The 230,686-nt window shown below is 70.9% G+C and carries 197 protein-coding genes, 2 tRNA genes and 6 pseudogenes (2 of these 205 cut by a window edge); 97 read left to right on the top strand and 108 right to left on the bottom strand.

Annotated elements, in window-relative coordinates:
* The 7 genes from B9W62_RS23040 to B9W62_RS23010 form a co-directional block, all read right to left on the bottom strand.
* Window positions 1–102, bottom strand: partial view of a transglycosylase family protein gene (locus B9W62_RS23040; RefSeq protein ID WP_087808948.1) — the 5' end (the start) only. 891 nt of this gene lie to the left of the window's left edge; 102 of the gene's 993 nt are visible here — the first part of the coding sequence; the start codon lies at window positions 100–102; its stop codon lies off the left edge, out of view.
* Window positions 103–245: 143 nt separating this feature from the next.
* Window positions 246–1,565 (bottom strand): cytochrome P450 family protein, encoded by a 1,320-nt coding sequence (locus tag B9W62_RS23035; RefSeq protein ID WP_087808947.1) that lies wholly within the window; start codon window positions 1,563–1,565, stop codon window positions 246–248.
* A complete protein-coding gene (locus B9W62_RS23030; RefSeq protein WP_087808946.1) occupies window positions 1,562–2,539 on the bottom strand; it encodes a nucleoside triphosphate pyrophosphohydrolase in 978 nt (325 codons plus the stop codon). Before B9W62_RS23030 ends, B9W62_RS23035 begins: the two co-directional genes overlap by 4 nt.
* Before the next feature lie 76 nt (window positions 2,540–2,615).
* On the bottom strand, window positions 2,616–3,269 hold the full coding sequence (locus B9W62_RS23025; protein ID WP_087808945.1) for a SurA N-terminal domain-containing protein: 654 nt from the start codon (window positions 3,267–3,269) through the stop codon (window positions 2,616–2,618).
* A 151-nt stretch (window positions 3,270–3,420) separates the two neighbouring features.
* Window positions 3,421–4,911, bottom strand: coding sequence for a serine/threonine protein kinase PkaE (gene pkaE / locus B9W62_RS23020; protein ID WP_373433743.1), 1,491 nt, complete (start codon window positions 4,909–4,911; stop codon window positions 3,421–3,423).
* Window positions 4,912–4,949: 38 nt separating this feature from the next.
* Window positions 4,950–5,567 (bottom strand): hypothetical protein, encoded by a 618-nt coding sequence (locus B9W62_RS23015; protein ID WP_087808943.1) that lies wholly within the window; start codon window positions 5,565–5,567, stop codon window positions 4,950–4,952.
* Window positions 5,568–5,683: 116 nt separating this feature from the next.
* Complete coding sequence (locus tag B9W62_RS23010) at window positions 5,684–7,750, bottom strand: N-6 DNA methylase (protein ID WP_087808942.1); 2,067 nt, start codon at window positions 7,748–7,750, stop codon at window positions 5,684–5,686.
* Between the two features lie 205 nt (window positions 7,751–7,955).
* Here B9W62_RS23010 and B9W62_RS23005 point away from each other — a divergent pair, with 205 nt between their 5' ends.
* Together B9W62_RS23005 and B9W62_RS23000 are read left to right on the top strand one after the other, a co-directional pair.
* Window positions 7,956–8,453 (top strand): hypothetical protein, encoded by a 498-nt coding sequence (locus B9W62_RS23005; protein WP_087808941.1) that lies wholly within the window; start codon window positions 7,956–7,958, stop codon window positions 8,451–8,453.
* A 49-nt stretch (window positions 8,454–8,502) separates the two neighbouring features.
* Window positions 8,503–9,411, top strand: coding sequence for a hypothetical protein (locus tag B9W62_RS23000; protein ID WP_087808940.1), 909 nt, complete (start codon window positions 8,503–8,505; stop codon window positions 9,409–9,411).
* A gap of 19 nt (window positions 9,412–9,430) precedes the next feature.
* On the opposite strand, the gene B9W62_RS22995 is transcribed toward B9W62_RS23000, so the two are convergent.
* Entirely contained in the window at window positions 9,431–9,856 is a 426-nt protein-coding gene (locus B9W62_RS22995) for a nuclear transport factor 2 family protein (RefSeq protein ID WP_087812047.1), read from the bottom strand.
* A gap of 101 nt (window positions 9,857–9,957) precedes the next feature.
* Between B9W62_RS22995 and B9W62_RS22990 the strand changes: the two genes are divergently transcribed.
* Window positions 9,958–10,524: a TetR/AcrR family transcriptional regulator gene (locus B9W62_RS22990; protein ID WP_087808939.1), complete on the top strand. Its 567-nt coding sequence runs from the start codon at window positions 9,958–9,960 to the stop codon at window positions 10,522–10,524.
* A gap of 5 nt (window positions 10,525–10,529) precedes the next feature.
* On the opposite strand, the gene B9W62_RS22985 is transcribed toward B9W62_RS22990, so the two are convergent.
* Window positions 10,530–11,303: an HNH endonuclease family protein gene (locus B9W62_RS22985; RefSeq protein WP_087808938.1), complete on the bottom strand. Its 774-nt coding sequence runs from the start codon at window positions 11,301–11,303 to the stop codon at window positions 10,530–10,532.
* Between the two features lie 146 nt (window positions 11,304–11,449).
* Between B9W62_RS22985 and B9W62_RS22980 the strand changes: the two genes are divergently transcribed.
* Window positions 11,450–11,647: an antitoxin gene (locus B9W62_RS22980; RefSeq protein ID WP_087808937.1), complete on the top strand. Its 198-nt coding sequence runs from the start codon at window positions 11,450–11,452 to the stop codon at window positions 11,645–11,647.
* 207 nt (window positions 11,648–11,854) lie between these two features.
* On the opposite strand, the gene mfd is transcribed toward B9W62_RS22980, so the two are convergent.
* From mfd to B9W62_RS22965, 3 genes are all read right to left on the bottom strand, one after another.
* Window positions 11,855–15,388, bottom strand: coding sequence for a transcription-repair coupling factor (mfd, locus tag B9W62_RS22975; RefSeq protein WP_087808936.1), 3,534 nt, complete (start codon window positions 15,386–15,388; stop codon window positions 11,855–11,857).
* A gap of 545 nt (window positions 15,389–15,933) precedes the next feature.
* Complete coding sequence (locus B9W62_RS22970) at window positions 15,934–18,501, bottom strand: ABC transporter permease (protein WP_087808935.1); 2,568 nt, start codon at window positions 18,499–18,501, stop codon at window positions 15,934–15,936.
* Window positions 18,498–19,286 (bottom strand): ABC transporter ATP-binding protein, encoded by a 789-nt coding sequence (locus tag B9W62_RS22965; RefSeq protein WP_087808934.1) that lies wholly within the window; start codon window positions 19,284–19,286, stop codon window positions 18,498–18,500. Before B9W62_RS22965 ends, B9W62_RS22970 begins: the two co-directional genes overlap by 4 nt.
* 570 nt (window positions 19,287–19,856) lie before the next feature.
* On the opposite strand from B9W62_RS22965, the gene B9W62_RS22960 reads away from it, so the two are divergent.
* Both B9W62_RS22960 and B9W62_RS22955 read left to right on the top strand, forming a co-directional pair.
* Window positions 19,857–20,291 (top strand): DUF485 domain-containing protein, encoded by a 435-nt coding sequence (locus tag B9W62_RS22960; RefSeq protein ID WP_087808933.1) that lies wholly within the window; start codon window positions 19,857–19,859, stop codon window positions 20,289–20,291.
* 26 nt (window positions 20,292–20,317) lie between these two features.
* A complete protein-coding gene (locus B9W62_RS22955) occupies window positions 20,318–21,898 on the top strand; it encodes a sodium/solute symporter (protein ID WP_087812046.1) in 1,581 nt (526 codons plus the stop codon).
* A gap of 31 nt (window positions 21,899–21,929) precedes the next feature.
* On the opposite strand, the gene B9W62_RS22950 is transcribed toward B9W62_RS22955, so the two are convergent.
* The 3 genes from B9W62_RS22950 to B9W62_RS22940 form a co-directional block, all read right to left on the bottom strand.
* A complete protein-coding gene (locus tag B9W62_RS22950; protein WP_087812045.1) occupies window positions 21,930–22,820 on the bottom strand; it encodes a coiled-coil domain-containing protein in 891 nt (296 codons plus the stop codon).
* 168 nt (window positions 22,821–22,988) lie between these two features.
* On the bottom strand, window positions 22,989–25,814 hold the full coding sequence (locus B9W62_RS22945; protein ID WP_087808932.1) for an SUKH-4 family immunity protein: 2,826 nt from the start codon (window positions 25,812–25,814) through the stop codon (window positions 22,989–22,991).
* 7 nt (window positions 25,815–25,821) lie between these two features.
* Window positions 25,822–26,814, bottom strand: coding sequence for an SMI1/KNR4 family protein (locus tag B9W62_RS22940; RefSeq protein ID WP_087808931.1), 993 nt, complete (start codon window positions 26,812–26,814; stop codon window positions 25,822–25,824).
* A gap of 293 nt (window positions 26,815–27,107) precedes the next feature.
* Between B9W62_RS22940 and B9W62_RS22935 the strand changes: the two genes are divergently transcribed.
* Window positions 27,108–27,638, top strand: a complete 531-nt coding sequence (locus B9W62_RS22935; protein WP_087808930.1) for a YwqJ-related putative deaminase — start codon at window positions 27,108–27,110, stop codon at window positions 27,636–27,638.
* A gap of 56 nt (window positions 27,639–27,694) precedes the next feature.
* Entirely contained in the window at window positions 27,695–28,192 is a 498-nt protein-coding gene (locus tag B9W62_RS22930; RefSeq protein WP_087808929.1) for an SUKH-3 domain-containing protein, read from the top strand.
* Between the two features lie 142 nt (window positions 28,193–28,334).
* Here B9W62_RS22930 and B9W62_RS22925 read toward each other — a convergent pair whose 3' ends face one another.
* A complete protein-coding gene (locus B9W62_RS22925; RefSeq protein WP_087808928.1) occupies window positions 28,335–29,651 on the bottom strand; it encodes a sensor histidine kinase in 1,317 nt (438 codons plus the stop codon).
* A gap of 99 nt (window positions 29,652–29,750) precedes the next feature.
* On the opposite strand from B9W62_RS22925, the pseudogene B9W62_RS40265 reads away from it, so the two are divergent.
* From B9W62_RS40265 to B9W62_RS22895, 6 genes and pseudogenes are all read left to right on the top strand, one after another.
* Window positions 29,751–29,963 (top strand): annotated as a pseudogene (locus B9W62_RS40265) (hypothetical protein); the annotation flags it as partial.
* Window positions 29,964–30,172: 209 nt separating this feature from the next.
* Window positions 30,173–31,621 carry a bifunctional UDP-N-acetylglucosamine diphosphorylase/glucosamine-1-phosphate N-acetyltransferase GlmU gene (gene glmU / locus B9W62_RS22915; protein ID WP_087808926.1) on the top strand — a complete coding sequence of 483 codons (1,449 nt, stop codon included), beginning with the start codon at window positions 30,173–30,175 and terminating at the stop codon, window positions 31,619–31,621.
* A gap of 131 nt (window positions 31,622–31,752) precedes the next feature.
* Window positions 31,753–32,727 carry a ribose-phosphate diphosphokinase gene (locus B9W62_RS22910; protein WP_003975691.1) on the top strand — a complete coding sequence of 325 codons (975 nt, stop codon included), beginning with the start codon at window positions 31,753–31,755 and terminating at the stop codon, window positions 32,725–32,727.
* A 212-nt stretch (window positions 32,728–32,939) separates the two neighbouring features.
* Window positions 32,940–33,536 carry a 50S ribosomal protein L25/general stress protein Ctc gene (locus tag B9W62_RS22905; protein WP_087808925.1) on the top strand — a complete coding sequence of 199 codons (597 nt, stop codon included), beginning with the start codon at window positions 32,940–32,942 and terminating at the stop codon, window positions 33,534–33,536.
* A gap of 105 nt (window positions 33,537–33,641) precedes the next feature.
* A complete protein-coding gene (pth, locus tag B9W62_RS22900) occupies window positions 33,642–34,244 on the top strand; it encodes an aminoacyl-tRNA hydrolase (RefSeq protein ID WP_003975689.1) in 603 nt (200 codons plus the stop codon).
* Window positions 34,245–34,296: 52 nt separating this feature from the next.
* Entirely contained in the window at window positions 34,297–34,824 is a 528-nt protein-coding gene (locus B9W62_RS22895) for a hypothetical protein (RefSeq protein ID WP_087808924.1), read from the top strand.
* Between the two features lie 213 nt (window positions 34,825–35,037).
* On the opposite strand, the gene ppc is transcribed toward B9W62_RS22895, so the two are convergent.
* Complete coding sequence (gene ppc / locus B9W62_RS22890) at window positions 35,038–37,773, bottom strand: phosphoenolpyruvate carboxylase (RefSeq protein WP_087808923.1); 2,736 nt, start codon at window positions 37,771–37,773, stop codon at window positions 35,038–35,040.
* Between the two features lie 304 nt (window positions 37,774–38,077).
* On the opposite strand from ppc, the gene B9W62_RS22885 reads away from it, so the two are divergent.
* The 3 genes from B9W62_RS22885 (at window position 38,078) to B9W62_RS22875 (ending at window position 41,018) form a co-directional block, all read left to right on the top strand.
* The gene (locus B9W62_RS22885; RefSeq protein ID WP_087808922.1) at window positions 38,078–39,088 is read left to right on the top strand and encodes an acyl-CoA desaturase; all 1,011 of its coding nucleotides are present in this window, start codon (window positions 38,078–38,080) and stop codon (window positions 39,086–39,088) included.
* Window positions 39,085–39,762, top strand: a complete 678-nt coding sequence (locus B9W62_RS22880; RefSeq protein ID WP_003975684.1) for a TetR/AcrR family transcriptional regulator — start codon at window positions 39,085–39,087, stop codon at window positions 39,760–39,762. Before B9W62_RS22885 ends, B9W62_RS22880 begins: the two co-directional genes overlap by 4 nt.
* A gap of 80 nt (window positions 39,763–39,842) precedes the next feature.
* The gene (locus B9W62_RS22875) at window positions 39,843–41,018 is read left to right on the top strand and encodes a CaiB/BaiF CoA transferase family protein (protein WP_087808921.1); all 1,176 of its coding nucleotides are present in this window, start codon (window positions 39,843–39,845) and stop codon (window positions 41,016–41,018) included.
* Between the two features lie 33 nt (window positions 41,019–41,051).
* Here B9W62_RS22875 and B9W62_RS22870 read toward each other — a convergent pair whose 3' ends face one another.
* Entirely contained in the window at window positions 41,052–41,429 is a 378-nt protein-coding gene (locus B9W62_RS22870; protein WP_087808920.1) for a VOC family protein, read from the bottom strand.
* Entirely contained in the window at window positions 41,426–42,283 is an 858-nt protein-coding gene (locus B9W62_RS22865) for a trans-aconitate 2-methyltransferase (protein ID WP_087808919.1), read from the bottom strand. Before B9W62_RS22865 ends, B9W62_RS22870 begins: the two co-directional genes overlap by 4 nt.
* 133 nt (window positions 42,284–42,416) lie before the next feature.
* On the opposite strand from B9W62_RS22865, the gene tamR reads away from it, so the two are divergent.
* Entirely contained in the window at window positions 42,417–42,914 is a 498-nt protein-coding gene (tamR, locus tag B9W62_RS22860) for a MarR family transcriptional regulator TamR (RefSeq protein WP_087808918.1), read from the top strand.
* Here the strand turns inward: tamR and B9W62_RS22855 are convergent.
* Window positions 42,873–43,640, bottom strand: a complete 768-nt coding sequence (locus B9W62_RS22855; RefSeq protein ID WP_179235615.1) for a response regulator transcription factor — start codon at window positions 43,638–43,640, stop codon at window positions 42,873–42,875. The two genes, tamR and B9W62_RS22855, sit on opposite strands and share 42 nt — an antisense overlap.
* A 311-nt stretch (window positions 43,641–43,951) precedes the next feature.
* Between B9W62_RS22855 and B9W62_RS22850 the strand changes: the two genes are divergently transcribed.
* Window positions 43,952–44,407, top strand: coding sequence for a GNAT family N-acetyltransferase (locus B9W62_RS22850; protein WP_087808916.1), 456 nt, complete (start codon window positions 43,952–43,954; stop codon window positions 44,405–44,407).
* A 5-nt stretch (window positions 44,408–44,412) separates the two neighbouring features.
* Here the strand turns inward: B9W62_RS22850 and galK are convergent, their stop codons facing one another.
* The 3 genes from galK to galT are packed head-to-tail and all read right to left on the bottom strand — an operon-like array spanning window position 44,413 to window position 47,635.
* A complete protein-coding gene (gene galK, locus B9W62_RS22845) occupies window positions 44,413–45,576 on the bottom strand; it encodes a galactokinase (protein WP_087808915.1) in 1,164 nt (387 codons plus the stop codon).
* Window positions 45,577–45,614: 38 nt separating this feature from the next.
* Window positions 45,615–46,577, bottom strand: a complete 963-nt coding sequence (galE, locus tag B9W62_RS22840; RefSeq protein ID WP_087808914.1) for a UDP-glucose 4-epimerase GalE — start codon at window positions 46,575–46,577, stop codon at window positions 45,615–45,617.
* On the bottom strand, window positions 46,574–47,635 hold the full coding sequence (gene galT, locus B9W62_RS22835; RefSeq protein WP_087808913.1) for a galactose-1-phosphate uridylyltransferase: 1,062 nt from the start codon (window positions 47,633–47,635) through the stop codon (window positions 46,574–46,576). Before galT ends, galE begins: the two co-directional genes overlap by 4 nt.
* 190 nt (window positions 47,636–47,825) lie before the next feature.
* Between galT and B9W62_RS22830 the strand changes: the two genes are divergently transcribed.
* Together B9W62_RS22830 and B9W62_RS22825 are read left to right on the top strand one after the other, a co-directional pair.
* Window positions 47,826–49,514 carry a sodium:solute symporter family protein gene (locus B9W62_RS22830; RefSeq protein ID WP_087808912.1) on the top strand — a complete coding sequence of 563 codons (1,689 nt, stop codon included), beginning with the start codon at window positions 47,826–47,828 and terminating at the stop codon, window positions 49,512–49,514.
* 21 nt (window positions 49,515–49,535) lie between these two features.
* Window positions 49,536–49,844, top strand: a complete 309-nt coding sequence (locus tag B9W62_RS22825) for a hypothetical protein (protein ID WP_087808911.1) — start codon at window positions 49,536–49,538, stop codon at window positions 49,842–49,844.
* A 434-nt stretch (window positions 49,845–50,278) separates the two neighbouring features.
* On the opposite strand, the gene B9W62_RS22820 is transcribed toward B9W62_RS22825, so the two are convergent.
* The 10 genes from B9W62_RS22820 to rsmI form a co-directional block, all read right to left on the bottom strand.
* Window positions 50,279–50,953, bottom strand: a complete 675-nt coding sequence (locus tag B9W62_RS22820; protein ID WP_087808910.1) for a helix-turn-helix transcriptional regulator — start codon at window positions 50,951–50,953, stop codon at window positions 50,279–50,281.
* 254 nt (window positions 50,954–51,207) lie between these two features.
* On the bottom strand, window positions 51,208–53,067 hold the full coding sequence (locus tag B9W62_RS22815; RefSeq protein WP_179235614.1) for an outer membrane protein assembly factor BamB family protein: 1,860 nt from the start codon (window positions 53,065–53,067) through the stop codon (window positions 51,208–51,210).
* A 106-nt stretch (window positions 53,068–53,173) separates the two neighbouring features.
* Window positions 53,174–54,958: an outer membrane protein assembly factor BamB family protein gene (locus B9W62_RS22810; protein ID WP_087808908.1), complete on the bottom strand. Its 1,785-nt coding sequence runs from the start codon at window positions 54,956–54,958 to the stop codon at window positions 53,174–53,176.
* A 260-nt stretch (window positions 54,959–55,218) separates the two neighbouring features.
* Window positions 55,219–57,033 carry an ABC-F family ATP-binding cassette domain-containing protein gene (locus B9W62_RS22805; RefSeq protein ID WP_087808907.1) on the bottom strand — a complete coding sequence of 605 codons (1,815 nt, stop codon included), beginning with the start codon at window positions 57,031–57,033 and terminating at the stop codon, window positions 55,219–55,221.
* A gap of 112 nt (window positions 57,034–57,145) precedes the next feature.
* Window positions 57,146–58,045 carry a 4-(cytidine 5'-diphospho)-2-C-methyl-D-erythritol kinase gene (locus tag B9W62_RS22800; RefSeq protein WP_087808906.1) on the bottom strand — a complete coding sequence of 300 codons (900 nt, stop codon included), beginning with the start codon at window positions 58,043–58,045 and terminating at the stop codon, window positions 57,146–57,148.
* 7 nt (window positions 58,046–58,052) lie between these two features.
* On the bottom strand, window positions 58,053–58,913 hold the full coding sequence (gene rsmA / locus B9W62_RS22795; protein ID WP_087808905.1) for a 16S rRNA (adenine(1518)-N(6)/adenine(1519)-N(6))-dimethyltransferase RsmA: 861 nt from the start codon (window positions 58,911–58,913) through the stop codon (window positions 58,053–58,055).
* A gap of 315 nt (window positions 58,914–59,228) precedes the next feature.
* Window positions 59,229–60,557, bottom strand: coding sequence for a ubiquitin-like domain-containing protein (locus B9W62_RS22790; protein ID WP_373433698.1), 1,329 nt, complete (start codon window positions 60,555–60,557; stop codon window positions 59,229–59,231).
* An 87-nt stretch (window positions 60,558–60,644) separates the two neighbouring features.
* The gene (locus B9W62_RS22785) at window positions 60,645–61,535 is read right to left on the bottom strand and encodes a TatD family hydrolase (protein WP_087808903.1); all 891 of its coding nucleotides are present in this window, start codon (window positions 61,533–61,535) and stop codon (window positions 60,645–60,647) included.
* Between the two features lie 41 nt (window positions 61,536–61,576).
* On the bottom strand, window positions 61,577–62,029 hold the full coding sequence (locus B9W62_RS22780) for a hypothetical protein (protein WP_087808902.1): 453 nt from the start codon (window positions 62,027–62,029) through the stop codon (window positions 61,577–61,579).
* Between the two features lie 220 nt (window positions 62,030–62,249).
* Complete coding sequence (gene rsmI, locus B9W62_RS22775; RefSeq protein ID WP_087808901.1) at window positions 62,250–63,110, bottom strand: 16S rRNA (cytidine(1402)-2'-O)-methyltransferase; 861 nt, start codon at window positions 63,108–63,110, stop codon at window positions 62,250–62,252.
* A gap of 119 nt (window positions 63,111–63,229) precedes the next feature.
* On the opposite strand from rsmI, the gene B9W62_RS22770 reads away from it, so the two are divergent.
* The 3 genes from B9W62_RS22770 to B9W62_RS22760 all read left to right on the top strand — a co-directional run bounded on the left by B9W62_RS22770 (window position 63,230) and on the right by B9W62_RS22760 (window position 68,646).
* Window positions 63,230–64,975 (top strand): dolichyl-phosphate-mannose--protein mannosyltransferase, encoded by a 1,746-nt coding sequence (locus tag B9W62_RS22770; protein ID WP_179235613.1) that lies wholly within the window; start codon window positions 63,230–63,232, stop codon window positions 64,973–64,975.
* 248 nt (window positions 64,976–65,223) lie between these two features.
* Window positions 65,224–66,849 (top strand): penicillin-binding transpeptidase domain-containing protein, encoded by a 1,626-nt coding sequence (locus B9W62_RS22765; protein WP_087808899.1) that lies wholly within the window; start codon window positions 65,224–65,226, stop codon window positions 66,847–66,849.
* 84 nt (window positions 66,850–66,933) lie between these two features.
* On the top strand, window positions 66,934–68,646 hold the full coding sequence (locus B9W62_RS22760; RefSeq protein ID WP_087808898.1) for a penicillin-binding transpeptidase domain-containing protein: 1,713 nt from the start codon (window positions 66,934–66,936) through the stop codon (window positions 68,644–68,646).
* A 25-nt stretch (window positions 68,647–68,671) separates the two neighbouring features.
* Here B9W62_RS22760 and B9W62_RS22755 read toward each other — a convergent pair whose 3' ends face one another.
* Window positions 68,672–69,052 carry an SsgA family sporulation/cell division regulator gene (locus B9W62_RS22755; protein ID WP_087808897.1) on the bottom strand — a complete coding sequence of 127 codons (381 nt, stop codon included), beginning with the start codon at window positions 69,050–69,052 and terminating at the stop codon, window positions 68,672–68,674.
* A gap of 177 nt (window positions 69,053–69,229) precedes the next feature.
* On the opposite strand from B9W62_RS22755, the gene B9W62_RS22750 reads away from it, so the two are divergent.
* The 4 genes from B9W62_RS22750 (at window position 69,230) to B9W62_RS22735 (ending at window position 73,157) form a co-directional block, all read left to right on the top strand.
* Window positions 69,230–70,294: an energy-coupling factor ABC transporter permease gene (locus tag B9W62_RS22750; protein WP_087808896.1), complete on the top strand. Its 1,065-nt coding sequence runs from the start codon at window positions 69,230–69,232 to the stop codon at window positions 70,292–70,294.
* A gap of 1 nt (window position 70,295) precedes the next feature.
* Window positions 70,296–71,057: a cobalt ECF transporter T component CbiQ gene (gene cbiQ / locus B9W62_RS22745; RefSeq protein WP_087808895.1), complete on the top strand. Its 762-nt coding sequence runs from the start codon at window positions 70,296–70,298 to the stop codon at window positions 71,055–71,057.
* On the top strand, window positions 71,045–71,872 hold the full coding sequence (locus tag B9W62_RS22740) for an energy-coupling factor ABC transporter ATP-binding protein (protein ID WP_256976556.1): 828 nt from the start codon (window positions 71,045–71,047) through the stop codon (window positions 71,870–71,872). Before cbiQ ends, B9W62_RS22740 begins: the two co-directional genes overlap by 13 nt.
* A gap of 88 nt (window positions 71,873–71,960) precedes the next feature.
* Window positions 71,961–73,157: a serine hydrolase domain-containing protein gene (locus tag B9W62_RS22735; RefSeq protein WP_087812043.1), complete on the top strand. Its 1,197-nt coding sequence runs from the start codon at window positions 71,961–71,963 to the stop codon at window positions 73,155–73,157.
* Window positions 73,158–73,192: 35 nt separating this feature from the next.
* Here B9W62_RS22735 and B9W62_RS22730 read toward each other — a convergent pair whose 3' ends face one another.
* The gene (locus tag B9W62_RS22730; RefSeq protein WP_087812042.1) at window positions 73,193–73,468 is read right to left on the bottom strand and encodes a DUF1876 domain-containing protein; all 276 of its coding nucleotides are present in this window, start codon (window positions 73,466–73,468) and stop codon (window positions 73,193–73,195) included.
* A gap of 65 nt (window positions 73,469–73,533) precedes the next feature.
* Window positions 73,534–73,656, bottom strand: a pseudogene (locus B9W62_RS39695) (EamA family transporter); the annotation flags it as partial.
* Window positions 73,657–73,682: 26 nt separating this feature from the next.
* On the opposite strand from B9W62_RS39695, the gene B9W62_RS22725 reads away from it, so the two are divergent.
* Window positions 73,683–75,131 carry a recombinase family protein gene (locus tag B9W62_RS22725; RefSeq protein ID WP_087808894.1) on the top strand — a complete coding sequence of 483 codons (1,449 nt, stop codon included), beginning with the start codon at window positions 73,683–73,685 and terminating at the stop codon, window positions 75,129–75,131.
* A gap of 977 nt (window positions 75,132–76,108) precedes the next feature.
* Here B9W62_RS22725 and B9W62_RS22720 read toward each other — a convergent pair.
* The 4 genes from B9W62_RS22720 to B9W62_RS22705 form a co-directional block, all read right to left on the bottom strand.
* Window positions 76,109–77,458, bottom strand: a complete 1,350-nt coding sequence (locus B9W62_RS22720) for a replication initiator (RefSeq protein WP_087808893.1) — start codon at window positions 77,456–77,458, stop codon at window positions 76,109–76,111.
* Window positions 77,459–77,760: 302 nt separating this feature from the next.
* Window positions 77,761–77,958 carry a hypothetical protein gene (locus tag B9W62_RS22715; RefSeq protein ID WP_087808892.1) on the bottom strand — a complete coding sequence of 66 codons (198 nt, stop codon included), beginning with the start codon at window positions 77,956–77,958 and terminating at the stop codon, window positions 77,761–77,763.
* Window positions 77,955–79,256, bottom strand: a complete 1,302-nt coding sequence (locus B9W62_RS22710) for an FtsK/SpoIIIE domain-containing protein (protein WP_087808891.1) — start codon at window positions 79,254–79,256, stop codon at window positions 77,955–77,957. Before B9W62_RS22710 ends, B9W62_RS22715 begins: the two co-directional genes overlap by 4 nt.
* Complete coding sequence (locus B9W62_RS22705) at window positions 79,256–79,606, bottom strand: SCO3933 family regulatory protein (RefSeq protein ID WP_087808890.1); 351 nt, start codon at window positions 79,604–79,606, stop codon at window positions 79,256–79,258. Before B9W62_RS22705 ends, B9W62_RS22710 begins: the two co-directional genes overlap by 1 nt.
* A gap of 165 nt (window positions 79,607–79,771) precedes the next feature.
* On the opposite strand from B9W62_RS22705, the gene B9W62_RS22700 reads away from it, so the two are divergent.
* Window positions 79,772–80,551, top strand: a complete 780-nt coding sequence (locus tag B9W62_RS22700) for a GntR family transcriptional regulator (protein WP_087808889.1) — start codon at window positions 79,772–79,774, stop codon at window positions 80,549–80,551.
* Between the two features lie 410 nt (window positions 80,552–80,961).
* Here the strand turns inward: B9W62_RS22700 and B9W62_RS22695 are convergent, their stop codons facing one another.
* Both B9W62_RS22695 and B9W62_RS22690 read right to left on the bottom strand, forming a co-directional pair.
* On the bottom strand, window positions 80,962–81,261 hold the full coding sequence (locus tag B9W62_RS22695; protein WP_087808888.1) for a hypothetical protein: 300 nt from the start codon (window positions 81,259–81,261) through the stop codon (window positions 80,962–80,964).
* Window positions 81,262–81,584: 323 nt separating this feature from the next.
* Window positions 81,585–82,151 carry an ATP-binding protein gene (locus tag B9W62_RS22690; RefSeq protein ID WP_087808887.1) on the bottom strand — a complete coding sequence of 189 codons (567 nt, stop codon included), beginning with the start codon at window positions 82,149–82,151 and terminating at the stop codon, window positions 81,585–81,587.
* Between the two features lie 210 nt (window positions 82,152–82,361).
* On the opposite strand from B9W62_RS22690, the gene B9W62_RS22685 reads away from it, so the two are divergent.
* Window positions 82,362–83,741 (top strand): NsdA family TPR-like regulatory protein, encoded by a 1,380-nt coding sequence (locus B9W62_RS22685; RefSeq protein WP_087812041.1) that lies wholly within the window; start codon window positions 82,362–82,364, stop codon window positions 83,739–83,741.
* 3 nt (window positions 83,742–83,744) lie between these two features.
* On the opposite strand, the gene B9W62_RS22680 is transcribed toward B9W62_RS22685, so the two are convergent.
* From B9W62_RS22680 to B9W62_RS22645, 9 genes are all read right to left on the bottom strand, one after another.
* A complete protein-coding gene (locus tag B9W62_RS22680; RefSeq protein ID WP_087808886.1) occupies window positions 83,745–84,659 on the bottom strand; it encodes an aminoglycoside phosphotransferase family protein in 915 nt (304 codons plus the stop codon).
* A 149-nt stretch (window positions 84,660–84,808) separates the two neighbouring features.
* On the bottom strand, window positions 84,809–85,663 hold the full coding sequence (locus B9W62_RS39995; RefSeq protein WP_143665473.1) for an HNH endonuclease signature motif containing protein: 855 nt from the start codon (window positions 85,661–85,663) through the stop codon (window positions 84,809–84,811).
* 21 nt (window positions 85,664–85,684) lie between these two features.
* Window positions 85,685–87,238, bottom strand: a complete 1,554-nt coding sequence (locus B9W62_RS22675; protein ID WP_087808885.1) for an AAA family ATPase — start codon at window positions 87,236–87,238, stop codon at window positions 85,685–85,687.
* Window positions 87,239–88,867: a restriction endonuclease subunit S gene (locus B9W62_RS22670; protein ID WP_087808884.1), complete on the bottom strand. Its 1,629-nt coding sequence runs from the start codon at window positions 88,865–88,867 to the stop codon at window positions 87,239–87,241.
* Window positions 88,864–90,264: a class I SAM-dependent DNA methyltransferase gene (locus B9W62_RS22665; RefSeq protein WP_087808883.1), complete on the bottom strand. Its 1,401-nt coding sequence runs from the start codon at window positions 90,262–90,264 to the stop codon at window positions 88,864–88,866. Before B9W62_RS22665 ends, B9W62_RS22670 begins: the two co-directional genes overlap by 4 nt.
* 348 nt (window positions 90,265–90,612) lie before the next feature.
* Window positions 90,613–91,356, bottom strand: coding sequence for a DMT family transporter (locus B9W62_RS22660; RefSeq protein ID WP_087808882.1), 744 nt, complete (start codon window positions 91,354–91,356; stop codon window positions 90,613–90,615).
* A complete protein-coding gene (locus B9W62_RS22655) occupies window positions 91,353–91,886 on the bottom strand; it encodes a YbaK/EbsC family protein (protein WP_087808881.1) in 534 nt (177 codons plus the stop codon). The genes B9W62_RS22660 and B9W62_RS22655 overlap by 4 nt, the downstream gene beginning before the upstream one ends.
* 157 nt (window positions 91,887–92,043) lie before the next feature.
* The gene (locus tag B9W62_RS22650; protein WP_087808880.1) at window positions 92,044–94,281 is read right to left on the bottom strand and encodes an MMPL family transporter; all 2,238 of its coding nucleotides are present in this window, start codon (window positions 94,279–94,281) and stop codon (window positions 92,044–92,046) included.
* Between the two features lie 131 nt (window positions 94,282–94,412).
* Complete coding sequence (locus tag B9W62_RS22645) at window positions 94,413–95,012, bottom strand: TetR/AcrR family transcriptional regulator (protein ID WP_087808879.1); 600 nt, start codon at window positions 95,010–95,012, stop codon at window positions 94,413–94,415.
* 167 nt (window positions 95,013–95,179) lie between these two features.
* On the opposite strand from B9W62_RS22645, the gene B9W62_RS22640 reads away from it, so the two are divergent.
* Complete coding sequence (locus tag B9W62_RS22640; protein ID WP_087808878.1) at window positions 95,180–98,851, top strand: S41 family peptidase; 3,672 nt, start codon at window positions 95,180–95,182, stop codon at window positions 98,849–98,851.
* 88 nt (window positions 98,852–98,939) lie between these two features.
* On the opposite strand, the gene B9W62_RS22635 is transcribed toward B9W62_RS22640, so the two are convergent.
* From B9W62_RS22635 to B9W62_RS22620, 4 genes are all read right to left on the bottom strand, one after another.
* A complete protein-coding gene (locus B9W62_RS22635) occupies window positions 98,940–99,167 on the bottom strand; it encodes a hypothetical protein (protein WP_087808877.1) in 228 nt (75 codons plus the stop codon).
* 88 nt (window positions 99,168–99,255) lie between these two features.
* Window positions 99,256–100,149, bottom strand: coding sequence for an SDR family oxidoreductase (locus tag B9W62_RS22630; protein ID WP_087808876.1), 894 nt, complete (start codon window positions 100,147–100,149; stop codon window positions 99,256–99,258).
* Window positions 100,146–101,090: an alpha/beta fold hydrolase gene (locus B9W62_RS22625; protein ID WP_087808875.1), complete on the bottom strand. Its 945-nt coding sequence runs from the start codon at window positions 101,088–101,090 to the stop codon at window positions 100,146–100,148. Before B9W62_RS22625 ends, B9W62_RS22630 begins: the two co-directional genes overlap by 4 nt.
* Window positions 101,087–102,634: a flavin-containing monooxygenase gene (locus tag B9W62_RS22620; RefSeq protein WP_087808874.1), complete on the bottom strand. Its 1,548-nt coding sequence runs from the start codon at window positions 102,632–102,634 to the stop codon at window positions 101,087–101,089. The genes B9W62_RS22625 and B9W62_RS22620 overlap by 4 nt, the downstream gene beginning before the upstream one ends.
* Before the next feature lie 171 nt (window positions 102,635–102,805).
* Between B9W62_RS22620 and B9W62_RS22615 the strand changes: the two genes are divergently transcribed.
* Window positions 102,806–103,453, top strand: a complete 648-nt coding sequence (locus B9W62_RS22615; protein ID WP_087808873.1) for a MerR family transcriptional regulator — start codon at window positions 102,806–102,808, stop codon at window positions 103,451–103,453.
* 60 nt (window positions 103,454–103,513) lie between these two features.
* Here B9W62_RS22615 and B9W62_RS22610 read toward each other — a convergent pair whose 3' ends face one another.
* Entirely contained in the window at window positions 103,514–104,317 is an 804-nt protein-coding gene (locus B9W62_RS22610; protein WP_256976555.1) for an exodeoxyribonuclease III, read from the bottom strand.
* A 67-nt stretch (window positions 104,318–104,384) separates the two neighbouring features.
* Between B9W62_RS22610 and B9W62_RS22605 the strand changes: the two genes are divergently transcribed.
* Complete coding sequence (locus B9W62_RS22605; RefSeq protein ID WP_087808871.1) at window positions 104,385–104,870, top strand: GNAT family N-acetyltransferase; 486 nt, start codon at window positions 104,385–104,387, stop codon at window positions 104,868–104,870.
* A gap of 54 nt (window positions 104,871–104,924) precedes the next feature.
* On the opposite strand, the gene B9W62_RS22600 is transcribed toward B9W62_RS22605, so the two are convergent.
* The 8 genes from B9W62_RS22600 to galU all read right to left on the bottom strand — a co-directional run bounded on the left by B9W62_RS22600 (window position 104,925) and on the right by galU (window position 112,524).
* Entirely contained in the window at window positions 104,925–106,694 is a 1,770-nt protein-coding gene (locus B9W62_RS22600) for a hypothetical protein (RefSeq protein ID WP_087808870.1), read from the bottom strand.
* Window positions 106,695–106,889: 195 nt separating this feature from the next.
* Window positions 106,890–106,963, bottom strand: a tRNA-Ala gene (locus B9W62_RS22595).
* A gap of 55 nt (window positions 106,964–107,018) precedes the next feature.
* Window positions 107,019–108,287: a divisome protein SepX/GlpR gene (gene glpR / locus B9W62_RS22590; protein ID WP_087808869.1), complete on the bottom strand. Its 1,269-nt coding sequence runs from the start codon at window positions 108,285–108,287 to the stop codon at window positions 107,019–107,021.
* A 173-nt stretch (window positions 108,288–108,460) separates the two neighbouring features.
* Entirely contained in the window at window positions 108,461–109,141 is a 681-nt protein-coding gene (locus B9W62_RS22585) for a GNAT family N-acetyltransferase (RefSeq protein ID WP_087808868.1), read from the bottom strand.
* Complete coding sequence (locus B9W62_RS22580) at window positions 109,138–109,674, bottom strand: MogA/MoaB family molybdenum cofactor biosynthesis protein (protein ID WP_087808867.1); 537 nt, start codon at window positions 109,672–109,674, stop codon at window positions 109,138–109,140. The genes B9W62_RS22585 and B9W62_RS22580 overlap by 4 nt, the downstream gene beginning before the upstream one ends.
* Window positions 109,671–110,183, bottom strand: a complete 513-nt coding sequence (gene moaC / locus B9W62_RS22575) for a cyclic pyranopterin monophosphate synthase MoaC (protein WP_059301249.1) — start codon at window positions 110,181–110,183, stop codon at window positions 109,671–109,673. The genes B9W62_RS22580 and moaC overlap by 4 nt, the downstream gene beginning before the upstream one ends.
* 86 nt (window positions 110,184–110,269) lie before the next feature.
* On the bottom strand, window positions 110,270–111,616 hold the full coding sequence (glp, locus tag B9W62_RS22570) for a molybdotransferase-like divisome protein Glp (RefSeq protein WP_373433697.1): 1,347 nt from the start codon (window positions 111,614–111,616) through the stop codon (window positions 110,270–110,272).
* A gap of 5 nt (window positions 111,617–111,621) precedes the next feature.
* Window positions 111,622–112,524: a UTP--glucose-1-phosphate uridylyltransferase GalU gene (galU, locus tag B9W62_RS22565; protein WP_059301250.1), complete on the bottom strand. Its 903-nt coding sequence runs from the start codon at window positions 112,522–112,524 to the stop codon at window positions 111,622–111,624.
* 93 nt (window positions 112,525–112,617) lie between these two features.
* On the opposite strand from galU, the gene B9W62_RS22560 reads away from it, so the two are divergent.
* A complete protein-coding gene (locus tag B9W62_RS22560) occupies window positions 112,618–113,232 on the top strand; it encodes a 5-formyltetrahydrofolate cyclo-ligase (protein WP_087808866.1) in 615 nt (204 codons plus the stop codon).
* 87 nt (window positions 113,233–113,319) lie between these two features.
* On the opposite strand, the gene B9W62_RS22555 is transcribed toward B9W62_RS22560, so the two are convergent.
* The gene (locus B9W62_RS22555) at window positions 113,320–116,157 is read right to left on the bottom strand and encodes a penicillin acylase family protein (protein ID WP_087808865.1); all 2,838 of its coding nucleotides are present in this window, start codon (window positions 116,155–116,157) and stop codon (window positions 113,320–113,322) included.
* 239 nt (window positions 116,158–116,396) lie between these two features.
* Here B9W62_RS22555 and B9W62_RS22550 point away from each other — a divergent pair, with 239 nt between their 5' ends.
* The 6 genes from B9W62_RS22550 to mscL all read left to right on the top strand — a co-directional run bounded on the left by B9W62_RS22550 (window position 116,397) and on the right by mscL (window position 122,355).
* A complete protein-coding gene (locus tag B9W62_RS22550; protein WP_373433742.1) occupies window positions 116,397–118,016 on the top strand; it encodes a potassium/proton antiporter in 1,620 nt (539 codons plus the stop codon).
* 293 nt (window positions 118,017–118,309) lie between these two features.
* Window positions 118,310–119,575, top strand: a complete 1,266-nt coding sequence (locus B9W62_RS22545; protein WP_087808864.1) for an MFS transporter — start codon at window positions 118,310–118,312, stop codon at window positions 119,573–119,575.
* A gap of 67 nt (window positions 119,576–119,642) precedes the next feature.
* Window positions 119,643–119,969: an FmdB family zinc ribbon protein gene (locus B9W62_RS22540; protein ID WP_087808863.1), complete on the top strand. Its 327-nt coding sequence runs from the start codon at window positions 119,643–119,645 to the stop codon at window positions 119,967–119,969.
* 103 nt (window positions 119,970–120,072) lie between these two features.
* Window positions 120,073–120,975, top strand: coding sequence for an S-methyl-5'-thioadenosine phosphorylase (locus B9W62_RS22535; RefSeq protein WP_256976553.1), 903 nt, complete (start codon window positions 120,073–120,075; stop codon window positions 120,973–120,975).
* A gap of 318 nt (window positions 120,976–121,293) precedes the next feature.
* Window positions 121,294–121,773, top strand: a complete 480-nt coding sequence (locus B9W62_RS22530) for a CpaB family protein (RefSeq protein WP_087808862.1) — start codon at window positions 121,294–121,296, stop codon at window positions 121,771–121,773.
* Between the two features lie 111 nt (window positions 121,774–121,884).
* Window positions 121,885–122,355, top strand: a complete 471-nt coding sequence (gene mscL / locus B9W62_RS22525) for a large conductance mechanosensitive channel protein MscL (protein ID WP_087808861.1) — start codon at window positions 121,885–121,887, stop codon at window positions 122,353–122,355.
* A 16-nt stretch (window positions 122,356–122,371) separates the two neighbouring features.
* Here the strand turns inward: mscL and B9W62_RS22520 are convergent, their stop codons facing one another.
* Window positions 122,372–122,548, bottom strand: a complete 177-nt coding sequence (locus B9W62_RS22520) for a hypothetical protein (RefSeq protein ID WP_087808860.1) — start codon at window positions 122,546–122,548, stop codon at window positions 122,372–122,374.
* 110 nt (window positions 122,549–122,658) lie between these two features.
* On the opposite strand from B9W62_RS22520, the gene B9W62_RS22515 reads away from it, so the two are divergent.
* From B9W62_RS22515 to B9W62_RS22500, 4 genes are all read left to right on the top strand, one after another.
* Window positions 122,659–123,891, top strand: a complete 1,233-nt coding sequence (locus tag B9W62_RS22515) for a low temperature requirement protein A (RefSeq protein WP_179236082.1) — start codon at window positions 122,659–122,661, stop codon at window positions 123,889–123,891.
* A gap of 202 nt (window positions 123,892–124,093) precedes the next feature.
* On the top strand, window positions 124,094–125,125 hold the full coding sequence (locus B9W62_RS22510) for a P1 family peptidase (RefSeq protein ID WP_087808858.1): 1,032 nt from the start codon (window positions 124,094–124,096) through the stop codon (window positions 125,123–125,125).
* Between the two features lie 136 nt (window positions 125,126–125,261).
* Entirely contained in the window at window positions 125,262–126,485 is a 1,224-nt protein-coding gene (locus tag B9W62_RS22505; RefSeq protein ID WP_087808857.1) for a L,D-transpeptidase, read from the top strand.
* Between the two features lie 168 nt (window positions 126,486–126,653).
* Window positions 126,654–127,409: a DUF6227 family protein gene (locus B9W62_RS22500; protein ID WP_179235612.1), complete on the top strand. Its 756-nt coding sequence runs from the start codon at window positions 126,654–126,656 to the stop codon at window positions 127,407–127,409.
* A gap of 32 nt (window positions 127,410–127,441) precedes the next feature.
* On the opposite strand, the gene B9W62_RS22495 is transcribed toward B9W62_RS22500, so the two are convergent.
* From B9W62_RS22495 to B9W62_RS22480, 4 genes are all read right to left on the bottom strand, one after another.
* Window positions 127,442–129,622: a PTS fructose transporter subunit IIABC gene (locus B9W62_RS22495; protein ID WP_087808855.1), complete on the bottom strand. Its 2,181-nt coding sequence runs from the start codon at window positions 129,620–129,622 to the stop codon at window positions 127,442–127,444.
* Window positions 129,623–129,866: 244 nt separating this feature from the next.
* The gene (pfkB, locus tag B9W62_RS22490) at window positions 129,867–130,814 is read right to left on the bottom strand and encodes a 1-phosphofructokinase (protein ID WP_087808854.1); all 948 of its coding nucleotides are present in this window, start codon (window positions 130,812–130,814) and stop codon (window positions 129,867–129,869) included.
* The gene (locus B9W62_RS22485; protein WP_087808853.1) at window positions 130,811–131,572 is read right to left on the bottom strand and encodes a DeoR/GlpR family DNA-binding transcription regulator; all 762 of its coding nucleotides are present in this window, start codon (window positions 131,570–131,572) and stop codon (window positions 130,811–130,813) included. Before B9W62_RS22485 ends, pfkB begins: the two co-directional genes overlap by 4 nt.
* Window positions 131,573–131,765: 193 nt before the next feature.
* Window positions 131,766–133,319, bottom strand: coding sequence for an MFS transporter (locus B9W62_RS22480; RefSeq protein WP_087808852.1), 1,554 nt, complete (start codon window positions 133,317–133,319; stop codon window positions 131,766–131,768).
* Between the two features lie 62 nt (window positions 133,320–133,381).
* Here B9W62_RS22480 and B9W62_RS22475 point away from each other — a divergent pair, with 62 nt between their 5' ends.
* Window positions 133,382–134,353 carry a helix-turn-helix transcriptional regulator gene (locus B9W62_RS22475; RefSeq protein ID WP_087812037.1) on the top strand — a complete coding sequence of 324 codons (972 nt, stop codon included), beginning with the start codon at window positions 133,382–133,384 and terminating at the stop codon, window positions 134,351–134,353.
* A 220-nt stretch (window positions 134,354–134,573) separates the two neighbouring features.
* Here the strand turns inward: B9W62_RS22475 and B9W62_RS22470 are convergent, their stop codons facing one another.
* Both B9W62_RS22470 and B9W62_RS22465 read right to left on the bottom strand, forming a co-directional pair.
* Complete coding sequence (locus tag B9W62_RS22470) at window positions 134,574–135,281, bottom strand: TetR/AcrR family transcriptional regulator (protein ID WP_087808851.1); 708 nt, start codon at window positions 135,279–135,281, stop codon at window positions 134,574–134,576.
* A gap of 449 nt (window positions 135,282–135,730) precedes the next feature.
* The gene (locus B9W62_RS22465; RefSeq protein WP_087808850.1) at window positions 135,731–136,729 is read right to left on the bottom strand and encodes a sigma-70 family RNA polymerase sigma factor; all 999 of its coding nucleotides are present in this window, start codon (window positions 136,727–136,729) and stop codon (window positions 135,731–135,733) included.
* Between the two features lie 212 nt (window positions 136,730–136,941).
* Between B9W62_RS22465 and B9W62_RS22460 the strand changes: the two genes are divergently transcribed.
* Window positions 136,942–137,460, top strand: coding sequence for a GNAT family N-acetyltransferase (locus B9W62_RS22460; protein WP_087808849.1), 519 nt, complete (start codon window positions 136,942–136,944; stop codon window positions 137,458–137,460).
* Window positions 137,461–137,491: 31 nt separating this feature from the next.
* Here B9W62_RS22460 and B9W62_RS22455 read toward each other — a convergent pair whose 3' ends face one another.
* Window positions 137,492–138,253 (bottom strand): dioxygenase family protein, encoded by a 762-nt coding sequence (locus B9W62_RS22455; protein ID WP_087812036.1) that lies wholly within the window; start codon window positions 138,251–138,253, stop codon window positions 137,492–137,494.
* A gap of 119 nt (window positions 138,254–138,372) precedes the next feature.
* On the opposite strand from B9W62_RS22455, the gene B9W62_RS22450 reads away from it, so the two are divergent.
* Window positions 138,373–138,864 carry a MarR family winged helix-turn-helix transcriptional regulator gene (locus B9W62_RS22450; protein ID WP_052839249.1) on the top strand — a complete coding sequence of 164 codons (492 nt, stop codon included), beginning with the start codon at window positions 138,373–138,375 and terminating at the stop codon, window positions 138,862–138,864.
* Between the two features lie 100 nt (window positions 138,865–138,964).
* Here the strand turns inward: B9W62_RS22450 and B9W62_RS22445 are convergent, their stop codons facing one another.
* On the bottom strand, window positions 138,965–140,509 hold the full coding sequence (locus B9W62_RS22445; RefSeq protein ID WP_087808848.1) for an MFS transporter: 1,545 nt from the start codon (window positions 140,507–140,509) through the stop codon (window positions 138,965–138,967).
* A 261-nt stretch (window positions 140,510–140,770) separates the two neighbouring features.
* Entirely contained in the window at window positions 140,771–141,424 is a 654-nt protein-coding gene (locus tag B9W62_RS22440) for a TetR/AcrR family transcriptional regulator (RefSeq protein ID WP_179235611.1), read from the bottom strand.
* 383 nt (window positions 141,425–141,807) lie between these two features.
* On the opposite strand from B9W62_RS22440, the gene B9W62_RS22435 reads away from it, so the two are divergent.
* The 4 genes from B9W62_RS22435 to B9W62_RS22420 all read left to right on the top strand — a co-directional run bounded on the left by B9W62_RS22435 (window position 141,808) and on the right by B9W62_RS22420 (window position 145,609).
* Entirely contained in the window at window positions 141,808–143,106 is a 1,299-nt protein-coding gene (locus tag B9W62_RS22435) for a M6 family metalloprotease domain-containing protein (protein ID WP_087808846.1), read from the top strand.
* A gap of 123 nt (window positions 143,107–143,229) precedes the next feature.
* Window positions 143,230–144,987, top strand: a complete 1,758-nt coding sequence (locus tag B9W62_RS22430) for an IclR family transcriptional regulator domain-containing protein (RefSeq protein WP_256976551.1) — start codon at window positions 143,230–143,232, stop codon at window positions 144,985–144,987.
* Window positions 144,988–145,075: 88 nt separating this feature from the next.
* Window positions 145,076–145,148, top strand: a tRNA-Arg gene (locus B9W62_RS22425).
* Between the two features lie 113 nt (window positions 145,149–145,261).
* Entirely contained in the window at window positions 145,262–145,609 is a 348-nt protein-coding gene (locus B9W62_RS22420) for a hypothetical protein (RefSeq protein WP_087808845.1), read from the top strand.
* A gap of 90 nt (window positions 145,610–145,699) precedes the next feature.
* Here the strand turns inward: B9W62_RS22420 and B9W62_RS22415 are convergent, their stop codons facing one another.
* Complete coding sequence (locus B9W62_RS22415) at window positions 145,700–146,938, bottom strand: tyrosine-type recombinase/integrase (protein ID WP_107424207.1); 1,239 nt, start codon at window positions 146,936–146,938, stop codon at window positions 145,700–145,702.
* Window positions 146,939–147,220: a helix-turn-helix domain-containing protein gene (locus B9W62_RS22410; protein WP_087808844.1), complete on the bottom strand. Its 282-nt coding sequence runs from the start codon at window positions 147,218–147,220 to the stop codon at window positions 146,939–146,941.
* Between the two features lie 386 nt (window positions 147,221–147,606).
* On the opposite strand from B9W62_RS22410, the gene B9W62_RS22405 reads away from it, so the two are divergent.
* The 5 genes from B9W62_RS22405 to B9W62_RS22385 all read left to right on the top strand — a co-directional run bounded on the left by B9W62_RS22405 (window position 147,607) and on the right by B9W62_RS22385 (window position 152,727).
* Window positions 147,607–147,843, top strand: coding sequence for a helix-turn-helix transcriptional regulator (locus B9W62_RS22405; protein WP_087808843.1), 237 nt, complete (start codon window positions 147,607–147,609; stop codon window positions 147,841–147,843).
* 146 nt (window positions 147,844–147,989) lie between these two features.
* Window positions 147,990–149,246, top strand: coding sequence for a DUF3631 domain-containing protein (locus B9W62_RS22400; protein WP_087808842.1), 1,257 nt, complete (start codon window positions 147,990–147,992; stop codon window positions 149,244–149,246).
* A 207-nt stretch (window positions 149,247–149,453) separates the two neighbouring features.
* On the top strand, window positions 149,454–150,260 hold the full coding sequence (locus tag B9W62_RS22395) for a DUF2637 domain-containing protein (protein ID WP_087812033.1): 807 nt from the start codon (window positions 149,454–149,456) through the stop codon (window positions 150,258–150,260).
* Window positions 150,261–150,373: 113 nt separating this feature from the next.
* Window positions 150,374–151,015: a plasmid mobilization relaxosome protein MobC gene (mobC, locus tag B9W62_RS22390; protein ID WP_087808841.1), complete on the top strand. Its 642-nt coding sequence runs from the start codon at window positions 150,374–150,376 to the stop codon at window positions 151,013–151,015.
* Complete coding sequence (locus tag B9W62_RS22385) at window positions 151,012–152,727, top strand: relaxase/mobilization nuclease domain-containing protein (protein WP_087808840.1); 1,716 nt, start codon at window positions 151,012–151,014, stop codon at window positions 152,725–152,727. The genes mobC and B9W62_RS22385 overlap by 4 nt, the downstream gene beginning before the upstream one ends.
* On the opposite strand, the gene B9W62_RS22380 is transcribed toward B9W62_RS22385, so the two are convergent.
* Window positions 152,728–153,273 carry a flavoprotein gene (locus tag B9W62_RS22380; RefSeq protein ID WP_087808839.1) on the bottom strand — a complete coding sequence of 182 codons (546 nt, stop codon included), beginning with the start codon at window positions 153,271–153,273 and terminating at the stop codon, window positions 152,728–152,730.
* On the bottom strand, window positions 153,270–154,541 hold the full coding sequence (locus B9W62_RS22375) for a helix-turn-helix domain-containing protein (RefSeq protein ID WP_179236080.1): 1,272 nt from the start codon (window positions 154,539–154,541) through the stop codon (window positions 153,270–153,272). Before B9W62_RS22375 ends, B9W62_RS22380 begins: the two co-directional genes overlap by 4 nt.
* Window positions 154,542–154,717: 176 nt before the next feature.
* Here B9W62_RS22375 and B9W62_RS22370 point away from each other — a divergent pair, with 176 nt between their 5' ends.
* The 7 genes from B9W62_RS22370 (at window position 154,718) to B9W62_RS22340 (ending at window position 161,031) form a co-directional block, all read left to right on the top strand.
* On the top strand, window positions 154,718–155,158 hold the full coding sequence (locus B9W62_RS22370) for an ATP-binding protein (protein ID WP_087808838.1): 441 nt from the start codon (window positions 154,718–154,720) through the stop codon (window positions 155,156–155,158).
* Complete coding sequence (locus tag B9W62_RS22365) at window positions 155,158–156,474, top strand: UDP-N-acetylglucosamine 1-carboxyvinyltransferase (protein ID WP_179235609.1); 1,317 nt, start codon at window positions 155,158–155,160, stop codon at window positions 156,472–156,474. Before B9W62_RS22370 ends, B9W62_RS22365 begins: the two co-directional genes overlap by 1 nt.
* Entirely contained in the window at window positions 156,471–157,709 is a 1,239-nt protein-coding gene (locus tag B9W62_RS22360) for a metallophosphoesterase (RefSeq protein WP_087808837.1), read from the top strand. The genes B9W62_RS22365 and B9W62_RS22360 overlap by 4 nt, the downstream gene beginning before the upstream one ends.
* The gene (gene dcd, locus B9W62_RS22355) at window positions 157,709–158,248 is read left to right on the top strand and encodes a dCTP deaminase (protein ID WP_087808836.1); all 540 of its coding nucleotides are present in this window, start codon (window positions 157,709–157,711) and stop codon (window positions 158,246–158,248) included. The genes B9W62_RS22360 and dcd overlap by 1 nt, the downstream gene beginning before the upstream one ends.
* Complete coding sequence (locus tag B9W62_RS22350) at window positions 158,245–158,781, top strand: dCTP deaminase (RefSeq protein WP_087808835.1); 537 nt, start codon at window positions 158,245–158,247, stop codon at window positions 158,779–158,781. The genes dcd and B9W62_RS22350 overlap by 4 nt, the downstream gene beginning before the upstream one ends.
* 23 nt (window positions 158,782–158,804) lie before the next feature.
* A complete protein-coding gene (locus B9W62_RS22345) occupies window positions 158,805–159,893 on the top strand; it encodes a glycosyltransferase family 4 protein (RefSeq protein WP_087808834.1) in 1,089 nt (362 codons plus the stop codon).
* A 94-nt stretch (window positions 159,894–159,987) separates the two neighbouring features.
* On the top strand, window positions 159,988–161,031 hold the full coding sequence (locus B9W62_RS22340; protein ID WP_087808833.1) for a serine hydrolase domain-containing protein: 1,044 nt from the start codon (window positions 159,988–159,990) through the stop codon (window positions 161,029–161,031).
* A gap of 34 nt (window positions 161,032–161,065) precedes the next feature.
* Here B9W62_RS22340 and B9W62_RS22335 read toward each other — a convergent pair whose 3' ends face one another.
* The 4 genes from B9W62_RS22335 to B9W62_RS22320 form a co-directional block, all read right to left on the bottom strand.
* Window positions 161,066–162,832, bottom strand: coding sequence for an ADP-ribosylglycohydrolase family protein (locus B9W62_RS22335; RefSeq protein ID WP_143665472.1), 1,767 nt, complete (start codon window positions 162,830–162,832; stop codon window positions 161,066–161,068).
* A gap of 4 nt (window positions 162,833–162,836) precedes the next feature.
* Window positions 162,837–163,535: a DarT ssDNA thymidine ADP-ribosyltransferase family protein gene (locus tag B9W62_RS22330; protein ID WP_087808831.1), complete on the bottom strand. Its 699-nt coding sequence runs from the start codon at window positions 163,533–163,535 to the stop codon at window positions 162,837–162,839.
* Entirely contained in the window at window positions 163,532–164,932 is a 1,401-nt protein-coding gene (locus tag B9W62_RS22325; protein WP_087808830.1) for a UvrD-helicase domain-containing protein, read from the bottom strand. The genes B9W62_RS22330 and B9W62_RS22325 overlap by 4 nt, the downstream gene beginning before the upstream one ends.
* Before the next feature lie 716 nt (window positions 164,933–165,648).
* Window positions 165,649–166,098, bottom strand: coding sequence for a DUF1931 family protein (locus B9W62_RS22320; RefSeq protein ID WP_087808829.1), 450 nt, complete (start codon window positions 166,096–166,098; stop codon window positions 165,649–165,651).
* A 376-nt stretch (window positions 166,099–166,474) separates the two neighbouring features.
* On the opposite strand from B9W62_RS22320, the gene B9W62_RS22315 reads away from it, so the two are divergent.
* Both B9W62_RS22315 and B9W62_RS22310 read left to right on the top strand, forming a co-directional pair.
* Window positions 166,475–167,593 carry a hypothetical protein gene (locus tag B9W62_RS22315; protein WP_087808828.1) on the top strand — a complete coding sequence of 373 codons (1,119 nt, stop codon included), beginning with the start codon at window positions 166,475–166,477 and terminating at the stop codon, window positions 167,591–167,593.
* 132 nt (window positions 167,594–167,725) lie between these two features.
* Complete coding sequence (locus tag B9W62_RS22310; protein ID WP_087808827.1) at window positions 167,726–169,900, top strand: FUSC family protein; 2,175 nt, start codon at window positions 167,726–167,728, stop codon at window positions 169,898–169,900.
* A gap of 35 nt (window positions 169,901–169,935) precedes the next feature.
* Here the strand turns inward: B9W62_RS22310 and B9W62_RS22305 are convergent, their stop codons facing one another.
* On the bottom strand, window positions 169,936–171,717 hold the full coding sequence (locus B9W62_RS22305; protein WP_087808826.1) for a PucR family transcriptional regulator: 1,782 nt from the start codon (window positions 171,715–171,717) through the stop codon (window positions 169,936–169,938).
* A gap of 320 nt (window positions 171,718–172,037) precedes the next feature.
* Here B9W62_RS22305 and dnaK point away from each other — a divergent pair, with 320 nt between their 5' ends.
* The 10 genes from dnaK to B9W62_RS22255 all read left to right on the top strand — a co-directional run bounded on the left by dnaK (window position 172,038) and on the right by B9W62_RS22255 (window position 182,090).
* On the top strand, window positions 172,038–173,933 hold the full coding sequence (gene dnaK, locus B9W62_RS22300; RefSeq protein WP_087808825.1) for a molecular chaperone DnaK: 1,896 nt from the start codon (window positions 172,038–172,040) through the stop codon (window positions 173,931–173,933).
* 8 nt (window positions 173,934–173,941) lie between these two features.
* Entirely contained in the window at window positions 173,942–174,550 is a 609-nt protein-coding gene (gene grpE, locus B9W62_RS22295) for a nucleotide exchange factor GrpE (protein ID WP_087808824.1), read from the top strand.
* Between the two features lie 6 nt (window positions 174,551–174,556).
* Entirely contained in the window at window positions 174,557–175,510 is a 954-nt protein-coding gene (locus B9W62_RS22290; RefSeq protein ID WP_087808823.1) for a DnaJ C-terminal domain-containing protein, read from the top strand.
* Window positions 175,507–175,914, top strand: coding sequence for a chaperone modulator CbpM (locus tag B9W62_RS22285; protein WP_087808822.1), 408 nt, complete (start codon window positions 175,507–175,509; stop codon window positions 175,912–175,914). The genes B9W62_RS22290 and B9W62_RS22285 overlap by 4 nt, the downstream gene beginning before the upstream one ends.
* Entirely contained in the window at window positions 175,905–178,547 is a 2,643-nt protein-coding gene (clpB, locus tag B9W62_RS22280) for an ATP-dependent chaperone ClpB (protein WP_087808821.1), read from the top strand. The genes B9W62_RS22285 and clpB overlap by 10 nt, the downstream gene beginning before the upstream one ends.
* Complete coding sequence (gene trxA / locus B9W62_RS22275; RefSeq protein WP_087808820.1) at window positions 178,544–179,014, top strand: thioredoxin; 471 nt, start codon at window positions 178,544–178,546, stop codon at window positions 179,012–179,014. Before clpB ends, trxA begins: the two co-directional genes overlap by 4 nt.
* Window positions 179,014–179,508: an Hsp20/alpha crystallin family protein gene (locus tag B9W62_RS22270; protein WP_087808819.1), complete on the top strand. Its 495-nt coding sequence runs from the start codon at window positions 179,014–179,016 to the stop codon at window positions 179,506–179,508. The genes trxA and B9W62_RS22270 overlap by 1 nt, the downstream gene beginning before the upstream one ends.
* Before the next feature lie 70 nt (window positions 179,509–179,578).
* Window positions 179,579–180,007 (top strand): DUF2267 domain-containing protein, encoded by a 429-nt coding sequence (locus B9W62_RS22265; RefSeq protein ID WP_087808818.1) that lies wholly within the window; start codon window positions 179,579–179,581, stop codon window positions 180,005–180,007.
* A gap of 65 nt (window positions 180,008–180,072) precedes the next feature.
* Entirely contained in the window at window positions 180,073–180,336 is a 264-nt protein-coding gene (locus tag B9W62_RS22260) for a UBP-type zinc finger domain-containing protein (RefSeq protein ID WP_087808817.1), read from the top strand.
* A complete protein-coding gene (locus B9W62_RS22255) occupies window positions 180,336–182,090 on the top strand; it encodes an FAD-dependent oxidoreductase (protein ID WP_087808816.1) in 1,755 nt (584 codons plus the stop codon). The genes B9W62_RS22260 and B9W62_RS22255 overlap by 1 nt, the downstream gene beginning before the upstream one ends.
* Before the next feature lie 189 nt (window positions 182,091–182,279).
* Here the strand turns inward: B9W62_RS22255 and B9W62_RS22250 are convergent, their stop codons facing one another.
* The 3 genes and pseudogenes from B9W62_RS22250 to B9W62_RS22240 all read right to left on the bottom strand — a co-directional run.
* Entirely contained in the window at window positions 182,280–183,455 is a 1,176-nt protein-coding gene (locus B9W62_RS22250; protein ID WP_087808815.1) for a glutathione-independent formaldehyde dehydrogenase, read from the bottom strand.
* A gap of 287 nt (window positions 183,456–183,742) precedes the next feature.
* Window positions 183,743–184,840 carry a hypothetical protein gene (locus B9W62_RS22245; protein ID WP_179235608.1) on the bottom strand — a complete coding sequence of 366 codons (1,098 nt, stop codon included), beginning with the start codon at window positions 184,838–184,840 and terminating at the stop codon, window positions 183,743–183,745.
* A gap of 367 nt (window positions 184,841–185,207) precedes the next feature.
* Window positions 185,208–185,516 (bottom strand): annotated as a pseudogene (locus B9W62_RS22240) (tyrosine-type recombinase/integrase); the annotation flags it as partial.
* A gap of 4 nt (window positions 185,517–185,520) precedes the next feature.
* On the opposite strand from B9W62_RS22240, the pseudogene B9W62_RS22235 reads away from it, so the two are divergent.
* Window positions 185,521–185,877: pseudogene (locus tag B9W62_RS22235) on the top strand (NUDIX hydrolase); the annotation flags it as partial.
* Window positions 185,878–186,252: 375 nt separating this feature from the next.
* Here the strand turns inward: B9W62_RS22235 and B9W62_RS22230 are convergent.
* The gene (locus tag B9W62_RS22230) at window positions 186,253–189,228 is read right to left on the bottom strand and encodes an NACHT domain-containing protein (protein ID WP_179235607.1); all 2,976 of its coding nucleotides are present in this window, start codon (window positions 189,226–189,228) and stop codon (window positions 186,253–186,255) included.
* Between the two features lie 63 nt (window positions 189,229–189,291).
* Between B9W62_RS22230 and B9W62_RS22225 the strand changes: the two genes are divergently transcribed.
* Window positions 189,292–189,504, top strand: coding sequence for a hypothetical protein (locus B9W62_RS22225; RefSeq protein ID WP_087808814.1), 213 nt, complete (start codon window positions 189,292–189,294; stop codon window positions 189,502–189,504).
* Between the two features lie 392 nt (window positions 189,505–189,896).
* Window positions 189,897–190,271, top strand: a complete 375-nt coding sequence (locus tag B9W62_RS22220) for a hypothetical protein (RefSeq protein ID WP_087808813.1) — start codon at window positions 189,897–189,899, stop codon at window positions 190,269–190,271.
* A 128-nt stretch (window positions 190,272–190,399) separates the two neighbouring features.
* Here B9W62_RS22220 and B9W62_RS22215 read toward each other — a convergent pair whose 3' ends face one another.
* From B9W62_RS22215 to B9W62_RS22205, 3 genes and pseudogenes are all read right to left on the bottom strand, one after another.
* The gene (locus tag B9W62_RS22215; RefSeq protein WP_256976545.1) at window positions 190,400–190,816 is read right to left on the bottom strand and encodes a DUF5958 family protein; all 417 of its coding nucleotides are present in this window, start codon (window positions 190,814–190,816) and stop codon (window positions 190,400–190,402) included.
* A gap of 483 nt (window positions 190,817–191,299) precedes the next feature.
* Window positions 191,300–191,599 carry a hypothetical protein gene (locus B9W62_RS22210; protein WP_087808811.1) on the bottom strand — a complete coding sequence of 100 codons (300 nt, stop codon included), beginning with the start codon at window positions 191,597–191,599 and terminating at the stop codon, window positions 191,300–191,302.
* Window positions 191,596–192,267, bottom strand: a pseudogene (locus B9W62_RS22205) (GntR family transcriptional regulator). The gene B9W62_RS22210 and the pseudogene B9W62_RS22205 overlap by 4 nt, the downstream one beginning before the upstream one ends.
* Window positions 192,268–192,452: 185 nt before the next feature.
* Between B9W62_RS22205 and B9W62_RS22195 the strand changes: the two are divergent.
* Window positions 192,453–193,208 carry a GntR family transcriptional regulator gene (locus tag B9W62_RS22195; protein ID WP_087808810.1) on the top strand — a complete coding sequence of 252 codons (756 nt, stop codon included), beginning with the start codon at window positions 192,453–192,455 and terminating at the stop codon, window positions 193,206–193,208.
* A gap of 6 nt (window positions 193,209–193,214) precedes the next feature.
* On the opposite strand, the gene B9W62_RS22190 is transcribed toward B9W62_RS22195, so the two are convergent.
* The 4 genes from B9W62_RS22190 to B9W62_RS22175 all read right to left on the bottom strand — a co-directional run bounded on the left by B9W62_RS22190 (window position 193,215) and on the right by B9W62_RS22175 (window position 197,334).
* The gene (locus B9W62_RS22190) at window positions 193,215–193,682 is read right to left on the bottom strand and encodes a DUF4240 domain-containing protein (protein WP_087808809.1); all 468 of its coding nucleotides are present in this window, start codon (window positions 193,680–193,682) and stop codon (window positions 193,215–193,217) included.
* A 947-nt stretch (window positions 193,683–194,629) separates the two neighbouring features.
* Window positions 194,630–194,917: a ScoMcrA-related endonuclease gene (locus tag B9W62_RS22185; protein ID WP_087808808.1), complete on the bottom strand. Its 288-nt coding sequence runs from the start codon at window positions 194,915–194,917 to the stop codon at window positions 194,630–194,632.
* 30 nt (window positions 194,918–194,947) lie between these two features.
* A complete protein-coding gene (locus B9W62_RS22180; RefSeq protein ID WP_087808807.1) occupies window positions 194,948–196,660 on the bottom strand; it encodes an oxidoreductase in 1,713 nt (570 codons plus the stop codon).
* A 107-nt stretch (window positions 196,661–196,767) separates the two neighbouring features.
* Window positions 196,768–197,334, bottom strand: a complete 567-nt coding sequence (locus tag B9W62_RS22175) for a hypothetical protein (RefSeq protein WP_087808806.1) — start codon at window positions 197,332–197,334, stop codon at window positions 196,768–196,770.
* 208 nt (window positions 197,335–197,542) lie between these two features.
* Here B9W62_RS22175 and B9W62_RS22170 point away from each other — a divergent pair, with 208 nt between their 5' ends.
* The 3 genes from B9W62_RS22170 (at window position 197,543) to B9W62_RS22160 (ending at window position 199,873) form a co-directional block, all read left to right on the top strand.
* The gene (locus B9W62_RS22170; RefSeq protein ID WP_087808805.1) at window positions 197,543–198,151 is read left to right on the top strand and encodes a TetR/AcrR family transcriptional regulator; all 609 of its coding nucleotides are present in this window, start codon (window positions 197,543–197,545) and stop codon (window positions 198,149–198,151) included.
* 154 nt (window positions 198,152–198,305) lie between these two features.
* The gene (locus tag B9W62_RS22165; RefSeq protein WP_087808804.1) at window positions 198,306–198,713 is read left to right on the top strand and encodes a YciI family protein; all 408 of its coding nucleotides are present in this window, start codon (window positions 198,306–198,308) and stop codon (window positions 198,711–198,713) included.
* A gap of 8 nt (window positions 198,714–198,721) precedes the next feature.
* On the top strand, window positions 198,722–199,873 hold the full coding sequence (locus B9W62_RS22160; protein ID WP_087808803.1) for an RNA polymerase sigma factor: 1,152 nt from the start codon (window positions 198,722–198,724) through the stop codon (window positions 199,871–199,873).
* Here the strand turns inward: B9W62_RS22160 and B9W62_RS22155 are convergent.
* Complete coding sequence (locus B9W62_RS22155) at window positions 199,845–201,419, bottom strand: MFS transporter (protein WP_087812028.1); 1,575 nt, start codon at window positions 201,417–201,419, stop codon at window positions 199,845–199,847. The two genes, B9W62_RS22160 and B9W62_RS22155, sit on opposite strands and share 29 nt — an antisense overlap.
* 292 nt (window positions 201,420–201,711) lie before the next feature.
* Window positions 201,712–202,377: a TetR/AcrR family transcriptional regulator gene (locus tag B9W62_RS22150; protein ID WP_179235606.1), complete on the bottom strand. Its 666-nt coding sequence runs from the start codon at window positions 202,375–202,377 to the stop codon at window positions 201,712–201,714.
* Window positions 202,378–202,446: 69 nt separating this feature from the next.
* Here B9W62_RS22150 and B9W62_RS22145 point away from each other — a divergent pair, with 69 nt between their 5' ends.
* Genes B9W62_RS22145 through B9W62_RS22135 form a run of 3 tightly spaced genes read left to right on the top strand, consistent with a single transcriptional unit; the run spans window position 202,447 to window position 204,766 of the window.
* On the top strand, window positions 202,447–203,346 hold the full coding sequence (locus B9W62_RS22145; RefSeq protein WP_087808802.1) for a Vgb family protein: 900 nt from the start codon (window positions 202,447–202,449) through the stop codon (window positions 203,344–203,346).
* Between the two features lie 53 nt (window positions 203,347–203,399).
* Entirely contained in the window at window positions 203,400–204,026 is a 627-nt protein-coding gene (locus B9W62_RS22140; RefSeq protein ID WP_373433696.1) for a CatB-related O-acetyltransferase, read from the top strand.
* 56 nt (window positions 204,027–204,082) lie between these two features.
* Complete coding sequence (locus B9W62_RS22135) at window positions 204,083–204,766, top strand: DUF5701 family protein (protein WP_087808801.1); 684 nt, start codon at window positions 204,083–204,085, stop codon at window positions 204,764–204,766.
* A 22-nt stretch (window positions 204,767–204,788) separates the two neighbouring features.
* On the opposite strand, the gene B9W62_RS22130 is transcribed toward B9W62_RS22135, so the two are convergent.
* Window positions 204,789–205,907 carry a PP2C family protein-serine/threonine phosphatase gene (locus B9W62_RS22130; protein WP_087808800.1) on the bottom strand — a complete coding sequence of 373 codons (1,119 nt, stop codon included), beginning with the start codon at window positions 205,905–205,907 and terminating at the stop codon, window positions 204,789–204,791.
* 234 nt (window positions 205,908–206,141) lie between these two features.
* The gene (locus tag B9W62_RS22125; RefSeq protein ID WP_087808799.1) at window positions 206,142–207,359 is read right to left on the bottom strand and encodes an MFS transporter; all 1,218 of its coding nucleotides are present in this window, start codon (window positions 207,357–207,359) and stop codon (window positions 206,142–206,144) included.
* A 78-nt stretch (window positions 207,360–207,437) separates the two neighbouring features.
* Between B9W62_RS22125 and B9W62_RS22120 the strand changes: the two genes are divergently transcribed.
* From B9W62_RS22120 to B9W62_RS22110, 3 genes are all read left to right on the top strand, one after another.
* The gene (locus B9W62_RS22120) at window positions 207,438–208,421 is read left to right on the top strand and encodes an ArsR/SmtB family transcription factor (RefSeq protein ID WP_087808798.1); all 984 of its coding nucleotides are present in this window, start codon (window positions 207,438–207,440) and stop codon (window positions 208,419–208,421) included.
* 10 nt (window positions 208,422–208,431) lie between these two features.
* Window positions 208,432–208,953: a glutathione peroxidase gene (locus B9W62_RS22115; RefSeq protein ID WP_087808797.1), complete on the top strand. Its 522-nt coding sequence runs from the start codon at window positions 208,432–208,434 to the stop codon at window positions 208,951–208,953.
* Window positions 208,954–209,026: 73 nt separating this feature from the next.
* A complete protein-coding gene (locus B9W62_RS22110) occupies window positions 209,027–209,911 on the top strand; it encodes a MerR family transcriptional regulator (RefSeq protein WP_087812025.1) in 885 nt (294 codons plus the stop codon).
* 88 nt (window positions 209,912–209,999) lie between these two features.
* On the opposite strand, the gene B9W62_RS22105 is transcribed toward B9W62_RS22110, so the two are convergent.
* From B9W62_RS22105 to B9W62_RS41230, 4 genes and pseudogenes are all read right to left on the bottom strand, one after another.
* Complete coding sequence (locus tag B9W62_RS22105) at window positions 210,000–210,191, bottom strand: DUF397 domain-containing protein (protein ID WP_087808796.1); 192 nt, start codon at window positions 210,189–210,191, stop codon at window positions 210,000–210,002.
* A 174-nt stretch (window positions 210,192–210,365) separates the two neighbouring features.
* The gene (locus B9W62_RS22100) at window positions 210,366–211,223 is read right to left on the bottom strand and encodes a helix-turn-helix domain-containing protein (protein WP_003974540.1); all 858 of its coding nucleotides are present in this window, start codon (window positions 211,221–211,223) and stop codon (window positions 210,366–210,368) included.
* A 337-nt stretch (window positions 211,224–211,560) separates the two neighbouring features.
* A complete protein-coding gene (locus tag B9W62_RS22095) occupies window positions 211,561–212,319 on the bottom strand; it encodes a GOLPH3/VPS74 family protein (protein WP_007388668.1) in 759 nt (252 codons plus the stop codon).
* 1,597 nt (window positions 212,320–213,916) lie between these two features.
* A pseudogene (locus tag B9W62_RS41230) lies at window positions 213,917–213,979 on the bottom strand (hypothetical protein); the annotation flags it as partial.
* Between the two features lie 137 nt (window positions 213,980–214,116).
* On the opposite strand from B9W62_RS41230, the gene B9W62_RS41225 reads away from it, so the two are divergent.
* From B9W62_RS41225 to B9W62_RS22080, 3 genes are all read left to right on the top strand, one after another.
* The gene (locus tag B9W62_RS41225; RefSeq protein WP_362092957.1) at window positions 214,117–215,256 is read left to right on the top strand and encodes a D-alanyl-D-alanine carboxypeptidase; all 1,140 of its coding nucleotides are present in this window, start codon (window positions 214,117–214,119) and stop codon (window positions 215,254–215,256) included.
* A 210-nt stretch (window positions 215,257–215,466) separates the two neighbouring features.
* Window positions 215,467–217,344 carry an MFS transporter gene (locus tag B9W62_RS22085; protein ID WP_087808794.1) on the top strand — a complete coding sequence of 626 codons (1,878 nt, stop codon included), beginning with the start codon at window positions 215,467–215,469 and terminating at the stop codon, window positions 217,342–217,344.
* A gap of 226 nt (window positions 217,345–217,570) precedes the next feature.
* Entirely contained in the window at window positions 217,571–219,154 is a 1,584-nt protein-coding gene (locus B9W62_RS22080) for a sodium:solute symporter family protein (protein ID WP_087808793.1), read from the top strand.
* 84 nt (window positions 219,155–219,238) lie between these two features.
* Here B9W62_RS22080 and B9W62_RS22075 read toward each other — a convergent pair whose 3' ends face one another.
* The 3 genes from B9W62_RS22075 to B9W62_RS22065 form a co-directional block, all read right to left on the bottom strand.
* Complete coding sequence (locus B9W62_RS22075; protein ID WP_087808792.1) at window positions 219,239–219,649, bottom strand: VOC family protein; 411 nt, start codon at window positions 219,647–219,649, stop codon at window positions 219,239–219,241.
* Between the two features lie 97 nt (window positions 219,650–219,746).
* Complete coding sequence (locus B9W62_RS22070) at window positions 219,747–220,862, bottom strand: ADP-ribosylglycohydrolase family protein (protein WP_087808791.1); 1,116 nt, start codon at window positions 220,860–220,862, stop codon at window positions 219,747–219,749.
* A 105-nt stretch (window positions 220,863–220,967) separates the two neighbouring features.
* A complete protein-coding gene (locus B9W62_RS22065) occupies window positions 220,968–221,864 on the bottom strand; it encodes a LysR family transcriptional regulator (RefSeq protein ID WP_087808790.1) in 897 nt (298 codons plus the stop codon).
* A 98-nt stretch (window positions 221,865–221,962) separates the two neighbouring features.
* Here B9W62_RS22065 and B9W62_RS22060 point away from each other — a divergent pair, with 98 nt between their 5' ends.
* On the top strand, window positions 221,963–222,313 hold the full coding sequence (locus tag B9W62_RS22060) for a DoxX family protein (protein WP_087808789.1): 351 nt from the start codon (window positions 221,963–221,965) through the stop codon (window positions 222,311–222,313).
* Between the two features lie 232 nt (window positions 222,314–222,545).
* Complete coding sequence (locus tag B9W62_RS22050; RefSeq protein WP_087808787.1) at window positions 222,546–223,055, top strand: DUF2165 domain-containing protein; 510 nt, start codon at window positions 222,546–222,548, stop codon at window positions 223,053–223,055.
* A gap of 28 nt (window positions 223,056–223,083) precedes the next feature.
* On the opposite strand, the gene B9W62_RS22045 is transcribed toward B9W62_RS22050, so the two are convergent.
* A complete protein-coding gene (locus B9W62_RS22045; RefSeq protein WP_179235605.1) occupies window positions 223,084–223,647 on the bottom strand; it encodes a hypothetical protein in 564 nt (187 codons plus the stop codon).
* Between the two features lie 79 nt (window positions 223,648–223,726).
* Window positions 223,727–226,330, bottom strand: coding sequence for a bifunctional FO biosynthesis protein CofGH (locus B9W62_RS22040; RefSeq protein ID WP_087808785.1), 2,604 nt, complete (start codon window positions 226,328–226,330; stop codon window positions 223,727–223,729).
* A gap of 199 nt (window positions 226,331–226,529) precedes the next feature.
* Between B9W62_RS22040 and B9W62_RS22035 the strand changes: the two genes are divergently transcribed.
* The 3 genes from B9W62_RS22035 to B9W62_RS22025 all read left to right on the top strand — a co-directional run.
* A complete protein-coding gene (locus tag B9W62_RS22035; RefSeq protein ID WP_087808784.1) occupies window positions 226,530–228,074 on the top strand; it encodes a CehA/McbA family metallohydrolase in 1,545 nt (514 codons plus the stop codon).
* A gap of 69 nt (window positions 228,075–228,143) precedes the next feature.
* Window positions 228,144–228,554, top strand: a complete 411-nt coding sequence (locus B9W62_RS22030) for a nitroreductase/quinone reductase family protein (protein ID WP_087808783.1) — start codon at window positions 228,144–228,146, stop codon at window positions 228,552–228,554.
* A 102-nt stretch (window positions 228,555–228,656) separates the two neighbouring features.
* A protein-coding gene (locus B9W62_RS22025; RefSeq protein WP_087808782.1) for an SARP-family global regulator AfsR crosses the window boundary here: on the top strand, window positions 228,657–230,686 show its 5' portion. It continues 943 nt past the right edge of the window; the window shows 2,030 of its 2,973 coding nt (coding positions 1–2,030); the start codon lies at window positions 228,657–228,659; its stop codon lies off the right edge, out of view.

The raw sequence follows: 230,686 nt of genomic DNA, 5'->3' as shown, positions 1-230,686 counted from the left end.
GCCGAGCAGCGGAATCGCGATGGCAGAGCCGGTCACTCCGGCGGCGACGACCAGAGCGGGTGCCTGGCGGGGGCGGCGGTGACGACCGTTCCCGGAGAGCATGCGACGACCTTTCACAAGACGACGGGGACCACGCGGCGGATGACGCTCGACACCACGTTGATCCGTGAACGTATAGGGAGATCATCACTTGTCACAAGTTCATGCCGCGCAGATCACGTGAAGATCACAGAGTTGAGCGCGTGTCACTTTTGCGTCGGCGACGGACCGTTGCCGGCCGATGACGCGGGCGGGGTGAACGAGACGGGCAAGGTGCGCAGACCTCGCATGATGAGGCCGCCGCGCCACCGGAGTTCGGCCGGGTCCGCGGCCAGGCGGAGGTCCGGCAGCCGGGTCAGCAGCGTGGCCAGCGCCGTCTGCCCCTCCAGCCGGGCGAGCGGGGCGCCGAGGCAGTAGTGGATGCCGTGGCCGTACCCGAGGTGCTGGCTGTCGCGGCGGGCGAGGTCCAGGGTGTCCGGGTCGGTGAACCGCTCCGGGTCCCGGTCGGCGGCGGCCAGCACGACGAGGACGGGGTCGCCCGCCGCGACGTCCTGTCCGCCGATGGTCAGCGGCCGGGTGGCGAAGCGCCAGGTGGCCAGCTCCACCGGGCCGTCGTAGCGCAGGAGTTCCTCGACGCCGGTCTCCAGCAGGCCGCGCTCCCCGGCGGCCAGGGAGGTCTGGAGCCGCTCCCGCTGCTCGGGGTGGGTGAGCAGGGCGTACGTGCCGTTGCCCACGAGGTTGACCGTGGTCTCGAACCCTGCGAAGAGCAGGATGAAGGCCATGGCCGCGGCCTCGTTCTCGGTGAGGTGCTCACCGTGGTCGGAGGCGCGGATCAGGCCGGAGATGAGGTCCTCGCCGGGGGCGGGCTCGGGTGGCAGCGCGGCCCGCTTGCGGTGGATGAGGTCGGCGAGGTAGCCGCGCATCTTCTTCACCGACCGGGCTACACCGCCCCGCGGGCCCCCTTGGTGACGGATCATCATGCCCGCCCAGTCCCGGAAGTCGTCCTGGTCCTCGCGGGGGACGCCGAGCAGGTCGCAGATGGCGTAGATGGGCAGCGGGAAGGCGAAATCGTGGATCAGGTCGGCGGAGCCGGTGTCCGCGAACCGGTCGATGAGACCGTCGGCCAGCTCCTGCACCCGGGGCGCGAACTCGGCCACGCGACGCGGGGTGAACGCCTTGCTGACCAGCCGCCGCAGCCGGGTGTGGTCGGGCGGGTCGATGTTCAGCAGATGGGTCATCAGCTCGGCCTTCCGCTCCCCCGGAATGCCGGTCTTGCCCTTGGCGTGCGCGGGCTCGTCGTGGTGGGCCGGGTTCTTGGAGAGCCGCGGGTCGGCGAGGGCCTGCTTGGCGTCGGCGTACCGGGTGACCAGCCAGGCCTCCACTCCGCTGGGCAGCCGGGTGCGGTGCACGGGGGCGTGTTCGCGCAGCCAGGCGTAGGCGGGGTAGGGGTCGCTGGCGAACTCCCAGGTGAACAGCTCGGGGGCGGGGCCGGAGGCAGGGCCGGGGACGGCTGGGCGGCCGGTCATCCCTCGACCGCCCGGATCGCGTCCCGGTAGGCGCGGGCCGCCGCTCTCAGGGCCGCCTCGGGGTCGGTGCCCTCGGCCTCGGCGCGGGCGGCGAGGGCGAGGAGTTCGTAGCCGATGTCCTTGCCGGCGGGCAGCGGGACGTCGAGGCCGGCGGTGCGGACGCGGGAGTGGAGCTTGGCGGCGAGGGCGAGGCCGGGCTGGCCGAGGGGGACGCCCTCGGTGACCGAGGTGCGCTGCTTCTCGGCGGCCTTGGTGCGCAGCCAGTGCTCCCGGACCTCCTCGGGGGTGTCGGCCGTCTCGTCGCCGAAGACGTGCGGGTGGCGGTGGACGAGCTTGTCGACGATGGTGCCGGCCACGTCGTCGACGGAGAACGGCGCGTCGGGGTCCTCCTCGGCGATGCGGGCGTGGAAGACGACCTGGAGCAGCACGTCGCCCAGCTCCTCCCGCAGCTCGTCGCGGTCGCCGTCCTCGATGGCCTCGACGAGCTCGTACGCCTCCTCGATGGCGTACTTGGCCAGGCCCTTGTGGGTGCGCTGCGAGGACCAGGGGCATTCGAGGCGGATGCGGTCCATGACCTGGACGAGGTCGAGGAGGCGGGCGCCCGGAAGGTCGTAGGAGGCGGGAAGCAGTTCGAGGTCGGGCATCGCGACGCGGCCGGAGCCGGCGAGGCGGGCCAGGCCGTCGGTGAGCGCGGGGTCGCCCTCGCCGGTCGCGACGACCACCGCGGTGCGGCCGCCGGCGCAGGCGTCCACCAGCTCCTCGGCGGTCGGGGCCGCCTCGTCGACCGGGACGCCCGCCTCGCGCAGGTACGGCAGCTGCGGGTGGGCTCCGTCGGCGCACAGGACGCGGTCGGCGGTGCGCAGGGCCTGCCAGGCGGGCCAGGACAGCAGGCCGGGGGCGACGCGGTGGCTGGTGGTGAGCAGGACGATGCGGCCCTGGTCGGGGGCGGTCGGACCGGCGGTGGTTGCGTTCACTCCCCGAACCTAACGCACCCGGCCGACGGCCCCCCGAGTTGTCCACAGGGGGCCGTATCGCCGCTGCTCAGGGGCGTTACGCCGGCTGCTGGGACCCCGCCGCGGTGATCTCCCGCACCCAGGGCGTCCGGGTGTCGACGCGGCTGCTCTTCTGGACGTCCCAGGTGCCGTAGCGCGGGTTGAGATCGACGTCGAGCTTCTTGGAGGCGTCGGACAGGGCCTGCCAGAACTCGGGCCTGCTGGTGTCGGTGCCGAGGCTCTGGGCGAGCTTCTGGGCCTCGATCTGCACGGAGAGGTTGTCGTCGAGGCGGTCGGGGGCGACGCCGTACTGCTGGAGCCAGACGGTCTCCAGCTGCTCGGGGCCGCCGGCCTGCCCCTCCAGCTCGCCGCGCATGTCCTGCACCTCCTTGCGGCTGACGGTCACACCGGCGTCCTGGGCAGCGCGGTGCAGGACCCGGTCGAGGACCATGCCGTGCAGGGTGTCGCGGGTGAGGGTGCCGGTGCGGGCGACGACCTGCTGGTACTGGGTGTCGTCCGGGACGGCGGCGCGCTGGGCCTCGCGCACCTCGTCGACGCGGTTCTCCAGCTGGGCGACGGTGATCCGCTGGTCGCCGACGACGGCCGCCGCGCCCGGATGCGCGTCGCTGCCGCAGGCGGTGAGCAGGGGTGCCGCTGCGGCGATCGCGGCGGTGAGGAGAAGCGCGGGGCGACGGCGGCTGCGGCGGTGCAAGGGAACCTCCCGTTTGGAGATTGTGCGACGGTGCACAAAGTCTTGCGATGATCGATGTTAGGCAGTGGCCCGGCTCTGGCCAACCCATTGGACCAACGATTCATCAGGACTTCGGGCACCGCCTCGGGCCCGGCCCGCGTGGCGGCGGTGGTCAGCCGTGCATCCGGCCCAGCCACTGGAGCGTGCGCCGGATGTCGGCGGCGAGCGGGTGGCCGGGACCGTGGACGCGCTCCACGTCGTGCAGCAGCCGGACCAGCGTGTCGTGGGCGGCGGCGCGGTCGCCGAGGGCGAGCAGCAGGTGGCCGATGCGGCGGCGCACGTCGTGGGCGAGGTCGGGGTCGCCGGCGACGTACTGGTTCTCGTAGTACGGCAGCAGCGCCCGGTACTCGGCGAGGGCGGCGGCCGGTTCGCCGAGCTGTTCCAGGCACTGGGCGGCGTCGTAGCGGTGGCGCAGGGACTGCGGGTCGGCCTGGCCGGCCTCGGCGGCGCGTTCGTCGGCGAGGCGGCGCAGTTCGGGCAGGGCGCGCCGGTACTGGCCGTCGTCCATGAGGGTCGCCGCGTACTGCTTGCGCAGGGTGCGCACGACCGGGGAGCGTTCGCCGTGCTGCTCGGCGGCGGCGGGCAGGATCCCGCCGAGGATGTCGACGGCCTGGGTGATGCGGCCCTCGCCGAGCAGGCGCTTGACGTCGTCGACGGCGCGTGCGACGTCCGGCTTCTCGGCCTCGGCGGCGGCCGGTACGGGCGCCGGCTGCGGCGCCGGGGTGCGGGCGCGGTCGGGCCAGGGGGCGTGCGGGCGCACGAAGGGCCGGGTGGGGTCCAGGGGGCCGCCGGTGGGCATGCCGCGGGCGGGCAGCAGCAGCGCGAGGTGCTCGTAGACCTCCTGCGCGGAGTCGGGGCGGTGCTGCGGGTCCTTGGCCAGCAGGCGCAGGACCAGGGCTTCGAGTGCCTCGGGGATCTCCGGGCGGATGCGGCGCACGGGCAGCGGGGGCTCGTACAGGTGCCGGTGCAGGACGCCGAGGGCCGTCGACCCGGCGAACGGCACGTCGCCGCTGAGCAGTTCGTGCAGGAGTACGCCGAGTGCGTAGAGGTCGGTGTACGGGCCGACGGCGCCGCCCATGGCCTGCTCGGGTGCCATGTAGGCGGGCGAGCCGATGGGGGTGCCGGTGTGGGTGAGGCGGGTGGTGTCGGCGTCCATGACGGAGGCGACGCCGAGGTCGAGGACGGTGACGGTGCCGTCCTGCTTGACCATGACGTTGCGCGGCTTGAGGTCGCGGTGGACGATCGGCACGGCGTGCACGGCGCTGAGTACGGCGCACAGTTGCGCGGCGACGGCGACGGACCACTGCCAGGGGTAGGGCTCGTGCTCGGCGAGGTGGTCGGAGAGGTCGGCGCCGTCGACGTACTGCATGACGAGGAACAGCTCCTCGCCCTCGCTGCCCGCGTCGTGCACCGTGACCAGGCCGGGGTGGTCGACCTGTGCGGTGATCCGGCACTCGCGCACGAACCGGCGGCGCAGTTCGTCGGCCTCCGCTCCGGCCACCTTGTCGGGGCGCAGCAGCTTCACCGCCACGCGCCGGTCCAGGCGCCGGTCGTAGGCCGTCCAGACCTGTCCCATGCCGCCCTGGCCGATGAGCGTGGACAGCTCGTACCGGCCGGCGACGACGCGTCCCGCCGACACGGTCACCGTCCGCCCTGGTGGCCGCCGTCGCGGCCGTCGTGGTTGCGCAGGTAGTCGCTGAGCTCGTCGAGTTCGGCGCGGACCTGGTCGATGCGGGCGGGCGCCGGGTGGTGCTGCGGCGGTGGGGCCTGGTACGGCGGGACCGGCGCCTGCACGGGCGCGGGAGCGGGTGCCGGGGCCGGGGAGGGGGCCGGGGTGTAGGGGTACGAGGGCTGCGGGTGTCCGTATCCGGCCGCCGGTGGCGGCGGCATCGGGACGAGGTGGCCGGGGTGGGGCGGCCGCCGGTGGTGGCGGATGTCCGCGTAGAGGAAGTACCCGGCGCAGGCGCAGGCGTTGACCAGCAGGATGATCATTCCGGTGGTGCCGGCCGGGGTGCTGAAGTCGTCGGTGTCGTCGGTGGCCAGGAAGCAGAAGCTGACCACCAGGGCGGCGGCGGTCGCGGCGAAGACCCACCAGTCGCGCGGCCGCCGGCTCACGACGGCCGCGTACAGCGTCGATATCCAGGCGAGGAACCCGATGCTCAGCAGGGCCAGGGCCACGAAGAAGACGCGCAGCAGGACCAGCACCGCGGTCCGGGGGCGGCGCGGCGGCGGTGGCGGCGCATAGCCGTGGCCGTGCATGACTTCTCCTGGGGACCTGACGAGACGGACGTGCGCCGGGCGACCGGTGCGGAGTCGAGCGTATAGGCCGACACGGACAACGGGCCCCGGGTTGTACCGAACCGTTGTCGTCCTGGTCACTCGGCCCGCGCGGGCGGCTCAGCCGGGGCGACCGTGCCGTCGGTGAGCCCGTCGTACATGCCGCGCACCAACTGCTCCCCCAGGCGGCCCGCGAGCCGCAGCGCGCGCTCGAACTCGTCGAGGGCGCGGAAGCGGTCGCCGTAGCCGCGCTGGGCGTCGAGGGGCAGCCGCGGCAGCTGGAGGCGCCGCACGTCGAGACGGGTGGCGGTGGAGGCGTGGCTGCTGGCCCGCCGGTGGTTGGCGGTGCCGCGCAGGAACCCGGCGAGGAACCAGGGGTCGAGGGCGGTGGGGTCCGGGCGCAGAAGCACGAGGTTGCGCCCCAGCGCGGCGCCCGCCGTGGCGTCGTCGATCACGCGCGCGACGGAGCCGCCGCCGAGGACGGGCACGACCACGTCACCGGGTTCGGTCAGGACGGGTTCCTCGTCGGCCTCCGGGAGGGTGCCGGAGGGGCCGGTGCCGGTGAGGACGTCGTGGTCGGTGAGCAGGGGTACGCGCGCGTGGCCGCCGTTCGTCCCGGTGCGCAGGGTGAGGGCGCCGCCGCGGGCGAGTTCGCCGACGGTGGTGAGCGGACGGCGGGGCGCGGCGCTCTTGGCGGAGGGGGGCTCGGGGGTCAGTTCCGCGGTCAGCCGCAGGGTGTCGTCCAGGCGTTCGCGCACCTCCGTGAGCCGTCCGGTGTCGCCGGTGGCGCCGGGGGGCGGCAGGTGGCGGGCGGGGGCCAGGTCGACGTCGTCGTCGAGGAGTTCGATGACGGGCAGACAGCGGGCCGGCCCCGGCCGTCCGTCGAGCCGTCCGGTGCGGTCGAAGTCGCTCCAGGCGTCGAGCACGGCCTCCCGCACGGACCGCCAGTCCGGTCCGCCGCGCCCCTCACCGGCGAACTGCCCGGTGTCCGCGAGCAGGAGCCCGGGCTGTGCGGGCGCCCGCTCGGGCCGGCGCAGCACCCACAGGTGCAGGGGCAGGTTGTACGGGGGTGCCGCGCCGGCCGGCAGAGCGATCACGGCGCGCAGTGCGCCCCGGCGCAGCAGGTCGGCGCGGACCCGGCGGCCGGAGCGGCGGGAGGCCGCGGCGGGCGGCATGAGGACGACGACGGTGCCGCCGTCCCTGACCCCGGCCAGAGCGTGCTGCACCCAGGCCAGTTCGGACTCGGTGCGGGCCGGGAAGCCGTACTCCCAGCGGGGGTCGTAGGCGAGTTCGTCGTGCCCCCAGTTGCGCTCGTTGAACGGCGGATGGCACAGCGCGGCGTCGGCGCGCAGGCCGGGGCGGGCGTCCGCGCGCAGGCTGTCTCCCGCGGCGATCCGCACGGCGGCGTCCGTGCTCAGGGCGAGCCGCAGCGCGGTGAGCGCGGCCAGTACGGGGTCGCTGTCCTGGCCGTACAGCTCCTGACCGGGCCGGGCGGTGCCGGCGGCGGTGGCCGCGCGGAGCAGGGTTCCGGTGCCGCAGGCGGGGTCGAGGACCGTGCGGGCGGGGCCCGCGAGTTCCGCCATCAGCTCGGCGAGGGGGTCCGGGGTGAGGGTGTACTGCCGCGGGTTGGCGTCGAGGTGCCGGCCGAGCAGGAACTCGTAGGCCTTGCGGGCGCCCGGTCCGGCGGCGAGTTCCGCGGCGCCGCGCAGGAGCGGTGCGGAGGGGAGCAGGCTGGGGCCGGCCGGGGTGGTGACGGCACGCTCGGGGCCGGGACCGAAGCGGGCGTCGAGTACCTGGTCGAGGGCGGCGGGCAGCAGATCGGCGAGGCGTTCGTCGGAGCCGGCGCTCGCCTCCAGCCAGAGGGTCGGGCGGTCGTGGACGAGCAGGAGGGCGCAGCCGGCGTGCACCAGGGCGGCGGCCGGTCCCTCGGGGTGGCCGGCGAGTTGCTGCCAGACGCGTTCACGTGGGGGGACCTCGGCGAGTTTTCCCTGGGCGCGCAGCCAGGCCTCGACGTCGGCGAGGGCGAAGGACGGGCTGGTCTCGGTGCCGCCGACCGGTCTGGGGAAGTCCGCGTGGCGGCGGCGCCAGTTGCTGACGGCGGCCCGGCCAACGCCGGCGAGCCGGGCGATCCCGGCGGCGGTCACCTCTGTCCCGTTGTCCTGCACGGTCGGGCCCCCTCGTCCTGGTGTGTGATGCCGATCCTACCGATGCGGCGAGGCCCAGCCCGATTCACATCGTGTACTGACCACTCCACGTGAACCGTGTTGACTCGGTTCACAAGCTCTGGTCTTATTGACGCATCGGACCGGCCGAGGCGACGGGCTTCGGTTCACGGTCGACCGATCTGTCTCTGGGGAGAGGACTGACGTCATGGGGATGAAGACCAAGATCGCGCTGGGTGCCGTGGTGGGGATCGCCGTCATCGGCGCGCTGTCGGCGAACGCGGGCGACGGGGACGGCGAGGCCAAGAGCGACAACCGGACCTCGGCGAGCGCGGGCGAGAAGGCGGGCGGCGAGAAGGCGGACGGCGCGAAGACGGACGGCGCGTCCGACGCGAAGCCCGCCGAGGACAAGGCCGAGGAAAAGGCGTCCCAGGCCGAGCAGTTCAAGGCGTTCGTGCAGAAGAACGGGACGCCCAAGGAGAAGGACGCCGTCTCCCACGTCACCAAGGTGCAGGGCGCCGACGAGCAGAACGACATCCTCGACGCCGCCGACGTCTACACCGACTTCACCGGCGGCATCATGGGCGAGGGCACGGCCCCGGCCAAGCTCATCGCCTCCGCGTTCGCCGACTGGAAGGACAGCGAGAACGGCCTCGTCACGATCTACGATGCCGACGGCGAACTGCTCGGCAACGGCCAGTTCTGAGCGCCGTACCGGGCGCACTCTTCACCAAGAATCCCTGGGGGGATCCACCATGCGCCGTCGCGCGCGCCGTACCGCACTCACCGCTCTCCTGCTCGCCGCGGGCGCCACCGCCTGCCTGACCGGCTGCCAGTCGGACCAGGGGGGCGACGGCGCGTCCGACGGGGCCGCCCGGTCCGCGGCGTCCGGCGGGTCGGCGACCGCGTCGCCTGCCGCCTCCGCGCCCGGCTCGACCGCGGCTCCGGCGGAGGCGTCCGCATCGGCGTCGGCATCGGCATCGGACGAGCCGTTCGCCGGGCTGACCGGCGAGGAGATCTCCGAGCAGGCCCGGATAGCCACCACCGGGGCACGCTCACTGCACTTGACCGGCAGTGTCCCGGACGAGGAGAGCGGCGGCTCCCTGAATCTCGACGTCGCCCTGGACCGGAAGGGCGGATGCACCGGGACGATGGGCGTGGACGGCCAGGGCGAGATCGAGTTGATCAGGACCGGCGACACCCTCTACGTCAAGTTCGACAAGCAGTTCCTGCGGACCCTGGACAAGGGCGAGCCGCAGGCCGGCAACGACGCTCTGGCGGCCCTGCTGGCCGGACGGTGGACGAGCATGCCCGCCGACGGACCGGACGCGAAGGCGATGACCGGTTTCTGCGACCTGGACATGCTGCTGGACGACGGCGGGGAAGGCGGTGACGACACAGGGGCAAAGCTGACCCGCGGCAAGGTCACCACCGTCGACGGCGCCCCGGCGATCACCCTGCACGAGACGACCGGCTCGCACCGCACCACGCTGTACGTCGCCACGGAGGGCAAGCCGTTCCTGCTGCGCGTGGTGAACGGGTCCGGGCAGGAGTCCTTCTCCCTCTCCCTCACCGGGTTCAACGAGCCGGTGCCCGCCAAGGCCCCCTCCGGTGAGGTCATCGACCTGGACGGCCTGGACGACCTGGACGGGATGGCCACCTGAGCCGCAGGAGCCGGGTCCTTCACCCCCGGGCCGCGGCGACCCCGAAGCCGTCCACGTAGTCGCGGGCCCGGGCGATCAGCCCGTCGCGCACGTGGAGCACGAGGAGGCCGGGGACGGTGAACCCGGTGCGCGCGGGAGGCACCGCCCCCACGACGACGTGCTCGGCGACGATCACTCCGGGACGGGCGGTCTCGTGGACCGCGACCTCCCTGACCTCCTCCACCCGGGCGGGGCTGGCGCCCCAGGCGGCGCGGTACCCGGACCGGACGGCCTCGCGCCCCTCGAAGTGCCCGGGGAAGCCGGGCGCGGTGAACGGAAACTCGTGCACCGCGTCCACGGCGTACAGATCGGCGAGGTCGTCCGCGGACTTGTCGAGCATGGCCCGGTAGTAGCGGGCCAGCACCTCGCGCGGGGTGCGAACAGCGGGCGCGTCCGAAGGCGCCATGATGACCACTCCACTCACTCAACAACTGTTGACCCAACCACCGTAGAGCCGCACACCGGTTCGGTCAACAAGTGTTGAGCGAACGGCGGTAGAGTGGACCAGTGCCCACGCCCCACCAGTCCCGCGCAGACCGCCGCCGAGCGACCGAGGCCCGCATCCTCAACGGCGCCCGGGAGCTGTTCGCCGAGCGGGGCTTCGACCGCACCACCATCCGCGCCGTGGCGACCTCGGCGGGCGTCGACCCGGCCCTGGTCATGCAGTACTTCGGCTCGAAGCGGGAGCTGTTCACCGCGGCCGTACGGGCGGCACCCGCGCCGCCGCCGGACGCGGGCCCCGACACACTCGTCGATCAGCTGCTGGCCACGCTCGGTCTCAAGCTCGGCGGCCTGCCCGAGGGGACGCTGGCGATGATGCGCTCCATGCTCACCGACCCGGCGGCGGCCGACCACGCCCGGGCGGCGCTCGGCCGGCAGATCGACGGCATCGGCGCCGCCCTGCCCGCGGACGCGGACCCGGAACTGCGCGCGGCGCTGGTCGTCAGCACCCTGCTGGGCGTCTCCGTCGGACACCAGCTGCTCGGTCTGTCACCCCTGCGGGAGGCCTCGGCCGACCGGATCGCGGCGCTGCTCCGCCCCGCCCTCGCGGCACTGACGACACCGGCGCCGTAGCCGCGTCAGCCCTGACACTGCTTCGACATCATCGCCCGGTCCGCCTCGGTCACCGCCAGCTCGTACTTGACGGCGACCTGGGCGAAGCGGACGGCGTACGCGCACCGGACCGACTTGGCGGGCGGCAGCCAGGTGGCCGGCCCGGAGTCGCGCTTGGCGGAGTTGGCACGGCCCTCGACGGGGAGGAGGTTGAGCGGGTCGTTGGCCAGCTGCTCGCGTTTGTTCTCCGGCCAGCGCGAGGAGCCCATCTGCCAGCTGTAGGACAGCGGCACGACGTGGTCGATCTGGACCTCGCTCGCCTTCTGCTTGCGCCAGTCGATGCTCGTCCCGGTGTACGGGTCGTCCAGTGTCATCGCGATGACCACGCAGTCCGAGCCGGACTTGAAGCGGACCTCCTGGCCGTCGCGTTTGAGCAGGTCGTTGCGGGTGTCGCAGCCGTTGCGGGCGAGCGGGACGCCGTCGGCGGTGTCCATCCAGGCGTAGCCGAACTCGTCGCGGTCGTAGCCCGTCTTCGGGCCGCGCCCCTTGGTCCGCAGACCGTCGATCAGCTTGCGGGCCGTCGCCCGCGGACCGTCGCCCGCGACCGGGGCGAGACCCGGTGCCGTGCCGTCCGGGTTGTCCAGCGGGCTGACGGCGTGGCCGGCGGCGGGGGCCTCGGCGCCGCCGCCCGAGGCGGGGGCGCCGCCGTCCGCCTCCAGACCTTCGCAGCCGGTCACCAGGGCCAGGGCGAGGGCCGCCCCCGCGGCCCATCCGGTACGGATCCTGTCGTGCCGCCTCATGCGCGCCCCTCCCCTTGCCGTTCGCGGCAACCACCGTAGCGAGGGAGCGGTCCTGACCATACGGTGCCTTAGGTGGGCGTTAGTGGGCACACGAGACATATCTGTCGTACGGTCGACAGTGAGTCACGTCTCGGAAGGAGCTCTGCATGGGCATCCTCGACAAGATGAAGAGCATGGCCGGCAAGGACAAGGACAAGTCAAGGAAGATGTCCGACGCCGCCGAACGCCAGGTCAACCAGAGGACCGGCGGCAAGTACGAGAAGCAGGTCGACGCCGCGCAGCAGCAGGCCGAGGGCAAGATGGGCTTCGGGCGCGAGCAGGGCGGCGGCCGGGAGCAGCAGTAGCCGCTCCCCGCAACCCGACACGTCGACGCCGTCCACGGAACTGTCCCCGTGGACGGCGTCGACGCGTTCGGACCGCGGGCGGCTGGACGGGCCACCGGCGGCGCGCCTGGGTGGCCGGGCCGCGGCTGAACAGGCCACCGGGGGCGCGCCTCCGCGGCCGGGCCGCGGCTGAACGGCCCCTTCGCGGCCGGGCCGGGGCTTCGGCTGCTACGACCCCAGGATCGAGGTGAGGAACTCGCCCACCCAGCCGAGCAGTTCCCGCCCGACCAGCGGCTTGCCGCCCACCTTCGCGGTCTTGGGGCGCGGTACCAGCACCTGGTGCGTGCCCGGCTTGATGACGCTGCCGGGGTAGAGCCGCTTGAGCCTCAGCTCCTGGGACTCGCGCAACTCCACCGGCGCGAACCGGATGTTGGTGCCCTGGAGCACGATCTCGCCGACGGCGCACGCCCGCGCGAGCATGCGCAGGCCCGCGACCAGCAGCAGGTTCTCCACCGGCTCGGGCAGCTTGCCGTACCGGTCGACGAGTTCCTCGCGTACGGCCCTGATGTCCTCCTCGCTGTTGGCGGAGGCGATGGACCGGTACGCCTGGAGGCGCAGCCGCTCGCCGGGGGCGTAGTCGTGCGGGACGTGCGCGTCGACGGGCAGCTCGATCTTGACCTCCAGCGGCGGCTCCTCCTCCACACCGCCCTCCAGGGAGGCCCGGTAGTCGGCGACGGCCTCGCCGACCATGCGTACGTACAGGTCGAAGCCGACGCCGGCGATGTGGCCGGACTGCTCGCCGCCGAGCAGGTTGCCCGCGCCGCGGATCTCCAGGTCCTTCATCGCCACGTACATGCCCGCGCCCATCTCGGTGTGCTGGGCGATGGTGGCGAGCCGCTCGTGCGCGGTCTCCGTCAGGGGCTTCTCAGGCGGGTACAGGAAGTAGGCGTAACCGCGCTCGCGGCCGCGCCCGACCCGGCCGCGCAGCTGGTGGAGCTGGCTGAGGCCGAAGTTGTCGCCGCGCTCGACGATGAGGGTGTTGGCGTTGGAGATGTCGATGCCGGACTCGACGATGGTCGTGGAGACCAGCACGTCGAACTTCTTCTCCCAGAAGTCGACGACGACCTGCTCCAGGGCCTGCTCCGACATCTGGCCGTGGGCGGTGGCGATGCGCGCCTCGGGGACAATCTCGCGGAGCTTGGCCGCCGCGCGGTCGATGGACTCGACGCGGTTGTGGATGTAGAAGACCTGGCCCTCGCGCAGCAGCTCGCGGCGGATGGCGGCGCCGATCTGCTTGTGCTCGTAGGGGCCGACGAAGGTCAGCACCGGGTGCCGCTCCTCCGGCGGGGTGGTGATCGTGGACATCTCGCGGATGCCGGTGACCGCCATCTCCAGGGTGCGCGGGATGGGGGTCGCGGACATGGTGAGCACGTCGACGTTGGCGCGCAGCTTCTTGAGCTGCTCCTTGTGCTCGACGCCGAAGCGCTGCTCCTCGTCGACGATGACCAGGCCGAGGTCCTTGAACTTCGTCTCGGAGGAGAACAGGCGGTGGGTGCCGATGACGATGTCCACCGAGCCCTCGCGCAGCCCCTCCAGGGTCGCCTTCGACTCGGTGTCGCTCTGGAAGCGGGACAGCGCCTTCACGCTCACCGGGAACTGGGCGTAGCGCTCGCTGAACGTCCCGAAGTGCTGCTGCACCAGCAGGGTGGTGGGGACCAGCACGGCGACCTGCTTGCCGTCCTGAACGGCCTTGAAGGCGGCGCGGACCGCGATCTCCGTCTTGCCGTAGCCGACGTCTCCGCAGATCAGGCGGTCCATCGGGACCGTCTTCTCCATGTCGTCCTTGACCTCGGCGATGGTGGTGAGCTGGTCCGGGGTCTCCGCGTAGGGGAAGGCGTCCTCCAGCTCGCGCTGCCAGGGGGTGTCCGCGCCGAACGCGTGGCCGGGCGCCGCCATCCGCGCGCTGTAGAGCTTGATCAGGTCGGCGGCGATCTCCTTGACCGCCTTCTTGGCGCGGGCCTTGGTCTTGGTCCAGTCGGCGCCGCCGAGGCGGTGCAGGGTGGGGGCCTCGCCGCCGACGTACTTGGTGATCTGCTCCAGCTGGTCGGTGGGGATGTACAGCCGGTCGCCGGGCTGGCCGCGCTTGGCGGGGGCGTACTCCACGACCAGGTACTCGCGGGTGGCGCCCTGGACGGTGCGCTGCACCATCTCGATGTAGCGGCCGACGCCGTGCTGCTCGTGGACGATGTAGTCGCCCGTCTCCAGGGTGAGCGGGTCGATGGTCTTGCGACGCCGGGCGGGCATCCGGGCGCCCTCGCGCCCGGCGGCCTTCTGGCCGGTCAGGTCGGTCTCGGTGAGCACGGCCAGCTTGAGGGCCGGGTCGACGAAGCCGTGCTCGACGGACCCGCAGGAGACGTGCACGACGGAGGGGCTGAGCGTGTCCAGGTCGTGGTCCAGGCGGGCCGCGATGCCCTCGCCGCCGAGGACCTCGACGGTGCGGGACGCGGGGCCGTGCGCCTCGGTGACGTAGACCGCGCGCCAGCCGTCGGCGAGCCAGCCCTTGGTGTCGGCCAGCGCCCTGGCGGTGTCGCCCCGGTAGGTCTCGGGGGCGTGCATGCCGAGCTTGAGGGTGTCGGCGTCGTCCAGCGCGTCGTCGGCGGCGAACGGCGACACCGACCACCACATCATGCCCAGCTCGCGGGCCCGCTCCCGGACGTCGGCGATGGACCACAGGGAGGCCGCGTCGACGTCGATCGGCGCCTCGCCGCCGCCCGCCGTGGCCGCCCAGGAGGCCTGGAGGAACTCCTGCGACGTCGCCACCAGGTCGGCGGCCCGGGTGCGCACCCGCTCCGGGTCGCAGACCAAGGACATCGAGCCCTGGGGCAGCACGTCCAGGAGCAGCTCCATGTCGTCCACGAGGACCGGGGCCAGGGACTCCATGCCCTCCACGGCGATGCCCTCGGCGATCTTCCCGAGCAGTTCGCCCAGCTCCGGGTGTTCCTCGGCGAGGGCGGCGGCCCGCTCGCGCACGTCCTGGGTCAGCAGCAGCTCGCGGCAGGGCGGGGCCCACAGGCCGTGTTCGGCGACCTCCAGGGAACGCTGGTCGGCGACCTTGAAGTACCGGATCTCCTCGACGTCGTCGCCCCAGAACTCGACCCGGAGCGGATGCTCCTCGGTCGGCGGGAAGACGTCCAGGATGCCGCCGCGCACGGCGAACTCGCCGCGCTTCTCGACCAGCTCGACCCGCGCGTACGCCGCTGCCGCGAGCGCTTGGACGACCTCCTCGAGGTCGGCGCTCTGCCCGCTGCGCAGGGCCACCGGCTCCAGGTCGCCGAGCCCCTTGACCTGCGGCTGGAGCACGGAGCGCACGGGGGCGACGACGACGGAGACCGGGCCGGTCTCGGGGTCGTCGGGCCGGGGGTGGGCCAGGCGCCGCAGGACGGCGAGGCGGCGGCCGACGGTGTCGCTGCGGGGGCTGAGCCGCTCGTGCGGGAGGGTCTCCCAGGACGGGTACTCCACGATGCCCTCGGGCGGCAGCAGGGAGCGCAGCGCCGCCGCCAGGTCCTCCGCCTCGCGTCCCGTCGCCGTCACCGCCAGCACCGGGCGGCCCGTCTCGCGGGCCAGGGCGGCGATCGCGAAGGGGCGGGCGGCGGGGGGGCCGACCAGGTCGACGTGCATGCGGTTGCCGTCTGCGGCCGCCGAGATCGCTTCCGCGAGGGCGGTGTCCTTGACGACGGCGTCGAGCAGACCGTGCAGGCTCATTGAAGGGGCGCTTCCGTCCTGGGGTGGGACAACACGAGTAACCCGACTCCGCAAGGGCCGGGGGTGTCCAGGTTACGTCGGTCTGCGCGGCGGCGTCGGAGCTGTGGATGACGCCGGGTAGGTGGTGGGCCGGCACCCCCGTTGCCGTACCAGGGGGCTCCGCCCCCTGGACCCCCGCCCCTGCGCCCACCCCACCACCCGACTCGGTCGGCTGAAAAGCGAACGCCTGGGGTGACGGACGACTCGGGGACGGAATCCGCGACCGCCCCGGCCTCAAACGTGAGAGACGGCTGGCTCGGGGGCGCAAGCCGTGACCGCCCCCGGCCCCAGGAGTGACGAACGACTCGGGGACGGAAACCCTGACCGCCCCGACCGCAAACCTGACGGACGACCCGGGGAGGGAAGGGAGCGGAGAACGCGGCGCTCTGGCCTCGGGTGCGAAAGGGCCCGGCGCCTTCGTCCCTCTGGGACGTCGGCGCCGGGTCCTCCCCCGCAACCCCCGTGTGCGGTGGCTCTCGGGCCCCTCGGGCCTCTCGGGTCGGGTGCTACTCCGTCGCGATGGCGTTCAGGACGTTCATGCGGCCTGCCCGGAAGGCCGGGACCAGGGCGGCGAACAGGCCCACGAAGGCCGAGCCGATGAAGACCCCGATGATCGTCGGCCAGGGAATGTCCAGGACGTTCAGACCCTCCAGGGCGAGCAGCCTCTGGGCCGTGGCGCCCCAGCCCATGCCCAGGCCGAGGCCGAGCAGGGCACCGAAGAGGGCGATGACGACGGACTCCATGCGGATCATGCGGCGCAGCTGGCGGCGGGAGAGGCCGATGGCCCGCATCAGGCCGATCTCCCGAGTCCGCTCGACCACCGACAGCGCCAGGGTGTTCACCACGCCGAGGACGGCGACGATGATCGCCAGGGCGAGCAGGCCGTACACCATGTTCAGCAGCTGGCCGATCTGGTCCTTCAGCTCCTGCTTGTAGTCGGTCTGGTCGGCCACCTGGTACTGCGGGTAGGCGTCCAGCGACTTCTTCAGCGCGGCGTAGGCCTGGTCGGACTGGCCGTCCTCCGCCTTGGCGAACATGATCATGTTCGGCGGGACATTCTCGGCCGGCAGGTACTTCCGCATCGTCTCGATGCTGATGTACCGGGCGCCCTGGTCGATGGCCACGTCGTCGCTGGTGATCGCGGCGACCTTCAGCTTCGCGGTCTCGCCGCCCTTGAAGGCGACGGAGAGGGTGTCGCCGACGTGCACACCGTGCTTGGCGGCGTAGTCCGAACCGACCGACATCGCGTCGGTGCCGTAGGCGGCGGAGAGCTTGCCCTCCGTCGTCGCGCGGCGCACGTCCTCGGCGTAGGTCGGGTCGGCGGCCGTGATGCCGTCGTCGTCCGTCTTGCCGTCGGGCGAGGTCAGCGTGGCGTCGAGCACCTTGTAGCGGGTGACGTGCTCCAGGCCGGGCGTGTCGGTCATGGCCTTCTCGGCCTGCGGCACGATCCGCTGGTTGCCCTGGACGATGAAGTCGGCGCCGACCGTCTTGTCCAGCTCGCTGGTGGCCGAGGCGACCATGGAGGAGCCGACGACGGACAGGCAGGCGACCAGCGCGAGGCCGATCATCAGGGCGGCGCCGGTGGCTCCGGTGCGGCGCGGGTTGCGCAGGGCGTTGCGCTCGGCCAGGCGGCCCACGGGGCCGAAGGCCCGCAGCAGCACCGCGCTGATCACCCGCACCACGAAGCCGGCCAGCAGCGGACCGATGACGACGAAGCCGATGAGGGAGAGCACGATGCCCGCGCCGAGCATCATCGAACCGTCGGTCGCCTTGTCGGCGGAGGCGGCCGTGAGCAGGGCGGCGACGCCGGCGCCGGTGAGCACCAGGCCGATCAGGCCGCGTATCCAGCCGGCCTTGGCGTCGGCCGGCGTACCGGCGTCGCGCAGGGCGGCCATCGGGGAGATCTTGCCGGCCCGGCGGGCGGGCAGGTAGGCGGCCAGGACGGTGACCACGACGCCGAGGATGAGGCCGGTCACCGGGGTCGCCGTCTTGATGGTCAGGTCGTCGGTGGACAGGTTCATGCCCGCCGCAGACATCAGCTTCATCAGGCCGATGGCGATGCCGACACCGGCCGCGACGCCGAGGACCGAGCCGACGACGCCGAGGAGGAGCGCTTCGACCAGCACCGAGCGGTTGACCTGCCGGCGGGAGGAGCCGATGGCCCGCATCAGGCCGATCTCGCGGGTGCGCTGGGCGACCAGCATGGAGAAGGTGTTGATGATCAGGAAGATGCCGACCAGGAACGCGATCCCGGCGAAGCCGAGCATGGCGTACTTGATGACGTTCATGAACTCGCCGACATCCTCGCGGCCCTCGTCGGACGCCTCCTTGGCCGTCTGGATCTTGAACGTGCCGTCGCCCAGCGCCTGGGAGACGTTCCCCTTGAGCTGCGCGTCGGTGACACCGGACGCGGCGGTGACGTTGAACTGGCTGAACCGGTCCGCGCCGCCGAGCAGTTCACGCTGGGCGGTGGGGGTGTCGAAGTAGACGACCGCGGCACCGGGGTTGGTCACGGTGAAGGAGGCGATACCGACGATCTTCGCCTTGAAGTCGCCGGTCTGCGCGATGGTGCGCAGCTCGTCGCCGATCTTCAGGTCGTGCTTGTCGGCGGTGTCGGAGTCGACCATCGCCTCGGTCGGGCCGCGCGGGGCGTGGCCCGAGGTGATCTCCATGGACCGCAGGTCGTTCTTGGTCCAGTTCCCGGCGATGGTCGGGGCGCCGCTGGTGGCCCCCACGTTGTCGTTGTCGGCGTTGACGACGGTCACGTTCATCGAGGCGACCGAGCCCTCGACGGACTCCACGCCGTCGACCGAGCGGATCTTCTCCAGTGTGGACGCCGGCAGCGACTCGGGCACCCCGCTCTGCGGGGTGTCCTCGGCCTTGGCGTCCTTCGGGGACACCGTCACGTCGGACGAGGTGGTGGCGAAGAGCTTGTCGAAGGTGGTGTTCATCGTGTCGGTGAACACCAGGGTGCCGCACACGAACGCCACCGACAGCAGCACCGCCACCGCCGAGAGCGCCATGCGGCCCTTGTGCGCGAAGAAGTTGCGCATCGAGGTCTTCACGACGGTCATGACGTGCGCCCCCGCGCGTCGAAGTCCTTCATGCGGTCGAGGACGGCTTCGGCGGTGGGCTGGTACATCTCGTCCACGATCCGGCCGTCGGCGAGGTACAGCACCCGGTCCGCGTAGCTGGCAGCCACCGGGTCGTGGGTGACCATCACGATGGTCTGGCCCAGTTCGGTGACCGAACGGCGCAGGAAGCCGAGCACTTCGGCACCCGCGCGCGAGTCCAGGTTCCCGGTCGGCTCGTCACCGAAGATGATCTCGGGGCGGGCGGCCAGGGCCCGCGCCACCGCGACCCGCTGCTGCTGGCCGCCGGAGAGCTGGGTGGGCCGGTGCTTGAGCCGCCCGGCGAGCCCCACGGTCTCCACGACGCGGTCCAGCCACGCGCGGTCGTACTTGCGGCCGGCGATGTCCATGGGCAGCGTGATGTTCTCGATCGCGTTGAGCGTCGGGAGCAGGTTGAACGCCTGGAAGATGAAGCCGATCCGGTCCCGGCGCAGCTGCGTGAGCTTCTTGTCCTTCAGGCCGGTGATCTCGGTCTCGTCCAGGTAGATGCTGCCGCTGGTCACCGTGTCGAGGCCGGCCAGGCAGTGCATCAGTGTGGACTTGCCGGACCCCGAGGGGCCCATGATCGCGGTGAACTGGCCGCGCGCGATGTCCACGTCCACGTGGTCGAGGGCGACCACCCGGGTCTCGCCCGATCCGTAGGCCTTCACGACCTGCCGCGCTCGCGCGGCAACGGCCGTACGCCCTCCAGTGCTCCCGTGCGTGGGAATACTTACGGCCGATGTCATGTCAAGTCTCCTATGTCGGTCATCGAGTGAGCCGCCGGTGCCCCGACCGTCGTGGTGTGGGTGCTGTCCTGCGGGTGCTGCCCTGCGGGTGCCGCGCTGCTGTCTCGAAGAGTCTGGCCGGAACCGGGGGTCGACCGCGCTGGTGTTCAGCGCAGTCTTCTACTGAGGAAAACCCCACCCCCGTGGCTCCGGTTCACCGCCCCCCAGCGGTGTAAAGCCAGACTAAGGACGCCACCCGGCCCGTCTCGTCCTCCGTCGGTACGAACCCTCCCCGACCCCTAGTACGGAGGTACCCCTAGGGGCAGTCCACCCTTCGGTGGAGCGGACCTCAGGGTCGGCCTCCACCCTCAGACGCATCGAGCGTCCGCCCTCACGCGGCGTCAGGAGCAAGCGACCACCCCAGCCACTTGGGCACGCGGGCACCCAGCCCCTTGGGCACGCGCACATACCGACCGACCAGTTCGGCCAAAACGCAGCGTGCCGCCTAACCCGCGAGTAACGTGCGTGGCTCCCCACCCCCCACCTCCTGCGGTCCGCCGCTCGGACCCAAGCCGCGCAAGGAGAACCGGGATGACCTACGACCCGTCCCCGTCGCACCGGCACCACCCACCACCACCGCCACCACCCTCGTACCCCCCGAGGTCCCACACCCACCGCGCGCCCCACCGCGCGCCCCACCGCGCGCCCCGCCGGGACCCGCTGGGGCACCACAGCGACCTGCGGATCCTGCGCGGCGCCTACCGCTGGCAGCGGCGCACCGCGACGCTCACCGCGCTCGGCTACTTCACGCTGTTCCTGGTCCTGTCCGCGTACGCGCCCGGGCTGATGACCGGCACCGCCGTCGCCGGACTGCCCACCGGGCTGCTGCTCGCGCTGGCCCAACTCCCCGTCACCTGGCTGGCGATCGCGCTGTACGAGTACACCGCCCGGCGCCGCGTCGATCCGCTCGCGGACCGCATCCGCCAGGAGGCCGCACTGGACGCCCGGCGGGAGGCGGGACGGTGACGGAGTTCAGCGGCAACGCCCAGACGATGTCCCTGGTCGGCTTCACCGCCGTCGCCACCGTCACGCTGCTGCTGTGCGTGATGACCGGCCCCGACCGGGACGACCTCGACGAGTTCTACACCGGGTACGGCTCCCTGTCCCCGATGCGCAACGGCCTCGCGATCGCCGGCGACTACATCTCGGCGGCCTCCGTGCTCGGCACGGGCGGTGTCATCGCCCTCTTCGGCCACGACGGCGTCGTGCTGGCGCTCAGCACCGCGCTGTCCCTGATGCTGCTGATGTTCCTGCTGGCCGAACCGCTGCGCAACGCGGGCCGGTTCACGATGGGCGACGCGCTCGCCCGCCGGATGCCGGGGCGCGCCGTCCGCGTGACGGCCTGCGCCGTGACCCTCGCGGCGCTGCTGCCGCTGATGCTGGTGCAGCTCGCGGGCACCGGCCAGCTGCTCGCGTTCGTCCTCGGCTTCTCCGGCGCGGCGCTGGAGACCGGCTGCATCATCGGCCTGGGCGTGCTGATGATCGGTTACGCGGCGATCGGCGGCATGAAGGGCACCGCCCTCATCCAGATCCTCAAGATCGTGATGCTGCTCGGCTCGGGCCTGGTGGTCGCCGCACTGATCCTGCACCGCTTCGACTGGGACCCGGGCGCGCTGTTCGACGCGGCGGCGGACAACAGCGGCGCGGGAGCGGCGTTCCTGAACTCCGGGCTCCAGTTCGCGGGCGGACCCCACCCGGACGCGGACATGATCTCCTCGCAGCTCACCGTCGTCCTCGGCGGCGCCTGCCTCCCGCACGTCACCATGCGCATGTACACCGCCTCCTCCGCCCGCCAGGTACGCCGCTCGATGTCCTGGGCGGTCTCCTCAGTGGCGCTGTTCGTGCTGGTCGTCACGGTGATCGGCTTCGGTGCGACGGCGCTGGTGGGGCGGTCGGTCATCGCCGGGATCGACCCGCAGGGCAACACCGCCTACCTGCTGGGGTCGCAGGCCGCCTTCGGCGCGCGGGTCTCCACCGCGGAAACGTTCCTCTTCACCACCGTCACCACGGCCGTCTTCCTCACCCTGCTCGCCTCCGTCGGCGGCATGATCCTCGCCTGCGCCAACTCCCTGGCCCACGACGTCTTCGCCACCCGCGTGCAGGAGATGTCACCGCGCCGCGAGATGACCCTGGCCCGCGTCTCCGCCCTGGCCGTCGGCGTCCCCGCGATCGCCCTGGCCACCCTCGTCCAGCACCGCAGCCTCCAGCCGCTGGTGACCCTGTCCTTCTGCCTGGGCGCCTCGGCCATCGCCCCCGCCCTGGTCTACGGCCTCTTCTGGCGCCGCTACACCCGCGCCGGACTGCTCTGCACCCTGATCGGGGGTTCGCTGGCCGTACTGCTGCTGATGCCGGGCACCAACCTCGTCTCCGGCTCCCCGGTCTCCGCCTTCCCCGAGGCCGACTTCAACTGGTTCCCGTTCACCACGACCGGCCTGGTCTCCATCCCGCTGGGCTTCGCCTGCGGCTGGCTCGGCACGATGCTCTCCGGCCGGCGCAAGGCGCAGGAGCAGCGCCGGCACTACGAGGCGGTGGAGGGCTGGATCCTGGCGGGGGCGGTCCGCAGAGGAGACTGACGGCGAGCCCCCGGCGCAAGGGTCCCCGGTGTCACTCCACCGCACGCCCCGTCAGCGAATGGAGGTTGCTGCGCACCGAGGCCATGTGGGCCTGGAGTTCGTCCCACCGCTCCCCGTGCTCGCGCAGCACCCGTTCCGTGTCGCGGGCGATCCGCTCCTGACGCACCCGGGCCTCGGCGACCACCTCGGCCGCCCGGGCCCGGGCCTCCTCCTGCCGCCGCCCGGCCGCCTCTCCGGCGTCCGCCAGCTCCTGTTCCGCGGCGCGCACCTCCTGCTCGGCACGGGCCACCGACTCCTCGTGACGGGCGTCCAGGGTCCGCGCCCGCTCCTCCTCGGCCCGCTCGGCGGCGGCCGCCCGCTCGGCCAGCTCCCGGCTCTGCTCGGCGAGCATTCCGGCGGTGCGCCTGCGCATCTCGCGCAGCGCGGAGAGTGCCTCGGCCCGCGCCGCCCGCACCTCGCGCCGCGCCCCGATCCGCGCCTCGTCGGCCTCCGCGCGCGCCGCGAGCAGCCGCTGCCGGGCCCGTTCGTCCGCCTCCGCGCGTACGGCGTCGGCATGCGCCTGCGCCGCGTCCCGCACTGCGGCCGCGTACGCCCTCGCGTCCTCCATCAAGCCGTCCGCCGCACTCCGCGCCCCCTCCCGCACCGCCTCGGCCTCCTCCTCGCCGAGCCGGAACAACTTCCGCGCGCGCTCCCCCAACGCCTGGTAGTCCTGCGCGGTGAGCTGTGCGACCACGTCCCGCAGGTCCTCCAGGTCCTCCTCCATCTCCCGGGCCAGCACGGTGAGCCGGGCGGCCCGCTCCCAGGCCGCGTCGCGGTCCTCGGACAGGGCCGCGACACGCTCCTCCACCTGCTCGGGACGGTAGCCGCGCTCGCGCCCGCGTACGGTCACGAAGCCGTGGGGAGACGCCGAGGCGCTGCTCATGCTCATCACACCCCTGTGGTGAACCTGCCGCACTAAATGGACTTAACCGACTTTATGGATCGGAAGTAAGCCCTCATAATGCGACACACCGCACACGAAGGGCGGGGACCGGCCGTCCCGCAGGTCGACCGGGCCCCGCCCGTCGGGTACGTCAGCGGCGCCGGCGCCTCACAGCAGCCCGTCCCACATCTGCTCCAGCAGCACCGACCACCAGCTCTCCGGCGACCCGAGCGCCGCCGGGTCCAGCGCGGCCAACTGCGCCTGGAAGTCCACCGTCCAGCGGCCCGCCTGCTCCTGGTTCAGACCGAACCTGAGCCGCCACATCCGGCCCAGCAGCGCCAGGCAGCGGGCGAACTCCGGCAGCCCCGAGTTCACGAACTGCGGCGGCACGGGCGCACCGCCCGGACCCGCCTCCACCGGAACCGCCACGATGGCCGCCGTCCCGTACTGCACACAGATCGCCCGGCCGAAGTCGCTGCCCACGACGAGGTACGACCCCGCGTCCGAGGCCGGCTGCACCCCGCGCTCGGCCGCCAGCTCCGCCAGCGTCGGCACCGGGCGCCCCGGCTGGGCCTGCGCCCAGAAGAACGGGCCCATGTCCATCGGCAGCCCCGCGGCCACCAGCGTGTGCGCCACGACCGGCGGCACCCCCTGCCGGGACACCGCCGCCTGCTCGAACCGGAAGACACCCGGACCGAACGCGCCGGCCAGCTCCTGCCCGACGGCCTCCGGCGGAACCGGCGGCGCCGGCTGCACCTGCGGCAGCGGAGCACGCACCGGCGCGGGCCGCGCGGGCCCGTCGGCCACCTGGTGCAGCTCGCCCTGGTGCGCCAGCAGTTGCCGCATGCCCTGCTGCCGGCTCGCGTGGTCCAGGCCGTACGGCGCGATCGAGGTGATCCGCGCCTGCGGCCACTGCTCCCGGATCATCCGCGCGCAGTACGCGCCCGGCAGCTCGCAGGACTCCAGCTCGGTGTGCAGCTCCAGCACCTGGTCCGGCGGCACGTTCATGGCACGCAGCTCGTGGAAGATCTGCCACTCCGGGTGCGGCGTCCCCGGCGCGGAACGCCGGATCAGCTGCTGCTCGGACCCGTCCTGGGCCCGGTAGCGCAGTACGGCCTGGTAGCCGGGGCCGACGGTCGGCAGACCGGCGGGCTGCGGCGGATAGCCGTACGCCGGCGGCGGACCGGGCACGGGCTGCCCGGGCGGCGGCGGTACGGCACCGGGCGGCGGCGGAGGCGCGCCGATGCCGCCGGGACCGCCCAGGGAGGGCGCGGCCAGCACGGTCTGCGCGTGGTGCACGGCACCGCCCGCACCGCCCGCGGACCCCTGCGGCCCCGGCGCACCGGGCGCGGCCGGAGGGGGCGGCGGCGTACCCGGCCCGGACGGCGCACCGGGCGCGCCGGGAGCCCCAGGAGCCCCCGGAGCCGCGGGCGCACCGGGAGGCCCGGGCGGACCGGGCGGGTTCGGCGGGCCGGGCGGACCGGGAGGCTGCGGGGCACCGCCGCCCGTCCGGCCCGGGTCGGCCAGCATCGTGGCGGCGTGGTGCATCCCGCCCGGCGGCGTCCCACCCGGCACACCGGGCGCGCCAGGCGCACCAGGCGCACTCGGCGGAGGCGGCGTACCCGGCGCGCCCGCACCGCCCGGAGGCGGCGGGGTGCCCGGAGCACTGGGCGGCGGCGGGGTCCCCGGACCACCGGGACCTCCCGGGCCCTCGGGACCCTCCGGGCCGAGGGACGACACCAGCTGCGTCGGCACGTAGCCACCGGCCGGGGCACCCGGCGCGGGAGTCCCCGGCGGCGGGGGCGTGCTCCCCGGACGCGCACCCGGCACACCCGGCGCGCTCGGCGGAGGCGGCGTGGACGCACCACCGCCACGGCGGGGCGGAGGCGTCGCCTTGCTGGTCGCGGCGTCGGCGATGTCCCCGGCGTTCGACGCGAGCGGCCCGGACGGCGCGGCGAACGCCCCCGAACCGGCGGACGGCCCGGCCACGGGCGGTACCGGAGCCGCGGGCGGGGCAGCGGGCGGTACCGGGGCCGAGGGCGGCGGCGTCCCCGCGCCCGCACCCGCGGGCGCACCCGGCATACCGGGCACACCAGGCGCACCGGACGCGTTCGGGTCGCCGATCGCCGGCGAGAGCGCCGTCGGCGGAAGCCGGCTGCCGCCCGACATCAGCGCCGTCTTGGCGTCCGGCGTCGTGGACGGCGGCGGCGTGTCGTCGTCGGTACCGCTCAGCGGCGGCGCGAACACGGTCTGGGGCAGCGGCACGGAACGGTCCTCACCGGCGTCCGCGTTGGTGTCCGTCCCCGCCCAGGGCGTCGCCCCGGCAGGCGCACCCGGCGCGCTCGGGACACCCGGCGCACTCGGCGCACCGGACGCACCGGACGCACCCGCGCCCGCACCGGAGCCACCGGCGCCCGTCCCGGAGCCATCGGCGCCCGCGGCCGGCCACGCGGCGCCGCTCCCGGCCCCGGACGAGCCACCCGCCGACGCGGCCGGGGACGCGGACGCCGGCGCCGCGGGCGCCGACGGCACCCCGGCCTGCGTCCCGGGCAGCGCGGTCCCCGCACCCCCGGCACCTCCGGTGTCACCGCCCCCCTCGTCGCCCCGCCGGCGATCCGGAATGCCGATCCGGTCCGCCGCCTCCTGCAACCACTCCGGCGGACTCAACAAGAACGACGTCTGGTTCAGGTCCACCCGCGCCGCGGGCGCCGGAGCCGCCGCCTCCGCCTCGTCGGGACGGCCGTACTCCTCCTCGTACCGGCGGATCACCTCGCCCACCGGGAGCGAGGGCCACAGCGTCGCCTCGCCACTGTCCCGGGCGATCACCAGCCGCTGCGCACCCCCGTCCGAACGCGGCCCGTCCACCCGGTCCTCGGCCCACACCACGAATCCGAGGTCGAACTCCCGCACCCGCACCTCCCGGTGCTGGTACGCCGGCAACTCGCCGTTGACCCACTCCTCCGCGCGCTCCTGCGCCTGCGCGAACGTCACCATCGCCAGCTCACTCCCCTACCGACGCCGACACGGGCACCGCACGCGCGAAACCGCCGTCCACCATCAGATTCGCCACCGTCTCCAGCTCCGGCGGAGAACCCGCCAAGCGCGACAGGAACGCGTCGAAATCCGCACCGCAGGGCAGCAGCAGCCGCTCCACCCGATCCGCCGGCGGCCACGACGGATCCACGTCCCGCACGTCGTCGTAGGCGCAGAACCACACCGAACCGATCCGCTCGCCCTTCACCTTCACCGCGAGCAGACCGCCCTGGACGAACGCGACGCCCAGATAGTCCTTCGTCAGGTGGTCCCGCAGACACTTGTTCACATAGACCAGGTCGTTGACCGCCGCCTCCTCACGCACCGTGAAGAACGGCTGGTCCACCAGCAGCCCCAGCTCCGCGTCGAGCGCCGTACCCACCGGCGCACACCCGCCCGCCGCCTTCAGGAACGACCGGTACGCACCCGGCAGCCGGTACCCGAGGTCCTCCTCGACCCCCTGCACCTGCTGCTCCGTGACCGCCACACCCGACTTCGGCAGACCGAAGTGCGCCGGACGCGTCTCCTGCAACGGCCGCGTACCGCGCTTGCCCTGGTCCACCACCGCCGTCGAGATCCCACCGTGGTGCCGCAGCAGCGCCTTCACCTCGACCGGCACCAGCTCCATCCGCCGCGAACCCGCCACGTGGTGCCACGTCCAGCCGTGCGGCGTCGCCACCGCCGGCACGGTGTCCCACAGCTCGTGCCCCGACGCCGACAGAGCCGCGTTCGCCGACACGTAGTCCGTCAGCCGCAACTCGTCGACCCCGAACCCCTCCGGCGGATCCGCGATCTCCGCGATCGCACGCGCGTACGGCGAGAAGTCGGGGTAACCACCCGCGTCCACCCGTACCCCTCTCGGGTGACGTGCCGCCCGCACCGGATCCGGGAAATGCACGACCTGCCCGGCATAGGCCGCGTTCGGCGGCGCGGCTGCTTGCCCGAGCCGACCTGTCGTCATGGCGGTTGCCCCCTGCGGCGTCTGTCTGCTGCCAGATCCGTCTGATCTGCCTGCACTGTCTGGATGCACCGCGTGCGAGCGCGGTGCCGACAGCCTATGCGGTACGGCAAGAGGGGTCACCGGCACCGGACCCCGCACCCGGCACCCGAGACCCCCACTTCCGTGACCAGCCGTCACCCTCCCGTGACCCACCGCCCATACCCGGGCGTGTCGCCCCGCCCCAGCTTCCGCAGCAGCCACCCGATTTGGCACTCTGTGACCTTCGGGGGGATGCTCAGGAGGGGAAGACGATCATGAGTGCGACACAGACGGGACCCGACACCGGGCGGTCCGGCGACCCCCGCCGCGGCGACCCCCGCATCGGCTGGAGCAGCACCGACGCCCAGCAGACCCCCATCCTCCGGCACCGCCGCGACGGCATACTCCCGACCGTCGCCGCCGCCCTCTCCGTACGCGGCACCACCCTCACCGGCACCGCCACACGCGCCGACACTCCCCCCGCCCTGCACCACCTCGTACAGGACTTCCTCGACACCCTCACCAGCGGCCAACGAGACCGCTACACCGGCCGCTGCGCCGAGACGATCCTCATCTCACGCCATCTGGCCACCGCCGACGCCGCCCGCAGCAAACGCGCCGCACGCAAACCCATGACCAACGGCGAAGCCCGCAAAGCGCTCAAACACGCCAAACTCACCACCCGCCGCATCCGCGAGGACGGCGACCCCCTCCACGGCGCCTTCGCCGCCCCGTGCCGCGCCTGCACCGCCCTCAGCGCCCACTTCGGCGTCCGCGTCGTCGACCCCGCGACGGAGAAGGACTGACCGAGCAGCTCGAACAGATCGAGCCGAACCAGCCGACCGACACGAACCAAGGGCCGATGCAAGCCGACCGCACCTCCACCACCCGCTTCCCCGTCCCCGTCGACGCCGCACTGCGCGACGCCGGCTGGCAACCCGGACGCTGGGACATCAAGCAGGCCGAGATCTGGGCCGACACCCTGCGCGACCACACCTCACCCGCAGGCCACCGCCACACCGTCTTCCCCGCCGCCGTCGAGGCCTGGGCCGAATTCGGCGGCCTCCACATCGCACCCACCGGACCCGGCCGCCAGCTCGCCCCCGCCACCCTCCACCTCGACCCGCTGCACGGCCTCCACATGGCCCGCACCCTCGGCGACCTCGGCCGCGCCCTCGACACCCACACCTGCCCGCTCGGCACCGAAACCGACAGCCAGGCCCTCATCGCCATCGACGCCGAAGGCCGCGTCTACGCCCTCGACCACACCGGCGACTGGTACCTCGGCCCCACCATCGACACCGCCCTCGCCACCCTTGTCGCCGGCACCCAGCCGGCCCGGCTCACCGTCACCGGCTGACGCGACGGGCACAACAGCGGCACGGCGCGACCACGGCAGCACGACGGCACGACGGCACGGCAGCACGACGGCAAGCGGAACGACGGCACAGCAGGACGGCGACCCCGCGGCACGGCGCGACCACGGCGGCCCAGCCGCACGGCTACGACGCCGGAATCACCGCCGACACCCGAAAACCCCCCGCGTCGGTCGGCCCCGACACGAACACCCCGCCCAGCGCGGCCACCCGCTCCTTCATCCCCACCAGCCCATTGCCCCCCGACGGCAACCGCGCCGACGACGCCGCCGAAGCCTCCGGCGGCGGATCGTTCTCCACCTGCATCGCGATCTCCGACACCCGGTGCGCCAGCCGCACATACGTCTTCGCGCCCGCCGCGTGCTTGTGCACGTTCGTCAACGCCTCCTGCACCACCCGGAACGCCGTCGACTCCACCTCCGCCGCATACAACCGCACCTCCCCCTCCACCGACAGATCCACGGCCATCCCGGCCGCCTCCGACTGCCCGATCAACTCGTCCAGCTCCGACAGGCACGGCCCGTCCGACGACTCCCCGTCCTCCGCCGCCCGCGAAGCCGCCGCCGCGGCAGCCACCCCGACCGCCGCCAACGGCACCGACGCCCGCTCCGCCCGCGCACCGTCCCCACCACTGCGCAGCACCCCGAGCATCTCCCGCAACTCCGTCAGCGCCTGCCGCCCCATGTCCCCCACCAGAGCCGCGTTCTTCACCGCCTTCTCCGGATCCTTCCGCGCCACCGCCTGCAACGCCGCCGCATGCACCACCATCAGACTCACCCGATGCGCCACCACGTCGTGCATCTCCCGCGCGATCCGGGTCCGCTCCTCACCGCGCGCCCACTCCGCACGCTCCTCCGCCCGCTCCGCGAGCAGCTGCAACTCACGCTCCAGGCTGTCCGCCCGCTCCCGCAGACTCTCCATCAGCCGACGCCGCTGCCCCACGTACAGGCCCAGCAGCAACGGCGGCGCGGTCATCCCCAAGGACGTCGCGATCGACGCGAACGGCAGGAACCAGTCCCCCAGCTCCAGACCGTCCCGCGCCATGTCCTGCCCCAGCCGCACGAACGTCACGACCAGCGTCCCCAGGAACGTCATCCCGGCCAGGGCCCCGATGATCCGCCGCGGCAACTCCGACGCCGCCAGCGTGTACAGACCGACGACCCCCATCAGGAAACCCATCTCGGCCGGCGTGACGGCGAGCGCCACCAGCACCACGGCGATCGGCCACTTCCGCCGCACCACCAGCACCGAGCCGGCCAGCAGCCCGAACACCACCCCCATCGCCAACGGAATCCCGGCGTCCCGCGCGAACGGAACCCCCTCCGCCCCGCACTCCAGCGCGGACACGACTCCGAGGCTCACATCGAGCACCGCGCCGCGCCGCCTGTCCCACCACCAAGGCCCACCCCGGGCCGGTACGTGGTCTTCCCCCGTCGTGGTCATGGCTCCAGCCTACGGGCGCCGACCGCCCCTTTTCCGGTGACTTTCGACAAACGATACGACGCGATATCCCTCGAACTGGTGAAGGGGGAACCGCCCCCAGCGGAGGCCCACTGGGCAGACGTCGTCCAAGCGGACCGCAACTCCTACGGGAAGACGGCTCTCAAGCGCCACAACCCCAAGACGGTGCGCGAGAACGCAGGAGACTCCTGCCGCGGATGCCTCGCGATCAAAGTCCTCAAGAGCGCCGACCTGTACCGTCGCATCGAAGGCTCTTGGTACGGCATAGTGTTGGGTGCCGACTCGGCGACTTAACCGAATGTCCGGTTCAGTCGAGTTTCATCCCCCATGGTGTAATCAGGCAGCACTGAGGGTTTTGGTCCCTTAAGTTCAGGTTCAAATCCTGATGGGGGAGCTCTTGTTCGGGCCCTGACATGACCGTCGGGGCCCGCACTCATGTCCCCCACAAACCGCCCCGGTATCCTGCGGATGTCCCCACCTCCTCAACAGCCGAAGGGCATCCCGTGAGCGCCATTCGCCCGGCAGCCGTCGTCGTTCTCGCAGCGGGTGAGGGCACCCGTATGAAGTCGGCCACACCCAAGGTCCTGCACGAGCTGTGCGGCCGGTCCCTCGTCGGGCACGTGCTCGCCGCCGCCGGTGAGCTGGACCCCGAGAACCTGGTCGCCGTCGTCGGGCACGCCCGCGAGAAGGTCACCGCGCACCTCGCCGAGGTCGCCCCCGACGTACGCACCGCCGTCCAGGAGCAGCAGAACGGCACCGGGCACGCCGTGCGGATGGGTCTGGAGGCGCTGGGCGGTGCCGTGGACGGGGTCGTCGTGGTCGTCTGCGGCGACACTCCCCTCCTCACCGGCGAGACGCTGAGGGCGCTCGCGGCCACGCACACCGCCGACGGGAACGCCGTGACGGTGCTGACGGCCGAGGTGCCGGACGCGACGGGGTACGGCCGGATCGTGCGGGACGGGGCCTCGGGTGCCGTCACGGCGATCGTGGAGCACAAGGACGCGTCGGAGTCGCAGCGGGCGATCCGGGAGATCAACTCGGGTGTGTTCGCCTTCGACGGGCAGTTGCTCGCGGACGCGCTGGGCAAGGTGCGTACGGACAACAGCCAGGGCGAGGAGTACCTGACGGACGTGCTCGGGATCCTGCGCGAGGCGGGGCACCGGGTGGGCGCGTCGGTGGCGGGTGACCACCGGGAGATCGCGGGGATCAACAACCGCGTGCAGCTCGCCGAGGCGCGCCGGATCCTGAACGACCGGCTGCTGACCGGGGCGATGCTGGCCGGTGTGACGGTGGTGGATCCGGCGACGACGTGGGTGGACGTGACGGTGACGTTCGAGCAGGACGTGGTCCTCCACCCGGGTACGCAGTTGCACGGTTCGACGCATCTGGCCGAGGGATGCGAGGTCGGGCCGAACACCCGGCTGACGGACACCCGGGTGGACGCGGGGGCGCGGGTGGACAACACGGTGGCCAACGGGGCGCATGTGGGCCCGCAGGCGTCCGTGGGTCCGTACGCGTATCTGCGGCCGGGTACCCGGCTCGGGCTGAAGTCGAAGATCGGTACGTTCGTCGAGGCGAAGAACTCGTCGATCGGTGAGGGGACGAAGGTCCCGCACCTCTCCTACATGGGTGACGCGACGGTCGGCGACTTCACGAACATCGGTGCGGCGAGCGTGTTCGTGAACTACGACGGTCAGGACAAGCACCACACGACGATCGGCTCGCACTGCCGTACGGGTTCGGACAACATGTTTGTGGCTCCCGTCACGGTCGGGGACGGTGCCTACACCGCCGCCGGCTCGGTGATCACGAAGGATGTGCCGCCCGGTTCGCTGGCCGTGGCCCGTGGCCAGCAGCGGAATATCGAGGGTTGGGTGGCCCGGAAGCGTCCGGGGAGCGCGGCGGCGAAGGCGGCCGAGGCGGTGTCCCGCGAGGCGGGCGGCGAAGACTGACCGGAAACCGGCGCGTCGAACACGGCGTACCGTGATAAGTGCACATCCGCACCCCACCAGCTGAGACGCCCCCGCGGCCAGTCGGGAGAGCGCCCATGAGCTCAGCTGCGAACCTCTGAGGAGAAAGTGCTGTGACCGGGATCAAGACGACCGGCGAGAAGAAGATGATGTTCTTCTCCGGCCGCGCACACCCCGAGCTTGCCGAGGAGGTCGCCCAGCAGCTGGGTGTCGGGGTCGTCCCGACGAAGGCCTTCGACTTCGCCAACGGTGAGATCTATGTGCGGTATCAGGAGTCGGCGCGTGGTGCGGACTGTTTCCTGATCCAGAGCCACACGGCTCCCATCAACAAGTGGGTCATGGAGCAGTTGATCATGATCGACGCGTTGAAGCGCGCGTCGGCCCGCTCCATCACCGTGATCGTGCCGTTCTACGGTTACGCGCGGCAGGACAAGAAGCACCGTGGACGTGAACCGATCTCGGCGCGTCTGATCGCGGACCTGATGAAGACCGCGGGTGCGGACCGGATTCTGGCCGTGGATCTGCACACGGACCAGATCCAGGGCTTCTTCGACGGTCCGGTGGACCACCTGTTCGCGCTGCCGCTGCTGGCGGACTACGTGGGTGCGAAGGTGGACCGTTCGAAGCTGACGGTGGTGTCGCCGGACGCGGGCCGGGTGCGGGTGGCGGACCGGTGGTGCGACCGGCTGGGCGCGCCGCTGGCGATCGTGCACAAGCGGCGTGACAAGGACGTGGCGAACCAGGTCACGGTGCACGAGGTCGTGGGTGACGTGAAGGGGCGTATCTGCGTCCTGGTGGACGACATGATCGACACGGGCGGCACGATCTGCGCGGCGGCGGACGCGTTGTTCGCGCACGGTGCGGAGGACGTCATCGTGACGGCGACGCACGGCGTGCTGTCGGGTCCGGCGGCGGACCGGCTGAAGAACTCGAAGGTGAGCGAGTTCGTGTTCACGAACACGCTGCCGTCGGCGAGTGAGCTGGAGCTGGACAAGATCACGGTGCTGTCGATCGCGCCGACGATCGCGCGTGCGGTGCGTGAGGTGTTCGAGGACGGTTCGGTGACAAGCCTGTTCGACGAGCAGTGAGCCTTGTGCAGTAACCGTTCTGCATGCGCCGGTGCCGCCTGTTGATCGTTTTGGGTACGGCCTTCCTCTCCGAGTAGACTGCTGAAGTTGCTCGGCGAGGGAGGCCGTACCCGTGTTCGCGGGTGTGGCGCTCCGTTATCGACGCGCTCTTCGTAGCAGGCCGTTCGTGGCCGGGTGACCACGTCCGTTCCTGATTTCCACGAGGAGTGATCATGTCCGAGGTGAAGCTCACCGCCGAGACGCGTACCGAGTTCGGCAAGGGTGCCGCGCGTCGTATCCGCCGTGACAACAAGGTTCCCGGTGTTCTGTACGGTCACGGTTCCGACCCGCTGCACCTGACCCTGCCGGGTCACGAGCTGCTGCTGGCGCTGCGTACGTCGAACGTGCTGATCGCGCTGGACATCGACGGCAAGACCAACGAGCTGGCGATCCCGAAGTCCGTGCAGCGTGACCCGATCAAGGGCTTCCTGGAGCACGTCGACCTTCAGCTGGTGAAGCGCGGCGAGACCGTGTCGGTCGAGATCCCGGTGCAGGCCGAGGGCGAGCTGGCCCCCGGCGGCTTCCTGCTGGAGTACGTCCTGGACGCGCTGCCGGTCGAGGCCGAGGCCACGCACATCCCGCAGCAGGTCACCGTGTCGGTGGCGGGTCTGGAGGCCGGTGCCTCGATCCACGCCAAGGACATCGCGCTGCCGTCCGGCGTGAAGCTGGACGTGGACGGCGACACCGTGGTGCTTCAGGTCCTGTCCGCGCAGGCGGAGGAGGCCCCGGCCGAGGGTGAGGGCGAGGGCGAGGCGGCCGCGGAGGCCTGATCCTCCCCGACGGTCATCGTGTGGTCGGCCGCTGTTCCCGTGCGGGGCAGCGGCCGACGCGTATGTGTGGACGGGTACGGACGGTACGAGGGACACGAAGGAGACATGGACGTGACGACGGACGCGGGCGCTCCGTGGCTGGTGGCGGGCCTCGGCAATCCGGGCCCCGAGTACGCCTCGAACCGGCACAACGTCGGTTTCATGGTGGCGGACCTGCTGGCGGAGCGGATCGGGGCGCGCTTCAAGCGGCACGGCAAGGCGCAGGCGCAGGTGGTCGAGGGGCGGATCGGTCCGCCGGGGCCGGCGAACCGGCGGGTGATCCTGGCGAAGCCGATGTCGTTCATGAACGTGTCGGGCGGTCCGGTGACGGCGCTGCGGGACTTCTACAAGGTTCCGGTCGGCAACATCGTGGCGGTGCACGACGAGTTGGACATCGACTACGGCGTGCTGCGGCTGAAGCTGGGCGGCGGGGACAACGGGCACAACGGCCTGAAGTCGATCACGAAGTCGCTGGGCGCGGACTACCACCGGGTGCGGTTCGGGATCGGGCGGCCGCCGGGGCGGATGCCGGTGGCGGATTTCGTGCTGCGGGACTTCTCGTCGACGGAGCGCAAGGAGCTGGACTACTTCGTCGACCGGGCGGCGGACGCGGTGGAGGCTCTGGTGATCGAGGGTCTGGAGCGGGCGCAGAGCGCGTACAACTCCTGACTTGTCCGTGGATGGCGCGCGGGTGAGTTGACCGGGTGCGTAGGTATGGCCAATGATCCCGGCCATGCCTGCCTCTGCCGCCGCCGCTCGTGCCCGTCAGGCCTCCTCCGCGTCCTCGGCGTCCGCCGTCCTGCTGCGGTTCGGACGGGTCGCGTCGATGGGTGCGGTCGCGGCGCTGATCCTGATCGCGGGGGTGTGGGCGTCGTGGGGTACGGCGCAGCACGTGCTGCTGACCAAGGGGCGGGAGCAGGGCACGGTCGAGGTGACGCGGTGCGGCGGGGGCTCGTGCAGTGGGCCGTACTCGCCGGTGTCGGCGGGGTCGCAGGCGCGGGAGCGGGTCGTGATCGAGGACTCGGTCGCGGTGGCCAAGGGGCGGACGTACAGCGTGGTGTTGAAGCCCGGCAGTGGCGAGGCGGTGCGGTCGGGGCCGGCCGGGGTGCTGTACGCGTGGGTTCCGCTGGGTGGGGCGTTGTTGCTGGCGTCGGTGGTGGTGGCCGGGGGGTTGCGGCGGACGCGGGTTGCTTGGGGGATGGCGGGGGTGGGGGTTGTGCTGCTGACGGCGGCGTTCTTCGCGGTGTGAGTTGTTTCCGTACGACGTGAGGGTGCCCCGGGCTCTGGACGAGCTCGGGGCACCGGTGTTTTCACGTGCGGGGTGTCGGGGTGGACGCGCAGGCAGGTCGCGCTGCCCGGCGCTGGCGGGGTGCTGCCCGCGCCCACCCGTGCCGCCCCAGCGGCACGACTGCCCGCAGGGGCAACGGGGGCGGCACGACTGCCCGCAGCTGCGGGCAGGGTGTCAGCCGGTGTTGCGGAGGCCTGCTGCTACGCCGTTGACCGTGAGGAGGAGGGCCCGGGCGAGCAGCGGGTCGACTTCCTCGCCCGCGGTTGCCGCCTCGCGCTGGCGGCCGAGGAGGGCGACCTGGAGGTAGGAGATGGGGTCGAGGTAGGCGTCGCGGATGGCGAAGGTCTGCTTGAGGACCGGGTCGGCGTCGAGGAGTTCCGTCTCTCCGGTGACGCGCAGGACCTCGCGGACCGTCAGCTCGTGCTCGGCCTTGATGGTGTCGAAGACGTGCTTCAGCTCGTCGGGGACGAGGGTGTCGACGTAGTGCTGGGCGATGCGCAGGTCGGTCTTGGCCAGCGTCATCTCCACGTTGGAGATGAAGTTGCGGAAGAAGTGCCACTGCTGGTGCATCTCGTCGAGGACGGTGTCCAGGCCGGCCTCGCGCAGGGCCTTGAGGCCGGAGCCGACGCCGTACCAGCCGGGGACGATCTGCCGGGACTGGGTCCAGCCGAACACCCACGGGATGGCGCGCAGTCCGTCGAGCGAGACGCCCGAGCCGGGGCGGCGGGAGGGCCGCGAGCCCAGGTGCAGGTCGGCGAGCTGGTCGACCGGGGTGGAGGCCAGGAAGTAGGTCGGCAGGTCGGGGTCCTCGACGAGGTGCCGGTAGGCGGTGTGGGCGGCGTCGGAGACGACGTCCATCGCGGCGTCCCAGCGGGCGAGGGCCTCGTCGGACTGGCGGGGCGCGGTGTGCAGGGCGGAGGCCTGGAGGGTGGCCGCGACGGTCAGCTCCAGGTTCTCCCGGGCGAGGGCCGGGATGAGGTACTTGTCGGAGATGACCTCGCCCTGCTCGGTGACCTTGATCTCGCCCTCCAGGGTGCCCCAGGGCTGGGCGAGGATGGCGTCGTGGGTGGGGCCGCCGCCGCGGCCGACGGTGCCGCCGCGGCCGTGGAAGAGGCGCAGCCGTACGCCGTAGCGGTGGGCGACGTCGCGCAGCCGGCGCTGGGCGCGGTGGATCTCCCACTGGCTGGTGGTGATGCCGCCGAACTTGGAGGAGTCGGAGTAGCCGAGCATGACCTCCTGGACGTCGCCGCGCAGGGCGACCAGCCGCCGGTAGGAGGGGTCGGCGAGCAGGTCCTCCAGGATGGTGTCGGCGGCCTTCAGCTCGTCGGTGGTCTCCAGGAGCGGCACGATGCCGATCTTGGCCCAGCCGGCGTGCAGGTCGATCAGTCCGGCCTCGCGGGCGAGTACGGCCGCGGCGAAGACGTCGTCGGCGCCCTGGCACATGGAGATGATGTAGGACTCGATGACCTCGGGGCCGAAGACCTCCAGGGCGCGGCGGACGGTCTGGAAGACGCCGAGGGTCTTCTCGCCGGGCGCGTCGACGGGCGCCGGGGTGGGGGCCAGGGGCCTGCGGGAGCGCAGCTCCTTGGCGAGGAGCTTGGTGCGGTACTCGCGGGGCATGTCGGCGTAGCGCCAGGACTCCTCGCCGAGCCGGTCGAAGAGCTGGCCGAGGGCGTGGTGGTGGGCGTCGGCGTGTTCGCGGACGTCCATGGTGGCGAGCTGGAGGCCGAAGGCGGCCAGGGTGCGGATGGTGCGGGCGAGGCGTCCGTCGGCGAAGAGGCCGCCGCGGTGCTCGCGCAGGGAGGTCTGGACGATGCGCAGGTCGTCGATGAGCTGGGCGGTGCCGAGGTAGTCGCGGCCGTCCTCGTGGGGGGTGCCCTTGGCGAGGCGCTGCTTGGTGTTCTCCAGCTTCTGCCGGATGCAGGTGGCCTTGAGCCGGTAGGGCTCCTCGGCGTTGAGGCGCTTGTAGCGGGGGCTGATCTCGGGGAGGCGTTCCAGGTCGGCCTGGAGGGAGGCGAGCAGTTCCTCGGTGGCGCCGGCGTAGCGGATGGAGTTGGAGAGGAAGCCGCGCAGCTCGTCGATCATCTCCAGGGCGTCGTTGATGCCGTGTTCGTGCTGGAGGATGAGGACGTCCCAGGTCACCTGGGGGGTGACGTTGGGGTTGCCGTCGCGGTCGCCGCCGATCCAGGTGCCGAAGGTGAGGGGGCGGGTGTCGTCGGGGAGCGTGACGCCGGCCCGCTCCAGCTCCGCCGTCAGGTCCTCCAGGACGTCGCCGACGGCGCCCAGGTGCAGCTCGTCGAGGTAGTAGATGGCGTTGCGGGCCTCGTCGGCGGGCTCGGGGCGGACGACGCGGAGTTCGTCGGTCTGCCAGACGAGGTCGATGTTCTCGGCGAGGCGGGTGTCGAGGCGGCGCCGGTCGGCCTCGTTGACCGGGGTGTCCAGGAGGGCGGCGATGCGGCGCAGCTTGTTGAGGACGGAGCGGCGGGCGGCCTCGGTGGGGTGCGCGGTGAACACGGGGCGCACGTTGAGGTTGCGGACCGTCTCGCGCAGGTGCTCGGGGTCGGCGTCCTTGAGCCGGTCGGCCGTACGGGCGAGCAGTCCGCCCTCGGCGGCGCGCTTGGCGCCCAGTTCGCGGCCGCGGTGGACCTGTTCGGTGACGTTGGCGAGGTGGAAGTAGGTGGAGAAGGCGCGGACGAGCTTGGCGGCGGTCTCCAGTTCCGTGCCGCGCAGCAGTTCGGCGGCGGCCTCGCCGTCCTCGCGGGTGAGTCGGCGTACCTTCTCGACGAGTTCCAGCAGCTCGGGGCCCTCCTGCCGGACGAGGGTCTCCCCGAGGAGATCACCCAGGCGGCGGATGTCGGCGCGCAGCTCGCTGCTGGTCGTCGTGGTGGTCTGGTCGTCGGCACTGCTCACAGGTGCGGCTCCTTGCAGTGTTGAAGCTCGTCTGGGAGGGAACCCGTACGGCCGTCTCGCGCGGCGGGCGCCGCTTACCGGGCCGGACGTCCGGGAAGTAATCAGAGCGGACCGCGCTGTCCGACCGACTCCCAGGATAGGTGTCGGCCCGGACGCGCAGGCTCTGGGGCTCTTGCCGCGCGGCCACGCACTGCCATACTTACGTCGCCGTAGGTTACGGAACCGTAGGAAAACCGTGCATGGTTCCGCGGCCCGGCACCGGCCACACCACACGACCCCACCCTCGACCCCCCAGGGGACGCGCATGACCACGAGTTCCGATGTGATCCCAGACGCTCCGCAGCCGGCCGACGCCGCCGCGGCTCCCTCCGCCACGCTGGGCGGTGAGCAGAAGCGGTCGATCGAGCAGATCACGCTGCTGCTGTTCATCACCCTTCCGTTCCTCGCGCTGGTGGCGGCGGTGCCACTGGCCTGGGGCTGGGGCGTGAGCTGGCTGGACCTGGGGCTGCTGGTCTTCTTCTACTTCCTGGGCTGCCACGGCATCACGATCGGCTTCCACCGCCACTTCACCCACGGTTCCTTCAAGGCGAAACGGCCGTTGAAGATCGCCTTGGCGATCGCGGGTTCGATGGCGGTCGAGGGGCCGCTGGTGCGCTGGGTGGCCGACCACCGCAAGCACCACAAGTTCTCCGACGACGAGGGCGACCCGCACTCGCCGTGGCGGTACGGCGAGACGGTGCCCGCCCTGATCAAGGGCCTGTGGTGGGCCCACATCGCCTGGATGTTCGACGAGGAGCAGACGCCGCAGGAGAAGTACGCACCGGACCTGATCAAGGACCCCGCGCTGCGGGCGGTCTCCCGGCAGTTCATCCTGTGGACCGTGGTGTCCCTGGCGCTGCCCGCGCTGATCGGCGGGCTGGTGACGATGTCCTGGTGGGGTGCGTTCACCGGGTTCTTCTGGGGTTCACTCGTGCGGGTGGCCCTGCTGCACCACGTGACGTGGTCGATCAACTCCATCTGCCACGCCGTGGGCAAGCGCCCCTTCAAGTCCCGCGACCGCTCGGGCAACGTGTGGTGGCTGGCGATCCTGTCCTGCGGCGAGTCCTGGCACAACCTGCACCACGCGGACCCGACCTCGGCGCGGCACGGGGTGATGCGCGGCCAGCTCGACTCGAGTGCCCGGCTGATCCGCTGGTTCGAGCAGCTCGGGTGGGCGTACGACGTGCGCTGGCCGTCACGCTCGCGTATCGATTCGCGCCGCAACACGGATCAGGACGGTGCCCGCCGCCGGAAGGAGACGGCGAAGGCGGCATGATTGACGCCGTGGCGACCGACTCCAGCAGCACCCCAAGCAACGAGAAGCCGCGGCGAGCGCGTCGCACCCGGATGACCGGTGCCGAGCGCCGCCAGCAGTTGCTGGAGATCGGCCGCACCCTCTTCGCGGCGAAGGGTTTCGAGGGCACCTCGGTGGAGGAGATCGCGGCGAAGGCCGGGGTGTCCAAGCCGGTGGTGTACGAGCACTTCGGCGGCAAGGAGGGCCTGTACGCGGTGGTCGTGGACCGCGAGATGCGGCGGCTGCTCGACATGGTGACCGGCTCCCTGACGGCGGGCCATCCGCGTGAGCTGTGCGAGCAGGCGGCCTTCGCGCTCCTGGACTACATCGAGGAGTACACGGACGGCTTCCGCATCCTGGTCCGCGACTCCCCCATCCCGCAGTCGACGGGCACCTTCGCCTCCCTCATCTCGGACATCGCCACCCAGGTGGAGGACATCCTGGGCCGCGAGTTCAAGAACCGCGGCTTCGACGCCAAGCTGGCCCCGCTGTACGCGCAGGCGCTGGTCGGCATGGTGGCGCTGACCGGTCAGTGGTGGCTGGACGTGCGCCGCCCGAAGAAGGCGGAGGTGGCGGCGCACCTGGTCAACCTGGCCTGGCACGGCCTGGACGGTCTGGAGCCCAAGCCGCGCTTGATAGGGCACCGCAAGAGCTAGGTCCGCGAGAGCAAGGTCCGCAAGAGCAAGGTCCGCAAGAGCCAGGTCCGCAAGAGCCAGGTCCGCGAGGGGCAGGACACATGCAGCCACTGCGCGGCGTCACCGTCGTCTCGCTGGAGCAGGCGATCGCCGCTCCCTACGCCAGCCGCCAGCTCGCCGACCTCGGCGCGCGGGTGATCAAGGTGGAGCGGCCGGGGACGGGGGACTTCGCCCGGGCGTACGACTCCCGGGTGCGGGGTCTGAGTTCGCACTTCGTGTGGGTCAACCGCAACAAGGAGTCCGTCACCCTGGACTTCAAGGACCCGCGGGGCCTGGAGCTGCTGCGCCGGCTGGTCGCGGACGCCGACGTCTTCCTGCAGAACCTGGCGCCGGGCGCTACGGCCCGCGCCGGACTGGGCGCGCGGGAGCTGCGGGCGGCGCATCCGGGGCTGATCGTGTGCGACGTCTCCGGCTACGGCGCGCCGGGCCCCTACGCCGACCGCAAGGCGTACGACCTGCTGGTGCAGTCCGAGGCGGGGCTGCTGTCGGTCACGGGCACGCCGGACGGCATGGCCAAGGCGGGGATCCCGGTGTCGGACATCGCCGCCGGGATGTACGCGTACAGCTCGATCCTGGCCGCGCTGCTCGAGCGGGGCCGTACGGGGCGGGGTGCGCACCTGGACGTGTCGATGCTGGAGGCCACCGTGGAGTGGCTGGGGTTTCCGCTGTACTACTCCTTCGACGGCGCGCCGCCGCCTCCCCGGGCGGGTGCCGCGCACGCGACGATCTATCCGTACGGCCCGTTCACGGCGGGCGACGGGAAGGTCGTGATGACGGCGGTGCAGAACGAGCGCGAGTGGCACGGCTTCTGTGCGGGCTTCCTGGGCCGTCCGGAGCTGGCCGGGCATCCGCACTACGTCACCAACGCGGACCGCGACGCGCACCGGGAGGAGCTGGGTGCGGTGATCTCGGCGCGGTTCGCGGAGCTGACCAGCGCCGAGGCGATCGCGCTGCTCGACGCGGTGCCGGTGGCCAACGCCCGGGTGAACACGCTCACCGACGTGTGGGACCACCCGCAGCTGGCCGCGCGCGGGCGCCTGCACGAGGTGCCCACCCCGGCCGGTCCCGTACCGGCGATGGCACCGCCGGGACCGACCGGTCGGGCGCCGCGCATGGAGGCGGTCCCGGCGCTGGGCGAGCACACCCGGGCGGTACTGGGCGGCCTCGGCCTGTCGGAGGGGGAGATCGACGCGCTCGCCGCGGACGGCGTGGTGTGAGCCCCGGCCGGGTGGTCACCGGTGCACGGGTGGTCACCGGTGGGCGGGTGGGTCCGGCTCCAGGAACTCCAGGCGGTTGCCGACCGGGTCGGCGCAGTGGAAGCGCCGGTGGCCGGGCAGGTCGTCGTTCCAGGTGACGGGCGTGCCGTGGGCCTCCAGACGGGCGGCGTACGCGTCGATCCCGGTGACCCGCAGCCCGGGGTGGGCCTTGCGGGCGGGCCGGAAGCCGGTCGTCTCGACGCCCAGGTGGAGCTGAACGGTGCCCGCCTGGAACCAGCAGCCGCCGCGGGCGGCGAGCACGGGCGGTTTGGGGATCTCGGTCATGCCGAGGACGCCGGCGTAGAAGGCGCGCAGCACGTCCTCGGCGCCGGGCGGCGCGGCGAGCTGCACATGGTCGAGGCCGGTGATCACCGGCCTGCCTCCCCTGCCGTACCGGCCGTCCCCGCCGTCCCCGCGGGCTTGTGGGCGACGGCGAAGACGCGGCGGAAGGGGAAGGGGGTGCCGTGCGCCTCGGCGGGGTAGGCGGCGCGCAGGACCGCCCGGTACTCCTCGACGAACGCGTCCCGTGCGGCCGGGTCGTCGTCGAGGGCGTCCAGTACGGGCCGCAGTCCCGTCCCCTTCACCCAGTCGAGGACGGCGTCGTCGCCGGACAGCAGGTGGACGTACGTCGTCTCCCACACGTCGGCGGTGCAGCCGGCGGCGGTCAGGCGGGCCAGGTAGCCCTGGGGGGTGAGGACGGCGTCGTCGTGGCGCAGGACGCCGGCGAGGCGGTCCCGCCAGCGCCGGGAGCCTGCCAGCTCGCGCATCAGGCGGTGGCTGGGGGCGTCGAAGTTGCCGGGCACCTGGAGGGCGAGGGTGCCGCCGGGGGCGAGGCGGTCGATCCAGTCGGGGAAGCGGTCGGCGTGGCCGGGGACCCACTGGAGGGTGGCGTTGCTGACGAGGAGGTCGAAGGGCTCGTCGGGGGTCCAGGTGCGGGCGTCGGCGGGGGCGAAGTCGAGGTGGCCGCCGCCGGGGGTCGGGCCGGCGTACTGCCGGGCCCGTTCGAGCATCGGGGGCGAGTGGTCGTAGCCGGTGACGTGGGCGGTGGGCCAGCGGTCGGTGAGCAGGACGGTGGCGTTGCCGGGTCCGCAGCCGAGGTCGGCGATGCGGGGCGCGTCCGCGGGGAGGTCCGGGATCCGGGCGAGGAGGTCGGTGAAGGGGCGGGCGCGGTGCCCGGCGTGGCGCAGGTACTGGGCGGGGTCCCAGGTGGGGGCGGTGGCGGGCATGGAGCCTCCAGAGGGTGTCCGTGCGGGACGAGTACCCAGCGTCACCCGAAAGTATCTCGACGTCAAGACAGTCAGCAGCGAGAGAGTCGACATCAAGAGACTTCACGTCGACACAACCACTACACTGATCGTCATGGAGGACGAGGTCGATCGGCTGGTCGCAGCGTGGCGCCGGGAGCGCCCGGACCTCGACGTGGAACCGCTCGAGGTGCTGAGCCGCGTCAGCAGGCTCGCCCGGCACCTGGACCGCGCACGCCGGCTGGCCTTCTCCGAACACCATCTCGAGCCGTGGGAGTTCGACGTACTGACGGCGCTGCGCCGCGCGGGCACGCCGTACCAGCTCTCACCGGGACAGCTCCTCACCCAGACCCTGGTCACCTCGGGCACGATGACCAACCGGATCGACCGGCTGGCCAAGAAGGGCCTGGTGGAGCGCCTGCCCGACCCCAGCGACCGGCGCGGCGTCCTGGTCCGGCTCACCGACGAGGGCCGGGACCGCGCCGACCAGTCGCTGGCGGGTCTGCTGGCCCAGGAGCGCGCGATCCTCGGTGAGCTGTCCCGCGCCCAGCGCACCGAACTGGCGGCCCTGCTACGCCAGCTGACCGCCCCGTTCGACAACATCCCCGGTTAGGTCGGCGGGCCCCACCCCGGCCCTGCGCGCCAGGGCGACGGCGGCCAGGGTGGAGTGGACGCCCAGCTTGCCCAGCACGTTCTGCATGTGGGTGCGCACCGTGTGCGGGGACAGGTACAGCCGCTCCGCGACCGCCTTGCGGCCGAGCCCGGCGACCATGCAGCGCAGCACCTCGCGCTCGCGCGGGGTGAGCGACTCCACCAGCAGTTCGCTCTCGGTGCGGTGCTTGCGGGCCGCGGTCAGCTCGCGCAGGACGCCGGTGAGCAGGGCGGGCGGCAGATGCGTCTCGTCGCGCAGGACGCCCCGGATGACGCTGAGCAGCCGGGACAGGGAGCAGTCCTTGGCCACCCACCCGGACGCCCCGGCCCCCAGGGCGAGGGCCGCCCGCCGGGGGTCGTCCTTCTCGGCGAGGACGACGATCCGTACGCCCGGCTGCCCCGACCGCACCCCGGTGACCAGGGAGATCCCGTCCACCAGCCCGTCCTCGTCGCCGCTTCGCACGGGCGCGGCGGGCCGGGTGCCGGGGACGTGGCCGCCCAGGTCGGCGTCGACGAGCAGCACGTCGAACCGCCGGCCCTCGGAGGCGGCCCGGTCCAGGCAGCGCAGTGCGGCCGGACCGCTGCCGGCCGCGGAGACGTCGACGTCGGGCTCGGCGGCCAGGGCGGCCGCGAGCGACTCGGCGAAGATGCGATGGTCGTCGACGACCAGGACTCGGATACGAACCACGAAACCCCCTCCCCCGAGCTCCGCCAGGAGCAGGGGATACCCATCGTCTGTCCGTCCTCGGATGACGGCACCGGCACGGGTACGACGCCCAGGGCCCCGCATCCAGCTGTGCTGTTGTGCTCGGTACGCCGGGACGGGTCGCCGCAGCCGCACGGCCGCCGCCGTCCGGTAACCGCTACCCCCGCCCCGGGTGTCGTACCCGGCTGTCTCGCCCCCTGAACGGCACCGGCCCCCACCGGTGCTGCTCATCAGAGTACGGACGGGCGCCGGGAGCGGAAGGCTATTTGCAGAACTGACTCGGCGGCACGTTTATGGTGAGCCGCATGTTTCGTCTTGTGACAGAAGTCGACAAGGAACGGCGCGATCTGCTGCGCACCCGCCTGCGGGAGACGAACACGGCGGCCTCCTCCGTCCTGCGCTCCCTGCGCGGAACCCCTCACGAACGCGAATTCCCGCTGCACGTCTGGGTCCTGGACGGGTCCGGCGGCCTGGCGGGCGGCCTGGTCGGCCACACCTGGGCGACCTGGCTGCACGTGACCTACCTGTGGGTGGACGGCGGCCACCGGGGCGCGGGCCTCGGCTCCGCCCTCCTCGACGAGGCGGAACGCACCGCCCGCGCCGAACGCGGCTGCGCCGCCGCCCGCGTGGAGACCTGGGACTTCCAGGCCCCGGGCTTCTACACCAAACGCGGCTACGACGTCATGTGCGTGATCCCCGACTATCCGCCGGGGCTCACGGAGTACACCCTGGTGAAGCGGCTCGGCTGACCGGCTCAGACCAGCCGCCGCGCCCCCGCCGAGGGCACCGCCTCGAACACCCGCGGCGCCCGGAAGCCCGCCGCCGCGAAGGCGTCCTCGACCGCCTTGGTGACGGCGTCCACGTCGCCGGCCTCCGCCAGGACGATCGCCGAGCCGCCGAAGCCGCCGCCGGTCATCCGGGCGCCGAGGGCGCCGGAGGCGAGGGCCGTCTCCACGACCAGGTCCAGCTCGGGGCAGGAGATGCGGAAGTCGTCGCGCAGCGAGGCGTGTCCCTCGACCAGGACGGGACCGATGGCGCGGGTGTCGCCGGACTCCAGCAGCGAGACCACCCGCTCGACCCGCTCGTCCTCGGTCACCACGTGCCGGACCAGGCGGCGCACCTCCTCCTCGTCGCCCAGCCGCTCCAGCGCCGCGTCGAGGTCGGCGTAGGGCACGTCGCGCAGCGCGTCGACGCCCAGCAGCGCGGCGCCCTTCTCGCAGCCGGCCCGGCGCTTGCCGTACTCGCCCTCGCTGTGGGAGTGCTTGACCCGGGTGTCGACGACCAGCAGGCGCATCCCCTCGGCGGCGAGGTCGAAGGGGATCTGGCGCTGGGAGAGGTCGCGGGTGTCGAGGAACAGGGCGTAACCCGCCTCGCAGCAGGCGGAGGCCGTCTGGTCCATGATGCCGACGGGGGCGCCGACGTAGACGTTCTCCGCGCGCTGGCACAGCCGGGCCAGCTGCCAGCCGCGCAGGCCGAGGTCGTACAGGTCGTTCAACGCCAGTGCCACGACGACCTCCAGGGCCGCCGAGGACGAGAGCCCCGCGCCCGCCGGGACCGTCGAGGCCAGGTGGACGTCGGCGCCGGTCAGCTCGTGGCCCGCCTCGCGCAGCGCCCAGACGACGCCCGAGGGGTACGCGGTCCAGGACTTGTCCGAGCCGGGGGCCAGATCGGCGACGCGCAGCTCGACCGGGCCGGCGTCGACGTCCGCCGAGTGCAGGCGCAGGACGCCGTCCTCGCGCCGGGACACCGCGGCGACGGCCTGGTGCGGCAGGGCGAAGGGCATCACGAAGCCGTCGTTGTAGTCGGTGTGTTCGCCGATGAGGTTCACCCGGCCCGGCGCCGCCCACACCCCCTCCGGGTCCGCCCCGTACAGCTCCCGGAACCGTTCGCCGACGGTCCCCGCGACAGCCTCGCCCATGCCCTGACCCCTCGCCCTTCCGGTAACTGCGGTAAGTACTAGCCCGCGCGCCGCTGCGCGAACTCCCACGCGTCCGACACGATCCCCGCGAGGTCCGCGCGGGACGGGTTCCAGCCCAGTTTCTCCCGGGCGGTCTCCGCCGACGCCACCAGGACCGCCGGGTCGCCGCCCCGGCGCGGGGCGACCACCTCGGGGATCGGATGGCCCGTCACCCGCCGCACGGTCTCCACGACCTCGCGGACGGAGAAGCCGTTGCCGTTGCCCAGGTTGCAGATGAGGTGCTCGCCGGGGGTGGCGGCCGCCACGGCCAGCAGGTGGGCCTCGGCCAGGTCGGCGACGTGGATGTAGTCGCGCACGCAGGTGCCGTCCGGCGTCGGATAGTCGTCGCCGAAGACGGAGATCGCCTCCCGCCGGCCCTGCGCCACCTGGAGGACCAGCGGAATCAGATGCGACTCGGGGTCGTGGCGCTCGCCGTACTCCCCGTACGCGCCCGCGACGTTGAAGTACCGCAGCGAGACCGCACCCAGCCCGTGGGCGGCCGCCTCACCGGTGATCATGTGGTCGACGGCCAGCTTCGAGGCGCCGTACGGGTTCGTGGGCTTCGTCGGCGCGGACTCGACGATCGGCACCTGCTCGGGCTCGCCGTACGTGGCGGCCGTGGACGAGAAGACCAGCCGCCGCACGCCCGCGCCCCGCATGGCCTCCAGCAGCGCCATGGTCCCGCCGACGTTGTTGTCCCAGTACTTCTCGGGCTTCACGACCGACTCGCCGACCTGCGAGAAGGCGGCGAAGTGCAGCACGCCGTCGAACGAGGCGTCCAGCCACTTGGCGGCGTCGCGGATGTCGCCCTCGACGAACGAGGCACCGGCCGGCACGCCCTCGCGGAAGCCGGTCGACAGATTGTCGAGCACGACGACCTCGTGCCCCGCCTCCACCAGATGCTGGGCGACGACGCTGCCGACGTACCCCGCACCACCTGTCACCAGGTACTTCCCGCTCATGAACTCGCTACCTCTCGCAGTCGCTCGGCCGCGCGCTCCGGGGGCACGTCGTTGATGAACACGTTCATGCCGGACTCGGAGCCCGCGAGGAACTTCAGCTTGCCGGACGTACGGCGAATGGTGAAAAGCTCCAGGTGCAGCGCGAAGTCGTCCCGCGTCACGCCCTCGAACTCCTCCAGCTGCCCGAACGGCGCCTGGTGCCAGGCCGCGATGTACGGCGTCGGAGGCTCCGTCTCACCGAAGATCCGGTCGAAGCGCCTCAACAGTTCCAGATAGACCTTGGGGAATTCTGTGCGCGCCGCCTCGTCCAGAGCGAGCAGATCGGGCACCCGCCGCTTCGGATACAGGTGCACCTCGTACGGCCAGTGCGCCGCGTACGGCACGAAGGCCACCCACTCTTCACTCTCCAGGACGACCCGCTCACCGGCCAGCTCCTCGTCCAGCACGGCGTCGAACAGGTTCTCCCCGCCCGTCGCGTCCTTGTGGGCGGCGAGTGAACGGAGCATCAGGGCGGTGCGGGGGGTGGTGAACGGGTAGGCGTAGATCTGCCCGTGCGGGTGACCCAGCGTCACCCCGATCTCGGCGCCCCGGTTCTCGAAGCAGAACACCTGTTCAACGGAGGGCAGATGGGACAGCTCGGAGGTGCGGTCCGTCCAGGCGTCCAGCACGAGCCGGGCCTGCTCCTCGCTCAGGTCGGCGAAGGAGGCGTCGTGGTCGGAAGTGAAGCAGACGACCTCGCAGCGCCCGGAGTCGCCGGCCAGCGAGGGGAACCGATTCTCGAAGACCACCACGTCGTAGGACGAGTCCGGGATCTCGCTCAGCCGCTCCCCGTCCGACGGGCACAGCGGGCACTGGTCGGCCGGCGGATGGTAGGTGCGCCCCTGGCGGTGCGAGGCGACGGCGACCGAGTCACCGAGCAGCGGATCGCGGCGCACCTCGGACGTGGTGACGGTCCGCTCCAGCGGACGGCGGTCCACGGCGTCGCGCACGGTGTCGTCGCGCAGGTCGTAGTAGACCAGCTCACGGCCGTCGGCCAGCCGGGTCGAGGTCTTCTTCACTGCCGCACTCCTCTGCACCCACCCATGACAGTCACCAGTCATCCAACACAATCAAACATAACACATCACAACCCACCAACCCTGGTGCCACATCACAATCAAACAAAGTTCATCACCAGAAGTGTTCAATTACTGAACGCGGAGGCGTAGGTTCCGCTCCGGATCAGTTCGCGAACGAAGCGAGTGCTCAATGCAGACCCCCACAAGCTCCACATACCTAGCCGCAGAGCTTCGACTCCCCACCAACTGGCTCGACTACACGATCCTCGGGATCTACTTCGTGGTCGTCCTGGGCATCGGCTTCGCCGCCCGCCGCTCGGTCAAGACCAGCCTGGACTTCTTCCTGTCCGGCCGTTCCCTGCCCGCCTGGGTCACCGGCCTGGCCTTCGTCGCGGCCAACCTGGGCGCCACCGAGATCCTCGGCATGGCCGCCAACAGCGCCCAGTACGGCGTCTACACGACCCACTGGTACTGGATCGGCGCCATCCCGGCGATGGTCTTCCTCGGCCTGGTGATGATGCCGTTCTACTACGGCTCGAAGGTCCGCTCGGTCCCGGAGTTCCTCCTCCTGCGCTTCGACAAGGCCTCCCACCTCCTCAGCTCGGCCCTGTTCGCCATCGCCGCCATCCTGATCGCCGGCGTGAACCTCTACGCCCTCGCGATCGTCGTCGAGGCACTGCTCGGCTGGCCGGAGTGGGTGGCCATCGTGGTGGCCGGCTTCTTCGTCCTGGCGTACATCACCCTGGGCGGCCTCTCCTCGGCCATCTACAACGAGGTCCTCCAGTTCTTCGTGATCCTGGCCGGCCTCATCCCGATCACCATCCTGGGCCTGAAGAAGGTCGGCGGCTGGGACGGCCTGTCCGACTCCCTCTCCAAGTCCCACGGCTCCGACTTCATGACGGCGTGGGGCGGCACGGGCATCGGCAGCGAGAACCCGCTGGGCGCCAACTGGCTGACCATCGTCCTGGGCCTCGGCTTCGTCCTCTCCTTCGGCTACTGGACGACGAACTTCGCCGAGGTGCAGCGCGCCCTGTCCGCGAAGAACCTCTCGGCGGCCCAGCGCACGCCCCTGATCGCGGCCTTCCCGAAGATCTTCATCGTCTTCGTGGTCATGATCCCGGGCCTGGTCGCCGCGGTCCTCGTCCCGAAGATCGGCACCCCCGGCTCGGACCTCCAGTACAACGACGCGATCCCGTACCTGATGCAGCAGCTGCTGCCCAACGGCGTCCTCGGCATCGCGGTGACCGGTCTGCTGGCCGCCTTCATGGCCGGCATGGCGGCCAACATCTCCTCCTTCAACACCGTCTTCACCACCGACATCTGGCAGAAGTACGTGGTGAAGGACCGGGAGGACGGCTACTACGTCCGCTTCGGCCGCCTGATCACGGTGATCGGCGTCCTGGCCTCCATCGGCACGGCGTTCCTGGCCTCGTCCTTCTCCAACATCATGAGCTACCTCCAGACGCTCTTCTCCTTCTTCAACGTGCCGATGTTCGTCGTCTTCATCATCGGCATGTTCTGGAAGCGGGCGTCCATGAAGTCCGGCTTCTGGGGCCTGATCGCGGGCACGACGGCCGCGATGGTGAACTACTTCGTCATCTACAAGCAGGGCATCATCGATATCCCCTCCGACCAGGGCGCCAACTTCGTCTCCGCGATCGCGGGCTTCGTCGCCGGTGCGGTGGTCATGGTCGCCGTGTCCCTGTTCACGAAGCCCAAGCCGGTCACCGAGTTGCAGGGCCTGGTCTACGGCACCACCTCCCCCGGTATGTCGGAGGCGCCCGCCAAGGGCGACGACGCGTGGTACCGCAAGCCGGCGCTGCTGGGCTGGGGGGCGGTCGTCCTGGCCGCCGCCTGCTACATCCCGTTCTCGTTCTGATCGCGGGAGGATTGAGAGAGCATGTCTGATTCCTACTCCGACAAGAACGTCCAGGACGAGGTCTCCGAGCTGGAGACCAAGTCCGTCACCGCCGCGCGGCTGTTCGACATCCGGCGGATCATCGGCGGGCTGTTCGTGATCTACGGCGTCATCGTGACGATCGCGGGATTCGCGGCGTCCGACGACGACATCGACAAGGCGCAGGGGGTGAACATCAACCTCTGGACCGGGATCGGGATGCTGGTCCTCGGGCTCTTCTTCCTGGTCTGGCTGAAGCTGCGGCCGACGGCACCGCCGACACCTCCGGTGGAGGAGGCCGGGAAGGAGTGACGGTCGGCCGGTGACGCCGGGCAGTGGTCCGGCGTCCCCCGCCCCCGGCGCGGATGTGGACGCGGGGGTGGGGAGCGCGGCCCGGCGCTGCGGGGTGCCGCCGCGCCCACCCGTGCCGCCTGGGGGTACCTCCCAGGCCGTTCAGGCACTGGGGGAGGCACGACTGCCCGCGGCGACGGGGCGACGGCCCGCAGCCGCGTACGGCGGGAAGGGGACGTGTCGGGGGGTGTTCGCCCGCAGCGGTTGGCGCGTCAACGCCGGAAAGATCTGTGGCCAACCGATTCCGCGCCGTTCCGAGGACGAACACCCCCCGGCGCGGCCCCGACCCCCACCCGAACGCACCGCGCTACGCGCACCCCCACCGAACCCGCACAGGCGCCGCAGGCATCACGCGCACCCCCACCACCCCCGCACAGGCGCCGCAGGCACCCCGCTCAGCCGCCGGAGGCACCCGCCCGGTCCAGCAACCCCGTCCGCGCCGCCAGCGCCGCCGCCTCCAGCCGCGACCCGACACCCAGCTTCATCAGCACCCGCTGGACATGCGTACGCGCCGTAGACGGAGCGATCCCCATCCCCGCCGCGATCAGCCGCGTGTCCTCGCCGTCCGCGACCCGCACCAGCACCTCCACCTCCCGAGGCGTGAGCATCTGGAGCAGCCGCTGCCCCTCGTCGTCGGGCTGCGCGGCGGGATTCAGCAGCTCACCGAAGGCCCCCTGCAACAACGCCGGCGCCACCGCCGCCTCCCCCGCCCGCGCCTTCATGATCGCCCGCTCGACGCCCTCTATGCGCTCGTCGTGCCGCACGTACCCCGACGCCCCCGCCGCGAACGCCGCCGCGATGCCGCGAGGGCTCGGCACCGGCCCCAGCACCAGCACCGCCACCTGCGGCCGCTCCCGCTTGATCCGCACCACCGGGTCGAAGATCCCCGGCTCGGCCGGCGCCGCCGTCCCCAGCAGGCACACCTCGGGCGCCCGGCTGATCACCAACTCCGCCGCCCCCGCGGCGGGCGCCGCCGCCGCCAGCACCCGGTGCCCCCGCAGCTTCAGCGCCGAGGCCAGCGCCTCGGCGAGCAATCGGTGATCGTCGACCACCATGAGCCGTACTCCCATGGAGCAACCCCCCAGTCACCCAGTCCCCGGCACCCAGTCCCGGCACCCATGCCCCCGGCATGCCCGGCATGCTCCCGGAAGCTACACGCTAGCCAGCGCTCGCGCTGCCCCTACCGGCGAGAACCGCCCCGGAGCGCCGGATTCCCGCGCAACGCGCCCCACAACACACCCAGCCCCGCCCCTGGAACAGGGACGGGGCCGGTACGGTCACCCGGGCGAGGGAGAGGGCGACGGCGAGGAAGAGGGCAACGGCGTCAGCCGCTGGTGCCGAACCCGATCGCCAGGTACTCCTTCTCGTCCGCGCTGGTCGGCTTGCTGGCGTACACCTGCGACATGTACAGGTGCCCCTGCGAGTAGAGCAGCTCGGAGTAGTCCGGCGACATGCTCGACTCCACGTCCCGCACCGCCTCCGTCGCCGGGTTCTCCAGCAGCACCGTCTGCTTGAACGTCGCGCCGTCGATGCTCACGACCTGGCCGCCCTTGTCGTACGGCGGGCGCTTGTAGGCGATCACGTTGCCGCCGTCCATGCGCAGCGGGGTGATCGTGTAGTCGTCGCCGGAGTCCGCGCGCTGGCCGGTCTGCTTGCCGGTGGCCAGGTCGAAGGCGACGACCTCGTTGGCCCGGCTGTACGACTCGCCGCCGCCCTCGTGCTCCTCGGTGGCGATGTAGAGCTTGCCGTTGCCGGCCGCGAGCCCGTTGCAGCTCTCGATCTTGGTGATGCTGTCGCAGCGGGCCGCGAACTGGTCGCCGGGCGCCGAGATGCGGGTGAGCAGCTTGCCGGTCTTGTTGTCGATGGAGAAGAAGTCCGAGATGCCGCTGCCGTCCCCGGCGGAGTCGCCGACGTCGGCGGCCACGACCAGCGGATCCGTCGACACGATGCCCGCGTACTCGATGCCCTTGGCCATCTTGTACTCGGTGATCACCTTCCCGCTCTTCGGGTCGATGGTCTGGATGTTCAGCTGGCGGGCGTCGTACGACCCGCACTTGCGCACCGCGACCAGCTTCTCGCCGCCGCCGTAGCCCGCGTCGTAGCAGGTGTCGGTGGTCTTCGGGGACCAGAGGACGTCGCCCTTGGCGAGGTCGAAGGCGACGCCGCCGTCGGTGCTGCCCGCGGCGACGGTGTCACCGCTGATCGTGACGTTGTCGAAGGAGATCGGCCCGTCACCGGCGGTCTTCGTCCAGACCTTCTTCCCGGCGTCCAGGTCGAGGACCGCGACCTGGGTGCACCCGTGCGAGGGCTCCGCCTTGGTCGGCATGGCGGGCTGGTGGACGATCACCGTCTTGTTGTCGTCGGTGACGTGCCGGGTGACGGCGCACACGGGGCCGGCCAGCTTGATCGTCCACTTCTTGCTGCCCTTGTCGGGGTCGTACCCGTTGACCTCGGCGATGCCGCTCTTGGCGTACACCTTGTCGGTGAGCCACGAGCCGGAGACGACGACGCTGTCGTCCTCCTTGCTCACCGCGGGCATGGGCACCTGGAAGAGCACCTTGGCGGCCGGGTCGGCGGGCGCCTTCTCCTGGGCGCCGGAGGTCTTGCCGCCGTCGCCGCCCTTCTGGTCCGTACCGCCGTCGCCGCCCGTGCCGCCGCTGGAGCCCGCGGTGTCGTCCTTGCCCCCGTCGTCGGAGGAACCGGCGTACCAGACCCCGCCGCCGATGATCAGCGCGATCGCGACGACGGCGGCCACGATGATCGCGACCTGCGCGTTGATCTTCCGTCCCCCGCCGGCGCCCGTGGCCTGCGGCTGCATGGGCATGGTGGCCGGCTGCTGGTATCCGTATCCGGGCTGGCCGGGCTGACCGTAGGCAGGCGTCGGCTGCCCATAAGGCCCGGGCTGGCCCGGCTGCCCCGGCTGCCCCGGCTGCCCCGGCTGCCCCGGCTGCTGACCGGGATAGCCGTACCCGGGCTGCGGCTGTCCCTGCGGCGGCGTCTGCGGATACCCGTACCCCGGCTGCTGCGGCGGCGGCCCCGCCGGCGGCGTGGGCGGAGCCGCGGGCGCCTGCGGCGGCGTCTGCGGATAGCCGTAGCCCGGCTGCTGCGGCGGCTGGTTCTGCGGCGGGCCGAAACCGCCCCCCTGCGGGGGCTGGTTGGGCGGCGGGGGCGGCGGCTGGGTCATGACGTGAGCACCTCGAAGAGCGGAGACGACGGGGACGGAACGGGCCGCAGACACGCGGCCGGGGAATCGGCCGGCGAAAAGGCCGGCGAGGGGGCCGGAGAAGAGGTCACTTGCCGTAGGCGAGCATCAACTTCTCCTTCGACTCGTCGTTCCCGGTCAGGCGGGTGCTGGCGATGTAGAACCGCCCGTCGACCCAGTCGATGTCCTTGGAGTAGAAGCTGTTCTCGATGTCCGCGACGCCCTGCGGGTTCTGCATCAGCTTCGCCGGCTTGTGGCTGCTGCCGCCGGTCGGGATGGACACGACCTGCCCGCCCGCGTCGTAGGACGGCTGGACGTACGCGATGAGCTGGTCGCCCTCGACCTTCATCGGCATCATCGACTCGTCCGCGGGGGACTTGGTGCGCCACTTCTCCTTGCCGGTGGCGAGGTTGATCGCGACGATCTCGTTGGCGCCGCTGGTCGCCTCGGTCGGCAGGTAGAGCGTGCCCCCGGCGACCGCCACGCCCGTGCAGCCCTGGAGGTCGCGCTCGAGGATGGCCCAGCCGCACTCGGGGGCGAAGTCCTCGTCGACGCCGACCTGTTCCTGGACCTTGCCGCCGGAGGTGAAGCTGGAGATGTTCCAGACCTTCTTGTCCTCGTTGGTGGCGTAGACGACCAGCGGGTCGACGGAGTAGGCGCGGGCGATCCGCCAGTTCTTCTCGTACTTGTAGGTCCACAGGACCTTGCCGGTCTTCGGGTCGAGGCCCTGGAGCTCGTCGTGCGCGTTGTTGCCGCCGGCGCCGCAGGAGGCGACCTGGACGAGCTTGTTCGCGCTGCCCGCGAACCCGGCGGGGAAGCAGGCGTCGCCGTACTTTTTCTTCTCGTACAGCTTCTTGCCGCTCCGCACGTCGTACGCGGTGCCGGACTGGGAGCGGCCGACCATCATGATGTCGCCGCTGAGCGAGAGTTCGAGGGAGAGCGTGGAGTCGAACAGGTCGCCGTCGGCGACCTCCTCGGACCAGCCCTTCTCGCCGGTGGCGAGGTCGATCTCCTGGAGCTTGTTGCACTTGGCGCGGTCGCTGGAGCCACTCATGTAGGCAACGACGATCTTGTCGGCGGCGGTCTTCTCCGGGGTGACCGAGCAGATCTTCTCCGGGAAGGCGATCGGGTCCCAGGCGGGCTTGCCGTCGCCGACGTTGTAGGCGAAGACCTGCTTGTACGCAGCCTTCACCGCGGCCTTGCCGGTGATCCACATGCCGTCGGCGTCCGCGCCGGAGCCGGGGGCGTCGGGCGCCTCCTTGTACCAGAGCACCTTGGACTCGCCGGCCTGGCGGCCCTCGTTGAGGTTCTCGGGGTCCTCGCCGCCGTCGCCGCTGCCGTCACCGGGGTTGACCGGAGCGCCGCCCTTGGAGCCGGAGGGCTTGGGGTCGTCGGTCTTGGCGACGACGGGCTTCTTGTCCTTCTCGTCGTCACCGCCGCTCGCGGTGACCGCCCACACGCTGCCGCCGATGACGAGCAGGGCCGCGACGGCCGCTCCGACGGCGAGGGCGGGCTTGCCCTTGAAGGGGTTGCGCGAGCCGGGGCCGCCGGGCGGCGGCGTACCGGGGACGCCGGGAGCGCCGGGGTACTGCTGCTGCGGGTAGCCGTAGCCGGGCTGCTGGCCGTAAGGTCCCGGCTGCTGCGGCTGGGCGTACGGGCCGGAGTTGTACGGTCCGGGCTGCTGACCGTAGGGCCCGGGCTGGCCCGGCTGGCCGGGCTGCTGCGGATAGCCGTAGCCCGGCTGCTGCGGCGGCGGACCGGGCGGCGGGCCCTGCGGGGGCGGCGGGGTCGGTGCCCCGAAGCCTCCCGGCGGTGGGTCCTGCGGTGCTCCGAAGCCACCCGGCTGCGGCGGCTGATTCGGCGGCTGGCTCATCAGCGCGTTCCCCCTTATTACTCACTGATTTTTAGCCACGCCCCGGGTCACGCGCTGGCCCCGGAGTCGTCTACGGCGATGGTTCCACTGGCCTCGGACCGCCCTGGGACAGTCCTCGGACGGCCTTTCTATCACCCGCCGCCAACCGGCCACCGGGCCGCGTCCGCCCCTGTTCCCAAGGGAGGACCGGCCCGTGATGCCTCTGTTACGCGCCTTCACGCGCCCTTTACATCGCCCGCGCGCCCGGCGCACGCGGTCGCTCAGGCGTCCTCGGCCAGTTCCAGCCAGCGCAGCTCCAGCTCGTCGCGCTGCCCCGTCAGCTCGCGCAACTCGGTGTCCAGCTCGGCCACCTTCGCGAAGTCCGTGGCGTTCTCGGCGATTTGGGCGTGCAGCTTGGTCTCCTTCTCGGAGACCTTGTCCAGCTGCCGCTCGATCTTCTGGAGCTCCTTCTTGGCGGCGCGCACGTCGGCGGCGCTCTTCTCGGGCACGGCGGCGGCGGGCCTGGCCGCCACGGCCGGGGCGCTCGACCCGGCGGCCTCCTCCATCCGCTGCCGTCGCTCCAGGTACTCGTCGATGCCGCGCGGCAGCATGCGCAGCGCGCCGTCGCCGAGCAGGGCGAAGACCCGGTCGGTGGTGCGCTCGACGAAGAACCGGTCGTGAGAGATGACGATCATGGAGCCGGGCCAGCCGTCGAGGACGTCCTCCAGCTGGGTCAGGGTCTCGATGTCGAGGTCGTTGGTGGGCTCGTCGAGGAAGAGGACGTTGGGCTCGTCCATGAGGAGGCGCAGCAGCTGGAGCCGCCGCCGCTCACCGCCGGACAGGTCCCCGACCGGCGTCCACTGCTTCTCCTTGCCGAAGCCGAAGGTCTCGCAGAGCTGCCCCGCGGTCATCTCCCGCCCCTTGCCGAGGTCGACGCGCTCCCGGACGCGCTGCACTGCCTCCAGCACCCGCCAGTCGGGGTCGAGTTCGGCGACCTCCTGCGACAGGTACGCCAGCTTGACGGTCCTGCCGACCCGCACCTGTCCGGCCGCGGGCTGCTGTTCGCCGTCGCTGCGGGCGGCGTCGGCGAGGGCGCGCAGCAGGGAGGTCTTGCCGGCGCCGTTGACGCCGACCAGGCCGATGCGGTCGCCGGGGCCGAGCTGCCAGGTGACGTGCTTGAGCAGCACCTTGGGGCCGGCCTGGACGGTGATGTCCTCCAGGTCGAACACGGTCTTGCCGAGCCGGGAGGAGGCGAACTTCATCAGCTCGCTGCTGTCCCGCGGCGGCGGCACGTCGGCGATCAGCTCGTTGGCGGCCTCGACGCGGAAGCGGGGCTTGGAGGTGCGGGCGGGCGCGCCGCGCCGCAGCCAGGCCAGCTCCTTGCGGACCAGGTTCTGCCGCTTGGTCTCCTCGGTGGCGGCGATGCGCTCGCGTTCGGCGCGGGCGAAGACGTAGTCGGAGTAGCCGCCCTCGTACTCGTAGACGTCGCCCTTCTGCACGTCCCACATGCGGGTGCAGACCTGGTCGAGGAACCACCGGTCGTGGGTGACGCAGACGAGGGCGGAGCGCCGCTCGCGCAGGTGCTGCGCGAGCCAGGCGATGCCCTCGACGTCGAGGTGGTTGGTGGGCTCGTCGAGGACGATCAGGTCCTGCTCCTCGATGAGCAGCTTGGCCAGCGCGATCCGGCGCCGCTCGCCGCCGGACAGCGGCCCGATGACGGTGTCGAGCCCCTGCGGGAAGCCCGGCATGTCGAGCCCGCCGAACAGCCCGGTCAGCACGTCGCGGATCTTGGCGCTGCCCGCCCACTCGTGGTCGGCCAGGTCGCCGATGACCTCGTGCCGGACGGTGGCGGCGGGGTCGAGGGAGTCGTGCTGGGTGAGCACGCCGAGCCGCAGTCCGCCGGAGTGGGTGACCCGCCCGGTGTCGGGTTCCTCCAGCCTGGCCAGCATCCGGATCATGGTCGTCTTGCCGTCGCCGTTGCGCCCGACGACGCCGATGCGGTCCCCCTCGGAGACGCCGAGGGACACGCCGTCGAGGAGTGCACGGGTGCCGTACACCTTGCTGACGTTCTCGACATTGACCAGATTGACGGCCATTTCTCTCCTGCCTGGGGGATCGCTCGACCCTCCAGGGTAGTCCGGCCGCCGCGCGCCTCGGTCCGGGACCGTGCCCCCTCGCCGCGGGCCTCGGTCCGGGACCGCGCGGGCCTCAGTCCAGGACCGTGGCCCCCGCCGCCGCGCCCACCGCCGTACGCACGTCGCGGCAGGTCCCCGAGGCCCGGAGCACGCCCGCGATGTCGGAGGCCGACTTCGCGTCGGTCGCGAGGAAGGCCGTCGTCGGGCCGGAGCCCGAGACCAGTGCCGCCAGGCCCCCGGCCGCCCGGCCCGCCGCGAGGGTGTCGCCCAGTTCCGGGTAGAGGGAGAGCGCCGCGGGCTGGAGGTCGTTGGTGACGGCGACCGCGAGCGCGGCGGCGTCGCCCTTCGCGAGGGCGTCGAGCACCGCCTGGTCGGCGACCGGTTCCGGAATGTCCCGGCCCTCCGCCAGCCGGTCGAACTCGCGGAAGACGGCCGGCGTCGGCAGTCCCCGCGCGGCGAGCGCGAACACCCAGTGGAAGTCGCCGCCCACCTCCAGCTCGGTCAGCTTCTCACCGCGCCCGGTGCCGAGTGCCGCCCCGCCGACCAGGCTGAACGGCACGTCGCTGCCCAGCTCGGCGCAGATGTCGAGCAGTTCCTCCCGGGAGGCGCCGGTGCCCCACAGGGCGTCGCAGGCGAGCAGCGCGCCCGCGCCGTCGGCGCTGCCGCCCGCCATGCCGCCGGCGACGGGGATGTCCTTGGCGATGTGGAGGTGGACGTCGGGTGCGCGGCCGTACCGCTCGGCGAGGGCGAGTGCCGCACGGGCGGCGAGGTTGGTGCGGTCGAGCGGGACCTGGTCGGCGTCCGGCCCCTCGCAGGTGACGCGGAGCCCGTCGGCGTCCGGGGTGGCGGTGATCTCGTCGTACAGGGAGACGGCGAGGAAGACGTTGGCCAGGTCGTGGAAGCCGTCGGGGCGGGCGGCGCCGACCGCGAGCTGGACGTTGACCTTGGCGGGGACGCGGACCGTCACGCTCACTTGCTCGTCACTCCTTGTGTTCGGCGATACGCGCGAACTCTTCCACGGTCAGGGCCTCTCCGCGCGCCTGCGGCGACACGCCCGCACCGACGAGTGCGGCCTCGGCGGCCGCGGCGGACCCCGCCCACCCGGCGAGCGCGGCCCGCAGGGTCTTGCGGCGCTGGGCGAACGCGGCGTCGACGACGGCGAAGACCTCGGCCTTGGACGCGGTGGTCTTCAGCGGCTCGCTGCGCCGGACGAGTGACACGAGCCCGCTGTCGACGTTGGGCGCGGGCCAGAAGACGTTGCGGCCGATGGACCCGGCCCGCTTGACCTCCGCGTACCAGTTCGCCTTCACGGACGGCACGCCGTAGACCTTCGAGCCGGGTCCGGCGGCCAGCCGGTCGGCGACCTCCTTCTGCACCATGACGAGGGTCCGCTCGATGGTCGGGAAGGTGTCGAGCATGTGGAGCAGGACGGGCACGGCGACGTTGTACGGAAGGTTCGCGACCAGGGCGGTCGGGGCGGGGCCCGGCAGCTCGGTGACGTGCATCGCGTCGGAGTGCACGAGCGCGAACCGGTCGGCGCGCTCCGGCATGCGGGCGGCGACGGTGGCGGGCAGGGCACCGGCGAGGACGTCGTCGATCTCGACGGCGGTGACCCGGTCGGCGGCCTCCAGCAGGGCCAGGGTGAGCGAGCCGAGACCCGGTCCCACCTCGACCACCACGTCGTCGGGGCGTACCTCGGCGGTGCGGACGATGCGGCGGACCGTGTTCGCGTCGATGACGAAGTTCTGGCCGCGCTGCTTGGTGGGGCGTACGCCGAGGGCGGCCGCGAGTTCACGGACGTCGGCGGGACCCAGGAGGGCGTCGGGGGTGGGGCTGCTCACCCCGCAAGGGTAGCCGGGGGCGTGACCGACCTCGGTCCGCGCGGCCGGGTCGGGCGGACCCGGCCTCGGTCCCCGCGGCCGGGGCGGGCGGACCCGGCCGCCGCGGCCGGGCGCCGGGGACTTGTTCGGCAGCCAGGCACGGGCCTCTGTCCCGCAGCCGGGGCCGGTGGACTCATTCCAGCAGTCGCCGGGGCCACATCCCCCGCAGCCGGGCGCCGGATGGTCTCGGTCCCGAAGCCGGGGACGGCGGTCCCGGTCGCCGCGCGGCCGGGGGCGGCGGTCTCGGTCGGTCCCTCGGCCGGGGGCCGGGCGGGCTCAGTCCCGTAGGCGGGCGCCGCAGTGCGGCCAGGCGCTGGTGCCGCTGCGTACGTACAGCTTCTGCGCGCGGTAGGTCTGCTCCGCGGCCGACGCGTCCTCGGGCCGGCCCTCGCCGCCGAGGTCGTGCCAGGTGGCGGAGTCGAACTGGTAGAGGCCGCCGTACGTCCCGGACGGGTCGACGGCGTCCGCGCGGCCGCCCGACTCGCAGGCGGCCAGGCCCTGCCAGTTCAGGTGGTCGGCGCCGTGGACGGAGGCCGGCCGGGGCCGGGTGCCGACCCGGACGATCCGCGGGCTGGGCTCGCGGACCACCTCCGTGCGCAGGCGGCGCGGTTTCTGCCGGACGCCGTTGACGGTGCGCAGCGCGTACGTGGTGCGGCGCAGTCCGGGCCGGCCCGCCTGCTGGACGACCTCGGCGCCCCGGAAGAGGGAGGCGTCCTCGGTCCGTCGCTCGTCGAAGGGGATCGGGTCCTCGCGGACCTCCTGGGACCCGGTGATCCGCAGCACGGTGACGGTCTGCCCGTCGCGCGGGAAGCCGTTCGCGGGGACGGAGGTGGTGTCCTCGCCGTGCAGGGAGACGCCGGCCTCCTCGACGACCTCCCGCACGGTCGCGGCGTTGGTGCGGACGGTGCGGGTCCGGCCGTCCGCCATCACGGTCACCACCCGCTCGGTGCGCACCACCAGGGCGAGTCCCTCGCGGCCGATGCGCCGGGAGGGCTCGGTGGACAGGTGGGCGCCCTGTGTCCGTACGCCGAGCTGCCGCAGCGCGCCCTGCACCGTCCGCGCCGTCGTCCACACCTGGCGCCGGTGGCCGTCGAGGGTCAGCAGCACGGGCCGTCCGTAACGGACGGTGACGTCCTCGCCGCTGGTCAGCGGGTCGCCGGGGGCGGGTTCGATCACGTCGTGGGCGCCCACCTGGACGCCTTCCTCGGCGAGCAGCTCGGTCACGTCGTCGGCGAAGGTGTGCAGCGTGCGCGGGGTGCCGTCGACGGTCAGCTCGACCGCCTTGTCCTTGGCGACGAAGGCGGTGGTGCCGCCCGCGAGGAACGCCACGACCAGGGCGCGCGGCAGCAGCCTGCGCAGGGAGGTATCCGCACGCCCCGCGCCCCGCGCCCGGCGCCGGCGCTCGGCCCGCCCGTCGTCCTGCCGGGGCACCACGGGCACGGTCGGTTCGTGGCCGGGCGGCGGCGCGGGCCGGTACGGGTCGTCGTACCCGCCCCCGTACCCGTACGGCAGGGTCGGCGCGCTGTGCACGTCGTACGGTGCGAGGTCGTCGTACGGTGCGACGTACTCGTACGCCTCTGCCGGCTCGAACTGCGTTCTGCTCACGCCCACACGCTCCAGGGGTCCCGATCGGGCCCCCAGAACCTAGCGGAGCGCCGGTCACTCTCCCAAGCGACGCGGCTACTCAGCGTGTCAGTAGCCGAAGGCGCGGGCCGTGTTCGCGGCGAGGGCGGTCGCCAGGGTGTCCTCGTCGACGCCCCGTACGTCCGCCATGGCACGCACCGTGACCGGCACCAGGTAGGGCGCGTTCGGCCGCCCCCGGTAGGGCGCCGGCGTCAGGAACGGCGCGTCGGTCTCCACCAGGAGCAGCTCGGGCGGGGCCACGGCGAGGGCGTCGCGCAGGTTCTGGGCGTTCTTGAAGGTGACGTTGCCGGCGAAGGACATGTAGTACCCGGCGCGGGCGCAGATCTCGGCCATCTCGGCGTCGCCGGAGTAGCAGTGGAAGACGGTGCGCTCGGGGGCGCCCTCCTCCTTGAGGACGCGCAGGACGTCGGTGTGGGCGTCGCGGTCGTGGATGACGAGGGTCTTGCCGTGCCGCTTGGCGATCTCGATGTGGGCGCGGAAGGACCGCTCCTGGGCTTCCTTGCCCTCGGGGCCGGTGCGGAAGTAGTCGAGGCCCGTCTCGCCGACGCCCTTGACCTGCGGGAGCGCCGCGAGCCGGTCGATCTCCGCGAGGGCGTCGTCGAGGGCCGCGTCACCGCCGGGCTGCCGTGCGCCCTGCCGGGACCAGCCGTCGGGGTCCCCGTGCACGATGCGGGGCGCCTCGTTCGGGTGCAGGGCGACGGTGGCGTGGACGGCGTCGTGCGCCGCCGCCGTCTCGGCCGCCCAGCGGGACCCCGCGAGGTCGCATCCGACCTGGACGACGGTGGTGACGCCGACCGACGCGGCCTTGGCGAGCGCCTCCTCGACCGTGCCGGACTGCATGTCGAGGTGGGTGTGCGAGTCGGCGACCGGCACCCGCAGGGGCTCGGGCAGCGGAGGCGCGGTGTGCTTGTCGGACCGTCCCGGGGCGTTCGAAGACATGCCCCGATCCTACGGAAGCGCCCGCGCGCCCGGAGTGCCGGTCAGGCGGCCCTGCGGTGGAGGTGGAGCGCGTGCAGCAGGTCGGCCAGGTGCCAGTGCCGGCGTTCGCCGGACAGTCCCGGCGCTCCCGGCCCCGGCGCCTCGGGCACGCCCGCTCCGGGCACCGGCGGCACCTCCAGGGGGCCCGCCGGGGGCACCCGGTGGATGCCGTGGGCGGTGCCGCGGGCGGAGGCGACCCGGCCCGGGCGCAGGATGCGTACGACGTGGCTGTCACAGGTCGCGCAGGTCGGCCGGGTCAGCGGGGAGGGCACGACGCGGCCGTCCGCGACGTAGAGCACGAACGCGTGGCCGTCGGTGTCCGTGTGGTGCTCGATCTCGAACGACTGTTCCCAGCCGTGCCCGCAGCGCATGCAGGCGAAGGAGTACGACTCGTGGACGACGGCGGTGGCACCGGCACGCACTCGGGTCCGCACGGTGCTCTCACTCATGCTCATCCCGGCTCCTTCGGTTCGTTCGGTTCCTTCCTCCAGTGGACTCCTCCACCAGCGGGAAAGCACCAGGCGCTGCCGAGTGTTTGAGCCGATTTGGGCTGCCCTTGGCAGGAGTGCCCGCCAGGTCAGGGGCGGGTCAAGGGCGGGGCGCTTCAGGTCAAGGGCGAGGCGGCCCGGGTCAAAGCCGGGGCGGCCCGGGTCAAGCCGAGCCCTTCCGTTCCCCTCAGCTCCCCGCGTTCTTCGCCGCGTTCTTCGCCGCCACCACCGCGTCGAACACCTCCCGCTTGGGCACGCCCACCTGGGCGGCCACCGCGGCGATCGCCTCCTTGCGCCGCTCCCCCGCCTCCTCGCGCACCCGCACCCGCCGCACCAGCTCCTCGGCGCCGACCTCCTCGGCCCCCTTCTCCGGTGCTCCCTCCACGACGACGGTGATCTCCCCCCGCACCCCTTCACCGGCCCACGCGGCCAGCTCACCGAGCCCCCCGCGCTTGACCTCCTCGTACGTCTTGGTCAGCTCCCGGCAGACGGCGGCCCGCCGGTCGGTGCCGAAGACCTCGGCCATGGCGGCGAGGGTGTCGTCGAGGCGGTGCGGGGCCTCGAAGTAGACCAGGGTCCGCCGCTCCCCGGCGACCTCGCGCAGCCGGGTCAGCCGCTCGCCGGCCTTGCGGGGCAGGAAGCCCTCGAAGCAGAACCGGTCGACCGGCAGCCCCGACAGAGCGAGCGCGGTCAGCACGGCGGACGGCCCGGGGACGGCGGTGACGCGCACCCCGCGCTCGACGGCCGCGGCGACCAGCCGGTACCCGGGGTCGGACACCGACGGCATCCCGGCGTCGGTGACCAGCAGCACCCGCGCCCCGCCGGCCAGCTCCTCCACCAGCTCGGGCGTACGGGCGGACTCGTTGCCCTCGAAGTACGACACGACACGCCCCGCGGGGGCGACGCCGAGCGCCTGGGTGAGCCGGCGCAGCCGCCGGGTGTCCTCGGCGGCGACGACGTCCGCGCCGGCCAGTTCCGCGGCGAGCCGGGGCGGGGCGTCCTGGACGTCGCCGATGGGAGTGCCCGCGAGTACAAGGGTTCCAGTCACGCCCCCATCCTCCCAGTCCTCCCGCAGTCCTCCCGGCCGGTCGTCCCGGAGGGGAACGTATCCGCGCCCGGGAGGGCCATGCACGGGACGTGCACAGCGCGGTTCCCTACGATGGCGCGGTGACCAGTACCGCGTCCTCCACGGACACCCTGCACGACCAGGCCCCGCACGACGAGCGGCCCACCTGGCAGCAGCGGCTGCGCCGCTTCGGCTACCCGGCGGGGCCCGCGGCCGGTGACGTCCGCGACCGGCTGGTGCCGCCGTACACGAGCCCGAGCCCGCGCCTGTGGGCGTTCCTGGGCCTGTCGAAGCCGCTCGCCGACCGGATGGTCCGCTGGTCGGCGTGGGGCGGGCCGCTGCTGGTGGCGCTGCTCGCGGGCGTGCTGCGGTTCTGGAACCTGGGCAGCCCGAAGGCGGTGATATTCGACGAGACGTACTACGCCAAGGACGCGTGGGCGCTGATCCACCGCGGCTTCGAGGTCAACTGGGACAAGAACGCCAACGACCTCATCCTGAACTCGGGCGGCGACGTCCCGATCCCCACCGACGCGGCGTACGTCGTCCACCCGCCGGTCGGCAAGTACGTCATCGGCCTCGGCGAACTGCTGTTCGGCTTCGACCCCTTCGGCTGGCGCTTCATGACGGCGCTGCTCGGCACCCTGTCGGTGCTGCTGCTGTGCCGGATCGGGCGCCGCCTGTTCCGCTCGACGTTCCTCGGCTGCCTGGCGGGCGCCCTGATGGCGCTGGACGGCCTGCACTTCGTGATGAGCCGCACCGCGCTGCTGGACGGCGTGCTGATGTTCTTCGTGCTGGCCGCCTTCGGCTGCCTGGTCGTCGACCGCGACAGGGCCCGTGCGAGACTCGCCGCCGCGCTCCCGGTGGACGAGGACGGCCGCGTCCGCCCCGACGCGCACGTCGCGGAGACCCTCGGCCTCGGCCGGCGCCCGTGGCGCCTGGCAGCGGGCCTGATGCTGGGCCTGGCGGCGGCCACCAAGTGGAACGGCCTCTACATCATGGCGGCCTTCTGCGTGATGGCCGTCCTGTGGGACGTCGGCTCCCGCCGCGTCGCGGGCGCCCACCACCCCTACCGCGCGGTGCTCCGCCGCGACCTGGGCTGGGCCTTCCTCTCCACGGTCCCGGTGGCCCTGGCCACGTACCTCCTCTCCTGGCTCGGCTGGATCCTCTCCCCCTCCGACGGCACCGGCGGCTACTACCGCGACTGGGCGACGAAGGACGGCGCGAACAGCTCCTGGTCGTGGCTCTTCCCCGACTGGTGGCGCAGCCTGTGGCACTACGAGACCCAGGTCCTCGAGTTCCACACCCACCTGACGTCGCCGCACACCTACCAGTCGAACCCCTGGAGCTGGATCGTCCTGGGCCGCCCGGTCTCCTACTTCTACGAGTCCCCGTCGGCGGGCTCGGACGGCTGCCCGGTCGACGCGGGCGAGAAGTGCGCCCGCGAGGTCCTGGCGCTCGGCACGCCCCTCCTGTGGTGGGTGGGCTGCTTCGCCCTGCTGTACGTCCTGTGGCGCTGGCTCTTCCGCCGCGACTGGCGCGCGGGCGCCATCGCCTGCGGCGTGGTCGCCGGTTACCTCCCCTGGTTCATGTACCAGGAGCGCACGATCTTCCTCTTCTACGCCGTCGTCTTCCTCCCCTTCCTCTGCCTCGCGGTGGCCATGCTCCTGGGTGCGATCATCGGCCGCCCCGGCTGCACCGACACCCGCAGAGTCGCGGGCGCGACGGGAGCGGGCGTCCTGGTCCTCCTCATCGCCTGGAACTTCATCTATTTCTGGCCCCTGTACACGGGCACGGCGATCCCGATGGAGGAGTGGAGAGCGCGGATGTGGCTCGATACGTGGGTCTAGCCGGGCAGACGCAGTACCGGGGGGCGCGGCGCCGGCCGCGCCCTCATGGTCGTCGTTGCGGGACGGGAGCCGAACCTGGCGCCCGTTCCAGTCCTCGGGACCGACGGCCGTCCCCCCGGGTCTCCTTTAGGCCACCAATCGGAAACACCCGTACCACCGTTCACCCCCTGCGCTTAGAGTGCACCTACAACTACTTCTGAACGCGTTCAAGAAGGCGGGCGGAAGATCTGACGGGGAGGGGACTGCCGATGGGCAGGGGGGTCAAGGTCGCCGTCATAGGCGGGGTGTTCGCCGTGATGGTGGGCGGTGCCGGGTACGGCGCCTACAACGTGGTGTCGGCGCTGGACGGGGACGGGGGCTCCGGGTCCTCGGAGGCCAAGAGCGGGCCGCCGGACGGGGACGAGGTCGCGGAGACCTCCGAGAAGTTCTTCACGGCCTGGGAGAAGGGCGACGTGACGACCGCCGCCTCGTACACCAACAACGCCTCGATCGCCGGGACACTGCTGACCGCCTACGGCGAGGACGCGCACATCGGCGGCGTCGAGATCACGCCGGGCACGGCGACCGGCACCTCCGTGCCGTTCACGGTGAAGGCGAAGGTGTCGTACGAGGGGACGACGAAGCCGCTCAGCTACAAGAGCACGCTGACCGTGGTGCGCGGGGAGACCAGCGGGCGGGCGCTGGTGGACTGGGAGCCGTCCGTCGTCCATCCCAGCCTGAAGGACGGGGACACGCTGGTCACCGAGGAGTCGGCGACCCCGCAGATCCAGGCCGTCGGGCGCAACGGCACCGTGCTGACGAAGGAGAAGTACCCCTCGCTCGGCCCCGTCCTCGCCACGCTGCGGGAGCGGTACGGCGCGAAGGCCGGCGGCACCCCCGGCGTCGAGCTGGCGGTGCGGCACTCGACCGCGGACGCGCCGGACACCCCGCTGCTGACGCTGACCGAGGGCAAGCCCGGCAAGCTCGAGACCACGCTCAGCGCGAGCGTCCAGGCGGCGGCCGAGAAGGCGGTGAAGCGGTACGGCGAGTCCTCCGTGGTCGCCGTGAAGCCCAGCACCGGGGAAGTGCTGGCCGTGGCGAACAACCGTCAGGACGGGTTCAACGCCGCGTTCCAGGGGCGGGTCGCCCCCGGTTCCACCATGAAGATCATCACCGCGGCCATGCTCATCGACAACGGCGTGACCTCGATGAACGGCCCGGCGCCCTGCCCCGACACGGCGACCTGGCAGAGTCAGACCTTCAAGAACCTGACCAACATGAAGCCCAACGAGAGCGCCACGCTCGCCAACACCTTCATGCGCTCCTGCAACACCGGTTTCATCAAGCTCGTCGACGAGAAGCCGCTCACCGACTCCTCGTTGACCGAGGAAGCCCAGGAGCGCTTCGGGCTCGGGCAGGACAACTGGCAGACCGGCATCGTCTCGTTCGACGGGAGCGTCCCCGCCTCCGGCGGGCCGGACCGCGCGGCCAACGCCATCGGGCAGGGCCAGGTCCAGCTGAACCCGCTGAACATGGCCTCCGTGACGGCGACCGCCATCACCGGTGAGTTCCGCCAGCCGTACCTGGTGCCGTTCGACCTGGACGACCGGGAGCCGGCCACCGCCAAGGGGCTGCCGCAGGGCACCGCCTCCCAGCTCAAGCAGATGATGCGGCTCACCGCCACCCAGGGCACCGCCGTCAACGCCATGTCCGGGCTCGGCGGCGACATCGGCGCCAAGACCGGGTCGGCGGAGGTCGACGGGCAGGCCGTCTCCAACAGCTGGTTCACCGGGTTCCGGAACGACATCGCGGCGGCGGCCATGACCGAGGAGGGCGGTCACGGCGGCGACGCGGCCGGGCCGATCGTCGCAGATGTGCTACGAGTCGGCGGCTGACGCCGACCGGCGGCCGTGATGCCCCTACTGTGGTCGCGGTCGTAAGCAGCATCCGGCACCGAACGCACCGAGGAACGGGACGCAGTGGGCAGCAGAAGGGGCGCCGCCACCGAGCGGCGCAGGACGAAACCCGCCGTGATCGGCAGTGTGGCCGCGGTGGTCGTGGCCGGTGCCGGATTCGGTGCCTACGCGGTGTACGGCGGGGGCGGGGCCGGCGACGACGACGCCCGGACCAAGTCCGCGGCGGCCGCGGAGAAGGTGAAGTCGGGCCCGCTGACGGCGAGTGAGGTCACCTCGGCCGCCCAGCGGTTCCTGACCGCCTGGCAGCAGGGCGACGTGGCCGCCGCGGCCGCCGCGACCGACGACGCCGAGGCCGCCAAGGGGCTGCTCACCGGCTACACCAAGGACGCCCGCATCAAGGACGCCACCTTCACCCCGGGCACCCCGGCCGGGGAGAAGGTCCCCTTCTCCGTCAAGGCCACCGTCGCCTACGAGAAGGCGGCCGAGCCGCTGGCGTACGACAGCGCGCTGACCGTCGTCCGCCGGGAGGGCGACGGCGAGCCCCGCGTCGACTGGCACGCGGCCGTCGTGCACCCGGAGTTGCGGGACGGGGACAAGCTGGTCACCGGGAAGGCCGGCGACCCGCCGGTCAAGGCGCTGGACCGGAACGGCGCGGAGATCACCGCCGCGAAGTACCCGTCCCTCGGCACCGTCCTGGACGGGCTGCGCGACAAGTACGGCAAGAAGTCCGGCGGCACCCCCGGCGTCGAACTGCGCGTGGTGCGCGGCGAGGCGGCCGGTGACGGCAAGGACGGCAAGGGGTCGAAGGAGTCCGGGGCCAGCGAAGTCGCCGACAAGACGCTGCTGGAACTGAGCAAGGGCACCCCCGGCACCCTGAAGACGACGCTCGACCCAGCCCTCCAGGCGGCCGCCGAGAAGCAGGTGGACGGCAAGAAGGGCGCGTCGGTGGTGCTGCTGCGCGCCTCCACCGGCGAGGTCCTCGCGGTCGCCAACGGCGGGCACGGCTTCAACACCGCCTTCCTCGGCTCGCTCGCCCCCGGCTCCACCATGAAGGTCATCACGGCCTCGATGCTGCTGGAGAAGGACCTGGCGTCGGTGAACGAGAAGCACCCGTGCCCCAAGTTCTTCAGCTACGGCGGGTGGAAGTTCCAGAACGACGACAAGTTCGAGATCAAGGACGGCACCTTCAAGGCGAGTTTCGCCCGCTCCTGCAACACCGCCTTCATCAGCCAGGCCCCCGAGCTGAAGGACGACGACCTGACCAGGCAGGCCAAGGAGGTCTTCGGCCTGTCCATGAACAACTGGTCGGTCGGTGTGTCCACCTTCGACGGCCGGGTGCCGGTGCAGAGCAAGGCCCAGATGGGCGCCTCGCTCATCGGCCAGGGCGGGGTGCGGATGAACCCGCTCAACATGGCGTCGGTGTCGGCGACCGTGAAGTCGGGCTCCTTCCACCAGCCGTACCTGGTCGCCCCGTCGGTCGACGGGCGGGCACTCGCCACGGCCTCGCGCACGATGTCGGGCGAGACGCTCGGCGCGCTGCGCGAGCTGATGGCCTACACGGCGGCCCACGGCACCGCCGCGGAGGCGATGGCCGGCGTGAGCGGTGACGTCGGCGCGAAGACCGGCTCGGCGGAGGTCGACGGCCAGGAGAAGCCCAACGGCTGGTTCACCGCGTACCGGGGCGATCTGGCGGCGGCGGGCGTCGTCCAGCAGGGCGGGCACGGCGGCGACACGGCGGGCCCGATCGTCGCGGCGCTGCTCAAGGCGGGCGGCTGACACCCGCCGTCTGCCGGGACACGGTTCAGTGGGCCACCGGCTGTGCGGTCTCCGCGTAGGTGCGGCGCAGGAAGCGGATGAGGGCCTTGTTCTCGAACTGGACCACCGAGCAGCCCTGCGGGGAGTGGAACTCGACCACGGCCTGCACCCGTCCGCACGGCCACACCCGCACCTCACCGCTCCCGGCGGGCGCGCGCAGGCCCTGCTCCAGCAGCGCGCGGGAGAAGGTCCACTCGCGGGCGCGGGACGCACGACCGCCCTTCCCGGGCAGGGCGACGCACACCTTCGAGGGGTCGAGCTGGGGGTCGTAGCGCAGGACGACGGGTATCGCTCCGCCGTCGTCCTCGTCGGGGAGGTCCCCGTCCGTCAGGATGTGGGCTCGTGCGTACTCTTCGACTACGGACATGGGGTCGCCCCTTACGCTCTGCCACCTTTGTTGAAGCTGTGGGTCCACCCCCACTCCAATGTCCCATATTTCCCGGCGCACGCCCTGTGAGCCGGATATCACATGTGAGATCGACCTTTACATCAGCCTTTACCTCGCTCTTGCGAACGAGTTGCAACTGGTCCTTATCATCGGACCGTGCATGTACCTGACGGATTCATCAACGCCCCGACCTCCGCCGTGACCGGAGTCGTCGCCGCCGGCGCCATCGCGGTCAGCCTGCGCGGCGCGCGCCGGGAACTGGACGAGCGGACGGCGCCGCTGGCCGGGCTGGTCGCGGCGTTCATCTTCGCCGTGCAGATGCTGAACTTCCCGGTCGCGGCCGGGACCAGCGGGCATCTGCTCGGCGGCGCGCTGGCCGCCATCCTGGTCGGGCCCTACACCGGGGTCTTGTGCGTGTCCGTCGTCCTGCTCATGCAGGGCATCCTCTTCGCCGACGGCGGTCTGACCGCGCTCGGCGTGAACATCACCGACATGGCGATCGTCACCACGGTCGTCGCGTACGCCCTGTTCCGGGGCCTGGTGAAGGTGCTGCCGCGCACCCGCCGCTCGGTCACCGCGGCCTCCTTCGTCGCCGCGCTCGTCTCCGTCCCGGCCGCCGCCCTCGCCTTCACGCTCCTGTACTGGATCGGCGGCACCACCGACGTCTCCATCGGCAAGGTCGCCACCGCGATGATCGGCGTGCACGTGCTGATCGGCATCGGCGAGGCCGCGATCACCGCGCTGACCGTCGGCGCCGTCATCGCCGTACGCCCGGACCTGGTGTACGGGGCGCGCGGGCTGCGGCAGCGGCTCAAGCTGCGGGTGAACGGCGAGCTGGTCGACGTCCCCGACGCCTCGGACGCGGAGCCCGCCCCCGTGCCCGTCGCCGCCCGTTCGCACCGCAAGGTGTGGATCACCGGTCTCGTCGCCTCCCTGGTCCTGGCCGGCTTCGTCAGCTTCTACGCCTCCGCCAACCCCGACGGCCTGGAGAAGGTCGCCTCCGACAAGGGCATCGACGAGAAGGCCGAGGACCACGCGGCCGCCGACTCCCCGCTCGCCGACTACGGGGTCAAGGACATCACCAACGCCCGCGTCTCGGGCGGCCTCGCGGGCGTGATCGGCGTCGGCGTCACCGTCGTCGCGGGCAGCGCCGTGTTCTGGGCGGTGCGCAGGCGCCGCAGCGCGGACACCTCCCCGACCACCACGGAAACGACCGTCTGACGTGGGCGCCGGACACGCCCACAAGCTCTACCGGCACGGGCACTCCCCCGTGCACGGCCTGCCGCCGCACACCAAGCTCGCCGCGGCCTTCGCCTTCGTGGTCGTCGTGGTGTCGACGCCGCGCGAGGCGATGTGGGCCTTCGGCCTGTACGCGCTGCTGCTCGCGGCGGTGGCCTACGCGGCCCGCATGCCGCCCGGCTTCCTGCTCAGGCGGCTGCTGATCGAGGTGCCGTTCGTCGCGTTCGCGGTGCTCATGCCGTTCGTGGCGGAGGGCGAGCGGGTCGACGTGCTCGGCCTGTCGCTGAGCGTCAACGGCCTGTGGGGCGCCTGGAACGTCCTGGCCAAGGGCACCCTGGGCGTCGCCGCCTCCGTACTCCTCGCCTCCACGACCGAGCTGCGGGAACTCCTCCTCGGCCTCCAGCGGCTGAAACTGCCCCCGCTGCTCGTGCAGATCGCCTCGTTCATGATCCGGTACGGCGACGTGATCGCGGACGAGATGCGGCGGATGCGCATCGCCCGCCAGTCGCGGGGCTTCGAGGCGAGCGGCGTACGGCACTGGGGCGTGCTCGCCAAGTCGGCGGGAGCGCTGTTCATCCGCTCCTACGAACGCGGCGAACGCGTCCACCTGGCCATGGTCAGCCGCGGGTACGCCGGTTCGATGCCGGTCATCGACGAGGTGACCGCGTCCCGGGCGCAGTGGTCGTACGCGCTGGCCCTCCCGTGTGCGGCGCTGGTCGTGTGTCTGCTGGGATGGACTCTGTGACCGACCCCGTGACCGGCCCTGCGGCCGACCCCGTGACAGGCCCCGCGGCCGACCCCCTGCCCGACGCGCCCGCCTCCCTCGACGTCTCCGGCCTCGCCTTCGCCTACCCCGACGGGCACCAGGCCCTGTTCGGCGTGGACTTCTCGGTCGCGCGCGGCGAACGCGTCGCGCTGCTCGGGCCGAACGGTGCGGGCAAGACCACCCTCGTCCTCCACCTCAACGGCATCCTCACCGGCGGCACCGGTACGGTCACGGTCGCCGGGCTGCCGGTGGACAAGCGGAACCTGGCCGAGATCCGGCGCCGGGTCGGCATCGTCTTCCAGGACCCCGACGACCAGCTCTTCATGCCGACCGTGCGCGAGGACGTGGCCTTCGGGCCTGCGGCCGCCGGGGTCAAGGGCGCCGAGCTGGAGGCGTGCGTGGACCGGGCGCTCGCGCTGGTGGGCATGGCGGAGTTCAAGGACCGGCCGCCGCACCACCTCTCGTTCGGCCAGCGGCGCCGGGTGGCGGTGGCGACGGTGCTCGCCATGGAGCCGGAGATCCTGGTCCTCGACGAGCCCTCGTCCAACCTCGACCCGGCCTCCCGGCGCGAACTCGCCGACATCCTGCGCTCTCTGGACGTCACGGTCCTGATGGTCACCCACGACCTGCCCTACGCCCTGGAGCTGTGCCCCCGCGCCCTGATCCTCAGCGACGGGGTGATCGCGGCGGACGGACCGACCGCGGACCTGCTGTCCGACGACGGCCTGATGCGCGCCCACCGCCTGGAACTGCCCTTCGGCTTCGATCCGCGGTCGGTGTCGGCGAGCGGGTGAGGAATCGCGGACGGTCGGTGGTGGTTGCACCCACTGTCACGGGCGAACGGAAGGGACACGGAAAGTGGATGGGGACGCGGGCGTGGACGTGAACGTGCACGGCACGGTGGCCGAGGGCTTCGAGCCGGTGCGGGACGCGTTCGCACGGAACTTCAGCGCGCTCGGTGAGCGGGGCGCCGCCGTCGCCGTCTACCGGGACGGGCGCAAGGTCGTCGACCTGTGGGGCGGCACCAGGGACGTCGACGGCACCACCGGCACCGAGCCGTGGCGCCGGGGCACCGCCCAGGTGGTCCGCTCGGCGACCAAGGGCGTCGCCGCCGCCGTACCGCTGCTGCTGCACCGGCGCGGGGAGCTGGACCTGGACGCGCCGGTGGGCGAGTACTGGCCGGAGTTCAAGGCGCACGGCAAGGAGCGGGTACGGGTCCGGCACGTGCTGAACCACCGGGCCGGACTGCCGGTCCTGGACCGCCCGCTGACCCCCGAGGACGCCCTGGACCCGCTGCGGGGGCCCGCCGCCGTCGCCGCGCAGGCGCCCGTGTGGGAACCCGGCACCGACCACGGCTACCACGCGCTGACCTACGGCTGGCTGCTGGACGAGCTGGTCCGCCGGGTGAGCGGCGGGCGGGGCGCCGGGCAGTGGATCGCGGACGAGATCGCCGGTCCGCTGGGCCTGGACCTGTGGGTGGGGCTGCCCCCGGCGGAGGAGGCGGCGGGCCGGGCCGGGCGCGTCGGGCGCCTCGACGAGCCGGAGCCGTCGAGTCCCGGCACCGGCCCGCGGCTGCGCCCCAAGCGCTCCGTCACCGAGGCCTACGACAACCCGGACTCCCTCACCCGCCGCGCCTTCGCCGCGATCACCCCGTTCCCCGACCAGAACGACCCGGTGTACCGCGCGGCCGCGCTCCCGGCCGCCAACGGCATCGCGACGGCCGACGGCCTGGCCCGCTTCTACGCGGCGCTGATCGGCGAGGTCGACGGCGTGACGCGCGGTGTGCGGCTGTTCGACCCGGCGACCATGGAGCTGGCCCGCGCCGAGGAGTCCGCCGGTCCGGACCGGGTCCTGGTCGTGGGCACGCGGTTCGGCCTCGGCTTCATGCTGCACGGCAGCGCGTCCCCGTTCCTGGGCCCCGGATCCTTCGGCCACCCGGGCCGCGGCGGCTCCCTGGGTTTCGCCGACCCGGAGGCGGGCATCGCCCTGGGCTACGTCACCAACGGCTTCCGCAAGACCGTGACGGCGGACCCGCGGGCGCAGGCGCTGGTACGGGCGGTGCGCGCGTCGCTCGGCTAGCGCCCGGCCCGGCCGACGGGCAGCCCGTCACGGGCTCAGACGTGGATGGGGTGCGAGGTCCGCCCGGACGCCGCGTCGATCTCGTCGTGCGCCTTGGTGAGCAGCTGCATCGCCAGCTCGTTCAACGCCCGGGCGCCCGCGACCTCCTCACCGACCCGTGGCTGCCGGGAGTCGACCCGGTGCCGGCTGGCGTGGCCGTGCGCGCGGACCTCGGTGCCGTCGGGGAGCCGCACCATCGCGACCGCCCGCGTGTGCTGGTCGTCCTCCACAAACTCCAGCTCGACATGCCATCCCACTGTGGTGTGCATCATGACGATCACCTCCGGAACACCTTCTTCCAGGGTGCGCCTGTCCGCGGCGGGGCGCACCACTGCGGTTATCCCGTGTGCAGCATCAGCCCGATCCCGACGACCAGGAGGCCCGCCGCCGCGATCCGGGGCGCGCCGAACCGCTCCTTGAAGAACAGGGCTCCTATCGCGGCGCCGACCAGGATGGATGTCATACCCGGCTCATACAGTGATTGACATGACCCGACCCAAGTTAGCGAGGGCCGCCATCACGCCGGGCGAGCCCGCAGCGATCTACTGCCGCATCTCCCACACCAGGGACGAGGACCAGACCGGCGTCGACCGGCAGGAACGGATCTGCCGGGACATCGCCGAACGCCTCCAGCTCCGCATCGAGCCCACACACGTCTACATCGACAACAATCGCTCGGCATGGCAGCGCGACCGGAAGCGCCCCGGTTGGGAAGCGATGCTGAGGGCGATGGAGGCCGGGGAGATCCGGCACGTCATCGTCTACCACCCCGACCGCCTCATGCGGCAGCCCAAGGACCTCGAAGAGCTGCTCTCCATCGCCGACGACAAGCGCGTCCTGCTCCACGGCGAGGCGAACCGCCGCGATCTCTCGGACCCCGATGACCGCTTCATCCTCCGCATCGAGGTCGCCCACGCATGCCGCTCCTCCGACGACTCGTCCCGCCGCCTCAAGGACGCCCTGAAGGACCACGCCCGCGAAGGCCGGCCACACGTGGGCAACCGACCCTACGGCTACACCCGCGACGGCCGCGCGATAGTCGAGGAAGAGGCAGAGATCGTCCGTGAGGTCTACCGCCGATACCTGGACGGAGAATCGCCGCTCGGCATAGCTCAGGATCTCGTAGCACGATGCATCCCCACGTCAAAGGGCAAAGCGTGGAACCCCGAGAACGTGCGGCATCTGTTGTCGTCCCACTTCGTGGCCGGACTGCGCTTCCACCTGGGCGAGGAAGTGGCCGTCGGGACGTGGCCCGCCATCATCGACCGCGGGCAGTGGGACGAGGTGCAGCGGCTCAGGGAGTACCGCGCCCAGCAGCACCAGGAGACGAAGAAGCGCCCGGTTCGCAACTACCTCCTGCGCGGAGTCGCCACGTGCACGTGCGGCGCCCGCATGGGCGGCACGAACAGCGGCAGGTACGCCTACTACCGGTGCACCCGCTCCGACAACACCGACCAGCAGAAGTGCAATCGCTCCATCTCGGCCGGTCCGCTCGAAGACTTCGTTCGCGATGTGGCAATCAGTGTCCTGACCAGGCTGGACACCTCCGGCTACGAGCCCGCCACGACCACGCGCCCCGAGGCAGACGTCATCGCTGACGAGAAGGACCGGGAGAAGCTGCGGGAGCTGAAGGAGCTGTGGCTCAACGACGACGACTTCACGACCGCCGACTTCCAGTCGATGCGCGCGCCGATCGTCAAGCGGATGAAGGATCGGCAGCGCAAGACCGTGAAGCGGCCCGTCGCGGTCTTGGAGGGCATCGCCGGCCCGGAGGCCGAGGCCAACTGGGCGAGGTTGGAAACGGCGGACGACTACGCACGCATGAACGCGATCTACCGCTTCCTGTTCGCCGCCGTATTCGTCCGTTCACCGACAAGAAGAGGCCGAGGGTTCGACACAGACAGGGTGGACATCAAGCCGAACCCGCTGGACTAGTGGCATTGCTCGGACGTCACCGCCATACAGCCATGACCTGCGAACAGGTCCATGACGTAGGGGCCGTTCACGGCTCTGTCAGCGCCGGATGTGGTGGTCGCTGACCCTCCGTTTATGCGATGGCGAAACGTCTCGGGCATCCCGAAGTGGCACTGACCAGCCACAACTTACGCCTAGACCTGAGAAGTTGATCCCGTTTGACGCTCAGGCTCTTAACCTCCCTGTATTGTCTGCATACTCCCTTCGAGGCACAGAGTCCGTTCCTTCCGGCCGGAGGCCCGGACATCGGCCTTCGGCGAGCGGGTGGAGCACTCCCCCGCACCCCGTAGAAGGGAAACCGGTCTTGAAGCGGATCAAGGGCGACCTGAAGAAGCTGAAGGGCCGGTGGCAGAAACACGTACGGTCGCACGTCTCCTCAGAACGTGTGTGCGCGAGCTGTGAGGTTGTCCTCGTGATCGCGTGGCTCTTCGAGCACTGTCCGTGGGTTTGACGCACGTAGACCCCAGTTGAGCATCTCTGCTTAACCAGGGCCTCGTGTCCACCGGGCCAGAGCCTCGCTCCTCGCTGTCCGTCGGCTGCAACCGGCGGGAGGGCGGGGCTTCTGGTCGTTCCCATCCACAAAAGTTCGTGGACGACGTTCGCAGACTACCGCGAAATTGAATCTGCGGTCTCACCAAAATAGTTTGCAGACCGCTTGCCGTGAAAGTGTCCGGCTGAGATTTGGTGAAAGTTGCCACCTATCAATCGCTCAGACCACACGCCGGTAGACCTTCCGAGGCGCCGCACACAGCGCCACGCATGCCGCTACCTCGCCAGAGCAGGTACGTAACGATCAAGGGGCCCTCGGCTTGCTGACTACCTCGGAGACGGACTCAGGAGCCGTGCGAGTCGCGCCGCGCTCTTGGGGCCTACGCGGGTGGGGAACTTGGCCGCCTGGCGTTCAACCGCCCGACGCCACTGCTCACTTTGGCGTCTCGTCACCGGGACACCTCACACACTTCGCGAGCGATCTCGCGGTTCGTGGCAGTGTCCTCTGCGACTCCGGCTGCGATGAGGGCGGCGCCGGGGGTGTGGCCAGAGCCGATGTAGCGCCAGTGCGCATCCGTGATGGCGTCGGGGGTGTCGGTGTGGCCGAGGTGGTGGGCGCGTTCGGCGCGTAGTGCGGCGTAGGTGGTGGAGTAGGCGCGGGATTTGGTGAGGATGTGGCCCCGGTAGCCGAGGGTGTGGGTCCAGGTGCGCAGGCGCAGGGGTGCGTATTCGGGGAGGCCGCCGAGGTTCCAGCAGGTGTGCATGAGGGTGCGGACGTGTCGGCTGACGGGGGCCGTGTCAATGTCGGCGCAGGTGGTGACTTTGTGGTCGGTGCCGGCGCCTGTCTCGTCGGTTCCTTTGGTCACGTACTTGGCGACGTAGGCGGCCACGGCGTCATCGTCGGGCCCGTCACCGTCGGCGTGCAGGACGCGCACGTCGGTCTGCGTGCCCCAGGCCAGTTCCAGTTCGCCGACGGCTGGGCTGTAGGGGGTGCGGACGGTCACGCGCTGGGCGGAGGCGTGCACGGCGCGGGTGAGCCGATCCGTTGTGCCCCAGGCCGGGGGATCGTCGGTGGGGCCGTCGGGGCCGTCGAGGCGGACCACGGCATGTACGTGGACGGCCGCCCGCTTCTGGTACTCGGCGATGCGCGCGAAGGACAGTCGGGCGTGGCGGGCGAAGCGGGATTGCACGATGCCCGCCGAGGAGGCGAGGCGCCGCCGGACGTCGATGACGAACCGGTCCCACAGCTTGGAGGCGTGCGCGTGCCACAGGACGTGAGCGGTGTAGTCGTAGCAGTCCGGGCAGAGGGGTTGTCCGACAGCGGGAGCGTCGGGGACGTGGACGGTGTGGCAGCCGAGGGGACGGCCGTGCTCGCAGGCGCCGCCGTCACGGCGAGGGCGGCATGTCGTGCCTGCGCGGTGGACGGGTCCGAAGGAGGGGGCGGTCAGGGTGACGAAGAGGCGCGGCCGCGTGCGCACGGTGGCGGGAACGTTCTTGCCGCCCGTGAGACCGGCGCGGACGAGGTGGAAGGTGTCGCCCGCGTGGAGCCGGGAGCAGGCGGGGCACACGGTTGACCGTCGGTTGCGGCAGCGGACCAGGAGGCGTTCGCCGGGTTCGTTGCGGGTGTCGTAGTGGTGGAGGATTTCGCCGGTTGTGCCGTCCAGGGTGGTGGTGTGGCCGGAGAGGTGGACGGGGTGGGCGCAGCCGCCGGTGGCGGTGATCTGTTGCAGCCAGCGAGGGAAGTCGGGGTCTTGGGCGATGTGGAGGGCGTCTCGGTCTGCTTCGGGGAGGTGACGCAGGCGCGCCGCGTGGTCGAGGGCGGCGCGCCGGTCAGCCGGGGTGGTGGGGTGCGGGGTGATGGTGGTGACCTTCCGGGGTGGGCCGCCGCAGCGGCACGGGTGATGGGTGGTGGCGCGTCATCCGTCATGGGGATCACTCCTGATCGGGTGCTGAGTCGTGGGGGTCGTTGGTCAGCGGATGGTTCCGCTGCCCCGGCAGACGCGACAGCGGCGCAGTCGTCCGGTCCAGGTCTTGCGGGCTCCGTCGCCCTTGCAGTGGGTGCACCTCACGCGGCGCATCGTCATGGAGGGGTCCTTGTCTCTCAGGTGTGGGAGAAGCCGCTGACGGCCCACGTGACGAAGCCGTGGACGGTGAACAGGACGGGGGTCTGTCCGAGGTAGAGGCCGAAGAGGCCGACGCAGACCGCTTCCCAGCCGCGTACGTCGCGGGAGCGGACGAGGAGGACGGTGATGATCCCGAAGACCACCGCGAACGTGAACGCCGTACCTTCGCTAATCACTTGCCGTCTCCATCCAGCGCCACCAGGGCGCGCTCTATCGCGGGCAGATCAGGGGTCATGCCGGAGTGCTTCCGGGCCGTCGCCACGGCCTCATCCGTCGGGGTGAGGTGAGAGCGGGCACGGGACCAGCCCCCATCCGGGCCGGTGCACACGGCCACCCCGCGTTCCTGAGCCGTGATCGCTTGCGCGACCGCTACGGCGTCCTTGTTGAGGTCGCCCAACGTCATCTCTGCCGTGCCGGGATCGTTGACGCGGTGGCAGATCCGGCCGCCGAGCTGGGCACGCAGGGCAGTGACGCCGGGGCCGAGGTCGGATCCGACACGTTGGCCGGCCACCACCAGGTGCAGACCGAGCGCGGCACCGAGCTGCGCCAGCCTCAGCAGGAGCGTGGAGCACTGCTCTGCTTCCGCCTTGCTCTGCCGGGTGCCGTCGGACAGGAACAGCTCCGCGATCTCGTCCACCAGGACCACGACCGGCACCGGGCGGAGCTTGTCCGGCAGCTCCCAGATCGAGCGCACTCCGGCGGTCCGGCAGGCGCTCATGCGGTCCTGCATGTCGACCACGAGGGCCGTCAGTACGGCGACCGCTTCGCGCCTCGATGTGGCGAGCGCGCTGAGCCGTGCGGCGAAGAGGCCGAGTTCCATGCCGCCCTTGCAGTCGATGCCGACCATGGCGACGGGTTGGGGGGCGAGCTGGGTGATGACCCGGGCGAGCAGGGTCGATTTGCCCGAGCGGGTGGCCCCGGCGATGAGCCAGTGCGGGACCAGGCGCAGGTTCATCACCCACGCCCCGCCCGTCTCCAGCGCACCGATGAGCGCGGAGAGCAGTTCCGCCGGGGCACTGGCTAACCCGGGCCTCAGGAGCGGGTCTGTCGCCGTGGCGGTCAGCAGCACCAGGCCGCGTTCCGGCGAGGTCACCCGCACGGCGTGAACCTTCCACGCGTGGACCAGGGCGTCAGCCGCCTGCATGTACGTGGCCGGAGTCTGGCCCGCGTGCAGCCGCACCACCACGCTCAGCCCCAAGCGGGTGGCACGCGGGAACGAGATCCGCGGAGCCACCGGCCGCACCGGGTCGCCCTTGACCAGCAGATGCCCGACCAGCGTCCGCGCGGGGAGGCGGGATACGGCGAGGTCGTTGAGCAGGGCGACCCGACGCCAGGTGAACACCACTCGCCAGGCCGCCGCCGGGTACCCAGTCAGGTACCAGTGCCAGGCCGGACGATGCCGGCGCACCAGGTCACCGACAACCAGCAGCCACGCCAGCACAGCGAGGACGAGGGCAAGAAGAATGGGTCCCATCAGGCGTCACCGCCCTTGCCGTGCGCCGTCGCGGTGGCGGGTACGGGGGTGATGGCGTCGGCGCGGAAGCTGATGCCGTGCCGGTCGCCCATCGCCCAGGCGAACGCGGTCAGGCCGGTGACCTTGATGATCTGGCCTTCCTGGATGCCCTTGGGCTCGCCGCTCACGGCGATCTCGATGACGGAGATCCGCCGCCGGTCCTGCCGCACGGTGACGGCGACGGTGTAGACCGGGTTGCCGTCCCGGTCCTTCTTCACCTCCTGTGTCTCGGGGTTGCTGAGCTTTGCTTCCGGCGCGATGGCGCAGCGCAGTACGCCGAGCCGCGTCGTGTCCACGGGAATGGACTGCATGTGGTGTGGCCTCCCTGGCCGTCGAGGACGCCCGACACATTCGGACGTCACTTGTCCTTACGAGTTATGACTATGAAGTTCTGTACGGCGAGAGCGCAATTACTTATGCTGACGAGTGATGTCGCGCGTGCGACGTGCTTACGACACCGAACCGGAGATGCCGAGATGACGGAGATCCAGCGCCCCGGAGCCCTCTACCAACAGGTGGCCGCCGCCATCCGTGAAGCGATCCTCTCGGGCGAGTTCGCCCCCGAGTCCCTGCTGCCGTCCGAAGCCCAGCTCATGGCCCGCTACCAGGTCTCCCGCCCCACCGTCCGCAACGCCATCGCTGCCCTGCGCGCAGAAGGGCTGATCGACGTCCGGCACGGCAAGGGCAGCTTCGTACGCTTCGACGGACATCCCGCCCTCAGCTTGGATCGCCGCATCAGCCATGCTCCGGCCGGCCAGTTCGTCATGCCCGGTGGCGACATTTGGGACGAGGCCGAGGAACCGAGCGCGTACCGCACCCGCACGACGAACGCGACTGGGCGACTCCTCGGTCTGGGCGAGGAAGAGGAACTGTTCGGCTGTGACCGTCTCCTGACAGACGCCGCCACGGGCACCCGGGCGATTCACCGGACGCTGATCCCCTTCGAGGTCGCCGAGAGCGTGCCGGCACTCGCCAAGGAGCCTGGCCAGCAGCCGGCAGCGGCATACGCCGCGCTTGCTAAGGCAGGGCACAAGTTGTGGTGGTCGGAGACGGTACGCGCCCGCATGCCAGTGCCCGACGAGCGCGCCACGCTCCAGCTCCTGGACGCGACCCCGATCTTGCACCTGTCCCGCATCACGCACGGCACCGACGACCGCCCGCTGATCCTCGAAGAACTCCGCATCGGAGCCGACCGCGCCGAAGCCGCCTACCGGATCACCGCCGACAAGCAACCCACCCGACGCCGCCAGACCTGACCGGCAACGATGATCGGTCGAAACCACCTTCACTTCCTCAAGGGCGCGCCTGCGGCGCGCCGGGGCGCCCGGACGCCCCGGCCGGGCGTGCGGCGTGACCGCCGGTCCCGTCCGGTCGGCCGACGCCCCACACCGCAGCCCGCCCAGGGAGTCCGGGGGACGACCGGCCGCCGGAAGCCGGGGCGTGGTGGGCTGGGGGTCGCCGGGCTCCGAGACTTTAGGCAGCCACCATGGGGCGAGCCTCGAAGAACAGGGGGCCCATCGGGCACAAACGCGGGCAGAACCAGTGCCTGCCCGATTCGCCGGGCGAGCGTAAGGCCCCCTGTTCACTCGCCCCATGGCAGCTCCCGCCCAAAGTCTCTCCACCGGACGACGTGCCCACCTGCACCGTTCACCCGCCACGGCGCCCATCACCGCGCACCGCCGTCGCGGTCAGCCAGCACCTCCAGGAGCACGGCGAGCCGATCCGCCGCCTCCGGCCAGCCCGCCAGGCGCACCACACCGCGCCCCGTCTCGTCCGCAGACGCCACAGCCCGCACCGCGGACAACTCGAAGCCCGCGCCCAAGAGCGCACGATTCAGCCGATCCGCAGACTCACGCGCCGACCGCCAGCCCTCGACGTAATCGACCCCACGCACCCACAGAGCCGACTCCACGTCCGTGATGTCGTCGAGGCCGTCACGAAGCCAATCCTCACCCGCGCCAGTCACTTGGCCACTCCCATCCGCTTAACCGACGGATCGTCAACTCTTTGTGGCCCGGGGCGTGTAGACAGCACAGCGACCCCGGTACCATCGGGCACCGGGGAACGCTGTGTCCCCTCCCGGACCACCCCGGTTGCTGCCAGGCGCGGGGGTGGTCCGGTCTCGGTATGAGGTTGTGAAGCGCGGTCCCTTGGCCGGGCGGGGAACCCGGTAGACAGTTCGCAAAGGACCGCGCCCCATGGGCCGGAGAGGTCAGACTCCGGCCGGTGTCCGGGCCGTCGCTCCGCTCCTGATCGCGAAGGAGTGTTCCGGAGGCGACGGCCCGGAGATCAACGAGGTGAGCCGGCGTCTACTCCTTGGGTCACATCCATGCGGCACCACACCGTTTTGCCGCCGCGTTCTCCCGGCGTCCACCAGACAGCGGACGCCAGCCGCTGAACGATCAGCAGCCCCCGGCCGCTGTCAGGCAGCACTGCCTCTGACAGCTCACCCATCAGCCCAGGCGAGAAGACATCTCCCACAGGGAGGAGCGGCGGCGTCGAGTCCTCGTCCGTGACTCCGATGAAGAGCCACTTCGGCCACAGCTTGAAGCTCATGTCCATACGACGGGACCCGCCAGGCTGAGCCAGAGCAGGTTCCGGCACCACGTGGTTCACCACGTTGCCGACCAGCTCCGAAACGATCAACCGAGCGTCGTCCACCATGGCATCCGCACCTGCGCCCCGCAGGAACACGGCCGTCATGTCTCGCGCCACGCGAGCCGAGTCGGCTGCCTCCGCAAAGAGGGTCACGGTCAGGAAGTGCCCGGCGGAGAGATCAGGCTTCGCGAACCAATGGGCGAACGCCTCGATCTCCGCACCCACGTGCTCGCGCTGCCGCGTTTTTCTCGCGTCCATGGCGTCCCCTTGTCAGCTTCGGCGGCCCCTTCCCGGACCACTTGCTACGTGAAAGCCAGTACACGGCGAACGGCGTCTGACCGGGAGTGTCCACCGGGGGGTTCAGATGAACACCGGCAAAGTTCGCGGGGGTTCGCCAATGAACCCCCCATCCCCTCACGTTGTGACACGATGACCACTCGCCGTCATTTCTCGGGTTGGCAGGGGAGCATGAGCCGAGAGCCGAACGCGCAACTGGTCGCCGTCATGAACGAAGCGCAGGTCTCCAACAAGGGCCTTGCGAAACGAATGAAGGACGCCGCAACACAACGCGGCGTGCCCCTGGGAACCACTCACGTCGCCGTCCAGCGTTGGCGCGACGGTGCAGGCATCCAGCCTCAGACGGCAGTGATCATGGCTGATGTCCTCAGTGCCAAGCTGAACCGTCGCGTCACGCCCGGCGATCTCGGATTCTTCGATCACGCGAAGCAACCCACCCCGGAATCTGTCGGTTACCCGAGCACTGTCCCCGACGCGCTGTCCATGCTCGACGGACTAGCCCAGGAACGCGCCGAAGACACATCGGACGATGGAGGTCTGATCATCGCCGACGCGGACCTGAGTTCCACCGTCCTGTCGTGGATGATCAGTAGGCCCGACGGCATCCAGGCCGACAGGCCGGCACACCAGAGAATCGGCATGCGCGACGTCCGAGCAATCCGAGACGCAGCGGACATGTTCATGCAGCTCGATTTCAAGTACGGAGGCGGCCACGGCCACCGCGCCTTACGCCACTACTTCCGGCACGAAGTCCTCCCCCTGCTCAGCGCGAGCTACAGCCAGAAGGTAGGCGCCGCACTCTACGGCGCAGCCGCCGAAGTGTCCCAGCTCCTCGCATGGACCGCGTACGACACCGGCAACCACCGACTCGCCCACCGCTACCTGACCTCCACTTTGCGCCTATCCCAGGTCATCGACGACCGCATGTTCGGCGCCCGCATCCTCGGCAACCTCAGCCACCAGGCCAACTACCTCGGCCACCACGCCCAGGCCATCCAACTTGCCCGAGCCGCCGTCGAGGGAGCCAAAGGCAGAGCCACCCCACGTGCCATGGCGAACTACGCCGCTATGGAAGCGCGGGCCCTGTCCAACGCAGGCGACCGAATCGCAGCCGGACGCGCCATGAACGAAGCGGAACGCCACTTCGAGCGCGCGGACACCGGAGAAGACCCGGCATGGCTGGGCTACTTCGACTCAGCGGAACTCATGGGCGAACTCTGCCACTGCTTCCGCGACCTCAGGATGCGCCGCGAAGCCGTCGAGCAGGCGCAACGGGCCGTAGACGGTACCGACCCGAAGTACGCCCGCACGCTCGGGTTCTGCCGCATGGTGCTCGCCCAAAGTCAGTTATTGAATGGCGAGTTGGAGGCCGCCGTCACCACCGCCAGCCTCGCAGTCGACGGCGGCGACTCCCTCCAGTCCACGCGGTTTCAGCGCTATGTGACCGACTTCCAGAGCGAGGTCAGTGTGCACGCGACGAACGCCGCTGTGGTCGCCTTCAGCGAGAAGGTACGCGATGCGCTCGACCGCTTGGAAGAGGACGACGAGTAGCGGTCACCAGGGCCGCCAGTCCCGCGGCGCATCCTCGTTCCGCAGAGCGGCGATGCGCCGGCAGTACTCGGCCGCGGTTTTCTCGTCCTCTTGGACGTTCTGCATGAGCCACGTTGTCATGCCGAACTCTTGAATCCTGCGCAGCGTCTCGTAACCCGGCCAGTCGTACAGGTCACGCCCGTACGCGGCCACGAAGTCGGCGTACTGCTCGTGGGTCTGCCAGCCAAGACTGTGGTGCTCCACAGCCGTAACCATGAGATCCCACTCAGGATGGTCGTAGCAGAACATCTCGAAGTCGATCAGGATCACGCGGCCCTGGTCGTCCACCATGAGGTTCTGCACATGGGCGTCCCCGTGCACCGGCCCCTTGGCTGACTCGAACCGCAGCTCAGCGTACTTGTCTCGCAGTTCACGCCAGCGCTTCCGCAAGAACACCTTGTCATCGTCGGGGATCACCGCCCGATCAAGCCTCAATGCCTGCTTGTCGAAGGGGTCGTACGACGGCAGTAGAAGCCCGCCCGGCACGGTCATGGAGTGCATCTCCCGCAGGACACCGCCCAACTCCCCATACGTAGCCTTGCGTTCTCCCTCAACGATCAGATGCCAGAACGTCACCGGATGGCCCTCAATCAAGAGGGGCTGTTCAAGATCCTCAACGATACGAGCAGCAGGAAACCCTTCCCTCCCGAACCACCGCGACACACCCACTTCCACGCGCGCTTTGGGCAAATACTCCTTCCCTCGCGCCACCCGCACGATGACTGGCGCCGAAGCCAGCCGGAACAACGCGTTCTCACCGAGACGGATCAGCTCTGCGCCTCTGTCATCGAGCCCCGCAGCCCGGCACGCGGCAACCATCACCCGCGTAGCCCTCGCCGACGTGAACCCCTCTTCCGATCGAGCTGCGTCACCCGCCATGCCCGTACCAGCTCCCCTAGTCGCGCGCGATCAACCGACGTGCGTATCAGGGTGACCAACCCATTCACGCCGGACACGACCTTGAAGGTACAGACAGGGGTGGCGCAAGGCGAACGAGCCCGACTCCCCCTACCCTCTGGGGATCCCGATCACGCTGCGGAGTCGTAGGAGAGGCTGGCAGAAATACTGCTGTGTCTGAGTCCACGGATTGCGCAATGGGCAACCGCCGAGTGTTCAGCGGTCCGATCTCGCATACGTGCTATAGCATTCATGGCCTCCCTAAAGGCCATTTTTGCAGAGTGATCTTTGGTCTTTTTCCAGCTGAGAAATGAGTCGTCAGCTTGGCCGCAAAGGTGCCGTACTTTCAGGTACACTCGCCGCCTTGCTTCGACCAGCGCGACTTGGTCTAGATGGTAGAAATGCCGCGATGCCTGCACCTTTTCTTCAGCATTCTCATCCATTGCCTTGAAGGATGGGTTCACGCTAACCTCGCCAGTTTCATCGAACCAGAACGCCGCGACGTCCGACTTCCAGCAGGGATCCAAAAGCAACGGATTCTCAACCGACAACGGCGTGTAGGGGTCGGCAGCCCTCGCCGAGCCATCAACGAGCGGAAAATGATCGTGTTTACCGCCGGATGTCCCCCCGACATCATGCCGACGGCTATTACAAAAGGTGCACGCAAATCGATAGTTCGCCGCAGAGAAAGCCAGCCACCAATACCCAGGGTGGCTCTTATCTTCGTAGACTCGCGATTTGGGCCTGAAGTGGTCAACGGCATTATCAGACCTATAACTGAACGTCTCACAGTACCAGCATTTATCATGACCGAACTGAGCAAGCTTTGCCTTCAACTGCCGCCAAAGGTCTTCATGGTCTCCTATTATCGCCTTCCTATCAGTGGCATTCTGCGCTTCGCTAAGCTTTTTCGCTACAGCCTGAGCTTCCTTCTTCCAGCCCTCATCCAGCATTGAGATGATTTCCTGAATGTCAATGAAAATCATTGCCTCCCCCTTCGTCCCCCGCTATTCTTCTGAAGTCATTTCCTTCAAGAGAGCGGCTGCAGCTTCCCTATTGTCTTCAATCTCTTGCCGAGTCAAAACGATCGAATTCTCAGGCTCTCGCACATCCGCCTTAGCTCGAAGATACTCCTGGAACTCAGGATCGCGATTCTCCATCAGCAGACCAAGATCGCTCAGCTCATGGCCGAGCTGATTCAGTTCGTCCGCTTCAGACTCACTGAGCGAGCCAACCCGAGATGCGAGGTCTCTCTTGCGGTCTAGGCGCGTGAGTGTTTCGAGATCCAGCTGAGACCGGAGCCCGTAAATATCGCTGGTTAGCAGACTTCCAACTCCCATTCCACGAGGATGTTCCAATGGCTCAACGGCCGATATGCGACCGTTGGCCTCTCTCTCCAGAATACGAACCTCGTTCTTGAGAAGGCCGGCCACAACGAGCGGGTCGTGGGTGGCCATTAAAACGTGACAGCCCTCGTCGAGTGCCCCTACTTCGCTGAGGAACTGCCTATATCTGACACTCCAAGCAGGATTGAGATGGGTATCAGGTTCGTCGAGAAGAAACAGGGACTCCTCCTCGCGCGTGAAACGCATCAAGCCGAGCACAAGCAGTAATTGCTGTTCGCCTTCACTCAACTCTCTAAACGTCAAAGGCGTATCGGATCTACTTGTTCTTACACGAATACGAACGTCATAGATCAGTTCTGAGATATATGTGCTCTCAAGCGCCTTGAAGAAATCACTGTTGCTTGAGTAGGCGGACGCGAGCTCGCGAGATTTTTCGAGACTTTCTAGGTACAGAAACAGATGCTCGGATTCAGACAGGCGACCACCTAGTCCAGTGCGCACCTTCCGATTCAGCCTCGTAGGAGCAAGAGACAGTGCATACAGGCGATCCAAAAGCGCTCGCACCGTTCCCCTGGCCCTCCAGAAACGAGGGTCCCCTCCCCTCCCTTTGTTTCCCCACGAAGGTCTCTGCATTTCAAAGAGGACTGAATCGAGCTCTTCGATACCCAATTGATCACGCAACAGTTGCCGAACTGTCGGATCTTCGTCGAGAAAGAACGAAAGTAAGACGAAATTCGAATGCACATTTCTGGCATAGAAAAGTGGCCGCAAAGGGCGGTCAATTCCAGCTAGCAGATCCTTGTAGAAACGCTCTTGGTGAGCTACAAAGTGTTCTTCAAGTCGGTTACTCGGCCCCGAATAATACCCGAAGACATGCGTCGGCCTATAGGCCACACCTGCTGCGCCGACGAACTTGGCGAGCGATATGGGTTTCCCATCCACCGTGCATTCAAGTTTGTACTCGGCTTGCCCTGAGGCTGGCTCAGACCTTACGGTTACTTCCTGGCCGCTTACCTCATATTTCAATCGATATGAAAACGTGGGAGGCCAACCCAAATCGAGGTCTCTAAAAACGATAGTGAGGGCCTCAAGGAAGTTAGATTTTCCTGCGCCATTCCTTCCCACGAGAACAGAGACCGGAGATTCACGATCCAGCGAGATGGAAAAGTCTTTGAGGTTTTTGAAGCTGTCAACCTCAAAGCTCAAAATCCTCATTCAGCCAATCCTCTCGATGTGAACGTCACTATCGTTGGGACGTTCGATCGCGATCTCTCCCGCCTGTGATAGCTTCCGTAGAACTACAAAGAAACTATCGATAGCCGCATCTTCGAGTTCCAAATCCCGGAAAAGATCCTCCGGCGTCATAGGCCCAGCCGCTTGACTGAGGACAGCAAGCAACCGTGCCGAATCTGCGCTCGACTGAAGTGTTACCTTCTTGCGAGCTGTGGATTTAGATGGGGAACGCTTGCGAGGTTTGGGCGTCGTGTCTGCCATAGTTGAGATAGCCTTAATTCTTGACATAGCGAGTTGAGCAATACCTCGTTGTCCATCTGGCGCCACTTGTTTAGTGATAGCGTGTGCCACCGTCCCATACGCGCATGAAATTGCTGCATCTCGTTCCAACATACGTAGGCGTCTTGTCGAAGCCGTTGCGTCTTCGACTACCTGTTCGAGCCCCTCGCTTGCAACGTCTAGAAGCTGAGCCAATTCAACTTGCTCTTCTAGAGCCCTAATTGGTACAGGAAGCAGCTGTACGTCCCGCAGGTTCAACCTAGGCATGTTGATTCCCCTGAGGCGACTACGGAACCAAGATTGAGCCGCACCGCTTCGCAGCCAATGAGCCAGATACGAACTGTCGACATCCTTGCCCGGGCGAATGCGGGCTGTTCCCTGGGTGATGTGCGCGCCATCCAGTTCTTCGGGCACGATGGCTACGCGAAGACTGCGAATGATGCCCAGTAGCACATCTCCCGTCGCTAGCTGAGCGCGGGAATACTGCTCAGCAATATCTGTCGACGTGTGTTTCAATTTGCCAGTTGCGATGTAACCGTCTCTCAAATCCTGCCCTCGGATATAAGGCACACCGCTTCCATCATCTACCTCAGGACCCGGCTGATGGATTCCATAGACGATCGGCGACTCTGGCTGCACTATATCTGCAGCCAAGAGCCATCTGCAGGATAGGTTGCTGTCTATAGTTCCCGGATCCCCTATCGGGCGGTCACCAAGTAGGACCAGGTCACGCATATCGGCAGGCATTTGTTGAGCTGTATGGGTTAGGCTAGCCAACCCGCTCAGCGAGGCATCAATCGAAGACTGGACGGACCGAGCTGTATCGACGATGGCTTCCTGAATTGCCCGCGAGGGGACAGGAAATGGCAGCGACTTAAACCTACTCAAACCTAGGTGGGCGATGTTTGTGGTCGACTTTGAAACTTCCGAGAACACACCCGAATACTGATATGCCCGGAACACGATGAGCGCGAACTCGGGAAGGATCTCGCTATGCGACCGAAACCTGATAACTGTGTTCTGGAAGTAGATTTCCTCTGGTTCCCCGCGGTATAGGGCAGCCCGCCCGACAAGCTCTCGACTCTGCCCCTCGCACAGGAGCACGTCTCCTTCTCGGAGGCGATACCTCTCCTTGGCCGAGTCTGCGAAGCGCATGGTAGCCAAGTCGTTTAGATCAAGTGCGTCATCGTGAACGTTGGCGACTCTCAGGTAAGGAAGGAGGTCGGTTCCATGCGTCGTTTCCGGCGATCGCTGCTGCCCAACAATAGCGTCGCCGGCTTCCCCGACGGAGCAGAACTCCCAAGACGAAGGAAAGGTACGTGGGTCGATCATGAGAGTTCAGCGTCGTCGGCGCCATCGGCGTTCTGGGCGAAGGACATCAAGAGCTTCTCGATCTCCTGAATATTAGACTGAACGGCATCCAGCTCGTCGGTCATGCTGCGAGTCGATTCCAGCATTCTTTCTACTGTTACGGCGTTGGTGTGCGATGTATCCGACGGTGACGTCATAACATCCAGGCGGTAGTTATTCGCAGCCAAGTCAGACAAGCTCATAGAGCGGAACCGGGGGGTTTCCCGGCGCTCGCTTCTGCCCAGTGCGTCAGGGCCGTAGCAATCAATGAAGTCTTGCAGATCATCACTGGTGAATTGACGCCTTTTGCCGAAAGAAGCCTGCCCTTCACGGAGATCATAGAACCAGGTTTTTGATGTAGTTCCGTCGGCGCAGAAGAAAAGAACCGAGGTGCGAACGCCGGTGGCGTAGAAAATCCCAGTCGGCAATCTCAGTACCGTGTGGAGTCTGAAGTCCTGCACCAATTTAGACCGAACAGACGTCGCTACCCCTTCTTCAAACAACACGTTGTCGGGAACGACGATCGCTGCACGACCGTTGGGGGCAAGGTTCTTATAGGCGTGCTGCAGAAACGCGAGCTGCTTGTTTCCGGTGGGGAAGTCGAGCAAATCGTTTTGTTCTTTAGTGAGGCTGCCTTTCACGCCAAACGGAGGATTAGTTAGGCAGAGGGAGAATCCCTGCTTACGCGGCGGTTGATTCAGGGCGTCACCCAGTATGACCTCGCCTTGCAGGTCATGGAGAATTAGATTCATCAACCCCAGTTTGCGGACATCGCTGACCAGCTCTATCCCGGCGAGCCGTGGGCTACTTCCGTTCGCTTCACGCGCATGCAGACCGGCGGCGATCAGAAATCCGCCTGTGCCGGCAGCTGGATCGAAAACGCTGTCATTCGGCGTGGGGCGACAAGCTTGAACAATGGCTTCCACTACCGGTCGAGGAGTGAAGTATTGTCCAGCTCCGTATCTCGATTCTTGGGCATTCTTCTCGATTAGACCTTCATACACGTCACCGATACCATTTTGGCGGGCCCTGTACCAATCGATGTCGTCGATAGCCTGCACCAATTGAGCTAGCGAGGTAGGTGAGCTGATTGCCGTATTAGCTCCGGAGAAGATATCTTTCACAGTCTCGTTGCGAGCTTGCCCAAGAAGCTTGAGTGACTCCTTATAGAAGTCGAGTTTCTCGGCCTCGGGGGTGCTGCTGAGCTTCTCCCAGCCAACCTTCGTGGGGATAGCCTTTTCCACCCCCAGCTCTTTCGCGAGCTTCAGAAACAAGAGATAAGTCAGCTCGTTAAGGTACTCGTGGTACGTGATGCCGTCGTTCCGGAGCACCCCGCACAGGGCCCAGAGTCGACGAGTGACGTCTGCGGTGTCTTGCACTTGTCATCCTTGGTTGGGGCGTGAGTGCATGTAGCCTACTGGGCCAGGCCGCGGTAACAGCGTGATGCTACTGCCTTGACGAGTTGGTGACATTGCGCAGGAGCGCATCGGCAGGAACTCAGGGCACACTCCGGTCTGGCCTGCGTCGGCCTACCTTCCGCACGGTCGTTACGGCGGCGGCGCACTTCACTCGGTCGCGCTTCCACTAGCGAGGCGGACACAGCCCGCGGCCGATGCAGGAGGAACCGGGTGATCACCGATTGAGGTGCCTTTGCTCGTGCCGCACGGTGCCACAGGACACGTAGATGACCTCATCCAACCCTTCCGGCCAGCGAAGTTATTACCGCATTAGGAAGGGTTGACTGACGACTCGCGCAGGGCGGCGATGGGCGCGAGTTCGGCGCGGGTCTGCGCCCACAGGACCAGGGCGTAGGCGGTGACGGACAGCGCCGCGCCGACCAGTCCGAGGCCCGCGTGCGGCCGCAGCAGCGCCCAGGCCCCGGCGCGGTGCCGGTACAGGAAGTACGCGGGCAGGACCGTCCCCTGTACGGCCATCAGCCAGGCGATGTAGCCGAGGGAGGACCCGGAGGCGCGTACGCCGAGGCCGTCGACGACCGTGTACGCGGCGATGGTCACGCCGGTCGCCAGGGCGGCGCCGATGGCCGCCCAGTCCGGCCGGCGGCCGCGCAGCCCCCACAGGGCGACGCCGGTCAGCCCCGCGCAGGAGACCAGGACGCCCCCGGTCGCCCAGCCGTCCGGCACCTCGTGGGCGAAGACGGCGGCGAGGACGGTGACCAGCAGCGGCGCGCTGCCGCGGGCGATCGGGTAGGCCTGCCCGAAGTCGCCCAGCCGGAAGGACCGCATGAGCAGGGCGTAGTACGCGATGTGGACGGCGGCGGAGACCAGCAGGTACGGCCAGGCCCCGGCCGCCGGGAACGCGGTGAACGGCAGCAGCGCGAGGCCGATGAGCATCCCGCCGCCGGAGATCAGCGCGAACCCGGTCGGCTTGTCGGTGATCCGGTGGGCGATGGCGTTCCAGCTGGCGTGGGTGACCGCCGCGAGCAGGACCGCGGCGGTGACCAGCGGCGTCACTCGGAGCGCTCGCGCACGTCCACGAGGGCGGCGCCGGCGGCGGCGACGAGGTCCTTGGGCTCCATCGGGAAGACGGCGTACGGGGTTCCGGCGGCGGCCCAGACGACGTCGTGGGCGAGCAGGGACCGGTCGGCCAGCACCCGGGTCCTGGTCCGGTGCCCGAAGGGCGGCACGCCGCCGATCGCGTACCCGGTGGTCTCCCGTACGACGTCGGCCTTGGCCCGGGTGACCTTCTGGGCGCCGAGGGCGTCGCGGACCAGGTCCAGGTCGACGCGGGAGGCACCGTCCATGAGGACGAGTACGGGCACGCCGTCCGCGGCGAAGATGAGCGACTTGCAGATCTGGCTCAGCTCGCACCCGATGGCGGCCGCGGCCTCGGTGGCGGTGCGCGTGGCCTCCGGGAAGCGCCGCGCCCGTCCGGCCAGGTCGCCGAGGCCGAGTTCGCCGAGGGCGGCGGCGAAGCGGGGGTGGGCCGCGGAGGTGGCGGCGGAGGCGTCGGCGGAGTCGAAGGCGTCGTCGGTCGTCGTCATGGACCGCACCGTAGCGGTACGTGTAGCCCACAGGCGACCGGGTTGCGGGGCCGACGGGGCCCCGGGACGGAGGAAGCCGGTGAGGGCAGCCCCGTCCCCACGGAGCCCTCACCGGCTGGTCTGTCGTCGTCCTCCGGTCAGCGGCGGACGCGGCGGGTCAGGTGCGCACCAGCTCCCGGTCCTCGTCGGGGCCGGTGCCGCGCTCGGCGGCCGTGCGCAGGCCCTCGCCCTCGACGTCCACGTTGGGCAGCGCGCGGTCCAGCCACTTCGGCAGCCACCAGGCCCTCTTGCCGAGCAGGGCGAGGACCGCCGGGACGATGGCCATGCGGACCACGAACGCGTCGAAGAAGACGGCGATCGCGAGGCCGAAGCCGATCATCTTGACCATGGACTCGCTGGAGCCGATGAAGCCCGCGAAGACCGCCATCATGATCACGGCCGCGGCGGTGACGACCCGGGCGCCGTGCTTGAAGCCGGTGACGATCGCCTGGTTCGGCTTCTCGCCGTGGACGTAGGCCTCCCGCATGCGGGTGACCAGGAAGACCTCGTAGTCCATCGCGAGGCCGAAGACCACGCCGACCATGAAGATCGGCATCATCGACATGACCGGTCCGGTCTCCTCGACGCCCATCAGTCCGGACAGCCAGCCCCACTGGAAGACCGCGACGACCGCGCCGAGCGCCGCCATGACGGAGAGCAGGAAGCCGAGGGCCGCCTTCAGCGGGACCAGGATCGAGCGGAAGACCACGATCAGGAGGAGGAAGGCCAGGCCGACGACCAGGACCAGGTACGGCACCAGCGCGTCGTTGAGCTTCTCGCTGACGTCGATGTTCATCGCCGTCGAGCCGGTGACCAGGGTCTCGGCGCCGGTCTTCGCCTCGATGTCGCCGCCCGCGTCCCGGATGGCGTGCACCAGGTCCTCGGTCTGCACGGAGGACGGCTTGGAGTCCGGGACCACGGTGATCGTCGCGGTGTCGCCGCCCTTGTTGGGCTGCGGCGGGGTCACCGCCACGACGCCGTCGAGGCCCTTGATCTGCTGCTCGACGTCGGTGAAGGCGTCCTTGGGTGCGTCGCTGCCCTTCGCGTCGACCACGACCATCAGGGGGCCGTTGAAGCCGGGGCCGAAGCCCTCGGAGAGCAGGTCGTAGGCGCGGCGCTGGGTCGTGGACGTCGGCTGGGAGCCGTCGTCGGGCAGGCCCAGCTCCAGGGAGGCCGCGGGGACGGCGGCGGCGCCGAGGCCGATGACGCCCAGGAGGAGGACGGCGAGCGGGCGGCGGACGACGAAGCTCGCCCAGCGGGTGCCCAGGTTGGCCTTCGGCGGGCCGGCCGGCGCATCCGGCTGCTCCCCGTTCTTGCGGGAGCGGCCGAGCAGCCTGCCCTTCGCGCCGGCGGGCTTGACCCGGCGGCCGGCGTAGCCGAGCAGCGCGGGGATCATCGTGAGCGCGATCAGGACCGCGATGGCGACGGTGCCGGCCGCCGCGATGCCCATCTTGGTGAGCATCGGGATGTTGACGACCGCGAGACCCACCAGGGCGATGACGACGGTGAGGCCGGCGAAGACGACCGCCGAGCCCGCGGTGCCGACGGCCCGTCCGGCGGCCTCCTCGCGTTCGCGCCCCTCGGCGAGTTCGGCGCGGTAGCGGGAGACGATGAACAGGGCGTAGTCGATGCCGACCGCGAGGCCGATCATCATGGCCAGGATCGAGGTGGTCGAGCCCAGTTCGAGCGCGCTCGCCAGCGCGGTGATCGAGGAGACGCCGATGCCCACGCCGATCAGGGCGGTGAGCAGCGGCAGCCCGGCCGCGACCAGCGAGCCGAAGGTGATGACCAGGACGACGGCGGCGACCGCGATGCCGATGACCTCGGTGGCGCCGGTCTCCGGGACGGCCTGGAGCGCGTCACCGCCGATCTCGACGGTCAGCCCGGCGTCGCGCGCCTGCTGGGCGGCGTCCTCCAGGGCGTCCTTGGTGGACTCCTCCAGCTCCATGCCGGAGACGTCGTACTTCACCGAGGCGTAGGCGATGGTGCCGTCCTTGCTGACGGCGTCGCCCGTGTAGGGGTCGGCGACCGAGGCGACCTCGGAGCCGTCCGCCAGTTCGTCGACGGTCTTCTCGACGGTCGCCTTGTTTCCGGCGTCCGTCATCTTCTCGCCGGCGGGCGCCTTGAAGACGACGCGTGCGGTCGCCCCGTCGGCGCTCTGGCCGGGGAAGCGCTGTTCCAGCAGGTCGAAAGCCTTCTGGGCCTCCGTTCCCGGGATGGAGAAGGAGGAGTTGCCGGCGGGCGGGGCGCTGGCCGCGCCGACGCCGGCGAGCGTCAGCAGGGCCACCCAGATCAGGGCGACGAAGTGCCGTCGGCGGAAGGCGAGCCGGCCGAGTTTGTAGAGGAACGTGGCCACGAGGGCGTACTCCCGGTCAGGTCGTGGGTTCTCAGGGCAGGGGGATCGGCCCGACGACGTGAGCGGTTACGTCAGGTGGGGCTCAAGCAGTGCTCGGGGGGACTCGGACGTCTCCGGGGTGCGGGGACGTGTCAGTGGGACGGAACGCCGAAAGCGGGGAGGATCACGGCGTCGATGTAGGAGGTGAGGAACGCCTGGGTCGGCGGCTGGTCGTCCAGCAGCGTGCGGGTGGCGAATCCGCCGACCATCATGTGCACGAGGAAGTCCAGCGCCGGACAGTCGGGTCTGATCTCACCGCGGTCCACGGCGCGTTGCAGCACCCGCCGGAACTCGACCATCTCCGGTTCGATGAGCTGTTCCCGGAACGCCTGGCGGAGGTCCGGGTTCTGGTGCAGTGCCATGGCGACGCCGCGCATCAGCGCGGAGTTCTGCTCCATGGCACAGTCGTCCTCACGGGCCATCAGGGCGTGCAGGTCGCCGCGGAGCGACCCGGTGTCGACGTCGCCGATCTCGCCGGGCTTGTTGTGCCGGATGGCCTTGACCACCAGCTCCGGCTTGCCGCCCCACTGGCGGTAGAGCGTCGCCTTGCTGGACCGGGTGCGGGCGGCCACGGCGTCCATGGTGAGGGCGTCGTAACCGACTTCGCGGAGCAGGTCGAGCACGGCCTCGTACAGCTCGGCCTCGCGCTCGGGAGTGATCCGACTGCGGCGCGCGGTGGCGACCTCGGTCATCTCGCTCACTCCTTCCCGTTCCGCCCGGCCCCAGTGGGCCCGAACGGCACCGTTTCGTACACCACGAATGTACCCCACCACCTAGCGAAACGAAACGGTTTCGTTCGTGTTGTGGGTCACGGTTGTCGGCAGCGCATAAGTTGCCGGTACCCGGCGCCCGGAAAAGCATGGGGTGGGTGAGTTATCTGCGCCTTCCGCACCTCAGTGGCGACCACCTGTGCTTCGTGGCCGAGGACGACCTCTGGCTCGCGTCCCTCGACGGTCCGGGCCGGGCCTGGCGGCTCACCGTCGACCGCACCAAGGCCGGTCCGCCGCGCTTCTCCCCCGACGGCCGGCACATCGCGTACACCAGCTGGCGCAGTCTGGTGCCGGAGGTCCACCTCGTGCCGGTGGACGGCGGCCCCGGACGGCAGCTCACCCACTGGGGCGGCTTCGACACCCGGGTCTGCGGCTGGTCGCCGCCCGATCCCGACGGCACCACCGCCGTCCTCGCCGTCGCCTCGCACGGCGAGCCCTTCTCGCACCTCACCTGGGCCTACAAGGTCACCCCCGACGGCGACCCCGGGCGCAAACTGCCCTGGGGCCCGGTCACCGACATCCAGGCGGCCGACCTCGACGGCGAACGCCGGACCCTGCTCCTGACCGGCACCCCGCCGCACGAGCCGGCCGCCTGGAAGCGCTACCGGGGCGGTGCCACGGGCCGGCTGTGGCTGCACGGCGAGCGGCTCCTGCCCGGCCTCGGCGGGCACCTCGCCGCCCCCATGTTCGTCGGCGGCCGGATCGCCTTCCTCTCCGACCACGAGGGCGTGGGCAACCTCTACTCCTGCGCGCCCGACGGCACCGGCCTGCGCCGCCACACCGACCACGACGCGTTCTACGCCCGCAACGCCGCGAGCGACGGCACCCGGGTGGTGTACCAGTGCGCGGGCGACCTGTGGATCGTCGACGACCTCGCGCCCGGCTCGGCACCGCGCCGGCTCGACGTGCGGCTGAGCGGTCCGCGCGCGGGCCGGCGTACGTACCAGGTGCCCGCGGCCCAGCACGTGGGCGGCGTGTCCGTCGACGAGACGGGCCGCGCGAGCGCCGTCGTCGTACGCGGCAGCCTGTACTGGCTCACCCACCGGGACGGCCCGGCCCGCACCATCGCCGACACCCCGGGGGTACGGGTGCGGCTGCCGGAGATGCTCGGGGAGAGCGGCCGGATCGCGTACGTGACGGACGCGGAGGGCGAGGACGCCGTCGAGATCGCCCACCTGCCCCGGGCGACCGGCGGCCGCGCGACCCGGCGGCTGGCCTCCGGACGTCTCGGCCGGGTCCTGGAGCTGGTCTCGGACCCGGCGGGCGACCGGCTCGCCGTCGCCGCGCACGACGGACGGCTGCTGATCCTCGACGTCGCGGAACCGGACACGGAGATGGCACTGGCCCTGGACACGGGGGACGCCGGGTATCCGGCGGATTCGGGGGACGCCGGGTATCCGGCGGACGCGGGGGACGTCGGCGATCCGGCGGACGCGGGGGGCGAGGACGCGGCGGGGACGGCCGCCCGGGCGGGCACCACCCCGGACGCCGCAACCGAGGGCACCGACGCCCGGGACACCGGCACGCCGCCGACCGACGCGGGAGACGGCACGCAGGGAGGCGACTCCGCGACCGACGGCACCGCGGCAGACGGCACGCAGGGAAGCAACACCGCAACCGACGGCGCCGCGGCAGACGGCGCCCCGGGAAACAACACCGCAACCGGCGACAGCGCGGGCGACGCCGACGCCGGGGACACCGTGACGCCGGGGCACCCCGGGACCCCCGGCACCGCCGGAGGCCGGGTCACCGAGTTGATCCGCTCCGTCAACGGCCCCGTGCGCGACCTCGCCTTCTCCCCCGACGGGGCCTGGCTCACCTGGTCGCACCCCGGCATCGGGCGCACCCTGCGGCAGATCAAGATGGCCCGGATCGACGGCCCGGAGGGCACCCTCGTCGTCGACGTCACCAACGGCCGCTTCGAGGACGAGAACCCGGTGTTCACCCGGGACGGCCGCTACCTCGCCTTCCTGTCCTGGCGCGGCTTCGACCCGGTGTACGACGTGCACACCGGCGACCTGTCCTTCCCGCTGGGCTGCCGCCCCTACCTGGTGCCGCTGTCCTCGGCGACCCCCTCCCCCTTCGCCCTCAACCCCGAGGGCCGCCCCGCGGCCGGGGGCCTGGACCCGCTGGCGGACGAGCCCGGCGAGGGCGGCGCGGTCACCGTCGAGGTCGAGGGTCTGGAGAACCGGGTGACGCCGTTCCCGGTCACCGCCTCCAAGTACTCGGCGCTGGAACCGGTCGCGGGCGGCGGCCTGGTCTGGCTGCGCTGGCCGATCTCCGGCGCGCTCGGCGAGACCTTCGCCAACCCGGCCGACCCGAGCGAGCGCCCCACGCTGGAGCACTTCAACCTGGCCAAGGCGAAGAAGTCGGAACTGGTCGACCACCTCGACTGGTTCCGGGTCAGCGGCGACGGCAGCCGCCTGGTCGTGCTCGACGAGGGCGACCTGCGCGCCGTACCGGCGACCGAGGTCGGCGACGGCGACTCCACCACCTGGATCGACCTGCGCCGCATCCTGCACGAGGTCGACCCGGCCGCCGAGTGGCACCAGGCGTACGACGAGGCGGGCCGCCTGATCCGCGCCTACTTCTGGGACCCGGGGATGTGCGGCATCGACTGGGACGCGGTCCTCGACCAGTACCGCCCGCTGCTCGAACGGGTAGCCTCCCCCGACGAGTTCGCCGACCTGCTGCGCGAGGTGCTGGGCGAGCTGGGCACCTCGCACGCCTACGTGGTCGCCGCCCGGCGCAACGAGGGACCGGCGCACTACCAGCGCTGGCAGGGCCTGCTCGGCGCCAACATCGTCTGCCGGGACGGGCAATGGGTCGCCAAACGCATCCTGCCGGGCGACTCCTCCGACTCCAAGGCCCGCTCCCCGCTGGCCGGCACCGGCATCCGCGACGGGGCCGTCCTGACCCACGTCGACGGCCGCCCGGTCGACCCGGTCCTCGGCCCGTCCCCGCTGCTCGCGGGCGCGGGCGGTACGACGGTGGAGCTGACCTTCGCGCCCGGCGAGGGGTGCCGGGGGCCCTCCCGCCGGGTGGCCGTCGTCCCGCTCGTCGACGAACGCCCCCTGCGCTACCAGGACTGGGTGGCCAAGCGCCGCGAGGTGGTGCGGGAGTTGAGCGGCGGCCGGTGCGGCTACCTGCACATCCCCGACATGGGCGGCTCCGGCTGGGCGCAGTTCAACCGCGACCTGCGCATGGAGGTGTCCCGGCCCGCGCTGATCGTGGACGTGCGCGGCAACGCGGGCGGGCACATCAGCGAGCTGGTCATCGAGAAACTGACCCGGACCATCCTGGGCTGGGACCTGACCCGGGACGCCCAGCCGGTGTCGTACACCTCCAACGCCCCGCGCGGCCCGGTCGTCGCGGTCGCCGACGAGGCGACGTCCTCCGACGGCGACATGATCACGGCCGCGTTCAAGCTGCTGCGGCTCGGCCCCGTGGTCGGGCAGCGCACCTGGGGCGGCGTGGTCGGCATGACCGGCCGGCACCGGCTCGGCGACGGCACGGTGATCACGGTGCCGATGAACGCGGCCTGGTTCGACGCCTACGGCTGGTCCGTGGAGAACTACGGCGTCGCCCCCGACGTCGAGGCCCTGCGCACCCCGCTGGACTGGGCCGAGGGCCGCTACCCGGTCCTGGACGAGGCGGTGCGGCTGGCGTTGGAGCTGCTGGAGACCAACCCGCCGGCCGTTCCGCCCGGTTACGACGCCGTACCGGACCGCTCGCGTCCGCCGCTGCCGCCGAGGGAGTAGAAAGCTCCGTGAAACCGCTGGTGGCACGGGAAAGGGCGCCCACCCGGATCGACCGGGGAGGGCGCCCTCTCACTTCAGCGGCGGCGCGTCAGGCGTCGAAGCTGTCCTGGAGCCGCTCGTCCTCGTCGCGACGGCGCGAGGACGGGTTCTGGTGCTCCGACTCGCGGCGGCGCGAGGCCGGGGAGGACGGGTCGATCTCGTCCTCGTCGCGACGGCGGTCGCGGTTCTGGAACTGGTCCCGCGCCTGCTCGGCCCGCTGCTTGCCCTGCTGCTGCATGCGCTCGGCCTTGTCCTGGAACTGGTCCTTCATACCCATGTGGGTTCACTCCTGTGGTGATCGGGCCCGACCGGTTCGGCCGGGCGCTCGATCAGATTCACATGAGCGGTGACCGTGCGCATGTCGATCACTTACGGACCGTAGTCGTGCTGGTCGGACGGTGTTCGTCGGCCGCCCCACCGGCCCCGACCAGGCCGATCCGCCTGCCGTTCAGCCGGTCGCCGAAGCGCCGCATCTCGCGCTGCCCGACGGTGCCGATGACCGCCGGCAGGTAGCCGCGCACACCCTGCATGCCGCGCAGCCACCACTGCCCGTAGACGTGCGCGGAGCGCCGCTCGACGCCCTCCACGAGCCGGTCGACGGCCGGGCCCAGCGGGTAGGTCTTGTTGGTCGGCCAGGGCAGCCGCTGCCGCAACTCCCGCATGACGTCGTCCTGGTCGGCGCCGCGCACCATGTCGGTGTCGGTCCAGGACAGATAGCCGACGCCGACCTTCACGCCCCGGTGCCCGACCTCGCCGCGCAGGCTGTGCGCGTACGCCTCGACACCGGACTTGGAGGCGCAGTAGGCGCTCATCATCGGGGCGGGGGTGAGGGCGGCCAGCGACGCGATCTGGAGCAGGTAGCCGCGGCTCTCCAGCAGCGCGGGCAGGAAGGCGCGGGCGGTGACGGCCGAACCGATCAGGTTGACCTCGATGACCCGCCGCCAGGACTCCGGGTCGGAGTCGACGAAGGGGCCGCCGGTGGCGACGCCCGCGTTGGCGACGACGATGTCGATCTTCCCGAAACGATCCTTCACCTCCGCCGCCACCCGGGCCATCGCCTCGTGGTCGGTGACGTCGGCGTGCCAGTGGTCGCTGTCGCTGTGCAACCGGGCGGAGACCTGCTTGAGTTCGTCCGGCTCCAGGCCGACCAGCGCCACCTTCACCCCGCGCGCGGACAGCTTGCGGGCCATCAGCTCCCCGACGCCCCGCGCGGCTCCGGTGACGACGGCGACGCGTCCTTCCAGGCTCACCCTGCTCATGCGCTCTCCTCGACGGGTACGGCACGCTCACCGCGTGCGCTGGGTATGTGGGTGGCGGCGAGCGCCCGTATCTTGCCGGTGACCAGGTCCGGCGCCTCCACCGGCGTCATGTGGCCGAGCCCCGGGAGCTCCGTGAAGCCCACGCAGTCGGGCAGCGCGGCGGCCAGCGCGCGGGCGTGCACGGGCGGCGTCAGCCGGTCCGCCGTACCGACCACGACCTCCACCGGCATGCGCAACTCCCGTACCCCGTGGTCGAGGTCGAGCAGGTCCAGCACCTGGGACCAGCCGTGCCGCACCCGGCTCGGACAGGCGTGCACGATCCGGGCGCAGGCGTCGACCATGTGCGCGGCCGAACCAGGGCCCATCGTCCCGTACTTGAGGACCCGGCGGGCGAGCGGTGTGACCGGTCCGAGCGGCGCCCGGGAACCGAGGATCCGCCGGGTCAGCCAGGTGCGCACCCGGCCCGCCCGCATCGGCACCACGGTGGCGGACGCCACCAGCCGCGCGCTGCCCGTGCTGCACAGCAGGGCGGCCGCCGCGTGCTCGCGCACCGCGGGACGGGTCGCCGCGGCCATCAGCGTCATCCCGCCCATGGAGTGCCCGGCGATCACGGCCCGCTCACCCGGCGCGAGGGTGGCCTCCAGTACGGCTTCGAGGTCGTCCGCGAGCGGCTCGGTGCCGTACGCCGGGTTGGCCGGGCTGCGCCCGTGGCCGCGCTGGTCGTAGGCGATCACCCGGTGGTCGGCGGCCAGTTCGCGGATCTGCGCCGCCCAGAAGGCGGTGGAGCAGCACCAGCCGTGCGCGAGGACGACCGCGGGCGCGTTCTCGGGTCCGTGCACCTCCACGTGTATCCGGGCGCCGTCGGCGGCGGTGACGGTCAGCTCGTGGGCGGGCACGGGCGGCGCGTACGGCCCGTCGGCGACGTGGAGCAGGCGACTCACGCGCTCACCTCCGCGTCCGCGCCGGCGTCCGCACCGGCGGCCGTCGCCGTGGTCTTCCCGGGGGCCGGGCGCAGCACCTGGTACTCCGCGAGGTCCACGCGCCGCGTCGCGCGCCGGAACTCGGCGGTCGTACCGGGCCAGACGGTGGTGTTGCGGCCGCTGGCGTCCAGGTACCAGCTGGTGCAGCCGCCGGTGTTCCACACCGTGCGCTTCATGCGCTCCTGCACGCGGTGGTTCCAGTTGCGCACGGCGGCGGGGCGCGGGTCGAGGGCGGTGCGGCCGCCGAGGACGTTCAGCTGGCGCAGGTAGTCGGCCATGTAGTTCAGCTGGGACTCGATCATCAGGATCATGGACGAGTTCCCGAGGCCGGTGTTGGGCCCGATGACCGTCATGAAGTTGGGGAAGCCGGCCGCCGTGCCGCCGCGCAGCGCCTCCATGCCGCCCTTCCAGGTCTCGGCGAGCGTCCGCCCGTCCGCGCCCACGACCCGCTCGGCGATGGGCATGTCGGTGACGTGGAAGCCGGTGCCGAAGATGATCGCGTCCGCCTCGGCCTCGGTGCCGTCGGCGGCGACGAGCGTCGACCCGCGCACCTCGCTGAGCCCGCTCGCGACCACGTCCACATTGGGCTCGGCGAGCGCCGGGTAGTAGGTGCTGGACAGCAGGATCCGCTTGCAGCCGATGCGGTAGTCGGGGGTGAGCTTGGCGCGCAGGACCGGGTCCTTGATGGCGGCGCCCATGTTGCGCTTGGCGATCTGCTCGACGAAGCCCAGCTCGTTCGGGTGCTTGGTGAACGCCTGCACCTGGAGTTCCCGGATGCCCCACAGCACCCCGCGGCGCAGCTTGGTGGTGGCGGGCACCGCCCGGTGCAGGGCGCGTTCGGCGCCGCTGATGGCCCGGTCCATGCGGGGCATCACCCAGGCCGGGGTGCGCTGGAAGAGGGTGAGCCGGCCCACCTTCGGCTGGACGGCCGGCACGATCTGGATGGCGGAGGCGCCGGTGCCGATCATGGCGACGCGCTTGCCGGTGAGGTCGTAGTCGTGGTCCCAGCGGGCGGAGTGGAAGACCTTGCCGGGGAAGGAGTCGAGCCCGGGGACGTCCGGCGTCTTGGGGTCGGACAGCGGACCGGTCGCGGAGACGACGACGTCGGCGGTGAGGGTGCCGCGCACGGTCTCGATCTCCCACCGCATCTCCTCGGCGTCCCACGCCATCCGCTTCACCTCCGAGTCGAAGCGGAGGTGGGGGCGCAGCCCGAAGGTGTCGGTGACGTGCTCCAGGTAGGCGCGGATGTGCTCCTGCCCGGAGAAGGTGCGGGGCCACTCCGGGTTGGGTGCGAAGGAGAAGGAGTACAGGTGGGACGGCACGTCGCAGGCGCAGCCGGGGTAGCTGTTGTCCCGCCAGGTGCCGCCGACGCTGCCGGACCGTTCCAGTACGACGAAATCGGTGATCCCTTCGCGCCGCAGCCGCACCGCGGCCCCGAGCCCGCCGAAGCCGGACCCGATCACCGCCACCCGTACGTGTTCGTGAACCTGCTCGTGCTCGGCCATCCCGGAGCCTCCACGCTTGCCTGGACCGTCTGGAACCGTTCGGAACCACTTGGAACCACTTGGAACCGTGCCAGTGAACACTGGCGCAATGGGAGCGTAGAGCAGCTCCGTACTCATGGGTAGGGGTCGGGCGCAGGAAAGTTACCGGGGGTACGCCATAAGGTCGGTGCCGTGACCGAGAAGCGCGAATACCGCATGGAGGACCTGGCCCGGCTGGCCGGCATCACGGTGCGCACCCTGCGCTTCTACCGCGAACGCAAACTGATCCCGCCGCCCCGCCGCGAGGGCCGCATCGCCTGGTACGACGACCACCACCTGGCCCGCCTGCGCACGATCGCGGCCCTCCTGGAACGCGGCCACACCCTCAACGGCATCGCGGAACTGGCCGACGCCTTCGACCACGGCCGCGACGTCGGCGACCTGCTCGGCCTCGGCGAACCCACCGAGGAGACCCCGGTCCGCCTCACCCCCGAGGAACTCGCCGCCCGCTTCGAGGGCGAGGTCACCCCGGAGAACCTGGCCGCCGCGATGGAGCTGGGCTACCTCGGCACCGACGGCGACGAACTCGTCCACATCAGCCACCGCCTGCTCGAGGTCTCCTCCGCCCTGGTGCGCGAGGGCATCCCGCTCGGCGAGGTCCTCCAGGCCGGCGCCCTCGTCCGCGAACACGCCGACGCCCTCGCCGAACTCTTCACCGACCTGATACTGCGCCACGCCCCCGAACCGGACCTCCCCCGCCTGCGCCCGCTGGCCCGCAGCGTGGTGGAGGCGGAACTGTCGCTGGCGCTGGACCGGCGGATGCGGAAGGGGTCGGAGTAGCCCTCCCGCGGACCGTCAGGGCAGACAGGACGTCAGGAGCCGTCAGGGGCGTCAGGGCCGTCAGGAGCCGTAGACCACCGTGACCGGCGCGTGGTCCGACCAGCGCTCGGCATGCGTGGCGGCCCGCTCGACGTGGCCCTTGAGGGCCCTGGCGGCCAGGCCCGGAGTGGCGGCGTGCAGGTCGATCCGCCATCCGCTGTCGTTGTCGAAGGCCCGCCCCCGGTACGACCACCACGAGTACGGTCCCTCGACGTCCGGGTGCAGGGAGCGCACGACGTCCACGTACCCGCCCTCGGCCGGGTCGAGGACGCGGCTCAGCCACTCCCGCTCCTCCGGCAGGAACCCGGAGTTCTTCTTGTTGGCGCGCCAGTTCTTCAGGTCGGCCTCGCGGTGGGCGATGTTCCAGTCGCCGCAGACGACCACCTCGCGCCCCTCGGCGGCGGACCGCTCGCGCAACTCCTTGAGGTACGCGAGGAACTCGCCCATGAAGCGGACCTTCTCGTCCTGGCGCTCGGTGCCGACCTCGCCGGAGGGCAGGTAGAGCGAGGCGACCGTCACACCGGGCAGGTCGGCCTCGACGTAGCGGCCACTGGCGTCGAACTCGGCCGAGCCGAAACCGACGCGGACGGCGTCGGGTTCACGACGCGTGTAGAGGGAGACGCCGGCGCGGCCCTTGGCGGCGGCGGGGGCGTGCGTCACGTACCAGCCCTCGGGCGTACGGACGTGTTCCGGCAGTTGGTGGGATTCGGCCCGCACCTCCTGGAGGCACAGCACGTCGGCGGAGGTGTCGGCGAGCCACTCCACGAAGCCCTTCTTCGCGGCGGCGCGCAGACCGTTCACGTTCACGGAGGTCACGGTGAGCACCAGGGCACGATACCGGCACACTGGACGGTGTCCCGCTCCGGATACGCATCGATATACGGTAGGAAGCATGAACATACGCCGGGTCCCCTTCGACCACCCCGACGCCGTGAAGCTCAACGACGAGGTCCAGGCCGAGTACGACGTCCGCTACGGCGACGGCGGCGACGCCACGCACCTGGACCCGTCGGACTTCGCGCCGCCGAACGGCCAGTACCTGATCGCGTACGACGAGAACGACGTCCCGGTCGCCTCCGGCGGCTGGCGCAGTCAGGACGCCAACGACGAGGGCAATCTCGACGGGGACGCCGAGCTGAAGCGGATGTTCGTGATCGAGCAGGTGCGCGGGCGCGGGCTGGCCCGCCGCATCCTGGCCGCCCTGGAGGAGGACGCCCGTGCGGCGGGCCGGACCCGGATGGTGCTGGAGACCGGTACGAAGCAGCCGGAGGCCGTGGCCCTGTACACGTCCAGCGGCTACGAGCCCTGCGGGAAGTTCGGCTACTACCGCTTCCACGAGGAGAGCCTCTGCTACGCGAAGGCCCTCCGGACCCCGTGATGCCTTACGGCTGCCGTAAGGCCGTCCGGCTGCCGTAAGGCCCGCTCGCTGCCGTCAGGCCGTGCCGCCCGCCCTGCGACGGCGTGAGACGACGACCAGGACGCCGCCCGCGGCGAGTGCCAGCGCCGCGCCCGCGGAGGCGAGCAGCGCGGTGGAGCCGGTGGAGGCCAGCAGTCCGCCCCCGCCGCCCTGGGGCGACTGCCCGCCGGTCGTGCCTCCGCTGCCCCCGGTGGTCCCGGTGCCCCCGGTGGTCCCGGTCCCCGCGGTGGTGGTGCCGCCGGTGGTCCCCCCGGCCGGGTCGGAGCCGCCGGTCGTGCCGGTGCCGCCCGTCGTCTGCGAACCGCCGGTGGTGTCCGTGCCGCCCGTGGAGTCCGAGCCGCCGGTGCCGCCGCCGCTGTCGCCCGGCGTCTCCTCGTCACCCGTGCCGTTCAGCACGATCCAGCCGGTGTCGTTGGACGGGTCGCCCTCCCACGGGTTGTCGCGCTCGGGCAGCGCGATCTCGCCCTTGGCGCCCGGGACGACCTTGTCGATGCGCAGCTCGAAGGGGAAGGTGCGCGCCTCGTCCTCCAGGAACGGGGTGTCGGCGAAGCACAGGTACTCGGAGGGCGACTCGTCATTCACGGGGCTGCACGGGCTGTCGACGACGCTGGCGCCCTCGGGGATCCGCACGCTGAAGCCGATCGGCTCGCCGCCCGAGCGCAGCCCTCCGAGCCAGGCGGGCCCGTGGTTGCTCAGGCCGACGTCGACGGTGACGGTCTCGCCCTGCTCGGCCGCGACGCGGGCGCCGGTGAGGTCGAGGTCGTACGTGTTCTGCAAGGGCAGGTCGATCTCGGCGTACTTGGTGTAGTCGCCGCTCTGACCGCCCTTGACCGGCTTCAGGGTGAGCGTGCTGCCGGAGCCCTGCCGGTGGTCGGCGCCCGCCCGCAGTGCACCGGCCCCCTTGGCGCCGACCGCGTCGAAGCTGTAGCCGAAGATGTCGCCGAGCGCGAAGTCGGCGGTCCGCACCCGGACCGGTTCGCTCAGTTCGTAGGCCGCGCCGGGCAGGAACTCGCCCTCGAAGGTGCACAGGGCGACGTGGCGGTAGCGGATCAAGTCGTCCTTGCTCTCCTCGGCGTACGAGCAGTTGTCGTACGCGTCGGGGAAGGACAGGCCGCGGCTGCCGGTGAAGCGGAGCACGACGCCGTGGGCCGCCATGCTGCCGACGTTGCGGAAGCCGAGCGGGGCGTCGTAGGTGTCGCCGGGGCGGAAGCCCTCGGGTTCGGCGGGGAGCTTCTTCTTCAGCAGCTCCGGGCCGCCGACGAGCACGTCGACGGTGTGCTTGTTGAACTCCAGGCCCTCGCCCTTGCCGGTGACCTTGATCTTGCCGTAGTCGCCGGCCTCGGCGGTGTCCCGCAGGTCGAGCCGGATGTCCCAGGACGGGTTGTAGAGGGCGCCGGGGTAGAGGCTGCTGCCCTCGCAGACCGCGATCAGGCCGTCGACGTCGCAGGACTCCGGCAGGCCGACCTCGGCGAAGCCCTTGAGCGCGGTGGCGTCGATGGTGACCCGGTAGCCGCTGTTGGGGATCGGCTCGGGGTCCGTGCCGCTGTCCGGGTCATGCTCCCCCGGGCCGGTGAGCCCGAGTTCGATCTGCGGCTGCCCGGGTTCGCCCTCGGCTCCGTCGAGCGCCAGATCCACCTTGTCCGGTCCGGTGATCGTGACGGGCAGCGGTGCCTGCTCGTCCGCCGCGTGCGCGACGCCGGCCAGTCCGGCCGCGGCGAGCCCGGCGGCGGCCGCCCCGGCCACGGCCGCACGCACCCAGGGCGAGCGCAGGGAGCCAGTTCTCATGGTGTGTTTCTTCCGTTCCCCAGACGACAAGACGGCGCGGGTGCACGACACCGCACACAGGTGACCCGCCGGGAACGGAGATGGTTGCGTTGTACATGATCACGGGTGCGTCTCGGCGGCCCGGAGGCTCGGACCGGGAAACGGCGAAGGTCCCGCCCGATCGTGATGATCGGACGGGACCTTCGTCAATGTGCGTGGACCTGAGGGGATTTGAACCCCTGGCCCCCTCGATGCGAACGAGGTGCGCTACCGGACTGCGCCACAGGCCCTTGCAACGAGTGAAACTCTAGCACCCCGCCCGGCCTGCTCAAAAATCCCTTACGGCTACTCGTTCGCCGCCCGCGGGCGGTCGCCGTCCTCGTACTGGTCGAAGAGCGGCGTGCGGCCCCGCTCCCTGGCCCGGCGGGCCGACGCGGCGCGGCGTGCGTCGCTGCGGCCCGGCGTCTCCGGCCGCTCCTCGGCCGATGCGGCCGCCGGGCGGTCCCGGTCCGCGCCAGGGGTCCGGGCGGCGGGAGCGGTGTCCTCCTGGTCCGGCGCGACGGTGCTGGAGCGGGCCGAGCTCCACGCGTCCGGCGCCGCGAGGTCCACGTCCGGGGTGGCGCGGGGGGCGACCGGGGCGGTCACGTAGGTGGGCAGGGGGACCGGGACCGGGTCCCAGCTGTCGCCCTGCGGACGCCCGCGGCGTTCCCGCTGCTGGTCGACCCACTCGGCGTGGTCGGTCTGCTCGACCAGCGCCCGCCGGTCCGCGGCCAGCGCCGACATTCCGGCGCCGGGCTCCGCCTCGGGTCCGTCGTCCGGCTCCTCGGCGTCGAGGTCGCCGACGGTGCCGGGGGCGGAGGGGGCGGGCCCGCGCCGGCGGGGGCGGGGGTCGCGGTCACGCAGTCGCTGTGCGGCGGCCTCGGCCTGGCGGCGGTCCATCTGGAACGCGAAGCGGCGCCGCTCCTGTGCGCGCAGGTGGGCGATGTAGGCGCTGAGCAGCACCGCGGGCACTGCGGGCGCCCACAGGAAGGCGAGCCCGCCGACCGCCGCGACGACCGAGCCGAGCGTGAAGGCCAGGAACAGCATCACGGTCGTACGCCGACGGCGTGCGAGCGCCTTGCTGCGCCGCGCCCGCGCCGCGGCCGCCCCCGAGGAGGCCGGTGCGCGGCGGGCCTGCGGCACCCGTGCGCGTGCCGGTGCCGCGCCGGAGCCTGCCGGGTCGCCCTGTTCCGGGGACGGTCCGGGTCTCGGGCCGTGCTCGGGTCCGGCCGGCTGCGGACGGGCCGGGTCGGGCCGCTGCGCCGCCTGTCGCGGCGGGACCGGCCGGGTGTGCCGTCGGGTCCTGGACACGGCGAAGGCCCGGACGTCCACCGAGTCGGTGACGGCGTCCGGAGCGTCGGCGTCGGGCTCCGCCTCGTCGGCGGAGCGCGACCGCAGGTCCTTGGCGTACCGGCGCTCCATGCCCGCCCGTCCGGACAGGAGCCGGATGGCGGTGCTGAAGCGTTCCGTCGGACGGGCCTCGTTCAGCTCGTCCTGCCTACGGAGCCACATCGGCACCAAGTAGGCGGCCCAGGCCCCGACGATGACTGCGTAGATGAGGCCGCTGCTGCTCACGCCTCACACGGTAGAGGGGTTTGCGTGAGGCCATCCGCCAATTGAGCCGGTGTGTCGCACGATCTGGCTGATATTTCGAACTTTTCTTGCGACTGATCCGATCAGCCGACTGCCAGGGCCGCGAAATTATCCGCTTCCGGATGGTCGCGACCCGATCAATTTCGAACGTTTATTCAATTACCGGGGTTGCCGGCCGTGCCGGGGTTGCCCGGGGTGCCGGTGTTTCCGGCGCTCGGGGTGCCGCGGTGCCGTGACCGGTGCCATCGCCGCAGCATGCCCTCGGGAACCTCTTCCGCGGTGAGCGCGAAGACGAGGTGGTCCCGCCAGGCTCCGTCGATGTGCAGATATCGCGGCCTGAGGCCCTCCTCGCGGAATCCGAGTTTCTCCACGACCCGGCGGCTGGGCGCGTTCTCGGGGCGAATGCAGACCTCGACGCGGTGCAGCCCGACGGTGCGGAAACAGTGGTCCACGGCCATCGCCACGGCCGTCGGCATCACCCCGCGGCCGGCCACCGCCTCGTCCACCCAGTAACCGACGTGCCCCGAGCACATCGAGCCCCAGGTGATGCCGGCCACCGTCAACTGGCCGACCAGCCGCCCCTGGTACTCGATGACGAAGGGCAGCATCCGGCCCGCGTGGGCCTCGGAGCGCAGGTGCCGCACCATCTGGCGGTAGGTCGGCCGGTGCGCGATCGGGCCGCCGGGTCCGGGCGGCGGGATGGTGGCCTCCCAGGGGCGCAGCCAGTCCCGGTTGCGCCGGTTGACCTCGCGCCAGGACCGCTGGTCGCGCAGCCTTATCGGCCTCAGGACGATGTCGCCGTCCCTCAGCTCGGCGGGCCAGGACGGGCTGTTCAGCTCGCACCCCCGCTGGAGGATCTCGGGTGGTCGCCGCCGCGCAGCTGGTCCACGGCGTGCTTCAGCAGCGGCTCCAGCACGGCGAGGCCGTCCTTCACCCCGCCCGAGGAGCCCGGCAGGTTGACGATCAGCGTCCGGTCCGCCACTCCGGCCAGCCCCCTGGACAGCGCCGCGGTCGGCACCTTGTCCCGGCCGTAGGCCCGGATGGCCTCCGCGATGCCCGGCACCTCGTGGTCGATCACCGCCCGGGTCGCCTCGGGGGTGCGGTCGGTCGGCGAGATGCCGGTGCCGCCGGTGGTGACGATCACGTCGTAGCCCGCTGCGGCGCCCGCGCGGAGGGCGGCTTCGACGGGGTCGCCGTCGGGGACGACCTGCGGGCCGTCGACGGCGAAGCCGAAGCGGCGCAGGCCCTCGGCGATCAGCGGTCCGCCCTTGTCCTCGTAGACACCGGCGGCGGCCCGGTTGGACGCCGTGACGACCAGGGCGGCGTACGGCCCGGGGAGGGCTCCTCCCGCGCCGTCGTCCGGCGTCATGACCTGGTCCAGTCGCCGGACTTGCCGCCCGTCTTCTGCTCCACCCGCACGTCCGTGATGACCGCTCCCTTGTCGACCGCCTTGACCATGTCGACCACGGTGAGCGCGGCGACGGAGACCGCGGTGAGCGCCTCCATCTCGACGCCCGTGCGATCCGTCGTGCGCACCGTGGCGGTGATCTCCACGGCGTCGTCCGCGACCGACAGGTCCAGTTTCACACCGGAGAGGGCCAACGGGTGGCACAAGGGAATCAGGTCGGGGGTGCGTTTGGCGCCCATGATGCCCGCGATCCGGGCGGTGGCCAGGGCGTCGCCCTTCGGCACGCCCTCGCCGCGCAGCAGCTCGACCACGCGGGGCGCGACGAGGACGCGTCCAGTGGCGCGGGCGGTGCGGGCGGTCACGTCCTTGCCGGAGACGTCGACCATCCGGGCGGCGCCCGCCTCGTCGATGTGTGTCAGCCGGCCTTGCGGGTCCTGTCCGCTGCTCGGCGGTCGGTCCTGCGTACTCATGCTCGTGTGGCGCTCCCGGTCGTGGCCCGGCGCGGTGCGGGGCGTGGGCCTGCTGTGCGCGACACGGTACCGCCATCGGGGCCCGCTCAGCCGAGCAGGACCACCTCGACCTGGGTGCCGGGCTCGACGGACTCGGTGTCCTCGGGGACGACGATCAGCGCGTTCGCGTGCGCGAGGGCGGCCACGAGGTGGGAGCCGGAGCCGCCGACCGGGGTGACCGATCCGCCGGCGTGGCTGCCCCGCAGGAACTGCCGGCGGCCCTTCGGCGAGGACAGCGCCTTGTCCGCGGTCAGGGACGCGGTGACCGTCGGGCGGTGCACGTCGGGCAGGCCCATGAGGGTGCGGATCGCGGGGCGCACGAACAGCTCGAAGGAGACATACGACGAGACCGGGTTGCCCGGCAGGGCGAGCAGCGGGGTGTGGTCGGGGCCGATGGACCCGAAGCCCTGGGGCTTGCCGGGCTGCATGGCGAGCTTGCGGAAGTCCACGCCGCCGCCCGGCTCGTCCTCGTCGCCGACGTGCGCCAGCGCCTCCTTGACCACGTCGTACGCCCCGACGCTCACGCCGCCGGTGGTGACCATCAGGTCGGCGCGCACCAGTTGGTCCTCGATGGTGGACCGCAGCGTCTCGGCGTCGTCGGCGACCGCGCCCACCCGGTAGGCGATGGCACCGGCGTCCCGGGCGGCCGCGGTGAGGGCGAAGCTGTTGGAGTCGTAGATCTGACCGGACGCCAGCTGCTCGTCGGGCTGCACGAGTTCGCTGCCGGTGGAGAGCACCACCACGCGCGGGCGCGGGCGCACCCGGACCGTGCCCCGGCCGATCGCGGCGAGCAGGCCGATCTGCGGGGGACCGAGGACCGTACCGGCCGCCAGGGCGCGGTCGCCGGAGCGGACGTCGCTGCCCCGCGCCCGGACGTGCGCGCGTTCTCCGGCCGGCCGGTACACGTGGACGTGTCCCTCGGCGCCCTCCGGGGCCAGGCTGCGGGCGCGCATTCCGGCCACGTGGCCCTCGCCGAGCCCGCCGTCGGTCCACTCCACGGGGACGACGGCCTCCGCGCCGGGCGGGAGCGGGGCGCCGGTCATGATCCGGGCGGCCTGGCCGGGGCCCACGGCGACCGGGTCGGTCTGGCCGGCGGCGACGTCCCCGACGACCTCCAGGACGGCGGGGAACTCCTCGCTGGCACCGGCGACGTCGGTGACCCGCACCGCGTACCCGTCCATGGAGCTGTTGTCGAACGGCGGCAGGGACAGCGGCACCGCGATGTCGTCGACCAGGACGCACCCCTGGGCGTCGAGCAGGTTCAGCTCGATCGGGTCCAGGGGGCGGACGGTGGACAGGACGTCGTCCAAGTGGTCCTGCACCGACCACAGCCGGTCCGGGCCGGGGCCCGCGGCGTGGTCGTGGCCGGTGTCACGGTGTGCGCTGCTGCTCAACGTCCTTACATCTCCTCGGCTACGTAACTGCGAAGCCAGGTCCGGAAGTCCGGGCCCAGGTCTTCACGTTCGCATGCGAGTCTGACAATGGCACGCAGGTAGTCGCCGCGGTCACCGGTGTCATAGCGGCGGCCCTTGAAGACCACGCCGTGCACCGGGCCGCCCACGGACTCGTCCTCGGCGAGCCGCTGGAGGGCGTCGGTCAACTGGATCTCGTTGCCGCGGCCGGGCTCGGTCTTGCGGAGTATGTCGAAGATGTGCGGGTCGAGGACGTAACGGCCGATGATGGCGTAGTTGGACGGGGCGTCGGCCGCGTCGGGCTTCTCGACCAGTCCGCCGACCTTGACGACGTCGCTGTCCTCGGTGCTCTCCACGGCCGCGCAGCCGTAGAGGTGGATCTGCTCCGGCGCGACCTCCATGAGGGCGATCACACTGCCGCCGTACTGCTCCTGGACGTCGATCATGCGCTGGAGCAGCGGGTCGCGCGGGTCGATCAGGTCGTCGCCGAGCAGGACCGCGAAGGGCTCGTGGCCGACGTGCGGGGCGGCGCACAGTACGGCGTGGCCGAGGCCCTTGGGGTCGCCCTGGCGGACGTAGTGCATCATCGCGAGGTCGCTGGACTCCTGGACCTTGGCCAGGCGGCCCGCGTCGCCCTTCTTCTGGAGGGCGGACTCCAGTTCGTAGTTGCGGTCGAAGTGGTCTTCCAGGGGGCGCTTGTTGCGGCCCGTGACCATGAGGACGTCGCCGAGGCCCGCGGCCACGGCCTCTTCGACCACGTACTGGATCGCCGGCTTGTCGACGACCGGCAGCATCTCCTTGGGAGTGGCCTTGGTGGCCGGCAGGAACCGGGTACCGAGACCGGCTGCTGGGATGACAGCCTTGCTGATCCTGGGGTGGGACTGAGTCATGCGCGCCACCATATCCGGTGCCTATAGGGAGAATCTGTGACTCGGGATCATAGGCGCTCATATGAGCGCATTAGCGCGGTACGGGAGTCACCGATGTCTCATCCAGGCCCTGTGGACGAACCTGACAAGCGGACGTTGCGGCGGTCTTTCCTCGCGGCGAGGAACAGGTTGACGCCGGACGACGTGCGGGAAGCCGCCGAGGCGCTGGCCGGGCGGGCGCTCGGGCTGCCGGAGGTGACGGGGGCGCGCGCCGTGGCGGCGTACGTCTCGGTGGGCGCCGAGCCGGGCACCCTCGCGCTCCTGGACGCGCTGCGCGCGCGGGGTGTGCGCGTGCTGCTGCCCGCGCTGCTGCCGGACAACGACCTGGACTGGGGCGAGTACACCGGGGAGGGCTCCCTCGCGCGCGTGCGGCACGGCGGGCGGATGGAGCTGGTCGAGCCCGCCGGTGAGCGGCTGGGGCCGGACGCGGTGACGCGGGCGGACGTCGTGCTGCTGCCGGGGGTCGCGGTGGACGGCCGGGGCCTGCGCCTGGGGCGCGGCGGCGGCTCGTACGACCGGGTGCTGGCGCGGCTGGCGGCGGCGGGCGCGCGTCCCGCGCTGCTGGTGCTGCTGTACGACCGCGAAGTCGTCGCGCACGTCCCCGCGGAGCCGCACGACCGGCCGGTGGACGCGGTGGTGACGCCGTCGGCGGTGCGCAGATTCCGCTGACGCCGGGGAGGCGGGAATGACGGGAATGACGGGAAACGGCCTCCACGCGCGCGTGGAGGCCGTTCTCGTGCGACGGGTGCGGGGCGGCTACGGCTTGAGCACCAGCGTGTCGCTCGTGCTCTCGTCGACGGCCTTCTTCGAGAAGGACCACGGCAGCAGTTCGCCGTTGGCCCACTTGTCGGTCTGGTCGGTGTAGTGGGCGCTGTAGGCGTGTCCGGAGGCGCCGGTGAGGTTGATCCAGCGGGACTTGTCGAGGTCCCCGAGGTTGACCACCATCCGCATGGACGGCACCCAGATCACCCCGTAGCCGCCGGCCGCGTTCCAGCCGGAGGCGTTGACCGCCGCCTCGCCGCCGCTGAGCTTCCAGGGGCCGCGGTTGAGGGCGTACTTCAGGAAGCCGGGGCCCTCGGTGCCCAGGGTCTGGTTCTTCAGGAACAGGCGGTGCAGCCGGCCCCAGTTCCAGGTGTCGATGTCCTTGCCGAGCTTGGCGGTCAGCTCCCAGCGGGCGTCGATCATGGCGCGCTTGAACAGGTCGTCGCGGTTGTGGTCGGCGCCCTTGCGGGTGCCGTTGGCGGGCGTCGTCCACCAGTCGCTCTTGGGCTTCTCCAGCAGCGTGCGGACCACCTCGAACCAGCGGTCGCCGCCGTCCGGCTGCGCCTGGCCGGCCTCGCGCTGGCCGCACTCGCGGACCTTGTTGGTCTCGTCCGCGGGGCCGGTGGTGTTGACCGGGTCGACCCACAGGCACTGGCCCTCGACCCGCAGCTCCTTGGGCAGCTTGTTGCCGAAGGCGAGCTTGAGGATGTTGCGCCAGACCGCGTTGAAGTACGCGGCGGCGGCCGAGTCGGCGTCCTGGGTGTAGTCCCAGCCCTCCAGCAGCTTCTGCGCCTCGCGGACGTCCTTGTCGGCGATGTCGATCTTCAGCAGCTGGGGCACGAGCAGCTTGGCCATCTCGCTGCTGTTGTCCAGCTGCATCTGGCGCATGTCGTCCGTGGAGATCTTGCCGCCGTCCTTGATCTTCTGCTCGATCAGGGAGGTGATGCGCTGGCTGCGGGCGCCGTAGCCCCAGTCCGTGGTGAGCGTGTACGGGTACTTGTCCTCGTCGACGACGGCCTGATTGGCCGTCACGATGTAGCCGCGCTCCGGGTCGTACTCGTAGGGCAGCTCGTCCTGGTCGATGTACTCGCCGGTCCAGCGGTACTTGGAGCTCCAGCCCGGCGCCGGGACCGAGCCGTCGTGGCCCTCGGCGCGCACCGGGATCCGGCCGGGCAGCGTGTAGCCGATGTGCTCGCTGTCGGCGTAGACCAGGTTCTGCGAGGGCACGTCGAACAGGGTGGCGGCCTCACGGAAGTCGTCCCAGTTCTGCGCCCGGTCGATCGCGAAGACGGCGTCCATGCTGGTGCCCGCCTCCAGCGCGGTCCAGCGCAGGGCGACGCCGTAGCCGTCGCCTCGGTCGGGGGCGGCGCTGTCGACGGTGGCCTTCTTGCCGGTCTTCACCAGTTCGTCGTCGCGGTCGGAGAGCAGGGGTCCGTTGTTGGTCTCGCGGACGACGATCTTCTTGGAGTCGCCGCCGGCGACCTTGATGGTCTCCTCACGCGTCTCAAAGGGGACCACCTTGCCGTCGTACTGGTAGCCCTCGCCGGTGATCTTCTCCAGGTAGAGGTCGGTGACGTCGGCGCCGGAGTTGGTCAGGCCCCAGGCAATCTCCTGGTTGTGGCCGACGACCACGCCGGGCATGCCCGCGAAGGTGTAGCCGGCCACGTCGTAGCGGCACTTGTCGGAGACGGTGCGGCAGTGCAGGCCCATCTGGTACCAGACGGACGGCAGGGACGGCGACAGGTGCGGGTCGTTGGCCAGCAGCGGCTTGCCGGTGATGGTGTGCTTGCCGGAGACGACCCAGGAGTTGGAGCCGATGCCGTTGCCGTTCACGCCGACGGCGGTGGGGACGTCGTCCAGGACTTCCTGGAGGCCGGCCAGCTGGCCCTGAAGGGCACTTCCGGAGCCGGTCCCCGTACCGGTTCCCGTCCCGGTTCCTGTACCCGTGCCGGTGCCCGTGCCCGTGCCCGTCCCCGTCCCTGTGCCGGTGCCGTCGCTGTCACCGCTGCCCGACGAACCGCCGTCGCCGCCGTCGAACGTCTGGGTGAGCTCGTCGTACTGGCCCTCCTGGACGATCGCCTTGTTGCGGTCGTACGGGTAGGCCGGGTACAGGTCGGCGATCTGCTTGGGGCCCAGGCGGCTGGTCATCAGCGCGCGGTCGACCTCGTCCTGCATGTTGCCGCGCAGGTCCCAGGCCATCGCCTTCAGCCAGGCCACCGAGTCGACCGGGGTCCACTCCTGGGGCTTGTAGTCGTTGGTGAAGCCGAGAGCCGCGTACTCCAGGGAGATGTCCGCGCCGTCCTTGCCCTTCAGGTAGGCGTTGACGCCCTTGGAATAGGCCTGGAGGTACTTCTTGGTGGAGTCCGACAGCTTCTCGTCGTACTCCTTCTTCGCCACCCGGTGCCAGCCCAGGGTGCGCAGGAACTCGTCGTTGTCGATCTGCCCCTTGCCGAACATCTCCGACAGGCGCCCGGCGGTCATGTGCCGGCGGACGTCCATCTCGTAGAACCGGTCCTGCGCCTGGACGTAGCCCTGCGCCATGAACAGGTCCTCCTCGGTGGAGGCGTAGATCTGCGGGATGCCGTACCCGTCGCGCTTGACGTCGACCGGTCCCGACAGGCCTTTCAGCGAGATCGAGCCCTTGGTCTGCGGGAAGGACGCGCGGACGGTGCTGATCGACCAGTACGCCCCGTAGGCGAGGCCGCCGATGAGGGCCAGGACCAGCACGAGGACGAGCAGGCGGCCCTTGCGGCCCTTGCGCCCCTTGCGCCCCTTCTTCCTGCCGGACGTGCCGGGCTGCTGACCCGTGGAGGCGGTGGTGGTGGGGGGCATCGCTGTCCTTGCTGTCCTAACACGAGCGGCAGGGGCGGGCTGTGCTTCGTACTGAGCGCCCGGCGCGGAACGCCGAACGCTGGAGCAACTCTAGGCGCAGGCCCGGCTCCGCCTTGACGCGGAGTCGGGTACAGGGACGCACGGGCGTTCGATCTTGCCAGGACCAGCGTCAAGAAAGCGTCAAGAGTTAGGTAAGGTAACGAAGTAGTTGCCCGCAGAGCATGCCGGATTCGTGTGCCATGGGGTGGTGCGCCGGTGCACCGCCGGGGTACGCCTCGCGCGCCGAGCGCGCGCTCACCCGCGCTGTGATCCATGCTGTGCGCCAGGGAAGGGAACGGCCGCTGACTGTCCACCACCTCAACCAGCTCCTGCTCGTCTGCTCGCTCGTCCTGCTCATCGCCGTGGCGGCGGTCCGGATCTCCTCGCGCAGCGGGCTCCCCAGCCTGCTCGTCTACCTGGCGATCGGCGTCGCCATGGGCCAGGACGGCATCGGCGACATCAAGTTCGACAACGCCGAACTGGTCCAGGTCATCGGCTACGGGGCCCTCGTCGTGATCCTGGCCGAGGGCGGACTCGGCACGAAGTGGAAAGAGGCGAAACCGGCCCTGCCGGCCGCCTCCGCGCTGGCCCTGGGCGGAGTGGCGGTGAGCGTCGGCGTGACCGCGGCGGGCGCGCACTACCTGACCGGTCTCGAGTGGCGGCAGGCACTGATCGTCGGAGCCGTGGTCTCCTCCACGGACGCCGCGGCCGTCTTCTCCGTGCTGCGCCGGATTCCGCTGCCCAAGCGGATAACGGGCACGCTGGAGGCCGAGTCCGGCTTCAACGACGCCCCGGTGGTCATCCTCGTGGTCGCCTTCTCCACGGCCGGTCCGATCGAGCACTGGTACGTGCTCATCGGCGAGATCGCCCTGGAGCTGGCCATCGGCGCGGCCATCGGACTCGCGGTCGGCTGGCTGGGGTCGTGGGGGCTGAAGCACGTGGCACTGCCCGCCTCCGGCCTCTACCCCATCGCCGTGATGTCGATCGCCATCGCGGCCTACGCGGCCGGCGCGATGGTCCACGGCAGCGGATTCCTGGCCGTCTACCTCGCCTCGATGGTCATGGGCAACGCACGGCTGCCGCACTGGCCCGCCACCCGGGGGTTCGCCGACGGGCTGGGCTGGCTCGCCCAGATCGGCATGTTCGTGCTGCTCGGCCTGCTGGTCACCCCGCACGAGCTGGGCGACGACATCCTGCCCGCCCTGGTCATCGGGCTGGTGCTCACCATGGTGGCGCGCCCGCTGAGCGTCGTGCTGTGCCTGGTGCCCTTCCGGGTGCCGTGGCAGGAGCAGGCCCTGATGTCGTGGGCCGGGCTGCGCGGCGCGGTGCCCATCATCCTGGCGACGATCCCCATGGTGGAGGGCGTCGCGGGCAGCCACCGCATCTTCAACATCGTCTTCGTGCTGGTCGTCGTCTACACCCTGGTGCAGGGTCCGACGCTGCCGTGGCTGGCCCGGAAGCTGCACCTGGGCACGGGGGACGAGGCGGCCGACCTCGGCATCGAGTCGGCGCCGCTGGAGCGGCTGCGCGGGCACCTGCTGTCGGTGACGATCCCCGAGGGTTCGAAGATGCACGGCGTCGAGGTCAACGAGCTGCGGCTGCCCACCGGGGCCGCCGTCACCCTGGTCGTCCGCGACGGGACGTCCTTCGTACCGCTGCCGACCACGGGGCTGCGCCGCGGCGACGAACTCCTGGTGGTCGCCACGGACCCGGTCCGGGACGCCGCCGAGGCGCGGCTGCGCGCGGTCGGCCACGGCGGCAAGCTGGCCGGCTGGCTGGGCACCGCGGGCACCGAGGCCGCCCGCCGCAATCGCAGGTGACCGTGCGAAGGGAGCCTCTTTCACAGGCCGCCGCAATCGCAGGTGACCGTGCGTGGGGTGCCCCCTTTCACAGGCCGCGCCCGTCGCACTCCCTGTACGATGAAGGCCGCACCTGATCGAACCACCTCTGTCTGAAGCAGAGCTGGCGCGACCGTATGGCGGCCGGATCGCCCCCTCATCCACGCGGGCTCCGGCATCTACCGCAGTCCGCGCAAGTGGACAGCTCTCGGCGCTCCCGTACGACCACATCACGCACCGGGACCGCGCTACCAGGCGGCAGAAAGGCACGGGCCGTGGCATCCACGGTCACCCGTCCGGGATACGGGCAGCTGCTGCGCACCCGCGGCGCCTGGACGTTCCTGCTCCCCGGCTTCGCGGCACGCCAGCCGTTCGCCATGCTCACGCTCTCCATCGTGCTGCTGGTGCAGCACACCACCGGCTCCTACGGCGTCGCGGGCGCCGCCGCGGCCGTCACCGGCGTCTCCATGGCCGTGTTCGCCCCGTACAGCGGCCGGCTCGCCGACCGCTACGGGCAGCGCGCCGTCCTGCTGCCCGGCGTGCTCGTGCACGCGGCGGCCGGCCTGACCCTGACCGCCCTCGCGCTCGCGGACGCGCCCCTGTGGGCGCTGTTCCTCGCGGCGGTGCCCACCGGTGCGTCGGTGCCGCAGGTCGGGCCCATGGTGCGGGCCCGCTGGGCCGCGCGGCTCAAGGACTCCCCGCTGCTGAGCACGGCGGCCGCCTTCGAGTCCGTCACCGACGAGCTGACCTTCGTCCTCGGTCCCCTGCTGGCCACCGCCCTGTGCACCGCCGTCGACCCGGCGGCGGGCCTGGTCACGGAGGCCGCGCTCACCCTGGTGGGCGGTCTGCTGTTCGCCGCGCGGAAGAGCACCCAGCCCGTCGTGGGTGGCGCCGACGGCGGCCACGCGCGCGTGGAGCACGTTTCCGCGCTGCGCGTCCCCGGCGTGCGCGTGCTGATCGTCGTCTTCCTGGGCATCGGTTCCGTCTTCGGCGGCATGCAGGTGTCGCTGGCGGCGTTCACCGAGTCGATCGGCGAGCCCGGTCTGAACGGCGTCCTGTACGGCGTCTTCGCGGCGGGCAACATGATCTCCGGCCTGGCCTGCGGCGCCATCGCCTGGAAGGTGGCCCCGCAGCGGCGCCTCCTGGTCGGCTACGCCGCCCTCGCACTGACCGCGTCCGGCCTGTGGGCCGCGCACTCGGTACTCGTGCTGGCCGGTCTCGGCCTGCTGGTCGGCATGTGCATCGCGCCCGCCATCGTCACCGGGTACACCCTGGTCGAGGGCCTGGTCCCGGCGGGCGCCCGTACCGAGGCCTTCACCTGGCTGACCGGCGCCGTCGCGCTGGGCCAGGCGGCGGCCGTGACCGTCGCCGGACAGCTGGAGGACCGCTGGTGGGGCGGCGCCGGATTCCTGGTGCCGATGGGCGGCACGGTCCTGGCGCTGGTGGTCCTGGTGGCGCTGCGCTCGCGGCTGGCGACCCGGCCCCACGGCCGCACGGTCGCACGTGGTGTCGGTCACCGCGCGCCCGCCACAGTGGACTGATCCCGAGGAATAGGTCACTATAGACCGTCGTTAGCACTCATCGAGTGAGAGTGCCAGGAGGAAGACAGTGCCGACGTACCAGTACCAGTGCACCGAGTGCGGCGAGGGCCTCGAGGCGGTGCAGAAGTTCACCGACGACGCCCTCACCGAGTGCCCGAACTGCCAGGGCCGCCTGAAGAAGGTGTTCTCGGCCGTAGGCATCGTCTTCAAGGGTTCCGGCTTCTACCGCAACGACAGCCGCGGCAGCTCGTCGAGCAGCTCGCCGGCGTCGTCGTCCTCGAAGGCGGCCTCGTCGTCGGCTTCTTCGTCGTCGGACTCGGGCTCGTCGTCCTCGTCCTCGTCGTCGTCCTCCTCGGGCTCCGGCAGTTCCTCCGCCGGCTCCACCGCCGCGTAGCAGCCGCTTCTCACCGCCCGCGCGGGACACCGTTCCTTACGAGACCCTGTCGTCGTCCGACGACGGGGTCCTCGGCGTGGTGCGGGCCGGTTAGGGTGCGGGCATGGCGAACAAGGTGACGGCCGAGCAGGTGCAGGCCGAGCAGGTGCGGGCCGAGAACACACAGGCCGAGGGCGTGCGTGCCGAGATCGGCGTGATCGGGGGCTCCGGGTTCTACTCGTTCCTCGACGACGTCACCGAGGTCCGGGTGGACACCCCCTACGGACCGCCCAGCGACTCCCTCTTCGTCGGCGAGGTCGCCGGCCGGCGGGTCGCTTTCCTCCCCCGGCACGGCCGCGGCCACCATCTGCCGCCGCACCGGATCAACTACCGCGCCAATCTGTGGGCGCTGCGCTCGGTGGGTGCGCGCCAGGTCTTCGGCCCGTGCGCCGTCGGCGGTCTGCGCCCCGAGTACGGGCCGGGGACGCTGCTGGTGCCGGACCAGTTCGTCGACCGCACGCAGTCCCGCCCGTCGACCTATTTCGACGGGCTGCCGCTGCCCGAGGGCACGGTGCCCAACGTGGTGCACGTGTCGCTGGCCGACCCGTACTGCCCCACCGGACGGGCCGCCGCGTTGAAGGCGGCCCGGGGGCGGGGGTGGGAGCCCGTGGACGGCGGCACCCTGGTCGTGGTCGAGGGGCCCCGCTTCGGGACCCGCGCGGAGTCCCTGTGGCACCGGGCGCAGGGCTGGTCGGTGGTGGGCATGACCGGCCACCCGGAGGCGGCTCTCGCCCGCGAGCTGGAGCTCTGCTACACCTCGCTGACCCTGGTGACCGACCTCGACGCCGGTGCGGAGAGCGGCGAGGGCGTCTCGCACGAGGAGGTGCTGCGGGTGTTCGCGGCGAACGTCGACCGGCTGCGGGGCGTCCTGTTCGACGCGGTGGCCGCGTTGCCCGCCACCGGCGAGCGGGACTGCCCGTGCGGGGCGGCGCTGGGCGGGATGGACCCGGGGATCGCGCTGCCGTAGGGGGTGCGCTGGGGGCGGGGCATCGGAACGGCTCGTTCCGGTGAGGGAGTTTTCCACAACCGGTCGGTAGTGCACGGGCTCCGGCGGGGCCGGGCGAAAAGGCTCATCGTGGGAGCGCAAGCCGGTCCCTCGTCCCAGGTGGTGGTCACCGTGTTCCGTCCCGCCCTGCCTTCCCTTCCCGCGTCCTCCTCCCCCTCCCCCTCGTTCCCCTCTTCCTCTTCCTCGTTCCCCTCCCCCTCGCCCTCTTCCTCGTTCCCCTCACCCTCGGCGTTCCCGTCCCCGCTTCCGCCCGGCACCGACGCGCCGCCCACCTGCGAGGTGCCGCACTTCGCGCCGGTGCGGGTGCGCGGCGGGCGCCGTGCCCTGCACCGGCTCGTGGCGCACCGGCGGCGCGCCCTGGCCGCCGGGCTCGCCGTCACCGCCGCCGCGCTGGTGGCGGCGGGCCCGCATCCGGGGTCCGGCGGGCCGGACGCGCGGCGGGCTCGAGGACACCCGGTGGCCGATCCGGTGGGCGAACGCCACGGCACCCGGCTGGTGGCGGCCCCGGTGCGCATCGCCGACGCGGGTACGGTGCGGCTGCTCAGGCCGGGCGACCGGGTCGACGTCGTCGCGACCGGCGCGGGCGGTACGGGCGACGCCTCCGTGATCGCGCGCGGTGTGCGGGTGACGAAGGTGCCGGAGCCCGAGGCGGACCTGGCGGCGGGCGGGGCGCTGGTCGTCGTCTCGGTGCCGCGCGCCACCGCGCACCGGCTGGTCGGCGCGGGTACCACGGAGCGGTTGGCGGTGACTCTGTGCTGAGCCGGTCAAGTCCCTCGTTCGAGGGATCGGATTGGACAGGACGGCCCAACGCTGTCGTAGGTTGCGGAGCGTTTGGTTCCTGCACCTGTTCAAGCGAGGAGTGCTCCCACCGTGAGCGAGAAGAACGAGCCGAGCGTCTGGCAGGGCTTCAAGGCCTTCCTGATGCGCGGCAACGTCATCGACCTGGCGGTGGCGGTCGTCATCGGCGCCGCCTTCACCAAGATCGTCAACTCGGTGGTGGACGGGGTCATCAACCCGTTGGTCGGGGCGTTCGGCACGCAGAGCCTGGACAGTTACAGCTCCTGCCTCAAGGGCCCGTGCACCGGGACCGGCGACAGCGCGACGGGCGTCAGGATCCTGTGGGGCTCGGTGCTGGGTGCCACCCTCACGTTCCTGATCACGGCGGCCGTCGTCTACTTCCTGATGGTGCTGCCCATGTCGAAGTACCTGGCGCGGCAGGAGGCCCGCCGCAAGGCGAAGGAGAGCGCCGAGGAGGTCATCGAGGTCTCCGAGCTGGAGGTGCTCAAGGAGATCCGCGACGCGCTGGTCGCCCAGCGCGGTTCGGGGCACGACCGCACGTAGGGCTCGGCCCCGCGGCTCACAGGTGGTGGGGCGGCTTCTCGTCGAGGAAGCGCTTGAGGTCGCCCGCGCTGTCGCCCTCGGGCCGCTCGCCCCAGCCGCGGTCGGTGTCGTCCGAGCTCTGCTGGTCCAGCGGGTCGTCGAAGACCAGCGCGGGCCGGGGGGCCGGGGTCTCGGGGTCGGGGGTGGTACTCATGCTCCCAGGGTACGGCTCGCTCCATGGGCGGCGTCCCCTGCGCCCCGCCCCTCCCGGCGGCGGGGCCCGTGTGCAAGCACCTCCACGTCTCTGCTGTGCTGGGAGCCATGATGTCCAGTTACTCCTCCGCGAGCGCGCCTTCCGGGCCGCAGCCCGAAGACCACCCTCCGGTGCGCCGGCTCAAGGCCCGCCACCGGCACGAACAGCACCGCGTCGCCACGCCGCTGGAGCTCTTCTTCGACCTCTGCTTCGTCGTGGCCATCGCCCAGGCGGGCGTCCAGCTGGTGCACGCCGTCGCGGAGGGACATGCCGGCGAGGGTGTCCTCAACTACGCGATGGTCTTCTTCGCCATCTGGTGGGCGTGGATGAACTTCACCTGGTTCGCCTCGGCGTACGACAACGACGACGTCCTCTACCGGGTCGTGACGCTGGTCCAGATCGCCGGCGTGCTGGTCCTGGCGGCGGGGGTGTCCCGGGCCTTCGAGGACCAGGACTGGGTGGCCGTCGTCATCGGCTACGTGATCATGCGGGTCGCCATGGCGGCGCAGTGGCTCAGGGCGAGCCGGTCCGCCGCGACGCCGGAGAGCACCATGGCCCGGACCTACTCGGCCGGTGTGCTGCTCTGCCAGATCGGCTGGCTGGGGCTGCTGTTCCTGCCGGAGGGCAGCCGCGGCTGGCTGTTCCTGGTGATGGTGGTGCTGGAGCTGTGCGTGCCGGCGATCGCCGAGCGCAAGCACCCGTCGTCCTGGCATCCGCACCACATCTCCGAGCGGTACGGGCTGCTCACGATCATCGTGCTCGGGGAGACCATCGCCGCGGCCACGGTCGCGGTGAAGTCCGGCATCGAGGAGAACGACGCGCTGGGCGAGGTGCTCCCGATCGCGGCCGGTGGACTGCTGATCGTCTTCGCGGCCTGGTGGATCTACTTCGTCGTGCCCGTCCACAGCTACCTCAAGTCCAGCAGACAGTCCTTCCTGTGGGGTTACGGCCACTATCTGGTGTTCGCCTCGGCGGCGGCGATCGGGGCGGGGCTGGAGGTGGCGGTGGAGCAGGCCGTGGGCAAGGCGCACATCTCCACGCTCGCGGCGTCCGCCGCGGTGACCCTGCCGACGGCGGTGTTCCTGCTCACGGTGTGGGCGTTGCACGCGCGGCACTTCAAGGTGGGCCTCGCCGAGCAGCTGGTGCTGCCGGTGGCCGCGCTCCTGGTGCTCGGCTGCACCTTCCTGGGCGGCCAGGCGGTGCTCGTCGCGGGGATCGTCCTGGCCCTGACCGTGGCGGCCGGGGTGTCGCTGACCGCGTGGCGCACCGAGCGGGAGCGGCGCACGACGGCACCGGCGGCCTGAGACCCGGCCGCAGCCCCGCCGGAAACCGCCTGGGCCCGCCAAGATCCGCCCGGGCCCGCCGGGGTCCACCGGGGTCCGCCCGGGCCTGCCGGGGCCCGCCGGGGTCCACCGGGGTCCGCCCGGGCCTGCCCGGGCTGGCCAATATTTGCCGGGCCTCAGGCGGCTCCCGTGCCGTCGCCGGTGGCTGGACGAGACTGGCGGTATGACAGTTGACGCATTGACGGATGTCGCCGGTCTGCTGGTGGGGCACGCGACGCGGACCGGGGACGGGTGGCTGACGGGGACGACGGTGGTGCTCGCGCCGGAGGGCGGGGCGGTCGCCGGTGTCGATGTGCGCGGCGGCGGTCCCGGCACCAAGGAGACCGACGCCCTCGATCCGCGCAACCTCGTGCAGAAGGTCCAGGCGGTGGTGCTGACCGGCGGCAGCGCCTACGGGCTCGACGCGGCCTCGGGCGTGATGGCCTGGCTGGAGGAGCGGGGGCGCGGGGTACGGGTCGGTCCCGACCCGGCGCACGTGGTGCCGGTGGTGCCCGCGGCCTGCGTCTTCGACCTGGGGCGCGGCGGCGACTTCCGGGCCAGGCCGGACGCGTCCACCGGCTACGCGGCGGCGGAGGCGGCGTACGCGAGCGCGCCGGGCGGCGAGGTGGCCGAGGGGTGCGTCGGGGCGGGCACGGGTGCCGTGGTCGGCACCCTCAAGGGCGGCGTGGGCACCGCGAGCACCGTGCTGGACTCCGGGGTCACGGTGGCGGCGCTGGTGGTGGCCAACGCGGCGGGTTCGGTGACGGACCCGGAGACGGGGGTGCTGTACGGGGAGTTGTTCCGCGGCGGGCGGGTGGAGTATCCGGCGCCGGACGTGCACGAGGCCGCGGGGCGGCAGCTGGCCGAGGTCGCGGCGAGGAACGCGATGCCGCCGCTGAACACCACGCTCGCCGTGGTCGCGACCGACGCCGGCCTGTCCAAGGCGCAGGCGCAGAAGCTGGCCGGCACCGCGCACGACGGCATCGCCCGCGCCGTACGGCCCGTGCACCTGCTCAGCGACGGGGACACGGTGTTCGCCCTGGCGACCGGGGAGCGGCCGCTGGACGCCGGGCAGCCGCTCGCGCTGAACGAGGTGCTGGCGGCGGGCGCGGACGTGGTGACGCGCGCGATCGTGCGCGCGGTCCGGGCCGCCGAGCCGGTGGACGGTCCGGGCGGGGCCTGGCCGTCGTACGGGCAGCTGTACGGGGGCAGTTGACCCGGCGGCGTTGCGATTGTCCGGGTTTTGTCACGTGTCGGCGTTCCCGGCGGCCGGGTGGGAACCCCAGGGGCCACCGGAGCCCTCTACACGGCTGAAGCGGAACACCGCACAACACCCGAACCTGGAGCAGCCCGTGACAACGCCGGACATAGCCACGCGGCGCGTACTGGGGGCCTGTGCCGCCCTGGTGGTCGGCGCCCTCACCCTCACCGCCTGCGGCGGAAGCGCCAGTGCCGACGACAAGAAGGACGGCAAGGGCGGTGCCGGGGGAGCCGACACCTCGGTCGCCAAGCTCGTGATCTCGGCCAAGGACGGCTCGACCGGCGCCTCGATCAACTCGACCGGTGTGAAGGTCAGCGACGGCACGCTGACCGAGGTGAGGATGACCGTCGCGGAGACGGGTGCCGCCGTACCGGGCGCGGTGTCCGGCGACGGCGGCACCTGGAAGCCCAAGGAGCAGCTGGAGCGGGGCACGAAGTACCGCATCACGGCGCAGGCGAAGGACGACAACGGCCGCACGGCCGCCGCCGACTCGGTCTTCACGACCGTCTCCTCGGACAACAGCTTCGTCGGCACGTACACCCCGGACGGCGGCAGCACCGTCGGGGTGGGGATGCCGGTGTCGTTCACGTTCGACAAGGCGATCACCGACAAAAAGAGCGTGCAGTCGCGCATCGAGGTCACCTCCAGCAGCGGGCAGAAGGTGGTCGGGCACTGGTTCGGCGGGCAGCGGCTCGACTTCCGACCCCAGGAGTACTGGAAGGCCGGCTCCAAGGTCACGATGAAGATCGACCTGGACGGCGTGGAGGGCGCGAACGGCGTCTACGGCGTGCAGAAGAAGACCGTCACCTTCACCGTGGGCCGCGCGCAGGTCTCCACGGTGGACGCGAACACGCAGACCATGACGGTGGTGCGCGACGGCAAGACGCTCAAGTCGGTGCCGATCTCGGCGGGCAGCGCCGCGAACCCGACGTACAACGGGCAGATGGTGATCTCGGAGAAGTCCGAGCAGACGCGGATGAACGGGTCGACGGTCGGGTTCGGCGGCGAGTACGACATCCCGGACGTGCCGCACGCGATGCGGCTGAGCCAGTCCGGCACCTTCATCCACGGCAACTACTGGTACAACCGCGGCAATCCGCCCTTCGGCTCCCAGGGCACCAGCCACGGCTGCGTCGGACTGGCGGACGCCCAGGGCGCGCAGGGCGACACCCCGGGCAAGTGGTTCTACGACAACTCGCTCGTCGGGGACGTCGTGATCGTCAAGAACTCCCCGGACGACACCGTCGCGCCGGACAACGGCCTCAACGGCTGGAACATGCCCTGGAGCGAGTGGACCGCCCAAAGCGCGGCCTGATCCGCCGGTGAGCAGGGTTTTTTGACGGTTCGTCGGGCCGCGCGGAAACTTTTCGCGCGGCCCCCACGTTTTTCGTGCGTACGTTTTCTCGGTTCCCGGACATGATGTCCGACCGAGGGGCTACGGTATGCACCCACAAGGTGACATGCAGCAACGCCGGGAGAAACCTTGAGCGTTCCGTACGAGACGGCAGCGTACGAACCACCCGAGTCGCCCGAGTCTCCGGAGGAGCACCTCATGCGGCTGCTCGGACGCGCCCTGAACTCGTTCGAGCTGCCCGACGAGACGATACGGCGACTGGACTGCGCGCTGGCGCACGACGGTTCCCTGCACTCCGCGCACCACAGCGCGGGGCTGCACCGCGAGACGTACCGGCACACCTGGCTGCTCGCCGACGGTTCGGCGCTCACACTCTGGGAGCTGGTCCACAACACCACCCCGGGCGGCGAGCCGCAGCACGAGGTCTACGTCGACGAGGAGGAGCTGCGTACCGCCGGCTCCCGGCTGGCCCTGCCGCCCGACACCCCCGATTTCGAGCTGCCGGTGCAGGTTCAGGTGCAGCTGTCGCCCGTGCCCGCCCCGCGCCATGTCTACGTCCCCGACGCCTCCGCGGACCACGCCCGCCGGCTGCTGCGCCGCGCGGAGAACGCGGACCGGCCCGACGCGGACCTCGCCGACCGGCTGACGACGGCGTGCGGGCACCAGATCATCCAGGCTTTCGGCGGTCCCGGCCGGGCGGGCCGCGCCCGGATCGGCTTCTCGCTCTACGAGCACGCGTTCCTGCTGCGCGACGGCGCGGAGGTCTCCCTGTGGGAGGTCGAGCACACGGCCACGCCGGACGGACGCCACATGTGCGAGGTGTACGACAGCGAGGACACGGCCCGCCGGGCCATGGAGCGGCGCGCGGCACAGGTCTCCCCGTAGCGCGCCCCGCTCCCCCGCTCCCCCGCCGCCTCCTACGCGGCCACCGGCTGCTTGGCTCCGGGCGTCGGGGCCGACGGGTCCGCGCCCCCGCCGGGACCCTGGGCCGACGTGCCCGTCACCGGCTTGCGCAGCCCCTTGAGGACGATCACCAGGGCCGTGGTGACACAGACACCGGCCGCGATGGCGACGAGGTAGAGCAGCGGGTTGCCGATCAGCGGGACCACGAAGACGCCGCCGTGCGGGGCGCGCAGGGTCGCCCCGAAGGCCATCGACAGGGCGCCGGTGATCGCGCCGCCCACCATCGAGGACGGGATGACGCGCAGCGGGTCGGCCGCGGCGAACGGGATCGCGCCCTCGGAGATGAAGGAGGCGCCCAGCACCCAGGCGGCCTTGCCGTTCTCGCGCTCGGCGGCGTTGAAGAGCCGGCCGCGGACCGTGGTGGCCAGGGCCATCGCCAGCGGCGGGACCATGCCGGCCGCCATCACCGCCGCCATGATCTTCATCGCCGAGTCGCTGGGGCTGGCGACCGCGATGCCCGCGGTGGCGAAGGTGTAGGCGACCTTGTTGACGGGGCCGCCGAGGTCGAAGCACATCATCAGGCCGAGCAGCGCGCCGAGCAGGACCGCGTTGGCGCCGGACAGACCGTTGAGCCAGTCGGTCATCCCCTTCTGCGCGGACGCGATGGGCTTGCCGATCACGACGAACATCAGGAACCCGACGACCGCCGCCGAGACCAGCGGGATCACCACCACCGGCATGATGCCGCGCAGCGCCTTCGGTATCGGTACCCGCTGGATCGCCAGCACCACCGCACCGGAGATCAGACCGGCCGCCAGACCGCCGAGGAAGCCCGCGTTGATGGTGAGCGCGATCGAGCCGCCGACGAAGCCGGGGACCAGGCCCGGCCGGTCGGCCATGCCGTAGGCGATGTAGCCGGCCAGCACGGGGACGAGGAAGGCGAAGGCCACGCCGCCGATCTGGAAGAGCAGCGCCGCCCAGCTGTCCGCCTGGGTCCACGTGAAGTGGTCCATCACGGAGGGCGCCTTGTTGATCTCGTAGCCGCCGATCGCGAAGCCCAGGGCGATCAGCAGGCCGCCCGCGGCGACGAACGGGACCATGTAACTGACGCCGGACATCAGCCACTTGCGGAGCTTGGTGCCGTACCCCTCGCCGGACTCGCCGCCGCGTTCGACGGGTGTCGCCGCGCCGGAACCGGCCGGGCCGTCCGCGGCGGCCGCCGTGAACTCGCCGCGGGCCGCCTTGTCGCGGACCTCGCCGATCAGCTCGCCGGGCCGGTTGATGGCCGCCTTCACGCCGGTGTCGACGGTCGGTTTCCCGGCGAAGCGGTCCTTCTCGCGCACGGCCACGTCGTGGGCGAGGATCACGCCGTCCGCCGCCGCGATCACCGCCGGGTCGAGCCGGGTGAACCCGGCCGAGCCCTGGGTCTCGACGACGACTTCGACGCCCTCCTCGCGGCCCGCGTTCTCCAGCGACTCGGCCGCCATGTAGGTGTGCGCGATGCCGGTGGGGCAGGAGGTGACGGCAACGATCCGGAACGGGCGCGCGGGCTCGGCGGGCCGCGGTGTCTCGTCGCTGCCGACCGTGGCGGCCCCGGCGGAGGCCGCCGCCGGGACCGCCACGGAGTCCTGGCCGCCCACGGAACCGGCCTCGGAGCCACCCTCGGCCCCGGCACCGTCCCCGTCCCCGTCCCTGTCCCTGTCCCTGTTCCCGGCACCGTCCCTGTCCCCGGCACCGGCGTCCGCGCCGGCCGGCTCCTCGCCGCGGATCAGCGCGGCGGCGGCCGCCGCGTCGCCCGCCGAGCGCAGCGCGGTGGTGAACTCGGCGTTCATCAGCTGCCGGGCCAGCGAGGAGAGAATCGTCAGGTGGGCGTCGTCGGCGCCCGCCGGAGCGGCGATCAGGAAGATCAGGTCGGCCGGTCCGTCCGCCGCCCCGAAGTCGACGCCGGCCGCGCTGCGCCCGAAGGCGAGCGTCGGCTCGGTGACGTGCTCGCTGCGGCAGTGCGGGATGCCGATGCCACCGTCGAGGCCGGTCGGCATCTGCGCCTCGCGGGCGGCCACGTCGGCGAGGAAGCCCTCCAGGTCGGTCACCCGGCCCAGGGCCGCCATCCGCTCCGCGAGGGCACGCGCCGCCGCTTCCTTGGTGTCGGCGGACAGGTCGAGGTCGACCAGATCCGCGGTGATCATGTCGCTCATCGCGGGCTCCTTAGCTCGCGTATCGCCCGGAACGTGGGGTGAGGGGCGGGGGCGGGGAGGGGGACGAAGGCCCAGCGGTGCGGGCCGGGGGCACAGCGGTGGGGCATGAAGGCCCAGCGGTCAGGGCCGGGGGCACAGCGGTGAGGGCCGGAGGCAAAGCGGTGGGGGCCGGGGGCACGGCGGTGGGGGCCGGGGACCGCTCCGGGGAGGGAGCCGTGGGACGGGTCGTGGGCGAGGCCGGTGATCATGACGCCGGCTCCTTCAGTACGCGGTTCACCGGCACCTCGGCCGTGACCGTCACGGCCGCCGGGTCCAGGTCGTACGGCGTCGGCATCACGCTGCCCGGCAGCTGGACGGCGGCGGCACCGTGCGCGACGGCCGAGGCGAGGGCGCCGGGCCCCGACCCGCCGGCGACGAGGAAACCGGCGAGGGAGGAGTCCCCGGCGCCGACGTTGCTGCGTACGGCGTCCACCCGGGCGGTGCCGAACCAGGTGCCCGCGTCGTCCACGAGCAGCTGCCCGTCGGCGCCCAGGCTGGCGAGCACGGAACGGGCGCCCAGCTCCCGCAGCTCCTCCGCGGCCTTCACGGCGTCACCGACCGTGGCCAGCGGACGTCCGACGGCCTCGGCCAGCTCCTCGGCGTTCGGCTTGACCACGTCGGGCCGCTCGCGCAGCGCCCGCAGCAGAGCCGGTCCCGAGGTGTCCAGGGCGATGCGGACCCCGGCGGCGTGCGCCCGGGCGACCAGGTCGGCGTACCAGGACGGGGCGAGCCCGCGGGGCAGGCTGCCGCAGCAGGCGATCCAGTCCGCGCCGGGCGACTGGCGCCGCACCGTCTCCAGGAGCAGTTCCCGTTCGGCCGGGGAGAGTTCGGGACCCGGCGCGTTGATCTTCGTCAGGACGCCGTCGGCCTCGGCGAGCGCGATGTTGGACCGGGTGGGCCCGGTGATCGGCACCGGCGCGACCTCGATGCCCTGCGCGTCGAGCAGGTCGGCGACGAGCGCGCCCGGCGCCCCGCCCAGCGGCAGCACCGCGACGGTGCGCTGCCCGGCGGCGGTCACCGCGCGCGAGACGTTCACGCCCTTGCCGCCGGGGTCGACCCGCTCGCCGGTGGCGCGGACGACCTCGCCGCGGTCGAGGGAGGGCACCTCGTAGGTGCGGTCCAGCGACGGGTTGGGGGTGACGGTCAGGATCATGCGCGTACTACTTCCGTGCCGGCGCGCTCGATGTCGCCCGCGTCCTCGGGGGTCAGTCCGGTGTCGGTGATCAGCAGGTCCACGTCGTCCAGGGCGCCGAAGCGGGCGAAGTGCTCCTGGGCGTACTTGGAGGAGTCGGCGAGCAGCACCACGCGCCGGGCGGCGGTCAGCGCGGCCCGCTTGACGGCGGCCTCGGCGAGGTCGGGGGTGGTCAGTCCGTGCTCCACGGAGAACCCGTTGGCCGCCACCACGGCCACGTCGGCGCGGATCTCGCCGTACGCGCGCAGCGCCCAGGCGTCCACGGCGGCCCGCGTACGGTGCCGCACGCGCCCTCCGACCAGGTGGAGCTGGATGCCGGGGTGGTCGGCGAGGCGGGCCGCGATGGGCAGGCTGTGGGTGACCACGGTCAGCGCGGCCTCCGGCGGGATCGCCGCCGCCATGCGGGCCACCGTGGAACCGGCGTCGAGGATCAGCGTGCCCTCGGCCGGCAGTTCGGCGAGGGCGGCCCGGGCGATGCGGTCCTTCTCGTCGGCGGCGGTGGACTCCCGCTCGGCGAGGTCCGGTTCGAAGTCGAGCCGCCCGGCGGGGATCGCGCCGCCGTGCACCCGGCGGAGCAGACCGGCGCGGTCGAGTGCCTTGAGGTCGCGGCGGATGGTCTCCGCCGTCACCTGGAACTCCTCGGCCAACGACACCACGTCCACCCGGCCGCCGTCCCGGGCGAGCCGGAGGATCTCCTGCTGCCGCTCCGGTGCGTACATGACCGTTCACCTCCGACCCGTGCCCGAACCTGTGGTTTCGCTCGGAGGCTACGCCCGGTTGTCCGGAATGTAAACAGGAGACAGAAGCATTCGGACACAAGCAGGCATGAACGGGCATTGACATGAGGGAGGGCGGGTCCGGCACCTTCCTGCCGGACCCGCCCCTGTCCACCGTCCCGTCGCGCGTCCGCGCTCAGACCAGCGCGGGCTCCTTCTCCTCCGCCCGGTCCTCGGCCGGGCCGCCTTCCACGTGCTGGGCCGGCCGCCGGGGCAGCGCGAACATCAGCAGGAAGATGACGGCCAGCACCCCGGCCACCCACCCCAGCGCGTGCTGGAAGGCGTCCACGTAGGCGGGGCCGACGCGGGCGGGGGTGAGGCGGTCGCTCATCGTGCCGAAGAAAACCACCGACACCAGCCCGAGTCCGAGCGCGTTGCCCATCTGCTGCACGGTGTTGATGAGGCCCGACGCCGACCCGGCGTGCTCGCGCGGCACCTGGGAGAGCACCGCGTCGGTCAGCGGCGCGACGATCAGTCCCATGCCGAGGCCCATCACGGCCAGCGGCAGCGCCATCTGCCAGGAGGTGATGGCGAGCCCGTAGCGCCCGGACTCCCAGATGTAGAGGAGCACTCCGGCCGCCATCACCAGCGCGCCCGCCTGGAGCACCTTGCGCCCGAACCTCGGGACGAGCTTCTGCACCGAGATGCCGGCGGCCGTGGACACGGCAATCGAGAACGGTACGCCGGTCAGCCCGGCCCGCAGCGGGGTCCAGCCGAGGCCCACCTGCATGTACAGCGTCCAGACCAGGAAGAAGACGCCGAGACCGACCCCGAAGACGGTCTGCACGGCGATGCCGGCTGCGAAGCTCTTGACCTTGAACAGCGACAGCTCCACCAGCGGCGAACCGTCCCGCGCGCTCTTGCGCCGCTCGTAGGCGACCAGGGCCGCGAGGACCACGAGCGAGCCGGCCATCGACAGGTGTCCCCACAGCGGCCAGCCCAGCTCCTCGCCCCGGGTGAGCGGGTAGATCAGCATCAGCAGGCCCAGGGTGACCAGCGCGACCCCCACCAGGTCCAGCCGGAGCGCGCGCGGCGCCTTCGACTCCGTGATGAAGCGGCTGCCGAGGACGAGGCCCGCGATGCCGACGGGCAGGTTGATGAGGAAGATGGGCCGCCATTCGAGCCCGAACAGGTTCCACTCGGTGAGCAGGGCGCCCAGCAGCGGACCGGACACGGCCCCGAGGCCGACGATCGCGCCGAACAGGCCGAAGACCTTGCCGCGTTCGTGCGCCGGGAAGGTGGCGTGCACGATCGACAGGACCTGCGGCACCATCAGCGCCGCCATGCCGCCCTGGAGGATGCGGGAGGCGACCAGCATCTCCGGGTTCACGGCGAGGCCGCACAGCGCCGAGGCCAGGGTGAAGCCGCCGATGCCGACGAGGAAGACCCGCTTGCGGCCGTGGATGTCACCGAGCCGCCCGCCGGTGATCAGACCGGCCGCGAAGGCCAGGGCGTACCCGGCGGTGATCCACTGGATCTGGCTGAACGAGGCGCCCTCGTCCTGCTGGATCGAGGGGATGGCGATGTTGACGATGGTGACGTCCACCAGGTCCATGAACGCCGCGGTCATCACGATCGCGAGGGCGAACCAGCGACGCCGGTCGCCTGCGGCGGGCGCGGCGGGCACAGCGGGCACGACGGGTGGGACAGGCGGGACGGGAGCCTGGTCCGGGCTCTGCTTGGAGGTCATGGAAGGAACCTAGGAGGCCAGTAGGTCGGATCGTGTCCTATATCTGCGGCATCCTCGAAGGCATGACGACGGACACTCCAGCCCGGCTGCTGACGCTCCTCTCGCTCCTTCAGACGCCCCGCGAATGGCCCGGCGGCGAGCTGGCCGACCGGCTCGGGGTCTCCCGGCGCACGGTCCGGCGGGACATCGACCGCCTGCGCGAACTGGGCTACCCGGTCCAGGCGACGATGGGCGCCGACGGCGGCTACCGGCTGGTGGCGGGCAAGGCGATGCCGCCGCTGGTCCTCGACGACGAGGAGGCGGTGGCCATCGCGGTCGGGCTGCGGGCGGGCGCGGGACACGCGGTCGAGGGCCTGGACGAGGCGTCGGTGCGGGCCCTGGCCAAGCTGGAGCAGGTGCTGCCGTCCCGGCTGCGGCACCGGGTCACCACCCTCCAGTCCGCGACCACGCCGCTGACCAGCGGGGACGGGCCGAACATCGCACCCGAGACACTGACCGTGATGGCCTCGACGGTGGCCGGGCACGAGCGGCTGCGGTTCGCCTACCGCGCGGCGGACGGCACCGAGTCGCGGCGCGTGACGGAGCCGTACCGGCTGGTGTCGACGGGGCGGCGCTGGTACCTGGTCGCCTACGACCTCGACCGGGACGACTGGCGGACCTTCCGGGTCGACCGGGTGAGCGAGCCCTTCGCCACGGGGGCGCGGTTCGCTCCGCGGGAGCTGCCGACCGGGGACGCGGCCGAGTACCTGCGGCACTCGATGCAGCGCCGCAACGACTCCTACGAGATCGCGGTCGTCTTCCACGCCCCGGCCGAGGCCGTCGCGCCGCTGCTGCCGCACTGGATGGGAACGCCCGAGGCGGTGGACGGTTGCACGTCGTGCGTGGTGCGGGCGACCGTCTCCGGCTCGGTGGAGTGGATCGCGGTCCGCCTGGCGACGACCGGCCTGGAGTTCCGGGTCCGGGAACCGGCGGAACTGGTCGACTGCGTACGGGAACTGGGCGCCCGCCTGTCACGCGCGACGGGACCGGACTGACCGGCACGGGGGGGCCGAGGGGCCGGGGACGGAGGCCGGAGGCCGGGGGACGGAGGGCCGAGGGACCGGGGGACGGACGGCCAGGGGACGGAGGCCGGGGGGACGGACGGCCGGGGGACGGACGGCCGGGGCCGGGAGCCGGAGGCCGGAGGCCGAGAGCCGGAGGCCGGGGCCGCCATTGCCGTTCACCGACCCGCGCCCTCACCCCCCTCCACCCCCTTCACCCCTGACCCGTGGGGTCGTCCTCCCAGGTGAACTCCCGCAGCACCGCCAGGTTCAGCAGTGCCTGGTCCAGGGGGCTGCGCGTCTCCCGGGAGGACGACGACGCCCAGTGCTCCGCCGCGACGCGCACGGCGGCGCCCGCGACGGCGGCCGCGAAGTGCAGCCGGGGGGAGGCGGCCAGCCGGGCGGCAACGTTGTCGTCGCCCCCGGCCATCCGCGCGGCCAGCGCCTCCACCAGCCACCGCTCCGTGGAGTGGCACACCTCCGCCCACACCTTGCGCAGCGCCGGACTGCTCTCGGCCAGGCGGATCAGCGCGCGGGCCCACTCCCACGAGGGCGCCGACACACCGGCGCCGGGCGTCAGGGTGTGCCGTACGGCGTGTTCCAGGGCCGCGGGCGGGGACAGTTCGGCCGGGGCCTCGCGCACCGCCCGTACCCAGCGTTCGGCGCCCAGGGCGTAGAGCGGGGCGATCGCCTCCTCCTTGGCCGCGAAGTAGCGGTAGAAGGTGCGCGGGGCGACGCCCGCCGCCCGGGCGATGTCCTCGGCCCGGGTGGCCCGCAGGCCCTGGCCGGCGAAGAGGCGGGCCGCCGCGCGGGCGATCTCCATCCGGGTCTCGGCCTTGCGCCGCTCCGTCAGGGAGACCGGCTCACCCGAGCCGATCGGTCCCGGTCCGGGGTCGGGGAGGGCTGGAACTGTGGTGCTCACTTCGGCAGGCTATGCCGCTGTGGCAGAATCTGCCATCCGGCGGGCCACCCCGGGGTTCAGGTTCGGGGTGGCCCGCCTCTCCACCCTGCCCCGGCTCACGGCCGGCCCGGTCCCGCACGAGAAGGAGCCGGGCTGCGGCGCCCCGGGGGGAGGGGCGCCGAGCCCGGCTCGGGAAGTCCCGGCGCCGGGGGGAGTGCGTCGGGACGTGGTCCTGTGTGTGCTGCGGTGGTGCTGCCGCGGAGGAGCGGTGCGAGGCCGTCTCCCGGCCCCGGTCCAACGGGCCCGAACGTCTTGTTCCCGGCCTCCGCGAGTTGAAGCAGCGTTGTACAGCCATGTTTGCGCGGGGTTCGACCACCGGCGTGCGCCCCATCCGCCACGTCACGCCCCCGCGTCACGCGGCGGCCGGGCCGCACCGTCGGCCGCCGCCCCCACCGTCCTGCGCCGCCGCCCTACGCCGCCGCTTCGAAGCCGGTGTCGCGGGCCAGCTTCTTCAGCTCCAGCAGGGCGTGCTTCTCGATCTGCCGGATGCGCTCACGGGTGAGGCCGTGCTCCTTGCCGACCTCGGTCAGGGTGCGCTCGCGGCCGTCGTCGATGCCGTACCGCATCTTGATGATGGAGGCCGTGCGCGGGTCCAGGCGGCCGATGAGGCCGTCCAGCTCCTCGCTGCGCAGCAGGGTCAGCACCGACTGCTCGGGCGACACGGCGGAGGTGTCCTCCAGCAGGTCGCCGAACTGGGTCTCGCCCTCGTCGTCCACCGACATGTTCAGCGAGACCGGGTCGCGGGCCCAGTCGAGCACGTCGGTGACGCGCTCCGGCGTCGAGCCCAGCTCGGCCGCGATCTCCGCGGGCTCCGGCTCGCGGCCGTGCTCGCGGTTGAACTCGCGCTGCACGCGCCGGATCCGGCCCAGCTCCTCCACCAGGTGGACGGGGAGCCGGATGGTGCGCGACTGGTCGGCGATGGAACGGGTGATGGCCTGCCGGATCCACCAGGTCGCGTACGTCGAGAACTTGAAGCCCTTGCGGTAGTCGAACTTCTCGACCGCGCGGACCAGGCCGGCGTTGCCCTCCTGGATCAGGTCGAGGAGCGGCAGACCGCTGCGCGGGTAGCGGCGGGCGACCGCGACGACCAGGCGGAGGTTGGAGCGGATGAAGACGTCCTTCGCCCGCTCGCCCTCGTCGATCAGGGCCTGGAGCTCCTCACGGGTGGCGTCCGCCCCGGTCTCCTCGTACCCTTCGAGGACCTGCCGCGCGAACACACCCGCCTCGATGGTCTGGGACAGCTCGACCTCCTTGGCGGCGTCGAGCAGCGGTGTCCGGGCGATCTCGTCGAGGTACATGCCGACCAGATCGCGGTCGGCGAGCTCGCCGCCGTTCGCGCGGACGCTGGTTGCCGAGCCGGAGGTCTCGCCGGTGGCGGACTTACGACGGGCGACGGCACGGGTTGCCATGCGTGCTCCCTTGCGATGGTGGTTCAGCGGGTGGTCCGGTGGACGCCGGGCGCCTTGCGGGGTTGTCTCCGTTGTCTCCAGCCCCTCTCGGGACTCTCCTCGGGTGCCCTGCATCCGATGGAAACAACGACTGGAATCCGGACAGAATTCCCAACCCGCCCCTCGATTTTTCTGATCATGCAGTACCCTGTGCCGCCACACGAGGAGGGGCGATGCCGTCGGGAGCCGCGGAGGTCCAGGTCAGACCGGGAGTCGAGGCCGATCTCAAGGCCCTCACCACCCTCTACAACCACTACGTGCGTGAGACGCCCATCACGTTCGACACCGAGCCGTTCACCCCGGAAGAGCGCCGCCCCTGGCTGCTCTCCCACCCTGAAGACGGCCCGCACCGGCTGAGGGTTGCCACGGACGCGGACTCACAGGAGATTCTGGGGTACGCCACATCCAGCCCCTACCGGGCGAAGCCCGCCTACGCGACCTCGGTGGAGACCACCGTCTACGTCGCTCCCGGGGCCGGCGGCCGCGGCATCGGCTCGCTCCTCTACACGTCCCTCTTCGACGCGCTGGCCGGCGAGGACCTGCACCGGGCCTACGCGGGCATCGCCCAGCCCAACGAGGCGTCGGAGCGACTGCACGCCCGCTTCGGCTTCCGGCACGTCGGCACGTACCGGGAGGTGGGCCGCAAGTTCGGGCGGTACTGGGACGTGGCCTGGTACGAGAAGCCGCTCTAGGCCCGCCGCTCCCTCGCGGCCGTCCGGGCGGTCAGCCGAACTGCACCGACCGCTTCGCCAGCCCCATCCAGAACCCGTCGATCACCGACTGCCGCGTGTCCAGTTCACCGGCCGCGTCCGCCGCGCCCATGGTCACGAACAGGGGTGCGAAGTGCTCGGTGCGCGGGTGGGCGAGCCGTCCCGCCGGGGACTTGTGGGCGAAGTCGAGCAGCCCGTCCACGTCCCCGCCCTCCAGCGCGCGCCGGCCCCAGTCGTCGAACTCCGCGGACCAGGAGGGGATGCCGCCCTGGCGCAGTGCGGCGAGGTTGTGGGTGAAGAAGCCGGAGCCGATGATCAGCACGCCCTCGTCGCGCAGCGGCGCGAGCCTGCGGCCGATCTCCATGAGCCGTGCCGGGTCCAGGGTCGGCATGGAGACCTGGAGGACCGGGATGTCGGCGCCGGGGTACATCTCGACCAGCGGGACGTAGGCGCCGTGGTCGAGGCCGCGGTCGGGGACGTCCTGCACGGGCGTGCCGGGGGCGCGCAGCAGCTTGCGTACGGACTCGGCGAGCGCGGGCGCGCCGGGCGCCGCGTAGCGCACCTGGTAGTAGTGCTCCGGGAAGCCCCAGAAGTCGTAGACGAGGGGGACGGTCCGGGTGGCGCCGAGGGCGAGCGGGGCCTCCTCCCAGTGGGCGGAGACGACGAGGACCGCCTTCGGGCGCGGCAGGCCTGCGGCCCACGCCGCCAGTTCGCCGGGCCAGACGGGGTCGTCGGCGAGCGGCGGGGCACCGTGGCTGAGGTAGAGGGCGGGCATGCGCTCCCGGACGGCGGCGGCCATGTCTACTCCAATACTTGAACTCTCAATCTCTACTTGCCAACAATGTACGCCGACTTTGTTTAACGTTCAAGAAACCGTCTCGTACAGTGGGACGCATGAACGACGAACCCCGTTGGCTCACCGCCGAGGAGCAGCTGGTCTGGCGCTCCTACATCGAGGCCGCCACCCTCCTCGAGGACCACCTCGACCGGCAGCTCCAGCGCGACGCGGGCATGCCGCACGTCTACTACGGCCTGCTGGTCAAGCTGGCCGAGTCACCGCGCCGGCGGTTGCGGATGACGGAGCTGGCCAAGTACGCGAAGATCACCCGCTCCCGGCTCTCGCACGCGGTGGCCCGCCTGGAGAAGAACGGCTGGGTCCGCCGCGAGGACTGCCCCTCCGACAAGCGCGGCCAGTTCACCATCCTCACGGACGAGGGATACGAGGTGCTGCGCCGGACCGCCCCCGGCCATGTGAACGCCGTACGCCAGGCGGTCTTCGACCGGCTCACCCCCGAACAGCAGAAGTCCCTCGGCGAGATCATGCGGATCGTCGCCGAGGGACTTCAGCCGAGCGAAGCGGGTGCGGACCTGCCCTGGCTGCGCTGAGCGCGCGGCCGGGGCAGGTCCGGGGGAACCGTGCGTACGAGGCGTCCCCTCCCCGTACGCACGGGTGGAACAGGGGCCCGAGCGGGTATCGGAGCGGTCGTCAGTGGGCGACGACCGGCACCCGCAGCTCGTCCTCGGCCTCGTCGCCCGCACCGGAACCGGTGACGGCGCCGCCGCCCGGCCGCCCGGCGTTGACGAAGGTCAGGGCGATCGCAGCCGCCACGACCAGGATGCCGACGGCGAACCAGATCGCGCTGGTGTAGCCCTGCACCTGGCCCTCCAGCTGGACCAGCTGCTGCTGGGACCGGGAGGCCGCGCCGCCCATGTGGTCGGCGATGTAGGACGTGGTGGCGGAGGCGGCGATCGTGTTCAGCAGCGCCGTACCGATCGCACCGCCCACCTGCTGCGAGGTGTTGACCATCGCGGAGGCGACACCCGCGTCCCGCGGCTCCACGCCCATGGTGGCCAGGGACATGGCCGGCATGAACGCCGTACCCATGCCGAGGCCGAGCAGGAGCATGCCGGGCAGCAGCACCGCGGCGTAGGAGGTGTCGACCTCGAGCTGGGTCAGGAACAGCATGCCGACGGCGGCGACCAGGAAGCCGGGGCCCATCAGCAGCCGGGGCGCGACCCGGGTCATCAGGCGGGTGCCGATCTGGGTGGAGCCCGTGATCATGCCCGCGATCATCGGCAGGAACGCGAAGCCGGTCTTCACCGGCGTGTAGCCCTTCACGATTTGCAGGTAGTAGGTCAGGAAGAGGAACAGGCCGAACATCGCGATGATGGCCAGACCCAGCGACAGGTAGATCCCGCCCCGGTTGCGCTCCGTGATCACGCGCAGCGGCAGCAGCGGGGCCTTGACCCGGGACTCGACGAGCACGAAGGCCAGCAGCAGCACGGCCGAGCCGACGAACATGCCGATCGTCACGGCGTCGCTCCAGCCGTTGGACTCGGCGCGGGTGAAGCCGTAGACGAGCGCGACCAGTCCGAGGGTGGACAGGATGACGCCGGGAATGTCGAGCGGCGAGCGGTTGCGGCCGCCCTTGGGCTCACGGATGACGAGGTACGCACCGGCCGCGGCGACGATCGCGAACGGGATGTTGACGAAGAACGTCCAGCGCCAGTTCAGGTACTCGGTGAGGAACCCGCCGAGGATCAGACCCACGGCGCCACCACCACCGGCGATCGCACCGTAGATGCCGAACGCCTTGGCACGCTCCTTGGCGTCCGTGAACATCACGGCGAGCAGGGAGAGCGCGGCGGGCGCGAGCAGGGCACCGAAGACGCCCTGGAGGGCGCGGGAGCCGAACATCATCGCCTCGTTGGTGGCCGCGCCGCCCAGCGCGGAGGCGACGGCGAAGCCGGCCAGACCGAGGACGAAGGTGCGCTTGCGGCCCCACAGGTCGGCTATCCGGCCGCCGAACAGCAGCAGACCGCCGAAGGCGAGGGCGTAGGCCGTGACGACCCACTGCCGGTTGCCGTCGGAGATGCCGAGGTCCTGCTGTGCGGAGGGGAGGGCGATGTTCACGATGGTGGCGTCGAGGACCACCATCAGCTGGGCGAGCGCGATGAAGACGAGCGCTTTCCAGCGACCGGCGTCCGGGGCGTCTGCGACGCCGGATGCCTTGACGGCTGATTGAGACATGGGGATACCCACTTCGGACTTCGTGACGGAAAAAGACGAGAAAAGGGACGACTGAAGCCACGCCGACGGCCCGCCGTCAGCGACATCGCTGACGACTCGGCCCCGGTGACGGAACTGATGGATCTGACGGATCCGACAGATCTGATGAATCTGACAGACCTGACGAATCTGGCGGATCTGGCGGAGACGGAACTGATGGAGAGGCAACCAGCGCAACTGGCTGAACCACTGGTCGCTGAACGTGAACTACTGGTCGCTGAACTACTGGTCGCAGGGCCGGCGCAGGTCCTCCAGAGTCACGGCCGCACCCGGGAGGACGGAGCGGGCGGGAGCCCGCAGCCCGTCCAGGAACAGCTGCAAATGGCGATGGACGAACCGGTCGGCGCTCACGCACCCCGTACCGGCCGGGGGCCGGCTGAGCTGGGCCGCGGCGATCATCAGATCGCCCACGTCCACGTCGTCGCGGAGCTGACCGGCCGCCTTCGCCCGGTCCATGACCTCGGCGACGAGCCGCTCGACCCGTCCGCGCGCCGCCTCCAGATCGGGGTGGTGCTGGTCGAAGGTGCTGGCCACCATGGGACACAGGGCGCTGATCCGCTCGTCGGCGGAGGCGTGCACGAAGCGCTCCAGCGCCTCGAACGCGTCACCGGTCTCCGCGAGGGCCAGCTCTGCCGCCCGTGCCGTACGGTCCATGACCGAGCAGACGACCTCGCGGACGAGGGCGTCACGGTCGGGGAAGTTGCGGTACACCGTGGCGTTGCCGACGCCGGCCCGGCGGGCGACGTCGTCGAGCGGCACGTCCGGCCCGTGCTCGACGAACATCTCGCGGGCGGCGAGGACGATCCGCTCCCGGTTGCGCAGAGCATCGGCGCGGGGCCGGGCCACCTTGCGCTGATCGGGAATCGCGGTCTGCACGGCGTACTCCTTCGTTGTCTTCGGCGTCTGCTTGTGTGCCTGTGTGCCTGTGATGCCTTGGCATCTGTTGTGTCTGTGGTGTCTGTGGTGTCAGTGAGGGTGTCGGTCACGGGTGTGACGACTGGGTTCACGATCCGGGGAGGGAATCCCCGTTTCGCTCGGACACAGGTCTAAACGGGGAAACGATCCCCGGTTATTTCCCACTCCCGAAGAACTTTCCGGTGACCTGAGTCACACCGGGTGCGGACCCGTCCCCCGGTCGGCGGCTACCGGCGAGAAACCCACGATCGGCCTCTCCAGCGCGCGCCCGCCCATCCCTCGGCACAGGGTGAGCGCAAGGGTGCAGCCGGTGTCGGGCGGCTGCCGTGGCCGGGGAGGTCCGCATGCAGCCGCCGCAGGCGCAGCCGCCGAGCCGTCGCATACGCCCGCGCAGACTGGCCGCGGCCGGGACCGTCGCCGTCCTGACCCTCGCGCTCAGCACCTCGGCCGGCACCGGCCGGCTCGCCCCCGGCACCTCGACCGCGGGCCCCGGCCCCGCCGCCCTCTCCCGCTCCTCCGCGCACGGCCCCTGCATGATCAGCGGCGGCGCCGAGATCCAGATGTCCGAGGGCGTGCCCACCTCCACCGGCTACGCCCGCTCGACCGGCACCGTCCGCGCCCTCAACCTGATGATCGACTTCTCCGACGCGCCCGGTGAGGGCAAGGCGCTCGACCGGTACGCGGAGTTCTTCCCGCAGACCGAGGAGTGGTTCCGCACCAGCAGCTACGGCCGCCTCGACTACCACCCCGAGACCCCGATCCGGGACTGGCTGCGGATGCCCAAGTCCTTCGCGCAGTACGGGATAGAACGCGGCGCCCCCTTCGAACCCGGCTACCGCAAGCTGGTCCAGGACCTGGTGGCGGCGGCCGACCCGAAGGTCGACTTCCGCTCGTACGACCTCCTGAACGTCCTGGTCACCCCGAACGCGGGCCCCTCCGCCCTCGACACGGTCCTGTCCGTGACCTTCGCCGGGAACCAGGAGGCCCCGGTCGCCGACGGCGTCCCGGTGGCCAACGCCTCCTTCGTCTACTCCCGCCAGGACGACGGTTCCGGCTCCTACGACGAGACCGGCTACCGCGTGCTCCCCCACGAGAACGGCCACGTCTTCGGCCTCCCGGACCTCTACACCCAGGAGGGCGGAGGATCCGTCGGCCACTGGGACATCATGAGCGAGGACTGGGGCGCCAACAACGATCTCCTCGGCTGGCACAAGTGGAAGCTGGGCTGGCTCGACCCGTCCCAGGTGCACTGCGCCTCCACGCCGGGGACGACGGAGTACACGCTCACCCCGCTGGCCCGCAAGGGCGGCGACAAGCTGGTGGTCCTCCCGCTGAGCGGCACGTCCGGCTACGCGGTCGAACTGCGCACCCGCGAGGGCAACGACGAGACGGTGTGCCGGCCCGGCGTACTGATCTACAAGGTCGACGCGGACGTCGACACCGGCATGGGCCCGGTACGGGTCTACGACTCCCGGCGCGACAGCGGCGGCTGCACCCGCAGCCCCAACGTCCACGCCGAACTCTCGGACGCCGCCTTCACCTCGGGCGAGACCTTCAAGGACCCGCGCAAAGGCGTCACGATCAAGGTGTCGGAAAAGAAGGACGCGAAGGGAGAGGTCCGGGTACGGGTCACCCGGAAGTGAGGCTGGGGCGGAGAGGGCGCAGAGAGCGGCCGCAGAACCGAAGGGGGGCACCGGGCGGGACCGACTTGCCCGGGGATCGGGCTACCGTAGGCGCCCTGCCGTGATCGCCGTACCGGAGAGCCGATGCCCGCCCACACCACGCACGACGCCTCCCGCGACGGGACCGACGGGGCCCGGGACGGGAGCGCCACCGCGCCGGACACGGGGGCACCGGCCGAGACGACCGCACCGGCCAGGACGAAGGAGTCGTCCGAGGCAGTCGCACCGGCCGAGGCGGTCGCACCGGCTGGGACGACAGCGCCGGCGAAGGCAGTCGCACCGGTAAAGGCAATCGCACCGGCCGAGGCGGTCGCACCACTCCTCCGCGGCATCGCCGTGCTCCGCCGGCTGACCGAGGCGCCCGGCGGCACCCTCAGCCTCAGCGCCCTGGAGAAGACCACGGGCCTGGCCCGCTCCACGGTCGACCGCCTCACCGCGACCCTCGCCCGCATGGGATACGTCCGCCTGGACGGCCGCGACGTGACCCTGGCCCCCCGCCTGATGGAACTGGGCAACGCCTATCTGGCCGCCCTCCGCCTCCCCGCCCTGCTCTCTACGCGCGCGGACGAACTGGCCGACGAACTGGACGAGTCGGTGTCGCTGGCGGTCGGCGACCGGGACGGCATCCGCTTCATCCACCAGGCCACCCGCCGCCGCGCCATGTCCCTGAGTTTCCGCATCGGCGACCTGCTCCCGGCCGAACGCACGGCCCCGGGGCCCCTCTTCGCCACGGAGTGGACGGACCCGGACTGGCACCGCTGGCGGAGCCGCCGGGCGGCAGACCCGGCGGACCACACCTTCCCCGCCGTACCACCCAGCGAACACGTCACTCCCGACGAGGACTTCACCCTCCGTACGGCGAGGGCGGCAGCGGACGACTACGCACTGGACGACCAGCTCATCGAACCGGGCCTGGTGGCGCTCTCGGTCCCGGTACGGGACCCAGGCACCGGTCGGGTGGCCTGCGTGGCGAGCGTGGTGAGCCACACGAGCCGCCACACGGCAGCGGACCTGCGGACGGCCCTGCTCCCCCGCCTGCGCGCGGCGGTCGCGGCGATGGAGGACGACCTGCGCACCGCCCCGCCGCCGGAACCAGGACCGCCCCGGGCGGGCCTGGCCACCTGGACGGGAGCGTCGAAACAGGAACTGGGCCGGGAGTTCGTGGAGTCCCTCGCCCGCGGCCTGACCGTACTGACGGCCTTCGGCGAGGACCGCTCGGCGCTGACCCTGACCCAGGTCGCGCAGGCGACCGGCCTGGCCCGCGCGACCGCCCGCCGAGCGCTCATCACCCTCGGCCACGAGGGCCTGCTGGCCCCGGCCCCCGACCACACCTTCACCCTCACTCCCCGGGTCCTGTCTCTCGGCTTCCCTCCCCTCTCCCGCACGTCGCTCCCCGAGATCGCCCAGCCCCACCTGACCGCTCTGGCCGACCGCGTCCACGAGTCGACGTCGCTGGCCGTCCTGTCGGAATCGGGCGAGGAGATCCAGTACACGGCCCGGGCGTCCACCACGCGTGTCCTGAGCGCCCGCGTCACGGTCGGCGCCCGCCTCCCGGCCCGGGCGACGGCCCTGGGCCACGTCCTGCTGGCCCTCCCCGAGGCGCGGACGCAGGGTTACGCCCTGGTCGACGAGGAGCTGGAGGCCGGCCTGCGCTCCCTCGCGGTCCCGGTGCGCGACCGCACGGGCAGGGTGGTGGCGGCCGTCAACGTCGCGATGCACGCGGCCCGCCGCACGGCAGCGGCCTGCCGGACGGACATCCTCCCGGAGCTGTCCCGAACGGCCACCCACGTCGAGGCGGACCTGTCGGTGGCGGGCCGCTTCGTCCACGTCCCCCTGACCTGACCCCCCACCCCGGGCCCGGCGCCCACCTCCGCCTCCACCCCGGCCCCCGATCCGCTAACCTGTTGGCACCGCCGCTCAGCGACGGCACGCCTTCGTAGCTCAGGGGATAGAGCACCGCTCTCCTAAAGCGGGTGTCGCAGGTTCGAATCCTGCCGGGGGCACAGAGAAACACCTGGTCAGAGGCCCTTCCGTCCATCGGACGGGAGGGCCTTCGTACTCGCGGCACACATATGGCACACACGCGGCTGCGGGCAGAGGTGGGGAGCTGTGCGAGATGCCCTCAGAGGACGAGCTGGCCCGACGCCGGTACGAGAAGCTGGTCGACCGGCTGGAGACGTTGATGCGCGCCGGCCTGAACCCCATGTACGAGGGCTACTACGGCCAGCTGGTTCTCGGCCGCGAGGACCTTACCGAGATGGGTGAACTCAAAGACCTTCGACGAGCCGCTCGGGAGGCCGGAGGACGTCTCGGCTGGAAGGTGGCCACTCGACTCGTCGACGGCAGGCTCTTCGTGCTTGACCAACGGGAGGTACCCCACGAGATCGAGCAGCTGGCCGGCGATGCGACCGCAGAGGCCGTCGACCGCGCACGGGCGAAGGCTTTCCGGCCGCGGCTGACCTGAATCGAAGACAGTCCGGAGTGCGCCGCGCCACCGCACGGAGCGACGAACGACGCCCTTGACCGCGGTTTCCCAGCACGGATCAGACACACATCACGCGGAGTCCTCCTCCAGAACGGCCACCGCTACTGCGGCCTCTCGGGCCTTCCGCTCCGCCTTCTCCAGCTTGGCCTTCGCCTTGGCCAACTGCTTGGAGCGCCGCTTGTGCATCTTCTTCGACACCTCGTCCAGGCGGTCCGGGAAGAGGTGTCCGTACGTGTCCAGGGTCAGAGTCGCCGACTTGTGACCCAGCATCGTCTGAACGACGTTGACGTCCGCGCCACTGGCGATGGCCAGCGAGGCTGCCGTGTGTCGCAGCTTGTGCGGGGTGACCCTGAGATGCCCCAGCCCGGCCCGAACGACCGCCGGCGCGAAGAACCGCTGACGGAAGTTGCGTGCTCGTAGGGGGCCGCCCTGGGGGGCCGTGAAGAGCAACTCCTCATCGTCCCGTTTCTCGACGTGGGGCTTCAGCTCCTCGGCAAGGAAGCGCGGGATCGGCACGGATCGGCGCTCGTGGTTCTTGGGGGTGTCGAGGTAGAGCTTGCCGTTGTCCTCGACGTACGCCTCGACGATGTGGGCCCTGCAGGCAGCCAGGTCCACACGGCCCACCTTCAACGCCGACGCTTCGCCCCACCGCAGACCGGTGTAGGCCAAGAGCTGGATGAACACCCGGTAGGCATCTGCCGCGTTCGCCAGTGCCTCGACCTGCATGTCGTCGAGGTACACGTGGTCGGTCGGAGCCGGCTTCGGCAGGGGCACCCCGAGGGCGGGATTCACGGCCAGGCGGCGGGCCTTGACCGCGTAGCCGAGGACACGACTCAGCACCACATATGCCTTGCGGACCGATCGCGGGCTTAGCTTCCGGCCACCCGTCGCCTGGCCGGAGAGCAGGTCCGCCAGCCACTCGGCGATGTCCTCGAAATGGATACGGTCGAGGGAGGTGGTGCCCCACCTGGGGATCACATGGACGTCCAGAACGCCCCGATACCGGTTGCGCGTGGAACGCTTCAAGTGAATCTGGGCGGCAAGCCATGAGTCCGCCACCTCAGCGAACTTGGCGCGCGCGGCAGCCGGGTCGCGGTAGGAGCCGTCGTTGAGACGCGACTCCACCTTCAATCGCTCGGCGTCGGCATCGACCTTGCGGGCCAAGGTCTTCATCTTCGGCTTGCCGTCCGGGCCATACCAGCGAACCCGGTAGCGCCCAGGTGGGGTGCGCCCCACTCGCTTGGCTTCGGTCACCGCACGCGCGTAAGCCGCGTGACCGATGCGGTCCTCGATCCAGACGCGGGCCAACTAGCGTCCCTCCCGATCGGTACCGGGTGAAGAGGCGAACGGAAGAAGCAGGGCCGTCGGAGGAACCCCGAGCACGGCAGCGATCACCACGAGGTCGTCGACGTCACAACGGCGGCGGGCGCGTTCCGTACGGCTGAGAGCGGTGTTGGTCATCGGGCGCCCCAGAGCCGCACAGCCAGCCGCGAGTTGCTGCTGAGTGAGGCCGCGGTTGAGGCGCACGTGCTCTATCGCCTGGGCGGTATGGAGACCGGCAGGGCCGATTTCTATGGGTCGAGTTGCCATAACACGTAGCTGTAACGTGCGGCCGACCTTTTTGGCAATAGTTGGTTCTTAAACCCTACAGAAGTCGCGCCCCGCCGAATCAACGACCGCCCCGACTAATGCCTCACACGCGACACCCAGAGGGCTCCGCTGCAGATTGCGCTCGCCGGAAAGCGAGCGCAGTGTAGCTGACTGCATCCATCGACGATGGACCATCACCTGGGCTTACGAACAGCCTGTCACCCTGGCGCCGACTTTTTGGTCAACCGCCAATTCACCCTTACGGTATTGCCTCCCGTGCTCACCAACGGGAACTTCTGGAGCCTTCTAGAACCAACTCTGGACTTCTCCGCCCAGGGTGTGGCTGTGTTGTCCACGCAGTTGTCCGAAACCGAAAAAGGAGTCCTATGCCGCGCCTTTCCCCCCGCCCTGCCCACACCGTCGTCGACGCCAACCGACGCGGCCCCCTGGCCGCCCCGGCGGAAGTTGCCGAGTACCTCGGGGTGCCGGTGAAGACGCTCTACCAGTGGAAGTACCGGGGCATCGGCCCGAACGTGCACAAGGTCGGCCGCCACCTGCGCTACCGCTGGGCCGAGGTGGACGCCTGGCTCAACGCCCAGGCCGCGTACGACCTCGCCGTCTGAGACCGCCCCACAGGGAAAGCGAAGCGGCTCCCGGCGAGCCACCGCCGGGAGCCGCGCGGTCCCTGCCCTCATCGCCCCTTGCCAGAAAACGATCTGTCTCGGTGAATCCGGACCTTGCCCGTCCGGCCCACCAGGGAGGAACGCCTGTGGATGAATCTACGACCTCTCCGACCCCCACCGCACCCGCCAGCCCTCTGCCTTGGCCACCCGTGGCCGTCCCCGGCCAGGGCGATGCGACCGAGCCCCCGCCCTCCGGGGGTGACCAGCCGTACAGCGCCAACGAGGGCGCAGCACTGCTCGACGAGCTCCGGGCGGCGATCGCCCGGTACGTGATCCTGCCCAACGGTGACGCGCTGACCGCCGTCACGCTGTGGGTGGCGGCCACGCACATCCAGCCCGCGCTGCAGCACGCTCCGCGCCTGGCGGTGGTCGGCCCAGCGAAGCGGTGCGGCAAGTCCCGCCTGCTGGACGTGATCACGGAGACGGCGCACGACCCGCTGATCACCGTGAACACCAGCCCGGCTGTCGTCTTCCGTGCCATCGGTGACGACCCGCCCACTCTGCTGGTGGACGAGGCCGACACCATCTTCGGCAGCATCAAGGCCGCAGAGAAGAACGAGGAACTGCGCGGCCTGCTCAACGCCGGCCACCAGCGCAACCGGCCCGCCCTGCGGATCTCCGGTCCCGAGCACAAGACGCGGAAGTTCCCCACCTTCGCCATGGCCGCGCTGGCCGGCATCGGTGCCCTGCCGGACACGGTCATGGACCGGGCGGTGGTGATCCGCATGCAGCGCCGCAAGGACGGAGAGCGCGTCGAACAGTTCCGCTCCCGCCGCGACATCCCAGCCTTGCACGCTGTGCGGGACCGCTTGGAGGCGTGGCTCCGTCCGCTCCTGGACAGCGCCGAGGACCTGGTACCGCGGATGCCGGTGCAGGACCGCGCGGCGGACACCTGGGAACCGCTCGTGATCGTCGCGCAGCTGGCCGGCGGTACCTGGCCCGAGGACGCGCGCGCTGCCTGTGTGGCCATGTGCGCCGCCGAGGCGGACAAGGACGACGAGTCCAACCTCAAGACCCGCCTGCTGCAGGACATCCGGCGCGCCTTCGCCCGCTGCGGCGACCCGGACATCATGCGCACCCGGGACCTGCTGGAGGAGCTTCTCAAGGACCAGGAGGCTCCGTGGGCCGAGTACGGCACCACCGGCCTCAGCCCACGCCATCTTGGACTCCTCTTGAAGGACTTCGACATCAAGGCCGCCACCCTCCGCTTCGAGGGCGGCAGGCAGGCCAAGGGCTTCGCACGCCTCCGCTTCACCGACGCCTGGGCGCGGTACTGCCCGGAAGGGTCCGCCTCCAAGAGCGGTGACGAGAGCACGCCGATGGAGCCGGGTCCGCACCCGTAAAGACCCGTCGCACCCGTCGCATCGCAGGTCAACCCCGTGACGGGTGTCGTCGCTGCGACGAGTCGTCTCGTACCACGACGATCACCCGTACCTGCTCTGACCAGCCGTGCGACGGGTGCGACGGATCCGCCACCTCGCCGCCCACCAGCCCTCCCCGCTTGGAGCACCCGCTTGCCTGTACGCACCACCGCGACCCCAGCACCGATGATGACCGCCGCGATCCGCCTGGGAGTCGCTCTGGTCGGCACGATCGGCTTCGCCCTCTCGTACGACGCCCTGCGGCAGATGGCAGTGGCCATCCACATCCGCGGAATGCTGACGTACGCCTTCCCCCTCGTGATCGACGGGTTCATCGCCATCGGCGTCGCAGCCCTGCTCATCCTACGCGCCGCCCCCTGGCGCGCCCGCCTCTACGTCTGGGCCCTCGTCGGCATCGCCACCATCACGAGCATCTGGGCGAACGCACTGCACGCAGTCCGTCTCAACCAGGAGAGCGACGCCGCCGGGCTCCACCTGGACGACGTCACCGTCGGCGCCCTGTCGGCCATCGCCCCGCTCGCGCTCGCCGGAGCCGTCCACCTGGATCTCGTCATACGCCGCCACCCCACCGGACAGCACTCGACTGAACCGGTCAGTGCTCAGCGCCACACTCACGTCGAGAACGTGTTGCGGCCCGCTCTGAACACCGACACGGCCGATGCCTCGAAGAACGCGGCACAAGCACGGCCTGAAGTTGTGGCGGAGGACATCGCGGACGTGGCGGACCCTCCGGCCGAAGTGGCTGAGGCGCGTCAGCCCCACAGCCCGATCAAGGGTCGGCATCCCAGCGTTTCCACGGAGACGCTCCTGGCTCTCGGCCGCGCCGCGCCTCTGGGACGCCAAGGACGTATATCCCGCCGCCACGTCGAAGCGGCGATCCGGGCTCAGGGCTACCCCGTCGGTAAAGACCGCCTCGCCGAGATCACCCGCCGCCTGCAGGCCGAACTCGACCGTGCGCCCGAGCGCGTCTCCTAGCGCGCTGACCGGTCGGTACCTCCCGTCATCGCGCTGCTCAGCGAGTGGACAAAGGGCGGAGCCGACCACCCCAGGCACATCCCGTCCGCCGACTCCTAGTAAGGACTGCCCCGATGCACGAAGCCCGACGTGAGCTGCCCGCCGGACAGCGGGAGATGACCACAAGCGTCACCCAGCCAGCAAGGTATGCCGTTGGACCGTCCAAGGGGCGGTCCAACGGGAGTTCCGCCCCGGGGGTGGCGGAGACCCACGGGCGCCAGGGGGCACCCGAGGAAGGACAACGCATCCAGGCCACCCCCGTCGTTCTGCCTCGTGCCGCCGAAACCGCCGCCCTGCACCGCATCGCCCGCCGCCGCAGGCGCAAAGACACCCAGCGCAAGGAGCGCGTCGACGTGCGCTACAGCGTCGAAGAGAAGAGCGCCATCCTCGCCAAGGCCCGGTCGCTCAACATCGCCGGCGCCCACTACGTCGGCGCCGTCGTCATGGCCCACCTCCACGGCGATCTCGCCCTGCCCGGCCAGCGCACCCCGCTGGACGACTACATCGACGAGCTGACCGCCCTGCGCGAGCAGGTCGCCAAGATCGGCAACAACACCAATCAGATCGCCCGGAAGCTCAACTCCGGCGGTCATCCACACTCTGGGGACACCGCCGCCCTCGCCCAGGTCGAACGCACCCTCGGCGCGGTCCGAGCAGCCATCAGCGAGATCGCCGCAGCTGCGAACCAGGCCGTCACCAACAAGGCCGCCCGATGATCGCCAAGATCAGCAGCGGAAAGGACACGGCTGGCCTGATCCGGTACCTGTTCGACACCAAGAAGGCCAGAGACCACAGCGACCCCCACCTCGTCGCCTCCTGGGACGGCTTCGCCCCCGACCCCGGCCGCACGGACGACTTCACCGCCACGAAGCGGCTTCTCGTGGCTGACCTCGACCTCCGCGTCAAGCAAGCCCGCCGACTCGGCCGCGCACCCGAGCGGCACGTCTGGCACTGCTCCCTCCGCGCCGCCACAACCGACCGCCACCTCAGCGACGAGGAGTGGGCCAACATAGCCCGCCGCGTCGTGGCCGCCGCCGGCATCGCGCCACAAGACGACCCGGACGGCTGCCGCTGGGTCGCCGTCCGCCACGCCCCCGACCACATCCACATCGCCGCCACCAAGGTCCGCGGCGACCTCCGCCCCGCACGCCACTGGAACGACTACCTCACCGCCGACCGCGAACTCGCCGCCATCGAGAAGGAGTACGGACTTCTTCAAGTCGTTCGCGGAGACCGCACCGCCGCCAGACGCTCCACTCGCGCCGAGCAGGAAAAGGCACACCGCCAAGGCCGAGGCAAGTCGGCTCGTGAACGCCTGCGCACCATCGTCCGCACTGCCGTGGCCGCCTCCACCAGCACCGAGGAGTTCATCCGCCTGCTCAGCCACACCGAAGGTGTGTTGGTCGAAGCCGTGTACTTCCCCTCCGGCGACGTACGCGGCTACAAGGTCGCCAGCGAAGATAACCTCACCGCCAGCAAGGAACCCATCTGGTACTCCGGCTCCACACTCGCTCCGGACCTGTCCCTCCCCAGGATCCGAGCACGCCTGGAGGCTACCGACCCGCAACCCACCAACCAGCCGAGCAAGCGCTCTCCTCGCTCTCCCAACCCTTGGCACCAGGCCACCGCCGCCACCGAGCGCATCCCCCACCACCTCACCGGTCACGACGATGGAGCCTCCCAGGCCCACCTCGCCGCCTTCGGTGAAGCCCTGGACGTCCTGCCCCTCCTCGCTCCCGCGCCCATTCGCGCCCAGCTCCGTGAAGCCGCTTCCGCCTTCGAGCGCGCCACACGCTCCCGCATCCAGGCCGAACACCACCACGCCCGTGCCCTGCGAAGCGCCACACGTGCGATGCTCCGCGAGCCCGCACCAAGCGACGGTACGGCGCTGGCGATGCTCCTCGATGCCGCGATCCTCGTCACCATCGCGGCCACCCGCTGGCATCAGCTCCGCCACTACGACCAGCAGGTCACCGCCGCCCAGCAGACCCTGCTCCACCTACAAGCCGCCTACGACCAGGCAGCAACCGCTCCCCTGACCGCCCTCATCCGACGCCGACCGCCACAACCGACTGTGGACCCGCACGTCCACCACATCCGTCGGGCCGTCCCCGAGCACTCGGAGCACGTCCTGGCAGATCCCTCGATTGCTGCCCTCACTGCCGCACTCGCCGAAGCGGAAGCGCTTGGGTACGACCCTGAGCGCCTCCTCAGGCAGGCCGCCGACCAACGTGCCCTGGATGACGCCCGCTCCCCCGCAGGGACGTTGGCATGGCGAGTTCAACGCTTCAGCGCACGGCCGACGCCCAACGCACGCGCCCGTGCAGCACAGGCCCGCAGCGCAGCACGGCCCGATGGGACACCCAGCACTCCGGCCCACGAGGCAACCACCGTCTCGCTCCCGCAGCCGCGAGCACATCGGCGCTGATCACGACCGCGCGGACAGCCTCGGGGCAAGCAGCTCCAGCACTTCCTCCCAGCGGTAGCGGTCGGCCCCGCCGCCCGCCTTCGGCCGGTGAGGCTCGTAGGAGCCGACCAAGACACCCATCTCGCGCAGCAGGTCCAGACTCCGTCGGTATGCAGGGTGAGCGGCCTGGGCGGAGTTCAGGTAAGGCAGCACGGCGACCGGTACCCCCATGGCGGGCGCCTCGCACAGGATGCCCAGCGCGAGGTTGTCGGAGATCCCGGCGGCCCACTTGTTGACCGTGTTGAAGGTGGCCGGGGCGACCGCGATCGCATCCGCAGGCCGGCTCGGGCGTGGCTCACCCGGTGACCGCCAGGCCGAGCGAACGGGGCGGCCGGTCTGGGCCTCGACCGCCTCCGTATCAAGGAAGCCGACTCCTTGCGGGGTGGCAACGACGCCGACGTCCCAGTGCCGTTCCTGTGCTGCCGTGATCAGCCGGCCGACGTCGGCGGCGACCCCGGCCGCGCAGACCACGATCTGGAGCAACGGCTTGTCGTGCTGGTCACTCACGCGGGCACTCCCAGTTGGCGGCTGAAGTGGTGGAGCTCGGGCAGCGCCCGGCGACGGTCACGGGCTGCCATGTCGGCAACCAGTTCGCGTACGGCCGGGCGGCGGACGTCCTGTGCCGCGCAGCTCTCGGCGATGCGCAGGGCCTGGTAGCCGTCGGCGAGTCTGCCCTGCTGACTGTAGGCGCGGGCGGCCTCCACCCAGAGCGCGGCCCGTCGCTCGGGGACGGGGATGTGCCGCCGCATGAGGGGGCGAGCGGTTTGGAGGGCGATTCCGGCGTCGCCGAATGAGACAGCCGCGCTGATCTCGTGCAGGGCTACGTTGGTCGGGCTGAAGTTCGCCCAGGCGTCCGGCCTGTCGAATGCGACGTAGCGGGCCACCTCTTTGGCCTCGGTGAGGAAGTCGCGGGTGGTTTCGCGGTCGCCGTTTCTGCTGGCGGCGGTTGCTCCGCGGAGCAGCAGCAGGCCGACCGCTGCCAGGTATCGGGGCGAGCGTCGGTCGTAGGAGCCGCTGAGCTGGTCGACGGTGTGGCGCACCATGTTCACGGCTTGGGCTGTGTGCTTCTCCCGTACGAGCACGTGAGCGTGAACGCGGACGCTGGCGGCGAGGACGACAGGGTCCCCGGACCTTTCCGCCTCGGCCATGGCCCGGCCGGCCGCGAGCCAGGCGTTGCCCTGGTCGGCTCGCTTCAGCAACAGGCTCACCGACGTCTGGTAGGTGGTCGCGAGCAACCCGGATGCCTCCGCCGAACCGGAGGAGCCGCCGGCGACCTGGCGCAGGTCGGCGATCAGGCCCGGCAGGGCCTGCTCCAGTTTCGCGTAGTCGCACGTGCAGAACAGCCAGCGCACGGTCCGCGCTCGCTCCCGCAGCTCGTCGATACCGGAGGAGTCACCGGTGGCGGCGGGGTTCGGTCCCGGCAGCAGGACCTGGATCAGGTCGTGGTGCGCCATGGTTGGCGTCGGCGTTGCCGCGAGCGCGGCGACGCTCGCGGCAAGGAAGGTGCGGCGGTGCATGTCCTCGGTTCCGGGATCGCTGGGGCTGGCGTCGGGGGCAGCGGCGAGGCCGAGGCGTTGCGGTGGGATGTCCAGTACCTTCGCGATCTCGCGCAGCACGCGCACGTCCTCCGTGCCCCTGCCGTTCTCCAGGCGGCTCACCTTCGACTGGTGGTAGCCCAATGCGGTGGCAACGTCCTTCTGCGAGCGCCGCTGTAATACGCGTGCCTGACGGATGACTTCGCCGATCCGTCCGGCTTCACTCTGTGCGTCGGCCATCTGCGCCACGGCCCCTTCTGCCGTCGCCGATCCTGCCTGCTCAACCGAGCGTAACCGAGCATCGATTGGCCGCGATGCAGCTCCTGCATAAGTGATGCGGCCCCGGCACACGGCATGGTCCCGCTTGTCTCCGGAGCGGTTGCCTGGAGCAGCCGCACCGACCCTGGAGGCAGCTCGTGAAAGCGCACCAGTTCGCACTCTCCGTATCCGCCACACCGACCGCGGTCACCGCCGCCCGGCACCGGGCCGTGGACGCGATAGAGGGCTGGGACACGGTGCTGGGCAACGAGGTGGTGCACACCGCCGAGCTCGTGATCAGTGAGTTCGTCACCAACGCGGTCCGGCATGCCGAAGCCGGCCCGGTTTCCCTGTCCGTCCGTCTCGACGAGCAGTCACTGCGGATCGAAGTCTGCGACGACTGCCCGGAACTGCCCCGGCCGGGTCTCCCGGATCCGTGTAGCGAGAGCGGCCGAGGTCTGTTCCTCGTGGCCGCGCTCGCGGATCGATACGGCGTCGAGCCGACGGCGGTCGGGAAGTGCTGCTGGGCCGAGATCGCACTGCCCACCAATCCGGACCATCCGATCGTGTCCCCCCTTGTTGCACAGAGGAGTTGCTGATGACGACCACTCGCGTCCCCGGCGTGGCCGCCGAGGTGATCGCCGTTCGTCCGGGCCCACCGCTCACCGGCACTGTGACTGTCGACGGCTCCAAGAACGCGGCGCTCCCGCTGGTGGCCGCCGCGGCTGCCCTCGGCTGTCCGGTGCGGCTGAACAACATCCCTGCCAACACGGACGTGCAGATTATGCTCGCGCTGCTCCAAGAGTCGGGCTGGCATGTAGCGCAGCCGGTCGGGAAGCCGACTGCGGCGGTGATTCTGCCGACTGAAAACCAGCCCGTGCGCCCCCACCTGCCCCAGGCCGCGCGTATCCGTGCCTCGTACTACCTGGTGCCGGCCCTGCTCGCCCGGCACGGAGAGGCACGGCTGCCGTGGCCGGGAGGCTGCCGGATCGGCGCACGCGGGATGGATCTGCACTTCAAGGTGTACGAGGCATTCGGCGACCGAAGTGTCTTGGGTGACTCCGGATATCGCGTCGAGGCCGCCAGACGTCGCTATGGCACCGTGTCCCTGGTGCTGCCGTTCCGCTCGCGCGGGGCGACCGTGGCCGCCCTGCTTCGAGCCGTCACCACCGGCCGGCCTCTGCGGCTGGGCGAGCCCAATCTCTCGCCGGAAGTGCTGTACGTGCTGGAGGCCCTGCAGGCGGCGGGATGGGAAACCCGGGCCGGCGAGCGCCTGCTCGCCCTCTCGCCGCCCCCCTCGGCACCGAGCGACGCCGCATGGGTAGTGCCGGGAGACAAGGTGGAGGCAGGGACACTCGCCTGTGCAGTCGCCACCACCGGCGGAAGCGCGCGCATCCGAGGCGCGCGAGCCGACGACCTGGGCCCCCTCGTGGCTGCCCTGCACCGACTGGGCATCTCCACCGTCAGCGAGGCGGACACCCTCACCGTGAACGCCCAGGACGGCCGCTTGGCCAGCCGCCCCTTACGGGCCACCGCCTCGCTCAGCCCGGGCGGCTTGGACGCCGACTTCGAACCGCCACTCATGGCACTGGCCCTCGGCCTACCCGGTACCCACCTGTTCGCCGACGCCATCAACCCAGGTCGCCACGGCAATCTTCTGCCGCAGTTGGCCCGCCTCGGGGCGGACATCGAGGAGATCTCCCCCACCGAGTGCCGCCTTACCGGTCCTCAACGGCTGACCGGGACGGGCGTGGAGGCCACCGACATCCGAACCGGATCCGCCCTCATGGTCGCCGGCCTCACCGCCCAGGGCGTCACCACCCTTGGCGGTCTCGACCAGCTCCGCCGCGGCCACGCCGACCTGCCCGGCAAGCTCCACACCCTGGGCGCCGACATCTGCGAGGTCACCCCATGACCACCGACGGGCGCAACCTGCGCCAGATCGTTGCCACAACGGACGTCCACTCCGCCTTCGACAACGCCGCGCCGTTCCTGACCCACCTCCACTCGCTGCGGCCGACTTCCCTCATCGTGGACTGCGGCGACTTCTTCGAAGGCAGCGGGTACTACCGCCTCGCCCGCGGCACGATCGAGCGGGGGATCCTGCTCAGGCTGTACGACGTGCTGGCCCCCGGCAACCACGGCTGGCCCCACTACTTCGAACCCGACCTTCACCGGCGCACTGTCTGCGCCAATGCCGTGGATGCCAACACCGGCGACGCTCTGTTCCGCCGCCTGTACATCGCCGACATCGATGGACGGCGCGTCGGCTTAACCGCTGTGATCGGCCGGCAAGCCTTCCACTCGATCCCGGCTGCCCAGCGAGTCGGCCAATGCGTCACCGATCCCCTGCAGTCCCTGCGCGAGGTGATTCTCGCCCACCACGAGGTGGACAGCTGGGTCCTGCTCAGCCATTCCGGCTTCGACGAGGACCGGAAACTCGCGGCGGCCTGCCCGTTCCTCGACGTGGTCTTCGCCGGGCACTGCCACAGCGATCAGTACGGACCGGTCCGAGTCGACGGCACCCTGGTCGCCAAGGGTCGGGAACTCGCCGACGGCTATGCGATCGCGACACCCGTAGGCACGGGATGGGGTGCCGGCACTACATCCTCCTCGAATCGGGCCCCGAGCCGCTTTCCCATGGAGCTTGCGGATCTGTGCTCCCTCATCGAAAACGTCAAGCAGCAGCTGGCCGCCGTCCTCGGCCCGATCAGTCCGGCGTACCGCCACCAGCCCCTCGACCGGCGCAGCCTGCTCGTGGAGCTCACCGCCCGCCTGCGTACGGCACTCGGGGCAGACGCGGTCATCCTCAACGAGACGGCACTACGTGCGGTCCCGCTCTGCGACACACTCACCCAGGGCGACCTGCTCTCCATCGAGCCGTTCGCCAACCAGCTGGTGCACGCCCACGTACCTGAGCCGGCACGCAGCGGCCTCCGTGGCCTGCTGTCAGGTCTGACCGCCCAGACCGGCCCGCTCGTCACGGCCCCCGATCCCCTGCCGGACGCCATCACCACCGTGCTGACCACCGACTACCTCGCCGACACCTACCTCGGCGGACGCACATATGAGGCCGGCCTGCGCCTGGACCAGGCCGTCCAGCACGTCCTCATCATCACCGCTCCTGTCACCGCGGAAGGAAGCAGCTAATGATCCTCACCGGCCCGGAGATCACCGCTGCCGCTCACGACGGCCGCCTCCGCATCACCCCGTTCGCCGCCGACCAGGTCAACCCCAACAGCTACAACGTGCGTCTGGGCCCCACCCTGATCACCTACACGAGCACGGTCCTGGACCCACACCGGCCCAACCCCACAAACGCAACCAGCATTGGCTCGGACGGGCACATCCTCCAGCCAGGCGAGCTCTACCTCGGCCACACCCTCGAAGAGGTCGGCTCCGACACCTTCGTGCCACTGCTTTTCGGTCGCTCCTCCGTCGGACGTCTCGGCCTGTTCGTCGAGATCACCGCCCCCATCGGCGACATCGGCTTCCACGGCCAGTGGACGCTCATGCTCACCCCGATCCGACCGCTGCGCGTGTATGCCGGCATGGCGATCGGGCAGATCATGTTCTTCGTCTCCACCGGCGCCATCGACCTCTACCGCGGCAAGTACCAGGCCGCCGCAGGACCGCAGCCTTCCGCCTACTGGCGAGACCTCGCCCGACTCCGGGCGGTGGCATCGTGATCCTCACCGGCCCCGCCATCGCCGCCGCCGTCCAGGCCGACGAGATCACCATCGACCCGTACGAGCCCAGCCGCCTCTCCCCCAACGCCTACGACTGGCGGCTCGGCGAAACGATCCGCGTCTGCGACGGCAACCTCGACGCCGCAACCCCCACCGCCTTCACCGAGCAGCCCATCCCCGACACCGGCCTCGTGCTGCGCCCTGGCCTGCTCTACCTCGGCATCACGCTGGAGCGGACCGGTTCGGAGACGTACGCGCAGCTACTGAATGGCGACCGCACCACCGGGTCCCTGGGCATCTGGGTTCACGTCTCGGCTCCGCTCGGACACCAGGGCCATGCGATCCGCTGGACGCTGGAGATCCGCGCCACGCGACCGGTGCGCGTGTATCCGGGCATGACCTTCGGCAAGCTCGTCTTCCTCACCACCTTCGGCACCCCGGCCAGCTACCAGCAGCAGCCTGCCAAGTACGCGTCCACGGAAGGCATCGACATCTCGCGCCTCTACGAGGAGATCGACGGAGGAGCGCGGTGAACGCTCGCTCGGCCACCGGCCCGATGGCCGCCACCTTCCTGGACCTCCCCGTCGGAAGCCCCGGCGGCAGCATCGAGCTCTTCCTCGACCTCTACACCGGACGACAACCCCTCATCCCGGCCCGCGCCTTCATGCTCGCACCACCTGGTCACGCTCCTCGTCCACCCGCCGGACTCAACGTGCTCCCCGTAGCAGGCAAATGCCTGGAAGGAACGGCCTTCAGCCGCTACGTCGCCACCCTGCGCAGAGCACTTACAGCCACGCTCGATCCCACACAGATCAGCGTCCTCCACTTGCAGCACCTCGCATTCGGCGCCACTCCTGCCCTCATCCGCGCTCTGCCCGCGCATCCCCGGATCGCCCTCGTCCACGGCACGGACCTGATCTTCGCCGAGACCCACCGAGACCAGCTCCAGGTGCTGCGCGAGACAGCCAGGGCCGCCGACGCCATCGTGGTCCCGACCAACGCAATGGCCGACCGCCTCCTCAAGCTCGCCCCACAGATCGAACGCCGCAAGATCACCCACATCCCCTGGGGCATCCCCGACCACCTGCTCACCGCACCGCCCGCCCGGCCGGCACGCACCTCCACCAGCCACCTGCGGCTCCTGTACGCAGGACGCCTGACCACCGAAAAGGGTGGCGAGACCCTGATCAAGAGCCTGGCTCCCGTCCCCGGTGTCGAGCTGAGCGTCGCCGCGCCCAGAGCCCAGTTCCACGCACTGGCCCCGCTGCTGCAACGCGCCGGCGTACGAGTCCGCTACCTCGGCTGGCTGCGCCGCCCACAGCTGTGGAAAGCCTTCACCGAACACGACGTACTGGTCATGCCGTCCACCATCCTGGAAGCCATGGGACTGGTCGCACTGGAAGCCCAAGCGTGCGGACTGCCCGTCCTTTACCAGCCTGTCCCCGGCCTCAGCGAGGCGCTCGCCGCTTCCGGTATGACCACCGACTTCACCCACTCCGCCGCACTCGCACGGGATCTCGACCGGCTGATGAAGACCCCTGGGTTGCTGTCCGCCCTGCGCCAGGCGGGCTACGCCAATGCGGCACGCTACCCCCTCTCGGCAACCGCACGATCCCTGACCGACCTCGGCCGACAGCTCACCTGAACCGACCGTCAGACGTCCCGACACGTCACTACCCGAACCGCTCTGCGAACGTCACTACGCTGTCCGACGGGATACCCCGGCGAAGAGGGAGACCATGACGTACGAGCATGACCGCATCGAAGCCCTACTCGACGAGGGGGTCCGCGACAAGGTGTACCCGGGCGCCGTATGGGCCCTCGGCGACGCCACCGGCACCCTCGCCCAGGGCACCACCGGCGTCCTCGACCCCGACGAGCCGGACGTGCCGATGCGCACCGACACCGTCTTCGACGCCGCCAGCCTCACCAAGATCCTGGCTGTCTGGTCCTCCGTCGGCGCCCTGTACGAGGACGGAACCCTCGACCTCGACCAGCCGCTCGGCAGCTTCTGGCAGGAGATCACCGGGCACCCACTCGGAGCCGTCACCGCCCGGCATCTGCTGACGCACACCGCCGGCGTCCCACTGCGAGCCCAGCTGAAGAACCTCTACGGCACCAACCCGGACGACATCCGCCGCGGAGTACTGCACGAGGCACTCCACCGGGCACCCGGCGAAGCCGTCGAGTACACCGACCGAGCCGCCCTCATCCTCGGCTACCTCGCCGAACACCTCTCCGGCAGCCCCTTGGACCAGCTGGCCACCGCCCGCACCTGGCATCCGCTGGGCATGACCGGCACCCGCTTCGGCCCCCTGCCCGCCGACCTCGCCGCCCGCTGCGCACCCACCGAACTCGACCAGGACACCGACACCCACCTCAAGGGAGTCGCCCACGACTTCTCTGCCCGCCTTCTGGGCGGCGTCTGCGGCATCGCCGGCGCCTTCACCGTCCTCGACGACCTCGCCGCCTTCCTCCGGTACATGCTCGCCCCTGCCGCTTCCCAGTTCCGGGCTGGTTTCGGGAGCGAATGGATCACCCGCTCCCTGACAATCCAGACGGGCCGGCTCCAACCTGCTCGCGGCCTGTTCTGGCACCCCGCTCCCGGCACGACCGCCGACGAAGGCGTCTGGGTCCACTACGGCTTCACCGGCACAGGCATGTGGATTTCCCCCACCAAGTGCCGCTGGGCGGTACTCCTGACCAACAAGCTCTACTACACAAGGGAACGTGGCCCGTTGACCGAGGTTCGCAACACCTTCCGTGGGCTCGCCTTGAACTGACGTGGCAAAGCAACCCATCGCGTCCCGGCCGGGTCTACTGCAGGGTTGGGCGAGCGGGCGGCTCGGCGTTGTTGACGGCGACGATCAGGTACGGGTCGATCTGTGCCCAGAGGGCGCCGCCCTCACGTTGCACTGCTCCGTCGAACCCCAGCCTGCGCAGACGCTCCCAAGCCGCTTGGACATCGTCGATGGCAACCCGAAGTTGGACGCCTGGAACGCCCGTAGCGACTTTGCTGGTGTGTGCCTGCCTGATCACGAGATTCTCATAAGAGACCCAGTCGCTTCCGCGGCGGTGCGCGCTCAAACCGAGGGCGGACATGGCCGCCGTCACGCGTCCGATGTCGGCGACGGGCAGATAGGCACCTTGGAGCCGGACCTGGTTCGGTGGCCAGACCGATCGATGCTCGTCAGCCAGCTCCGCATCGGTACGAGGGGCTTCCTCGACACCTTCCGATTCCGCTTCCGCCCGCTGGATCCCGCGGATAAAGAAAAGGTTCTGACCGTCCGTGGTGACGATATGTGTACGTCGCGCCGTCCACTTGCCGGACGTCAGGGTGCCAGCTGCGACCACGCGTGCTTGGCGCCGGTCCGGGAGCAGCAGATCAGCTCGGCTGTCAGCCTTGTCGAGCTTCTCGATGAACCGCGACCGAGCTTCGCCAGCCGCGGCGCGAGAAGGCAGGGACAGGATCGGAGAGACAGGAGTGAGCAGATTCTCGGCCAGCGTGACGAGCAGGGCCGCATCCTGAACAGTTCGCCCGAACGAGCCCAGCCATTCCTGGCCCAGACCTGCGCCGAGCAGGCTGGCGGCCATAGATGCCAGTGTGTCCGTGTCCGCGCCCTCCTGGCGCGCGGGGACACCGATGCCACGCTCCGGGCTGGCGGCCGAACGGGCCGCGAGGTAAATGGCTGCCACCGCGCACAACGTCCCCGACCCACGCGTCTTCGGCCGAGTGAGGCCGTGTTGCTCGAGAAAGGCGGAGGGCGCACTCAGCGCGCCGCTGTTCAGTGAGGACCGTGCGCTGGTGAGGAGATCCTCCACCTCCCGCACGGCGTCATCCCAGCCTTGTTCGTAGCCGCCGGGGAACGCCTTCGCAGCGGCATCCAACCAGTTTCTGTCCAGCCCCTGCCACACCGGTTCCCGCCAGTCCTTCAGACCGTCCAGTGTTGCTTCGACGAGCCAGCCGTAAGCCAATGGCGCAGGTTGCCGCAAACTGGTCCACAGGGCATAGGCATGCACCAAGGCACCCAGCAGGGCTCGCGGGTGCCCGTGTGTCGTCGCGGCGTCGCGGACCACGTCGTGCGCCAGGTCGCCGAAGGAACCCTCGTGGTGGACTATGACGTGCGGCGCGATGCGCATGGCCGCGCCGTTGGCCCCGCTACTGAAGTACTTTTCCTGGTCGTCGGCCCTCTTGCCCCAGGCCGATTCATGCTTCTCCCAGGCGCGGCAGGCACGCTTGACGCTGGCCCCGGCACCACGTTCGTAATCGAGGAGGAAGGGCCACTCGACTCGTTGCAACCAGGTAAGCCAGTCGTCTCCTGCGGTGAGGCGAGCACGAGCCACGGCGATGAGCATCTGTGTGTCGTCGCTGTACTCGCCTGGTCCGATGTCCTCAAGGATCGGGCGGAAACGGCTGCTTGCCGTTCGCTGCCAGGCGAAAAACCGACCCGCGACCTGGCTGAGTGGCGGAAGTGAGCGAGTCCGGTCCCGCCGCTCGTAGGGCCAGCCCATGGCGTCCCCGACGGCTGCTCCTAGCAGCATGCCGCAGGCTCTGTCGGTCCATGGGTGAAGCTCAGCGTTCACGTGTTCACTCTGCCAGAGTTGTTCGGGAGATGTACGGGCTCTCCGGTGGCCGATTGCCGGAGCGCACCGAGCGGCTCAGGACGTACTTGTCGAAGAGCATGGGAGCGACAACCAGAGGTGGCAGCAGAACCGCCATCCCGAACTGGGCATGTCTGAAGTGCTCCAGCTCTGCCTGCTTCTCGTCCCGGACGATGACAGAACGTACGGCGGACAGTGGGATGATCCCGGGTATCTGTATCTCTGCCTGGTCGTCCGTAGGCCACCAAGACGGGTGCCCACTTTCTCGCCGCAGAGTCACCTTGCCGGTCACCGTGGGCGCGAACATGGCATTGAAGCCGTCGGCACCCAGCCGGGCGCCGGCGCTCCTGTCTCGTGCGGAGTTGTAGGGACAGAAGCGTGCGCCGGAAGTGGCGAGCAGGTCGACGTCCAGCGTGAGAACCACCCAGTCCTGAAAATGGCGGTCCCGGCTCGCTGCCTGGGCCAGGTACCAGGTGTTCGGATACTCCACGCTCAGGAAGGTGAACTCCAGTGCGCCGTCCAGGCGCTGGGTATCGGCAGGCCGAAAGGCGTCCGCAGCTGTCTGCAGAGTGGCCACGGGACGTATCTGCCGGGTTTCGAGGATATGGGACAGGTTGGCCGACTTGGTGAGATGGCACAGACGGGTGATACCGCGGGCCCGGGCCTGCTCAAGGACGTCACTCACAAGCTCACCCGCACGTACAGGTCAGACATCTCCTGCGGCAGCAGACCGGTCAGCTTGCTTGAGTGCAGCATGATGAGGTCTGTACGAGCCCGGGTGATGGCTACGTACAACTGCCGGGCCTCGCGCGCCTTGGCCTCGTCGAGGCCGTGAGCCTCCACCTCACTCGGTTTCGGCAACTCGTCCGCATCACAGAATGGGAGGATCACCGAGTCGAACTCGAAGCCCTTCGCCGCAGAGTAGGTCCCGTAAAACACCCCCGGCTCGTCCGTCCACCGCGCAAGCTCACGGTGCAGGCGCTGAATGGGGACACGACCTCGATCGAGGAGAGATCTGAGTTTGTCCTCGTGGACCCGGGTGCGCATAAGAATGGCGACCTGGCGGTCCGCGCCCAGCGCCAGGGCGTTGCTCGCCGCCTGAACGAGCTGTTCTTCCTTGCCCGCGGTCTCCAGGATGGTGGGTTTCGGGCCGTCGGCCGCCGCACCGGTCGGCTGGACCAGATCGACGTCATCCTTGAAGTGCGGCATATCCGAAAGGGACTGGGCGAGTTGGGCGACCTGACGGCTGTTGCGATAGTTGTGGGCGAACTCCACGACATTTGACACATGAAGGCCCAGGGCACGCCAGGACATCCGGCTCCCGTAGATCTGCTGCGCGTAATCGCCGAAGAAAGTCAGTGATCCGTCGCTAGGAATGGCCGCTGCCAGGCTTCGAATCATCTCGGGTGTAAAATCCTGGCCCTCATCGACGACGACATGCCGGTAAAGCCGCTTGGTGGGATCAACCTTCAGGGCGCCCAGGACCGTCGACGCCATGTTGTCGAAGTCGTACTCGTACCCGGCTTCGGCACGCAACTGTACGTACCGTTGGTAGACCTCGAAGACGACTTCACGATCGGGTTGCTGAAGTGGCCTGCCCCGGCCAACCCGACGAGCACGGCCTTCCACATACGTCTGCTGGTCGACTATGCCGTGCCCGACCATCCAATGCAGCTCATCCAGGAAGAAATCGAGCGGACGGTGAATCACGGCCCGGGAGGGGTGGCGCTCACGAGCCTCCCCCAGCGCCCGCTCAACCATTTGCTTCTTGGACTTGCATATGCGCACCGGCGCTTTGGTGCGATGCGCGAGATAGCCACGCGCGAAGGTGTGGTAGGTCTCGATCTGCAGGTTCGTAGACGCGGCGCTCATACCCCTGAGGTAGGTTACGAGAGCCTTGTTGAAGGTGACCAACAGCGTGCGGCCTCCGATACCCGGGGCCGTGGCCAGATAATGAGCCCGATGGACCGCCATCGTCGTCTTGCCGCTGCCCGCCGTGCCCAGAACGACGCAGTGACCGCGTTCGTTCAGGAAGACGACGTCCCGCTGGTGACCCTTCGGGTCAGGTAACGAAAGCCCCATCGCGCCATTATGACGCGTCCATGGCCACTTGGTACAGATGATCCACGGACCGGTCCCTCAACTGGGCCTCCACCAACCGACGAAGCCGCAGCCCTCTCCGCTGGAGCTCGCGCCCTCGGCGATTAGGCAGCTTGGCCCGGGGGGGGTGGTGCATAGCTTCGTCCAGCCCTCGCGCGGGCTGCTGACGACCGCGGACTGCCGCCCCGCAAGCCACACCGCGGCACCTGCCCCGTGGCCAGCCGATCACTTTCGAGGGCACATCCAGGGCACATGAGCCCAGGAAACGGCGTTAACCCGCGAGAACTACCGGGACGACTTTCCGCAGGTCAACGCGGATTCTATCGAAAATACCCAGGTCAACGCCCCGCCGCCTTCAATCGCTGCACAAGTGGCAGGACGTCTCATATCGGCCGCACGAGGCGGCACACGGGCCGTACTGCTCGGTGTGGCCCTGAGCTGGCGTTTCCCCTGGCTGGGCGGGCCCTGCCCCAGATACGGCGGCAACAGCCCGAGGCAAGCACCGCCAGCGCTTACTCCCCGCGGTAGCGGTCGGCCCCCTCGCTCCTTGGCCGGTGAGGCCGGCCTGGGCGGAGTTCACGTACGGCAACACGGCGCCAGCCGGACAACGTGCTCCGCCAAGCCGTCGCCTCGGCGGTACCGGTCAAGGACCACGGGCAGTCCCGGCCGTGGCCCGCGCCGCCTGTTCCGGTCGCCGCTCACAGCAGGAGGTCGAAGACGGCTCGGGCCTCGTCCCAGTGCTGGGTCTGGGGGTTCTTCAGGTCGGGGTGGAGGATCTTGAAGCTCTGGCCAAGGGCGAGGCTGAGGCCGCCCACGATGTCGGGATAGGCCGCCTCGGTCTCCTCATCGGGCGTGCGGTCCAGAGCGGGATGGGTGGCGAGCTGCTCCAGGATCGGTTTGATCTCCACCTCCTGGTCGATCTTCCGGAAGCGGTGAATGCTCTCCTGCAAGCCCTTCGTGATCGGCAGGTCACAGGTACGGATGATGTCGCGCCCGTTGGCCTTGGCCGTGGCCTGGGCGACGGTCAGCAGATCGTAGAGCTTGGCGTCGACGAAGTCGCTGTAGCGCTTGAGATCGTTCTTGTCGACGTTCAGCCCTGCGGCCGCGCGAAAGAACCTCTCGAATCTGGCGATGGACATCACTGTCATGACGCAACCTCCGGCTGCGGGGGACGGCTGATTCCCGACCCGTGGGCTGTCCAGCCAGCCTGGCCGACGGGAGCGCGTGAACGCATGCGCATGCCGGGCCGAATCAGGCTCGTTGTCTCGCCCTGCCAGGTCCATGCCTCCCGATCGCCGGGGTTGTCGGACGGACGTGCGGGGCGGGAGAGCCGGGTGGGCAGCAGCCGGGGCCGGCTGACGCGGTTCATCCCGCCCACCAGCCGTTACGACACCGGGCGGGGCCCAGCGCTGTCGCCTGCGCAGGCCGGCGGTACGGCGGGCAGGAGCAGGCGGCGTCGGCGTTACCCCGGACGCGTCTGCGGGAACTTGGGGTCGCGGGGCGGCCGACGAGGAGGTTCCTGTCATGCGGGTGTCGTCTCACGGCGTTACGGTCGTGGCTCTCCTGGCGGATCCGTACACGCCGACGGAGATCGCGCAGCGCATGGCCCGGACACTTTCCACTCGGCTCGCCGACAAGTCGGGCCAGGGGCGGCGGTTCGTCGTCGAGGTGGTCAGTGAGCCGTTCACCTCGGGGACGGAGGACCCGCCCACCTTGATGCGCCGGATCATGGACCGCGGGAGTGCGGAGGACTGGGACATCGTCGTGGCCCTCACCGACCTTCCGCTGCACGCCCATGGTCGCAGGCTCGCTGTGGATCTGAATCACGAGCACGGCTTGGCGCTGCTCTCTCTTCCTTCGCTGGGGGGCCTGCGGCTGCATTCGAGGGCCCGGCGGGCCGTCGAAGAAGCCGTGCTCGGCCTGGCGGGTCCACAGACCACGGCGGCCGAAGGACTTCCGCGAGGTCAGCCGTCCCCGCCTCCGGACGATCGGCTCGAGCCTGTTCATCCGGGCCCGATCGGTGAGACGGAAGCCGACGATCTCCGATACGTCGTCAGCGGACCGCGCGGTTACCTGCGGGTACTCGTCGGTATGGTCCGCGCCAACCGGCCGTGGCGGTTGGTGACGGGCTTGTCGAAAGCCCTGGCCGCAGCACTCGCCACCGGGGCCATCGCCACCCTCGACTCCACCACCTGGAGCCTTGCCGAGGCCCTGAGCGCGCCGCGCCTCGTGATCGCCATGGTCGGGTCCGTCGGGCTCATGACGGGCTGGCTGATCGTGGACGGAGAACTGTGGCATCGATCAACAGAAGGCTCACTGGAGGCGAGGCAGAGGGCCAGGCTCTACAACGCCTCGACGGTCGTGACCGTGGGTATCGGGGCTCTCGTCTGCTACGTGGGTCTGATGGTCATCAACTTGGTGTGGGCCCTGTTCATCCTCAACGACCAGGTGTTCGCTTCCATGACGCGATCCCCGCTGCACGCCACGGAGTACCTGACGCTGTCCTGGTTCGTCGCGTCGGTCGCCACCGTGGGGGGCGCGCTGGGATCAGGCTTGGAGAGCGACGAGGCCATCCGGGCAGCCGCCTACTCCAAGCGCGAACAGGAACGTCGCCACAGACTCCAGGACGCCCACGATGACTAGCCGGCGTCCGAGTCGGACATACGTCGCCGACCGGTGGTCGTCCTTGGGCCCTGCGGCAGTCTCGCCCGCCCGGGTGGTCCACCTCGACCAAGCCGTCGAGCCCCGGCAGGGCGTTCCGGCCGGGCCCACGCCGTGAGGTGGCTTCGGACCTTCGGGGAGGTGATGCGTTCCGGGCTCACGATCGAGGAGACCCGGCTGGAGCCGCTGCTCGCGCTGCGCACGGCTGCGGGGGTGGCGCTGGTCGTCGGGCCCGCGCTGTGGCTGGTCTCGCCCGCGTTCGCCGCGTCCGCCGCCCTCGGGGCCTTCTCCGCGGGTACGGCCACCTTCCAGCGCACCTGGCGTCCGCGCAAGGTGATCGCGCTCGGCGCGGGCGCGGGCTTGGCGCTGAGTACCTTCGTGGGCTACCTGGCGGCGGGGCGGCTCGCGACGTTCCTCCCGCTGCTGGCCGTATGGGCCTTTGCCGCAGGGATGGCGTGGGCCCTCGGATCGACCGCTGGGATCGTGGCAGCGACGACGGTCGGCAGCATGTTGGTGACCGTCACTCTGCCCACGAGCGTCGGGCTGGCCCTGGAACACGCCGGCGTCATCGCGCTCGGCGGCATGGTGCAGGCCGTGCTGATCCTGCTGTTCCCGATCCGGCGGTGGGGGGCGCATCGCGACGCGCTCGCCGACGCGCTGGCCGCCGTGGCCGACTATGCCCGTCGGCTGCAAGACGACCCGGCTGCCCCGTTCGACCCGGAGCCCCTGATGACGGCCCGGGACGCGGCCGCCGTGACGCCGTCGCAGGCCCGCACCCGGCCCCCCGTCCTCCACGGCCCCCGGGGCCTCGCCGAGCGCATTGTGCCGGTCGTCGCCGCGCTCGCCGACCCGGACGTCGGCGCCCCGGGGGAGGGACCCGGGCGGGACCGCGTACGGGAGCTGCTCAATGCGGCCGCCGACGTGCTGGACGCGGCCGCGCGTTCGATCCGCCGCGGCACTTCCGCCGGGGTTCCGCCCCGGAGCGCGGACGTCCTGCGCCTCGACGGGCAGGGCGAGGTGCTGGAGGGCCATGCCCGGCAGGCCGCCGAAGAGCTCGTGAAGCTGCTCGCCGAGACGTTGGAGGTCGCCGGGGGCGTCGGCGCGCACGAGAAGGCGCCTGCGTCATCCGGCCCCGCGAGCGCTCAGTTCCTGGTGCGCCCGACCTTGTTCCGACTGCTCCCTGTTGTCGTCCGGGCGGTCCGCCGTGAGCTGCGCCGCGACTCACCCGTGTTCCGGCACGCCGTCCGCCTGGCGGCGGTGGCCCCGCTCGGTTATCTCATCGCTTCCCCGCTGCCCGTGGGCCACGGGTATTGGGCGCCCATCGCCTCGGTCATGGTCATGCGGCCGGACTTCCACCGGACGTACGCGCGTGCGGTGGGCCGCCTCGCAGGGACCCTGGCGGGCGTGGCCCTCGCCACCGGGATGGTGCGGGCCCTTGGCCCGGACGCCCAGGTGTTCGGCGCGCTCGCGGTGGTGTCGGCGGCCCTGTCGTACACGCTGCTCCGTACCGGCTACGCGTATTCCCAGTGCTTCACCGCCGCGTACGTCGTCTTCCTGCTCGGCATGGGGGGCCATGCGTGGGAGCAGACGGTCCCGGAACGGGTGGTGCTCACCTTGATCGGCGGGGCCTTGGCAATGCTGGCGTACGTAGTGTTCCCCGCGTGGGAGACTCCCCGGCTCCCGGGTCGGCTCGCGGACTGGCTCGCCGCAAACGGCCGCTACGCGGCGGCGGTGCTCCGCGGCTACGCCGAACCGACCCGGGAGCATCGCGCCGACATGCGCGGGGCCCTGCTGGCGAGCCGGCAGGCACGTGCCGCATGGCAGGAAGCCTATGACCAGGCGAGACAAGAACCCGTCCGTCCCAGGGGCCTGACGTCCCGCGAGGCGGAGGAGGCGCAGGAGGCGCTCAAGGGGTTCGACCGAGCGACGATGCTCATGGAGAGCCACCTCCCGGGGGCCGACAGTCGTCCTGACCCCGAGGTGGAAAGGTTCGCCGAGGCTCTGGAAGCGAATACCGCCCAGGCGGCAGAAGACATGCGCGAGCACAGGAACCTGGACTGGGGACGCGTGGCGGAGGCGCTCGACACTCGGGAGAGCGCCGCTGGGGACCGCAGCCCGGTCCTGCGACGCGGTGCGGAACTGCAGAAGAAGGCCCTGGACAACCTCGCGACAGCCGTGAGCCGCACACCCCTGGAACGGGACGTCGGCTCTGCTCGCGAGGAGCAACGGGTGCGGGCGGCTCTGGCTTCGGAGAGTGACGGATCAACGCCCGCCCGCGGGGGTGGGTGAGGGTTTCGGCGTCGAGGAGCGTGGCGTCTCCCCAGTCAGCCGGATCCACCCAGCACGATCTTCCATACGCGGGTCGCCACCTGGAGGTTGAGCCGGTCCTCGACGTTCGCGAGGTCGTTGCCGCTGATGTCACGGATTCGCTGGAGCCGATAGCGCAGCGTGCTTCGGTGGATCGCGAGGGACGCGGCGGTCTCGTCGTAGTTGCCGCCGCAGTCGAAGTACCGGGTCAGGGTGTCCACCATGGTCGCGTGGTGCCGGGAGTCGTAGTAGATGAGCTGCCCGATCCACTCGTGGACGAACGCCTCCAACTGCTGGTAGTCGTTGCCGGGGCCGAGGATGCGGTAGAGACCGAGGTCGTCGAAGAACGTCGTGCCGTGGCCCTCCCGGGAGTGGAGGCGCACCTCCAGGGCACGCTGCGCCTCCTGGTAACCCCGGGGGATGCCGTTCGGGGAGTCGCACGGAGCGCTCACCCCGATGACCCCTGAATGTGTCCCCGTCTCCACGGCGAGCGCCTCGTACAGCGCCTGGGCGCGCGGCCTGGCGTCGGCGACCAGGACCACGTGATCGGAGCGCCGGGTCAGCAGCGAGCGCATGCCCTGGGCGGTGGCCGCCCGGCCCACGGTCTCCGCGAAGGAGTCATCCGCCGTGCGGTTCGACCACTGCACCACGACGATGTAGTGGCTGCGGTGCAGGTCGTGGCCGATCGCCTCGGACCGGGCGTAGGCGCTCGCCGTGTCCGTCCCGGCCAGGAGGTCGTCGGCCAGCTCGCGGCGCAGTCCCAGCTCGACTTCGGCAAGATTGCGCAGGTGCGCCAGCTCAAGGGCGAGTGACGTGGCGGCGTGTTCCAGCGCGAGCACGGTGTGCTCATCCGCCTCGCCTCCGGCATCGATCAAGGCGAGCACGCCCAGGATCTCGCCGTGCGGGCGGACCAGGGTGATCAGCCGGTCCTCTATCCGTACCGGCCCGGCCTCCCGTGCGACGGCGTGCAGCATCTCGTCCTGACGCACGGGGTCCGGTTCCGGATAGGGGTCGGGCCGGCTGGGGCCGCTCCAGGACCTCAACCGACCGAAACGGTCCTCGACCAGCGCGGGGAGTCCGGTGAGGCCGTGGAGCGCCCGCGTGACGGCTTCCTCGCCGCCGCCCGCCGCGGCGACATCGGTGATGAGCGTGTCAACGGCCCGCTGGTACCGCTGCTCGGCCACAACGGAGATGAGCTGTCGCTGAAGGGCGGTGCGTTCCTCCCTCACCCGGTGGAGCTCCACAGCCTGGTCACGCAGGCGGCGGTGTGCAAAAGCGAGCGAGAGAGCGGCGGCGGTGTGCCGGACGAGCGTGGCCAGCAGGAATCGTTCTGCCTCGGTGGGCTCGGAATCGGACGTCACCACAAGGTAGCCGTGGAGTCGCTCCAGCCCGTGCAGCCCGAGGGCGCGGCCCCAGGGCCTGTCGGTTACGGTCACCGGCCCGTCCTGGCCGGCCAGCTCCCGTACTCTCTGGTCCACCGCCGAGGAGTGATTCCGCCCGTTGGCCGGAGCCGGAAACAGATCACCACCCCTTTCGACGAATCCGGCTTCGGCTCTGTAGGCCCCTATGGCCTCCACGTGGGCCATGGCCAGCCCGAGGATCTCGGCTTCGTCCAGGGTGTCGAGCAGAGCGTAGGAGAGCGCCGCCAAGTGGTTGAGGGCACGGTCGAACTGGCCGGGCGATGGTGGCCGGGCCGCCGCCGGGGCGGCCGCGGGAGTCAGCCCGACTCCGCCCCGTGGGAGATCGTTCTCCCGGTCGGGGCCGCTGGAGTACGGATCCTGCACCCGGCTGCCGGCCATGGGATGGCTCCGTCCGCCCGAGCGGTCGGTGGACGAGCGGACGGGTACCCGTCCGCAAGCCGACTCATGCGAGATGCACGACTTGCACCGTCTTGTGCCGACAGTGCGAACGGCCGCGGGCAATCTCGACTCGCCAGGAGCAGGCGTGCCCCTTCTCGTCTCACCACCCTGGGGTATGTCCGAGAACCTCCGCCCCCACCGACGGGAAGAGCTGGGCGCTGACCGAGGAGCCCGCCCTGCGGGCCAGGAGGTTCCGGTCGTAAGTGAACCAACGTGATCCGGAGAGTCGGCGCGGGCCGCCGCAGCAGGAGGAGATCCTCATGGCCAAGGCAGTGGGCATCGATCTGGGCACCACCAACTCGGTGATCGCCGTGTGGGAGGGCGGCGAACCGTCCGTCGTGCCCAACAACGAGGGCAACCGCACGACACCGTCCGTGGTGGCCTTCACCGACACCGGTGAGCGCCTGGTGGGCCAGCTGGCCCGTCGCCAGGCCATCCTCAACCCGAAGGGCACCATCTACTCGGCCAAGAGGTTCATCGGCCGGCACTTCGACGAGATCTCCGACGAGGCCAGAGCGGTCGCGTACGACGTCGTCGAGGGCGACGGCGGGGCGGCCCGCTTCAAGGTGGGCGACAAGCTGTACGCGCCCGAGGAGATCAGCGCGCAGGTACTGCGCAAACTCGCCGACGACGCCTCCAGGCAGCTGGGCGAGCGGGTGACCGAGGCGGTCATCACGGTGCCCGCCTACTTCAACGACGCCCAGCGCACCGCCACCAAGGACGCCGGGCGGATCGCGGGACTGGAGGTGCTGCGGATCATCAACGAGCCGACGGCGGCCGCCCTCGCTTACGGCATGGACAAGAAGCAGCACGAGACGGTGCTGGTCTTCGACCTGGGCGGCGGCACCTTCGACGTGAGCATCCTCGACGTCGGCGACGGCGTAGTGGAGGTACGGTCCACCGCCGGCGACAGCCACCTGGGCGGTGACGACTTCGACCGGCGTCTGGTGGATCACCTCGCGGACGACTTCCAGAAGGAGAACGGCGTCGATCTGCGCAAGGACCCGCAGGCACTGCAGCGGCTTTTCGAGGCGGCGGAGAAGGCCAAGACAGAGCTGAGTTCGGTGACGCAGACGCAGGTCAGCCTGCCGTTCATCACTGCCGACGCCTCGGGTCCCAAGCACCTCACCGACTCGGTGATGCGCTCCACGTTCGAGCAGATCACCAGCGACCTGGTGGAGCGGTGCCTGGGCCCCGTCCAGCAGGCCATGGCTGATGCCAAGGTCGGCGAGAGCGACATCGACGAGGTCATCCTCGTCGGCGGTTCCACCCGTATCCCCGCCGTCCAGGCCCTGGTGCGCCGGCTGACCGGCGGCAAGGATCCCAACATGAGCGTGAACCCCGACGAGGTCGTGGCCCTGGGCGCCGCGATCCAGGCCGGGGTGCTCAAGGGCGAGGTCAAGGACGTCCTGCTGCTCGACGTCACGCCCCTGTCGCTCGGGGTGGAGACACGTGGCGGCGTGATGACGAAGATCATCGAACGGAACACCACCATCCCGGTACGCCGCAGCGAGACCTTCTCCACCGCCGAGGACAACCAGCCGGCCGTCGACGTGGTGGTTCTCCAGGGCGAGCGCGAGCGGGCCGCCGACAACCGGGTGCTGGGCCGGTTCCAGCTCACCGACATCCGGCAGGCGCCGCGGGGCGAACCGCAGATCGAGGTCACCTTCGACATCGACGCCAACGGCATCCTCGAGGTCAAGGCCCGCGACCGGGACACTGGCAAGGAACAGGGCATCACCATCAGCGAGAGTTCGAACCTGGACCGCGGTGAGGTCGAACGGATGGTCCAGGAGGCCGAGCGCAACCAGGGCGAGGACCAGGCACTCCGCGAGGCCGTCGACGCCCGCAACGAGCTGGACGCGGTCACCTACCAGGTCGAGAAGCGCCTCGCCGAGCTGGGCGACGCCGCCCCGGCGCACGAGAAGGCACGCGCCGAGATGCTCGTGTCCGATGCTCGGGCGGCGGTCAAGGAGGAGGCGGGCGTGGAGCGCGTACGGCCGCTGACCTCCGAACTCCAGCAGGTGCTGGCCGGGCTGGCGGCTGCCCAGCAGAGCGCCACCGCCGCGGGCGGGCCCGGCCAAGACACCGCCGACGGTGGTCCCGCCGGTGGCGGTGACGACGACGTCATCGACGCCGAGTTCGACAAGGACTGAGGCACGCCATGCCCACCCAGCCGAACGAACCCGACCGCGCCGCGTCGGACCCGGCCGAGTCGGCTCCGGAAGCCGGACGTCCGCCTCACGGGGATGTGCCGCGTCCGGACCCGGCGCCCGGGCAGGAAGCGGCGCACGACGCGTCGGAATCCGACACCGCCGGCCCCGAGCCCGCCGACGACGAATATGCGACCGCGGTCCAGGAACTCGAAGACCGCTGGCGGCGCGCGCTCGCCGACCTCGACAACCTCCGCAAGCGCCACGCCAGGGAGCTGGAACGGGAACGGGCCGCGGAACGGTCCCGCACCGCAGCGGCTTTCCTCCCCGTCATCGACAACCTCGAACTCGCCCTGAACCACGCCGGTACCGCCCCCGGCGCGATCGTGGAGGGCATCCGGGCGGTCCGGGACCAGGCGGTGAACGTCCTCGAACTGCTGGGCTACCCGCGGCACGCGGAGATCGGTGTCGCCTTCGACCCGGCCCGGCACGAGGTCGTCGGCGTCGTCCAGGACCCCGACGCCGCACCGGGCACCGTCGTCGAGGTGCTGCGCCCCGGCTACGGCGACGGTGAAACGCAGCTCAGGCCCGCCGCCGTGACGGTCGCGAAGCGGGAGTGACGGGTCATGGCACGGGACTTCTACGAGGTGCTGGGCGTGTCGCGGACCGCGAGCCAGGACGAGATCCAGCAGGCGTACCGCAAGCTCGCCCGCAGGTACCACCCCGACGTCAACAAGGATCCGGGAGCGGAGGAACGCTTCAAGGACCTCAACGAGGCGTACAGCGTCCTCTCGGATCCGAAGACCCGGGCCCGGTACGACCGCTTCGGCGAGGACTTCCGCAAGATCCCCGAAGACTTCGACGAACGGGTCGCGGCCGGAGCGGGTGGCGGGTTCCGCGCCCGGGGGCCCGCGGGCACGGGCGGCCCCCGCGTCCGGTACGCCACCGGCTTCGGCGACGACTTCGCGGGGGAGGGTGTCGACATCGAGGATCTGCTCGGTTCGCTTTTCGGCGCGGGCGCGGCCCCCGGCGGTGTACCGGGAGCCGACCAGGAGGCCGAGCTGCCGCTCACCGTCGAGGAGGCGTACAGGGGCGGCCGCCGCACCGTCACGCTCGCCGGCCCCGGCGGGCAGCCGCGGCGGTACGACGTCGACGTGCCGCCGGGCGTCACCGACGGGCAGCGCATCCGGCTGGCCGGCGAGGGCGGCCGGGGCAGCGGCGACGCCCCGGGAGGCGACCTGTACCTGAGGGTGCGTCTCCAGCCCCATCCCCGGTTCCGGCTGGAAGGCCGCGACGTGCACGTGCAGCTCCCGGTGGCCCCCTGGGAGGCGGCGCTGGGCGCGACCGTGCCGGTGCCCACCCCCGGCGGTGGCACGGCCAAGGTCACGGTGCCCGCGGGCTCGTCCAGCGGCCGGCGGCTGCGACTGCGCGGCGAGGGCATGCCCAATCCCCGCGGTGCCGGCGGCGACCTGTACGCCGAAGTCCGTGTCATGGTGCCGTCCACCCTCGGCGACCGGGAGCGCGAACTGTTCGAGGAGCTCGCCGCCACCTCTTCCTTCGACCCCAGGAGGACACGATGAAAGACCGACCCGAGAGAGCGGCAGGCCCCGTCCGGACCGGGCTGGGCGACCGCCCGGTCCGGACGCCCGCCGACGTGACCGCCTCCACGGCCGTCCGGTTCGCACTCGTGCCCGCACCGAGGCTCTCCTTGGACGCCGTGGCCCGCCGCTCGGGCCTCCACCCCGATCTCGTCCGCCGGTTCGTCGCCCTGGGGCTGGTCGACGCCGAACGCGACGCCGCGGGACAGCTGGTGTTCGATCCCACGGCCCCGGCGGTACTCGCCCGCATCCAGCGGCTGCGCGCCGGACTCTGCCTCAACTACGCGGCCATCGGCCTGGTGCTCGACCTGCTCGACCGCATCAGTCTGCTCGAGTCCGCCCTGCGCGTCCGCGGCACGAGGAGTGAAACACCCCCATGGACATGAACCGTCTCACCCAGAAATCCCAGGAAGCCCTCCAGGAGGCCCAGACCGCGGCCGCCCGCATGGGACAGACCGAGGTCGACGGGGAACACCTGCTGCTCGCGCTTCTCGACCAGGAGGACGGTCTGATCCCGCGGTTGCTGCAGCAGGCGGGAGCCGAGCCGAAGGAACTGCGCGAGGCCGTGCGCGACGAACTCTCCCGCCGCCCCCGGGTCACCGGCCCCGGCGCGGCGCCCGGCCAGGTCTTCGTCACTCAGCGCCTCGCCGGCCTGCTCGACACCGCCGAACAGGAGGCCAAGCGCCTCAAGGACGAGTACGTGTCCGTGGAACACCTCCTGCTCGCCCTGGCCGGGGAGGGCTCCTCGACCGCCGCCGGACGACTGCTCGGCCGGGCCGGCATCACGACGGACTCGTTCCTGGGCGCGCTCACCCAGGTGCGCGGCAACCAGCGCGTCACCTCCGCCAACCCGGAAGTGGCCTACGAGGCCCTGGAGAAGTACGGCCGGGATCTCGTGGCCGAGGCCAGGGACGGCAGGCTCGACCCGGTCATCGGCCGGGACTCCGAGATCCGCCGCGTCACCCAGATACTCAGCCGCAAGTCCAAGAACAACCCCGTCCTGATCGGCGACCCCGGCGTCGGCAAGACCGCCATCGTCGAGGGCCTCGCCCAGCGCATCGTCCGCGGAGACGTACCCGAAGGACTCCGCGACAAGATCGTCTTCGCCCTCGACATGGGCTCCCTGGTCGCCGGCGCCAAGTACCGCGGCGAGTTCGAGGAACGCCTGAAGGCCGTGCTCAGCGAGGTCAAGGCCGCCGAGGGAAACATCCTGCTCTTCGTCGACGAACTGCACACCGTCGTCGGCGCCGGCGCCGCCGAAGGGGCCATGGACGCGGGCAACATGCTCAAGCCGATGCTCGCCCGCGGCGAACTGCACATGATCGGCGCGACCACACTCGACGAGTACCGCCGGCACATCGAGAAGGACGCCGCCCTCGAACGCCGCTTCCAGCAGGTCCTGGTGGACGAACCCAGCGTCGAGGACACGATCTCCATCCTGCGCGGGCTGCGGGAACGCCTGGAGGTCTTCCACGGCGTCAAGATCCAGGACACCGCGCTGGTCTCCGCGGCCACCCTGAGCCACCGCTACATCACCGACCGGTTCCTGCCCGACAAGGCCATCGACCTCGTCGACGAGGCATGCGCCCGGCTGCGTACCGAGATCGACTCGATGCCCGCCGAACTCGACGAGATCACCCGCCGGGTCACCCGTCTGGAGATCGAGGAGGCGGCCCTGTCCAAGGAGACCGACCCCGCCAGCGAAGCCCGCCTGGAGGAACTGCGCAGGGAGCTGGCCGACCTGCGCGGCGAGGCCGACGCCAAACACGCCCAGTGGGAGGCCGAACGGCAGGCGATCCGCCGCGTGCAGGAACTGCGCCAGGAACTGGAGCAGGTCCGCCACGAGGCGGAGGAGGCCGAACGCGCCTACGACCTCAACCGCGCCGCCGAACTCCGCTACGGCCGCCTCCAGGACCTGGAGCGCCGGCTCGCCGCCGAGGAGGAGCAGCTGGCCTCCAAGCAAGGGGAGAACCGGCTGCTGCGCGAGGTCGTCACCGAGGAGGAGATCGCCGAGATCGTCGCCGCCTGGACCGGCATTCCCGTCGCCCGTCTCCAGGAGGGGGAACGGGAGAAACTGCTGCGTCTCGACGAGATCCTGCGCGAGCGCGTCATCGGCCAGGACGAGGCCGTCAAGCTCGTCGCCGACGCCATCATCCGCGCCCGCTCCGGCATCCGCGACCCGCGCCGCCCCATCGGGTCGTTCGTCTTCCTCGGCCCCACCGGCGTGGGGAAGACCGAGCTGGCCAAGACCCTCGCCCGGGCCCTGTTCGACTCCGAGGAGAACATGGTCCGCCTCGACATGAGCGAGTACCAGGAACGGCACACCGTCAGCCGGCTCATGGGCGCACCGCCCGGATACGTCGGCTACGAGGAGGGCGGCCAGCTCACCGAGGCCGTACGCCGCAAGCCGTACTCCGTTGTGCTGTTCGACGAGATCGAGAAGGCGCACACCGATGTCTTCAACACGCTGCTGCAGGTCCTCGACGACGGCCGCATCACCGACGCCCAGGGCCGTACCGTCGACTTCCGCAACACCGTGATCATCATGACGTCCAACATCGGCTCCGAGCACCTCCTGGACGGCGTCACGGCCGAGGGTGAGATCAAGCCGGACGCCCGCGCCCTGGTCATGGGCGAACTGCGCGGGCACTTCCGCCCGGAGTTCCTCAACCGCGTGGACGACATCGTGCTGTTCAAGCCGCTCGGCGAGCGCCAGATCGAGCGGATCGTGGAGCTGCAGTTCGACGAACTGCGACAGCGGCTCGCCGAGCGCCGCATCGAGGTCGAACTCACCGATCAGGCGCGTGAGGCGATCGCCCATCAGGGCTACGACCCGGTGTACGGAGCGCGCCCGCTGCGGCGTTACATCTCCCACGAGGTGGAGACACTGGTCGGGCGCGCCCTTCTGCGCGGCGACGTCCGGGACGGCGCGACGGTCCGCGTGGACACCGAGAACGGAGAGCTGGTGGTCACCTACGACCAGCGGGAGGCCGCCGCCCGGGAAGCGAGGGCCGCGTGAACACCAGCCGGACGACGACGGTGACCTGCCCGCACTGCGGGCGCGAGAACCGGATTCCCGTGACCGCCGAGGGACGCCCCAGGTGCGGTCACTGCAAGCAGTACCTGCCCTGGATCGTCGACGCGGGCGACGGCGACTTCCGCGAGGTCGTCGAGCAGGCCACGGTGCCCGTCGTCGTCGATCTCTGGGCGACCTGGTGCGGCCCCTGCCGCATGGTCAGCCCCGCCCTCGAACAAGTGGCTCGCGACCTTGCCGGACGGATCAAGCTCGTCAAGGTCGACGTCGACAAGAACCCACTGCTCAGCCAACGGTTCGAGGTGCAGGCGGTGCCCACACTGCTTGTCCTGGACCGGGGCGAGACGGTCGCCCGGCAGGCCGGCGCGGCACCCGCGCACGTCCTCCGGGATTGGGTCGACCAGGCCATGGCAGGCCGACCGGACCGACGAGAAAGCGGAGGTGATCGGTGATGAACATGCCCGTCCGCAGCCACCGCGGTGGCGCGACAGCAGAGCGGCCTCTCGGGTGGGCCCGTAATCCACTGACGGAATTCGACGAACTGCTCAACCAGATGAGCGGACTGCTCGAATCGACGGTGGGCGGGGCGGCCGCGCCCGCAGCCGCCTGGACCCCCCTCGCGGACGTCACGGAGACCGATGACGCCTTCGAGGTCGAGATCGAACTTCCTGGCGTCAAGAGCAAGGACATCCACGTCGAGGCCAACGGACAGGAACTGGTGGTCACCGGAGAGATCAAGGAAAAGGAGCGCAGCGGCGTCCTGCGCCGCCGCGCCCGCCGAACCGGTGCCTTCGAGTACCGGCTGCGGCTGCCGGGCGAGGTGGACACCGAAAAGGTCACAGCGGAGATGTCGGCCGGTGTACTCACGGTCACCGTCCCCAAGGCGGAGGTCGCCAAGCCCCGTCACATCCAGATCACCGAGAGCGGCGAGAGCGGCGATCGCTGACCCGGGAGCCCGGCGGTGCGGGACCGCGGTCCGGCACCGCCGGCCCGCCGGGAGCGAAGGGAGCCCGGTCATGACCGAGACAGGATTTTCCTCTTTCGACACCATGGTGGACAAGGCGAACCGGCTCCTCAGGGAGATCGAGGAAGCCAACGGCTGGCCCAAAGAGCGCCGTAAGCAGTCGTACGCCGCACTGCGCGCCGTCCTGCACCGGCTACGGGACCGCCTCTCCGTCGACGGGGCCGCGCACTTCGGGGCGCAGCTGCCCACTTTGATCCGAGGCGTCTACTACGACGGCTGGAAGCCGTCCGAGACACCGGTGAAACTCAGCGGCGAGGAGTTCCTCCAGCGCGTGCGGGACGAGTTTCCCTACGCGGTCGACGGTGGCGTCGAACGAGTCGTGCACACCGTGCTGGAGGTTCTGGAACGCCACGTGAGCGAAGGCGAGTGGAACCACCTCAAGTCCGGACTGCCGAAGTCACTGGCCTCCGTGCTGCCGTAGACGCTCGGCGCGCTGCCGCGCACAGCCGCGAAGGAGAGCCACTGCCCAGGAAGGAGCACCCCCTCATGGTTACGATCCCCGACCCGCACCTGGCGATGGTGCGTCCCGTGAGTCCGCGTACCCCGGAAGGATGCGAGGAGTGCCTCAGGGTCCACTCCCCGTGGGTGCACCTGCGGCTCTGCCTCACCTGCGGGCACGTCGGCTGCTGCGACTCCTCGCCCCTCAAGCACGCCAGTCGCCACGCGGCCGGCGTCGGTCACCCCGTCGTGCAGTCCTTCGAGCCCGGGGAGAACTGGCGCTGGTGCTACGTCCACGAGGCGATGGTCTGATGAGCAGCGCCGAGCACGGGCAGGGTGGACCCCGCGAGACACCGGACCAGTACGGGGCTTTCCCGCGCCTCTCACCGGAGCAGCTCCAGGTCCTGACCCCGCACGGGGAGCGCCGCAGGACGGCCGAGAACGAGATGCTGTACCGCGAGGGTGAGCCGTTCCGGGAGTTCCTCGCGATCCTCAGCGGGACCGTCGAGATCGTCCACGACCACGGCGGACCCGAGGAGCGCACGGTGGCGGTCCACGGACCCGGCCGCTTCCTGGGCGAACTCGGATTGCTGGAGGGCCAGGCTGCCTTCGACACCGCCGTGGTGCGCGAGCCGGGCGAGATCCTGGCCGTACCGGTGGACCGGCAACGCGTCCTGGTCGGCCGCGATCCCGTCCTCGGTGACCTGATTCTCCGCGCATACCTGGGCCGCAGACATCTGCTCATCGGCCTCGGCGCGGGCTTCCGGATCCTGGGATCGTGCTATTCACCGGACACGTTGCGGCTGCGTGAGTTCGCCGCCCGCAACAGGCTGCCCCACCGCTGGGTAGACCTGGAGAAGGACAAAGAAGCGGAGGCGCTGCTGCGTCGGTTCGCGATCCGCCCCGAGGAGACTCCGGTGGTCCTCTGGAAGGGCGACCAGGTGCTGCGCAACCCGAGCAACGCCGAACTCGCCCGGATCATCGGGCTGCCCGCTCCTTCGCCGGAGACAGGGCGGTACGACGTGATGGTGGTCGGTGCGGGCCCCGCGGGACTCGCCGCCGCCGTGTACGGCGCCTCCGACGGCCTCACCACCGCCGTCGTCGACGCTGTGGCCACCGGTGGCCAGGCCGGTACCTCGTCCCGCATCGAGAACTACCTCGGCTTCCCGTCGGGCATCTCCGGGGGCGAACTCATCGAACGCGCGGTGCTCCAGGCCCGCAAGTTCGACGCCCGCCTCATGGTGCCCGCCAAGGTCACCGGGCTCACTCCTCAGAACGACGAGTACGTCGTCACCTTCGCCGACGGGTCGAGGGCTCGTGCGAACGCCGTGGTGCTCGCTTCGGGCGTCTGGTACCGCAGACTCGAGGTGCCCGGCATCGACCGTCTGGAGGGCATCAGCGTCTACTACGCGGCGACCGTCCACGAGGCCGGCCTCTGCCGGGCCGATCCGGTCGCGGTGGTCGGCGGCGGGAACTCCGCCGGACAGGCGGCGCTGTTCCTCGCGAACCACGCGTCCAGGGTCCAGCTCCTCGTCCGGGGCGACGACCTCAACGCGGACATGTCGCGCTACCTCGTCGACCAAGTGGAACGGCACCCGAAGATCGAGGTACTGCTGCACACCGAGGTCCGACGCGTCTTCGGGTCGGAAAAGCTGGAAGCGCTGCTGGTGGAGGACAACACGAGCGGCCGACGGCGAGAACTGCAAGCCGCGGCGCTGTTCGTGTTCATCGGAGCCCGGCCGCGCACGGAATGGCTCAGGGATGTGCTGGCTCTGGACGAGAAGGGTTTCGTCCTCACCGGCGCCGACGCCCAGCCGTTGGCCGATCCGGCCCGGTGGGCTGTTCTCGGCCGTGGTCCGTTGCCATTGGAGACCACCCTTCCCGGCGTCTTCGCCGCCGGCGACGTCAGAAGCGGTTCGGTCAAGCGGGTGGCCGCGGCGGCCGGTGAGGGTGCGATGTCGATCCACCTGGTGCACGAGCACCGGGAGCAGGCGGGCAGCCTGTTCCGTGCCGCGGGCCCGGAAGGCCACCGGCCGGTGAGGAGTTCGGTACCCGCGGCCGACTGACATCTGCGCTGGTCTGCTGACGGGTGTGCGCACACGTCCTGCAGGACGTGTGCTGTCTACCGTGAGGTCCGGCGCGCCAGACCCCGGCGTCGTCACCTGTTGCCGGGGCCGGCCCCCGACCCGGACCGCTAGCCACGCGTCGGTCGGGCCGGCACGGGGGTGGGCATCGGATTGCGGTCCTCGGGGCCCCTACCGCTTGTGGCCGTTGCCGTGGCCGTCGGGATGCAGCACCACCTTCGTCCAGCCCTCGTCACGGGCGTCGAAGTGCTCATAGGCGGTGGGGGTCTCGTCCAGGCTGAGTTGGTGGGAGACGATGAAGCTCGGCGTCGCCTTCTCGCCGGCGATCAGGTCCCGCAGTGCCCGGTTGTACCTCTTCACCGGCGCTTGGCCGGTCCCCATGTGCTGACCCTTGAACCACATCATGCCGAAGTCGATGGGCACCTTGCCCTGTGCCTCCAGCTCACCTTGGGCCTCTTCGCCGCCAGGGTCCTGAGGCAGGTAAACGCCCACCACACCGATGTCGCCCGTGAACCTGACCGAGTCGATCAGGTTGTTGAGGGTGAGGCTGGCGTCCTCGTGGCCCTCGGGGTCATGTGCCTGGTACCCGACGCACTCACACCCGTTGTCGGCGCCCAGACCGAGAGTCGCCTCCTTCACGACCTCCGCCGCGTCCTGCTCGGCGGTGTTGATCGGGATGGCCCCGATCTCCTCCGCCTTGCCCAGCCGGTCGGGCTGATGGTCGGCCACCCAGACACGGCCGGCGCCCTTGAGCACGGCGGAGTAGGCCGCCATCAGCCCGACGGGGCCCGCCCCGAAGATGATCGTCTGGTCACCCGGTTTGACGTGGGCCATCTCGGTGGCGTGGTAACCGGTGGGGAAGATGTCGGCGAGCATCACGTAGTCGGTCTGCCGCTCGGCGGCGTCCTCGCCCAGGCGCAGCGCGTTGAAGTCACCGTAGGGGACGCGCAGCAGTTCCGCCTGGCCACCCTGGTAGGGGCCCATGTCGGCGAAACCGTAGGCGGCTCCGGCGAGGGCGGGTTCCGGCTGCATGGTCAGGCAGTAGTTGGTCAGCCCTCGCTCGCACTGCTTGCAGAAGCCGCAGGCGATGTTGAAAGGCAGAACCACGTACTCGCCGACCTTCACCTTGCTCACGGCCGGGCCGACCTCCACGACCTGGCCCATGTTCTCGTGTCCCAGCGTGCGGCCGGACTCGAACGAGGTGCGGCCCTCGTACATGTGCAGGTCAGAACCGCAGATGTTGGTAGCGGTGATCTTGACGATGATGTCGCAGGGGTGCTCGATCTTCGGGTCCGGTACGTCCTTCACTGCGACCGTTCGCGGACCTTCGTATACCGCTGCTTTCATGATGACTTCTTTCGGTGCCGCTGCTCGAGCACGGCACTGACGGGTTGAGACGGCGTAGAACCTGACTCCCGTGAGTCGCTGCGAGGGGCCACTGGGCTCCGGCACGCCTCTGCGGGCCGTTCACCCGAATCAAGGGGGAACGGTGGTGCCGCCGTCCTGCCGGGCGAAACTCCAGTGTTCCGGCGGCATGCTGTCCGGGTCCCCGTGGACCTCTACGCGTAACAGCAACGCACCGCCCTATCAGCGCAATTCTCCGGGCTCTGTCGTTGCCCCGTAGACGCGTCTTGCTAGTGGTCCTGATCGTTCTGCAGCATGCGGCGACGCTCTTGCTCGCGCTTGGAGTAGGCGGCTGCCCGGATCGCCTCGTCGGTCTCCAAGCCCGATCCGAGGGCGCCGCCCACCGTGGCGATCGAAGCGACGAACCAGGACAGCGTCCAGTACTCCGTGGCGTCCAGCGGGTTTCGAGTGAAGGAGGCGAACACCCTGTCGTTGAGGATGAACAACGCCCAGACGAAGTTGATGACCAGGAGACCCGCGTAGCAGACGACCACGCCGATACCCACAGTCACGACGGTCGAGATGTTGTAGAGGGCCGCCTGCTTCCTCGCCTCCGGTGACCCCTCCACCGTTCGATGCCACAGGTTCGCATCCACGATCAGCCAGCCGATCATGAGCGCGACGGACCCGACCATGGCGATCACGAGGCGTGGCGTGCTCAGAGACGCGGCGAGGCTCCAGACGGTGGAGTTCACCGTGGCGATGGCTCCCGTGGCGAGTGCGGCCGCCAGGGCCTTCGACAGGCCCGGCACCAACCGCCACGGCCGGTTGGCGCGAACCATGCCGACCAGAACCCTGAGGTACCCGCGCGGCCCACTGGTGACGTACCTCAGGTCGGCAGATTCCTCCTCATCGACCGGGTCTGATTGGACAGGCGCGTGACGGCCGACGGAAGGCCCGAGCGACAGCCGGCTCGACCCAGCTCCCCCGCCCTCCCCGGCGCGCGCTTCCGCCAAGCTGAGTACGGCTTCCTCCACGGCTCGCCGGGCCCTCGTCTGCAGCCGCAGGCCCCCCAGCGAGGGAAGGGACAGCAGCGCCAAGCCGTCTTCATGACTTAGATCGACCACGAGCTTGCGCCCATGCGAGTGCAGCGGGAGATCGGTGAGGCCCACGACGATGTCCCAGTTTTCCGCACGTCCGCGGTCCCTCATCCGGCGCATCAAGGTGGGCGGGTCTTCCGTCCCCGAGGTGAACGGCTCACTGACCACCTCGACGTCGAACCGTCTCCCCAGGCCCGACTTTTCGGCGAGCCGATCGGGAAGTCTCCGCGCCACACGCTGAGCGATCTCCGTCGGCGCATCCGGATCCGCCAGGAGTACCACCCGCATGACTGGACCCTTCTTGTCGGTCGCCCGCGATCACAGGTGACCACAAAATGCCTCCACGCATGCGTCGGCGCGCCCCGGCCTGCACCGTATGCCACGCCGGCCCACGATCGGCGTCCAACCCAGAGCACGGCACATGTTCAGCACATATGAGCACGGGAAGCCCCGCGAAGATGTGAGAAGTATGGCGTTGTGATTGCCTGACCAGGGCGCGTTTTGTCAGCATTCCCGCAGTTCACGGCCCCGTCCCTAAGGAACTCCTAAAGCGGGTGTCGCAGGTTCGAATCCTGCCGGGGGCACAAGGGAGAAGGCCACCTAGGAACGTTCCTAGGTGGCCTTTGACATCCACTTCTGACATCAACGCGGGCGATCACCCACGATCAGGGCGCCGCTTCCTGAGCAGCCGGTCCATGTGACTCATGGCCTCGCGCTGCGTGTCCTGCACGACGTGCGTATAGACATCCATGGTGATGCTGATCGACGAGTGTCCGAGGATCTCCATCACGACACGGGGCGCGACTCCAGTCGCCGTGAGTAGCGTGGCGGTGCCATGCCGAGCATCGTGCAACCGGATCACGCGGAGGCCGGCGGACTCGGCGACGCGAGTGAAGGAGCGGTAGACGTTCCGCGGCTCGACCTGGCGGCCGGTACGGGTGATGAAGACATAGCCGGACTCCTGCTGCCGAGCCGACAACGGCACCTGGGAACTCCCCGGAGGCGTACTCGAACTCAACGAGACCCCCGAGGCCGGTGCAGCCCGCGAAGTCTGGGAAGAGACCGGCGTCCACGTCGAGGTAGACGAACTCACCGGCGTCTACAAGAACACCACCCGAGCCATCGTCGCCCTGGTCTTCCGCTGCAAGCCCTCCGGCGGCACCGAACGCACCTCAAGCGAGTCCACGGCCGTCTCCTGGCTCACACCCGACGAGGTCAGCGACCGCATGGCCGAGGTCTACGCGATCAGACTCCTGGACGCCCTGGACGGCAACGGCCCCTACGTACGAAGCCACGACGGCAAGCACCTCGCCCCAGCGGGATAAGACTTTCCCTACTTCATCAAGTCGGCTCGCTCCGCTCGCCGCGCGCGGCCCGGCCCCCCGGCCGGGCCTGCGCTCCTGTCTCCGCCCCGCTCCAGCCCGCCCGGCGCCTGTACCGCGCTCAAAGCGTGCAGCCACCTGATGCCCAGAGAAGGGGTAGGCCGTGGCTAGGGCGGTCGGCTCCACGGCTTTTACGGAGCCACGTTGGCTCGAGCCTCGAAGATCATGGCTCCAACGTCGTGCTTTACCGGGCAGGTCCACAGACTGCCCGACGCGCCGGAAGCTTACGGGGCCATGATCACTCGCGCCAAAGCAGCGCCACCCCAAAGCCGCTCCGCCGACCGCTTGTGTATCTGCGGCTCGCAGAGGGCAGGAAATTCAGTGCTCAATTAGCCTCTGGGGCGTGAAGCCATCAGTGCCGCACACCTCTCCTGCGCCTTCAATCCGAATCACGAATTCACCGACATCCCGCAGAGGCGACAGGTCAACCACTTGGGATTTATCACAGAGAATCCTGAACTCCTTCAAGCCAGGGAACTTATCCTGCGCACTGCGCAGATCCATAGCTTCCGTGTAGGAGATGACCAGTCGCTGAACTTGGGCCATGACTGGTGCGCGGCTGGCAATTAAGGCAGCAAGGGGCCCCTGGATGTCAAGGCTCCGCAGATTCGGAAGATTTACCAGATCGGAAAAACCTTCTACTGGCCCATATGCATAGATCGAGAAGTCTTCGATTGTAGGCCAGTCGCTCACCCCGGACAAGGATCCACAATTCATCGGCCCGAGGTAGACGGAGGTCAACTCGGAGAGTGGCATGAAGTCACGGAGACTCTCAAATTGACCATGCGAATTAATCCTGAACTCTGCCAAGCCTCTGAGGAATACTAGGCTCCTCAGAGAGTCGGGATCGGACTTCCAGATACTCAAGGATTTCACACTGGAATCATTCAGCGCAGACAGATCGTCAAGCCCTTTACATATATCCAATGTAAGCCGCCGAGTTCGCGGATATGCACCTATAAACTGCATGTCGCTCAGCTCGGAGTTATAGCCGATATCCAGAGATGAAATACGCTTTGCATCTGGCACTGCCGCAATTTGTTCTGCCGTAAAGTCACCTTGGAATGTAACTGAAGGGGGAATCTTGATCCTGTGCAATTCGGCAATCTGTTCAGGCGTACTGACCGTCAGATAATCCAGATCGGCGTGAGAGAGCACCTCGCGCGCATACTCGGCAATATCGTGTCGATTCCAATGGAGCTGCAGATAGAAAGGCACTTCGCCCTTCGTGCACTGCCGGTAGCGTTTCAATAGCGTCAGAGACTGATCGCCGCCCAAAAGTCCTGCCGTGTGAACGACTGCCGCGGCTTCGGGACCTTTTAGATTTTCGGGTCCTGGGAGGAGGTCCAGAATTACTGGGCCAACTCTAGCTAGCCTCGCAGCCTCATCCGCGTTACGCGGGGGAAGAACGGCTGCAGCGCGTGAGCGCACTTCATTTCGGGTCTCGGGATCCAGCTCGGCAGCGTAGTCAAGGCTGGCGGCAGCCAGCAGGTGCAGTCGATGCCGCACATCCGCGTTGGAGGTATTCCGATCTCCACGGGAAATCAACCTCCGCAGCAGTTGTTGCGCATCTGCGGGACTAGCGTGAGCTACTGCCATGCGAATAACATCTTCCCAGCGATCGTCATGCGCATTATTTGCCAAGACGCCGAAATTTCTCCTTTCGACAGCTAGTTTGGCGGCTAGATAATCCTGAAAAGTTCGATGCACGAAGTCAACGGTGTCATCGTCAGGCGCGCGTAAGATTCCGCTGCGCTCAATAAGATGTTCAAGAATCTGCTCAGCAGATCCTTGACAAGCAACTTCAGGCATGGAAGGTAGAGCATCTGCGATGTGATGCACGGCATCATATCGGCTCATTTCGTCTTGCCCGTTATCTACCATCCAGTATGCCAACCGCTGCAATAGGCGGAAGCTCTGACGTTCGCTTAGGCTGATTCCTCCAGTTTTAATCTGCCGCTCTCTATCGCGGCGATACAACAGCATGCTGAGTGCGGCCTCGTAAAGCTCCATTCGTCCGTTCGGGAGATGGCCGTGCCGGTCTCTATGAAGCGCGCAAGCCAAAGCCGATAGCAAAGGAGAGGTGGTCATCTGCGCCAGTCCACGCTGCGCTCGAACTGAATCCCTCAGCTTTTCCTTAAGTAGACCCAGCTGTATTTTTTCCTCTTCACTTGAGGCATTCGCCGAAGCCGCCGCGTGCCATCGATCAATAAAGACTGCCACCTCTTTTGGAGTCATAGACTGAATGGTGAGTTCACTGAACTCAAATTCCGAGAGCCACCCCTCACGAACGGCGTTGGGGCGAGTGGTTACTGCGAAGAAGTTATCGGGATAGCATGCCAGCAGCTCTTGCAACCATGCCCGCGTTTCATCCCTACGATCTTGAGCAACTTCGTCGATCCCATCAACCAGAATGAGGCCTCGGCCTTGCGTCAAGATGTCGTCGACCCAGCCTTGCGGCTGACCATCAGCCAATTGGCATCCAGTTGACGCCAGGTAGCCGCTTGGCGCCGGAAGACCACCGGCACGCGTTAGAGTTCTTAGACGCAGAAGAAAGGGAACGCGATCATTTAGGTGAGACAGGCTTTCGGGAAAGTTTCCGCGTGCGGCGCTGACGGCGAGCCATTGCAGCAAAGTGGTCTTTCCGCACCCCGCCAATCCGCGTATCAGGATTCGCGTTCGGTCGGCAAATCCTTGTTCGACGTGTATTCCTGTCGCTGGCCGCTTCGTTGCTCTATTTGAGTCTTGAGAGAGCGGCCTTGTATTTGATTCCCCGAGGCTCAATCCCAAATAGGCGACATCTAGGGGCCACGATGATCGCTCCGGACGAGCCGCATCTAACCCGATGACAGACAGTTTCCCCCATCGGTTGTCAACATACCGACAGTACTGCCTCTCAAACGCCGTCTCGCCCTTTGGAGCATCAAGGGTCGCATCCCAAGTTTCGCCCCGCACCGCGGGATCGAGCGCATCAGCACGAGGCAGCGCCGCACGGCGTAGTTCGAGCAGCGGCTCAGGGGCAGCACCGAGCTCCCGAGCCAGAGCGATGACAGTCTCTTCAGTCGGAACGGTGGCCCCGTTCAGCGCTTTACTCACAGTAGTCCGCCCCAAGGCGGCTCTACCCGCCAAGGCCGCGACAGTCATGCGCCGTTCTGCTCGAAGACGCTTGAACTCACCGGCTAGCTGCGCAAGGGCGTGCTTCTGTGTGATGCCGACTGCCGTTCGACTCGTCGTGTCGCCCACCCCACTCCACTCCGGCGTACCGATGTGTTCATCATCGTTCAGCGTGAACACTCCTGCACGCTCTTTGGTCCAACTTCCCCCATGCAACCGCACCTGCCGCATTGGAGGAGTCCCATGAACTCAACTGCTGGCGTACTGAGCTTGTTCATCCTCGTGGTGCTCGCCTCGGGGCTGATGGCGGCTCTCGTTGCCGTCTTGGCAGGGCTTCTGGCTTGGCTGGACGGCGTCTCCCTTCCCGAGGCTTTGCGCCGCGCCGGCACAGCGTTCGCCGCGACACTGACCGTGCTTGCGGCGCTGGCAGCACTCGCGGCTGGGATGCGCCACTGAGTGGGTGGCACGGAAGGGCGAAGCTGGGGCTCGGCCAGGACTCCGGCGCTGCCGGGCCGCAGATGGCAAGAACCCGCACCACAAGCGCACCAGATCGAGCGGGGTGGGGAATCACGGTGAAAGCAGCCGCAACCGGCGAGGCCGCGCTATGGCTGTTCGCCCTGGTCAGCACCTGAACCGGTCGCCAACGCTCGCAGCTTCCCAAGCTGAGGGTGCGGACGCAGCGCAAGAGGCGTGGCGATGCGTCACGTCCCTAGCGCAACGAGCAGCGGCAGCGTGTGGGTATGTGCCGAACTACCCACGGACGGGCTACGCACCAAGGAGTCTCCCCGAGTCCAGGCATTAAGAAGTGTTCCTACCGCCTAGCACTTCGTAGGGAAGGGTGAAAGCTCGTGTCGTTCGCTGATCAGGTCCAGGCGCTCCGGCTCCGCAAGCTCAAGATTCTCGATGATCACCGCAAGAAGACGCAGCAGCTAGAGCGCACTCTTGACATTGAGCTTGTGAAGATCGACAGGGAGATCGCCCAGCTAGGAGACACTAGCGCCAAGCTCCCCTGCCTGGTGCGAATCACTCCAGGTCCTGAATTGACGATCTACCACTCCGCGGACCGTCCGTGTGGACGCGTGCATAACCGCCGGAACTTCAAGCGCATGCCGGAGGTCGATGCGATGGACGCCTCCCCATACGCATACCTCGAGCGTTGCTCGGCATGCGACTGGAGGCGAGCCGCCAAGATGCACGGGGAGCGGCTGATCAAGGAGTCGTAGTGCTGGTGGGTCCCCCGTGAGGCTGGGCCGTCCCTGGGCCGCCCGAGGTTGCTCGACAGTGGCCAATGACGAACAACGACGACCACCAGGCGCACGAGCCCACCGCCTCTGACCAGCAAGAACCCAGCTCACCAAGATCCCCGGCAAGACCCAGGGCAAGAAGACATATAGGTTGCATCCCGCGGCGGACCCGACAGGTTGTGCCACTCATGACCACACCCTCCGGCGCAATGCAACGTCCTCCGGCGGGTGTCTGCGATAGTGAAGAGGGCAACTAGCAGGCGGAAGGACTTGGTGAGTTCGTAGGCCGGAAGTGCTTCCATTCCGAAGCGCCACTTCGTGAGCATCACCGCCGGTGTGTGGGTGCGGCGGATGCCGGAACGCTCGATGCTCTCCGGCACGTCCTCCTCGCAGGCGCGGGCCTGCCCGCAGAACAGCACCAGTGCGTGCAGGATCTTGCGTTGGTCGTCCTCTGAGAGGCTCTCGAACCACTCGACGCCCTCGGCCATCGGTCTGAGCCCCTGTGCGATCTCGTTCAGGATCACCTCGTGTGCGTACAACACAGACCTCCGCCCCTATGGTTCAGACGGCCGGTACGCGCACGACCACCCGTGAGGAGCACGGTTTCTCGTGCCCTGATGACACAGCCATCTGACGCGAGGAGCAGGCTTCACGTCGAACCCGCGCAGCGCCGTTCCAGGTGGTTCGCTTCCCGGGCGAGTGTCTAACTGCGCGACAACGCAGTCGAACCGCGACGGACAAGCGCGGACGCCTGCGGACCGTTGCAGCATGTGAGAGGCACGTCAGGCCATGGCCTCGCCCTCACCTAAGTTGCTTCGGGACGAAGAGGTCGCGTCCTTTTGGCTGATGGAAGCCGAGGGCGGATCCTGGGCCGTCCCGGCCGTCCACGGTCACCCGACACTGACCGGCAACGACAGAGGCCCACGGCATCTGAACTGTTCAGATGCCGTGGGCCTCTGAGCACTGACAGGAGGGCTACCTCAGGGACGCCGCCTTGACCGTGTCCTTTAAGACTGGAGTTCGCTCACCGCCAGGAGGTGACCGCGGCTGGTTGCCACGCGGACCACGTCTCGCAGGGCTCGGGTCACTTCGGTCAGCATGAGCCGCAGGTCATCGCGGCCGGCGTCCTGGTCGCCGAGGACTCCCGCGACCCGCTCCAGGAGATCCGTTGCCATCCCGAGCTGTACCGCTTCGATGTTGTCTGCCAGGCGGGACATGTAGCCGCCGTTGTCATCGGTGCTCAGGTAGCAGGGCTTGCCGTCCGGGCCCGACCACGGGAGGAGTCGTAGTTCGTTCTGCGGCGTCATCTGTGCGCCTGCCTTTCTTCGATCACGTGGTGGGTGCTGAAGACGGCGTCGACACGATCCCCAGGGAACACGAGTAGTGCCGCCTCAATGACTCGCCCGGTGTTGTCTGCCGCAACGCGGGTGATCGCGAGGACGGCCAAGGCTGTGTTGATCCGCAGGGTTGATGCTTCATCTGGCGTCGGGAGTCGGGCGGACACCGTCTCGTGGACCTCGGCCGGCGGCGGGTTCGGCACAGAGAAGCTGGCTTCCGCTCACGCCCTTGAGGACCGGTCGCCGAGCGCCTTGGTTGGTGTCAGGTCTCGCGGTACGTAGACGCGGGCCAGGCTGTGTGGGGACTCTCCCTCGTAGCTGAGTCGGAGGAATTCGGTCAGTGGGCTTCCGTCATCCACCTTCAGAAGCGCGGTCGGGTGCCCCCGCGCGGGCAGCACCGTAGTGCGGACCGTCATGCGCAGGTCCACGTCTGCGGCAGTTCGAGGATCCAGCGTCCCCCACCCACCGACATACGTGACCTTGCGCAGCGGGTGGCGGACGAAGTTGCCCTTGCCGTGGATCTTCTCGACGAGGCCTTCTCCCTGGAGTACGGCGAGGGCGCTTCGCAGTGTGGCCGTGCTGACCTTGTACCGGTCGGCCAGGGCGGACTCAGACGGGAGCCGTTCACCGGGTCCGATTCGACCGGTCCGACGTGCACCGGTCGCGCTCCTCCACGCGCGTGGTGAGCCCGACCGCCGATAACCGAGCAGCGATGGCCCCCGCGCTCACTCGCGAAGCGGGCACAGGGAAGCCTCCGCCACACGGCGAACACTTTGAGTGAAGCTAGTTAACTGGATTAGAGCTAGTGGACTAGATTTTCCATATGCTTGAGCAGCCGCCCTATCTCCGCATCGCCGACGAGCTACGGCAGCGGATCGCGGAGCACGTGTGGGAATCGGGGGACCGGCTTCCCTCCCGCGCGCAGATCGGCCAGGAGTGCGGCGTAGGCGAGAACGTCGTCCGCAGGGCTCAGGAGCTGCTGATCTCCCAAGGCGTGCTGGAGGGCCGGGCCGGTTCAGGCACCTATGTCGCCGAGCCCCGGCAGCGCGTGCGCGTGGTGCGGTCATCGGCGCGCGAGCAGCCCGAAGAGTCGCCGTTCCGGGCCGGCATGAAGGCCGTCGGCAGGCAGGGCGACTGGGAGAGCAGGACCGACGCCAAGGTGCCGGCCCCGGCGGAGATCGCCGCCCGACTCGGGATCGCCGAGGGCGAGCTGTGCGTCCGGACCGCGTACGAGTTCCTGGCCGACGGCAGACCCGTGCAGCTCTCGACCAGTTGGGAGCCGTACGACCTCACCGCCGGCACTCTCGTCGTCCTCCCCGAAGGAGGACCGCACGCCGGGGCAGGCGTCGTGAATCGGATGGCCGCCATCGGCATCACCGTCAGCCATGCCGTCGAGCAGCCCGAGCCCAGGCAGGCAACCGCCGAGGAGGCGTCACTCCTCGGCATCCAGAAAGCCGCACTCGTCACGCACATCCGGCGGACGTACTACAGCGACCAGGGACGGCCCGTCGAAACGGCGGACATCGTGGTGCCCGCCGCGCACTGCGAGATCGTCTACGAGATCCCGATCAACCGCTAGCTGGACTCAGTCCCGCAGGGCTGGCCAACCGTCCCGGTTGGAGTAGCTCTCGAAGCAGTACCGGGTTTGGCGGTCCCAATCCTCGCCTGTGGCCAGCTCGTACGCCTTGTCCGGCACGTACAGCAGCCACTCGCCGTCGCGCTCGCTTGAGGTGTACGGGGCGAACTTGTCGACGTCGAAGAAGACGCTCTCCCACACGGCTTGCCCCGCGGCCACCACAGCGCAACGCGCATACAGGAAGCCGTCGGACGATTCCGGGAATGGGCTGCCGAACCGCGCCGTCAGGTCGACCACCGGTAGAGTGCCGAACTTTTCCTGATCCAGACGGGAGAGCGCCTCGGCATGCCGTTCCGCGAAGCCGACGACGTCGGAGACGGGACGGCGGCTCAGCTCCTCGGCGAGGTGCTGGCAGTTCTCTTCAGTTGCTTCGCCGTTCAGGGTGGCTACAAGTGCCCAGAAGTCGGCCCAGGTCATTGTCACGGGCGCAGGATGTCAGGCCGGTCTGACATCCAGGGCTGATATCAACAACGGTGGACGGGGGCGGTCGTACCCTGCTGTCCGCAGCGGTCGTCAGCAGCGGTCCTCCCTCGCTCAGGGCCCAACAACCGCTCTCCAAAAGCGGGTGTCGCAGGTTCGAACCTGCCGGGGGCACAAGCGCAAAGGCCCCGGACCGGTCATGGTCCGGGGTCTTTGGCCTGGTGGTCATTGATGCGCAGGTTGGCACGCAGCTGGTCGAGGGCTTCGGGGGCCGCGGCAACTCGGCGTACCCGTCGCTCGCGCCTTCGAGCCCGTAGGCCCCGGTGATTGCGCCCGCGCAGTGATCAGCCGGGCGCCCGTCTGCGATGCACGCGGTGATGCTTCTGACCCTGCCTGGGCGCGGCGGCGAGGGTCGGGACGTCAGGGCCGGAGGTGCGCGGCACCGGTGTTGGGTGGTCACGGGCGTCTCCGCCTGGGGGCGCCGAGCAGCAGCTCGGCCATGACGCGGGCGTCACGGCGGCGGGACGGGCTGGCGGACCACACGCCGGGCAGGACCACGCAGCACAAGAGGGTGAGGGGGGTGAGGACCGCGATCACGCCGATCCATGGATAGGCCACTGTGACGGGTACCAGGAGACCGCCTGATACAAGGCCTAGCAGCGGCCCCGCCCTCACGGGTCGGTTGCGCTCGCCATGCGCAGGGTTCCTTCCTGGTCACGGAGCTTCGGGCTCCGGCCCGACACCCACGCGTTTTACGGCCATACAGGCCTGGCCGTCATTCATGGGACACCGGTGATCGCACGCACCAGGATGGCGAGTCCACGGCAGGCGTGCGCGGTGCCCCATCCCCCGTCGATGGGAGCACTTTCATCCTGCCCCGCCGGGTGGGCGCGCGGGAGGCGTTTCCAGGCCACGACCGGCGTCCGCCGGCGGGGCGTCGGGGATCAGTTCGCCGCGCGGACCACGACCTCGAAGCCGAGGTTCCTCAGCAGCTTGGCGGCGTGGTCCTTGCCGCCGGAGAACTCGTCGCTGCCCAGGGGCTCGCGGCCGGGCAGGTGGCCGTGCGCCACGCCCACCACTGCCTTCGAGTCGTACTCCTTGCCGTCGATCCTGAGTAGATACGTGCGGGAGGGGCCGAATCCGTACCGGTGCAGGAACGCGTCCGGGCCGAGTCGGTCGTACTCCGCAACGGAGGCGAGGATCGCGGCTCTAGTGATCTCGTTGAGCGCCATGCTGAGGACGGTAGTCGAACGGGCGCCCGGTCACTGCCGGGTTACCGCGCGGGAGATGCCCGCCGTGACCGTCGTGGCCAGGATCCAGCCGGCGGCGATCAGGGCGTAGGACAGCCACTGGCCGGTGTCGTGCGGGGCGAAGGCGTTCTCCTGGCCGAAGGTGATGATCGGGACGAGGAGGTCGAGGGTGTAGAAGACGGCGTTGAAGGGGGGCGCCTTGCCCGGGTCGAGGGGGGCCGGGGTGTGCAGGGCGAAGTAGAGGGAGCCGCAGGCGAGCAGGGCGAGGAGCCACAGGCCGGCGCGGAGGGGGCGGTAGCCGTAGCCGACGGACAGGTCCTGGGCGTGGCCCCAGAGGCGGGTGTGCGCGGGGAGGGTGGCACGCCGGTGGCGCTGTTTGGCCAGCAGGACCGTGCGGGCTTCGTCCTCGTGGCCGAGACGCCGGTAGGCCGCCGCCAGTTGCTCGTACGGCTGGGGGAGGTAGCCGCCGGTCGTGCGGCGGATCCAGCGGACGCGTTCCGCGGCGGGGAGCGGAAGCGCGAGGGCCTCGTACGTCGCGTCGGCCAGGCGGAGGTCGGCGGGCCAGGTGTCCGGGGCGTCGTACAGCGTGCCCAGTCGGGCGTTGCGGGCGTCGACCACTCCGTCGATCGGCCGGCGGGTGCGGAGGTCCGTTTCGCGGGCCTGGGTCGCCCGCAGGGACAGGGCGGTGCCGTCCTTGCGGGTCAGTTGGGCGTCGCGGAAGCTCAGTTCCGTACCCACGCTGGTGCCGTCGAGTGTCACCGCGCCGTCGACCGTGAGCCCGAGGCCCAGGTCGAAGTTGCGGTCGATCGTGACGTCCACCGCCTCCAGGGCGATGTCGCCCGGGTTGCTCAGCCGGGCCCCGCAGAAGCCGACGGCCGCCGCGACGGTGGCGCCGGTGAGGATGACCCGGCCCTCGGCGCTGAAGCCGGGGTGGCAGGTGAAGTCCTCGGCGATACGGACGTGGTACGCGTCCAGGGCATAGGCGCCGGGGGCGCGGAGCGTGGCGCCCTCCAGGTCGAACTCGCCGTCTATCGAGGCGCCGGAGAGCCGGAACGTCCCCTCGACGGCCAGGTTCGTGCACAGGGCGTCGCCGCCCACCTGGGCGTGTATGGCCGATATGGCCTCGCCCTCGGGGTAGCCGACCGTCGTGTCACGCAGGTCCAGGTCTCCGTTGATCTGCGCGCGGTTGAGGATCAGCGGGCCCGTCAGGCGGCAGTGGGAGACGACCAGGCGCCCGTCGATCTGCGCCGTGTCGGCCACCAGTCCGGGCAGGGTGCAGTCGGTCATGACCAACTGGCGGGTCCGGGCACCCTGAAGCAGCGGTGCCTCGTCGAAGCGGCAGTCGGTCAGGAGGACCGGTGCCGCGATCTCGGCGAACCTGAGGTCCAGGCGGCCCGTGACGTGCGCACCGGTCAGACGCAGGGCGGGGCGGTCGCCGGGGGTGGGCTCGGCGTGCGCTCCCAGCAGCAGGGCCGCGATGGTGTCGGACCGGATCACCGGGTCCGTAGGGCCCGTAGGGCTCGTTGAGATCCTCGAGCTCGTAGGGTCCGCCGCAGCCGTCGGAGCCGTCGAGTTCCCAGGGCTTCCAGGGCTTCCATGGCTCCCCTCACCCGCCGTGTTCGCCGGGGCCGGTGGTGCCGGGGCCTCGGACACGTCGAGGCTGCGGCCCTGCGGGAAGGCCTCCCACAACCGGCGTTCGTAGGCGTTGAGTTCGTCGATGCGCACGAACGACGATCTTCCTGGGCGACCCTCTGCCGGACAACCCCGGATATCCGCGCTCCGCCGTCAGGCCGTCACCTCCGTGCCCGCCGCGGCGGTCGCACCGCCTCCCCTCAGGCCGGGCGGCGAGCCCCGCGGCCCAGGCGGAGGGCGGAGACCAGGAAGAAGACGCCGCCAAGGAAGGCGTATCCCGCGAGGCTGCCCAGCGACGGGTCCTCGGCGCCGGCCTGCGTGACGAAGGAGAGGCCGGCGAGCGTCGAGATGGCGCCGCTGACGATCATCGGCCACTGACCGCCCAGGTGGCGGCGGACGGCGCCCGCGACGAGCTGGACGATGCCCGCGGTGACGGCCCACGCGCCCCAGACCCGCAGGACGGCCGGGATGCCCGAGGTCGCCGCGAGGGCGAGGGCGAGCACCGTCAGGGTACTGATCGCGATGTTCGCGTACAGGGGCGTGACCGGGCCGCCGTTGGCCTTCGCCGACCGGACGTCGACGACCGCGGCCGCCACGTCGAACAGCGGATAGACCAGCAGCAGCGTCGTGCTCAGCGGGCCCAGCGTGTCGGCGGTGGCGAAGAGCAGCGCGGCCCACACGGCGGCGAACGCGAAGCGGAGGAAGTACAGCTTCCGGAGGGTGACGGGGACGGTGGTGGCGGGCGGTGCGGCGACGACGGTGTCCACGGGAGTGCCTTTCGGTGCGATGCGGCGTGCGACGAGAGATGCGGTGAGCACGTGCGGAGACGTGCGGTGACGTGCGGAGACGTGCACGAACTTGCGGAGACGTGCGATGAGGTAGAACGTTCGGTCTCTCTCTTCCCGCAGTCAACGGCCTCCCGTCGCCGTTGTCAAGACCGAACGTTCTACCTCACCACCTTGATACGGTGGTCGCATGAGTCCGAGCGCAGCAGCCCGCCCCACCTCCGAAGCGCGAGCCCGGTTGCTCGGCACCGCCACGAAGATCTTCTACGCCGAGGGGATCCATTCCGTCGGCATCGACCGCATCACCGCGGAGGCGCACGTCACCCGGGCCACGCTGTACCGGCACTTCGCGGGCAAGGAGGACCTCGTCCTCGCCTACCTCGACCAGGCCGACCAGGGGATCCGCGGGCAGGTGGCCGCAGCCGTGGGCAGTACTGCCTCGGCAGCCGGGCAGGTCAGGGCCGTCGCCCGGTCCATCGTCGACGGGATCCGCTCCCCCGGCTTCCGCGGCTGCGCCTTCCTCAACGCCGTGGCCGAGTACCCCGACCCCGCGCACCCCGTGCACCAGGCGGTCCTGGCTCACCGGCAGTGGTTCCTGGACACCGTCACGGAGCTGCTGGCTCGGGTCGGCGACGGCGGCGTCCCCGTCGATGCCGCCGGGCGGCACCTCGTCATGCTCCGGGACGGTGCGATGGCGGCCGGGTGCCTCTTCGACCCGGAGCTGGTGTCCGAAACCTTCCTGCACGGCGTGGAAGGGGTGCTGAGAGAGGTCTCGGCACCGGCCCCGGCAGAGGGCTGAGAGTTAGGGGCTGCGGGTTGGGGGCTGGGGGCCGAGGAGAGGTTCCAGAAAAAATTCCGTCCGGCCGTCCCGCCGTGTCGAGAACGCGCGTCCCGCTCCGTCCCAGGGGTGAAGGCGGCCACAATGGGCCGCACCAGCACCTAGGAGACGCATCATGGCCAAGTACCTGCTGCTCAAGCACTACCGGGGCGCCCCGGAGCCGGTCAACTCCGCGCCGATGGACCAGTGGACGCCGGAGGAGATCTCGGCCCACATGCAGTACATGCAGGACTTCGCGGACCGGCTGGAGAAGACGGGCGAGTTCGTCGACGGGCAGGCGCTCGCCCCCGAGGGGGCCTGGGTCCGGTACGACGGTGAGGGGAAGCCGCCGGTCACCGACGGGCCGTTCGCCGAGACCAAGGACCTCATCGCCGGCTGGATGGTGATCGACGTCGACAGCTACGAGCGCGCCGTCGAGCTGGCCGGGGAGCTGTCCGCCGCCCCGGGTGCGGGCGGGGAGCCGATCCACGAGTGGCTGGAGCTGCGGCCGTTCCTGGTCGCGCCCCCGACCGTCACGGAGTGACCCCGCCGATGGACGAGGCCCTGATCAGGAGCCTCACGCCCGGTGTGCTGACCGTCCTCGTCCGCCGCGGAGCCGACTTCGCGGCGGCCGAGGACGCGGTCCAGGACGCGCTGGTCGAGGCGGTCCGCGGCTGGCCGGACGATCCGCCGCGGGATCCCAAGGGGTGGCTGGTCACCGTGGCCTGGCGGCGGTTCCTCGACGCGACCCGCGCCGACACCGCCCGCCGCCGGCGCGAGGACCGCGTGGAGGAGGAATCGGCGCCCGGTCCCGCATCCGACGTGGACGACACGCTCCAGCTCTACTTCCTGTGCGCGCACCCCTCGCTGACGCCGTCCTCCGCCGTCGCGCTCACCCTGCGCGCCGTCGGCGGGCTGACCACCCGGCAGATCGCCCGGGCCTACCTGGTGCCCGAGGCGACGATGGCGCAGCGGATCAGCCGGGCCAAGCGCACCGTCTCCGGTGTCCGGTTCGACCGGCCCGGCGATGTCGCCACCGTGCTGCGCGTGCTCTACCTGGTCTTCAACGAGGGGTACTCCGGTGACGTCGACCTCGCCGCCGAGGCCATCCGGCTCACCCGGCAGCTCGCGGCCTCGGTCGACCACCCGGAGGTGGCGGGGCTGCTGGCGCTGATGCTGCTCCACCACGCCCGCCGAGCCGCCCGCACCGCGCCCGACGGCAGTCTCGTGCCGCTCGCCGAGCAGGACCGCGGCCGGTGGGACACCGCGTCCATCGCCGAGGGGGTGCGGATCCTCCAGGCGGCGCTCGCCCGGGACCGGCTGGGCGAGTTCCAGGCCCAGGCCGCCATCGCCGCCCTGCACGCCGACGCGCCCACCGCCGGGGAGACCGACTGGGTGCAGATCGTGGAGTGGTACGACGAACTCTCCCGCCTGACCGACAACCCCGTCGTCCGGCTCAACCGCGCGGTCGCCGTCGGGGAGGCCGACGGGCCGCGCGCCGGGCTGGCGGAACTCGCCGCGCTGGACGACGCGCTGCCCCGGCACACCGCGGTGGCCGCCTACCTGCACGAGCGCGACGGCGACCTGGACACGGCGGCCCGGCTGTACGCCGAGGCGGCCCACAAGGCCCCCGACCTCGCCGAACGCGACCACCTCACACGCCAGGCCGCCCGCCTTAACTCCCGTCACCGGCAGGGCCGCTGACCGGACCGGAAGGGGCAGGCGGGCGCGAACCGGGCTTCCGCCCAGGGGAGTTCAGGTCGACTGCCCGGCCGCCCGGGTGCCGCAGCGCGCAGAAGTAGCCGACCGCGAGGGCGACGGCCATGCCGTAGAAGACCCACTGGTTGGCCTCGGCGAAGTCGAGGCGGACGGCGGGCATCGCGTCCCGCATGGCCGTCTGGGCGGGGCCGTCGCCCGTCGGGGTGCGGGCGTCCGCGTTGCCGGTGACCGCCTCCGTGACGTCCCGGGCCATGGAGTGCCGTGCGTCGGGCGGTACTCCGCGCTCGGCGAGGGTCTCCTCGACCCGGTCGGTCATGGAGTGCGTCAGGAGGGTGCCGAAGACGGCCAGGCCGACGCTGGCCGCGTAGTTGCGGACGGTCTGGGTGATGCCGGTGACCTCGCCGTACGAGGAGTCGATCGAGCGGTTGACGGCGTCCGTCGACGCGGGCGCCAGGACGAAGCCGATGCCCGCGCCGGCGAGGGCGGCGTAGGGCCACTGGTCGTGCATGGACAGGTCGGTCAGCTTGCCGGCCCACAGGGCGAAGCCGACGGCGCCCAGCGCGCAGCCGATGCGCATCGCGGGTCTGGCGCCCCGCTTGTCGAGGATGCGGCCGCCCCATTGGGAGGCGAGGGCGAACCCGGCGAAGAAGTACAGCAGGTACAGGGCGGCCTGGTTGGGTGAGGCGCTGAGCGAGACCTGGGCGTAGACCGAGGCGAAGAAGAACAGCGGGACGAACGCCAGCATGGCGAAGAAGAGCACCAGCGCGTCCACGGTGAAGGCGCGGTCGCGGAAGACGGCGAGGTTGACCAGGGGGTGGCGGGTGCGCAGTTCGTAGCGGCAGAAGACGTAGAGGACCGCCAGGCCGCCCGCGATGCAGGCCCAGGTCGCCGCGTCGTCCCAGCCCCAGGCCGCCGACTGCTGGAAGCCGAGCACGCTGAGGCCCATGCCGGCGACGATCAGGAGGGCGCCCTTCACGTCCAGCGACTCGTCGCGCCGGCGGTCGGGGATGCCGGCCAGCGCGGTCAGGACCAGCGCCGCGATCGCCACGGGGACGTTGACCCAGAAGATCGCCCGCCAGGTCCAGGCCGTGAGCCAGCCGCCGAGCAGCGGGCCTACGGCGGTCAGGGCGCCGGTGAGGCCGAAGAAGAGGGCGAGCGCGCGGCCCCGGCGCTCGACCGGGAACACGGCGACGACCACGGCGAGCGCGGCCGGGAAGAGCAGCGCGGCGCCCAGGCCCTGGGTGGCCCGGAAGACGATGAGCCAGGTCAGCGCGTAGTCACCGGAGGGCACGCAGCCGCACAGGACCGAGGAGAGGACGAAGACCAGGGTGCCGAGCAGGACCACGCGGCGCGGGCCCCACAGGTCGGCCAGGCGGCCGCCCAGGGCGAAGAAGGCGGCCAGGGACAGCAGGTAGGCGTTGACCACCCACTGCATGCCCGAGGCCGACAGGCCGAGTTCGGAGACGATGTCGGGGGCCGCGATCGAGACGATCGTCTGGTCGATGAACGTCATCGCCACCGCGAACATCATGGCGGCGAGCGCCAGCGACTGGGAGGGGGCGCGGCGACCGGCACCGGGCCTGCTCACGTCCCGCTTCGGGTGCGTTCCGCTCACCCGGCCAGTCTGCGCCCGCCCCGGTGGCCGCGCATCCGCATGCCCGGCCGCGTCCGCGCGACAGGGCCCGCACCCGCACGCCGGGCAGCAACCGCACACCGGGACGGCGCCCTCACGCTGGTACGACGCCCTCACGGCCGTGCGGCGCCCTCACGGTCCGGGCGGCGCCCGCACGCCCGGGCAGTGCCCGGTGGGCGCGGCGCGCCTCCTAGGCGCGGCGCCCGTACTCCGCGAGGGACGGGGTCAGCAGGTCGAAGGCCCGGGGTGCCTCCCGTGCCAGCACCTCGGCGATCTCGGGGTTGGCGCGCCCGGCCAGGGTCAGCTCCTGGATGCGGGTGAACAGGACGCGGTGGACCCCGCCGAGCAGGGCCGCGGCCGTACGCGGCGTGATGTCGTCGGGCGGGGTGTCCGTCGTGTCGGCCAGGGCCGCGGTCAGCGCCTCCTCCCGCCGGTCGTGCAGGCCGCGCAGACACGAGGTGAGGGTGGGGCTGTCGGCGATCATGCGGGTGAAGGCCGGGCCGGCGAAGCCCGCGACCGGGTCCTGGGCCGCCACGGACGCCAGGAAGGCGTGGCGCAGGGCCGCCAGGGGCGTTTCGCCGGTTCCGCGTGCCGTCACGGTGGCGGCCAGGGTGGCGACGAACTCCTCCTGGTGGTCCAGGGCCAGATCCTCCTTGCGCGGGAAGTAGTTCGTCACCGTCTTCTTGGCGACCCGGGCGGCGTCGGCGATCTCGGCGATCGTCGTGCGGTCGAAGCCGCGCTCGATGAAGAGCCGGGTGGCGTGGTCGGAGATCAGCTGCCGCGTCTCGCGCTTCTTTGCCTCGCGCAGGCCCGGCATCGGTGCCACCGGAGCCACCGGAGTGTCGTTCGAATCCATGAGCAAAACTTACCTTCGTAGTATTTTTATATTGACAGTCAGAATACCCTCTGCGTAAGGTTACGCCCGATGAATGAATCCAACGAGAGGCACGACACCGACTCCGTACGGGAGTTCACCGTGAGCGACGCGGAGGCCGGCCCCTACGCGCTCGCCGAGGGACCGGACGGCGCCTTGTGGTTCACGCTCGTCCACCGGGGCGCCGTCGCCCGCAGGGACCCGGACGACGGGCGGGTCGCCGTCCATCCGGTCGGTGACGGGCCGACCGTGATCGCGCCGGGACCCGACGGCGCCCTGTGGTTCACCGAGTACCGCACGCACCGCATCGGCCGGATCACCCCGGACGGCGACTACTCCTCCTTCGCGCCCCTCACCCTCGAGGGCGGACCGTTCGGGATCACGGCCGGTCCGGACGGGGCCATGTGGTTCACGCTCTCCGCGGCCGACCGCGTCGGGCGTGTCACGGTCGACGGCGAGGTCAGCGAGTACGCGGCGCCCGGCGCCTTCCCGTCCGCCGTCACGGCCGGTCCGGACGGCGCCCTGTGGTGCACGCTCAACCAGGGCAACGCCGTCGGGCGGCTGACCACGGACGGCCACGGCACCGCGTACCCGCTGCCGACGGAGGGCGCCGCACCGGTGGGCATCGCCGCGGGGCCCGACGGCGCCCTGTGGTTCACCGAGATCGGGGCCGGGCGGATCGGCCGGATCACCGTGGCCGGCGACATCACCGAGTACCCGCTCGCCGACCCGGGGGCCCGGCCGCACGCGGTGACGGCGGGTCCCGACGGCGCGCTCTGGTTCACCGAGTGGGGCACCGGACGGGTCGGCCGGATCACCGTCGACGGCCGCCTCGGCTCCTACCCGCTCTCCCGTGCCGACAGCGAACCGCACGGCATCGCCGTACACGGCGGCGCCCTGTGGTGCGCCCTGGAAACCGGTTCCCTGGCCAGAATCGAGGTCCCGTCCTGACCGGTCCCACGCCCGACCCGACGCCCGCCGCGGGCGCTGTTCCCGACCCCGGGGTGCTGCACCCCCTCGCGCGGCATCCGCGGGTCGTCCTCCTCAAGCCGCTCGTCACGGACGAGCGCATCCAGGTGGGCGACTTCACCTACTACGACGATCCCGACGACGCCACCGCCTTCGAGACCCGCAACGTGCTCTACGCCTACGGCCCCGAGCGGTTGATCATCGGCAAGTACTGCGCGATCGCCACCGGCACGCGGTTCCTGATGGCCGGGGCCGAGCACCCCACCATGGGCGTGTCGACCTTCCCCTTCACCATGTTCGGCGGTGCCTGGGGCGAGGCCACGCTCGACCTGGTCACCGGCATGCCCAGCCGCGGCGACACCGTCGTCGGCAACGACGTGTGGTTCGGGTACGGCGCCACCGTCATGCCCGGGGTGCGCATCGGCGACGGCGCGATCGTCGCCGCCGGGTCGCTCGTCACCGCCGACGTACCGCCGTACACCGTGGTCGGCGGCAGTCCGGCCCGGCCGATCCGGACCCGGTACGACGCCGAGGACGTCGCGCGGCTGCAACGGGCCGCGTGGTGGGACTGGCCGGTCGAGCTGGTCACCCGCCATGTGCGGACCATCATGTCGGGCACCCCGGCCGAGGTCGAGGCCGTCGCGATGAAGGAGCGCCCCTGACCGCCGAAGGCCGCAAGGAAGCCCGCGCGCGACACCGTACGGAAGGAAGCACCCGCTTGACCGACTCGACGCACTCCCCCGCCTTCGACGCCGCCGCCGAGTTCGACCGGCAGGTCGCCACCCTCGTCGCGCTCGGCTACCCCGCGCTGTCCGGGAGCACCCCGGAGCGGTTCGCCGAACTGGTGGCGCCGCTGCGGGCGGCGGCCGTGGCCCGCGCGGACTCCGCGGCGTACGCGGGACACGAGCCCGCGGTCACCGGCCGGGTGCCCTTCGTCCTGGTCGTCGGACGGGAACTCGCCCCGGTCGAGCGGACCATGCCGCTGACCACGCTGCACGGCGGCCGGCTGCCCGGGTTCGTCGACCGCAGCTTCGAACCGGGTTCCCTGGCACGGTTCGTCGCCACCGAACCGGCCCGGCCGCCCGGACCCGACGGCGTCCACCTGCTGTTCGACGTCGAGCGCGGGGAGGAGTTCTGCGGGGTCGTGCCGGGCGACGCGCTGGCCACCGTCGCGGAGCGGGGGCGCACGCCGCTCACCGTCGAGGAGGGCGTCGCCCTGCTGACCCACGTCCCGGAGGTCCTGGTCAAGAACAAGTGCTTCTCGCTGGGCGGTTCACGGTGCGGCGACCGCCGGGTCCCGGCGGTCTGGATCAGCAAGCGCGCCCCGAAGCTCGGCTGGTGCTGGGAGGGCAACCCGCACACCTGGCTCGGCATGGCGTCGGCCGGAGCGCGCCACGCCTGACCGCCGTCACTCCGTCACGCGGTCACGCCGGGGTGTGCGGGACGCTCGGGGCGTTCGGAGCGCCCGGGGCCTCGCCGTCCCCGCCCTCGTAGCGCAGCAGCAGCATCGCCGCGTCGTCGTGGTGGGGGCCTGCCGCGTGCCGTACCAGGTCCTCCCGCAGGGCCTCCAGGGCGCGGTGGACGTCGGGGTCCTCCAGGAAGCGGGTGCGCTCGGCGAGCGGGTAGAAGCCGCCCCGCTCGTCCCGGGCCTCGGTGACGCCGTCGGTGTAGAGGAGCAGTTGGTCGCCGGGGCGGAAGGGCACCGGAAAGGGGTCGGGGCCGGGGCCACCGTGCGCGGCCAGGCCCAGCGGGAGGGCGTACGCGGGCGGCTCCGGGAAGTCGGCGGTGCCGTCGCCGTGGACGAGCAGCGGCGCCGGATGGCCGTAGTTCAGGAGGACGACCTGGTGGTCGTGGCCGATCTCGGCGAGGATCGCCGTCACGAACTTCTCGTCCTCCAGCTCCCGGGCGACGCTGCGCTCCAGCCGTTCGCCGAGTTTGACCAGGTCCTTCTCGTCGTACGCCGCCTCCCGGAAGGTGCCGAGGACCCGGGCCGCGGTCTCCACCGCGGCCAGGCCCTTGCCCTGCACGTCGCCCACGATCACGCGGACGCCGTGCGGGGAGGCGACCACCTCGTACAGGTCGCCGCCGATCCGGGCTTCGGCGAGTGCCGAGGTGTAGGAGACGGCCGCGCGCAGCGGGCCCGCGGTCAGCGGCACCGGGCGCAGCAGCACCCGCTGGGCCACCTCCGCGATCGAGCGGACACTGGCCAGCTCCGCCTCGCGGCGCGAGCGCATCACGGCCGCCGCGAGGCCGACGCCGGTCACCCCGGCCACCGACAGCATGGCCGTGTAGCCGCGAGGGCGGTCGAAGAGCCCGTTGTACAGGCCGAGGCCGACGCAGAGCAGCAGCGCGACCAGGCCGATCACCGCGGTGCGCCGCCAGCCGCCGACCAGTCCGGCGAAGGCCGGGCCCAGCGACACCAGCGGCAGCAGCCCCACTCCGGGTCCCATCGTGAGGTCGACGGCGGCGACCACGGCCATGGCGGCGACGGGCATCCAGGACAGCACCGCCGCGGAACCGGACGGCGGCTTCTCGACGGTCATGACTACTCCGGTGTCGCAGCGCTCAAGAGCCGCCCTCTCCCTGTCCGCAGGCGCCCTCCCCAGCCTCACACCCTAGGCAAGGGCCGGAGCGCGCAGGTGTTCCCGGGCGCTCCTTAACCCAATCGAGGCCGAGTCGCGCCCGCCGGACCGGCACGTCACACCGGCCGGCACGTCACACCGGCCGGCACGTCACAGCGGCCGGCCGCACACGGTCGGCACGCACACGGTCGCACCTCACGCCGACCGTACCGCCGCCCGGGTCGGCAGCAGCCCGCCGTCGGGCGCGGACCGGCGGCTCACCAGCGTCAGGGTGAGCGTCACCGTCAGCGAGGCGAGCGCCATCACCGACATGGCCGTCGCCGGGGAGGTGAACTGGGCCACCGTGCCGGCCAGGACCGCGGCGACGCCCTGCATGGTGAGCATCCCCGCGGAGTGCAGGCCGAGGGCGTGCCCGGACAGCTCGTCGGGGGTCAGGGCGACCAGGCGCTCCTGCTGCACCAGACTCGCGCCGAAGCCCACCGACGCCAGGGCGATCAGTACGGCCGCCAACGGCAGCGGCGGGCGCAGGAAGAGGACCAGGTACGGGGCCGCCAGCAGGGCCAGGAGCGGGATGCCGAGGCGCGGGCGCAGCCGGGGAGGCAGCAGCCGCCCGACCGTCACGTCCCCGGCGAGCATGCCCAGCGCGCCGCAGGCGAACAGCGTGCCCGCGGCGCTCGGGTCGTAGGAGACGAACAGCGACTCGCAGCCGACGACGAGGCCGTTGGGGATCCACAGGGCCAGGTACACGTGGCGGCGCGGACGGGCGGACCACAGCAGGGAGTTGGCCCGCCAGGTGGCCCGTACGGAGGGGCGGCCGGCGGTGCGTGGCGGGCGGCGGGTGAGCCGCAGGGCGACCGCGGCGGCCGTGGCGTACAGACCGGCGGCGAGCAGCAGGCACACACGCGGGGACAGCACGGTCACCAGGACGCCCCCGGCCGCGTAGCCGGCGATCTGTAGGACGCCGTTCATCATGTTGAAGAGCGAACGCCCCGCCAGGTAGCCGTCCTTGGCCAGGATCTCGGTCAGCAGGCCCCAGCGGACCCCGCCGCCGACGGAGGCGATCAGCCCCTTGAGGAGGACGAGGCCGAGCACGCCCGCTATCGGCAGGCCGGGCAGCGCGAGCGCCGCGGTGACGGCGGCGAAGGCGAGCGAGAGGCCCGCCAGCGTCGCCCGCGGGGGCAGCCGGTCGGCGCCGGAGAGGAAGAACGTGGCGCCGAGCATCTGGGCGAGGGCGGGGCCGAACATGCTGACCGCGGAGAGCAGCGGCGAGTTCGTCGCGCGGAACACCAGCGTGCCGAGCGCGAGGCCGCTGACCGTCTGGGCGCCGAGGTTGGCGGCGGAGGAGAGGAAGAGGGGGCTGAACTCCGGGGTGCGGAAGAGGTCCGCGTAGCTTCTGCGGCTCGTGTCTGGCATGCGGGGAGTCTCGGGTGGGCGTCGGACCGGCCGTTAATGTTTCGCCCGGACGCGAAAGGTGACGGGAGAGGGGGCCGCATGGGCTGGTGGGAGGTCAACGCCGACACGCTCGCCCGGAGCCGTTTCGTCGTGTCGCCGCTCGACGAGACCCTCGCCTGCCTGAAGCTGCTGCACGCCGGGGTGGCCGGACATCCCGGCGAACGGGCGTGGCTCGACACCCACCGGCCCGCCCATCTGCGCCGGATGGCGGCCGACCCGGTGACCGCGCTGCTCGTCGACGCGGGTCTCGGCCGGGGATGGAACGCCGACTTCCTCACCCCCGTCCCGGTCGAGGGCCTCAGCTTCGAGGAGGGCGTGGCGCGGATCCGGGCGGCCCGCCCCGACGTGGCCCGCGCCGGTCTGGCGGTCGCCGTCGGGGGCCCGCTCCCGGCCGCCCTGGACCGTGACGACCTGCCGGAGCTGGCCGCGGCGCTGCTCGAGGAGGTCTGGGCGGAGGCGGTGCGGCCGGACTGGGAGCGGCGCCGCCGGGTCCTGGAGGCGGACGTCGTGGCGCGGACCGCGCAGGTGAGCCGGGGCGGCTGGGCGACGGTGCTGGACGCCCTGCGGCCCGGCACGCGCTGGCTGGGCGACAACCGGCTCCAGATCAACCTGAGGCCGTACCCGCCGCGCGAGCTGTCCGGGGCGGAGTTGCTCCTCGTGCCGATCACGCCGCAGCGGTACGGCTGGGTGTCGTGGCAGGAGCCCGAGCGGTACGCGCTGGTCTACCCGTGCGCGGGCACCCTCGCGGACGACGGTGCCCGGCGCGTGCCCGCCGCCCTCGGCGCGCTGCTCGGCCCGGCCCGCGCGGGCGTCCTGGCGCTGCTCGGCACGCCCATGAGCACCAGCCAGCTGGTCGGCGTGACCGGGCAGGGCCTCGGGTCGGTCGGCCGGCATCTGCGGGTGCTGCTCGACGCGGGGCTGGTGGAACGGCGGCGCGCGGGCCGCTCGGTGCTGTACTCGCGGACACCGGCCGGGGAGGTGCTCGTCGAGGCGGGCGGCGGGGCGGGTGGGGAGCCGGACTAGCATCCGGTGCATGACGACCTCACCGAACACGCGCAACGACGACAGCCTTCCCCTCGACGTCGAGATCGGCGCCCTCCAGGGCGGGACGGCGGACCTGAGCCAGTACGCCGGGCGGGTCGTACTGGTGGTCAACGTGGCCTCCAAGTGCGGGCTCACCCCGCAGTACGCCGGCCTGGAGCGCCTGCACGAGCGGTACGCGGAGCAGGGGTTCACCGTGCTGGGCGTGCCCTGCAACCAGTTCATGGGCCAGGAGCCGGGCAGCGCCGACGAGATCGCCGAGTTCTGCTCGGCGACGTACGGGGTCACCTTCCCGATGACCGAGAAGGTCGAGGTCAACGGGGCGGGCCGGCATCCGCTGTACGACCGGCTGACCGGTTTCGCGGACGCCGAGGGGCACAGCGGGGACATCCGCTGGAACTTCGAGAAGTTCCTGATCGGGCGGGACGGCAAGGTCGCCGCGCGCTTCTCGCCGCAGACCGAGCCGGAGGCGGCCGAGGTCGTGGCGGCCGTGGAGGAGCGCCTCGCCGGTTGACCTTGCCCCTGGGACAAGCCCCAGTGTCCTCGTCACCGGGCGGAACGGCCGCCCGGTGACGGAGGACGACGACGTGGACAACGGCGTGGACGACTACGTGGGCGACGGCGTGGACGACGAGTTGCTGACCATCGGCGCGTTCGCCGCGCGGGCCCGGCTGTCGGCCAAGGCCCTGCGGCTGTACGACCGGCTGGGTCTGCTGGCGCCCGCCCACGTGGACGAGACCACGGGCTACCGGTACTACCGCGCCGGGCAGGTCGAACGCGCCCGCCTCGTGGCCCTGTTGCGCCGGCTGGACATGCCGCTCGCGCGGATCGCCGAGGTGGTCCACGCGGACGGCGACCGGGCCGCCGGTCTGCTCGACGTCTACTGGGCGGACGTGGAGGCCCGGGTGGCCGGGCAGCGCACGCTCGTCGACTACCTCCGTGGACGGCTGACGGAAAGGGATTCCGACGTGTACGGAAAGTTCGTGGTCGAGACGGTGGACGTGCCCGAGCAGGTGGTGATCAGCGAGACCAGGCACCTGCTGGCGCACGAGCTGCCGGCGTGGATCGGTGCCTCACTGGGGCGGCTGGAGGAGGCGGCCCGGGACTGCGGGGGTGTGACGGCGGCACCGTTCGTCGCCTACCACTCGGACGTGTCGGCGGAGAGCGACGGCCCGGCCGAGTCCTGCGTGCCGGTCGCCGACGAGGCGGCGGCGCGGGCCTGGAGCGAGGAGCGGGGACGGGCCCGGCAGACGCGGGTGCGGGTGGAGCCCGCCGGGCGGCTGGCCTACACCCGGATCACCAAGGCCCAGGTGGCGTATCCGCAGATCCTGGCCGCCTTCGGGGCGGTGGAGGAGTGGATCGCCGCGCAGGGGCTGACGGTGACGGGGCCGTGCCGGGAGGTGTACTTCGCCGACTGGGACGCCGCGGGCCCCGAGGACCCGGTGTGCGACGTGGCGTTCCCGGTGAGGTGAGGTGAGGTGACGGGCGCCCTCTCGGCAAGGTCGGCGAACTGGTCGAGAGGGCTCCGTCGGTGGTCCCGGCGGGTGATGCGCGGCGGCGCTACTCCTTGACCGACGTCACGAAGGCGGTCCACGCGTCGGCGGGGAACGCGAGGACCGGCCCGCCGGTCACCTTGGAGTCGCGGACGGCGAGCGCCGCCACGATCGGTGACCGGACCTCGACGCACGCGCCGTTTCCTCCGGAGTAGGAGGACTTGGTCCACGATTCCTGGGCGCCCTGAAGAATTGCCATGTCTGCTCCGATGGCGAGTCGCGGGTGTGGTTTACGCCAATGACGTGTGATCTTTGGCGTGATCGACGCTACTCGCTGGCTTTCCCGTACGGAGCAGCCATTCACTCGTCCGGATGGCATATTCCAGGCGAGTCTTCCTGTACATCGCGGCAGAGGTGTAGCATGCCGCACCCCTCAGCGTGCGTACTCCTTCGCCACGTCCTCGATGCGCTGCCGCGACTGCTCCACGTTCAGGGCCTGGGCCCGCAGGTGCTCGTACATCACCGTGTACTTCTGCACGTCCGGCGCCTTTTCCAGGTACAGGTCGCTGGTCACGCCCTCGATGTACACCACGCTGGAGTCGGCCGTGTCGGCGAACTCCAGGATGGAGTACTGGCCGTTGATGCCCGGGTGCGCGCCGACGTCGAAGGGCAGCACCTGCACGGTGATGTGCGGCCGCTGCGACATCTCGGCGACGTGCTCCAGCTGCTCCCGCATCACCTGCCTGCTGCCCACCGTCCGGCGCAGGCAGGCCTCGTCGAGGACGACCCACAGCCGCAGCGGGTTGTGGTCGGCGGAGATGCGCTCCTGCCGCCGTATGCGGACCTGCACCCGTTTCTCCACGTCGGCGACGGACGTCTCGGGCAACGCGCCCTGGATGAGGGCCTCGGCGTAGGGCCGGGTCTGCAACAGGCCGGTGATGATCTGGGGTTCGTAGGTCCGCAGCGACTCCGCGTCGGTCTCCAGGCCGATGTAGACGCTGTACGGGATGTCCCCGAAGGCGTGCCACCAGCCCTGCTGGCGCGAGTCCTTCGCCATCTGCATCAGCGAGTCGACGATCCGCTGGTCCTCGACCTCGTACACCCCGCACAGGTCGCGGACGTCCCGCTGGCTGATGCTGCGCCGGCCGTTCTCCAGGCGGCTGATCTTCGACTGCGAGACCAGCAGCCGCTCGGCGACCTCCTCGGCCGTCATGCCCTTGAGCTCACGGAGCCGGCGCAGCTCCTGGCCCAGCCGACGCCGCCTTACGGTGGGATTGACACTCGACGCCACGGGACGTGCACCTCCGGCTGCGTGACTCATGCTTGCCACTTTGCGTATCTGCTGCTGAGCAGACTGCCACCAAGGTGCTTTCTACCGCTGGGAAACGGTCGATATGCGCCGCGTACACGCCAGTTCGGAACACCACCCCCGCATGCGGCCGCGCGGGGCGGCGGAACCTTTCCGCGGTCCGGGTGGGCCGGACGCGCGGTCGGTTCCGCCGGCCCGCGCGGACCTGCGGCTCCCGTGACCGGGCTTGGGGACTGGCGGTGCGGCGGTGCTGTCGTACGGCGGTGCTGTGGTGCTGTCGTACGGCGGTGCTGCCGTACGGTGCGGTGTGCTCGTCGGGCTAGTGGGCCACCGCCCGCGCCATGGATCCGTGGCGCGGTTGCGCCGGAACACCGCGGGCGGGTTCCGGGGCGGGCCTGGCACCCGGTCCCGGGGCCTGGCGGCCGGCCGGGGCCGGACTGCGGCGTGGCTGTGCCGCAGCGCCGTTCTGGACGTCCATCACCGCGTGCGCCACCAGACCGCCCATGGGGTCGTGCCTGATGAGGTCCCGCAGCCGGGACCGCGACGAGCGTCCTTCGTTGCCCGGGTAGAGGTGCTTGCCGAGTCCGACCGCGTGGGCCAGCGCGGCGAGCGCCGCGGTCCGCGGGTCCGGCGGGACGCCGGTGCGGATCGCCGAGTCGAGGCGTGCCTTGATCTCCCTGCTGATCGCCGTGTCGGTCGCCTGGTAGCGAGTCGTCGGCAGCACCCCGCACATCTGGCCCTCCACGGCATGCACCATGCCGCATCGCTCCAGATGCGAAAGATAGGTCTGGCGCAGCCCCAGGCGGGGTCCGCCAATCCAGTTGACCGCCCGTACGGGAGCGCCACGCCTTCGCAGCAACTCCAACGCGCAGTCGAGTGTTGGATCTCCTGTCGGCCGTGGGGCCACCACGGCGATACGATCCCCGTCTGGGGCTATCCGTCCGGCCAGCGCCAGCTCCACCAGCTGTGCTCCGGCCAGACCGAGGTCGAGCGACTGCGGCTGTGCGGTGGTACCCGTGGTCGGGTCCAACGCCAGCAGCAGAAGCTCCTCCGGAAGTGTTCTGCGGCTCCTGCCCATCCATGCCTCCCCGCGTGGATGACAGACAGGGTGACCCCTCTCACATTGGTCTGTCGAGGGTGCGTGACCGCTTCGTAGTGGAACCAGTAGGTATGTCGTTCTCGTCTTCCGCGTGGGTTCCACCCGTGCACAGGACACTGGTAAATGGTTTCGGTACGGGTTCGGTAGCGCGCACTGGACGTGCGGCGCATGGAGGAGGCATCGGTGGCGGGCGAGTCCCCCGACAGTTCGAAGCAGCGCGAGTCGTCGGAAGAACCGACGTCGGGGAGCGCGGGTCCGGTTCCCGAAGCCAGGACCGAGGCGAGCGAGCGGCGTGATCCGCGGCTGGCGGTGGCACGGGAGGACGCGAAGCGCTCCGCGGGCACCGGTGCCGGGTCCCGCGGGGGCGTCGACACGGCGACCCGCGTGCTGTCGGTCCGCGAGACGGAGGCGGATGCCTCCGGCGGTGCCGCGGACGCCGCGGCGCCCGGGGCGCCCGACACGCCGTCGGCCACCCCGGAGGAGCCCGAGGAGCCCGTCACGGGCACCGACGGCCGGCTGCGGGACGCCGTCGCGGCCTGGGTGGCCACCGCGGACGAGCGAGCCGCCGCCAACGCACGGGTCGAGGGCGCGCGGGACGCGGAGGAGCCCGCACGGGACGGCGAGCGGGCCGACCCGGCCGCGCGCGCCGAGGACACCGGGGCCGATCCGCAGACCGCCGGGGCGCCCGACTCCGGCACGGCCCCGGCCGAGGACTCCGACGACGCCATGAACACCACCTCCGACTCGGCCACCGACTCCGACGCGGACACGACCGCCGACGCAGGCGCAGACCCGGACCCGGACGCGGCCCCGGCCCCCGGCCCGGGCGACGGCTCCGACCCGGGCTCGGGTGCCGACGCCGCCTCGGACACGGACCGGACCTCCGGCTCCGGCCCGGAGTCCGGCACGGACGCGGGGCCGGACTCGGACGCCGACCCGGACGCGGGCACGGCCTCCGGCTCCGGTTCCGGCTCCGGTTCCGGTCCCGAGGCGGCCTCGGGCTCGGCGCCGGTGTCCGACGCGGACGCGGAGCCGGGCTCCGGTGACAACGCGGACCCCGGCTCCGGTGACGACGCGGACCCTGCCCCGAAGCCCGTCTCGGACGCCGACCCGGAAGTGAAGCCGGAGTCCGGCAGCGGGGCGAAGGCGCCGTCCGGGCGTGAGGGCGACGACCAGGGCCGTAGCGACGGCGACGACCAGGGCCGTAGCGACGGCGACGACCAGGGCCATGGCGACGGCGACGACCAGGGCCGTAGCGACGGCGACGACGGCGAGCCGCCGGTCGATCAGCCCACCGCCGTGTTCAAGGCGCCGCGGATCAGTGGGCCCGCCGTGGATCAGCCGACGACCACGCTGAAGCTGGGCGATGCCGCCGCCGCGTCCAGGAAGGCCGGGAAGGCGGAGAAGCCCGGCCCCGGGGACGACGCCGAGCGGACCAGCAAGTTCGTGGCGTTGCGGAATCCGGACGACCCCGCGAACCGCAAGCCCCCGCGCGCCCCGGAGACCCCCGGGACGCCGCAGGGCGCCACGCCCCCGGCCGCCGCGCCCAAGGCGTCGCAGGCACCCCGTACCGGGGTCACCGCCGCCAGGTCGCACGTCGGGCCCGACCGGACCACGCAGCAGCCGCTGCCGCCCAAGCCGCCGCTGGACCTGCTGGCGGAGCTGACGAACACCCCGCCGCCGCCGGAGACGCCGCTGCGCACGACGGTGCGCCGGGTCAAGATCTGGACGCCGCTGGTGGTCCTGCTGCTGATCGTCTTCGGCGTCGTGCAGGCGATGCGCCCGCTGCCCGTGCCCACGCTCGACCTCACGGCGCAGGACAGCTTCACGTTCGACGGCGGCAAGCCGGAGATCCCGTGGCCGTCCAGCGGGCAGGCCGCGCTCGACGTGCAGGGCATCGGCACCTTCGGCTCGTCCGGCGACCAGAAGCCGGTGCCGATCGCGAGCGTGGCCAAGGTCATGACCGCGTACGTCATCCTGCGCGACCACCCGCTGAAGAGCGGCGCCGAGGGCCCGAAGATCAAGATCGACCAGGCGGCGGAGGAGCAGTCGCAGGCCGGTCAGGAGTCGACGGTCAACGTGTTCGAGGGCGACTCGATCTCCCAGCGCGAGGCCCTGGAGAGCATCTTGATCGCGTCCGCGAACAACGTGGCGCGGCTGCTCGCCCGCTGGGACGCGGGGTCCGAGAAGGCGTTCGTGGAGAAGATGAACGCCGCAGCGAAGGACCTCGGCATGACCAACACGACGTACACCGACCCGTCGGGGCTGAACAACACGACGGTGAGCACGGCCGTGGACCAGGTGAAGCTGGCCAAGGAGGCGATGAAGGAGCCCGCGTTCCGCGAGGTCGCCGCGATGATGTCGTACGACGACTACAAGGGTGTCAACCACTCCAACTGGAACCACCTGGTCGGCCACAACGACGTCGTCGGCATCAAGACCGGCACCACCACCTCCGCCCTCGGCAACCTCGTCTTCGCGGCGAAGAAGGAGGTCGGCGGCGAGACGAAGACGATCGTCGGTGCCGTGGTGCGCCAGCCGGCGGGCGGCGCGGACAACACCATCCTCGGTGCCGCGCTGGACTCCAGCGACAAGCTGATCCGGGCCGCGCAGGACATCCTGAAGTCGTCGACGATCCTGAAGAAGGGGACCGTCGTCGGGTACGTCGACGACGGCCTCGGCGGCCGCACGCCGGTCGTCGCCACGAAGGACGTCAAGGCCGTCGGCTGGGGCGGACTGACCGTGAAGCTGACGTTCGACGCGGACGAGGTGCCGCACACCGCGAAGGCCGGTACCAAGGTCGGCACCCTCACGGTCGGCGACGGCGGCACCAGCGGCGCGGTGAAGGTGCCGGTGGCCCTGCGGGACGACCTCGCCGAGCCCGGCCTGTCGGACAAGCTGACCCGCCTGGGCTGACGACCGGCCCCGGCCGGGCCGGGGCGACGCCCCGCACCCGCACGCCCCCGCGGTCACCCGGCCGCGGGGGCGTGGGCGTCCTCCCAGGTGCCGAAAGGGAGGAGGCAACGGTGCGGGGCCGCGTGCTAGCGTCGCCAAACGGGGCAGTCGCCGGTCGCGGGAACGGGACACGGCCCAAAGAAGAAGACGGGACACGGGGAGTGCCTTCAGGTGGCCACTGCGGAGCCGACACGCGCCGACGACGCCGATCCGGGTTCGGGAGCCGGCCCGCGACCACGCGTACCCGCGCCCCGCAGGGACGACGGTGAGACCCGGCCTTCCGGGCAGCGGCCGCCCGCCGAGCCGGAAGCGCCCTCCGCGGTGAACGCCGCCTTCCTCGCCCTGCGCGAGCGCATGCTGCGCCACCCGGTGCTGTCCGTGACCGCCCTGGCCGGGGTGCTCCACATAGTGTGGTTCTTCACGTTCGCGAACAGCGGCGGCGACCTGGCGGCGCAGGACGCGTGGGCCGAGTTCGTCGGCCGTCACCCGGCCTCGGCGTACAACCTCGCCTGGTACGGCGGCATGCACCCGGTGTCGTACAGCGTGATCTCGCCGTACCTGATGTCGGTGCTCGGCGTGCGCACCACGATGATGATCGCGGGGACGGTGTCGGCCGGGCTGCTGACGATGGTCCTGATCCGCAGCCGGGTGGTCCGCAATCCGCTGTGGGCGTCGCTGGCGGGGCTGTTCGCGCTGCTGGGCAACGCGGCGTCGGGGCGGGTGACGTTCGGGCTCGGCATGATGTTCGGTCTGGGCGCGGTGGCCGCGGTGTTCTGCTGGCCCTACCGCTGGCGGCACGAGCGCTGGGCCAAGGGGCTGTGCGCGGCGCCGCTGGCCGCGCTGTCCACCATGGCCTCGCCGGTCTCGGGTCTGTTCGTGGGCCTGGTGGCGGTCGCCCTGTTCCTCCAGAAGCGCCGTCCGGGGGCCTGGGCGCTGGGCGTGGCCCCGAGCGTGGTCGTCGCGCTGTCGGCCGTGCTGTTCCCCTTCTCCGGCACGCAGCCGATGGGGTTCGGCTCGGCGGTGCTGCCAATCGCGTACGCGGGCCTGATCTACTGGCTGGTGCCGAGCACCTGGAAGACGGTGCGGATCACGTCGGCGGTCTACGGCCTGTCCGTGCTGCTGGTCTGGCTGATCAGCTCGCAGATCGGCTCCAACATCACGCGGCTGCCGATGCTCTTCGCCGGGGTGGCGCTGGTGGCGGCGCTGCCGTTCACCGCGGTGAAGTCGCGCAAGTGGTACGCGCTGGTGGTCTCGATCGTCGGCTTCGTGGGCTGGATCGGCTTCAAGTCGGCCGACGACATCGTCCACACCACGCCCGCCGCCTCCTGGGCGCGCGAGCTGGCGCCGCTCGTCAACGAGCTACAGGAGGTCGGCGCGGGGCGGGGCCGGGTGGAGGCCGTGCCGGCCCGCTCCCACCGGGAGGCCTCGGCGCTCGCGCCGTACGTGAACCTGGCCCGCGGCTGGACCCGCCAGGCGGACATGGAGCGCAACCCGCTCTTCTACGACGACACGCTCAACTCGGCGAACTACCACGAGTGGCTGAAGCGCTGGGCGGTGCACTACGTGGTGCTGCCCAAGGGCGAGCCGGACGGCGACGGCGGCAAGCGCGAGCGGGAGCTGCTGCAACGGGGCCTGCCGTACCTGAAGCAGGTGTGGGGCGACGCCAACTGGCAGCTGTTCCAGGTGCTCGACCCGACGCCGCTGGCCGAGCCCGACGCCGTCGTCCAGCGGGCCGAGCAGGACGAGTGGACCATCGACGTGAAGGAGCCCGGCCGCATCCTGATCCGGATGCCGTACTCGCCGTGGCTGAGCCTCGTCGACGAGGAGGGCAACAAGCTCGAGCCGCCCCAGGAGACGGAGGCCTCCCAGGACGCCCCGGAGGGCACGCCGAAGACGTACGACAACGTCAACGGCTGTCTGACGGAGACCGAGGAGACCGCCGACGGCGACGTGTGGACGACGCTCGTCGCGCCCGAGGCGGGCACGTACCGGCTGTCGGCGCCGTACGGGCTGAAGCGGGGCACGCCGTGCCCCGACGAGCTGAAGTAGCGGACCGGGCGGCCCCTGCGGGCCGCCCCCGTTCGTTCATGTAGGTGAACGCAGGTCAGCAAGCCGAACCTTTTTACTCCCTCTTGACCTTCCGCTTCCTTGTCGTGCCCGCGTCGTCGCACCCACGATGAGCGGGCACTTCGCGGCCTGCCACGCCCCTACCCCGCTCGTGCGAAGTGCCAACCGGCTGAGCGGAGTTCACAAGGCGGACCCCGGAAGGGGGCACATGAACGGTCTCGACTGGTCCGTGCTCATCGGCTACTTCGCCGTCATGGTGGCGATCGGCGTCTGGTCGCACAAACGCGTGGACGACGTCAGCGACTTCTTCACGGCCGGCGGCAAGATGCCGTGGTGGCTGTCCGGCATCTCGCACCACATGTCGGGCTACAGCGCGGTGATGTTCACCGGCTACGCCGGCATCGCCTACACCTACGGCGTCACGTCCTTCGTGACGTGGTCCTTCCCCATCGCGCTCGGCGTCGCCATCGGCTCCAAGCTGTTCGCGCCGCGCATCAACCGGCTGCGCTCACGGCTGCACGTCGCCTCGCCGCTCGAGTACCTCAAGAACCGGTACAACCTGCCCACCCAGCAGGCGCTGGCCTGGTCCGGGATGCTGCTGAAGATCGTCGACGTGGCCGCGAAGTGGGCGGCCATCGCCACGCTCCTGTCGGTCTTCACCGGCATCACGCTCAACCAGGGCATCCTGATCACCGGCGTCATCACGGGCATCTACTGCACGATCGGCGGCCTGTGGGCGGACGCGCTGACGGAGCTGGGCCAGTTCATCATCCAGCTGCTGGCCGGTGTCGCGATGTTCGTGGCCGTCGTCATGAAGCTCGGCGACCACGGCGGCTTCTTCGGCGTCTGGGACGAGCCCGCCCTCCAGGGCCATGGAAAACCGCTGGTCGGCCCATACGGGACGGTGTTCCTGCTGGCCTTCCTCTTCATCAAGCTCTTCGAGTACAACGGCGGCATGCTCAACCAGGCCCAGCGCTACATGGCCACGGCCAACGCCCGCGAGGCGACGCGGGGGGCGCGGCTGTCGGCGGTGCTGTGGCTGGTCTGGCCGCTGGTGCTGTTCTTCCCGATGTGGATGTCGCCGCTGCTGGTGGAGTCGCAGAAGGCGGACGGTTCCGACTCCTACGCCCTGATGACCGAGCAGCTGCTGCCGCACGGGCTGCTCGGGCTGGTCATCGTCGGCTTCTTCTCGCACACCATGGCCATGTGCTCCTCGGACGCGAACGCCATCGCGGCCGTGTTCACCCGTGACGTGGCGCCGGTGCTGTCCAAGCGGGCGCGCGGCTGGGGGCGGCGGTCCGGGCTGCTGGCGGCCCGGCTGACGACGGTGATCTTCCTCGGTCTTTCGATGGCGGTGGCGACGCAGGTCGACTCGCCGACGTTCAAGGACATCATCACCGTCGTGATCAAGTGGGTCGCCGGGCTGATGGGCCCGATCGCGATCCCGATGATGCTCGGTCTGCTGCGGCCCTTCCGCCGCTCGGGCCCGACGGCGGCGCTCACCAGCTGGGGTCTGGGCCTGGTCGCGTTCTGGCTGGTCAACTACCCGATCAACTGGAGCGTGGACGGCGGGGTGCCGCTGGAGTACCAGGTCTCCGTACCGCTGGCGGTCTCGCTGGTGCTGTACGTCCTGGTCGGCTACCTCAAGCCGGAGGACACCCCGGAGCGGCTGGCGATCATCGAGCGCGTCAACACGGACGGGGACGGCGACGCCTCCGGCGCGGCGGCCGCGATCCCGGCGCCCGCGGGCGGGGTGGACGACGCGGTGGGGCGCAGCCGGGTGGGCGACTGAGCCCCCATCCGGACGGCGCACGACCGGTGTCCGGCCGGTGGCCACGGTGCGTGGTCACCGGCCGGACACCCGTCTACACCCGCTTCAGCGCAGTTCCTGGATGCGGATCTGGTTGCCCGCCGGGTCCCGGAAGGCGCAGTCCCGGATGCCGTACGGCTGCTCGGTCGGCTCCTGGACGATCTCGGCGTTGCCGGCGCGCACCTTCGCGAAGGTGCCGTCGAGGTCCTCGGTGGCCAGGAGGATCCACCCGTAGGTGCCCTTGGCCATCATCTCGGCGATGGTGCGGCGCTCGGTGTCGGTGATGCCGGGGTCCACGGCGGGCGGCGCCAGGAGCAGCGAGATGTCCGGCTGGTCGGCCGGTCCGACCGTGATCCAGCGCATCGTGCCGTTGCCGACGTCCTTGCGGACCTCGAAGCCGAGGACGTCCCGGTAGAAGGCCAGGGACGCGTCCGGGTCGTCGTGCGGAAGGACCGTGGTGTGAATGCTGATGTCCATGGCCGCCACGCTAGCCGCGGCCCGCACGCCACCGCTTCTCGAAACGTGACCGTCCTCGTGACCTGGCGTCGTGCCCCGTCCTCGTGCCCCTGCGTCGCTAGCCGCGCGGGTACCGCGTCAGCCAGCCGGGGGACGAGCCCGCCGGGCCGTGGAGGGCGGGGCCCTGGGTCATCTCCATGGCGAAGTCGTCGGCGAGTTCCAGGACGGTCGGGCGGCCCTCCAGTTCGGCCAGCCAGGCCGGGGGCAGGGCCGTCTCGCCGTGCAGGGCGCCGAGCAGGCCGCCCGTCAGGGCGCCGGTCGCCGCCGAGGGGCCGTCGTGGTTGACGGCCAGCCGCAGCCCGTGCCGTACGTCCTCGCCGACGAGGGCGCAGTACACGGCGGCGGCGAGCAGGCCCTCGGCCGTGCCCGCGCCGATCAGTCCGGTCACCCGCGCCGGGGTCGGCAGCCCCTGCCGTACGGCGCCCAGCGCATGCTGAAGGGCGGTCGTGACGGGTTCGTGCCCGGGCCGGGGCACGAGCAGCGCCAGGGCCCGCTGCACGGCGGCGTCCAGGCTCTCGCCGCGGGCCAGCCCGTGCACGATCACGGCGTACGCGCCCGCCGCCAGGCAGCCGGTGGGGTGGCCGTGGGTCTGCGCCGCGCACTCCACGGCGAGCTGGGCGACCAGCTGCGGCTCCCAGCCGACCAGGAGCCCGAACGGCGCCGAGCGGGCGGCGGCCTCCGGGCCGCGCTCGTCGGGGTTCTTCGGCGCCTCGGGCGTGCCCATCGTCTCGTCGCCGAGCCCGAGCAGCAGCGAGCGCGGGGCGTCCCGGCGCACGTACAGCCACTCCTCGTGGGCCAGCCAGCCGTCGTCCTTGCGCCGCAGGTCGGGCCCCCAGTCGCGCTGGGTGGCGGCCCAGCGCCGGTAGGCCCGGTGCAGGTCGGTCGGCGGGTGCCAGGCGCCGGTGTCGCGCCGTACCTGGGCCCGGATCAGTCCGTCCACGGAGAACAGGGTGAGCTGGGTGAGGTGGGTGACGGCGCCGCGCCGGCCGTAGGCGGGGGCCAGGTCGGACAGCCCTTCCGCGCCGTGGGCCTCGCGGATCGCGTCGAGGGCGAGGGGGGCGACGGGGGCGCCCAGGGCGTCGCCTACGGCCACGCCGAGCAGCGTCCCGCGCACCCGGCTGCGGAAGTCCTGCTGCTCGGCACGCCCCCAGACGGCGCCGGCTGTCCCGCTCACCTGGACCTCCCCTGGGCACTGTCCACACCACTGTCCGTACGTACGACGTCCAGCACTGTATGCGAACAGAAGTGGTCGGTCAGGGTCGGAACAGTGTGGAAACGTTCACGCGCCCGCGCACACCTCGCGGCAGCAGCGGACGAAGTCCCGGACGACCGGGTCGGCGTCGTCGGCGGGGGCCCAGGCGACCGCGACCCGGCTGGGACCGATCCCGGTGACGGGACGGTGGACCACGCCGGGGCGGGTGTAGAAGCGGGCCGCCGACTCGGGCGCGAGCGCGACGCCGTAGCCGTTGGCGATCGCGGTGAGCCAGTCGTCGGGCTGCTCGGTGACCGCACCGACGCGTACCGGGTGGCCGTCGCGCTCGTCGGCGGCCAGCCAGTACGCGCGCCAGGGTCCCGTCTCGGGCGGGGCGGCCACGAAGGGCTCGTCCCACAGTTCGCGGAAGTCGATCGTCTCGCGCCCGGCCAGCGGGTGGGTCTCGGGGAGTGCCACGCAGCGGGGCTCGCTGAACAGCTCGACCACCCGCAGCGTCTCCTGCCCGGGGAACGGCAGCCGCACCAGGGCGACGTCGACGTCCGAGTCGGCGAGCCCCGCGGACGGGTTGGACCACGCGGCCTGCCGCATCTCGGCCCGCCAGTCGGGACGGCGCCGGGCGAACTCGGCGATGATCGGCTGGGTCGCCTCGTTGGCTGCGCTGGCCAGGAAGCCGACCCGCAGGATCCGGTCCGCCCGGCGCGCCGCGGACCTCGTCTCGCGCAGGGCCGCCTCCCACCCGGCGAGGAGACCGGGCACCCGCGCCGCGAGCGTCCGGCCCGGCCCGGTGAGGGCCATGCCGCTGCGCGAGCGGGTGAAGAGGGGCACCCCCAGGGCGGACTCCAGCTGCCGGATCTGCTTGGTCAGCGCGGGCTGGGAGACGTACAGCCGCTGGGCCGCCCGGGTCAGGCTGCCTTCCTCCGCCACGGCCGCGAAGTACCGCAGCAATCGGGTGTCGACATCCATTCCACCAGGTTATAGAAGCAGGTATTGGACGTCGCGGTGGGCGCCGATGAGGCTGGAACCAGCTTGCCAACGAGCTTGTCACCGGAAGGGGGAAGACCGTGTTCACCGCCTACGTGGCCGTCTGCGTCGCCGCGATCGTCGCCGACGCCTCGATCGCCGTCGCGGACCTGCTGCGGGCCCGGTTCGTCCTCGCCAACTCGGCCGAGGTGGGGGTCCCCGCGTCGTGGCTCCCGTGGCTGGCCGCTCTCAAGGCGGCCGGCGCCGCCGGCCTCCTCGTCGGCCTGCTGGGCGCCGGGGCGCTCGGGACCGCGGCGGCGGCCGGCCTCGTCCTCTTCTTCGTCGGCGCGGTCGCCGCACACGTCCGCGCCCGGGTCTTCCACAACATCGCCTTCCCCGTCGGGTACCTGTCGCTCAACACCGCGGCGCTCGTCCTGGGGGTGGCCGTGTGAGCCGCGGGACGTGAACGGTCGCGCGGCGGTCAGCGGCGGAGCGACTCGCGCCAGGCGCCGGTGAGCGCGTCGAGGCCCCCCCCCCCCCCGCCGAGCCGACGAACTGCCACGTCCGGTATGCCAGGCTCAACCGACGCGGGTCGCCCGGCAGTTCGCCGGCGGAACGCTGCGGAGAGATCACGTTCCGGGCCCTACCCACTCGCCGGGCCCCCGGCTTCGCCATAGTGCTGCCATGACCAAGAACCCCCGCAGCACCCTTTTACTCGCCTCCACCGTGCTCACCGCGGTCCTCGCCCTCTACATCGCCCTGGTGGCCCTCGGGAACATCACCGACTTCGACAACAACCAGCAGTACGTGCGTCACGTCCTCGCGATGGACACGACGTTCAAGGACGACGACCTGATGTGGCGGGCGATCACGAGCAAGGGCCTTCAGGACACCGCCTACGTGGCGATCATCGTGTGGGAGACCGCGGCCGCGCTGGTGCTGATCTGGGCGACGTGGCTCTGGATACGCCGGCAGCATGCTCCCGCGCGGCGCTTCACCACCTACGGCACGCTCATGCTGATGCTGCTCTTCGGCGCCGGGTTCCTCGCGATCGGCGGGGAGTGGTTCGCGATGTGGCAGTCGGAGGACTGGAACGGGCTGGACGCGGCGACGCGGGTGCTGCTGTTCAGCGGCGTCGTGCTGATCGTGGCGCACCTGCCGTCCGGCGAGAAGGAGGCCACGCACCCGCAGTGACCTGCGCGACCACAGTGCCCTACGCGACCTACGCGACCACGGTGACCGTGGTGCCGGACGTGCCGAACTCCCACAGTGCGTCGCCGTCCGCCTTGGGCAGCCGTATGCCGCCCGTCTTGATCCCGTCGACGGGCGGTGGCGGCGACGAGCCGTCCACGGCGTTGGAGAAGGCGACCCAGACGCCGTCCTCCTGGGTGAAGTACATGATCTGCTCGATCCGCACGCCGTCGGAGCCCGTCGTGGGGTCCTGGCTGCGGGAGCCGACGCTGTACTTGCCGGGGTCGGGGTCGACCGTGCCCGGCCAGACCTTGAACGACCGCCGGGTGGCGTCGCTGGCGTCGACCAGCCACACCCGGTCCTGGCCGACCGAGTAGACGACGCGCCGCCCGGTGCCGGAGCCCTCCGGCACCGGGGCCGGCGCGGTCTCCTTCGGCGTGGGGTGCGCGTCCGCCGACGCCGACGGCTTCGGCTTCGTCGCCGCGGCGGTGGGGTGGGGGCCCTGGTCCGCCTGTACGGCCAGGACGCTCACCGCCGCTATCGCCCCGACGGTCAGACCGGAGACCCACGCCCATGAGGGAAGTCGGGCAGGCACGGGCACGCATCTCCTCAGCTACGAGAACCCCGACACCACACACCGGGGGCCCGATCATCGTACTGCGCGCCCGCGCTCCTCAGTCCAGGACCGGCAGCAGCTGCGGCAGGTGCCCGTCCGAGTCCCGCGCCGCCCGCTGCCGCTCCTCGGGGACCGGGCCGTAGAGCGTGGTGCGCGGCTTCGCCGGGCGGCCCGCCGCGTCCGCGACCGCGATCAGGTCCTTGACCGACTTGTACGACCCGTAGGACGAGCCGGCCATGCGGGAGATCGTCTCCTCCATGAGGGTGCCGCCCAGGTCGTTGGCGCCGGAGCGGAGCATCTCCGCCGCACCCTCCGTGCCCAGTTTCACCCAGCTTGTCTGGATGTTGGGGATGTGCGGGTGCAGGAGCAGCCGGGCCATCGCGGTCACCGCGCGGTTGTCCCGGAGGGTGGGGCCGGGCCGCGCGATGCCCGCCAGGTACACCGGCGCGTTGGTGTGGATGAAGGGGAGCGTGACGAACTCCGTGAAGCCGCCCGTGCGCTGCTGGATCGCGGCGAGCGTGCGCAGGTGGCCGAGCCAGTGGCGGGGCTGGTCGACGTGGCCGTACATCATCGTGGAGGAGGAGCGGATGCCCAGCTCGTGGGCGGTCTCGACGACCTCGATCCAGGTGGCCGTGGGCAGCTTGCCCTTGGTGAGGATCCAGCGGACCTCGTCGTCGAGGATCTCGGCCGCCGTGCCCGGGATCGAGTCCAGGCCCGCCTCCTTGGCCGCGCCCAGCCACTCGCGGATCGACATCCCGGTGCGGGTCGCGCCGTTGACGACCTCCATCGGTGAGAAGGCGTGCACGTGCATGCCGGGCACGCGCTCCTTGACCGCTCGCGCGATGTCGAAGTACGCCGTGCCGGGCAGGTCGGGGTGGATGCCGCCCTGCATGCAGACCTCCACCGCGCCCACCTCCCAGGCCTGCTGGGCGCGGTCGGCGACCTGGTCCAGGGAGAGCGTGTAGGCGTCGGCGTCCGTACGGCGCTGGGCGAAGGCGCAGAACCGGCAGCCGGTGTAGCAGACGTTGGTGAAGTTGATGTTCCGCGTGACGATGTACGTCACGTCGTCGCCGACCACCGACCTGCGCACGTCGTCCGCGACGGAACACAGGGCGTCCAGCGCCGGCCCGTCGGCGTGCAGCAGGGCGAGCGCCTCGTCGTCCGTGAGCCGCGTGGGGTCGTCGGCCGCCGTGGCCAGCGCGGCGCGTACGTCGGTGTCGATGCGCTCGGGGGCCATGCCGGGGGCGGCGGCCTCGCGCAGGGCGCCCCAGTCGCCGTACACCTCGTCGAAGTCGTCGCGGCGGTCCGAGGTACGGCCCTCGGTGTCGATGGTCGCGTGCAGGTCGGTGCGGCCGGTGGCGGTGAACGCCTCGTCCGGCTCCTGCCACGGGTGGCCCTCGACCGTCGCGTCCTCGCGGGCCAGGCCGGTCTCCGGGTCGGCGAGGGCCGCCACGTGCGGGCGCAGGCGGGGGTCGAGCCAGGGCTCGCCGCGCCGCACGAACTCCGGGTACACGCAGAGCCGTTCCCGCAGCTCGAACCCGGCGGTCCGGGACTTCGCGGCGAGTTCGTCGATCTGCGGCCAGGGGCGCTCGGGGTTGACGTGGTCGATGGTGAGCGGGGAGACGCCGCCCCAGTCGTCGATGCCGGCGCCGATCAGCCGCTCGTACTCCGCGTCCACCAGGTTCGGCGGGGCCTGGAGGCAGGCGGACGGGCCCATGATGTGCCGGGCGACGGCGACCGTGGCGACCAGCTCGTCCAGTTCGGCGTCCGGCATGCCGCGCATCGCCGTGTCGGGCTTGGCGCGGAAGTTCTGGATGATCAGTTCCTGGATGCCGTGGTAGGCGCGGGAGACCTTGCGCAGCGCGAAGAGGGACTCGGCCCGCTCCTCGTACGTCTCGCCGATGCCGATGAGGAGGCCGGAGGTGAAGGGCACCGAGGAGCGCCCGGCGTCCTCCAGGACGCGCAGCCGTACGGCGGGCTCCTTGTCCGGGGAGCCGTGGTGCGGGCCGCCGGGCTCGGACCACAGGCGGGTCGCGGTGGTCTCCAGCATCATGCCCATGGAGGGCGCGACGGGCTTGAGCCGCTGGAAGTCCGTCCAGGTCATGACGCCCGGGTTGAGGTGCGGGAGCAGCCCCGTCTCCTCCAGGATGCGGATCGAGATCGCGCGGACGTAGGCGATCGTGTCGTCGTACCCGTGCGCGTCCAGCCACTCCCTGGCCTCCGGCCAGCGCTCCTCGGGCTTGTCGCCGAGGGTGATGAGGGCTTCCTTGCAGCCGAGGGCGGCGCCCTTGCGCGCGATGTCGAGCACCTCGTCCGGTGACATGAACATCCCGTGGCCCGCCCGGCGCAGCTTGCCGGGGACCGTGACGAAGGTGCAGTAGTGGCACTTGTCCCGGCACAACCGGGTCAGCGGGACGAAGACGCTCTTCGAGTACGTGATGACGCCGGGCCGTCCGGCCGCCTCCAGGCCCGCGTCCCGGACCCGGGCGGCGGACGCCGTGAGGGCGTCGAGGTGCCCGCCGCGCGCCTGGAGCAGCACGGCGGCCTCGGCCACGTCGAGCGCGACACCGTCCCGGGCGCGTTTGAGGGCGCGACGCATGGAGTTCTCGGTGGGGCCGGTGGGGTCGGCGGGTCCGGTTCCGGAGGTCGCGGAAGTCGTCATCCTTCGAGCATACGAGCGGCGTGATCACGCCGGGCGTCCCGTCCGGCCGCCCACCGCACGGTTCCCGGCGCTCCATGCGCCGAACCCCTTTCCTTGCCCGGGAGTTCACGGCTCAATACGAGGGTTGCACGCACCACCCCCTGCACCACCGATGCCATGTCACGAATGTCATGTCACCGACGACACTGGGAGCAGCAGCATGTGCGAGGACGACCACGGGCACGACGACGCTCAGGACCACGGGCACGACCGCTCCGGGATCGGCAGACGCGCGGTGTTCGTGACGGGAGCCGCCGCCGCGCTTACCTTGGGAAGCGTGAGCTTCGCCTCGGCGGCACCCCGGGAACGGCGGACCGGAACGGTGCGCGGCACCCTGCCGCCCGGCTCCCCCGACTTCGTGTACGTCCCGGTCGAAGTCCCCCGCGGAGTGCGCGAGATCCACGTCGCCTACACCTACGACCGGCCCACCGTCCCGGCCGGCACCCAGGGCAACGCGCTCGACATCGGCCTCTTCGACGAGCGGGGCACCGAGCTGGGCGGCCGGGGCTTCCGCGGCTGGTCGGGCGGGGCGCGCACGGAGTTCTTCGTCCGCGCGGACGACGCCACCCCCGGCTATGTCCCGGGGCCGGTGCGGGCGGGCACCTGGCACATCGCGCTCGGCCCGTACACGGTGGCCCCGCAGGGCCTGTCGTACGAGCTCACGATCACGCTGACCCACGGCGAGCAGGACGAGACCCCGCGGCCGGTCTACCCGCCCGAGCGGGCCCGGGGGCGGGGCCGGGCCTGGTACCGGGGCGACTGCCACCTGCACTCCGAGTACTCCGACGGCCGCTACACCCTCGCCGAGATCGCCGGGCTGGCGCGGGCGGCGGGGCTGGACTTCATCAACTCCTCCGAGCACAACACGCACTCGGCGCACGCGCACTGGGCCGAGCACGCCGGGGACGACCTGCTGATCCTGCTGGGCGAGGAGGTGACGACCCGCAACGGCCACGTCGTCGCCCTCGGCACCGATCCCGGCACCTTCGTCGACTGGCGCTACCGGGCCCGCGACAACCGCTTCGGCCGGTTCGCCCGGCAGATCCGCCGCGCCGGGGGCCTGGTCGTACCGGCCCATCCGCACGCCACCTGCATCGGCTGCAACTGGAAGTTCGGGTTCGGGGAGGCGGACGCGGTCGAGGTGTGGAACGGCGCCTACACGCCCGACGACGAGGTGGCGCTGGCCGACTGGGACGGCATGCTGGTCGCCTCGGTGCGCGACGGGCGGCGGGACTGGATCCCGGCGATGGGCAGCAGCGACTCCCACCGCTCCCCCGACGTGATCGGCCGCCCGCAGACCGTCGTCCTCGCCGACGACCTGACCCGCGAGGCGATCCAGGAGGGCATCCGGGCCGGGCGGTCGTACGTCGCCGAGTCGTCGAAGGTGTCGCTGTCCTTCACCGCGTCCGGCGGCCGGGGCGAGCACGCCGGGATCGGCGAGCGGCTGCGCGTGGACCGCGACACCCCGGTCACCGTCCGCCTCGAGGTGACGGGCGCCCCGCGCTGCACGGTCCGGTTCGTCACCGACCAGGGCGTGCTGTTCACCGGCGATCCGCTGCCGGTGTCCGGCACGGGCGCCGTCGAGTGGCGCACGACCGCCTCGTACGCGGCCTACGTACGGGCCGAGGTCCGGCACGAGGCGGCGGCGGGTCCGCTGCCGGGCGCGCTGGCCGCGTTCACCAACCCCGTCTTCCTGGGCAGTTAGGCTCCAGGGGCCACCGGGCTCCGGGACCCGCCGCGGAGCCGTCGAGCGAGACGGGAGCGTGCACGCACGATGCCGAAACCGCCGAACCCCGAGCGGAAGTACCGGACCGTCACGGCCGTCCAGCGCCGGCTGAACGCCGTCGTGCGCCGGCTGCCCGGCCAGACCCTCCTGGAGACCACCGGCCGCGTCTCCGGTCGCCCCCGCCGCACACCGGTGGGCGGCCGCCGGGAGGGCGACTCGTTCTGGCTGGTCTCGGAGTTCGGCGAGCGCTCGCAGTACATCCGCAACATCAGGGCCGACCCGCGGGTACGGGTGCGCGTCCGGGGCCGCTGGTACGCGGGGACGGCCCATCTCCTGCCCGACGACGACCCGTTGGCCCGCCTGCGCCGCCTGCCCCGCTTCAACAGCATGGCGGTTCGGGCGATGGGAGTCGGCACGGCGCATCTGACGGTACGGGTGGAGCTGGAGGGGCACGGGTAGGGAAGCTGATGAAGAACCTGTGATCGGCGTCTCCCACGGCTGACGTGGTCGGCATGAACAAGGCAAACTGACCTGGTTGCTCAGGATGTCTAGGGGGACGGCATGGACGGTGGACCGCGGGTTCCGGAGCAGCGGCGTCCCGGATTCCCGGCGGAAGGTGAGGAATCGGGCGCGCTGCGCTTCGGGGTGCTCGGGCCGGTGCGCGCCTGGCGCGGCGGGGAGACGCTGACCACCGGCTCCCCGCAGCAGCGCGCGCTGCTGGCCGCCCTGCTGCTGCGCGAGGGCCGTACGGCCACGGCGGCCGAGCTGATCGACGCCCTGTGGGGCGAGGAACCGCCGTCGCAGGCGCTGGCGGCGGTGCGGACGTACGCGTCCCGGCTGCGCAAGGTCCTCGACCCCGGGGTGCTGGTCAGCGAGTCCGGCGGGTACGCCGTACGGGGCCTGGCCGAAGGGGCGCTGGACCTGGCGCGGGCCCAGGACCTGGCCGCCGCGGCCGAGAAGGCCAGGAGCGCCGGGGACCTGTGCCACGCCCGTGACCTGCTGCGCCGGGCGCTGGACCTGTGGGACGGCGAGGTACTGGCCGGCGTGCCCGGACCCTACGCCCAGACGCAGCGCGTCCGCCTCGACGAGTGGCGGCTCCAACTCCTGGAGACCCGCCTCGACATGGACCTCGAACAGGGCTGCCACGCGGAGGCGGTCTCGGAACTGACGGCGCTCACGGCGGCCCACCCGCTGCGTGAACGCCTGCGCGAGCTGCTGATGCTGGCCCTGTACCGCAGCGGCCGCCAGGCGGAGGCCCTCGCCGTCTACGCGGACACCCGCCGGCTGCTCGCCGACGAGCTGGGCGTCGACCCGCGCCCCGGCCTCCAGGAACTCCAGCAGCGCATCCTCCAGGCCGACCCGGGCCTGGCCGAGCCCCCCGCACCGGCCGAGGAGACCGCGACGGCCACCGTCCGTCCGGCGCAACTCCCGGCCACGGTCGCCGACTTCACCGGCCGCGCGGCCTTCGTCCGGGAGCTGAGCGACGTACTGTCCGCGGCGTCCGGGGAGACGACGGCGGGCCGCGTGATGGCGGTCTCGGCGCTGGCCGGCATCGGCGGCGTCGGCAAGACGACCCTGGCGGTGCACGTCGCCCACCGGGCGCGGGCCGCCTTCCCGGACGGGCAGCTCTACGTCGACCTCCAGGGCGCGGGCGCCCGGCCCGCGGAGCCGGAGACGGTGCTGGGCTCCTTCCTGCGGGCCCTCGGCACGGCCGACTCGGCCATCCCCGACTCCCTGGCGGAGCGCGCCGCCCTCTACCGCTCCGTCCTCGACGGCCGCCGGGTCCTCGTCCTGCTGGACAACGCCCGCGACGCCGCCCAGGTGCGGCCCCTGCTGCCCGGCACGGACGGCTGCGCGGCACTGGTCACGGCCCGGGTGCGGATGGTGGACCTGGCCGGGGCTCACCTGGTCGACCTGGACGTGATGTCGCCCGAGGAGGCGCTGGCCCTCTTCACGAAGATCGTGGGCGAGGAGCGGGTCGCCTCGGAGCGGGAGGCTGCGCTGGACGTGGTCGGCGCCTGCGGCTTCCTGCCGTTGGCGATCCGCATCGCCGCCTCCCGGCTGGCCGCCCGCCGCACCTGGACCGTCTCGGTCCTCGCCGCGAAGCTGGCGGACGAGCGACGCCGGCTGGACGAGTTGCAGGCGGGCGACCAGGCCGTCGAGGCCACCTTCGAACTGGGCTACGGCCAGCTGGAACCGGCCCAGGCCCGCGCCTTCCGCCTGCTGGGCCTGGCCGACGGCCCCGACATCTCCCTCGCGGCGGCGGCGGCCGTCCTGGACCTCCCGGCGGAGGACACCGAGGACCTCCTGGAGTCCCTGGTCGACACCTCCCTGCTCGAATCGGCGGCCCCGGGCCGCTACCGCTTCCACGATCTGGTCCGCCTCTACGCGCGTGCGTGCGCGGAACGGGACGAGGACCCGCCGAGCGAGCGGGGTGCGGCGCTGTCGCGGCTGCTGGACTTCTACCTGGCGACGGCCGCGGGGGTGTACGCGATCGAGCGGCCCGGGGACCGGTTGGTGGACGGCCTGGAGCCGACGGTGTACCCGGGGCTGACGTTCACCGAGGGATCGGCCGCGCTCGACTGGCTGTA

It is taken from the genome of Streptomyces sp. CS113 (assembly GCF_002188365.1).
Lineage (GTDB): Bacteria > Actinomycetota > Actinomycetes > Streptomycetales > Streptomycetaceae > Streptomyces > Streptomyces tendae.
This window is presented reverse-complemented; position numbering and strand designations above follow the sequence as displayed.

Coding starts and splice junctions, on each gene's coding strand:
- B9W62_RS23035 (WP_087808947.1), bottom strand. CDS start 1,565: ATGACCGGCCGCCCAGCCGTCCCCGGCCCTGCCTCCGGCCCCGCCCCC.
- B9W62_RS23015 (WP_087808943.1), bottom strand. CDS start 5,567: ATGCACGGCCACGGCTATGCGCCGCCACCGCCGCCGCGCCGCCCCCGG.
- B9W62_RS23005 (WP_087808941.1), top strand. CDS start 7,956: ATGGGGATGAAGACCAAGATCGCGCTGGGTGCCGTGGTGGGGATCGCC.
- B9W62_RS23000 (WP_087808940.1), top strand. CDS start 8,503: ATGCGCCGTCGCGCGCGCCGTACCGCACTCACCGCTCTCCTGCTCGCC.
- B9W62_RS22995 (WP_087812047.1), bottom strand. CDS start 9,856: ATGGCGCCTTCGGACGCGCCCGCTGTTCGCACCCCGCGCGAGGTGCTG.
- B9W62_RS22985 (WP_087808938.1), bottom strand. CDS start 11,303: ATGAGGCGGCACGACAGGATCCGTACCGGATGGGCCGCGGGGGCGGCC.
- B9W62_RS22980 (WP_087808937.1), top strand. CDS start 11,450: ATGGGCATCCTCGACAAGATGAAGAGCATGGCCGGCAAGGACAAGGAC.
- mfd (WP_087808936.1), bottom strand. CDS start 15,388: ATGAGCCTGCACGGTCTGCTCGACGCCGTCGTCAAGGACACCGCCCTC.
- B9W62_RS22970 (WP_087808935.1), bottom strand. CDS start 18,501: ATGACCGTCGTGAAGACCTCGATGCGCAACTTCTTCGCGCACAAGGGC.
- B9W62_RS22965 (WP_087808934.1), bottom strand. CDS start 19,286: ATGACATCGGCCGTAAGTATTCCCACGCACGGGAGCACTGGAGGGCGT.
- B9W62_RS22960 (WP_087808933.1), top strand. CDS start 19,857: ATGACCTACGACCCGTCCCCGTCGCACCGGCACCACCCACCACCACCG.
- B9W62_RS22955 (WP_087812046.1), top strand. CDS start 20,318: ATGTCCCTGGTCGGCTTCACCGCCGTCGCCACCGTCACGCTGCTGCTG.
- B9W62_RS22950 (WP_087812045.1), bottom strand. CDS start 22,820: ATGAGCAGCGCCTCGGCGTCTCCCCACGGCTTCGTGACCGTACGCGGG.
- B9W62_RS22945 (WP_087808932.1), bottom strand. CDS start 25,814: ATGGTGACGTTCGCGCAGGCGCAGGAGCGCGCGGAGGAGTGGGTCAAC.
- B9W62_RS22940 (WP_087808931.1), bottom strand. CDS start 26,814: ATGACGACAGGTCGGCTCGGGCAAGCAGCCGCGCCGCCGAACGCGGCC.
- B9W62_RS22935 (WP_087808930.1), top strand. CDS start 27,108: ATGAGTGCGACACAGACGGGACCCGACACCGGGCGGTCCGGCGACCCC.
- B9W62_RS22930 (WP_087808929.1), top strand. CDS start 27,695: ATGCAAGCCGACCGCACCTCCACCACCCGCTTCCCCGTCCCCGTCGAC.
- B9W62_RS22925 (WP_087808928.1), bottom strand. CDS start 29,651: ATGACCACGACGGGGGAAGACCACGTACCGGCCCGGGGTGGGCCTTGG.
- B9W62_RS22905 (WP_087808925.1), top strand. CDS start 32,940: ATGTCCGAGGTGAAGCTCACCGCCGAGACGCGTACCGAGTTCGGCAAG.
- pth (WP_003975689.1), top strand. CDS start 33,642: ATGGACGTGACGACGGACGCGGGCGCTCCGTGGCTGGTGGCGGGCCTC.
- B9W62_RS22895 (WP_087808924.1), top strand. CDS start 34,297: ATGATCCCGGCCATGCCTGCCTCTGCCGCCGCCGCTCGTGCCCGTCAG.
- B9W62_RS22885 (WP_087808922.1), top strand. CDS start 38,078: ATGACCACGAGTTCCGATGTGATCCCAGACGCTCCGCAGCCGGCCGAC.
- B9W62_RS22880 (WP_003975684.1), top strand. CDS start 39,085: ATGATTGACGCCGTGGCGACCGACTCCAGCAGCACCCCAAGCAACGAG.
- B9W62_RS22875 (WP_087808921.1), top strand. CDS start 39,843: ATGCAGCCACTGCGCGGCGTCACCGTCGTCTCGCTGGAGCAGGCGATC.
- B9W62_RS22865 (WP_087808919.1), bottom strand. CDS start 42,283: ATGCCCGCCACCGCCCCCACCTGGGACCCCGCCCAGTACCTGCGCCAC.
- tamR (WP_087808918.1), top strand. CDS start 42,417: ATGGAGGACGAGGTCGATCGGCTGGTCGCAGCGTGGCGCCGGGAGCGC.
- B9W62_RS22850 (WP_087808916.1), top strand. CDS start 43,952: ATGGTGAGCCGCATGTTTCGTCTTGTGACAGAAGTCGACAAGGAACGG.
- galK (WP_087808915.1), bottom strand. CDS start 45,576: ATGGGCGAGGCTGTCGCGGGGACCGTCGGCGAACGGTTCCGGGAGCTG.
- galE (WP_087808914.1), bottom strand. CDS start 46,577: ATGAGCGGGAAGTACCTGGTGACAGGTGGTGCGGGGTACGTCGGCAGC.
- B9W62_RS22830 (WP_087808912.1), top strand. CDS start 47,826: ATGCAGACCCCCACAAGCTCCACATACCTAGCCGCAGAGCTTCGACTC.
- B9W62_RS22825 (WP_087808911.1), top strand. CDS start 49,536: ATGTCTGATTCCTACTCCGACAAGAACGTCCAGGACGAGGTCTCCGAG.
- B9W62_RS22820 (WP_087808910.1), bottom strand. CDS start 50,953: ATGGGAGTACGGCTCATGGTGGTCGACGATCACCGATTGCTCGCCGAG.
- B9W62_RS22815 (WP_179235614.1), bottom strand. CDS start 53,067: ATGACCCAGCCGCCGCCCCCGCCGCCCAACCAGCCCCCGCAGGGGGGC.
- B9W62_RS22810 (WP_087808908.1), bottom strand. CDS start 54,958: ATGAGCCAGCCGCCGAATCAGCCGCCGCAGCCGGGTGGCTTCGGAGCA.
- B9W62_RS22805 (WP_087808907.1), bottom strand. CDS start 57,033: ATGGCCGTCAATCTGGTCAATGTCGAGAACGTCAGCAAGGTGTACGGC.
- B9W62_RS22785 (WP_087808903.1), bottom strand. CDS start 61,535: ATGTCTTCGAACGCCCCGGGACGGTCCGACAAGCACACCGCGCCTCCG.
- B9W62_RS22780 (WP_087808902.1), bottom strand. CDS start 62,029: ATGAGCATGAGTGAGAGCACCGTGCGGACCCGAGTGCGTGCCGGTGCC.
- B9W62_RS22765 (WP_087808899.1), top strand. CDS start 65,224: ATGGGCAGGGGGGTCAAGGTCGCCGTCATAGGCGGGGTGTTCGCCGTG.
- B9W62_RS22755 (WP_087808897.1), bottom strand. CDS start 69,052: ATGTCCGTAGTCGAAGAGTACGCACGAGCCCACATCCTGACGGACGGG.
- B9W62_RS22740 (WP_256976556.1), top strand. CDS start 71,045: ATGGACTCTGTGACCGACCCCGTGACCGGCCCTGCGGCCGACCCCGTG.
- B9W62_RS22730 (WP_087812042.1), bottom strand. CDS start 73,468: ATGATGCACACCACAGTGGGATGGCATGTCGAGCTGGAGTTTGTGGAG.
- B9W62_RS22725 (WP_087808894.1), top strand. CDS start 73,683: ATGACCCGACCCAAGTTAGCGAGGGCCGCCATCACGCCGGGCGAGCCC.
- B9W62_RS22710 (WP_087808891.1), bottom strand. CDS start 79,256: ATGGGACCCATTCTTCTTGCCCTCGTCCTCGCTGTGCTGGCGTGGCTG.
- B9W62_RS22705 (WP_087808890.1), bottom strand. CDS start 79,606: ATGCAGTCCATTCCCGTGGACACGACGCGGCTCGGCGTACTGCGCTGC.
- B9W62_RS22700 (WP_087808889.1), top strand. CDS start 79,772: ATGACGGAGATCCAGCGCCCCGGAGCCCTCTACCAACAGGTGGCCGCC.
- B9W62_RS22690 (WP_087808887.1), bottom strand. CDS start 82,151: ATGGACGCGAGAAAAACGCGGCAGCGCGAGCACGTGGGTGCGGAGATC.
- B9W62_RS22685 (WP_087812041.1), top strand. CDS start 82,362: ATGAGCCGAGAGCCGAACGCGCAACTGGTCGCCGTCATGAACGAAGCG.
- B9W62_RS22680 (WP_087808886.1), bottom strand. CDS start 84,659: ATGGCGGGTGACGCAGCTCGATCGGAAGAGGGGTTCACGTCGGCGAGG.
- B9W62_RS39995 (WP_143665473.1), bottom strand. CDS start 85,663: ATGATTTTCATTGACATTCAGGAAATCATCTCAATGCTGGATGAGGGC.
- B9W62_RS22675 (WP_087808885.1), bottom strand. CDS start 87,238: ATGAGGATTTTGAGCTTTGAGGTTGACAGCTTCAAAAACCTCAAAGAC.
- B9W62_RS22670 (WP_087808884.1), bottom strand. CDS start 88,867: ATGATCGACCCACGTACCTTTCCTTCGTCTTGGGAGTTCTGCTCCGTC.
- B9W62_RS22655 (WP_087808881.1), bottom strand. CDS start 91,886: ATGACGACGACCGACGACGCCTTCGACTCCGCCGACGCCTCCGCCGCC.
- B9W62_RS22645 (WP_087808879.1), bottom strand. CDS start 95,012: ATGACCGAGGTCGCCACCGCGCGCCGCAGTCGGATCACTCCCGAGCGC.
- B9W62_RS22640 (WP_087808878.1), top strand. CDS start 95,180: ATGGGGTGGGTGAGTTATCTGCGCCTTCCGCACCTCAGTGGCGACCAC.
- B9W62_RS22635 (WP_087808877.1), bottom strand. CDS start 99,167: ATGGGTATGAAGGACCAGTTCCAGGACAAGGCCGAGCGCATGCAGCAG.
- B9W62_RS22630 (WP_087808876.1), bottom strand. CDS start 100,149: ATGAGCAGGGTGAGCCTGGAAGGACGCGTCGCCGTCGTCACCGGAGCC.
- B9W62_RS22620 (WP_087808874.1), bottom strand. CDS start 102,634: ATGGCCGAGCACGAGCAGGTTCACGAACACGTACGGGTGGCGGTGATC.
- B9W62_RS22605 (WP_087808871.1), top strand. CDS start 104,385: ATGAACATACGCCGGGTCCCCTTCGACCACCCCGACGCCGTGAAGCTC.
- B9W62_RS22600 (WP_087808870.1), bottom strand. CDS start 106,694: ATGAGAACTGGCTCCCTGCGCTCGCCCTGGGTGCGTGCGGCCGTGGCC.
- B9W62_RS22580 (WP_087808867.1), bottom strand. CDS start 109,674: ATGACGCCGGACGACGGCGCGGGAGGAGCCCTCCCCGGGCCGTACGCC.
- moaC (WP_059301249.1), bottom strand. CDS start 110,183: ATGAGTACGCAGGACCGACCGCCGAGCAGCGGACAGGACCCGCAAGGC.
- galU (WP_059301250.1), bottom strand. CDS start 112,524: ATGACTCAGTCCCACCCCAGGATCAGCAAGGCTGTCATCCCAGCAGCC.
- B9W62_RS22560 (WP_087808866.1), top strand. CDS start 112,618: ATGTCTCATCCAGGCCCTGTGGACGAACCTGACAAGCGGACGTTGCGG.
- B9W62_RS22555 (WP_087808865.1), bottom strand. CDS start 116,157: ATGCCCCCCACCACCACCGCCTCCACGGGTCAGCAGCCCGGCACGTCC.
- B9W62_RS22550 (WP_373433742.1), top strand. CDS start 116,397: ATGGGGTGGTGCGCCGGTGCACCGCCGGGGTACGCCTCGCGCGCCGAG.
- B9W62_RS22535 (WP_256976553.1), top strand. CDS start 120,073: ATGGCGAACAAGGTGACGGCCGAGCAGGTGCAGGCCGAGCAGGTGCGG.
- B9W62_RS22520 (WP_087808860.1), bottom strand. CDS start 122,548: ATGAGTACCACCCCCGACCCCGAGACCCCGGCCCCCCGGCCCGCGCTG.
- B9W62_RS22515 (WP_179236082.1), top strand. CDS start 122,659: ATGTCCAGTTACTCCTCCGCGAGCGCGCCTTCCGGGCCGCAGCCCGAA.
- B9W62_RS22510 (WP_087808858.1), top strand. CDS start 124,094: ATGACAGTTGACGCATTGACGGATGTCGCCGGTCTGCTGGTGGGGCAC.
- B9W62_RS22495 (WP_087808855.1), bottom strand. CDS start 129,622: ATGAGCGACATGATCACCGCGGATCTGGTCGACCTCGACCTGTCCGCC.
- pfkB (WP_087808854.1), bottom strand. CDS start 130,814: ATGATCCTGACCGTCACCCCCAACCCGTCGCTGGACCGCACCTACGAG.
- B9W62_RS22485 (WP_087808853.1), bottom strand. CDS start 131,572: ATGTACGCACCGGAGCGGCAGCAGGAGATCCTCCGGCTCGCCCGGGAC.
- B9W62_RS22480 (WP_087808852.1), bottom strand. CDS start 133,319: ATGACCTCCAAGCAGAGCCCGGACCAGGCTCCCGTCCCGCCTGTCCCA.
- B9W62_RS22475 (WP_087812037.1), top strand. CDS start 133,382: ATGACGACGGACACTCCAGCCCGGCTGCTGACGCTCCTCTCGCTCCTT.
- B9W62_RS22465 (WP_087808850.1), bottom strand. CDS start 136,729: ATGGCAACCCGTGCCGTCGCCCGTCGTAAGTCCGCCACCGGCGAGACC.
- B9W62_RS22460 (WP_087808849.1), top strand. CDS start 136,942: ATGCCGTCGGGAGCCGCGGAGGTCCAGGTCAGACCGGGAGTCGAGGCC.
- B9W62_RS22455 (WP_087812036.1), bottom strand. CDS start 138,253: ATGCCCGCCCTCTACCTCAGCCACGGTGCCCCGCCGCTCGCCGACGAC.
- B9W62_RS22450 (WP_052839249.1), top strand. CDS start 138,373: ATGAACGACGAACCCCGTTGGCTCACCGCCGAGGAGCAGCTGGTCTGG.
- B9W62_RS22445 (WP_087808848.1), bottom strand. CDS start 140,509: ATGTCTCAATCAGCCGTCAAGGCATCCGGCGTCGCAGACGCCCCGGAC.
- B9W62_RS22435 (WP_087808846.1), top strand. CDS start 141,808: ATGCAGCCGCCGCAGGCGCAGCCGCCGAGCCGTCGCATACGCCCGCGC.
- B9W62_RS22430 (WP_256976551.1), top strand. CDS start 143,230: ATGCCCGCCCACACCACGCACGACGCCTCCCGCGACGGGACCGACGGG.
- B9W62_RS22420 (WP_087808845.1), top strand. CDS start 145,262: ATGCCCTCAGAGGACGAGCTGGCCCGACGCCGGTACGAGAAGCTGGTC.
- B9W62_RS22410 (WP_087808844.1), bottom strand. CDS start 147,220: ATGGCAACTCGACCCATAGAAATCGGCCCTGCCGGTCTCCATACCGCC.
- B9W62_RS22405 (WP_087808843.1), top strand. CDS start 147,607: ATGCCGCGCCTTTCCCCCCGCCCTGCCCACACCGTCGTCGACGCCAAC.
- B9W62_RS22395 (WP_087812033.1), top strand. CDS start 149,454: ATGACCGCCGCGATCCGCCTGGGAGTCGCTCTGGTCGGCACGATCGGC.
- mobC (WP_087808841.1), top strand. CDS start 150,374: ATGCACGAAGCCCGACGTGAGCTGCCCGCCGGACAGCGGGAGATGACC.
- B9W62_RS22385 (WP_087808840.1), top strand. CDS start 151,012: ATGATCGCCAAGATCAGCAGCGGAAAGGACACGGCTGGCCTGATCCGG.
- B9W62_RS22375 (WP_179236080.1), bottom strand. CDS start 154,541: ATGGCCGACGCACAGAGTGAAGCCGGACGGATCGGCGAAGTCATCCGT.
- B9W62_RS22365 (WP_179235609.1), top strand. CDS start 155,158: ATGACGACCACTCGCGTCCCCGGCGTGGCCGCCGAGGTGATCGCCGTT.
- B9W62_RS22360 (WP_087808837.1), top strand. CDS start 156,471: ATGACCACCGACGGGCGCAACCTGCGCCAGATCGTTGCCACAACGGAC.
- dcd (WP_087808836.1), top strand. CDS start 157,709: ATGATCCTCACCGGCCCGGAGATCACCGCTGCCGCTCACGACGGCCGC.
- B9W62_RS22345 (WP_087808834.1), top strand. CDS start 158,805: ATGGCCGCCACCTTCCTGGACCTCCCCGTCGGAAGCCCCGGCGGCAGC.
- B9W62_RS22340 (WP_087808833.1), top strand. CDS start 159,988: ATGACGTACGAGCATGACCGCATCGAAGCCCTACTCGACGAGGGGGTC.
- B9W62_RS22325 (WP_087808830.1), bottom strand. CDS start 164,932: ATGGGGCTTTCGTTACCTGACCCGAAGGGTCACCAGCGGGACGTCGTC.
- B9W62_RS22320 (WP_087808829.1), bottom strand. CDS start 166,098: ATGACAGTGATGTCCATCGCCAGATTCGAGAGGTTCTTTCGCGCGGCC.
- B9W62_RS22315 (WP_087808828.1), top strand. CDS start 166,475: ATGCGGGTGTCGTCTCACGGCGTTACGGTCGTGGCTCTCCTGGCGGAT.
- B9W62_RS22305 (WP_087808826.1), bottom strand. CDS start 171,717: ATGGCCGGCAGCCGGGTGCAGGATCCGTACTCCAGCGGCCCCGACCGG.
- dnaK (WP_087808825.1), top strand. CDS start 172,038: ATGGCCAAGGCAGTGGGCATCGATCTGGGCACCACCAACTCGGTGATC.
- grpE (WP_087808824.1), top strand. CDS start 173,942: ATGCCCACCCAGCCGAACGAACCCGACCGCGCCGCGTCGGACCCGGCC.
- B9W62_RS22290 (WP_087808823.1), top strand. CDS start 174,557: ATGGCACGGGACTTCTACGAGGTGCTGGGCGTGTCGCGGACCGCGAGC.
- B9W62_RS22285 (WP_087808822.1), top strand. CDS start 175,507: ATGAAAGACCGACCCGAGAGAGCGGCAGGCCCCGTCCGGACCGGGCTG.
- clpB (WP_087808821.1), top strand. CDS start 175,905: ATGGACATGAACCGTCTCACCCAGAAATCCCAGGAAGCCCTCCAGGAG.
- B9W62_RS22270 (WP_087808819.1), top strand. CDS start 179,014: ATGAACATGCCCGTCCGCAGCCACCGCGGTGGCGCGACAGCAGAGCGG.
- B9W62_RS22265 (WP_087808818.1), top strand. CDS start 179,579: ATGACCGAGACAGGATTTTCCTCTTTCGACACCATGGTGGACAAGGCG.
- B9W62_RS22260 (WP_087808817.1), top strand. CDS start 180,073: ATGGTTACGATCCCCGACCCGCACCTGGCGATGGTGCGTCCCGTGAGT.
- B9W62_RS22255 (WP_087808816.1), top strand. CDS start 180,336: ATGAGCAGCGCCGAGCACGGGCAGGGTGGACCCCGCGAGACACCGGAC.
- B9W62_RS22250 (WP_087808815.1), bottom strand. CDS start 183,455: ATGAAAGCAGCGGTATACGAAGGTCCGCGAACGGTCGCAGTGAAGGAC.
- B9W62_RS22245 (WP_179235608.1), bottom strand. CDS start 184,840: ATGCGGGTGGTACTCCTGGCGGATCCGGATGCGCCGACGGAGATCGCT.
- B9W62_RS22225 (WP_087808814.1), top strand. CDS start 189,292: ATGAACTCAACTGCTGGCGTACTGAGCTTGTTCATCCTCGTGGTGCTC.
- B9W62_RS22210 (WP_087808811.1), bottom strand. CDS start 191,599: ATGACGCCGCAGAACGAACTACGACTCCTCCCGTGGTCGGGCCCGGAC.
- B9W62_RS22195 (WP_087808810.1), top strand. CDS start 192,453: ATGCTTGAGCAGCCGCCCTATCTCCGCATCGCCGACGAGCTACGGCAG.
- B9W62_RS22190 (WP_087808809.1), bottom strand. CDS start 193,682: ATGACCTGGGCCGACTTCTGGGCACTTGTAGCCACCCTGAACGGCGAA.
- B9W62_RS22185 (WP_087808808.1), bottom strand. CDS start 194,917: ATGGCGCTCAACGAGATCACTAGAGCCGCGATCCTCGCCTCCGTTGCG.
- B9W62_RS22170 (WP_087808805.1), top strand. CDS start 197,543: ATGAGTCCGAGCGCAGCAGCCCGCCCCACCTCCGAAGCGCGAGCCCGG.
- B9W62_RS22165 (WP_087808804.1), top strand. CDS start 198,306: ATGGCCAAGTACCTGCTGCTCAAGCACTACCGGGGCGCCCCGGAGCCG.
- B9W62_RS22160 (WP_087808803.1), top strand. CDS start 198,722: ATGGACGAGGCCCTGATCAGGAGCCTCACGCCCGGTGTGCTGACCGTC.
- B9W62_RS22155 (WP_087812028.1), bottom strand. CDS start 201,419: ATGATGTTCGCGGTGGCGATGACGTTCATCGACCAGACGATCGTCTCG.
- B9W62_RS22150 (WP_179235606.1), bottom strand. CDS start 202,377: ATGGATTCGAACGACACTCCGGTGGCTCCGGTGGCACCGATGCCGGGC.
- B9W62_RS22145 (WP_087808802.1), top strand. CDS start 202,447: ATGAATGAATCCAACGAGAGGCACGACACCGACTCCGTACGGGAGTTC.
- B9W62_RS22130 (WP_087808800.1), bottom strand. CDS start 205,907: ATGACCGTCGAGAAGCCGCCGTCCGGTTCCGCGGCGGTGCTGTCCTGG.
- B9W62_RS22125 (WP_087808799.1), bottom strand. CDS start 207,359: ATGCCAGACACGAGCCGCAGAAGCTACGCGGACCTCTTCCGCACCCCG.
- B9W62_RS22120 (WP_087808798.1), top strand. CDS start 207,438: ATGGGCTGGTGGGAGGTCAACGCCGACACGCTCGCCCGGAGCCGTTTC.
- B9W62_RS22115 (WP_087808797.1), top strand. CDS start 208,432: ATGACGACCTCACCGAACACGCGCAACGACGACAGCCTTCCCCTCGAC.
- B9W62_RS22105 (WP_087808796.1), bottom strand. CDS start 210,191: ATGGCAATTCTTCAGGGCGCCCAGGAATCGTGGACCAAGTCCTCCTAC.
- B9W62_RS22095 (WP_007388668.1), bottom strand. CDS start 212,319: ATGGGCAGGAGCCGCAGAACACTTCCGGAGGAGCTTCTGCTGCTGGCG.
- B9W62_RS41225 (WP_362092957.1), top strand. CDS start 214,117: ATGCGCCCGCTGCCCGTGCCCACGCTCGACCTCACGGCGCAGGACAGC.
- B9W62_RS22080 (WP_087808793.1), top strand. CDS start 217,571: ATGAACGGTCTCGACTGGTCCGTGCTCATCGGCTACTTCGCCGTCATG.
- B9W62_RS22075 (WP_087808792.1), bottom strand. CDS start 219,649: ATGGACATCAGCATTCACACCACGGTCCTTCCGCACGACGACCCGGAC.
- B9W62_RS22065 (WP_087808790.1), bottom strand. CDS start 221,864: ATGGATGTCGACACCCGATTGCTGCGGTACTTCGCGGCCGTGGCGGAG.
- B9W62_RS22050 (WP_087808787.1), top strand. CDS start 222,546: ATGACCAAGAACCCCCGCAGCACCCTTTTACTCGCCTCCACCGTGCTC.
- B9W62_RS22040 (WP_087808785.1), bottom strand. CDS start 226,330: ATGACGACTTCCGCGACCTCCGGAACCGGACCCGCCGACCCCACCGGC.
- B9W62_RS22035 (WP_087808784.1), top strand. CDS start 226,530: ATGTGCGAGGACGACCACGGGCACGACGACGCTCAGGACCACGGGCAC.
- B9W62_RS22030 (WP_087808783.1), top strand. CDS start 228,144: ATGCCGAAACCGCCGAACCCCGAGCGGAAGTACCGGACCGTCACGGCC.